General features: G+C 71.1%; 208 protein-coding genes, 2 tRNA genes, 4 pseudogenes and 1 riboswitch (1 of these 215 running past the window's edge). Of the genes and pseudogenes, 86 read left to right on the top strand and 128 right to left on the bottom strand.

Annotated elements, in window-relative coordinates; all coding sequences use genetic code 11:
• Positions 1-541: 541 nt before the first annotated feature.
• Positions 542-615 (bottom strand) — tRNA-Thr (locus IW249_RS11480).
• Positions 616-759: 144 nt separating this feature from the next.
• Here IW249_RS11480 and IW249_RS11475 point away from each other — a divergent pair.
• A complete protein-coding gene (locus IW249_RS11475; protein WP_196920707.1) occupies positions 760-2,514 on the top strand; it encodes a metallophosphoesterase family protein in 1,755 nt (584 codons plus the stop codon).
• A gap of 136 nt (positions 2,515-2,650) precedes the next feature.
• Here the strand turns inward: IW249_RS11475 and IW249_RS11470 are convergent, their stop codons facing one another.
• From IW249_RS11470 to tmk, 6 genes are all read right to left on the bottom strand, one after another.
• The gene (locus tag IW249_RS11470) at positions 2,651-3,490 is read right to left on the bottom strand and encodes a PSP1 domain-containing protein (RefSeq protein ID WP_196920706.1); all 840 of its coding nucleotides are present in this window, start codon (positions 3,488-3,490) and stop codon (positions 2,651-2,653) included.
• A 345-nt stretch (positions 3,491-3,835) separates the two neighbouring features.
• Complete coding sequence (locus IW249_RS11465) at positions 3,836-4,516, bottom strand: hypothetical protein (RefSeq protein ID WP_196920705.1); 681 nt, start codon at positions 4,514-4,516, stop codon at positions 3,836-3,838.
• Positions 4,516-4,821, bottom strand: coding sequence for a hypothetical protein (locus tag IW249_RS11460; protein WP_196920704.1), 306 nt, complete (start codon positions 4,819-4,821; stop codon positions 4,516-4,518). Before IW249_RS11460 ends, IW249_RS11465 begins: the two co-directional genes overlap by 1 nt.
• 1 nt (position 4,822) lies before the next feature.
• Positions 4,823-5,152 (bottom strand): YbaB/EbfC family nucleoid-associated protein, encoded by a 330-nt coding sequence (locus tag IW249_RS11455; RefSeq protein ID WP_007454690.1) that lies wholly within the window; start codon positions 5,150-5,152, stop codon positions 4,823-4,825.
• 122 nt (positions 5,153-5,274) lie between these two features.
• Positions 5,275-6,537: a DNA polymerase III subunit delta' gene (locus tag IW249_RS11450; RefSeq protein ID WP_196920703.1), complete on the bottom strand. Its 1,263-nt coding sequence runs from the start codon at positions 6,535-6,537 to the stop codon at positions 5,275-5,277.
• Positions 6,537-8,636 carry a dTMP kinase gene (tmk, locus tag IW249_RS11445; RefSeq protein WP_196924744.1) on the bottom strand — a complete coding sequence of 700 codons (2,100 nt, stop codon included), beginning with the start codon at positions 8,634-8,636 and terminating at the stop codon, positions 6,537-6,539. The genes IW249_RS11450 and tmk overlap by 1 nt, the downstream gene beginning before the upstream one ends.
• 308 nt (positions 8,637-8,944) lie before the next feature.
• On the opposite strand from tmk, the gene IW249_RS11440 reads away from it, so the two are divergent.
• A complete protein-coding gene (locus IW249_RS11440) occupies positions 8,945-10,153 on the top strand; it encodes an amino acid deaminase/aldolase (RefSeq protein ID WP_196920702.1) in 1,209 nt (402 codons plus the stop codon).
• Positions 10,154-10,203: 50 nt separating this feature from the next.
• Here the strand turns inward: IW249_RS11440 and IW249_RS11435 are convergent, their stop codons facing one another.
• The gene (locus IW249_RS11435) at positions 10,204-10,809 is read right to left on the bottom strand and encodes a TetR/AcrR family transcriptional regulator (RefSeq protein ID WP_196920701.1); all 606 of its coding nucleotides are present in this window, start codon (positions 10,807-10,809) and stop codon (positions 10,204-10,206) included.
• Positions 10,810-11,035: 226 nt separating this feature from the next.
• Between IW249_RS11435 and IW249_RS11430 the strand changes: the two genes are divergently transcribed.
• Positions 11,036-12,352 carry a D-arabinono-1,4-lactone oxidase gene (locus tag IW249_RS11430; protein WP_196920700.1) on the top strand — a complete coding sequence of 439 codons (1,317 nt, stop codon included), beginning with the start codon at positions 11,036-11,038 and terminating at the stop codon, positions 12,350-12,352.
• 64 nt (positions 12,353-12,416) lie between these two features.
• Here the strand turns inward: IW249_RS11430 and IW249_RS11425 are convergent, their stop codons facing one another.
• The 7 genes from IW249_RS11425 to IW249_RS11395 all read right to left on the bottom strand — a co-directional run bounded on the left by IW249_RS11425 (position 12,417) and on the right by IW249_RS11395 (position 21,129).
• Positions 12,417-12,914: an endonuclease domain-containing protein gene (locus tag IW249_RS11425; RefSeq protein WP_307788570.1), complete on the bottom strand. Its 498-nt coding sequence runs from the start codon at positions 12,912-12,914 to the stop codon at positions 12,417-12,419.
• 188 nt (positions 12,915-13,102) lie between these two features.
• A complete protein-coding gene (gene topA / locus IW249_RS11420) occupies positions 13,103-15,937 on the bottom strand; it encodes a type I DNA topoisomerase (RefSeq protein WP_196920698.1) in 2,835 nt (944 codons plus the stop codon).
• A 349-nt stretch (positions 15,938-16,286) separates the two neighbouring features.
• Positions 16,287-17,027 (bottom strand): hypothetical protein, encoded by a 741-nt coding sequence (locus IW249_RS11415; RefSeq protein WP_196920697.1) that lies wholly within the window; start codon positions 17,025-17,027, stop codon positions 16,287-16,289.
• Positions 17,018-17,557 carry a hypothetical protein gene (locus IW249_RS11410; protein WP_196920696.1) on the bottom strand — a complete coding sequence of 180 codons (540 nt, stop codon included), beginning with the start codon at positions 17,555-17,557 and terminating at the stop codon, positions 17,018-17,020. The genes IW249_RS11415 and IW249_RS11410 overlap by 10 nt, the downstream gene beginning before the upstream one ends.
• A 103-nt stretch (positions 17,558-17,660) precedes the next feature.
• A complete protein-coding gene (locus IW249_RS11405; RefSeq protein WP_196920695.1) occupies positions 17,661-20,021 on the bottom strand; it encodes a sodium-translocating pyrophosphatase in 2,361 nt (786 codons plus the stop codon).
• Between the two features lie 317 nt (positions 20,022-20,338).
• Entirely contained in the window at positions 20,339-20,776 is a 438-nt protein-coding gene (locus IW249_RS11400) for an ATP-binding protein (RefSeq protein WP_030334228.1), read from the bottom strand.
• Positions 20,773-21,129, bottom strand: a complete 357-nt coding sequence (locus tag IW249_RS11395; protein ID WP_179781807.1) for an STAS domain-containing protein — start codon at positions 21,127-21,129, stop codon at positions 20,773-20,775. The genes IW249_RS11400 and IW249_RS11395 overlap by 4 nt, the downstream gene beginning before the upstream one ends.
• Before the next feature lie 188 nt (positions 21,130-21,317).
• Between IW249_RS11395 and sftH the strand changes: the two genes are divergently transcribed.
• From sftH to IW249_RS11380, 3 genes are all read left to right on the top strand, one after another.
• Complete coding sequence (gene sftH, locus IW249_RS11390) at positions 21,318-23,690, top strand: DEAD/DEAH box helicase (RefSeq protein ID WP_231393354.1); 2,373 nt, start codon at positions 21,318-21,320, stop codon at positions 23,688-23,690.
• 99 nt (positions 23,691-23,789) lie between these two features.
• The gene (locus IW249_RS11385; protein ID WP_030334221.1) at positions 23,790-23,999 is read left to right on the top strand and encodes a hypothetical protein; all 210 of its coding nucleotides are present in this window, start codon (positions 23,790-23,792) and stop codon (positions 23,997-23,999) included.
• 165 nt (positions 24,000-24,164) lie between these two features.
• The gene (locus IW249_RS11380) at positions 24,165-24,743 is read left to right on the top strand and encodes an LURP-one-related family protein (protein WP_196920693.1); all 579 of its coding nucleotides are present in this window, start codon (positions 24,165-24,167) and stop codon (positions 24,741-24,743) included.
• 144 nt (positions 24,744-24,887) lie between these two features.
• Here IW249_RS11380 and IW249_RS11375 read toward each other — a convergent pair whose 3' ends face one another.
• The 10 genes and pseudogenes from IW249_RS11375 to IW249_RS11330 form a co-directional block, all read right to left on the bottom strand.
• Entirely contained in the window at positions 24,888-25,307 is a 420-nt protein-coding gene (locus IW249_RS11375; protein ID WP_307788568.1) for an Rv3654c family TadE-like protein, read from the bottom strand.
• The gene (locus IW249_RS11370; RefSeq protein ID WP_196924743.1) at positions 25,307-25,720 is read right to left on the bottom strand and encodes a TadE family type IV pilus minor pilin; all 414 of its coding nucleotides are present in this window, start codon (positions 25,718-25,720) and stop codon (positions 25,307-25,309) included. The genes IW249_RS11375 and IW249_RS11370 overlap by 1 nt, the downstream gene beginning before the upstream one ends.
• A gap of 29 nt (positions 25,721-25,749) precedes the next feature.
• The gene (locus IW249_RS11365) at positions 25,750-25,917 is read right to left on the bottom strand and encodes a DUF4244 domain-containing protein (RefSeq protein WP_151492073.1); all 168 of its coding nucleotides are present in this window, start codon (positions 25,915-25,917) and stop codon (positions 25,750-25,752) included.
• Between the two features lie 23 nt (positions 25,918-25,940).
• Positions 25,941-26,714, bottom strand: coding sequence for a type II secretion system F family protein (locus IW249_RS11360; protein WP_196920691.1), 774 nt, complete (start codon positions 26,712-26,714; stop codon positions 25,941-25,943).
• Positions 26,711-27,340: pseudogene (locus IW249_RS35335) on the bottom strand (hypothetical protein); the annotation flags it as partial. The pseudogene IW249_RS35335 and the gene IW249_RS11360, both read right to left, overlap by 4 nt.
• Before the next feature lie 656 nt (positions 27,341-27,996).
• Complete coding sequence (locus tag IW249_RS11350) at positions 27,997-29,208, bottom strand: TadA family conjugal transfer-associated ATPase (RefSeq protein WP_196920690.1); 1,212 nt, start codon at positions 29,206-29,208, stop codon at positions 27,997-27,999.
• Positions 29,205-30,308 carry a septum site-determining protein Ssd gene (gene ssd, locus IW249_RS11345; RefSeq protein WP_196920689.1) on the bottom strand — a complete coding sequence of 368 codons (1,104 nt, stop codon included), beginning with the start codon at positions 30,306-30,308 and terminating at the stop codon, positions 29,205-29,207. Before ssd ends, IW249_RS11350 begins: the two co-directional genes overlap by 4 nt.
• Before the next feature lie 219 nt (positions 30,309-30,527).
• The gene (locus IW249_RS11340; protein WP_196920688.1) at positions 30,528-31,538 is read right to left on the bottom strand and encodes a CU044_5270 family protein; all 1,011 of its coding nucleotides are present in this window, start codon (positions 31,536-31,538) and stop codon (positions 30,528-30,530) included.
• Complete coding sequence (locus IW249_RS11335) at positions 31,538-32,092, bottom strand: RNA polymerase sigma factor (RefSeq protein ID WP_307788567.1); 555 nt, start codon at positions 32,090-32,092, stop codon at positions 31,538-31,540. The genes IW249_RS11340 and IW249_RS11335 overlap by 1 nt, the downstream gene beginning before the upstream one ends.
• 110 nt (positions 32,093-32,202) lie before the next feature.
• Positions 32,203-33,393, bottom strand: a complete 1,191-nt coding sequence (locus tag IW249_RS11330) for a serine hydrolase domain-containing protein (protein ID WP_196920687.1) — start codon at positions 33,391-33,393, stop codon at positions 32,203-32,205.
• A 145-nt stretch (positions 33,394-33,538) separates the two neighbouring features.
• Between IW249_RS11330 and IW249_RS11325 the strand changes: the two genes are divergently transcribed.
• The 3 genes from IW249_RS11325 to IW249_RS11315 all read left to right on the top strand — a co-directional run bounded on the left by IW249_RS11325 (position 33,539) and on the right by IW249_RS11315 (position 35,393).
• The gene (locus IW249_RS11325; RefSeq protein ID WP_196920686.1) at positions 33,539-34,228 is read left to right on the top strand and encodes a hypothetical protein; all 690 of its coding nucleotides are present in this window, start codon (positions 33,539-33,541) and stop codon (positions 34,226-34,228) included.
• 6 nt (positions 34,229-34,234) lie between these two features.
• Positions 34,235-34,579: a hypothetical protein gene (locus IW249_RS11320; protein ID WP_196920685.1), complete on the top strand. Its 345-nt coding sequence runs from the start codon at positions 34,235-34,237 to the stop codon at positions 34,577-34,579.
• Positions 34,580-34,859: 280 nt separating this feature from the next.
• Positions 34,860-35,393, top strand: coding sequence for an AAA family ATPase (locus IW249_RS11315; protein WP_196920684.1), 534 nt, complete (start codon positions 34,860-34,862; stop codon positions 35,391-35,393).
• Positions 35,394-35,479: 86 nt separating this feature from the next.
• Here IW249_RS11315 and IW249_RS11310 read toward each other — a convergent pair whose 3' ends face one another.
• Together IW249_RS11310 and IW249_RS11305 are read right to left on the bottom strand one after the other, a co-directional pair.
• Positions 35,480-35,977, bottom strand: coding sequence for a hypothetical protein (locus tag IW249_RS11310; protein ID WP_196920683.1), 498 nt, complete (start codon positions 35,975-35,977; stop codon positions 35,480-35,482).
• A 481-nt stretch (positions 35,978-36,458) separates the two neighbouring features.
• Positions 36,459-37,757, bottom strand: a complete 1,299-nt coding sequence (locus IW249_RS11305) for an MFS transporter (protein WP_307788566.1) — start codon at positions 37,755-37,757, stop codon at positions 36,459-36,461.
• On the opposite strand from IW249_RS11305, the gene IW249_RS11300 reads away from it, so the two are divergent.
• Together IW249_RS11300 and IW249_RS11295 are read left to right on the top strand one after the other, a co-directional pair.
• Positions 37,701-38,753 carry an ArsR/SmtB family transcription factor gene (locus IW249_RS11300; RefSeq protein WP_307788565.1) on the top strand — a complete coding sequence of 351 codons (1,053 nt, stop codon included), beginning with the start codon at positions 37,701-37,703 and terminating at the stop codon, positions 38,751-38,753. The two genes, IW249_RS11305 and IW249_RS11300, sit on opposite strands and share 57 nt — an antisense overlap.
• 541 nt (positions 38,754-39,294) lie before the next feature.
• On the top strand, positions 39,295-40,098 hold the full coding sequence (locus IW249_RS11295; protein WP_196920682.1) for an HAD family hydrolase: 804 nt from the start codon (positions 39,295-39,297) through the stop codon (positions 40,096-40,098).
• A 14-nt stretch (positions 40,099-40,112) separates the two neighbouring features.
• Here IW249_RS11295 and IW249_RS11290 read toward each other — a convergent pair whose 3' ends face one another.
• Positions 40,113-40,859 (bottom strand): Fic family protein, encoded by a 747-nt coding sequence (locus tag IW249_RS11290; protein ID WP_196920681.1) that lies wholly within the window; start codon positions 40,857-40,859, stop codon positions 40,113-40,115.
• Between the two features lie 219 nt (positions 40,860-41,078).
• On the opposite strand from IW249_RS11290, the gene acs reads away from it, so the two are divergent.
• The 4 genes from acs (at position 41,079) to IW249_RS11270 (ending at position 49,985) form a co-directional block, all read left to right on the top strand.
• Entirely contained in the window at positions 41,079-43,043 is a 1,965-nt protein-coding gene (acs, locus tag IW249_RS11285) for an acetate--CoA ligase (protein ID WP_196920680.1), read from the top strand.
• A gap of 267 nt (positions 43,044-43,310) precedes the next feature.
• A complete protein-coding gene (locus tag IW249_RS11280) occupies positions 43,311-46,106 on the top strand; it encodes an immune inhibitor A domain-containing protein (protein ID WP_231392485.1) in 2,796 nt (931 codons plus the stop codon).
• 333 nt (positions 46,107-46,439) lie between these two features.
• The gene (locus IW249_RS11275; protein ID WP_196924738.1) at positions 46,440-48,884 is read left to right on the top strand and encodes an immune inhibitor A domain-containing protein; all 2,445 of its coding nucleotides are present in this window, start codon (positions 46,440-46,442) and stop codon (positions 48,882-48,884) included.
• Between the two features lie 168 nt (positions 48,885-49,052).
• Positions 49,053-49,985 (top strand): alpha/beta fold hydrolase, encoded by a 933-nt coding sequence (locus tag IW249_RS11270; RefSeq protein WP_196920678.1) that lies wholly within the window; start codon positions 49,053-49,055, stop codon positions 49,983-49,985.
• Between the two features lie 4 nt (positions 49,986-49,989).
• On the opposite strand, the gene IW249_RS11265 is transcribed toward IW249_RS11270, so the two are convergent.
• Complete coding sequence (locus IW249_RS11265) at positions 49,990-50,355, bottom strand: UCP033725 family protein (protein ID WP_196920677.1); 366 nt, start codon at positions 50,353-50,355, stop codon at positions 49,990-49,992.
• Entirely contained in the window at positions 50,352-53,144 is a 2,793-nt protein-coding gene (locus IW249_RS11260; protein ID WP_196920676.1) for an SseB family protein, read from the bottom strand. Before IW249_RS11260 ends, IW249_RS11265 begins: the two co-directional genes overlap by 4 nt.
• A 152-nt stretch (positions 53,145-53,296) precedes the next feature.
• Between IW249_RS11260 and mycP the strand changes: the two genes are divergently transcribed.
• Positions 53,297-54,520 carry a type VII secretion-associated serine protease mycosin gene (gene mycP, locus IW249_RS11255; RefSeq protein WP_196920675.1) on the top strand — a complete coding sequence of 408 codons (1,224 nt, stop codon included), beginning with the start codon at positions 53,297-53,299 and terminating at the stop codon, positions 54,518-54,520.
• A 106-nt stretch (positions 54,521-54,626) separates the two neighbouring features.
• Here mycP and IW249_RS11250 read toward each other — a convergent pair whose 3' ends face one another.
• Together IW249_RS11250 and IW249_RS11245 are read right to left on the bottom strand one after the other, a co-directional pair.
• The gene (locus IW249_RS11250) at positions 54,627-54,920 is read right to left on the bottom strand and encodes a WXG100 family type VII secretion target (RefSeq protein WP_091395513.1); all 294 of its coding nucleotides are present in this window, start codon (positions 54,918-54,920) and stop codon (positions 54,627-54,629) included.
• Positions 54,921-54,941: 21 nt separating this feature from the next.
• Complete coding sequence (locus tag IW249_RS11245; RefSeq protein ID WP_030486283.1) at positions 54,942-55,262, bottom strand: WXG100 family type VII secretion target; 321 nt, start codon at positions 55,260-55,262, stop codon at positions 54,942-54,944.
• Between the two features lie 288 nt (positions 55,263-55,550).
• On the opposite strand from IW249_RS11245, the gene eccE reads away from it, so the two are divergent.
• From eccE to rarD, 4 genes are all read left to right on the top strand, one after another.
• Entirely contained in the window at positions 55,551-57,512 is a 1,962-nt protein-coding gene (gene eccE, locus IW249_RS11240) for a type VII secretion protein EccE (RefSeq protein ID WP_372432954.1), read from the top strand.
• A 61-nt stretch (positions 57,513-57,573) separates the two neighbouring features.
• Positions 57,574-57,960: a phage holin family protein gene (locus IW249_RS11235; RefSeq protein WP_091395522.1), complete on the top strand. Its 387-nt coding sequence runs from the start codon at positions 57,574-57,576 to the stop codon at positions 57,958-57,960.
• A gap of 128 nt (positions 57,961-58,088) precedes the next feature.
• Positions 58,089-58,586: a GNAT family N-acetyltransferase gene (locus IW249_RS11230; RefSeq protein WP_196920674.1), complete on the top strand. Its 498-nt coding sequence runs from the start codon at positions 58,089-58,091 to the stop codon at positions 58,584-58,586.
• The gene (rarD, locus tag IW249_RS11225) at positions 58,583-59,509 is read left to right on the top strand and encodes an EamA family transporter RarD (protein WP_196920673.1); all 927 of its coding nucleotides are present in this window, start codon (positions 58,583-58,585) and stop codon (positions 59,507-59,509) included. The genes IW249_RS11230 and rarD overlap by 4 nt, the downstream gene beginning before the upstream one ends.
• Positions 59,510-59,626: 117 nt before the next feature.
• Here the strand turns inward: rarD and IW249_RS11220 are convergent, their stop codons facing one another.
• Together IW249_RS11220 and IW249_RS11215 are read right to left on the bottom strand one after the other, a co-directional pair.
• Positions 59,627-60,343: an anti-sigma factor family protein gene (locus tag IW249_RS11220; RefSeq protein WP_196920672.1), complete on the bottom strand. Its 717-nt coding sequence runs from the start codon at positions 60,341-60,343 to the stop codon at positions 59,627-59,629.
• Positions 60,340-60,855 (bottom strand): sigma-70 family RNA polymerase sigma factor, encoded by a 516-nt coding sequence (locus tag IW249_RS11215; protein WP_091395533.1) that lies wholly within the window; start codon positions 60,853-60,855, stop codon positions 60,340-60,342. The genes IW249_RS11220 and IW249_RS11215 overlap by 4 nt, the downstream gene beginning before the upstream one ends.
• A gap of 227 nt (positions 60,856-61,082) precedes the next feature.
• Here IW249_RS11215 and IW249_RS11210 point away from each other — a divergent pair, with 227 nt between their 5' ends.
• Positions 61,083-63,209 carry a PhoX family protein gene (locus IW249_RS11210; RefSeq protein ID WP_196920671.1) on the top strand — a complete coding sequence of 709 codons (2,127 nt, stop codon included), beginning with the start codon at positions 61,083-61,085 and terminating at the stop codon, positions 63,207-63,209.
• A 102-nt stretch (positions 63,210-63,311) separates the two neighbouring features.
• Here the strand turns inward: IW249_RS11210 and IW249_RS11205 are convergent, their stop codons facing one another.
• Positions 63,312-64,094 carry an IclR family transcriptional regulator gene (locus IW249_RS11205; RefSeq protein ID WP_124821331.1) on the bottom strand — a complete coding sequence of 261 codons (783 nt, stop codon included), beginning with the start codon at positions 64,092-64,094 and terminating at the stop codon, positions 63,312-63,314.
• Between the two features lie 154 nt (positions 64,095-64,248).
• Here IW249_RS11205 and IW249_RS11200 point away from each other — a divergent pair, with 154 nt between their 5' ends.
• Entirely contained in the window at positions 64,249-65,478 is a 1,230-nt protein-coding gene (locus IW249_RS11200) for an MFS transporter (protein ID WP_196920670.1), read from the top strand.
• Here IW249_RS11200 and IW249_RS11195 read toward each other — a convergent pair.
• From IW249_RS11195 to paaA, 26 genes and pseudogenes are all read right to left on the bottom strand, one after another.
• Entirely contained in the window at positions 65,454-66,539 is a 1,086-nt protein-coding gene (locus IW249_RS11195) for a polyprenyl synthetase family protein (protein WP_196920669.1), read from the bottom strand. The genes IW249_RS11200 and IW249_RS11195 overlap by 25 nt on opposite strands.
• A gap of 90 nt (positions 66,540-66,629) precedes the next feature.
• Positions 66,630-68,183: an NADH-quinone oxidoreductase subunit NuoN gene (gene nuoN, locus IW249_RS11190; protein WP_196920668.1), complete on the bottom strand. Its 1,554-nt coding sequence runs from the start codon at positions 68,181-68,183 to the stop codon at positions 66,630-66,632.
• A 52-nt stretch (positions 68,184-68,235) separates the two neighbouring features.
• Positions 68,236-69,768 (bottom strand): NADH-quinone oxidoreductase subunit M, encoded by a 1,533-nt coding sequence (locus tag IW249_RS11185; RefSeq protein WP_124821335.1) that lies wholly within the window; start codon positions 69,766-69,768, stop codon positions 68,236-68,238.
• A gap of 64 nt (positions 69,769-69,832) precedes the next feature.
• Entirely contained in the window at positions 69,833-71,758 is a 1,926-nt protein-coding gene (gene nuoL / locus IW249_RS11180) for an NADH-quinone oxidoreductase subunit L (protein ID WP_196920667.1), read from the bottom strand.
• Between the two features lie 12 nt (positions 71,759-71,770).
• A complete protein-coding gene (nuoK, locus tag IW249_RS11175) occupies positions 71,771-72,070 on the bottom strand; it encodes an NADH-quinone oxidoreductase subunit NuoK (protein WP_030486270.1) in 300 nt (99 codons plus the stop codon).
• A gap of 57 nt (positions 72,071-72,127) precedes the next feature.
• Positions 72,128-72,898 (bottom strand): NADH-quinone oxidoreductase subunit J, encoded by a 771-nt coding sequence (locus tag IW249_RS11170; RefSeq protein WP_196920666.1) that lies wholly within the window; start codon positions 72,896-72,898, stop codon positions 72,128-72,130.
• A complete protein-coding gene (gene nuoI, locus IW249_RS11165; protein WP_196920665.1) occupies positions 72,895-73,536 on the bottom strand; it encodes an NADH-quinone oxidoreductase subunit NuoI in 642 nt (213 codons plus the stop codon). Before nuoI ends, IW249_RS11170 begins: the two co-directional genes overlap by 4 nt.
• A gap of 1 nt (position 73,537) precedes the next feature.
• Positions 73,538-74,890 (bottom strand): NADH-quinone oxidoreductase subunit NuoH, encoded by a 1,353-nt coding sequence (gene nuoH / locus IW249_RS11160; RefSeq protein WP_196920664.1) that lies wholly within the window; start codon positions 74,888-74,890, stop codon positions 73,538-73,540.
• Between the two features lie 61 nt (positions 74,891-74,951).
• Positions 74,952-77,459 carry an NADH-quinone oxidoreductase subunit G gene (locus IW249_RS11155; protein WP_196920663.1) on the bottom strand — a complete coding sequence of 836 codons (2,508 nt, stop codon included), beginning with the start codon at positions 77,457-77,459 and terminating at the stop codon, positions 74,952-74,954.
• 55 nt (positions 77,460-77,514) lie between these two features.
• Positions 77,515-78,831 carry an NADH-quinone oxidoreductase subunit NuoF gene (nuoF, locus tag IW249_RS11150; protein WP_196920662.1) on the bottom strand — a complete coding sequence of 439 codons (1,317 nt, stop codon included), beginning with the start codon at positions 78,829-78,831 and terminating at the stop codon, positions 77,515-77,517.
• Positions 78,828-80,027, bottom strand: coding sequence for an NADH-quinone oxidoreductase subunit NuoE (gene nuoE, locus IW249_RS35205; protein ID WP_196920661.1), 1,200 nt, complete (start codon positions 80,025-80,027; stop codon positions 78,828-78,830). Before nuoE ends, nuoF begins: the two co-directional genes overlap by 4 nt.
• Before the next feature lie 52 nt (positions 80,028-80,079).
• Positions 80,080-81,405: an NADH-quinone oxidoreductase subunit D gene (locus tag IW249_RS11140; protein ID WP_196920660.1), complete on the bottom strand. Its 1,326-nt coding sequence runs from the start codon at positions 81,403-81,405 to the stop codon at positions 80,080-80,082.
• Entirely contained in the window at positions 81,402-82,139 is a 738-nt protein-coding gene (locus IW249_RS11135; protein WP_196920659.1) for an NADH-quinone oxidoreductase subunit C, read from the bottom strand. Before IW249_RS11135 ends, IW249_RS11140 begins: the two co-directional genes overlap by 4 nt.
• Positions 82,136-82,813, bottom strand: a complete 678-nt coding sequence (locus IW249_RS11130) for a NuoB/complex I 20 kDa subunit family protein (protein ID WP_088986765.1) — start codon at positions 82,811-82,813, stop codon at positions 82,136-82,138. The genes IW249_RS11135 and IW249_RS11130 overlap by 4 nt, the downstream gene beginning before the upstream one ends.
• A 14-nt stretch (positions 82,814-82,827) precedes the next feature.
• Positions 82,828-83,193, bottom strand: a complete 366-nt coding sequence (locus tag IW249_RS11125) for an NADH-quinone oxidoreductase subunit A (RefSeq protein WP_007454588.1) — start codon at positions 83,191-83,193, stop codon at positions 82,828-82,830.
• A 135-nt stretch (positions 83,194-83,328) separates the two neighbouring features.
• A complete protein-coding gene (locus IW249_RS11120) occupies positions 83,329-84,606 on the bottom strand; it encodes a geranylgeranyl reductase family protein (RefSeq protein WP_196920658.1) in 1,278 nt (425 codons plus the stop codon).
• Between the two features lie 139 nt (positions 84,607-84,745).
• Positions 84,746-84,970: a hypothetical protein gene (locus tag IW249_RS11115; protein ID WP_196920657.1), complete on the bottom strand. Its 225-nt coding sequence runs from the start codon at positions 84,968-84,970 to the stop codon at positions 84,746-84,748.
• Between the two features lie 87 nt (positions 84,971-85,057).
• Complete coding sequence (locus IW249_RS11110; protein WP_196920656.1) at positions 85,058-85,768, bottom strand: demethylmenaquinone methyltransferase; 711 nt, start codon at positions 85,766-85,768, stop codon at positions 85,058-85,060.
• Positions 85,769-86,599: 831 nt separating this feature from the next.
• Positions 86,600-87,664, bottom strand: a pseudogene (locus tag IW249_RS34735) (cell wall anchor protein); the annotation flags it as partial.
• A gap of 374 nt (positions 87,665-88,038) precedes the next feature.
• Positions 88,039-89,229, bottom strand: coding sequence for a cyclic dehypoxanthinyl futalosine synthase (mqnC, locus tag IW249_RS11100; RefSeq protein WP_196920655.1), 1,191 nt, complete (start codon positions 89,227-89,229; stop codon positions 88,039-88,041).
• A 74-nt stretch (positions 89,230-89,303) separates the two neighbouring features.
• Positions 89,304-89,705, bottom strand: a complete 402-nt coding sequence (locus tag IW249_RS11095) for a hypothetical protein (RefSeq protein WP_196920654.1) — start codon at positions 89,703-89,705, stop codon at positions 89,304-89,306.
• The gene (gene paaE, locus IW249_RS11090; RefSeq protein WP_196920653.1) at positions 89,702-90,811 is read right to left on the bottom strand and encodes a 1,2-phenylacetyl-CoA epoxidase subunit PaaE; all 1,110 of its coding nucleotides are present in this window, start codon (positions 90,809-90,811) and stop codon (positions 89,702-89,704) included. Before paaE ends, IW249_RS11095 begins: the two co-directional genes overlap by 4 nt.
• A complete protein-coding gene (gene paaD / locus IW249_RS11085; RefSeq protein WP_196920652.1) occupies positions 90,808-91,284 on the bottom strand; it encodes a 1,2-phenylacetyl-CoA epoxidase subunit PaaD in 477 nt (158 codons plus the stop codon). Before paaD ends, paaE begins: the two co-directional genes overlap by 4 nt.
• Positions 91,281-92,006, bottom strand: coding sequence for a 1,2-phenylacetyl-CoA epoxidase subunit PaaC (paaC, locus tag IW249_RS11080; protein WP_196920651.1), 726 nt, complete (start codon positions 92,004-92,006; stop codon positions 91,281-91,283). The genes paaD and paaC overlap by 4 nt, the downstream gene beginning before the upstream one ends.
• 34 nt (positions 92,007-92,040) lie before the next feature.
• Positions 92,041-92,361, bottom strand: coding sequence for a 1,2-phenylacetyl-CoA epoxidase subunit PaaB (gene paaB, locus IW249_RS11075; RefSeq protein ID WP_372432952.1), 321 nt, complete (start codon positions 92,359-92,361; stop codon positions 92,041-92,043).
• Positions 92,358-93,434 carry a 1,2-phenylacetyl-CoA epoxidase subunit PaaA gene (gene paaA, locus IW249_RS11070; RefSeq protein ID WP_196920649.1) on the bottom strand — a complete coding sequence of 359 codons (1,077 nt, stop codon included), beginning with the start codon at positions 93,432-93,434 and terminating at the stop codon, positions 92,358-92,360. Before paaA ends, paaB begins: the two co-directional genes overlap by 4 nt.
• A 371-nt stretch (positions 93,435-93,805) precedes the next feature.
• Between paaA and IW249_RS11065 the strand changes: the two genes are divergently transcribed.
• Both IW249_RS11065 and IW249_RS11060 read left to right on the top strand, forming a co-directional pair.
• On the top strand, positions 93,806-94,795 hold the full coding sequence (locus IW249_RS11065) for a hypothetical protein (protein WP_196920648.1): 990 nt from the start codon (positions 93,806-93,808) through the stop codon (positions 94,793-94,795).
• Positions 94,795-95,757, top strand: a complete 963-nt coding sequence (locus tag IW249_RS11060; RefSeq protein ID WP_196920647.1) for a serine hydrolase — start codon at positions 94,795-94,797, stop codon at positions 95,755-95,757. The genes IW249_RS11065 and IW249_RS11060 overlap by 1 nt, the downstream gene beginning before the upstream one ends.
• A 55-nt stretch (positions 95,758-95,812) precedes the next feature.
• Here the strand turns inward: IW249_RS11060 and IW249_RS11055 are convergent, their stop codons facing one another.
• From IW249_RS11055 to IW249_RS11045, 3 genes are read right to left on the bottom strand one after another with little or no spacing between them, the layout of a single operon-like run.
• Positions 95,813-96,664, bottom strand: a complete 852-nt coding sequence (locus IW249_RS11055) for a menaquinone biosynthetic enzyme MqnA/MqnD family protein (protein WP_196920646.1) — start codon at positions 96,662-96,664, stop codon at positions 95,813-95,815.
• Positions 96,616-97,986: an MFS transporter gene (locus IW249_RS11050; RefSeq protein ID WP_196920645.1), complete on the bottom strand. Its 1,371-nt coding sequence runs from the start codon at positions 97,984-97,986 to the stop codon at positions 96,616-96,618. The genes IW249_RS11055 and IW249_RS11050 overlap by 49 nt, the downstream gene beginning before the upstream one ends.
• Before the next feature lie 42 nt (positions 97,987-98,028).
• A complete protein-coding gene (locus IW249_RS11045) occupies positions 98,029-98,610 on the bottom strand; it encodes an ArsR/SmtB family transcription factor (protein ID WP_196920644.1) in 582 nt (193 codons plus the stop codon).
• A gap of 161 nt (positions 98,611-98,771) precedes the next feature.
• Between IW249_RS11045 and IW249_RS11040 the strand changes: the two genes are divergently transcribed.
• Together IW249_RS11040 and IW249_RS11030 are read left to right on the top strand one after the other, a co-directional pair.
• Positions 98,772-100,022, top strand: a complete 1,251-nt coding sequence (locus tag IW249_RS11040; protein WP_196920643.1) for an HNH endonuclease signature motif containing protein — start codon at positions 98,772-98,774, stop codon at positions 100,020-100,022.
• A 591-nt stretch (positions 100,023-100,613) separates the two neighbouring features.
• Complete coding sequence (locus IW249_RS11030) at positions 100,614-102,866, top strand: HelD family protein (RefSeq protein ID WP_231392482.1); 2,253 nt, start codon at positions 100,614-100,616, stop codon at positions 102,864-102,866.
• On the opposite strand, the gene IW249_RS11025 is transcribed toward IW249_RS11030, so the two are convergent.
• The 4 genes from IW249_RS11025 to IW249_RS11010 are packed head-to-tail and all read right to left on the bottom strand — an operon-like array spanning position 102,855 to position 105,138.
• Positions 102,855-103,466 carry a hypothetical protein gene (locus IW249_RS11025; RefSeq protein WP_196920642.1) on the bottom strand — a complete coding sequence of 204 codons (612 nt, stop codon included), beginning with the start codon at positions 103,464-103,466 and terminating at the stop codon, positions 102,855-102,857. The two genes, IW249_RS11030 and IW249_RS11025, sit on opposite strands and share 12 nt — an antisense overlap.
• A complete protein-coding gene (locus IW249_RS11020; RefSeq protein ID WP_196920641.1) occupies positions 103,466-103,810 on the bottom strand; it encodes a YbaB/EbfC family nucleoid-associated protein in 345 nt (114 codons plus the stop codon). The genes IW249_RS11025 and IW249_RS11020 overlap by 1 nt, the downstream gene beginning before the upstream one ends.
• Before the next feature lie 9 nt (positions 103,811-103,819).
• A complete protein-coding gene (locus IW249_RS11015) occupies positions 103,820-104,746 on the bottom strand; it encodes a WXG100 family type VII secretion target (protein WP_196920640.1) in 927 nt (308 codons plus the stop codon).
• A complete protein-coding gene (locus tag IW249_RS11010) occupies positions 104,743-105,138 on the bottom strand; it encodes a type VII secretion target (protein ID WP_196920639.1) in 396 nt (131 codons plus the stop codon). The genes IW249_RS11015 and IW249_RS11010 overlap by 4 nt, the downstream gene beginning before the upstream one ends.
• A gap of 135 nt (positions 105,139-105,273) precedes the next feature.
• On the opposite strand from IW249_RS11010, the gene IW249_RS11005 reads away from it, so the two are divergent.
• From IW249_RS11005 to IW249_RS10985, 5 genes are all read left to right on the top strand, one after another.
• Entirely contained in the window at positions 105,274-105,918 is a 645-nt protein-coding gene (locus tag IW249_RS11005) for a transporter (RefSeq protein WP_196920638.1), read from the top strand.
• Complete coding sequence (locus tag IW249_RS11000; protein WP_196920637.1) at positions 105,915-106,226, top strand: transcriptional regulator; 312 nt, start codon at positions 105,915-105,917, stop codon at positions 106,224-106,226. Before IW249_RS11005 ends, IW249_RS11000 begins: the two co-directional genes overlap by 4 nt.
• Positions 106,223-107,179, top strand: a complete 957-nt coding sequence (locus tag IW249_RS10995) for an ABC transporter ATP-binding protein (RefSeq protein WP_231392481.1) — start codon at positions 106,223-106,225, stop codon at positions 107,177-107,179. Before IW249_RS11000 ends, IW249_RS10995 begins: the two co-directional genes overlap by 4 nt.
• A gap of 10 nt (positions 107,180-107,189) precedes the next feature.
• Positions 107,190-107,927 carry an ABC transporter permease gene (locus IW249_RS10990; protein WP_196920636.1) on the top strand — a complete coding sequence of 246 codons (738 nt, stop codon included), beginning with the start codon at positions 107,190-107,192 and terminating at the stop codon, positions 107,925-107,927.
• A 94-nt stretch (positions 107,928-108,021) separates the two neighbouring features.
• Positions 108,022-108,786 (top strand): VOC family protein, encoded by a 765-nt coding sequence (locus tag IW249_RS10985; protein WP_196920635.1) that lies wholly within the window; start codon positions 108,022-108,024, stop codon positions 108,784-108,786.
• A gap of 16 nt (positions 108,787-108,802) precedes the next feature.
• Here IW249_RS10985 and IW249_RS10980 read toward each other — a convergent pair whose 3' ends face one another.
• The 4 genes from IW249_RS10980 to IW249_RS10965 all read right to left on the bottom strand — a co-directional run bounded on the left by IW249_RS10980 (position 108,803) and on the right by IW249_RS10965 (position 113,867).
• On the bottom strand, positions 108,803-109,621 hold the full coding sequence (locus IW249_RS10980; protein ID WP_196920634.1) for an ABC transporter ATP-binding protein: 819 nt from the start codon (positions 109,619-109,621) through the stop codon (positions 108,803-108,805).
• Positions 109,618-110,688, bottom strand: coding sequence for a FecCD family ABC transporter permease (locus IW249_RS10975; RefSeq protein ID WP_196920633.1), 1,071 nt, complete (start codon positions 110,686-110,688; stop codon positions 109,618-109,620). The genes IW249_RS10980 and IW249_RS10975 overlap by 4 nt, the downstream gene beginning before the upstream one ends.
• A gap of 13 nt (positions 110,689-110,701) precedes the next feature.
• Complete coding sequence (locus IW249_RS10970; protein WP_196920632.1) at positions 110,702-111,631, bottom strand: ABC transporter substrate-binding protein; 930 nt, start codon at positions 111,629-111,631, stop codon at positions 110,702-110,704.
• Positions 111,632-111,743: 112 nt separating this feature from the next.
• Positions 111,744-111,809: riboswitch (cobalamin riboswitch) on the bottom strand.
• A 177-nt stretch (positions 111,810-111,986) separates the two neighbouring features.
• A complete protein-coding gene (locus IW249_RS10965) occupies positions 111,987-113,867 on the bottom strand; it encodes a M14 family metallopeptidase (protein WP_196920631.1) in 1,881 nt (626 codons plus the stop codon).
• A gap of 210 nt (positions 113,868-114,077) precedes the next feature.
• On the opposite strand from IW249_RS10965, the gene IW249_RS10960 reads away from it, so the two are divergent.
• The gene (locus tag IW249_RS10960; protein ID WP_196920630.1) at positions 114,078-115,415 is read left to right on the top strand and encodes a C39 family peptidase; all 1,338 of its coding nucleotides are present in this window, start codon (positions 114,078-114,080) and stop codon (positions 115,413-115,415) included.
• Between the two features lie 78 nt (positions 115,416-115,493).
• Here IW249_RS10960 and IW249_RS10955 read toward each other — a convergent pair whose 3' ends face one another.
• From IW249_RS10955 to mqnE, 3 genes are all read right to left on the bottom strand, one after another.
• A complete protein-coding gene (locus IW249_RS10955) occupies positions 115,494-115,784 on the bottom strand; it encodes a DUF4229 domain-containing protein (RefSeq protein ID WP_196920629.1) in 291 nt (96 codons plus the stop codon).
• Positions 115,785-115,857: 73 nt separating this feature from the next.
• Complete coding sequence (locus IW249_RS10950; RefSeq protein ID WP_091395682.1) at positions 115,858-116,295, bottom strand: hypothetical protein; 438 nt, start codon at positions 116,293-116,295, stop codon at positions 115,858-115,860.
• 23 nt (positions 116,296-116,318) lie between these two features.
• Positions 116,319-117,488, bottom strand: coding sequence for an aminofutalosine synthase MqnE (gene mqnE / locus IW249_RS10945; protein ID WP_091395685.1), 1,170 nt, complete (start codon positions 117,486-117,488; stop codon positions 116,319-116,321).
• 239 nt (positions 117,489-117,727) lie between these two features.
• Between mqnE and IW249_RS10940 the strand changes: the two genes are divergently transcribed.
• The 4 genes from IW249_RS10940 to IW249_RS10925 all read left to right on the top strand — a co-directional run bounded on the left by IW249_RS10940 (position 117,728) and on the right by IW249_RS10925 (position 124,026).
• Positions 117,728-119,317 (top strand): C40 family peptidase, encoded by a 1,590-nt coding sequence (locus IW249_RS10940; protein WP_196920628.1) that lies wholly within the window; start codon positions 117,728-117,730, stop codon positions 119,315-119,317.
• Between the two features lie 114 nt (positions 119,318-119,431).
• Complete coding sequence (locus IW249_RS34730) at positions 119,432-121,144, top strand: hypothetical protein (protein WP_269215247.1); 1,713 nt, start codon at positions 119,432-119,434, stop codon at positions 121,142-121,144.
• A 197-nt stretch (positions 121,145-121,341) separates the two neighbouring features.
• Complete coding sequence (locus IW249_RS10930; protein WP_196920627.1) at positions 121,342-123,303, top strand: DEAD/DEAH box helicase; 1,962 nt, start codon at positions 121,342-121,344, stop codon at positions 123,301-123,303.
• A gap of 102 nt (positions 123,304-123,405) precedes the next feature.
• Entirely contained in the window at positions 123,406-124,026 is a 621-nt protein-coding gene (locus IW249_RS10925) for a putative glycolipid-binding domain-containing protein (protein WP_196924734.1), read from the top strand.
• A gap of 25 nt (positions 124,027-124,051) precedes the next feature.
• On the opposite strand, the gene cds1 is transcribed toward IW249_RS10925, so the two are convergent.
• Genes cds1 through IW249_RS10910 form a run of 3 tightly spaced genes read right to left on the bottom strand, consistent with a single transcriptional unit; the run spans position 124,052 to position 126,515 of the window.
• Positions 124,052-125,143 carry an L-cysteine desulfhydrase Cds1 gene (cds1, locus tag IW249_RS10920; protein WP_196920626.1) on the bottom strand — a complete coding sequence of 364 codons (1,092 nt, stop codon included), beginning with the start codon at positions 125,141-125,143 and terminating at the stop codon, positions 124,052-124,054.
• A 32-nt stretch (positions 125,144-125,175) separates the two neighbouring features.
• The gene (locus tag IW249_RS10915) at positions 125,176-126,006 is read right to left on the bottom strand and encodes an SDR family NAD(P)-dependent oxidoreductase (protein WP_196920625.1); all 831 of its coding nucleotides are present in this window, start codon (positions 126,004-126,006) and stop codon (positions 125,176-125,178) included.
• Positions 126,007-126,056: 50 nt separating this feature from the next.
• Entirely contained in the window at positions 126,057-126,515 is a 459-nt protein-coding gene (locus IW249_RS10910) for an Lrp/AsnC family transcriptional regulator (RefSeq protein WP_196920624.1), read from the bottom strand.
• A gap of 270 nt (positions 126,516-126,785) precedes the next feature.
• Between IW249_RS10910 and IW249_RS10905 the strand changes: the two genes are divergently transcribed.
• Positions 126,786-127,052, top strand: a complete 267-nt coding sequence (locus IW249_RS10905; protein ID WP_007454516.1) for a BldC family transcriptional regulator — start codon at positions 126,786-126,788, stop codon at positions 127,050-127,052.
• A gap of 124 nt (positions 127,053-127,176) precedes the next feature.
• On the opposite strand, the gene IW249_RS10900 is transcribed toward IW249_RS10905, so the two are convergent.
• Entirely contained in the window at positions 127,177-127,806 is a 630-nt protein-coding gene (locus tag IW249_RS10900; RefSeq protein WP_196920623.1) for a UbiX family flavin prenyltransferase, read from the bottom strand.
• A 152-nt stretch (positions 127,807-127,958) separates the two neighbouring features.
• Here IW249_RS10900 and IW249_RS10895 point away from each other — a divergent pair, with 152 nt between their 5' ends.
• Positions 127,959-128,942 carry a terpene synthase family protein gene (locus tag IW249_RS10895; RefSeq protein ID WP_307788564.1) on the top strand — a complete coding sequence of 328 codons (984 nt, stop codon included), beginning with the start codon at positions 127,959-127,961 and terminating at the stop codon, positions 128,940-128,942.
• 22 nt (positions 128,943-128,964) lie between these two features.
• Here the strand turns inward: IW249_RS10895 and mqnP are convergent, their stop codons facing one another.
• Entirely contained in the window at positions 128,965-129,876 is a 912-nt protein-coding gene (mqnP, locus tag IW249_RS10890; protein ID WP_196920622.1) for a menaquinone biosynthesis prenyltransferase MqnP, read from the bottom strand.
• Positions 129,876-131,336: a menaquinone biosynthesis decarboxylase gene (locus IW249_RS10885; protein WP_196920621.1), complete on the bottom strand. Its 1,461-nt coding sequence runs from the start codon at positions 131,334-131,336 to the stop codon at positions 129,876-129,878. Before IW249_RS10885 ends, mqnP begins: the two co-directional genes overlap by 1 nt.
• 306 nt (positions 131,337-131,642) lie before the next feature.
• On the opposite strand from IW249_RS10885, the gene IW249_RS10880 reads away from it, so the two are divergent.
• Complete coding sequence (locus IW249_RS10880; protein WP_196920620.1) at positions 131,643-132,518, top strand: alpha/beta fold hydrolase; 876 nt, start codon at positions 131,643-131,645, stop codon at positions 132,516-132,518.
• Positions 132,519-132,542: 24 nt separating this feature from the next.
• On the opposite strand, the gene IW249_RS10875 is transcribed toward IW249_RS10880, so the two are convergent.
• Positions 132,543-133,097 carry a carboxymuconolactone decarboxylase family protein gene (locus IW249_RS10875; RefSeq protein WP_196920619.1) on the bottom strand — a complete coding sequence of 185 codons (555 nt, stop codon included), beginning with the start codon at positions 133,095-133,097 and terminating at the stop codon, positions 132,543-132,545.
• Between the two features lie 82 nt (positions 133,098-133,179).
• Between IW249_RS10875 and IW249_RS10870 the strand changes: the two genes are divergently transcribed.
• Positions 133,180-133,656 carry a MarR family winged helix-turn-helix transcriptional regulator gene (locus IW249_RS10870; protein WP_112586377.1) on the top strand — a complete coding sequence of 159 codons (477 nt, stop codon included), beginning with the start codon at positions 133,180-133,182 and terminating at the stop codon, positions 133,654-133,656.
• Between the two features lie 132 nt (positions 133,657-133,788).
• Here IW249_RS10870 and IW249_RS10865 read toward each other — a convergent pair whose 3' ends face one another.
• From IW249_RS10865 to hemL, 8 genes are all read right to left on the bottom strand, one after another.
• Positions 133,789-133,977: a DUF397 domain-containing protein gene (locus IW249_RS10865; protein WP_196920618.1), complete on the bottom strand. Its 189-nt coding sequence runs from the start codon at positions 133,975-133,977 to the stop codon at positions 133,789-133,791.
• The gene (locus IW249_RS10860; protein ID WP_196920617.1) at positions 133,968-134,669 is read right to left on the bottom strand and encodes a DUF5753 domain-containing protein; all 702 of its coding nucleotides are present in this window, start codon (positions 134,667-134,669) and stop codon (positions 133,968-133,970) included. Before IW249_RS10860 ends, IW249_RS10865 begins: the two co-directional genes overlap by 10 nt.
• 91 nt (positions 134,670-134,760) lie before the next feature.
• Positions 134,761-135,738 carry a c-type cytochrome biogenesis protein CcsB gene (gene ccsB, locus IW249_RS10855; protein WP_196920616.1) on the bottom strand — a complete coding sequence of 326 codons (978 nt, stop codon included), beginning with the start codon at positions 135,736-135,738 and terminating at the stop codon, positions 134,761-134,763.
• Positions 135,738-137,375 carry a cytochrome c biogenesis protein ResB gene (gene resB, locus IW249_RS10850; RefSeq protein ID WP_196920615.1) on the bottom strand — a complete coding sequence of 546 codons (1,638 nt, stop codon included), beginning with the start codon at positions 137,373-137,375 and terminating at the stop codon, positions 135,738-135,740. The genes ccsB and resB overlap by 1 nt, the downstream gene beginning before the upstream one ends.
• The gene (locus tag IW249_RS10845) at positions 137,375-138,193 is read right to left on the bottom strand and encodes a cytochrome c biogenesis CcdA family protein (protein ID WP_196920614.1); all 819 of its coding nucleotides are present in this window, start codon (positions 138,191-138,193) and stop codon (positions 137,375-137,377) included. Before IW249_RS10845 ends, resB begins: the two co-directional genes overlap by 1 nt.
• On the bottom strand, positions 138,193-138,759 hold the full coding sequence (locus IW249_RS10840; RefSeq protein WP_196920613.1) for a TlpA family protein disulfide reductase: 567 nt from the start codon (positions 138,757-138,759) through the stop codon (positions 138,193-138,195). Before IW249_RS10840 ends, IW249_RS10845 begins: the two co-directional genes overlap by 1 nt.
• Positions 138,759-139,406 carry a histidine phosphatase family protein gene (locus IW249_RS10835; protein WP_091395739.1) on the bottom strand — a complete coding sequence of 216 codons (648 nt, stop codon included), beginning with the start codon at positions 139,404-139,406 and terminating at the stop codon, positions 138,759-138,761. The genes IW249_RS10840 and IW249_RS10835 overlap by 1 nt, the downstream gene beginning before the upstream one ends.
• Before the next feature lie 63 nt (positions 139,407-139,469).
• A complete protein-coding gene (gene hemL, locus IW249_RS10830) occupies positions 139,470-140,807 on the bottom strand; it encodes a glutamate-1-semialdehyde 2,1-aminomutase (protein ID WP_196920612.1) in 1,338 nt (445 codons plus the stop codon).
• A 178-nt stretch (positions 140,808-140,985) separates the two neighbouring features.
• Between hemL and IW249_RS10825 the strand changes: the two genes are divergently transcribed.
• Positions 140,986-141,321 carry an STAS domain-containing protein gene (locus IW249_RS10825; protein ID WP_007454492.1) on the top strand — a complete coding sequence of 112 codons (336 nt, stop codon included), beginning with the start codon at positions 140,986-140,988 and terminating at the stop codon, positions 141,319-141,321.
• Between the two features lie 14 nt (positions 141,322-141,335).
• Here the strand turns inward: IW249_RS10825 and IW249_RS10820 are convergent, their stop codons facing one another.
• Positions 141,336-141,890 carry a response regulator gene (locus IW249_RS10820; protein ID WP_196920611.1) on the bottom strand — a complete coding sequence of 185 codons (555 nt, stop codon included), beginning with the start codon at positions 141,888-141,890 and terminating at the stop codon, positions 141,336-141,338.
• A complete protein-coding gene (locus IW249_RS10815; RefSeq protein WP_196920610.1) occupies positions 141,887-146,254 on the bottom strand; it encodes a HAMP domain-containing protein in 4,368 nt (1,455 codons plus the stop codon). Before IW249_RS10815 ends, IW249_RS10820 begins: the two co-directional genes overlap by 4 nt.
• A 282-nt stretch (positions 146,255-146,536) precedes the next feature.
• Here IW249_RS10815 and IW249_RS10810 point away from each other — a divergent pair, with 282 nt between their 5' ends.
• Together IW249_RS10810 and IW249_RS10805 are read left to right on the top strand one after the other, a co-directional pair.
• Positions 146,537-148,609 (top strand): SpoIIE family protein phosphatase, encoded by a 2,073-nt coding sequence (locus IW249_RS10810; protein WP_196920609.1) that lies wholly within the window; start codon positions 146,537-146,539, stop codon positions 148,607-148,609.
• Positions 148,610-148,658: 49 nt separating this feature from the next.
• Positions 148,659-149,066, top strand: coding sequence for a hypothetical protein (locus IW249_RS10805; protein WP_196920608.1), 408 nt, complete (start codon positions 148,659-148,661; stop codon positions 149,064-149,066).
• Positions 149,067-149,087: 21 nt separating this feature from the next.
• Here IW249_RS10805 and IW249_RS10800 read toward each other — a convergent pair whose 3' ends face one another.
• On the bottom strand, positions 149,088-150,446 hold the full coding sequence (locus IW249_RS10800) for an FAD-binding oxidoreductase (RefSeq protein WP_196920607.1): 1,359 nt from the start codon (positions 150,444-150,446) through the stop codon (positions 149,088-149,090).
• A gap of 96 nt (positions 150,447-150,542) precedes the next feature.
• Between IW249_RS10800 and IW249_RS10795 the strand changes: the two genes are divergently transcribed.
• A complete protein-coding gene (locus IW249_RS10795) occupies positions 150,543-152,639 on the top strand; it encodes a S9 family peptidase (RefSeq protein ID WP_196920606.1) in 2,097 nt (698 codons plus the stop codon).
• Between the two features lie 16 nt (positions 152,640-152,655).
• A complete protein-coding gene (locus tag IW249_RS10790; protein ID WP_196920605.1) occupies positions 152,656-152,811 on the top strand; it encodes a hypothetical protein in 156 nt (51 codons plus the stop codon).
• Positions 152,812-152,844: 33 nt separating this feature from the next.
• Here the strand turns inward: IW249_RS10790 and IW249_RS10785 are convergent, their stop codons facing one another.
• From IW249_RS10785 to IW249_RS10760, 6 genes are all read right to left on the bottom strand, one after another.
• The gene (locus IW249_RS10785; protein WP_231392477.1) at positions 152,845-154,965 is read right to left on the bottom strand and encodes a bifunctional polysaccharide deacetylase/glycosyltransferase family 2 protein; all 2,121 of its coding nucleotides are present in this window, start codon (positions 154,963-154,965) and stop codon (positions 152,845-152,847) included.
• Entirely contained in the window at positions 154,965-155,396 is a 432-nt protein-coding gene (locus IW249_RS10780; protein ID WP_196920604.1) for a superantigen-like protein SSL4, read from the bottom strand. Before IW249_RS10780 ends, IW249_RS10785 begins: the two co-directional genes overlap by 1 nt.
• Before the next feature lie 105 nt (positions 155,397-155,501).
• Complete coding sequence (locus tag IW249_RS10775) at positions 155,502-157,025, bottom strand: ABC transporter permease (RefSeq protein WP_196920603.1); 1,524 nt, start codon at positions 157,023-157,025, stop codon at positions 155,502-155,504.
• Positions 157,022-157,723, bottom strand: a complete 702-nt coding sequence (locus tag IW249_RS10770; protein WP_196920602.1) for an ABC transporter ATP-binding protein — start codon at positions 157,721-157,723, stop codon at positions 157,022-157,024. The genes IW249_RS10775 and IW249_RS10770 overlap by 4 nt, the downstream gene beginning before the upstream one ends.
• Complete coding sequence (locus IW249_RS10765; RefSeq protein ID WP_196920601.1) at positions 157,720-158,256, bottom strand: PadR family transcriptional regulator; 537 nt, start codon at positions 158,254-158,256, stop codon at positions 157,720-157,722. Before IW249_RS10765 ends, IW249_RS10770 begins: the two co-directional genes overlap by 4 nt.
• A 188-nt stretch (positions 158,257-158,444) precedes the next feature.
• Positions 158,445-159,029 carry a TIGR03086 family metal-binding protein gene (locus IW249_RS10760; RefSeq protein ID WP_196920600.1) on the bottom strand — a complete coding sequence of 195 codons (585 nt, stop codon included), beginning with the start codon at positions 159,027-159,029 and terminating at the stop codon, positions 158,445-158,447.
• A gap of 31 nt (positions 159,030-159,060) precedes the next feature.
• Here IW249_RS10760 and IW249_RS10755 point away from each other — a divergent pair, with 31 nt between their 5' ends.
• Entirely contained in the window at positions 159,061-159,888 is an 828-nt protein-coding gene (locus IW249_RS10755; protein WP_196920599.1) for a helix-turn-helix domain-containing protein, read from the top strand.
• Positions 159,889-159,909: 21 nt separating this feature from the next.
• On the opposite strand, the gene IW249_RS10750 is transcribed toward IW249_RS10755, so the two are convergent.
• Genes IW249_RS10750 through IW249_RS10725 form a run of 6 tightly spaced genes read right to left on the bottom strand, consistent with a single transcriptional unit; the run spans position 159,910 to position 165,507 of the window.
• Positions 159,910-161,439, bottom strand: a complete 1,530-nt coding sequence (locus IW249_RS10750) for a SpoIIE family protein phosphatase (protein WP_196920598.1) — start codon at positions 161,437-161,439, stop codon at positions 159,910-159,912.
• A gap of 13 nt (positions 161,440-161,452) precedes the next feature.
• Positions 161,453-162,814, bottom strand: coding sequence for a sensor histidine kinase (locus IW249_RS10745; RefSeq protein WP_196920597.1), 1,362 nt, complete (start codon positions 162,812-162,814; stop codon positions 161,453-161,455).
• Complete coding sequence (locus tag IW249_RS10740) at positions 162,811-163,824, bottom strand: SpoIIE family protein phosphatase (protein WP_196924731.1); 1,014 nt, start codon at positions 163,822-163,824, stop codon at positions 162,811-162,813. Before IW249_RS10740 ends, IW249_RS10745 begins: the two co-directional genes overlap by 4 nt.
• Complete coding sequence (locus tag IW249_RS10735) at positions 163,821-164,240, bottom strand: anti-sigma regulatory factor (RefSeq protein ID WP_196920596.1); 420 nt, start codon at positions 164,238-164,240, stop codon at positions 163,821-163,823. The genes IW249_RS10740 and IW249_RS10735 overlap by 4 nt, the downstream gene beginning before the upstream one ends.
• On the bottom strand, positions 164,237-164,647 hold the full coding sequence (locus tag IW249_RS10730; RefSeq protein ID WP_196920595.1) for an STAS domain-containing protein: 411 nt from the start codon (positions 164,645-164,647) through the stop codon (positions 164,237-164,239). The genes IW249_RS10735 and IW249_RS10730 overlap by 4 nt, the downstream gene beginning before the upstream one ends.
• The gene (locus IW249_RS10725) at positions 164,647-165,507 is read right to left on the bottom strand and encodes an STAS domain-containing protein (RefSeq protein ID WP_196920594.1); all 861 of its coding nucleotides are present in this window, start codon (positions 165,505-165,507) and stop codon (positions 164,647-164,649) included. Before IW249_RS10725 ends, IW249_RS10730 begins: the two co-directional genes overlap by 1 nt.
• Positions 165,508-165,670: 163 nt before the next feature.
• On the opposite strand from IW249_RS10725, the gene IW249_RS10720 reads away from it, so the two are divergent.
• Complete coding sequence (locus tag IW249_RS10720) at positions 165,671-166,027, top strand: STAS domain-containing protein (protein ID WP_196920593.1); 357 nt, start codon at positions 165,671-165,673, stop codon at positions 166,025-166,027.
• 13 nt (positions 166,028-166,040) lie between these two features.
• Here IW249_RS10720 and IW249_RS10715 read toward each other — a convergent pair whose 3' ends face one another.
• Positions 166,041-167,321: an MFS transporter gene (locus IW249_RS10715; RefSeq protein WP_372432951.1), complete on the bottom strand. Its 1,281-nt coding sequence runs from the start codon at positions 167,319-167,321 to the stop codon at positions 166,041-166,043.
• Positions 167,322-167,371: 50 nt separating this feature from the next.
• Between IW249_RS10715 and IW249_RS10710 the strand changes: the two genes are divergently transcribed.
• The 4 genes from IW249_RS10710 (at position 167,372) to IW249_RS10695 (ending at position 169,564) form a co-directional block, all read left to right on the top strand.
• Positions 167,372-168,088: a FadR/GntR family transcriptional regulator gene (locus tag IW249_RS10710; protein ID WP_196920592.1), complete on the top strand. Its 717-nt coding sequence runs from the start codon at positions 167,372-167,374 to the stop codon at positions 168,086-168,088.
• 39 nt (positions 168,089-168,127) lie between these two features.
• A complete protein-coding gene (gene mscL / locus IW249_RS10705; protein ID WP_196920591.1) occupies positions 168,128-168,601 on the top strand; it encodes a large conductance mechanosensitive channel protein MscL in 474 nt (157 codons plus the stop codon).
• A gap of 81 nt (positions 168,602-168,682) precedes the next feature.
• Positions 168,683-168,934 (top strand): hypothetical protein, encoded by a 252-nt coding sequence (locus IW249_RS10700; protein ID WP_030486188.1) that lies wholly within the window; start codon positions 168,683-168,685, stop codon positions 168,932-168,934.
• Between the two features lie 258 nt (positions 168,935-169,192).
• A complete protein-coding gene (locus IW249_RS10695; RefSeq protein ID WP_184180542.1) occupies positions 169,193-169,564 on the top strand; it encodes a hypothetical protein in 372 nt (123 codons plus the stop codon).
• Between the two features lie 67 nt (positions 169,565-169,631).
• Here IW249_RS10695 and IW249_RS10690 read toward each other — a convergent pair whose 3' ends face one another.
• Positions 169,632-170,894 (bottom strand): benzoate/H(+) symporter BenE family transporter, encoded by a 1,263-nt coding sequence (locus IW249_RS10690; RefSeq protein WP_196920590.1) that lies wholly within the window; start codon positions 170,892-170,894, stop codon positions 169,632-169,634.
• Between the two features lie 55 nt (positions 170,895-170,949).
• On the opposite strand from IW249_RS10690, the gene IW249_RS10685 reads away from it, so the two are divergent.
• The 4 genes from IW249_RS10685 (at position 170,950) to IW249_RS10670 (ending at position 175,040) form a co-directional block, all read left to right on the top strand.
• Positions 170,950-171,510 carry a helix-turn-helix domain-containing protein gene (locus IW249_RS10685; RefSeq protein ID WP_307788562.1) on the top strand — a complete coding sequence of 187 codons (561 nt, stop codon included), beginning with the start codon at positions 170,950-170,952 and terminating at the stop codon, positions 171,508-171,510.
• Between the two features lie 115 nt (positions 171,511-171,625).
• The gene (locus IW249_RS10680) at positions 171,626-172,345 is read left to right on the top strand and encodes a PP2C family protein-serine/threonine phosphatase (protein WP_124770664.1); all 720 of its coding nucleotides are present in this window, start codon (positions 171,626-171,628) and stop codon (positions 172,343-172,345) included.
• A 120-nt stretch (positions 172,346-172,465) separates the two neighbouring features.
• On the top strand, positions 172,466-173,656 hold the full coding sequence (locus IW249_RS10675) for a GNAT family N-acetyltransferase (RefSeq protein ID WP_196920589.1): 1,191 nt from the start codon (positions 172,466-172,468) through the stop codon (positions 173,654-173,656).
• Positions 173,657-173,855: 199 nt separating this feature from the next.
• The gene (locus tag IW249_RS10670; RefSeq protein WP_196924728.1) at positions 173,856-175,040 is read left to right on the top strand and encodes a hypothetical protein; all 1,185 of its coding nucleotides are present in this window, start codon (positions 173,856-173,858) and stop codon (positions 175,038-175,040) included.
• Positions 175,041-175,051: 11 nt separating this feature from the next.
• Here the strand turns inward: IW249_RS10670 and IW249_RS10665 are convergent, their stop codons facing one another.
• A complete protein-coding gene (locus IW249_RS10665) occupies positions 175,052-176,134 on the bottom strand; it encodes an NAD-dependent epimerase/dehydratase family protein (protein ID WP_196920588.1) in 1,083 nt (360 codons plus the stop codon).
• 146 nt (positions 176,135-176,280) lie between these two features.
• Positions 176,281-176,583, bottom strand: coding sequence for a hypothetical protein (locus IW249_RS10660; protein WP_196920587.1), 303 nt, complete (start codon positions 176,581-176,583; stop codon positions 176,281-176,283).
• 197 nt (positions 176,584-176,780) lie between these two features.
• Between IW249_RS10660 and IW249_RS10655 the strand changes: the two genes are divergently transcribed.
• The 3 genes from IW249_RS10655 to IW249_RS10645 all read left to right on the top strand — a co-directional run bounded on the left by IW249_RS10655 (position 176,781) and on the right by IW249_RS10645 (position 179,330).
• Positions 176,781-176,852: transfer RNA gene (locus tag IW249_RS10655), tRNA-Lys, on the top strand.
• Between the two features lie 487 nt (positions 176,853-177,339).
• Complete coding sequence (locus IW249_RS10650) at positions 177,340-178,224, top strand: DUF1963 domain-containing protein (protein WP_196920586.1); 885 nt, start codon at positions 177,340-177,342, stop codon at positions 178,222-178,224.
• Between the two features lie 557 nt (positions 178,225-178,781).
• Positions 178,782-179,330 carry a hypothetical protein gene (locus IW249_RS10645; protein ID WP_196920585.1) on the top strand — a complete coding sequence of 183 codons (549 nt, stop codon included), beginning with the start codon at positions 178,782-178,784 and terminating at the stop codon, positions 179,328-179,330.
• Between the two features lie 130 nt (positions 179,331-179,460).
• Here IW249_RS10645 and IW249_RS10640 read toward each other — a convergent pair whose 3' ends face one another.
• Positions 179,461-179,922, bottom strand: coding sequence for a hypothetical protein (locus IW249_RS10640; RefSeq protein ID WP_196920584.1), 462 nt, complete (start codon positions 179,920-179,922; stop codon positions 179,461-179,463).
• Between the two features lie 92 nt (positions 179,923-180,014).
• Between IW249_RS10640 and IW249_RS10635 the strand changes: the two genes are divergently transcribed.
• The 4 genes from IW249_RS10635 (at position 180,015) to IW249_RS10620 (ending at position 185,179) form a co-directional block, all read left to right on the top strand.
• Positions 180,015-180,380, top strand: a complete 366-nt coding sequence (locus IW249_RS10635; protein ID WP_196920583.1) for a hypothetical protein — start codon at positions 180,015-180,017, stop codon at positions 180,378-180,380.
• Positions 180,381-180,506: 126 nt separating this feature from the next.
• On the top strand, positions 180,507-181,277 hold the full coding sequence (locus IW249_RS10630) for an IclR family transcriptional regulator (RefSeq protein ID WP_196920582.1): 771 nt from the start codon (positions 180,507-180,509) through the stop codon (positions 181,275-181,277).
• Between the two features lie 438 nt (positions 181,278-181,715).
• A complete protein-coding gene (locus IW249_RS10625; RefSeq protein WP_196924727.1) occupies positions 181,716-183,146 on the top strand; it encodes an extracellular solute-binding protein in 1,431 nt (476 codons plus the stop codon).
• 125 nt (positions 183,147-183,271) lie between these two features.
• Positions 183,272-185,179 carry an ABC transporter permease gene (locus tag IW249_RS10620; RefSeq protein ID WP_231392476.1) on the top strand — a complete coding sequence of 636 codons (1,908 nt, stop codon included), beginning with the start codon at positions 183,272-183,274 and terminating at the stop codon, positions 185,177-185,179.
• Positions 185,180-185,246: 67 nt separating this feature from the next.
• Here IW249_RS10620 and IW249_RS10615 read toward each other — a convergent pair whose 3' ends face one another.
• Both IW249_RS10615 and IW249_RS10610 read right to left on the bottom strand, forming a co-directional pair.
• On the bottom strand, positions 185,247-185,858 hold the full coding sequence (locus IW249_RS10615) for a dihydrofolate reductase family protein (RefSeq protein ID WP_196920580.1): 612 nt from the start codon (positions 185,856-185,858) through the stop codon (positions 185,247-185,249).
• Between the two features lie 109 nt (positions 185,859-185,967).
• Positions 185,968-186,612, bottom strand: a complete 645-nt coding sequence (locus tag IW249_RS10610; protein WP_307788561.1) for a TetR/AcrR family transcriptional regulator — start codon at positions 186,610-186,612, stop codon at positions 185,968-185,970.
• A gap of 56 nt (positions 186,613-186,668) precedes the next feature.
• Between IW249_RS10610 and IW249_RS10605 the strand changes: the two genes are divergently transcribed.
• From IW249_RS10605 to IW249_RS10595, 3 genes are read left to right on the top strand one after another with little or no spacing between them, the layout of a single operon-like run.
• Positions 186,669-186,962: a hypothetical protein gene (locus IW249_RS10605; RefSeq protein ID WP_196920579.1), complete on the top strand. Its 294-nt coding sequence runs from the start codon at positions 186,669-186,671 to the stop codon at positions 186,960-186,962.
• Positions 186,962-187,849 (top strand): class I SAM-dependent methyltransferase, encoded by an 888-nt coding sequence (locus IW249_RS10600; RefSeq protein WP_196920578.1) that lies wholly within the window; start codon positions 186,962-186,964, stop codon positions 187,847-187,849. The genes IW249_RS10605 and IW249_RS10600 overlap by 1 nt, the downstream gene beginning before the upstream one ends.
• Complete coding sequence (locus IW249_RS10595; RefSeq protein ID WP_196920577.1) at positions 187,846-188,229, top strand: hypothetical protein; 384 nt, start codon at positions 187,846-187,848, stop codon at positions 188,227-188,229. Before IW249_RS10600 ends, IW249_RS10595 begins: the two co-directional genes overlap by 4 nt.
• Positions 188,230-188,270: 41 nt before the next feature.
• On the opposite strand, the gene IW249_RS10590 is transcribed toward IW249_RS10595, so the two are convergent.
• The 3 genes from IW249_RS10590 to IW249_RS10580 form a co-directional block, all read right to left on the bottom strand.
• On the bottom strand, positions 188,271-189,167 hold the full coding sequence (locus tag IW249_RS10590) for a helix-turn-helix domain-containing GNAT family N-acetyltransferase (RefSeq protein ID WP_196920576.1): 897 nt from the start codon (positions 189,165-189,167) through the stop codon (positions 188,271-188,273).
• Between the two features lie 10 nt (positions 189,168-189,177).
• On the bottom strand, positions 189,178-190,341 hold the full coding sequence (locus IW249_RS10585) for a low temperature requirement protein A (RefSeq protein ID WP_196920575.1): 1,164 nt from the start codon (positions 190,339-190,341) through the stop codon (positions 189,178-189,180).
• Positions 190,342-190,417: 76 nt separating this feature from the next.
• Entirely contained in the window at positions 190,418-191,212 is a 795-nt protein-coding gene (locus IW249_RS10580) for an SAM-dependent methyltransferase (RefSeq protein ID WP_372433036.1), read from the bottom strand.
• A gap of 136 nt (positions 191,213-191,348) precedes the next feature.
• Here IW249_RS10580 and IW249_RS10575 point away from each other — a divergent pair, with 136 nt between their 5' ends.
• Complete coding sequence (locus tag IW249_RS10575; protein ID WP_196920573.1) at positions 191,349-191,813, top strand: DUF8243 domain-containing protein; 465 nt, start codon at positions 191,349-191,351, stop codon at positions 191,811-191,813.
• 45 nt (positions 191,814-191,858) lie between these two features.
• On the opposite strand, the gene IW249_RS10570 is transcribed toward IW249_RS10575, so the two are convergent.
• Positions 191,859-194,255, bottom strand: coding sequence for a glycoside hydrolase family 65 protein (locus IW249_RS10570; protein WP_196920572.1), 2,397 nt, complete (start codon positions 194,253-194,255; stop codon positions 191,859-191,861).
• 171 nt (positions 194,256-194,426) lie between these two features.
• Here IW249_RS10570 and IW249_RS10565 point away from each other — a divergent pair, with 171 nt between their 5' ends.
• Positions 194,427-195,056: a phosphatase PAP2 family protein gene (locus IW249_RS10565; RefSeq protein WP_196920571.1), complete on the top strand. Its 630-nt coding sequence runs from the start codon at positions 194,427-194,429 to the stop codon at positions 195,054-195,056.
• Positions 195,057-195,086: 30 nt separating this feature from the next.
• Here IW249_RS10565 and IW249_RS10560 read toward each other — a convergent pair whose 3' ends face one another.
• Complete coding sequence (locus IW249_RS10560; protein WP_231393303.1) at positions 195,087-195,764, bottom strand: prepilin peptidase; 678 nt, start codon at positions 195,762-195,764, stop codon at positions 195,087-195,089.
• A gap of 741 nt (positions 195,765-196,505) precedes the next feature.
• Between IW249_RS10560 and IW249_RS10555 the strand changes: the two genes are divergently transcribed.
• The 12 genes and pseudogenes from IW249_RS10555 to IW249_RS10500 all read left to right on the top strand — a co-directional run.
• A complete protein-coding gene (locus IW249_RS10555) occupies positions 196,506-197,072 on the top strand; it encodes a hypothetical protein (RefSeq protein WP_196920569.1) in 567 nt (188 codons plus the stop codon).
• Positions 197,066-197,995, top strand: a complete 930-nt coding sequence (locus IW249_RS10550; protein ID WP_196920568.1) for a hypothetical protein — start codon at positions 197,066-197,068, stop codon at positions 197,993-197,995. Before IW249_RS10555 ends, IW249_RS10550 begins: the two co-directional genes overlap by 7 nt.
• Positions 197,992-198,651 carry an SAF domain-containing protein gene (locus tag IW249_RS10545; protein WP_196920567.1) on the top strand — a complete coding sequence of 220 codons (660 nt, stop codon included), beginning with the start codon at positions 197,992-197,994 and terminating at the stop codon, positions 198,649-198,651. Before IW249_RS10550 ends, IW249_RS10545 begins: the two co-directional genes overlap by 4 nt.
• A 2-nt stretch (positions 198,652-198,653) precedes the next feature.
• Positions 198,654-199,454 (top strand): CpaE/TadZ family protein, encoded by an 801-nt coding sequence (locus IW249_RS10540; RefSeq protein ID WP_196920566.1) that lies wholly within the window; start codon positions 198,654-198,656, stop codon positions 199,452-199,454.
• Positions 199,444-200,985: a TadA family conjugal transfer-associated ATPase gene (locus IW249_RS10535; RefSeq protein ID WP_196920565.1), complete on the top strand. Its 1,542-nt coding sequence runs from the start codon at positions 199,444-199,446 to the stop codon at positions 200,983-200,985. The genes IW249_RS10540 and IW249_RS10535 overlap by 11 nt, the downstream gene beginning before the upstream one ends.
• Positions 200,946-201,892 (top strand): annotated as a pseudogene (locus IW249_RS10530) (type II secretion system F family protein). Before IW249_RS10535 ends, IW249_RS10530 begins: the two are co-directional and overlap by 40 nt.
• Positions 201,893-202,009: 117 nt before the next feature.
• On the top strand, positions 202,010-202,879 hold the full coding sequence (locus tag IW249_RS10525) for a type II secretion system F family protein (protein ID WP_196924725.1): 870 nt from the start codon (positions 202,010-202,012) through the stop codon (positions 202,877-202,879).
• 23 nt (positions 202,880-202,902) lie between these two features.
• The gene (locus IW249_RS10520) at positions 202,903-203,109 is read left to right on the top strand and encodes a hypothetical protein (RefSeq protein ID WP_196920563.1); all 207 of its coding nucleotides are present in this window, start codon (positions 202,903-202,905) and stop codon (positions 203,107-203,109) included.
• A 5-nt stretch (positions 203,110-203,114) separates the two neighbouring features.
• The gene (locus tag IW249_RS10515; RefSeq protein ID WP_196920562.1) at positions 203,115-203,558 is read left to right on the top strand and encodes a TadE/TadG family type IV pilus assembly protein; all 444 of its coding nucleotides are present in this window, start codon (positions 203,115-203,117) and stop codon (positions 203,556-203,558) included.
• A complete protein-coding gene (locus IW249_RS10510) occupies positions 203,555-204,022 on the top strand; it encodes a TadE/TadG family type IV pilus assembly protein (protein WP_196920561.1) in 468 nt (155 codons plus the stop codon). Before IW249_RS10515 ends, IW249_RS10510 begins: the two co-directional genes overlap by 4 nt.
• Positions 204,019-204,468 (top strand): pilus assembly protein TadG-related protein, encoded by a 450-nt coding sequence (locus IW249_RS10505; RefSeq protein ID WP_196920560.1) that lies wholly within the window; start codon positions 204,019-204,021, stop codon positions 204,466-204,468. The genes IW249_RS10510 and IW249_RS10505 overlap by 4 nt, the downstream gene beginning before the upstream one ends.
• A gap of 14 nt (positions 204,469-204,482) precedes the next feature.
• Positions 204,483-205,517: pseudogene (locus IW249_RS10500) on the top strand (LysM peptidoglycan-binding domain-containing protein); the annotation flags it as partial.
• Positions 205,518-206,116: 599 nt separating this feature from the next.
• On the opposite strand, the gene IW249_RS10495 reads toward IW249_RS10500, so the two are convergent.
• Entirely contained in the window at positions 206,117-206,971 is an 855-nt protein-coding gene (locus IW249_RS10495; protein WP_196920558.1) for a Rieske (2Fe-2S) protein, read from the bottom strand.
• 196 nt (positions 206,972-207,167) lie between these two features.
• Between IW249_RS10495 and IW249_RS10490 the strand changes: the two genes are divergently transcribed.
• A complete protein-coding gene (locus tag IW249_RS10490) occupies positions 207,168-207,968 on the top strand; it encodes a crotonase/enoyl-CoA hydratase family protein (RefSeq protein ID WP_196920557.1) in 801 nt (266 codons plus the stop codon).
• A gap of 1 nt (position 207,969) precedes the next feature.
• Here the strand turns inward: IW249_RS10490 and IW249_RS10485 are convergent, their stop codons facing one another.
• From IW249_RS10485 to IW249_RS10450, 8 genes are all read right to left on the bottom strand, one after another.
• On the bottom strand, positions 207,970-211,665 hold the full coding sequence (locus IW249_RS10485) for a galactose-binding domain-containing protein (protein ID WP_196920556.1): 3,696 nt from the start codon (positions 211,663-211,665) through the stop codon (positions 207,970-207,972).
• A 91-nt stretch (positions 211,666-211,756) separates the two neighbouring features.
• Positions 211,757-214,639, bottom strand: coding sequence for a galactose-binding domain-containing protein (locus IW249_RS10480; protein ID WP_196920555.1), 2,883 nt, complete (start codon positions 214,637-214,639; stop codon positions 211,757-211,759).
• A gap of 141 nt (positions 214,640-214,780) precedes the next feature.
• The gene (locus IW249_RS10475) at positions 214,781-216,400 is read right to left on the bottom strand and encodes a glycoside hydrolase family 13 protein (protein ID WP_307788560.1); all 1,620 of its coding nucleotides are present in this window, start codon (positions 216,398-216,400) and stop codon (positions 214,781-214,783) included.
• Between the two features lie 140 nt (positions 216,401-216,540).
• A complete protein-coding gene (locus IW249_RS10470) occupies positions 216,541-217,428 on the bottom strand; it encodes a carbohydrate ABC transporter permease (RefSeq protein WP_196920553.1) in 888 nt (295 codons plus the stop codon).
• An 11-nt stretch (positions 217,429-217,439) separates the two neighbouring features.
• Complete coding sequence (locus IW249_RS10465; RefSeq protein ID WP_112586243.1) at positions 217,440-218,396, bottom strand: carbohydrate ABC transporter permease; 957 nt, start codon at positions 218,394-218,396, stop codon at positions 217,440-217,442.
• An 86-nt stretch (positions 218,397-218,482) separates the two neighbouring features.
• Positions 218,483-219,862 carry an ABC transporter substrate-binding protein gene (locus tag IW249_RS10460; RefSeq protein WP_196920552.1) on the bottom strand — a complete coding sequence of 460 codons (1,380 nt, stop codon included), beginning with the start codon at positions 219,860-219,862 and terminating at the stop codon, positions 218,483-218,485.
• Positions 219,863-220,193: 331 nt separating this feature from the next.
• A complete protein-coding gene (locus IW249_RS10455) occupies positions 220,194-221,198 on the bottom strand; it encodes a LacI family DNA-binding transcriptional regulator (RefSeq protein WP_196920551.1) in 1,005 nt (334 codons plus the stop codon).
• Positions 221,199-221,290: 92 nt separating this feature from the next.
• Positions 221,291-222,778, bottom strand: coding sequence for a dihydrolipoyl dehydrogenase family protein (locus tag IW249_RS10450; RefSeq protein ID WP_196920550.1), 1,488 nt, complete (start codon positions 222,776-222,778; stop codon positions 221,291-221,293).
• Between the two features lie 80 nt (positions 222,779-222,858).
• Between IW249_RS10450 and IW249_RS10445 the strand changes: the two genes are divergently transcribed.
• Positions 222,859-223,935, top strand: a complete 1,077-nt coding sequence (locus IW249_RS10445; RefSeq protein WP_196920549.1) for a serine hydrolase domain-containing protein — start codon at positions 222,859-222,861, stop codon at positions 223,933-223,935.
• On the opposite strand, the gene IW249_RS10440 is transcribed toward IW249_RS10445, so the two are convergent.
• Together IW249_RS10440 and IW249_RS10435 are read right to left on the bottom strand one after the other, a co-directional pair.
• Positions 223,936-225,249: a cryptochrome/photolyase family protein gene (locus IW249_RS10440; RefSeq protein WP_196920548.1), complete on the bottom strand. Its 1,314-nt coding sequence runs from the start codon at positions 225,247-225,249 to the stop codon at positions 223,936-223,938.
• Positions 225,246-226,169: a phytoene/squalene synthase family protein gene (locus tag IW249_RS10435; protein WP_196920547.1), complete on the bottom strand. Its 924-nt coding sequence runs from the start codon at positions 226,167-226,169 to the stop codon at positions 225,246-225,248. Before IW249_RS10435 ends, IW249_RS10440 begins: the two co-directional genes overlap by 4 nt.
• A gap of 65 nt (positions 226,170-226,234) precedes the next feature.
• On the opposite strand from IW249_RS10435, the gene IW249_RS10430 reads away from it, so the two are divergent.
• From IW249_RS10430 to IW249_RS10410, 5 genes are all read left to right on the top strand, one after another.
• Positions 226,235-227,377, top strand: a complete 1,143-nt coding sequence (locus IW249_RS10430) for a polyprenyl synthetase family protein (RefSeq protein ID WP_196920546.1) — start codon at positions 226,235-226,237, stop codon at positions 227,375-227,377.
• A gap of 28 nt (positions 227,378-227,405) precedes the next feature.
• Positions 227,406-228,887: a phytoene desaturase family protein gene (gene crtI / locus IW249_RS10425; RefSeq protein WP_196920545.1), complete on the top strand. Its 1,482-nt coding sequence runs from the start codon at positions 227,406-227,408 to the stop codon at positions 228,885-228,887.
• A complete protein-coding gene (gene idi, locus IW249_RS10420; RefSeq protein WP_196920544.1) occupies positions 228,884-229,504 on the top strand; it encodes an isopentenyl-diphosphate Delta-isomerase in 621 nt (206 codons plus the stop codon). The genes crtI and idi overlap by 4 nt, the downstream gene beginning before the upstream one ends.
• Positions 229,494-230,444 carry a MerR family transcriptional regulator gene (locus IW249_RS10415; RefSeq protein ID WP_196924724.1) on the top strand — a complete coding sequence of 317 codons (951 nt, stop codon included), beginning with the start codon at positions 229,494-229,496 and terminating at the stop codon, positions 230,442-230,444. Before idi ends, IW249_RS10415 begins: the two co-directional genes overlap by 11 nt.
• A gap of 75 nt (positions 230,445-230,519) precedes the next feature.
• Positions 230,520-230,686, top strand: the beginning of a protein-coding gene (locus tag IW249_RS10410) for a polysaccharide deacetylase family protein (protein WP_196920543.1). It continues 610 nt past the right edge of the window; only the first 167 of its 777 coding nucleotides appear in the window; its start codon is at positions 230,520-230,522; the stop codon falls past the right edge of the window.

Here is a 230,686-nt window from a genome sequence, read left to right as displayed (position 1 = left end):
TCACGTCGTCTACCAGTCGAGGAGCCTGGGCATCCGCTCATCTGCGCGACAGGGCGTGGATCGCCGGCCAGCTGGTACCTAGACGGCTCGGCTTGTCGCACATCACCTGGCGGAGCTACGTCGCACATCAGCTGTCGGATCACAGCGAGCTCTGTCAGAGCTTGGGTTCGACCGGTGACGGCAGCATGTCGGCCCACTTGCGTAGTACGTCGACGAGCTGGCCGTGCACGTCGCCGGAAAACGTCGGGACGCACTGGTGTTCACCGCTCCGAACGGCGGGCCACTGCGCAACACCAACTTCCGGACCGGGTCTTCGCGCCGACTGCGTCGTCGGTCGGGCTGGCCGGTGTGACTCCCCACGACCTGCGGCACACAGCAGCGAGTCTGGCCGTGGCGGCTGGTGCCAATGTGAAGGCGGTGCAACGGACGAAGCGTTCGCGGCGCGGGGTGCGGACTATCTGCGGACCGGCACCACCGATGGCGGTGTGATCGACCTCGGGAAACGGCGAAGCCCAGGCCGATGACCTGGGCTTCCATACCGAGCCGCCTGACGGAATCGAACCGTCGACCTACGCATTACGAGTGCGTCGCTCTAGCCGACTGAGCTAAGGCGGCAACGATCAGCAAGTGTACGGCACCCCGGCGGCACCGCCCGAACGGGATACCCCCGCCGCCCCGGCCAGCACCAACCGGACATCGTCCACTATCTGGACGCTTACCGGACAGCGGATGATCGGGGCCGGGACTACGCTGCGCCGGGTGAGCGACGAACGCGACCACCCCGAACGTCAGGACGAGACGACTGAACGCCCTGACCGTGCGCCGGCCGGTGAACGCGCCGCCCACCGGCCGCGCAGCACCGACCCGCTGGAGTTGGGCTTCACGCCGCGCAAGCCGGTGCCGTGGCTGGCGCCGTTCCTGCTGATCAGCACCGGCATCCGGACGCTGCTGGCGGTGCTCTTCGGGGCGTACCTCGACAAGCGCGAGTTGCAGAACGCGTTCGGCGACGGCGTCTTCCGCCAGGTCGGGCCGGACGGCGGGCTGTGGCTCGACTACGTGGCCGACCTGGGCGACGGCTTCAACGCCACCTACTCCGTGGCGTACCTGCTGGCGCAGCCCGAGCTGACCGTCGACGGACACCGCCTGCCCCGGGCGCAGACCCTGGTGATGGGTGGGGACCAGGTGTACCCGTCGGCGGCCTACGCCGCGTACGAGGACCGGTGCAAGGGCCCCTACCAGGCCGCCCTGCCGGTGCCGCCGCCCGAGAAGCCGACGCTGTTCGCGGTGCCGGGCAACCACGACTGGTACGACGGTCTCACCGCGTTCCTACGGTTGTTCGTCCGCTCCCGGGACCGCAACTTCGCGGGCTGGGGCACCGGGCAGTCCCGGTCGTACTTCGCTGTGGAGTTGCCGGCCGGCTGGTGGTTGCTGGGGGTGGACGACCAGTCCGGCTCGTACCTGGACGACCCGCAGCTGGCCTACTTCGACGAGGTGGCCCGGCGGCTCGGTCCGGAGTCCAAGGTGATCATCGCGGCGCCGGCGCCGACCTGGGTCAAGGCCGCCGACAACCCCACCGCGTACGACTCGATCGACTACTTCATCCGTACGATCATCGACCCGACCGGGGCGCGGGTGCGGCTGCTGCTCTCCGGCGACCTGCACCACTACGCCCGCTACTCCGGGCCGGACCGGCAGCTGATCACGTGTGGTGGCGGCGGCGCGTACCTCTACCCCACGCACAAGCTGCCGGAGCGCATCGAGGTGCCACCGCGGGACACGCTGGCCCGCAAGGCCAGCTCCGCCCAGCCGTACGACCTGGTTGCCCGTTACCCGGACGCAGCGCGGTCCCGGCGCTACGGCTGGGGCATCTTCCCGCGGTTGCCGTTGCGCAATCCCGGCTTCACCACGTTGCTCGGCACCCTGCACACCCTGCTGATGCTGGCCATGGCGGGTGCGACGGCGAACTGGTCCGACAGCACCGACCAGCGGCTGTTCAGCGTTCCGCTGGTGGTGATGGTGCTGGTGACCGTGGTGGCGGCGGCCCTGTTCGCCAAGCCGCCGAGTGCGAGCGGCAAGCGCCACGCACGGCACTGGATCCTCGGCGTCGGCCACGGCGTGGCGCAGGTGGCCCTCGCTGCGGCCGGCACCTGGGTCTGGTTGGCGCTGCCGTTCTACGACTGGCCGTGGCCGCTGCCGGCGGTCGCCGCAGCGGTGCTCTACGGGCCGGTGATCGGTCTGGTCGCCAGCCAACTGGTGGCGGCGTACCTGCTGGTGGCGGGCTCGTTCGGGGTGAACGTCAACGAACTCTTCGCCGGCCAGGGGATCGAGGACTCCAAGTCGTTCCTGCGGTTGCGCATCGACCCGGACGGCACGCTGACCATCTACCCGCTGGGGGTGGACCGGGTCTCCCGCGACTGGCAGGTGAACCCCGACCAGTCCCCCACCGAGAGCTGGCTGATCCCGAAATCCCCGCTAACCGCCCACCTGACCGAACCCCCCACAGTCCTCCACTAACCCACCCACCCCCACCCCACCAACCCTCCGTTGATCATGAAGTTATTGCCCCGACGCGCCGCTCGGGATGGCAATAACTTCATGATCAACGCGGGGACGGGCGCCCGGGAGCCGGGAGGGAGGGGCTGGGGCGGGGTTAGGGGGTGTAGTGCTGGTCGTGGGCTTGGCGGGGGGCGCAGACCGAGGCTCGGGAGCAGGAGCAGCGGGAGCCGTCCGCGTCCAGACGAACCGTCACCGCGTCGCGGGGGACGCTGTGGCCGACGACCCGGCCGTCGCCCTCCGGGGTGGAGACCCGACTGCCGACCGCCGGGGCCGTCTCCTGAAAGCGCTGGTACAGCGGGTGCTCGTACTTGAGGCAGCACATCAGCCGGCCGCACGCGCCGGAGATGCGCAGCGGGTTGAGCGGCAGATCCTGGTCCTTCGCCATCCGGATGGTCACCGGCTCGAAGTCGGTGAGGAACGTGGCGCAGCACAGGTCCCGACCGCAGGAGCCGATGCCGCCCTGCACCCGCGCCGAGTCGCGGGCGGAGAGCTGGCGCAGCTCCACCCGACAGTGCAGGGTCGCGCCCAGGTCGCGGACCAGGGACCGGAAGTCCACCCGGTGCGGGGCGGTGAAGTACACGGTGCTGCGCTCGCCGCCGCTCTCGGCGGAGCCGAGCACATGGTCGACCGCCACCACCTTCATCGGCAGGCCGTGCGAGCGGATCAGCCGTTTCGCGGCCACCTTCGCCTCGGCCTTACGCCGACGCAACGCCTCATCCCGGCGGAGGTCGTCGTCGCCGGCCAGGCCGACCAGGCGGGGGAAGCCGTCGGTGTCCTCGGTCACCCACTGCGCGGCCCACACGCACTCCGCCACCTCGGGCCCGTCGTCGGTGGGCACCAGCACCCGGTCGCCCACCTGCGGACGAAACTCACCGGGGTCGAGGTAGTAGAGGCGCCCGTACCGGTTGAAGCTGACCGCGCAGAGCATGCCCATCCCCCCACCCTACGACGGCTCACGGCGTGAAGCGCAGCGACCGGCTGCGCCCCGCTGCCATTCATGACCGTCGACTCGACCTATTGCCGGGCGTCCCGTCGTGCCGTTGCTGCTCGCCCGGACGGTTGAATCCGGGGCCGGGCAGGAGACAAGACGGGCCTCGGCGGCGTTGAGTGGAGGCAGACCTGCGGGGGGTGCAGGGGGAAGACCACGGCGTCGCCGTGGGTGCCGGCTCCGGTCAGGCGCCCGCGAGCGACGCCGTGGCCTGTCCGGGGCAACACCCGCCACAGCCGGAGGGCCGAGGTCCAAGGCAATGCGAGCCCGGCCGGCAGGACGGTGATTCGGTTACCAGCCGACCCGGGTGGGCTGGTCGTAGCGGGGTCGCCCATCCGTTGGCGGACGCCACGCGGCCTCGGCCAGGCTCGGCGCCCACTGCCGCAGCAGTGTCTCCGCGCCGTCGTACGCGACGCAGAGCACCGCGAGCACCCGTGCGCCGATCTCGGCGGCGCCGGCCACACCGGGCCCGACCGGCCCGGGGCGCGTCGACGCACCGGTGGCGGTGGCGGCGACCACGGCGACCGCTTCGGCCGAGCGGAGCACGTCGGCCAACGTGCGGGCCAGCGCGAGGCGGCTGCCCTCCACCCAGTCGGCGAGGGCGTCGGCGTAACCGGCGGTGGATTCGAGTCGCCCGACCAGGCTGTCCGGCCCCTCGTCGAGGTGGCGCAGCAGCGCCGCCCGCTGTTGCCCGTACGCCGTGGCGGCCGGGCCGGACCAGAGCACCGAGTCGGTGAGCACGGCGGAGACGTCGTCGTACCCCCGGACCAGCCGGCGCACGGCGTGGCCGGCGCTGGCGAGCGGCACCGGGTGCAGGTCGAGGAAGCTGCGGACCGCGTCACCGGGCAGCACCTGCATGCGGCGCAGCAGCGGCCACACCCGGTGCCCCTCGGGGACGCCGGCCGCGATCAGCGTGTCCACCCGGCGGAGCAGGTCGACGCCGGGCTCGGCGAGCCGGTCGAGTGCGTCCATCAGGGTTCTCCGGCGAGCCGGCGGCGGGCCGCCCGGTCGACCTCGGCGTAGCGGTCGGCGGCCTCCCGCACCGCAGCCGCGGCGGCGGCGAGTCGACCGGCGGCGGCGCGGGCCTCCCGGGCCCGGTCGTCGGTGGCGGTGGCCCACTGCCTGTGCAGGGCCCGACCGATCTCGCCGGGGCGACCCGGTGCGTCGGCGCCGAAGGCGGCCTGGGCCGGGTCGCTGGCGGTGACTGTGTGCGAGACGAGGGTGAGCGTGGCGCTCGCCTCGTCCAGTCGGGCGGAGAGCGCGCGCAGTGTGTCCATCTCAGGCCCCCGCGAGCGGTCGGTAGGCGGCGAACGTCTCGTTGTGCAGCTTCTCCCGGGCCCACTCGGCGGCGTCGGCTGCCGCGGTGACCGCGGCCTGCACAGAACCGGCCACGTCGCGCGGGCTGCGGGTGTGCAGCGGCCCGAGGAACCGGACGTCGGTGATCCGTCCACCGGCGGTGACCACCACCTCGACAAGGCCGTCCGGCGAGCGGACGGTCACCTCGACGGTCGACACCGCCTGGTCGAACTCGGCCTGGAGGGACTCGATCCGGCGGTAGCGTCGCACCGCCTCCTCGATCCAGGCTTCGTCGATCTCCCCCCGCGGCATCGGCCGACTCCTCCCGGGTGATCCATCACTCAGTGTGCTGCCACCGTCACCACGGCACAGGGACCGTACCGCACCGCAATCGGGCCTGTCGATGCCTGTGGACAACGGCCGGGAGGCGCGGGTCAGCCCTTCCAGAGGGCGAGCATCATCGCCTCGACAGCGATCCGCGGCTTGACGTTCGCCTCGATCGCCGCACGGCAGGCGAGCACAGCCTCCAGCCGGCGCAGCGACCCCTCGGCGTCCCACTTCTGCGCGCCGGCACCGGCCAGCGCGGCCGTGTCGGTGTGCACCGGGGCGACGGGTGCGCGCAGGGCCATGGTGAGCGCGTCCCGGTAGAAGCCGGCCAGGTCGACGAGCGCCCGGTCCAGTGCGTCCCGTTGGGCCCGGGTGGCCCGGGACTTCTGCCGCTTCTCCAGCTCCTTGAGCTGGCCGGCGGCTCCTCGCATGGCACCGGCCGCGCCCCGGCCGGTGCCGCCCGCGCCGAGCGCGGTCTCCAGCGCCGCCCGCTCGGTCGTGTCGGCCTCGGTGACCGACGCCTCGGCCTCCGCCTCGGCCGCCTCGATCAGCGCGGATGCCGCGTCGAACGCCGCACCGACACCGGTCAACCGACGGGGCACCGCGAGCACCGCCTCACGCCGTTTGCGGGCCTCCGGGTCGCGGGCCAACCGGCGGGCCCGACCCACGTGACCCTGCGCGGCCGCCGCCGCCCACTGCGCCACGTCGGGCGCGATGCCGTCCCGCCGAACCAGCACCTCGGCCACCGCGGTGGCCGGCGGCTGCCGCAGGGGTACGACCCGACAGCGCGACCGGATGGTCACCGAGATGTCGTCCGGGTGGGTGGACGGGGCGCAGAGCAGAAAGACCGTCCGCGGCGGGGGTTCCTCGATCGCCTTGAGCAGCGCGTTGCCGGCGGCCTCGGTGAGCCGGTCGGCGTCCTCGATGACCACCACCTGCCAGCGCCCGCCAGACGGGGTGCTGGCCGCGCGGAGCACCAGCGCGCGCATCTCGTTGACGCCGATGGAGAGCCCTTCGGGCACCACCATCCGCACGTCGGCGTGGGTGCCGCCCATCGTGGTGTGGCAGCCGGGGCACTCGCCGCAGCCGGTGCCGTGCACGCACTGGAGTGCGGCGGCGAACGCCCGTGCGGCGACGGAGCGGCCGGAGCCGGGTGGCCCGGTGAAGATCCACGCGTGCGTCATCCCGGTGGACGGGTCCATCCCGCCGGTCGCGGCGTCGTCGGCTGTGAACGCGTCGCCGCTGGCCGGGCCGGCGGCGACCAGCGCGGGTGCGCCAGCACGCAGCACGGCGGCTGCCGCGGCGGCCGCGCGCCGCAGCTCGATCACCGCCTCGTCCTGACCGACCAGGTCGGCGAAGACGTCCGGCATCAGGTCTTGTGCTCCATCGTCACCAGCTCCGCGTCGGATAACTCAGGCTGCACCGAGGTGTCCGGGCCCTGCGCCGGCCGCGGGTGCACGATGCCGCCCGGCTTGCCGAGCATCTCCTCGACCCGCCGGACCACCAGCGCGGAGATCTCGTCGGCCGGCCGGGACGCGTCGAGCACCAGGTAGCGCTTCGGGTCGGCGGCGGCGAGATCGAGGAACGCGTACCGGACGCGCTCGTGGAAGGCGATCGACTCGGCCTCCAGCCGGTCGGTGCCGGTGTTGCGCGAGGCCACCCGGGACAGGCCGGTGCGCGGCTCGACGTCCAGCAGCACCACCAGGTCGGGCTTGAGGCCCCCGGTGGCCCAGGAGGACAGCCAGGAGACCTCGTCGACAGGCAGGGTCCGGCCGGCGCCCTGGTACGCCAGGGACGAGTCGACGTACCGGTCACTGATCACCACGCCGCCGCGGACCAGCGCGGGGCGGACGACGGTGGCCACGTGGTGCGCCCGGTCGGCGGCGTAGAGCAGCGCCTCGGCGCGCGGTGACGGGGCGTCGTCGCCGGAGGTGTCCAGCACCAGCGACCGGATCCGCCGACCGACGCCGGTGGCCCCCGGCTCGCGGGTGACCACGACGTCGCGACCGTGGCCGCGCAGCCGCTCGGAGAGCGCGGTGAGCTGGGTGGACTTGCCGGCGCCCTCGCCGCCCTCGAAGACCACGAAGAGCCCGGCGGAGACGAAAGGCTCGGCGGGCATCAGCGGACGACCCCGGATGGAGCCCCAGAGGTCGGCGAGGACCGGTACGCCCTTCTTGTCGTCCATCTGGCCGAACGCGCTGATCCCGGCGAAGATGCCGGCCGCACCGGCGGCGAGCAGCAGCAGTCGGGTGGAGGAGACGGAGATGCCGAGGTCGGCGATCTCCAGCTTGCGAGAGCCGCCGACACCGACCAGCACGCTACTCAGGCCGATGGCCAGGATCAGCACCAGCCGGGTGCCGATCTGCACCACAGCGAAGACCCGCCCGCGCACCTCGTCGGCCACCTCGCCGCCGAGCAGCGTGGTGCCGGCCAGGAAGGCCATCCCGGCACCGGCGCCGACCAGCACCGCGCCGACGATCGCCATGGACAGGTGGATGGCGAAGGCGAGGGTCATCACGGCGGCGCTGGCCAGCACGATGCTCATGCCGAACCAGCGACGTCGGGACATCTCCTTGACGACCATCGGGCCGAGCCCGATGCCGAGCGCCAGGCCGACGAAGATGGCACCGAAGAGCAGGGAGAACGCCGCGTCGCCAGCACCCAGGGAGTTGGCGAAGAACTTGGCAGTGCCGACCACGATGCCGCCGCCGGCGAACGCGCCGAAGATGCCCAGCACCAGGCCACGGACGAGCGGGGTCTGGCCGATGTACTTCCAGCCCTCGGAGAACTGCCGGAACATGCTCTGCTCGGCACGCTCGGCCTCACCGCGTTGCGCCTCGCTGATCTCCTTGATCCCGAATGCCACCACCAGTGCGGTGGCGAGCCGGGAGAAGGAGTTGAACCAGAGCGCGAGCTGGGCCGGCTCGGCCCAGGAGGGCAGGTCGCCGCCGACGGCACCGCGGACGCCACGGTCGAGCACGGCGAGGCCGATGGCGGCGGCGACGGGGGTGAGGCCGTACGTGGTGATCAGAGTGAGCTGGTTGGCCGCTTCCAGCCGTGCCCGCGGGATCAGGTTCGGGACCGCGGCCTCCTTGGCCGGGATCCAGAGCAGGGTGAGCGACTCGATCAGGAAAGTGGCGATCAGCGCCCAACCGACCACCAGGCCGCCCGCGGCGCCGCTGAGGGCGTAGAGCGGAATGGAGGCGAAGAGCACGAAGCGCAGCAGGTCGCAGATGACCATCGTCCAGCGCCGGTCGAACCGGTCGGCGAAGACGCCGGCCACCGGGCCGAGCACCAGCGCGGGCAGCAGCCGGATCGCGGTGACACCGCCGAACGCGGCGCCCTGGGCGGTGCTGCCCTGCACCTGCGAGGCGGCGAAGAGGGCGGTGGCCAGCAGGCCGAGCCAGTCACCGAAGGAGGCCGCGCCGAGCACGATCCAGAGCCGGCGGAACGGCCGGATGCGCAGCACGGAGCGGATCGCGGCATAGCCGGACGGATCAACCTGACCGCCGTTGGGCTGCGTGGCGGCGTTGCCCGACTGGTCACCTGAGCGCGACACGCCGGGCGACTCGCCGCTGTTCTGGCTTTCGATGGCCGTACCTCCACGTGCCGGCCCATCGCTGGGCACCTCCGGTGCAACACTCTAGACCCGGTGGGGGGCCACCCCCCGGGCGACATTCTCCTGCTCGCTGAGCCTAGGCCGCCGAAGGTACCGACCGCAGCCCGGACGTACGCGAGGGTATTTCGCATTTTCCGTCGGACAGTTAGCGTGCACACGTGGCCATCGAAAGCGACAAACTTCGCGAGCGCCTGGATCGGGCGACTGCCCACCTCGACCCCCCGTACGCGGTGGTCGACCTCACGGCCTTCGACGCCAATTCGGTCGCCCTGGCCGATCGCGCCACCGGAAAGCCGGTCCGCCTCGCCAGCAAGTCGGTCCGCAGCCGGGAGTTGATCAGTCGAGCCCTCGCCCGGCCCGGCTGGCAGGGCGTGATGGCCTTCACAGTGCCCGAGGCGATCTGGCTGGTCCGGGCCGGCGTCAGCGACGACGTGCTGGTCGCGTACCCGAGCGCGGACCGGGCCGCCCTCGCCGAGCTGGGCGCCGATCCGGCCCTCGCCGGCGCGATCACCCTGATGATCGACAGCACCGGCCAACTCGACCTCATCGACACCGTCGGGGCTCCGGGGCAGCGTGCCGAGCTGCGGCTCTGCCTGGATCTGGACGCCTCCTGGCGACCGCTGCGCGGGCGGGTGCACGTCGGCGTCCGCCGCTCACCGGTGCACAGCGCGCGGGCCGCCGGGGCGCTCGCCGCCGCCGTCGCGGGGCGGCCCGGCTTCCGGCTGGTCGGGCTGATGTCGTACGAGGCGCAGATCGCCGGCCTGGGCGACGCGCCGCCGGGCAAGACGCTGCTGGCCGGCGCGATCAGGCTGGCCCAGCGCAGCTCGTACCGCGAGTTGCTGGCCCGCCGTGGCGCGGCGGTCGCTGCGGTACGCGAGCACGCCGACCTGGAATTCGTCAACGGCGGCGGCACCGGCAGTGTGGCCGCGACCAGCGCCGATCCCGCGGTCACCGAGGTCACCGCGGGATCAGGCCTGTACGGGCCGACGCTGTTCGACGCCTACCGCGCCTGGCGGCCCACTCCGGCGGCGTTCTTCGCCTGCGCTGTGGTCCGCCGACCGACGCCGGAGCTGGCGACGGTGCTCGGCGGTGGCTGGATCGCCTCCGGCCCGGCCGCCGACAGTCGACTGCCCCGGCCGTGGCTACCGGCGGGGCTGAAGCTGGTCGGCACCGAGGGCGCCGGCGAGGTGCAGACTCCGTTGTCCGGAGCGGCGGCGGCCGGGCTGCGCGTCGGCGACCGGGTGTGGTTCCGGCACGCCAAGGCGGGCGAGCTGTGTGAACGGGTCAACGAGTTGCACCTGCTCGAGGGGGACGCGGTCGTGGCGACCGTCCCCACCTACCGGGGTGAGGGGCAGGCCTTCCTCTGAGACCGGACAGCCGGCCCCACCGCCGGCCGAGACCGGCGCCCGGCGCCGACTCAGGCCGGCTGGGCCGCCTCGGTCTGCTTCCCGGCGGTGGACCGGCCGTTGTCCGGGCCGTCGACCTGGCGGTGCAGGTACTCCCGGATCAACGCCTTCGCCTCCAGCAGCACCCGCTCGTCGCCGTCGGACTTCCGGCGGAACGCGAGCTTGATCAGCGCGTCCGCCGCCTCGACGGCGATCTCCAGCACGAAGCGCAGCTTGGGCACGTCGGTGAGCCCGAAACGCTCGGTGAGCACCCGGGCCAACTGGTCGGCGATCACGCCGTTGTTGTCCCGCTGCTCGTCGAGCAGGTGCAGGTCGACCACGTCGCCGAAGTGCAGGGTCCGGAACCCGGGGACGGTGCGGTGCATCGTGATGTACTCGTCGATGCCCGCGTCGACGCCGTCCCACCAGTGGGTCATCTCGTCGGACGCGAACCGCTCGTCGAGGCGCTGGAGGTAGGACTCCATGGTTCGCAGGGTCAGCGCCTGCACGATCGCCCGCTTGTCCGGAAAGAACTGGTAGACCGACCCGATCGCCACCTCGGCCCGCTCGGCGAGCAGGGTGGTGGTCAGCCCCTCGTACCCCACCTCGTCGACGAGTTCGGCGCAGGCATCCAACATGCGCTGTACCCGCGCGACACTTCGACCTTGCACCGGTACGCGGCGCAGCGGCCCGGTCGTGGCGGCTGGTGTGGACACTCTGCGCCACCCCCCTTCGACGGATGAACATATCTCCACGTCACGAGTCCGTGACTACCGGTACAACGAGCGGATCGCAATTGCGGTATTTACCAGCTAGAACGTTCCTGATATGAAGTCAGTTCATATTCATGAATGAGGAGCGCGCATGGTCCGCACCGCACCGCTCGGGGCTGGATGGTCCAACTGGGCCGGGAACCAGCGTGGCAGCGCCAGCACGATCCTGCGCCCCGGCTCGCCGACCGACGTCGCAGAAGCCGTCCGATCTGCCGCCGCCGACGGTGGTCGGATCCGGGTGACGGGCAGCGGCCACTCGTTCACCGCCGTCGCGCTCGCCGACGACCGTCGGATGGACCTGTCCGACCTGGACACCATGGTCAGCGTCGACGTCGCCCATCGACTGGTCACCGTACCGGCGGGAATGACCCTGCACGCACTCAACGGTCTGCTCGCCCGGCACGGCCTCGCGCTGCCCAACCTCGGCGACATCGACGCGCAGACAGTCGCCGGGGCGATCTCCACCGGCACCCACGGCACCGGAGCAGGCTACGGGTGCCTCTCCACCTTCGTCGAGGCGATCACACTGGTCACCGGCACCGGCGAGGTGCTGCGTTGCTCCGCCGACGAGCATCCCGACGTCCTCGCCGCCGCCCGGGTGTCGCTCGGCGCGCTCGGCGTCCTGGTCGAGGTGACACTGCGCTGCGTGGACGCCTTCGTCCTGCGCGCCCACGAACGCCCGGCCGAGCTGACCACCGTGCTCGCCGAACTACCCGAGCTGATCGGCCGGCACGACCACGTCGAGTTCTACTGGTTCCCGTACACGTCCCGGGTCCAGGTCAAGGCCAACGACCGGGTACCCGCCAACGACCGGCCGCTGTCCCGTTGGCGCGGCTGGGTGGACGACGACTTCCTGTCCAACCGGGTCTTCGCCGGGGCCTGCCGACTCGGCCGGGCCGTGCCCGCGCTGGCACCGGGCATCAGCGCGGTCTCCGCCCGCGCCCTCACCGAACGCCAGTACACCGGCCGCTCCGACCGGGTCTTCTGCACCCCGCGCCGGGTCCGCTTCGTGGAGATGGAGTACGGCCTGCCCCGCGAGGCGTTGCCGGAGGCGCTGGCCGCGCTCCAGCGGATCGTGGACGGCCTGCCGTTCAAGGTGCTCTTCCCGGTGGAGGTGCGATTCACCGCCGCCGACGACATCTGGCTGTCGCACGGCTACGGCCGGGACAACGCCTACATCGCCGTGCACCAGTACGTCGGCATGCCGTACGAGCCGTACTTCCGGGCCTTCGAGGAGGTGGCCGCCGGGCTGGGCGGTCGCCCACACTGGGGCAAGCTGCACTACCGCGACGCCGCCTCGCTGGCCACGGCGTACCCCCGCTTCGCCGACTTCCAGGCCGTCCGCGACCGCCTAGACCCCCACCGAGTCTTCACCAACCCCCACCTGAACCACGTTCTCGGGGTCTGACCGCCCTGGCCTAGGGATCTTGGAGGGAAACTGCCCTTCCAGGGGCACATTTCCTCCAAGATCTTCATCCTTTCCATCCAGCCGCCCGCAGCGCCTCCAGGATTTGACGGAGAACCTCGTCCGGGTGAGTACGGATCGCCCAGGCGGGAAACCGGAGCACGCGGTCGCCTTCGCTCCACAGATCGTTCTGGCGTCGCATGTCGGCCCACCAGGCCCGGGGATCAATGTGTTGGCCGCCGTCGATCTCGACATGCACCCTCCACTCCTCGAAGTAGGCGTCCAGGTAGCGACGTCGCCCGGTCGAGTCGTAGCGGATCTTCTGCCGCGCTGGCTCGGGTAGACCCGCGCGACGGATCAGCCCTAGGAAGTCCAGCTCCGCCAGGGAATGGGCACCGCCTGCGGCGTCCGCCGCCGTGGCCAACATCAGCTGGCGACGGCGGACCCGGGGCAGCCGTTCGACGATCCGGCTCAGGTCGTCGCCGGCCACGATCCGTTGTTGAAATGCGGCGGCGATGATCGTCCGCGCCTGCTGGTCGTCGCCTGCCCACTGCGCGGCGTCCACGATTGAACGAGCCGGCATGGTCCGCTTGGGTTGCCCGACCGCCAGCACGTCCTGCCCTCCGGAGACTCATGACCGTCAAGTCTCGCCATCACCAACCCCGCCGGCAGCCCCTGTGGATAAACGACGAGATCTTGGAAGGCGAACGCCCTTGGAGGGGCTGGTTGCTTCCAAGATCTCGTCGTTCCGGGCTACTCCGTGCTGGTGGCGGCCTTGCGCGGGGCGGCCTTCTTCGCCGGAGCCTTCTTCGCCGCCGTCGCCTTGGCGGTGGTGGTCTTCTTCGCGGCAGTGGACTTGCTGGCGGCGGCCGTCTTCTTGGTGGCCGTGGCCTTCTTCGCGGGCGCCTTCTTCGCCGCCGCCTTCTTCCGCGGCGCCGGACCCTTCGCCCGCTTCTCGGCCAGCATCTCGGACGCCTCCGCGAGGCTCAACTCCTCCGGCGTCTGCCCGCGCCGCAGCGACGCGTTGAACTCGCCATCGGTCACGTACGGGCCGAACCGGCCGTCCTTGATCACCAACGGCTTCTCGGTCGCCGGGTCCACGCCCATCTCGCGCAGCGGCGGTGCCGCGGCACGCCGTCCACGGGCCTTCGGGGCGGCCAGCAGAGCCAGCGCCTCGTCCAGGCCGACAGTGAACATCTGGTCCTCGGACTCCAGCGAACGGAACTCCTCGCCCCGCTTGACGTACGGGCCGTAGCGACCGTTGTTCGCGAAGACCTCGACGCCGTCCGGCGCGACACCGACCAGCCGGGGAAGGCTGAGCAGCTTCAGTGCCTCCTCCAGGGTCAGCGAGTCCGGGGTCTGCGTACGCAGCAGCGACGACTTCCGCTCGCCGCTGGAGACGTACGGGCCGAACCGGCCGGACTTGAGCACGATCGGCTCGCCGGTGGCGGGGTCGTCGCCGAGCTTGCGCTCGCCGCTGCCGCCGAGGAACAGCTCGTGCACCTTCTCCGGGGTCAGCTCGTCCGGGGCCAGGCCCTCGGGGATCGGTGCCCGGTCACCCTGGGTGCCGCCCTCCTCGCCCTCACCTGAGGCCGGTGCCGGCTGCTCGCCGCCGGGCAGCTCCCGTTGCAGGTACGGCCCGTACCGGCCGACCCGCACCACGACCTCGCGGCCGTCGTCGTCGGTGAAGAGCGGGATGGAGTTGACGCTGCGGGCGTCGATGTCGCTGAGGTTCTCGGTGACCAGCTTCTTGAGCCCGCCGGAACGGGCGATGTCCTGGTCACCGGCACCGTTGGAGCTGCCGAAGTAGAACGCGGTGAGGAAGTCGACAGCGGCGTGGTCGCCGCCGGCGATCTCGTCCAGCTCGTTCTCCATGGTGGCGGTGAAGTCGTAGTCGATCAGGCGCGGGTAGTGCCGCTCCATCAGCCCGATCACCGCGAAGGCCAGGAAGGTCGGGATCATCGCCTGGCCGCGCTTGGTGACGTACCCCCGGTCCTGGATCGTCTGCATGATCGACGCGTAGGTGGACGGGCGGCCGATGCCCAGCTCTTCCAGGGCCTTGACCAGCGACGCCTCGGTGTAGCGCGACGGCGGCTGGGTGTGGTGGCCCTGCGCGGCCAACTCGTCGGCGGTCAGCGGCTGGTCCTTGACCAGGGTGGGCAGCCGGCGCTCGGCGTCCTCGGCCTCGGCGTTCTCGTCGTCGCTGGACTCGACGTACGCGCGCAGGAAGCCCGGGTCGGTGATGGTCTTGCCGGTCGCGCCGAAGTCGGCCTCCTCCTGCGAGGTGGAGACCGCCCGGATGCGCACCGACACGCTGGAGCCGACCGCGTCGGTCATCTGCGAGGCGATGGTGCGCCGCCAGATCAACTCGTAGAGCTTGAACTCCTCGGCGGACAGCTCCTTGGCCACCTCGCCCGGGGTACGGAAGTTGTCCCCCGCCGGGCGGATCGCCTCGTGCGCCTCCTGCGCGTTCTTCACCTTGCCCGTGTAGCGACGCGGCTCCGGCGGAACGCTGCGCTCGCCGTACAGCTCGACGATCTGCCGGCGGGCCGCCGAGATGGCGGTCTCCGACAGGTTGACCGAGTCGGTACGCATATAGGTGATGTAGCCGTTCTCGTACAGGCGCTGCGCGGTGCGCATCGTCTGCTGCGAGGAGAGGCGCAGCTTGCGGGCCGCCTCCTGCTGGAGGGTCGAGGTGATGAACGGCGCGTACGGGCGACGGCGGTAGGGCTTTTCCTCGACCCGGGTGACGGTGAACGGCCGCCCCTCCAGTCGGGCCGCGAGACCCCGGGCGCCACTCTCGTCGAGGTGCACGACGCCAGCGCCGGCCCGGACGCGACCGGTGGTCGGCTCGAAGTCCTTACCGGTGGCGATCCGGTCGCCGTTCAGGGCGATCAGGGTGGCGTTGAACGCGCGCGGGCCCTCGCCGGCGTTGGCCACCGCGAGGGTGGCCAGGATGTCCCAGTACTCGGCGGTGCGGAAGGCCATCCGCTGCCGTTCCCGCTCGACCACGATGCGGGTCGCCACGGACTGCACCCGGCCGGCCGAGAGCCGCGGCATGACCTTCTTCCACAGCACCGGGGAGACCTCGTAGCCGTACAGGCGGTCGAGGATCCGGCGGGCCTCCTGGGCGTCGACCAGGTCGCGGTCGATCTCCCGGGGGTTGGCCACCGCCGCCTGGATCGCCGGCTTGGTGATCTCGTGGAAGACCATCCGCTTGACGGGCACCTTGGGCTTCAGCGTCTCGACCAGGTGCCAGGCGATCGCCTCACCCTCGCGGTCCTCATCCGTCGCCAGGAAGATCTCGTCGACCTCCTTGGCCAGCTTGACCAGCTTGCTGATCTGCTGCTTCCGATCGGCGGAGACGACGTAGAGCGCGTGGAAGCCGTTGTCGACGTCCACCCCGAGCCGGGCCCAGGGCTCCTTCTTGTATTTGGCCGGAACGTCGGCGGCGTTGCGCGGCAGGTCGCGGACGTGACCGAAGCTGGCCTCCACGACGTACCCCGGGCCAAGGTAGCCCGAGATCGTCTTGGCCTTCGCCGGTGACTCGACGATGACCAGACGGGTGGTTCCAGCTTCGTTTGGCACGTCTCTCCCCGACCTCACTCCTGCTCGTGGCCTGCCGGCGCCCGGACAGCCACCGCTTTCGACCCCGCCGTCGTACCGGCGGTCCGGATGTCCAACGTAACGCGCCGCCCGCGTTTCGGGTTTCGCGGGCCGCAAACCGCTTCGACGTGGCGGTCGACACCGCCGCGCCGCGCTCGGCACTGCCGGACGGCGCCACCGTACACCGTGGGTAGGGCTCGAAGCGGGTCACTGTGACGATGGCGGACCCATGACCGAGGTCCGACCCGCCCGTTTTCCGCCTGGATCGACCCGCAGGCTGTCCGGCACCGGACACCCGGCCGCCGCCGCCCACCTGGGCGGAATGACCGATTCAGGGCCGAGATGGCCAGGCGCCGGCCGGCGCAGCGCGCGGCGGCCCGCCGACCAGCTCGGTGAGTCGGGCCAGCCGGCGGCGGCCGCTGATCCGGTACGCCGGACCGCCCTCACCCGGGCCGAGCAGCGTCCCCGCCAGCCCGGCCGCGCCGAGCGCCACCCCGATCGACTCCCAACACTCCTGGTCGTCGGCGCCCAGCCGCAACAGGAAGCAGTCCGGAGGTTCCGGCGTCCCGGCCGCGGCGAGCCACAACCGCAGCCGCCGGCCGGTCAGGTGGAAGACGGCCGGCGGGCGTTTCGTCGTGCCCTGCAGCCAGGCGGCCGCGAGCGGCTTCAAGACCCGGGTGTACGACGTACGGACGCCGTGTCGCTCGCCCTCGGTCGGCTCCCAGTTCGCCGCGAGCCCACGCGACGCCAGTTCGGCGACGAGCACGTGCACCCGCCAGGCGGCGTCCACCTGCACGGAGAGACGGGCCGTGCCGCCCATCCGGACCACCTCACCCGGCCCGGCGAGCAGCCCGGCCAGGTCGGCGACTGTCGGTTCGGCCGCGTCCGCGCCGAAGAAGACGAGTTGTCGGCCAGCGTCGTCATCCTGCTGGGAAGAGGTGTGCTGCGCCGGGCCGTTCTGCGGCGCGCCGCCGCGGCGCCGCCCAGGAGTGGGCGTGTCGGACTCGGGCGCGGGAAACAGCGCCGGGGGTGGCTGTGCCTCCCCGGTGTCACCGAGCCCGCTCAGCGACACTCCGGCACCTCGTCGAATGCCTGTTTCAACTCCTCGGAGTTGAGTTTGCTGGTGTCCAGCGCGCTGGCGTCGTACTCCTTGTTGAGGGTGTCCACGGCGGCCCGTACGCCGTCGTAGAAGGCGGTCGGCTCGCCGGTGCCCAGGCCGTCGATGGTGTCCCGGGCCCGGCCGTACGCGTCCCGCATCTTCCCCAGTGAGCTGCGGAAACCCGCCGAGATGGCCTCGCCGTTCTCGGCCTCCGGGACGCCCGCCTTCTCCACCTTGCGGCGGGCGGCCTCGCTGGCCTGCTCCGCCCCGTCGAAGAGCCGCACCAGGTTCTCCTTGGCCTGCGCCGGCGTGGTCTGCGCGGTCATCTGCTCGTCGGTACTACTGGTCAGCTTGCTGATCTCGGAGCGCCACGGGGTGAGGGCACCGCAGACCGAGGCCGCCCAGGCTCGTGGACTGGGGCCCCCGCCGCAGCCGGCCAGGACGACGATCGTGGCCAGGACCACCGTGAACTTTCCGGCGGCAGACGCCCGGCACGTACGCATGCGTTGCAGCGTACGGCCTTTGGCCAGGTGTGGCATCGGGCCGGACGGCCGGGGTCCCCGGTCGACGGGCTACGTCGACCGGGGACCCCGGACCGGTACTGGATCAGGCGTTTACCGTCTCCGGCCGGTGATCGGTGCTGCCCGCGCCGGTGTTGCCATCGGCGTCCGAATCGGACATCGCGATGCCCTTGCGCTTGCTGAACACCACCGACGCCACGATGATCAGCGTCGCGACCAGCGCGATACCGACCCGCAGACCCACGTTGCGGTCGTCGCCGACACTCCAGGCCACCACGGCGGGTGCGATCAGCAGCGAGACCAGGTTCATCACCTTGATCAGCGGGTTGATCGCCGGGCCGGCGGTGTCCTTGAACGGGTCACCGACGGTGTCGCCGATGACAGTGGCGGCGTGCGCCTCGGAGCCCTTGCCGCCGTACGCGCCGTCCTCGACCAGCTTCTTGGCGTTGTCCCAGGCCCCACCGGAGTTGGACAGGAACACCGCCATCAGGGTGCCGGCACCGATAGCACCGGCCAGGTACGCCGCGAGCGCACCGGGCCCGAGGCCGAAGCCGACAGCGATCGGCGCCAGGATGGCGAGCAGGCCGGGGGTCATCAGCTCGCGCTGCGCGTCCCGGGTGCAGATGTCGACGACCTTGCCGTACTCCGGGCGCTGGGTGCCGTCCATGATGCCGGGCAGCTCACGGAACTGCCGGCGGACCTCCATCACCACGGCACCGGCCGAGCGGGACACCGCGTTGATGGCCAGCCCGGAGAAGAGGAAGACCACCGCAGCACCGATGATCAGGCCGACCAGGTTGCGCGGGTTCGCCACGTTCAGCGCGTTGAGGATCTCGTTGCCGACGTCGCCCACGCCAGCAGTCGCGTACGCGCTGCTGAGGGTGTCGGTGTACGAGCCGAACAGCGCGGTCGCGGCGAGCACCGCCGTGGCGATCGCGATGCCCTTGGTGATCGCCTTGGTGGTGTTGCCGACCGCGTCCAGCTCGGTCAGCGTGCGCGCGCCGTGCTCGTCGATGTCGCCGGACATCTCGGCGATGCCCTGGGCGTTGTCGGAGATCGGCCCGAAGGTGTCCATCGCGACAATCACGCCGACAGTGGTGAGCAGGCCGGTGCCGGCGAGAGCCACGGCGAACAGCGACAGCGTGATGGAGCTGCCGCCGAGGAGGAATGCGCCGAAGACGCCGGCGCCGATCAGCAGCGCCGAGTAGACGGCCGACTCCAGACCGATGCTGATGCCGGCCAGGATCACCGTCGCCGCACCGGTCTGCGAGCTCTTGCCGATGTCCTGCACCGGCCGCCGGTTGGTCTCGGTGAAGTAGCCGGTCAGCGCCTGGATCGCGGCGGCCAGCACGATGCCGATCACGACCGCGCCGATGGCCACCAGTCGCGGGTTGCCGGTGGCGTCGGTGAGGCCACTGTCGAACTCGCCGAACGTCGCCGGCAGGTAGGCGTAGGCGGCGATCGCCACCAGCACCGCGGAGAGCACCGCCGACAGGTAGAAGGCCCGGTTGATCGCGGTCAGGCCGTTACGGTCGGACGCGCGCAGTCGGGTGATGAAGACGCCGACGATCGCGATCAGCACGCCGATGGTGGAGATGATCAGCGGGAAGACCAGGCCCTGCTCGCCGAAGGCGGCGCGGCCGAGGATCAGCGCGGCGACGAGCGTCACCGCGTACGACTCGAACAGGTCGGCGGCCATGCCGGCGCAGTCACCGACGTTGTCGCCCACGTTGTCGGCGATGGTGGCGGCGTTGCGCGGGTCGTCCTCGGGGATGCCCTGCTCGACCTTGCCGACCAGGTCGGCGCCGACGTCGGCGGCCTTGGTGAAGATGCCGCCGCCGACCCGCATGAACATCGCGAGCAGCGCGGCGCCGAAGCCGAAGCCCTCCAGCACCGTGGGCGCGTCACCCCGGTAGACGAGGACGACAAGCGCGGCACCGAAGAGGCCGAGGCCGACGGTGAGGAAGCCGACGACGCCACCGGTCCGGAAAGCGATCTTCATGGCCGCTTCGCGGCCACCTACTCGCTCTCTCGCGGCGGCGGCCACGCGCAGGTTGGCGCGGGTGGCCAACCACATGCCGGCGCCGCCGATGAACGCGCTGAACAGGGCGCCCACCACGAAGAAGAGCGAACGGCCGATCTTCACAGCGAGCTCATTGCCATCGGTGTCGTGCACCGGAAGCAGGAAGAGCAGCACGACGGCGACGACGACGAAGATCGCCAGGGTGCGGAATTGACGGAGCAGGTAGGCCGAGGCGCCCTCCTGGACCGCCCCCGAGATCTCCTGCATTTTCTCGGTGCCCTTACCAGCGGCCAGCACCGTTTTCGTCAGGGCGGCAGCGAAACCGAGCGCCACCAACGCGACGACCGCGGCGATGACGACGTAGGTGACATTGCTTCCGGTAAGGGAAAGCCCGCCGCCGTCGGCGGCCAAGGTCTCGGACATCTGTGTCCTCCTGTTACCGAACAATCGCGCCGGTGAGTGGAGACGCACTGACCGACGCCTGGATGCGGACTCGCAAGCGCGCGCCAACCCACCAGCGGACCAGCGATGAACACCCATACCCGCTGGCTGCGGGATGGGTCACTTGCTGACAACCCGGGTACTGTAGCCCTCCGCAGTGTTGGAGGTCACACCCAGGTGGCACCGTGTCGCGATGATCTTCGTCGCTGTGTTATGAAACGAAATCTGATATAGGGCCCGATCCATGCGAAGAAGGCCGCATCCCCAGCAGGGGACACGGCCTACGCAGCGGAAGTGGGTCAGCGGCCGACCGGCCACACCATCCGGACCTCGGTGCCGATGCCCTCGTCGACCGGGCGCACCTGCAGGTCCTCGACGAAGCCGGCGAGGAGCGCGAAGCCGACGCCGGTGGTCAGCGCCTCATCGGTGAGCGACTCGTTGGCAAGCTCGTCCGGCGGCAGCGCGGTCAGACCGATGCCCGCCTCGATCGGCGCCCGATCCACCACCCGCACGGCGTACGAGCCACCGTCGGACATCTCCACCAGCACCGGGTCGGCCAGGCCGTACTGCCGGTGCAGGGCCACCGCGCGCGTGCACGCCTCACCGATGGCCAGACGCACCTCGTCCAGCAGGTCCTCCCGGACCCCGGCCCGCCGGGCGACGGCGACGCCGACCAGGCGGGCGGTGCGCACGTGCACCGGGGCGGGCGAGAAGGAGAGCTTGACTGTCGCCATCACGCGCCGGCGCCCGCCGAGTCGGCGCTGATCGCCGCGTCGACCGTCGGGTGCAGCGGAAACACCTGGTCCAGTGCGGTGATCCGGAAGATCTTGAGCAGCGGCTCCTTGTCGCAGACCAGGGCGAACGAACCGCCGGCCGAACGGAGCCGCTTGAGCGCGCCGACCAGCACGCCCAGCCCGGTGGAGTCGAGGAAGTCCACCCGACCGAGGTCGACAACCACGTGACGTGCGCCACCGTCGATCAGTTCGAGGAGTCGTTCACGGAGCCGGGGCGCGGTGTAGACGTCCACCTCACCACCGACCTCGAGCACCGTGTGCTCGCCCACGGTGCGGGTCGCCAGTGACAGCTCCATCGGTCCTCCTCGCCAGAGCCGTAAACTCTCGTGGGCATCTAACCACTACCGCCGGGACGGCCTGCGGACACCAGCGGAGGCTTCCCCTTACCCCGGTGTCCGACTTTTCATCTCCGAACACCAGTGCGAGAGTGCAGGGCGTGACCTCCAACGACTTCAGCTCCGCGCGCGGCACACCGCGCCACGACCTGGAGTCGTCGTCCGCCGCCACCGTATCCGCTGGTCCCGGCCCCGGGCCAGCGCCGGCCGACCTGCTGCGCCGGCTGCGCGCCCGGGGCGCCGCCGACCCGGTCACCCACGTCGAGCGGGTGCCGGCCCGCGCCGGGGTGCCCGCGCCGTGGCCGTCGTGGGCACCGGCGGAGTTGCGCGCGGCGTTCACGCGGCGCGGCGTGGTCGCGCCGTGGCAGCACCAGGCCGAGGCGGCCAACCTGGCGTACGAGGGCCAGCACGTGGTCGTCGCCACCGGCACCGCGTCCGGCAAGTCACTGGCGTACCAGCTGCCGGCCCTGGCCACAGTGCTCGCCGACCCCCGGGCCACAGTGCTCTACCTGGCGCCGACCAAGGCGCTCGCAGCGGACCAGTTGCGCGCCGTCGCCGCGCTGGAGCTGGAGGGGGTACGCCCCGCGTGCTACGACGGGGACACTCCGCGCACCGAACGGGAGTGGATCCGGCGGCACTCCCGGTTCGTGCTGACCAACCCGGACATGCTGCACCACGGCATCCTGCCCGGGCACGCCCAGTGGTCCGGCTTCCTGCGCCGACTCGCGTACGTGGTGATCGACGAGTGCCACACCTACCGGGGCGTGTTCGGCTCGCACGTCGCGCACGTGCTGCGTCGGCTGCGCCGGCAGTGCGCCCGGTTCGGGGCCACCCCGGTGTTCGTGCTCGCCTCTGCCACCTCCGGCGACCCGGCCACCGCGGCCGGGCGGCTGACCGGCCTGCCGGTGACGGCGGTCACCGAGGACGCCTCCCCCCGCGGCGGGGTGACCTTCGCGCTCTGGGAGCCGCCCCTGCTGCCACCCGGCTCGTCGGCCTCCTCCCCGGTGCCCCCGCAGGCGACGGGCGAGCACGACGAGCTTCACCAGGTCCGCCGGTCGGCGCTGCGCGAGACCGCGGACCTGCTCGCCGACACTGTCGCCGAGGGGGTACGCACCCTCGCGTTCGTCCGCTCCCGCAAGGGCGCCGAGGTGGTGGCCGCCAACGCGCGTCGAGCGCTGGACGACGCGGTACCGGGGCTCGGCGACCGGGTGGCCGCCTACCGGGGCGGCTACCTGCGGGAGGAGCGGCGCGAGCTGGAACGGGCCTTGCTGCACGGCGACCTGCTCGGCCTGGCCTCGACCAACGCGCTCGAGCTGGGCGTGGACCTGGTCGGGCTCGACGCGGTGCTGATCTGCGGATACCCGGGCACCCGGGCGTCGCTGTGGCAGCAGGCGGGCCGCGCCGGGCGTTCCGGGCAGGAGGCCCTCGCGGTGCTGGTGGCCCGGGACGACCCGCTGGACACCTACCTGGTGCACCACCCGGAGGCGATCTTCGGTGCGCCGGTGGAGGCGACTGTCCTCGACCCGGCCAACCCGTACGTGCTGGCACCGCAGCTCGCCTGCGCCGCGGTGGAGGCACCGCTCACCCCGGCCGACCTGGTGCTCTTCGGCGAGGGGGCGAAGGAGGCGGTCGACGAGCTGGTCGCGGCGGGGGCGCTGCGGCAGCGGCCCACCGGTTGGTACTGGCGGCACCGGGAGCGACCCGAGGTGGACCTGCGTGGCGAGGGCGGCGCACCGGTCGCCGTGGTGGAGTCGTCGACCGGCCGACTGCTCGGCACTGTCGACGGCGGCTCGTCGCACTTCCTGCTGCACTCCGGCGCGGTCTACCTGCACCAGGGTGTCTCGTACGTGGTCGACCAGCTCGACCTGGCCGACGGGTGCGCGCTGGTACGCGCCGAGGAACCGGACTGGTCCACCCACGCCCGTGACGTCACCGACCTGTCAGTGGTGTCGGTCCGCTCCTACGTGGACGCCGGGCCGGTCGGCATGTTCCTCGGTGAGGTGGATGTGACCAGCCAGGTGGTGTCGTACCAGCGGCGGCGGATCGCCACCGGCGAGGTGATCGACACCCGACCGCTCGACCTGCCCAGCCGGGAGCTTCGCACTGTGGCGGTCTGGTTCACCCTGTCACCGCAGTCGTTGGCCCTCGCCGGGGTCCAGCCAGCCGACGTGCCGGGTGCGCTGCACGCCGCCGAACACGCCGCGATCGGCCTGCTGCCGTTGATGGCGACCTGCGACCGGTGGGACATCGGCGGGCTCTCCACCGCTCTGCACCCGGACACCGAGGCGCCGACCGTCTTCGTCTACGACGGGCACCCGGGTGGCGCCGGGTTCGCCGAGCGGGCGTACGGGACGGCGGCGTCGTGGCTGCGGGCCACCCGGGACGCGATCGCGGAGTGCGGCTGCGAGACCGGCTGCCCGTCCTGCGTGCAGTCACCGAAATGCGGCAACGGCAACAACCCGCTCTCCAAGCCGGACGCGATCCGGGTGCTCGACGTGGTGCTGGCGAACCTGCCGGACTGAGCAGCTTGCATGAATCGGCATGGCACGGGGCACAATGGTGTGGGAGCGCTTCCATCGATGCCTATGTTGCTGATCGCCCCCCGTGCCCGAGGAGAAGCTGTGGCCGACACCATCGCCGAGACCGTCGACCTGCTCTACACCATCGACCAGGACAATCTCACCCTCGACCAGCAGATCGCGCTGGGGTCGGCACTGGCCGCCCTGGCCCAGGCGGAACGGCTGGAACAGATCAACGAGCGGCTGCGCGGCATCCACCAGGTGCTCAACACCTGGGCGCTGCGGGCCGCGACCTCCGTCGACAGCCGCTGAGGTCGCCCGGAGTGATCCTGCAAGGGCACCAGTGATCACTCCGTGCTGGGTAGTCGTCCGACGGCCTCGACGGCTACCCAGCAGCAACTGATCATGGGCGGCAGGGAGGGCGGTGCTTGTCGGGCTGTGCGAGACTCCGGCGCACCAACCCCCGGAGGAGTTCACATGCAGCTCGACAACTTGCAGGGTCAGCACCAGTTCCACATCCGCCAGCGACTGCGCATGATGGTCAACCAGTACGAGGTCCGGGCGGTCTCCCCGGACGGCACCGAGGGTGAGCTGCTGGCGTTCGCGCAGCAGAAGCGGCTCGCCTTCAAGGAGCAGGTGACCATCTACACGGATGACTCCAAGCAGCAGCCGCTGCTCGGCTTCAAGGCCCGCCAGCGCATCGACCTCGGTGCCACGTACGACGTCACCGACGCGGCCGGCAACCCGATCGGCCTGTTCCGCAAGGACTTCGCCCAGTCGCTGCTGCGCTCCACCTGGCACGTCGAGCAGGCCGGCCTGCCGCAGGTGACGGGCCAGGAGCGGAGCATGCCGGTGGCACTGCTGCGTCGGTTCGTCGACTCGCTGTCCTGGCTGCCGTACCACTTCGACTTCACCGCGGGCGGCCAGCCGGTCTTCACCGTGGTCAAGAAGTGGGGTCTGCGCGACAAGTACATCGTCGAGGTGCAGAACCCGCAGATCGACCGCCGCCTGGTCATCGCGATGGCCGTCGCCCTCGACGCGCTCCAGGCCCGCTGACACACCCGGCCCGGACCAGGGCGCTGCGGTGACCCTCGGCGGTCGCCGTCGCGGCCACCCACTCCTCGGCTGCCGGCCGGGACCTGGACCTTGACCGGTCCCGGCCGGCAAGCCGTAGGCATCCCTCCAGCACGCCGCGAGGGGTCAGCCCCGCACCGGGCCGGCACGGGCGCTCGCCGCGGCCACCCGGGTCAGGCCGGGTAGTGGCGTGAACGCCACCTCGACTGTCACCAGCACGTCCAACCCGTCGAGGTGACAGCCGACCAGCCGGCCATCGTTACGACCGGCGAGGTCGGACGCGGACGCGCAGGCCACAGCGTCGCCGTCGAGCGCCCGGGCGGCCCCGGCCAACGCGCCGAGGTCGGCTGCTACGGCCGCCCGCTGGCGCGCCATGCCGGCGGCGACGATGGCGGCGCCGAAAGTTCCGAACACCACGAAGACGAGCCCCATCGCCAGCAGCAGAACCGTCGCGCCGCCTCGCTGCCGGTCCGGCCGGCCATCAACGAGCCCTCCGGCAGCCGGTGGGTGACCGGCGCGGTGTGACGGATCGTCAGTTTCTGGCACTACCAACTCCCCTCGTGAGCGCCCGGTTCGACGGCGGCGACGGCGGTGGCGACCACTGTGATCCGGGGTAGCCGGCCGCCCAACGTCCGCACGGGTGCCCGTACCGTCGCCTGCGCCCGGTCGCCGTCGACGGACACCGACACCGCCGCACCCGGCGGCGCCACCCGGCCACCCTCCGCGCTGCCGTCCGCGCCCCGGGCGGCGGCGAGCGCCGCCTCCCGGGCCGCGTGCAGGCAGCCCGCCTGTGCGCTGACGGCGTTGACAGCGGTCAGGCCGGCCAGCAGGAGCAGGAGCAGCGCCGGCAGGCCGGCCGCCAGTTCGGCGGTAAAGGAGCCCCGGTCCCCGCCCGCAGCCCGTACGAGGACGCGAAGTCTCCGCCCACCGCGTGCCGCCGGCCCGGGAACGCTCGACAGTGACTCGCGGCCGACCCGCCGGCGCTCGATCACTTCAGCGCCCGGTCGATGACGGCGGTCAGCGCCGACTGGACGTTGCCGGAGGTCAGCACCTTCAACAGGATCCCGGCGAAGGCGACCGCGGCGAGAGTGCCCACGGCGTACTCGGCCGTGTTCATCCCGGCATCGCCGCGCAGGCGACCGATGAGTTTGCGCATGACTTGTTTCCCTTCTCGATGGGTCAGAGCACGTCGCCGAGAACGGCGACGATCACCGGCACGAGTCCGGCGAGAATGAACGCCGGCAGGAAGCAGAGCCCCAGCGGCAGGACGATGAGCACACCCGCCCGGCGGGCCGATGCCTCCGCAGCGGTGGCCCGGTCGGCGCGCAGGTCGTCGGCGAGCCGGGTCAGTGCGCCGGCCAGGGCGGCGCCACTGTTGGCCGAACGCAACGCCGCCGCTGTCAGCCGCTCCGCGCCGGGCACCCCGTCCAGCGCGGACCATGCCTCCGCTGGGCCACCACCGAGCAGCAACGTGCGGCCAACCCGGGCCAACCGGCCGGCGAGCGGCCCGTCCAGCGCCTCGGCGACAGCCAGCACCGAGCGATCCACCGGCGCGCCCGCCCGCATCGCCGCGGCCAGGAGGTCGGCGGCGAGGGGCAGGTCGGCGGCCTCCTGCTGCCGCCGCTTGCGAACCGCGGGCGGTTCGATCCGCCGCAGCAGGACGTCGAGCAGGATCGCGGCCGGGAGAGCACCGAGCAGCCCGAGCCAGCCCTCGACGACGATGGCCACGGCAAGCCCACCCAGCACCGCCACGAGCCGGATCACGTCCGGTCGCCGCCGCCACCGGCTGGCTGAGCCGCGCTGGTTCGCCGGGCCGGGCTGGCTGGCTGAGCTACGTCGGCTCCCCGAGCTGGGCTGGCTCGCCGAGCTGGTCCGGGCGGCGTAGTTGGGCTGGCCGGCGGAGTTGGGCTGGCCGGCGGAGTTGGGCTGGCCGGTTCGGTTCCGGGGCGTCATCCGGCCCGTCCCGGTGTCGCGCCCAGCCGTTCCGCCCAGAGGAGGCCCACGACCTGCAGGGCGACCGCGACGACAGCGCAAGCCCCGCCGACCGTGCTGTGCAGGAGCACCGCCAAGGGGTCGACGCCGATGCCGTACCCGAGCCCGATCCCGCCGATCGGCAGCGCCGCCAGTAGCCAGGCGGTGGCCCGGGCACCGGCCGCCTGGGCCGCCGCTGCGGCCAGGCCCCGGTCGGTCGCCCGGGCGTCCGCCTCGATCCGCTCGACGAGCTCGGCCAGCGGCGCGCCGGTCCGGTCGGCCAACCGCACCGCCGCCGAGGTCAGCTGATGTAGGCGGCTCGCCCCGTCCCGCTCGACGGCCGCGACCTCGAACGCGCGTGGGACGGGCAGGCCGGCCCGTAGATCCGCCGCGAGGCCGCAGAGCTGGTCCAGCCCACGTCGCCGGTCCCGCTCGGCGCTCCGGTTCACTCGCCAGCGCAGCGCGGCGCGCACGGCCAGCGTGCCGTATCCGGCCATCGCGACCGCGGCCACCGGACCGCCGACCACGGCACCCACACCACCGCCGAGCAGGCCGACCACCGGCAGCACCCGGATCGTCGATCGCGAGGTGCGCACCGACGGCGTACCCGGCGTTCTGCCGGTCGGGTCGACGCGCCCGTGGTCGGGGCAGTCGGCGATCACGCACCCGTCGACCACCGTCACACCGGTCGTGTCGCTCCGACAGCCGAGGTCCAGGTCGCCGTGCCCAGCGGCGGTTGCCGGGCCGGAGAGGTCCCGCTGACCGTCCACACCGCTGACGCCCATCGTGCTCGTGGCCGCCGACGCGGCGGGCCGTTGTTCCGGACCGAGCACGGCGGTGGCCATCTCGGGCCCGCCGGCGCCGGTCGGGCGTCGGGGATCTCGACGGGTTGGCGGGCGCGTCGGGCCCTGCGGACGCGTGAACCCGCCTGCCGTTCCCGGCCACCTCGGGCTGCGGACGACATCCTGGTCGGGCCAGCCGAGTGCCGTCCGCCTTCCGCCGGAGCCCGCGGTGCTACCTGGCTGGCCAGCGACACCGGCCGATTGACCCGAGGTCGGGGCAGCGCCGGTGCCGCCAATCGGCCCGTCCGCCGGGCGACCGAGTTCCCTGATCCACTGCACCAGGGCCTCATCGGGATCGACACCGCCGGCACTCCGTCCGGGCGTCAGCACACGACGTCGACGGGCCCGAACGCTCCGCACGGGCCAGGCCACCAGGGCGGCGGCGACCAGGAGCAGCGCCGCCACCAGCATCGTCTCGCCGGTCATGCCGGACCCGCCGATCCGGGCCAGGGCTCGCTGAGGATGGGTGGCACCGCCACCCCACGCTCCCGCAGCAGCGCCCCGAGGGCGCGAGCGGCGAGCCCGAGCCCACTGCCGCGCACCCAGGCGGGCACCACGGTCACCATCCGCTCGGGCCCCTCGGGCAGCAGCAGGCAGACCGACTCCAGGACACGACCCTGATCGCCACGTCGTACCTGGAACAGCACCTGCAACGCGGCGGCGACCTGGGCGTGCAGCGCGGCGCGAGGCAGCCCTCCCAACATGCCGAGGGCCTCCAGCCGGGCCGGCACGTCCGACGGTGTGTTGGCGTGCAGCGTGCCGGCGCCCCCGTCGTGGCCGGTGTTGAGCGCGGCCAGCAGATCGACCACCTCACCGCCCCGGCACTCCCCGACCACCAGCCGGTCCGGGCGCATTCGCAACGCCTGTCGGACCAGGTCTGCCAGGCTGACCACGCCCGTTCCCTCCACATTGGCGGTCCGCGCCTGGAGCCCCACCACGTGCGGATGCCCCGGGCGCAGCTCGGCGGCGTCCTCCACCAGCACGATCCGTTCGGTGGCCGGCACCATCCCCAGCAGGGTGTTGAGCAGGGTCGTCTTGCCCGACCCGGTGCCCCCGGTCACCAGGTATGCCAGGCGGGCCGCGACGACGGCGGCGAGCAGTGGTGCCAGCGGTCGCGGCACTGTCCCCTGGCGTACCAGCTCGTCGAGGGTGAACGGTCGATGTCGGAAGGTCCGCAGCGACAGATAGGGGCCTTCGGTCGCCACCGGCGGCAGCACGGCGTGCAGCCTGGTGCCGTCGGGAAGCCGGGCGTCCGCGTACGGGGAGCCGTCGTCGAGCCGCCGCCCGGCACTGGCGATCAGTCGCTGCGCCAACCGGCGGACGTCCTCCACCGAGCCCACCGGCACGGCTACCTGGTGCAGCCCCGACCCGCGGTCGACCCAGACCCGGGCGCCGTTGACGAGGACGTCGGTGACCTCCGGGTCGGCGAGCAGCGGCGCCAGCGGCCCGGCGCCGACGAGGTCGTCGCGCACCCGGTCGGCGATCCGCAGCATTGCCGTGTCACCGAGCACCGCGGCGGTGGGCTCGGCCCGTACCGCGGAGACGATCGCCGCCGCGGTGACCGGGGTGGTGGCCGCCGCGATCCGCTGCCGTACCCGGGCGGCGAGCGTGCCGTCCTCTGGCCCGGCGCTCATGCCGCACCGCTAGCCGGCGCGCCGGTGAGGTCGGCGACGATGCGTTGGCAGAGTGCGGCCAGTGGGCCCTTGCCCCCGGCGGCCGGCGCCTCGCCCCGCTCCAGCCCACGGCAGAGCCCCGGCTCTGGGCGCAACGTGCCGGCCAGGGGAAGGCCCAGCGCACGTGCCACCTCGGTGGCCCGCAGCCGCCCCGGGGCGGGCCCGCGCACCACCACCGAGAGCGCGGCGCAGTGCGGGGCGGCCGCGGCCACCACCCGAGTGGCCGCCGCGGTGGCCCGCAACTCGGCCGGCACGACGACGAACGTCTGGTCGGCGGCCTGCAACGCCACCACTGCCGCGTCATCCAACTGTCGGGGCAGGTCGATCACCACAAAGTCCCGCCCACGCCGCGCCGCGTCGACGGTCGCCGCCATCGCCGTCGCCGGCAACGCCAGCATCTCGCCGCGGTCCCAGGAGAGCACCACGAGGTCACCCCGGCTGGGCAGGGCCTGCACCAGCGCCGGGGCGTCCACCCGCCCGTCGGCGCTGGTGAGCGACGGCCAGCGCAGGCCTTCCAACTGCTCCCAGCCCAGCACGAGGTCGAGGCCACCACCGAGCGGGTCGGCGTCGACCAGGAGAGTGCGCAGCCGGGCCCGGGCGGCGGTCACCGCAAGACCACCGGCGAGCACACTCGCGCCCGCACCGCCCCGACCGCCGAGGACCGCGACCACCCGGGCGCCGACGCCGGTCGGACGGCCCGGGTCATGCTCGGCGAACCGATCCACCAACCACGGCTCCGCGGCCGGCAGCATGGCGACGTGCTCGGCCCCGATCAGCTCGGCGATCTGCCAGCCCGGGTCGAGCTGCCCGGCCCGGCCGACCAGCACCAGCCGGGGCCGCTGCGGCAACCGGGCGCGCAGACACGCCTGCGCCTGATCGGCGCCGAGCAGCACCAGGGGTGCGGGAAGCCAACGGGTACGGGCAGCCGCCGGGTCGCGGGCGAGCTCCACCTCGGTGCCACCGACGGCGGCGAGCCGGAGCACATCGTCGAGCAGATCGTCGTCGCCGGTGACGACCAGCGGAAGCCGGCGGATCGGCGGAACCGTGGTACGGGGTGGCATCGCGGCCTCCAGCGGTCGGGCTCTGGTATGCCGCCGACCCTGCTCGGAATCCGCCCCACGAGCCGACCCGATGTCGTCGCCTGTGGACAACCTGGTGGCCTGTGGAAAACCCCCGCCGAAACAGTTGATCTGTTAGGAGCGCGGGCATCGCCGCAGCTACTGCCACTGCGGGAAAACAGCGGGGCCGCTCCCGGACGGAGCGGCCTCGCAAGTCGGCGGTCAGCCGGGCTGATTTGCCCAGGCGGTATCGAGGATCACCTTGTACGAGCTGATCCGCACGGGCGACAGCGTCAACAGCTCATCGGCGAGCAATTCGCCCGTCCTCGGATCGAAGATCAGAAGAGATTGCTGGTCGTGTTCGCGGTCGTCGAAGGTGACGGCGACTCCATCGCGGCCGGCACGGTCCGTGACCTGCCCCCGCCAGCGGAAGCCGGGCACGTCAGCGAGGACCCGCAGGACCGCCGCTCGGGTCGCACGCGGCACGACGTACTGCCCGTAGAGCGTGCCGACCCACTTGCTCGCCGCCCCCGCGCCGTACTCGACCTTCAGCCGCTCCCGGAGCTCCGACGGGTCGGCCGACAGCGGCCTGAGATCCTCGGGCGACAGCGGCCTGACGCTCGGTGCGGGGGTGCCGGTGGCTGCTGGCCGCGCAGCGCTCTCGCGCTGCCAGTAGTCCCGGGACTCCTGGTCCGGGTACTGCGGCTCCAGTTGGGTCCTGATCTGGTTACCGGTCCCGTCGGCGGCCTGCCAGACCTTCGTCTCGCTGGCGAAGGCCACGTGGTGGCGGCCGTCGGCGGACGTCATCACCGGATCGCCCCACACCTTCGTGTGGTGATACATGTAGCGCCCGCTCTGGTGGTCGTACGCCGTGTCTTTGATCTTGTCGGCCAGCATGCGCAGCTGCGGGCCGGCGGCCGGCGGATCCGCGTCGAACTGGTACGCGACCGGCATGAGCACCAATCCCGCTGCCGCAGGCGGCTCGCCCGGAGTGTCCGGTGCACCCTGGCCGAACGGCTGGAGCACCGCCACGGCACCGACCGCGACCGCCAGCGTCCCGGCCGCCAGGACCAGCCGGCGGGTCGGGTGTACGCGACGACGCCCGGCCACCGTCTCGATAGCGCTGGCGCGGTCGATCAGCTCGCGCGCCGAGACCAGCGGTGGCCCGACGGCGGCGTTCCGGGCCGGGTCGGCCGGGCCGAGAAGAGTACGGGTTCGCTCTGCTCCGAACATCACAGATCCTCTCGAATGGTCACCAGCACCGGTCGACGCCGGGTCTGCGCGGGCCGGCCCGACATCGCTTCGGCGAGACGACGGCGGGCGCGATGCAGGCGCACTGCGGCGGTCGCCCCGGTGCAGCCGAGAACCTTGGCCGCCTCGGACACCGTCAGCTCCTCCCAGCCGACCAGCCGGAGGATTTCCTGGTCGAGGTCGTTGAGGTTGGCCAGAGCGGCCCAGATGTCGGCGACCCCGACGCTCGTGTCGGCACCCGACGATCCGGCCAGTCGCTCAAGGTCGACGTCGGTGATCGGGAGGAGGTCCGGTGCGCTGCGTCGAGACCGCCACTGGTTTGCCAGTAGGCGCCGGGCCACCCCGTACAGCCAGGGCAGGCTGCGCTCCGGCACCTCGGCTCGGCGACGCCAGGCGACGACGAAGACCTCCTGGGCAAGCTCCGCCGAGGCATCCCGGTCAGCGAGCCGGCGCAGGCCGTACCGGAATATGTGCTCGTAGTCGGCGGCGTAGAGACTGGTGAACCAGCCCTCGTCCCGCTTCTTCGGTGGACCCACCCGAACCCCCATTGCCTCGGCGACTCTCACAGTGGCTTGTGTCGCTGAGAGGGCTGGCATTACCGCGCGGCCGAGGGTGGGTGCCGCCCACCGGGAAACGAACGCTGCGGTCAGTCGTCGATCGCCTGGTAGACAGTGGTCCAGAAGTCGTGCCACATCGGCAACCGCTGGTCACCCGCGTGCGCCCGCTGCATGAAGACAATCGTCGTCAGGTCCTCGGCGGGGTCGTTGTACCAGGCGGTGCCGTAGAAGCCGGGCCAGCCGTAGCTGCCGACCGAGGGCCCGAGGTGCGTACGGCGGGTCCGGACCGACATTCCGAAACCCCAGCCGATGGCGTCGAAGTAACCGGGCCAGAACCCGGAGATGGCCTTCTGCGTAGAGGTCAGGTGGTCGCTCGTCATCAGCGTCACCGCCGGCCGCGACAGCACCCGCTCGCCGCCGTGGGCACCGCCGGCAAGCAGCGCCGAGGCGAAGGCCAGGTAGTCCTGGGCGGTCGACACGAGACCGCCGCCGCCGGACTCGAACATCCGCTGTCGACTGAACCGCCCGTCGGGAGCGTCCTCGACAACCGCTTCGCCGGTGGCGGCGTTGTCCTGCTCGTACGCCGTCGCGAACCGGCCGATGCTCTCGCTACCCACGCTGAAGCCAGTGTCGGCCATCCCCAGTGGCTTGCAGACCCGCTCACGCACGGCATCCCCGAAGGACATACCGGTGGCCCGGGCGATGAGCACACCGGTCACGTTGGCGGCGGTGTCGTACATCCAGCGCTCACCCGGCTGGTGGACGAGCGGAAGGTCACCGAGCTGGCGGATCCACTCGTCCGGCGACTGATATTCGAGTGCGTCCAGCGCGTCGGCGATCGGCACCGTTCCCGGCTCGGCGGGGACCATGCCGGTGCCAAGGGTGCCGTCCAGGACGTCCCGCACCGTTATCGGGCGTTCCGCCGGGACGGTGTCGTCCAGTGGACCGTGGGGATCAGCGAGCACTGTCATGCCGGCCAACTCCGGGAGGAGATCGTCGACCGGGTCGTCGAGGCGGAGAGTGCAGTCCTCGACGAGGGTCATCGCACACGCGGCGACGATCGGCTTCGACATCGAGCCCAGGCGACAGATCGTGTCGACCGCCATCGGCGTCTGCGACCCGGGACCCTCGAACGCGAGATGACCCGTTGCCTCGATGTGCACCTCGCCGTGCCGGGCGAGGACGACCACCATGCCCGGGACGAAGCCGGACTCGACGCGGTGCTCGATCAGCCCCTGCAGCCGAGCCAGCCGTTTCGACGAGAAGCCGCCAGCTGCCACCTGTTACCTCCTCAGCTCATCCCGTTTGGCAAATTACACGGCAGGCGGCGGTCGCATGGTCCGCGACGAGGTTGGGTGGCAGCGGTCCCACTCCTGCAAGCTACGGTCGGCGGCGCAGCGTTGCCTGATGCCGGGGAGGCGAGGGGTGACAGAGTTTGAGGACACCTACCGCGGACTTCTCCTTGTTGATCCGCCGCTACGCCGGCAATGGCTACTCGACCGCAAGCCTGCCTCGGTCAGTCACGCGCATTGGTGGATCGCACTCATCGACGCGGCGACCTCGGACGTGCACCGCCAGCACCGCGGATGGCCCAGCCATCGACCCTGCGCCGACATGCCACTGGCGGTCTTCCTGATCGACCTCGCATCAGAACACGGTTTCCCAACGGAGGTGGCGGTCGCGCAACTCGCCTCGCTCATCACGATCGCCCTTGATGCAGGTCAGCGAGTCCAGGACCTACCTGCCAGCGCTCGTCCGGACGCTGTCGCCCGGCGGGCTGTAGACAGCTTCGGCATGACTCGGGAACAAGCCGCTGCCCGGGCAGCGAGCCTTCGCGCAACTCCGCTCACCGAGGAGGATTTCGTCCAGCCAGGTGAAGACTGGCAGGCGAGTTGGGAAGCACTCGCAGTGACCGACGACTACCAGGACTACCACCGGCTTCTCAACATCAACCGAGTCTTGACCGACCTCGTGCCCCTCGTCGACCAGATGACCGACGCCCACCTCGTCACTGACGTCCAGGCATGGCTTCAGGTGCTGACCGAACTAGACCCCGTCCCGGAGGTGATCACACCATCCGACCGAACGCCGGAGGAACCGCTCGACCGAGGATGAGCTGCCATGAACGATGACGAAGGGCTGGACCTCGCCGAAGAACTGGTCCTCTGCTCTCTGGAAGATTCACCGCTACCCCTGTGGGAACTCGGCTGGGCTGAGGCGCCGTCACGGCAGCGGGTGACTGCGGTCCTCGGGCCGGGCCTGATCTCGTTGGTAGCCCGCGGCCTCATCAAGGTGCGCCGCTTCGACTGCTGGCCAGCGCAGTGGGATCGGGGCGTCCCGCTGGCAGGCGACGATCTTCTGCGTGAGAGCGGTACACCCACAGCCGAGCGACTACGCCGTCGCCCCGGAGGTAGTCGGCCGCTCTGCTGCCTCTGGCTGCGGAAAAGCCTTCCCTGGACGGTCTGAACAGCCAGGAGACACACCTTCACCTGGCCGGAAGTGCTCCCGGGGAAAGGGACGACCCTCGTCGGGGGGATGCGGTCCCGCGCTGTCGACCGCTGCCAACTGGTGGTGGCACGCGTCAACGAGCAGGTGCTGGCCCTCGTCGCTTGCCATTCAAGGCCGACCAGCACCGGCGCTCGCGCTGCCTCTTTGCTGCCTCGCTGCCTGAGCTGCCTCGCTGCCTGACGCTCGCTTACAGGTCCTGTGCAAATCGTCCGGTTGCCCACGCGCGTTAATGTGCCCCGTGATCGTATGGCTCAACGGCACCCACGGCGCGGGCAAGACGACGACCAGCGCACTCGTGCAACAACTGATCCCGGATTCACGGGTGTTCGACGCCGAGAAGGTCGGCGAGACACTCATGGACATCACGCCGGGGCTGCCCGAGACGGACAACTTCCAGCACTGGCCGCCGTGGCGACAGCTCGTCGTCGAGACCGCCCGCCGCGTGCTCGACTACACCGGCGGCACTCTGGTGATGCCTATGACCGTCCTGGTGGAGCAGTACTGGCGCGAAATCAGCGGGGGCCTCGCCCAGCACGCCATACCGGTAAGGCACTTCGTCCTCCACGCAGACCAAGACACCCTCCGCAGGCGTATCGAGGGAGAACACCCCGTTCCGTCGCCGTTCCGCCTCAAATACCTTGAGCCCTACGCCGAGGCGGCCCGCACGTGGCTGCATGCCGAGGCCGAAGTCGTTGACACCACGCACCTCACGCCCGCCCAAGCAGCCCAGCAGATCGTCCTCCGAGCTACCGGGGGAAGCCCAGGGGCCTAACCTCAACTGACGCGGCCGGCGTGAGTGAGTGGCACTTTCGTACTGACGGGCGCCGCAGATCTGGGCGATACTTCTTCACTGGCTGATCAGGCGGGGATAGGAGCAGCGGCTTGGAACCGCAGTCCGGAGACGGCGTTGATGCGGTCGAACGTGCGCGCGAACTGGTTCGGGCCGAGCAGTTCGGGCCCGCCATCGAACTGCTGCGCGAGCACCTGAACGCGCACCCGGATGACGGCATCGCCTGGCACCGACTCGCCGGCGCCTTGATTGGTCTCGACGACCATGCCGCTGCGGTCGATGCGGCTGGTCGAGCAATCGAAATCGACCCCGAGGACGTGGCTGCCTACCGCTACCGGGCGCTCGCTTTTCTCATGCTCAACCGGGACGGGGATTCGTATGCCGACGCGAAGCGCGCGGTGGAGCTTGCGCCCGATGACCACGAGGCGCTGAGCCTGCTCGCCCGGAACGTCGTCGAGGTCGATCGCGACGTAGCGCGGTTCAAGGAGCTCATCCAGCGGGCGCTCACCGTGAATCCGGACAGTGCCCCTGCACGGCACCTGGCCAGGCAGTATCGGAGGCGCCATCGCCGGACCCTAACCGTCGCGATACACCTTGTGACACTCCCGGCCGCGATCGTGTTGCTGCTTGGTTGGTTCGCGGTAGACACCGGCAGGTCGATGGACGCTCGTTGGATGGTGTGGCCCTGCCTTGTCGCGCTGGCCGTCATCCTTGTCAGAGGCATGTTCACTTGGTCGGCACGCGGCGTGCTCCCGATGCTCACACTGCCCCAGGTGTCGGCAGCGGCGGGCGCCGCCGGAGTTGTCGTGGCAGGCGCGGGTTACGGCGCTACACGAGAAATCCCAGCCGCAGCCCTCCTTGGCCTGACCGCCCTCGCGATATCGAGCGTCTTCGGGCTTCTTCTCCTGCTCCGTCACGACGCACGGCACAACCGCCGATCAGAAGAATCTACGACTGGCCGTAGATCGTCTAGCCGGACAAGTCACGCAGGTCCTGAGACCGGTCTGTCACGCAGGTCCTGAGACCCGACTTCGCCGGCACGCTCTTTCAGGCAGACAATAGCGACCCGTCCACCTGTCGTCGGACCAGCGCCATCGTCAATGATCCCGCGAGGAGGAACAGCACGCCGAGAAGAATCCAACCGGGCCAACCGTGCTCAAGCGCGGTCGCCGTCACGACCAGCGGCGCGAGCATCGAGCCCAGTGCCGCTCCGGTCTGGCTGACACCCTGGTACGCGCCGACGTTGGCAGGGTCGGCAAGCTCGAAGGCGAGCGTCCAACTGCCTGCCTCGGACAGGATCTCGGCGAGGCTGTGTGCCACGGTCGCGAGCGTCAGCATCACCACGACGACAGTGATCGCGCCGTGGGCGGACAGGGCGTACAGGCCACAGGCCAGCGCGAGCAATGTACCGGCCCCGGCGACCGCGCGGCCGGCCGAGCGGATGGTTTTCGCTCCGCGTGCCGCCCAGATCTGAAGCAGGGACACGATGACGGTGTTCAATGCCAGCAGCGCCGCGATGGTCGCCGGGGGTGCCTTCGTCGAGCCGGCGACCCAGAGTGGTACCCCCACCGTGAGCATGCCAACTTGCATGCTCATGACGGCGTAGAGGCCGGTGATGGCCAGATAGGTCCGGTCGCGCAGTGGTGATTGGCGTACGCCGGCCGTCCGAGACCCGTCGGTCGCGGTGAGCTCGGCGCCGCGGTCCATCCGGCGCAGCAAGAATGCGGAGACGAACAGCAGTGCTCCGGTGGTGAGCATCGCCAGCAGATATGCCAGTTTCGTGTCGAGCACGAGGGCGACGGCTGCCAGCGCGGTTCCCACGCCGATGAAGGCGTTGGTGACCACCCGCAGGCGGGCGCGCATCTCCACGCGGTCCGGACCGGTGAACGACTCGGCGATCATCGTCGTCAGGGCGGTGCGCTGCATGGCCTGTTGTCCGACGGCGGCACAGGCGACGACAACGAACGCGGCCGGGGTGTGGACCAGGAGGTAGGCCACCAGCGCCAGGCCCTGGCCGGCGGTTGTGGCGATCAGCACCCGGCGCGCGCCGACGACACGGGCCAGGTAGCCCGCAGCCAACGAAGCGGCGACGGCGACCGCCCCGGCGATCGTCAACCCGAGCCCGACCGTGGTCGCGGCGAAGCCGGCGACGTGTGTGAAGAACAGCACGCTGACGCTGAAAAAGACTCCCTTGGAAAGCGAGCTGGTCATGGTGGCCCAGGTCAGCGCGCGGGCGACGGGATCGTCCGGACGCAGGTACCGCCGAACCCAGCCGGCCGCCGCTGACCGGTGGCGGTCTGTCACAAGATGCATGCCGTCAGTTGTCGCAGCGTACCGGCCGACCACGCCAACGATGTAGCCTTTTGCTTCATGGTCCGGTACGAGCTGCTCGGCATGGATGTGGCCGATCTCCGGTTCGCGGTGTCCCCGCTCAACGAGGCGGTGCTGTCCCTGCGGGCTTGGCGCGATCCAGGACGATTTCCGCTTCAGTTGCGCTGGCTACACGCGCTCGAAGCCGTGCGCGGCAGCCTTGACGAGGCCATGCTGCTCGCATTGACGGACGTCCGGCTGTGGACACCTGATTTTCTCAACCCGCGTCCGCACTCACCGCTGACCCGCTTCGACGACGAACTCGCGAAACTGGCCAGTACCGACCCGACGGTCATCGAACGAGACCTGCGAGCGGTGCACGGCGCGACGCCACTTCCCGAACCACTACAGGGTTCCGCCGCAGAGGTGCTCAATCGGATCATCGATGCGCTCGCCACGTACTGGCGGTTCTGCTTCGAGCCGCACTGGCCACGGATGCGGGCGATCCTCGAAGGCGACGTCACCTTCCGAGGACGACAAATCGCCCAGCGGGGTCTCGCCACGATGCTCAGCGGATTGTCGGACACGGTGCGGCTCGTCGGAAACGTGGTCGAGGTACGGCTGCGCTCGAAGCTCGACTACGCGCGACCGGCCAATGGCGGGCTGACCCTGGTGCCGAGCCTGTGGACCACCAACGCCTCGACACCCATCTCGGCCGACGAGCCACCGATGATCCTCTATTCCGCGCGTGGCGCGGCGACCCTGTGGGAGCCGCAGGTCCTGCCCGCACCAGACGGTCTCGCGGGACTTTTGGGCACCACTCGGGCCGGTCTGCTCAGCCATCTCGACACGCCCGCCTCCTCCACCGAGTTGGCCGCCCGCCTCGGCGTCACCCCGACAGCGGTCAATCAGCACCTTCGAGCATTGCGCGCGGGCGGACTGCTGGTCGGCACCCGACACGGCCGATCGGTGCTCTACCGCCGCTCCGACCTCGGCGACATGTTGGTTACCTCGGCCGCTCCGCATTCGTGAGGCCCGCAGGCCGAATGGCCGACATCGGCGGACCGTCAGACACCGCCCCGGTGCGCCACCTCCGGCACCGCTCACACCAGCAGTGCCCAACCTGGCCGCTCGCCTCCTGGAGGCGTTCGACGGCTCTGCCGCCTCTCTGCTGCCTCCGGCCCTAGAAACGCCGTCCCTGGACGGTCTGGACGGGTCGGAGGACGACTTGTGAGCTGTGGTGGAGCGCTTCCAGCAGAAAGGGACGACCCCCGTCGGGGGGAGACGGGGGTCGTCGGAGGTTCGGCTCCGGGGGGGTCGAGCCGAACCACTCAGCGGTCACGGGGGGTGCAACCGCTGAGGGTCTGCCTGTTTCGAGGATGTGAAAGCTCGTCGTACGGACAAGTCTGCCTGAGCGGGCCCGTCACGTCGAGTGGTGCTGCCTCCACTCACTGCGAAAATCTCCTCGCAGAGTGTGAGCGTGATCACGTAGAGCGGAGAGCCCGCAGGTCTGAGGGGTGGCATGACCCCGGGCACCCGCCGACGATAGACCATCCGGCTAGACTTTCGCGCCGTGGGCCGAAGTGCCGCTTTCTTCGATCTGGACAAGACCGTCATCGCCAAGTCGAGCGCCCTGGCGTTCGGTCGGCCGTTCTACCGGGATGGGCTGATCACCCGGCGTGACGTGGTCAAGTCGGCGTACGCGCAGCTGATGTTCCGGCTGGGCGGCACCGACGAGCAGACCATGGCCCGAACACGGGACTACCTGGCTGCGCTCTGCAAGGGCTGGCAGGTGGAGCAGGTCCGCCAGATCGTCGCGGAGACACTGCACGAGCTGATCAACCCCTACGTGTACGCCGAAGCCGCCGCCCTGATCGAGGAGCACCAGGCGGCCGGGCGGGACGTGGTGCTGGTGTCGGCGTCCGGTGAGGAGATGGTCCGGCCGATCGGCGAGCTGCTCGGGGTGACCGACGTGATCGCCACTCGGATGACGGTGGCGGACGGCCGGTACAGCGGCGAGGTCGAGTTCTACGCGGCCGGCCCGAGCAAGGTGGAGGCGGTCAGCGAGTTGGCCGCCGCCCGGGACTACGACCTGGCTGATTCGTACGCCTACTCCGACTCGTACAGCGATCGCCCGTTGCTGGAGTGCGTCGGCCACCCGAGCGTGGTCAACCCGGACCGGCAGCTGCGCAAGCTGGCCTCGGAGAACGCGTGGCCGGTGCTGGAGTTCCGGCACCCGATCCCGCTGGGCCGGCGGCTGCGGGAACGGCCCGCAGTCCCGGTGGCCGCGGCGGCCCTGGGGGTCGGGGTGGGTGTGGCCATCGGCATCGCCTGGTACGGCCGGCACCGCCGCACCCGAGCCGCCACCACCGCCTGACCCCACCCAACCGCTCAGGCGGCGGCGAGGATCTCGTCGCCGATGGTGGTGAGTTGATCGGCGCCGACCTCGACGGCGGCCATGTAGTGGCGTAGCCAGGAGCGCAGCCCGTCGGGGGTGCCGGTGGCGAAGGCACCGGCCGCGCCAACGTACTCGGGCTCCCGCTCGCGGTGCCCGACGTCGACGGCGAGCAGGCCGCGCGGGTCGAGGCCGCTGGCGAGCAGCACCAGCCGGGCGGCCCCGCGGGCCACCACGCCGGACGGCCCGGCGAACGGGCGCAGGTTCAGCAACTCCCCGTGTACGACCGCGGCGAGCACCAGCGGGGAGACCTTCGTGCCGCCGGCGACGAGGCCGGCCAGCCCGTCCAGTCGGGTGGCGACCACCGGGTCGGCGACCGGGCGGCCCAGTTCGGCTTCCGACACCAGGTCCCGGGCGGCGAGCACGTGCAGCTTCGCGAGCGCCTGGCGGGGCGCCTTCGGCCACAGCTCACTCAGGCCCGGCAGCGCTCCGGCGACCCGCAGCGCACCCTGGAGCACCGGGTCGGTGACGGTGCCCGCCCGGACCGCCTCACGCTCGTGCCCGGCCCCCTCAAGGGCTGCGCTGGCCACCGCGGAGCGCAGGCTGACCTCGGCGGCCACCTGGCCACCGTGTCGGCGCAGCGCCCGGTGCCCGAGCGCCTGGTCGAACCGCGCGCGGGCCTGCTCGACGGCGGCGGTGATGTCGGCGAGCGCGAGCAGGGGCGCGAGCGGGTCGGTGGTCACCCCGCCACGCTAACGACCCGTCCCGGCGCGGCGGGCCGCACCCGCCCGCAACGCGACCCGGACCACCCGACCCGGGGGCGAACCGGCGGGGACGGGCCGCCGGGCGCGCGGCGGGGGCCACTCGGCGCGACGCAGTGGGCAGCCGTGGCCGGTCGCGGGCCCCGCGACTACCCTCGTGCCATCGAGACCCAGGTCACCCCGAGGATGAGGAGCCACGGCATGAGCGAGGCATTGGCCAATCTGCTGAACGAGACGCGCCAGTTCCCCCCGCCGGCCGAACTCGCCGCGCACGCCAACGTCACCGTCGACGCGTACGCCGAGGCGGAGGCCGACCGGCTCGCCTTCTGGGCGAAGCAGGCCGATCGGCTGGCCTGGTCGAAGAAGTGGGATGAGGTGCTCGACTGGTCGAACCCGCCGTTCGCGAAGTGGTTCGTGGGCGGGCAGCTCAACGTCGCGTACAACTGCCTGGACCGGCACGTCGAGGCGGGCCGGGGCGACAAGGTGGCGATCCACTGGGAGGGCGAGCCGGGCGACACCCGCACCATCACGTACGCGGACCTGCACGAGCTGACCTGCCGGGCGGCGAACGCGCTCACCGACCTGGGGGTGACCGCCGGCGACCGGGTGGCGATCTACCTGCCGATGATCCCGGAGGCGGCGGTGGCGATGTTGGCCTGCGCCCGGATCGGCGCCGCGCACAGTGTGGTCTTCGGTGGCTTCTCCGCGGACTCGTTGAGCAACCGGATCCAGGACGCCAGCGCCAAGGTGGTGATCACCGCGGATGGTGGTTACCGGCGGGGCAAGCCGTCGGCGTTGAAGCCCACTGTGGACGAGGCGGTGGCGAACTCCCCGTCGGTGGAGCACGTGCTCGTGGTCCGCCGTACCGGTGAGGACGTGGCGTGGTCGGAGAAGGACCACTGGTGGCACGAGACGGTGGAGACCGCGTCGGCCGAGCACACCGCGCAGCCGTTCGACGCCGAGCACCCGCTGTTCATCCTCTACACCAGCGGCACCACGGCCCGCCCGAAGGGCATCCTGCACACCACCGGCGGCTACCTCACCCAGGCGTCGTACACGACGCACGCGGTGTTCGACCTGAAGCCGGAGACGGACGTCTACTGGTGCACTGCCGACATCGGCTGGGTCACCGGCCACTCCTACATCGTGTACGGGCCGCTCTCCAACGGCGCCACGCAGGTGATGTACGAGGGCACCCCGGACACGCCGCACAAGGGCCGGTTCTGGGAGATCATCGACAAGTACGGGGTGAGCATCCTGTACACCGCTCCCACCCTGATCCGGACGATGATGAAGTGGGGCGACGACATCCCGGCCGGCTTCGACCTGTCCTCGCTGCGCCTGCTGGGCAGCGTCGGCGAGCCGATCAACCCGGAGGCCTGGATGTGGTACCGGGAGCACATCGGCCGGGGCGAGCTGCCGGTTGTGGACACCTGGTGGCAGACCGAGACGGGCGCCATCATGATCTCGCCGCTGCCCGGGGTGACAGCGGCCAAGCCGGGTTCGGCGATGACGCCGCTGCCGGGCATCGTGGCCGACGTGGTGGACGACCAGGGCCAGTCGGTGCCGAACGGTGGGGGCGGCTACCTGGTGCTGCGCGAGCCGTGGCCGTCGATGCTGCGCACCATCTGGGGTGACGACGACCGGTTCATCGACACGTACTGGTCGCGTTTCCAGGGCATGTACTTCGCGGGCGACGGTGCGAAGAAGGACGACGACGGGCACATCTGGCTGCTCGGCCGGGTGGACGACGTGATGTTGGTGTCCGGGCACAACATCTCGACGACCGAGGTGGAGTCGGCGTTGGTGTCGCACCCGTCGGTGGCCGAGGCGGCGGTCGTCGGTGCGACCGACCCGACCACCGGTCAGGCGATCGTCGCGTTCGCCATTCCGCGGGGCAGCACGGACATCGCCGGTGACGCGGGTGAGCAGCTCATCGCCGACCTGCGCAACCACGTGTCGAAGACGCTCGGCCCGATCGCCAAGCCGCGACAGATCATGCTGGTGCCGGAGCTGCCGAAGACCCGCTCCGGCAAGATCATGCGCCGGCTGCTGCGGGACGTGGCGGAGAACCGGTCGCTGGGCGACGTGACCACGTTGCAGGACTCCTCGGTGATGGACCTGATCTCCTCGGGCATGAGCGGAACGAAGTCCGACGAGGACTGACGGTAGGCGTACTCATTGGAGGGTGGCGGTCCGTGCGGACCGCCACCCTCCGTCATGTCTTACGGGTACGGTCCGCGCCGCCTCACCACTGTCACATCGGTCGGTCGGGGGAGTCGGGAGAAGCTGAACGGGCACAGGCGTAGATCACCTCTGTCCTTTCAGCCGGTTGTGCTTTAGGTTCACGCAGGTTGGAAGAGTTCGACACACATCGCTTCGATGGTCGGCCAGGCCAACGTCCTCCTCCCCATGCCCGAGAAACGGAGCGGCATGAACCACAAACCGCAGTCCAGGGCGCGGCGACGACTACTCGTCGCCCTGCCCGTCATCGCCCTCGCGGCCACCTCACTGACCGTGAGTGGCAGTGCGGCAGCCCAGCCGGCGTCCGGCACCCCCCTGGCGGTGATCGGCGCCGACGAGCACTACATCAACTACGCCGAGCCCGAGGTGCAGCCGGACACCACCGGCCGTGAGGTGAAGGGCAAGGGTGGCATCTACACCCCTGCCGCAGAGTCCGCGCGTGCGTTCGACCAGAAGCACGCCCGGGGCAACCCGGTGACCGCGCGCCAGCTGGCCAAGGACGAGGCCAAGTCGCTGCGGACGGGCCAGAACCCCCGCAAGTTCAAGAAGGCGCCGACCACCCAGACCGCGAAGCTGCTGACGCTGCTTGTCGAGTTCAACGACAAGGCCAACGACGACTTCACCGGCGTGATGGTCCCCAAGACGGTGTTCGAGGACCGCACCTGCGTCCCCGGCACGGTCCAGAACGGCCCGAAGCACAACAAGATCCCGGACCCGGCGCGCCTGCCCCACGAGGACAACAACTCGATGTGGGTGCCGGACTTCTCGCCGCAGCACTACAACAAGATGCTCTACAGCAAGAAGGGCATCACCGAGCGGGTCCGCACGGACCTGAAGGGCCCGGACGGCAAGAAGGGCGTCGACCTGTCCGGTCGCACCATGCACAACATGTACCTGGAGATGTCCAAGAACGCGTACACGGTGGACGGGCAGGCCAGCCCGTGGATCACCGTGCCGCACTCGGAGGGCTGGTACGCGGCCAACCGCTGCTTCCAGGACGAGACCGGCGCGTGGGTTCCCGGCCGTGAGCAGTCGATGAACGGCCACCCGGACAACCCAGCCGGCGCGGGCCGCCTGGCGACCGACGCGATCGACGCGCTCGTCGCGAAGGACCCGAACTTCCCGTGGGCCGACTACGACATCGAGGACCAGGCCGACCGCGACGGTGACGGCAACGTCTTCGAGCCGGACGGCGTGATCGACCACCTCGTGCTGGTGCACGCCGGCCAGGGCAAGTCCCGTGGTGGCGGCGCCGAGGGTGTGTACGCCGTGTGGGCGCACTCCTCCACGGTCGCCGGTGGTTACACCATCCCGGGCACCAACCTGAAGGCGTCGAACTACATCGTGCAGCCGGAGGACGCCGGCGTCGGTGTCTTCGCCCACGAGTTCGGCCACGACCTGGGCCTGCCGGACCTGTACGACACGTCCGGCAACGCCGACTCCGACGTGGACTTCTGGGACCTGATGGCCTCGGGTTCACACTCGGGTGAGATCTTCCAGGCGCTGCCGACGCACATGGGCATCTGGGACAAGTGGGTGCTCGGTTGGGCCGACCCGCTGACCATCCGCCCCGGGTCGAACCCGCGCGAGGTGAAGCTCGGCCAGACGTCGCGCACCCCGATCGACTCCGAGGACGGCATCAAGGTCGACCTGCCGGACAAGGTGACCACGCTGGCGACCCCGCACAGCGGCACCAAGATGTGGCACAGCAACAACGACCAGGAGTGGGCCGACGTCAAGTTGAGCCGCTCGGTCGACGTGCCGGCCGCCGCCGACTCGAAGTTCTGGATGTGGAACAACTACATCATCGAGGAGGACTGGGACTACGGCTTCGTCGAGCTCTCCACCGACGGCGGTACGACCTGGACCGAGCAGAAGGTGTACGACGAGGGTGGCACTGTCGTCACCACGCCGGACGGTTACCCGGACCCGAACGGCCGGATGAACGACTTCGGCGGCAAGAAGTACGGCCTGACCGGCAGCACCGACGGCTGGCGGCACGACTACGTCGACCTGTCGGCGTACGCCGGCACGACGGTCCAGGTGCGGCTGCGCCTGGCCACCGACGAGGCGTTCGAGGAGCGCAACTGGTTCGTCGACGACTTCTCGGTCACCGGCGGCGGCGCCACCACCTGGAGTGACGACGTCGAGGGTGGCGCCAACGGCTGGACGGCCACCGGCGGCACCTTCGTCGACACCACCGGCGGCGGCTGGAAGGTCTCCAGCGGCACCGAGGTGCACGCCCAGTACTACCTGGCGGAGTGGCGCAACTTCGACGGCTTCGACAAGGGCCTGAAGTACGCCTACGACACCATCTACTCGCACGAGGCGTGGAAGGTCGACCGGATCTCCTACAACGCTCCGGGCATGCTGGTCTGGTACCGGGACACCGCGCTCGGCGACGTCAACCACGTCACCGGGCAGATGACCGCGCTGCCCAGCTACGGCGCCAAGGGCGGCCTGCTCATCGTCGACTCGCACTTCGACCCGTTGCGGCGCACCGGTGAGGCGGCCGTGAAGGACCCGTCGGTGACGGACAACCTTCCGAGCCGCCCGCAGTCGTCGAACGCGGCCTTCACGCTTCAGCGGACGTACCCGTTCACCGAGTGCCTGGAGGCGGCGGACGAGCCGTACAGCGCGTACTGCACGAAGTTCAAGGGGCTGGCGCCGGTGAAGGCGTTCACCGACGCCAAGGGCTGGTACCCGGGCATCGAGATGCGCGATGGTGCTGCCTACGCCCGGGACAACGACGCGTCGGTGGTCCTGCCGTCGCGTGACAACGCGCCGTACACCACCCGGGTCACCAACCCGGACGGCAGCCCCGCGCCGGAGTTCTACGGCGTGACCCTGGGCGGCGGCGCGATCGTGCTGGGCACCGGTAACCCCGGCGACCAGGGCGTGAACTACGGCGTCTCGCTGACGATCAAGAAGGCTGCCGGGGACAACTCGTCGGCCATGATCTACGTGACTCCGGCAAAGAAGTAACGGTTTCACAGATCGACAACTGACGGTGGGGCCGGTGGCGGAGACGCTGCCGGCCCCACTGTCGTATGTGCAATCAGCTTGATCGAAAAGTGTCGTTGTATACGTTCGTGTCCCGGGACGCGCTGGTCAGCGCGGCTGATGAACCCGCGGGGTGTGACGGTGAAAAGCATTCCCAACAAAATCTTGCAACAAATCGACGCGGGGTTCTTCCCACCCGTCCCGCCAGTAACTATGTTCACCAATGGTCCCACTAGTGGGATCGATCTCCCACCGGCCCGTACCCCCGTTGGGCCGGTTCCCTCACACCGGAGGTACCACGTGCGCAAAGTCGCAGTGGGTCTGCTCGGGCTCTCACTGACGGCGACAGGCCTGGCTTTCGGCCCGTCCGCCTCGGCGGCGCCTCAGCCCAAACTGCCGGCCGCAGCACCGGCCGCTGCCGAACCACAGGCGCTGAAGGACGAACTCCCCGACAAGCTCGAGGAGAAGCGCCGCGCACTGCGTGAGCAGGGGCTCAGCGACGTGCTGAGCGGTCGCAGCAAGCCGATCGAGCGCAACGGAAGCACTGTTGTCAAGGTCGGCGAGACGAGCGGGTCGGGCTTCAGCACCCGCAGCACCGCTGGCGCCAAGAAGACCAAGGACCAGTACGTCGAGCTCAAGCGTGAGCGGACCGACAAGATCTTCGTGATCCTGGCCGAGTTCGGGGACGAGCGGCACCCGTCCTACCCGGACAAGGACATGAACCCGGACATCGCCGGACCGTCGACGTTCGAGGGGCCGCTGCACAACAAGATCCCCGAGCCCAACCGGGCCGTGGACAACTCCACCATCTGGCAGCCGGACTTCAGCCCGGAGCACTTCCGCCAGATCTACTTCGGCACCAACCCGGGCGACGAGTCGCTCAAGCAGTACTACGAGGCACAGTCCTCGGGTCGCTACACCGTCGACGGTGAGGTGACCGACTGGGTCAAGGTCCGGTACAACGAGGCCCGCTACGGTCGCTCCGACGACCCGATCCCGGACCCGGAGCCCGGCGAGGAGCCGAACCCGCTGGACGACCCGGCCGTCTGCGCCGACAACGTCTGCTCGAACACCTGGGCGTTGATCCGCGACGCCGCCAACCAGTGGGTCGCCGACCAGAAGGCCAAGGGCCGGACGGACGCGCAGATCGCCGCTGAGATGAAGACCTTCGACCAGTGGGACCGGTTCGACTTCGACCAGGACGGCGACTTCAACGAGTCGGACGGCTACATCGACCACTTCCAGATCGTCCACTCCGGCGGCGACCAGGCCGACGGTGACCCGCAGCAGGGTGAGGACGCGATCTGGAGCCACCGCTGGTCGGCGTTCAACAGCTCGCCCGTCGGCCCGCCGAACTTCCCGATCGGCGGCACCCAGATCGGCAACACCGGCGTCTGGATCCGCGACTACACGATCCAGCCGGAAAACGGTGGCCGCAGCGTCTTCTACCACGAGTACGGCCACGACCTGGGCCTGCCGGACGACTACGGCCCGGCGGACAACAACAACGAGCACTGGACCCTGATGGCCCAGAGCCGGCTCGGCGCCAAGAACGACGCCGGCATCGGCGACCGGGGCGGCGACCTCGGCGCGTGGAACAAGCTCCAGCTCGGTTGGCTCGACTACGAGGTGATCGTGGCGGGGCAGAAGCGCTCGCTGGAGCTCGGCCCGCAGGAGTACAACTCCGACAAGGCGCAGGCCGCCGTGGTGGTGCTGCCGCAGCGGGAGTACACCTTCAACTACGGCGCGCCGTTCGAGGGCGCCAAGCAGTACTTCTCCGGTAACGAGGACGACCTCGACAGCAAGATGACGAGGACGTTCGACCTCACCGGCAAGTCCGCGGCGGCGATGTCGCTCAAGGGCAAGTACAGCATCGAGGCCGGTTACGACTACCTCTACTTCGAGGCGTCGACGGACGGCGGCAAGACCTGGACCGACCTGGACGGCACCGTCAACGGCACGCCGATCGGCGTCGACGGCGCGGGTCGTCCGGCCCTCGCGGGCACCAGCAATGGCACCTGGACGGACATCAACATCCCGCTGACCTCGGTCGCCGGGAAGGTGGCGCAGGTTCGCCTGCACTACGTCACCGACGGTGGCGTCTCCGAGGGCGGCTTCTTCGGTGACGCGATCACCGTGACCGCTGACGGCCAGACGGTGTTCAGCGACGGCGCCGAGACCGACGCCGGCTGGACGCTGGAGAAGTTCCAGGTGGTCGGGGCGACCTACACCCGGCTGTTCGACAACTTCTACATCGCCGGCAACCGCTCGTACGTCTCGTACGACAAGTACCTGAAGACCGGCCCGTACTTCTTCGGCTACGCGAACACCCGCCCGGACTGGGTGGACCACTACGCGTACCAGGAGGGCCTGCTCATCTCGTACTGGAACACCCGCTTCTCCGACAACAACACCGCCCCGGCGTCCGAGTCCAACCCGGGCGGTCACCCGGGTGAGGGTCGCAACCTGTACATCGACGCGCACCCGCGCCCGATCTACAACCTGACCGGTGCTCCGTGGCGGGCCCGCGTCCAGGTGTACGACGCACCGTTCAGCCTGAACAAGGCGGACTCGTTCACCCTGCACCTCAACAGCGAGCCGCAGTACATCCGTGGCCAGGCCGCTGAGCCGCTGTTCGACGACACCAAGAAGTACTTCTACGAGGAGCTGCCGAACCACGGCGTCAAGCTCCCCGCAGCCGGTGTCAAGATCAAGGTTGTGGAGCAGGACGGCACCTCGATGAAGATCCGGGTCAGCTGACCACTTGATCCCGCACCAACGAGCGACGCCCGGGCAGGTCACCTGCCCGGGCGTCGCCCTTTGTCGCACCCGGTGCCCCTGGTCGCGGTCCGGGGCAACCCGGGGCTTTCCCCTGTTCAACACGACCACCAGGGTCGCCTGCGGCAACCGGGTCCTAGGCTGTCTGCCATGACCGACCAGCGCGGCGGGGCCGTCGACGAGTCCTGTGTCCTCACCGAGGGGCCGTGGACGCACCGTTTCGTCGGCGCCAACGGCAGCCGGTTCCACGTGGTCGAGGCCGGCACCGGGCCGATGGTGCTCTTCCTGCACGGCTTCCCGGAGCACTGGTGGGCCTGGCACCAGATGCTGCCGGCAGTCGCCGACGCCGGCTTCCGGGCGGTCGCCGTCGACCTGCGCGGCTACGGCGCCAGCGACAAACCACCCCGGGGGTACGACGGCTACACCCTCGCCGCCGACGTCGCCGGGCTGATCCGCGCGCTCGGTGAACGATCCGCGACGATCGTCGGCAGCGGCCTCGGCGGCATGGTGGCCTGGACGGTGGCCTCGTTCCACCCGTCCCTGGTCCGCCGGCTCGTGGTGCTGGGGGCACCGCACCCGCTGCGACTGCGCGCCGCCATCTTCGCCGACCCGCGCGGGCAGTTCACCGCCTCCACCCCGGCGTTGAAGTTCCAGCTCCCCCGCTACGAGCACGTGCTGACCCGCGACGGCGCGGCGGCCGTCGGCGAGATCATGCGCCGCTGGAGCGGCCCACGGTGGGTGGCCGGGCCGGACTTCGAGGCGTACGCCGAGCGGTGCCGGGAGGCGATGCGCATCCCGCAGGCCGCGTTCTGCGCGCTGGAGGGTTACCGCTGGGCGTTCCGCTCACTGCTGCGGTTGCACGGCTACCGGTTCGTCCGCCTGATGCAGAAGCCACTGTCCACCCCGACCCTGCAACTGCACGGCGCGCTGGACACCGCCTCCCTGCCGCGTACCGCGCTGGGCTCCGGCCGGTACGTCGTCGCCCCGTACGAGTGGCGGCTGCTCGACGGGGTGGGGCACTTCCCGCACCTGGAGGCACCGGAACTGGTGCTCGGCGAGATCCTGCGGTGGGCGAAGACCTGACCGGTCAGACCCGCTGCTCCCGCAGGTCGGTGACCTCGGCAGCGGGCGCCCAGCCCTGGTAGACACCGAAGTCGAAGACCTCCAGCCGCATCGCCTCGGCCACCGGCCAGCGACCGCCCGTGTATTCCACCCGCAGCCAGGCGTCGTGCTCGCCGAGCACGATGAACGGCTGCCCCTTCCAGGTGCAGGTGGTCCGCACGTACGCCAGGTCCTCGATCTCGCTCGCCGGGAGCACCCGGACGTAGCGGCCCGCCCGGATCTCCTCGAAGCCCTCGCCCGGCTCGGGCTGGTAGAGGCGGATGTCGTCGCCGTCCGGGCTGGCCTGGTATTCCCGACCCCGCCACCGGGCCACGTAACCGTCGCGCATCACGCCTCCCCGACCCGTCGCCAGGTGACAGTGTCGGTGTCCAGTTCCGCGACCACCCGCTCGGTGCCGTCCGCGCCGATGCGCCAGAGTTGGGCGCCGTGCGGCAGCCGGGCGCTGTCCACCTTGAACTCCGCGACCACGTCGCTGCTCTCGCCCGGGGCGAAGCCGTTGCCCCGGAACGGCGGGCGTTCGATGACCCAGCCCTCCATGGCCCGCATCGCCGGCTCGTTCTGACCGCCGTACGGGATGCGGTAGAGGCTCGGCCGGTGCGCCGGCCACCGCAGCACGTAGATCTCCTCGGCGCCCGGGGCGAACGGTGAGCCCGGGTAGCTGAGGCCCAGCGCTTCGTGCAGCTGGGCCGGTGTGGTCAGGTGGGACAGCTCACCGGCCCGGTGCACGAACCCGGACACCCGGTCGTAGCCACGATCCAGGTAGTACGCGAGCTGGCTCGGCGCGACCGCCTTCTGCATGACGGTCGGCCGGGTCGGGTCGACCGCCGCGGGGGCGTACCGGGGACGGGCGGCGGGTTCGGCCACGGCTGGCGCTTCCACCTGGTCCACTTCCAGGTCGTCGCCGAGCCCCACCTCCGCGGCCCAGTTGGCCAACGCGACGATCTGCTCGCCGGGCAACTTGGCACCGACCGGGGTGCCCGGGTTGACGGCGAACGACCAGTCCTCGTCGGGCCAGCGCCGGATCAGTTGGGCGAACTTCACCCGGACCGTGTCGACGTCGCCCTCGACGTGGTCGGCGAGGCGCTCCGCCGAGGTGTAGACCACCACGTACGTCTCGCCGTCGAGCTGCCCGGTCCGCCAGACGAAGCCGGGGTCTCCCGGGCGGCTTCCCGGCACCGACTCCGGTGCCGCCGGCAGCAGCACCCGGGCCAGCAACAGGGTGGACAGGAAGGTGTCGGTGCTGCCGGAGCCGGCGGCGTTGAGCAGGTCCTCCTCGACCGTGTTGGCCGGGTCGAACCCGACAGTCGTCGGCTCGTCAGCCGGCGGCTGTGGACCGTCACCCGCGATCACGCTCTCGCCGCTGCCGTCACTGCCGGCCCGGTCCGTACCGGTCGACGAACCACTGTCGGCGAGCGGGGCGTCGACCGGATCGTCGGCCCGCATTCCGCTCACACCGGCATGGCCGGCCTCGGTCGGACCGGAGGGGTGCGGAGTGTACGGGCTCGGGGCAGGCGGACCGGGGCTGAACGACACCGGCCCGGACGGCCTGGGTCCGGGAGACGACGGGCTGAACAGGCCCGGACCGGAGGGTGCCGAGCCGAACGGCGGCGGGGCGGCCTCGGCGGGGCTGGGCCGGCGGGGCGCCTCGACCGGCGCGCTGCTCTCGACCGGGTCGGTGAGGTCGCGGGACTCGATGATCGTGCCCTCGATGACGATGGGCGTGAAGCCGCGGCGCGGCGCGGGTGGCCCGGAGACCGGTTCCGCGACGGATACCGGCAGATCCTCCGCCGGCACGAACCGGCCCGGACGGTCCCGGGGGATCGCCTGCGTCTCCTCCGCCGACGGACCGGGCCGCCCAGGCGCACCGGCCAGTGGCGGCTCACCGGTCATCCGGAACGCGCGGGTGGGCTCCTCGGCCAGCGGGTTGTGTCGGCGCGGAGGCAGCGGCTGGGTGACCTCCTCGCCGGATGGTGGTGCGCCCACCCCACGGGACGCGCCGAGGTCGCCCTCCGGCCGTCGTATCGCCTGGGTGGCTGCCGGGTCCGTCGCCATCGGAAAGGCCCGCGTCGCCGTCTCGTCGCCCGGCGCATCGGCTGGGCGGCGGCGAGGGAAGGGCTGGCTGCCTCGCCCGAACCGGGTCGGCGGGGCCGCCCGGTCACCGGGACGACCCCCGTTCGGGGCCGGGTCGCGGGCCGGGCTGGGGTCGAAGAAGGAGCGCCGAGGTGCGGCCTGGGGGCCACCGTTGCCGTTACCCGGGGCGGAGCCGTCGGTGTCGCCCGGCCGGGTCGCCGCCGGCCACCCCAGGCTGGGCCCGGGCTGGTCGGTGGTGGGGCCGGCGGTCGCCAACGGGGTGAACCGGGACGGCCGGCCGGTGCGGGGCAGGGCTTCGGTGCGGGGCAGGGCTTCGGTGCCCGGCGTGGGCCGGGGTGCCTCGGTCGGGTGCCGCTGACCGGCGGCTGGCAGGCCCTCGTCGCCGGACCGGCGCGGCGGTTCAGCGGGGACGGGCGGCCGGGGCGCCGGGCCCGGCGCCGGCGGGGCACCCACCCGGGGGGCACCGCTCCGGCTGGGCCTGCGGGGTGCGAGCGGAGCAGTCTCGGGCGCGGACGGGGCCGCCCCCGTCGCCGGGGGCGGTCCAGCGGCTGGCGCGGAGTCCCGGGCTGGCATGCCGGGCCGGGTCCGGGCCAACGTCTCGGCCCGCTCCAGGCGAGCGCGGGCACCCATGGCACGGCCGGGCAGTCGCACGTCGCCCCGCGACAGCTGCGACACGAACCAGGCCGGTAGGTAACCCTCGACCGGCAGGCCCGGATTGACGGCGAGCCACCACTCGTGGTTGGGCCAACTGGCCGCGAGATCGGCGAAGGGGATGCGTCGGTTGCTGCCGGCGTGATCGCCGAGGCAGGCGCGCAGGGCGGCGGCGGAGGTGAAGGCCAGGACGTGGGTCCGACCGCCGGTGGTCCAGGTGCCCCATCCGGCGGGTGGCTGGCCCGGCTGTGTCGGCGCGGAGACCGGCAGCAGCACATCGGTGCGGGACAGGAGCCGGAAGTAGAGCTCCTGGTCGTTGGCGCGCAGCGCGTCGCGCAGCGCCACCTCGGCCTCCGTGGCCGGCTCCCATTCGGTCACGGCCACCTCCCCTTCCGAGAACAGGCCACAGGTATCGCGTACAACCTACAAGGTGGTACCAAGATCACAATGGTTGGCCGGGGGCGGCCTGCCAGGGCGCGGATGAGGGGATAACATCCCGTTCCGGAGCCGACACGATACGGAGGGTGTCGATGTCCCGATCGATCACGCGCCCGGTCCTGGCAGGTCTGGCCGCCAGTCTGTTGACCGTACCGGCCCTCCCGAACGTCACCGCCACCGCCGGGCTCCGGGCGGCACCGGCCTGCGCGACTCCGCTCGCCCCGGTGCGGCCGGTCGCGGCCACACCCTGGCCACAGCAACGGTACGACCCGGCGCGGCTCGCGCCGCTGGCCACCGGCGTCGGGGTGACCGTCGCGGTGGTCGACTCCGGGGTGGACCGGGTGCACCCGCAGTTGGCTGGCCGGGTGCTGCCCGGCGCCGACCTGCTCGACCCCGGCGGGGACGGTGGTCGGGACTGCGCCGGGCATGGCACCGGTGTGGCGAGCATCATCGCGGCGGCACCCCGCCCCGACGTCGCCTTCCGCGGCCTGGCGCCAGGTGTCCGAATTTTGCCGGTGCGGGTGAGTGAGCAGCAGGTGGTGCAGGGGCGGGAGTCGGGGCGTACGGTCAGCGCCGACGAGTTCGCCCAGGCCATCCGATGGGCCGTCGACCATGACGCCGACGTGGTGAACCTGTCCGTGGTGCTGTACGCGGACGACCCGGAGGTCCGTTCGGCAGTGCGGTACGCGGTCGAGCGGGACGTGGTGCTGGTGGCCGCCGCCGGCAACCTGCACGACAGCGGAGACCCCAGGCCGTTCCCCGCTGGCTACGACGGGGTGCTCGGCGTGGGCGCGATCGGGGCGGACGGCGGGCGGGCGACGTTCTCGCAGACCGGCCCGTACGTCGACCTGGTCGCGCCGGGCAGTGCGGTGCTGACCGCCGCACCCGGTGCCGGCCACCATCGGGTCGAAGGCACCAGTTACGCGGCACCCTTCGTGGCCGCCACCGCCGCGTTGCTGCGCGAGTACCGGCCGGAGCTGACCGCCGCCCAGGTGGCGGAGCGCATCATCGCCACCGCCGATCCAGCGCCGGGCGCGGGCCACGGCGGCGGGTACGGCGCCGGGGTGTTGAACCCCTACCGGGCGGTCACCGAGACCAGCGGCGGCCGTACGGCCGCTGCCCGGCCGGTCGCCGCGCTCGCCGACGATCGGGCCGACCCGGCGCAGCTCGCCCGCCAGGCCCGTCGGGCCGCCGCGCGGGACCGAGCCCTGCTGGTCGGCGCGGTGGCCGGCCTGACGGCGGTCACCGTGGTGCTGCTCGCCCTGGTGCTGCCCCGGGGCGCGCGTCGGCGTTGGCGCCCGGCCGGCCCGGCCTGAACACGCCCGCGCACCACCTGAGCCCGCCCGCGCGCGGCCCTGACCTCCGGCTGGCTGCGGGCGGGGCGCTGACCCGGACACGGTCAGCGCTCCCGGCCCACATCGCTCACTGGAACAGCCCGGTGTTCTTCTTCTCGGTGTCCAGGTAGTCGGTGGCGGAGTCGTTCACCGCCAACCTGATGTCACGCAGCATGCCCTGTAGGTCCTGCGAGGCCGAGCGCCACTTCGCCTGCCGCTGCTCGTAGGCCTGCCGCGCCTCGCCCGTCCAGCTCGCCACCAGGGGGGCGGCGTCGCGTTCGAGTTGGCCGAGTTGCGCGTCGAGGGTGTTCAACGCCTTCTGAATGTCAGCGCCGGCCTGTTGCAGCGCGGCGAAGTTGACGACCAGCACACCATGGTCCATCGGATTCCCTCCCCAGCGGGATCAGAGCGGCAGCTGAATGCCGCCGCGGTTCGTGCCGGCCACCCGGCTGGACACCTCGTCGTCGGACACGTCGTACTGCCGACCGGCGGTGCGGATCGCACCGGCGGTCTCCCGCAGCGCGCGGTGCAACGCCGCCTGGTCCTGTGACCACTGCTGCTTGACCTGCTCGAACGAGCGGCCACCAGCGCCACGCCAGGCCTGCTGCAACACCTCCAGCTCGGCCAACAGGCCGGTCAGCATGGACTGCAACGACTGGTCCACCTGCTCGAACTTCGCGGCGGTCTGCTGCATCACCGCTGCTTCTGCCTTGGTTTGGGACATCCGGACGTCACCTCGTCTCTCGGATCGCACCTGGCCGTCGACGCGCCCACAGTGGGCGACGCGTCGTCGCTTGGCCCGGTCGTCGAGCACTGAGACACGGGTCAGCGAAGGACTTCGTGGCTGACGGTAGCGACCTCGTAGCCGTTCTGCTACCCCGCTGGCTTCCCCTGTGGACAACCGGGGCGGCCATCGGTCGCTTACGATGTGCCGCAGCCACGTCGCGGCGCGTGACGGGCCGCCGGAGGGCGGCCGGCCGCCCGACCCGGTCCCACTGGTCGAGGAGGCACGGTGCCGGCGATCACCACCGGAGGGCCGCACCCACCGGCCCCGGTCGGGTCCGGGGCAGACGCCTTTCCACTGGCGATCGGGGCGGGCCGACCCACCGACAGCGGTCCGGGGTCGGCCGACCAGCGCACCCCCCGTCGCCGGTCGCCGGTGGACCGCTGGGTCGCGCTCGGCCGTCGCCTGGGCGCCGGTGCGCGAGCCGGTCAACTGGTCACCGCGCAGGTCGCGGCGGCGCTCGTCCTCGTCGCCCTGGGCCGACCCGCACCGGTCGTCGCGGTGGCCGTGCTGGTGGCAGTGCTGCTGCTGGCGGCCGCCTGGGTGCCGGTTCGGGGGCGGTGGCTCTTCGAGTGGTTGGGCACCGCCACCGCCCATCTGACCCGCCGGCGGGTGCTGACGGGGCCGGCCGGAGCGGCCGAGCTGCTCGACCTTGTCGCTCCGGGCACTGTAGTCCGCTCGACGGAGCTGACCAGCGGGCCGGCGGCCGTCCTGGAGGACACCACCGGCATGGTCGCGCTCCTGGAGCTCGGCGACCCCGGTGACCTGCTGGGCGACGCGTCCCAGGCGATCCCCGCCCCGGCCGCGTTGCTCTCCCCGGCCGGGCCGGACCAGCCCCCGCTGCTGATCCAACTGCTGCTCGCCGGTGCGCCGGCACCGGTACCGAGCGCCGGAGGCACTGTCGGCACGTCGTACCGGCAGCTCACCGACGGGCGGCTCGCCGGGCGAGAACGGGCCGTAGTGGCGGTCCGGGTACTGCGGGTGAACGGCTGGTCCGAGGAGGACCTGCGCCGGGTGCTCGCCGGCACGGTCCGTCGGATCGTCCGCCGGCTCGGCCCGTTGGCCGCGCGGCCACTCGGGGTGCCCGCGGCGCTGCGCGTCCTGGGCGAGCTGGCCCACCACGACGGAGAACCGGTCCGGGAGTCCTGGCCGGCGATCCGGTCCGGCAACCTGGTCCAGGCCACCTTCCGACTGATCCGCTGGCCCGACGCGGGCGCTGCGGCCGGACGCCGGCTGGTGCCCCGCCTGCTCGCGCTGCCGGCGACGGCCACGACGGTGTCGATCTGCTCAGGTCCGTCACCGACGATGTCCACGTCGTCGGGTCCGCTGGCGACGAGCGGAGCGCCGACCGAGCTGACCGTACGCCTGGCCGCCGCGACGGCAACCGAGTTGGCGGCGGCCACCGAGGCGCTGACCCGCCTGGTGACCGACCTGGGTGGAAAGCTACGCCGACTGGACGGCGCCCACCTGAGCGGGCTGGCCGCTACGCTGCCGTTGGCGCTGACGGCACCCGGGGCCCAGGCCCGTCCACCGGCGCCGGGGGCGCAGCCCGGCCCGGCGGTGACCGACTGGGAGCTGTCGCTGGGTGACGCGGGCATGATGGTCGGCACCAACCGGCACGGCCGAGCCGTCACCGTGCGACTGTTCCGGCCGGAGAGCACCCGTGTGCTGCTGGTCGGCGGGGTGCGCGCAGTCCAACTGGTGGCCCTGCGCGCGCTGGCGCTCGGTGCCCTGGTGGTGGTGCAGACCGCCCGGCCGCGCGCCTGGGAGCCGTTCATCCGGGGGGTTGGCGCGCCGGGTGGCACGATCCCGCTGCTTCCGCCGGGTCGGGCGGTCGCCGACGGGGTGGGCACCGCGCTGCGTCCGTTGCTGCTGATCGTCGACGCCGGGCCGGTGGCGGCCGAGGCCGCGCCGGGCCCGCCGTGGCGGGCCACACTGGTGGTACGCGACGAGCTGACCCCGGCCGATGTGGACGCGTTGAGCCGCGCCGACCTGGCGTTGCTCCAACCGCTGACCTCCGCCGAGGCAACCCTGGCCGGAGCCGCGCTGGGGCTGGGCGGCTCGGCCGAGTGGCTGACCCGGATCCGGGAGGACATGGTGGCCGTGGTCAACCGGCGGGCGCTGCGCTGGGCACTGCTCTCCCCCACACCGATCGAGGCGCAACTGATCGGGCCGCCGACGCGCGGCTGATCCACCGGGATGGTCAGCTGGTGGGTTACGTCGGTGCGGTGTCCGTGGCACGATCCCCGCCATGGGTTTTCTGAAAGGTCTGCTGATTCGGCTGGCCAGCACAGCTCTGGCTTTCTGGCTGGCCACGCTCCTCATCCCGGGCATCTCCCTGGATTCGAACTCCGCCACCGAGACGGTGACCACGCTGCTCCTGGTGGCGGTGATCTTCGGCGTGGTCAACGCGGTTCTCCAGCCGATCATCAAGACCGTCGGTTGTGGCTTCTACCTGCTGACCCTGGGTCTCATCGCCCTGGTGGTGAACGGGCTGCTGTTCCTGCTCACCAGCTGGATCGCCGACCAGGCCGGGCTGCCGTTCTCGGTGGACGGTTTCTGGCCGGCAGCCGTGCTCGGTGCCCTCTTCGTGAGCATCGTGACCTGGATCCTCGGCGCCGTCCTCGACCGGGACTGACCGCCGACCAGCAAGCACCGACCCGGTCCGTCCGGGGCTCCGACCTCGGCCGGGGCCCCGGCGGGCCGATGACCAGACTTCGGGAATGTGGCAGCCTGACCGCCCATCTCGGCGGTTAGCGTCGCGTCATGTTCACGCTGACCTATTCCGATGGCCACCTGCTCAGCACCGATCCGGCGCGGATCGACCTGGACCTGGTGCACCACTGGTTGTCCACCGACGCGTACTGGGCGCTCGGACGAGACCGGGAGACCACCGAGCGGGCGTTCGACGGCTCACTGCCCTTCGGCGTCTACCGGCCGGAGGACGGCCGCCAGGTCGCGGTGGCCCGGGTCGTCACTGACGGTGCCACCTTCGCCTGGCTCTGCGACGTGTACGTCGACCGCGCCGCCCGGGGGCGCGGTCTGGGCGGGTGGCTGGCCGGCGCGGTCCGCGACCACCTGGACGAGCTGGGCGTACGCCGGATCCTGCTCTGCACCAACGACGCCCACCAGGTGTACGCGGGGGTGGGCTTCACCCCGCTGGACGCGCCGCAACGCTGGATGCAGCTGGACCGGCGGCCCCCGGTGACCCCCATCACCGGAAAGGAACAAAGCAGCACTACGCCCCTTACGGTGGAAGCGTGACGCCACTCCGTCTGGGATACCTCTACGGCCTCGGCGCGTACCTGCTCTGGGGTTTCTTTCCGCTCTACCTGAAGCTGCTGCGACCCGCCGGCCCGCTGGAGATCCTGGCCCACCGGATCGTCTGGTCGGTGGTCTTCGTGGCCCTGCTGCTGGCGGCGCTGCGCAACGTCGGCTTCCTGCGGGCGCTGCTGCGCCGCCCCTGGGCGGTGGCGGGGATCGTCGCCGCCGCCGCGCTGATCGCTGTCAACTGGGGCACCTACATCTACGGGGTCAACTCCGACCGGGTGGTGGAGACCGCGCTCGGCTACTTCATCAACCCGCTGGTAGTGGTGCTGCTCGGGGTGACGGTGCTGCGGGAGCGGCTGCGCCCGGCGCAGTGGGTGGCGCTGGGGATCGGCGCGTCGGCTGTCGCGGTGCTCACCGTGGACTACGGCAGGCTGCCGTGGCTGGCGTTGACGCTGGCGTTCAGTTTCGCCGGCTACGGCCTGGTCAAGAAGCGGCTCGGGTTGCCGGCGGCGGAGGGGCTCTTCGTCGAGTCGGCGGTGCTGGCGTTGCCGGCTCTGGGTTACCTGGCCTGGCTGATGGCGAAGGCCGACCTGACCTTCGGGCACGTCTCGGCCGGGCACACCGCGCTACTGGTGCTGGCCGGCGCGGCCACGGCGATTCCGCTGCTGATGTTCGCCGGGGCGGCCAACCGACTGCCGCTGAGCAGCCTCGGCATGATCCAGTACCTGGCGCCGATCCTCCAGCTCGGCTGCGGGGTGCTGATCTTCCACGAGCCGATGCCGCCGGCCCGGCTGGCCGGTTTCGCGCTGGTCTGGCTGGCCCTGATCGTCTTCACCGCCGACGCCGTCCGCACCTCCCGCCGCACCCGCCAGTCCCGCCAACCCACAGCGGTCCCCACCCCTCTCCCCACCCCCTGACCCCAACCCCAACCCGCACCCTGATGTCGCGATCTTGCAGTTTCGGTAGCCGATATGCCCGCGATGCCCCGTTATGGGAGGGCAGGAAGTGCAAGATCGCGGAGGACCAGGGGTGGGTTAGGGGACGGCGTAGGTCAGGAGGGGGGTGCCGTCGGCTTTCTGCAGCTCCACGCTGACCAGCTCGGCGTCGGTGAACCTCGTGGCGCCGGTGAAGCTGAGGTCGTCGCCGGGGGCGGCCAGCCATGAGCCGATCTGCTCGGTGGCGCCGTTCGGGCCGCGCGCCACCAACCGGAACGGGTACGCCTTGCCGTAGCTCGTCCGCGCGTCGTACCCGCAGCGCATGGTCACCTGGGTGCCCCACTTGGTGCCGGTGAGCCCGAGGTCGGCGTGCACCGGCCCGGCGGCGGCCACCGGCCGCATGGCGACCATCGACACCTGCTGGGTCGGTGTGCCCTGGGCGCCGGGCGGCCCGGAAGGGTCGACAGGTCGGGGCAACGCCACGGCGGTGCCCACGCCGACCAGCAGCGCCAGCCCGGCGGCGGCCAGTGTGGTCAGTGCGTACCGTCGCCGGTCCGCGGCGCGTTCCCGGCGCCGGCGCTGGCGGGCCTCGTCGAGCAGCGCGGGCACCCGGGGCGGGGCCGGCGGCGGCAGGATCTGCTCCAACCCCGCCGGGTCGAGGCGCCCGAGCAACCCGGGCAGGACGGCGATCTCGGCGACCGCCTCGCGACACGAGGCGCAGCCGCCGAGGTGCCGCTCGTAGGCCGCCCGCTCGGCCGGGGCCAGGGCACCCAGCACGTACGCGCCGTCGTCGTACGCGAACTCGCACCGGGTCATCCCGTCACCCCCATTTCGGCCAGGACCAACCGTAGAGACCGCAGCGCGTAGTGGGTGCGGGATTTCACGGTCCCTGGCGGTACGCCCAGGCGGGACGCCGCCTCGGCCACCGACCGCCCCTGGTAGAAGCACTCGACGAGCACTTCCCGGTGGGTCGGGCTGAGCCGGTTCAGGGCCTCGGCGACGGTCCACGCCTCCACCGCCCGTTCGGCCTCGTCGATCGCCTCGGGCGGTTCGGGCAGATCGTCGGTGAACACCTCGCCGACCCGGGTGGATCGCCGCCGCCAGGCGTCGATGGCCAGGTTGCGGGCGGTGGTGAACAGCCAGGACCGCACCGATCCGCGCGTCGGGTCGAGTGACTCCGGATGTCGCCAGGCCCGCAGCAGCGTCTCCTGCACCAGGTCCTCGGCCCGCTGCCGGTCCCCGTTGACCAGCCGCAGGGCATGGGCGTACAGCGCCTCCGCGTGCTCGTCGTGCAGCGCGCGCAGCAGTTGGGCGTCGTGGTCGCTGATGGCGGTCTCCTCGCTTCCGGCGCGCGTCCGGCGGTGCGTCCGCTCGGGAATACGTGCGGTCACGCCGATCGGTTCAGACCGAGGTCAGACCGGTTGCCCGGTGGTTGCCACCCACGAAGGTGTTCATGCCCGGTTCACATCGTGGCCGACGAGCGCTCACCACGTCCTCCTAGCGTCCGGCTGGTACGCCGCCTGTCGTGTCACCGACTTCTCTGGAGGCCTCTCCCATGAGCGACCGTCCCCGGCTGCTCCCCCTGTTGAACGGCACCCGCCATGGCACCCGCGACGCCATGACCTGCCTGTACCGGTGCGGAAACGCGTGTGACCACCCGGTGCCGAACACCTCCGACAACGCGTACTTCGGTGACGTGGTGAACGCCGAGGTGTCGCGGCGTGGCGTGGTCCGGGCCGGCGCGGTCGGCGCGCTGGTGCTCGGCTTCGGCGGCGCGGCAGCCGGTGCGCTCGCCGGTGCGGCCCCGGCCATGGCGGCCCCGACCACCCCGGACGTTCCGGAGGCCTTCGGTTTCGGCCGTCCCAGCACCGGGGTGGGCAGCGGCGCGCTGACCTTCAAGCCGATCCCGCCGAACAAGCTGGACACCCTTGTCGTGCCGAACGGCTACGACCACGCCGTGGTGATCAAGTGGGGTGACCCGGTGCTGCCGGGCGCGCCGGAGTTCAACCTGCACCACCAGACCGCCGCCGCGCAGTCCAAGCAGTTCGGCTACAACAACGACTTCGTGGGCGTGCTGCCGCTGGACAAGCAGGGCAGGCGGGCGCTGCTCGTGGTGAACCACGAGTACACGAACGAGGACCTGATGTTCCCGGGCTTCCCCGGCCTGGACGGGCTCTCCGTGGAGCAGCTGCGCACCGCCATGGCCGCGCACGGCATGTCGGTCGTCGAGTTGGAGCGGGTCGCCGGCACCGGGCAGTGGAAGCCGGTCGACAAGGGTCCGCGGCCGTACAACCGGCGGGTCACCGCGCTGAGCACCAAGTTCGACCTGACCGGCCCGGCCGCCGGCTCGGCCTGGCTGAAGACCGCCGCCGACCCCAAGGGCCGCACTGTCGTCGGCACGCTGAACAACTGTGCCGGTGGCGTGACCCCGTGGGGCACTGTGCTCTCCGGTGAGGAGAACTTCAACCAGTACTTCGTCGGCGCCGACGCCGCCCCGGCCGAACTGAAGCCGAAGCTGGACCGTTACGGCATCAGCACCGCCAGCCGCTACCCCAGCGGCAGCCGCAAGTGGGAGCGCGCCGACGAGCGCTTCGACCTGACGAAGCACCCCAACGAGGCACACCGGTTCGGCTGGGTCGTCGAGATCGACCCGTTCGACCCGGAGAGCCGCCCGCGCAAGCACACCGCGATGGGCCGGTTCAAGCACGAGGGCGCCAACGTGATCGTCGCCAAGGACGGCCACGTGGTCGCGTACATGGGCGACGACGAGCGGTTCGACTACCTCTACAAGTTCGTCTCGGACAAGAAGTTCATGAAGGGCAACTCCTGGGCTGCCCGCAAGCACAACCTGACCCTGCTGGAGTCCGGCACGCTCTACGTGGCGAAGCTCGACCAGACCAGCGCCGCCGAGATCGACGGCTCGGGCAAGCTCCCCACCGACGGCGCGTTCAACGGCCGTGGTCGCTGGATCAAGCTGGTCAGCGGCAACCGGTCGTTCGTCGACGGGATGACCGCCGCGGACGTGCTCACCTTCACCCGGCTCGCCGGTGACAAGGTCGGCGCGACCAAGATGGACCGCCCCGAGGACGTCGAGCCGAGCCTGCTCACCGGCAAGGTGTACGTGGCGCTGACCAACAACACCAACCGCGGCGTGGGCAGCAACCCGAAGGCGGACGAGGCCAACCCGCGCACCGCCAACAAGCACGGGCAGATCCTGGAGCTGGTCGAGGACCGCAACGACAACGCCTCGGAGACCTTCGCCTGGTCGCTGCCGATCGTCTGCGGCGACCCGACCGACCCGTCGACCTTCTTCGCCGGGTACGACAAGTCCAAGGTCTCCCCGATCTCCTGCCCGGACAACGTCGCCTTCGACGCCACCGGCAACCTCTGGATCTCCACCGACGGCAACGCGCTGGGCAGCAACGACGGCCTGTTCGCCACCGCCGTGGAGGGTCCGGAGCGGGGTCACCTCAAGCAGTTCCTGACCGTGCCGCTCGGCGCGGAGACCTGCGGCCCGTTCATCACCGGCGACAACCGCTCGGTCTTCGTCGCGGTGCAGCACCCGGGCGAGATCACCGGGGCCTCGGTGGAGAACCCGGCCTCGAACTGGCCGGACGGTGACTACGCCAAGCCGGGCGTGGTGGTCACCTGGCGCCTCGACGGCGGCCCGGTGGGCAGCTGACGTCGTACCCGCTGCCGAGAGGCCGCTGACGTTGCTCTGGCGGTCCGGCGCTGGACCGCCCCGAGAGGCCCTCTCCCAGCCTGGGAGAGGGCCTCTCGGCGGTCAGTTGTCGGAGGCGATGCCGTCGGCCACGCTGCGGGCTACTGTGAGCAGCTTGGCGCGTACCACCCGGGCGGAGGTCATCATCTCGCTGGCCGGCAACGCGCAGGCCAGCACGACGCGGCGTTCCATGTCCTTGTCCGGTGCGACGAGCACCGCGGCGCAGGCCACCCCCTGCCGGAACTGCCCCATCTCCAACTGCATGCCGCGCCGGTCACCGGCGGCCAGGTCGGCCTCGAAACTCTCGGTGGTGGTCAGCGTGGCGGTGGTGAACGGGCGCATGCCGTACTCGCGCAGATAGCGGTAGCGCTGGTCGGTAGTGAGGGTGGCGAGCAGCGACTTGCCGAGCGCTGTCGCGTGCGCCCCTTCGTCGAAGCCGGGGACCAGGTCCTCCAGGTAGGGAGAGCGGTGCCCCTCGGCGACCGCGGTGAGCGCCACCTGACCGCCGACGAACCGACCGAGGTAGTGGCTGTAGCCGGTGTCCAGTGCGGCCCGCCGCAGGGTCTCACCGACCGCTGGCGGGCCCCGGAACGCCGTCACCAGTTCCCGGTACCGGTCGGCCACCTCCAACCCCACGATGTACGTGCCGTCCTCGCGACGGATCACGTAGCCCTCGTAGGCGAGGGTGCGGACCAGGTGGTAGGTGGTGGCCACGGTCAGCTCGCAGCGCCGGGCGATCTGCTTGACGGTCAGGCCCTTCGGGGCGCGACCGACCGACTCCAGCACCCGTAGCGCTCGGGACACGCTGCGAATCAGGTCCGAAGGTTCTGCCAAGGGGTCGCGCACAACCACCTCCGCCGCCGGGGACTTACACCATATGAAAAACAGGCCCGGTGCGAAATGCCTGTTCGGGTCGAGGATGCCAGATCACCATCCACAGCTAGTGCCCCGCCGGTCACCAGGAGTGCTCTGAGCGGGCCTCACGTAGGTTTGCCCAACGATGACCGACACCTCCAACACCCCTGATCCGGCGAACGCCCGACCCCACCCGGTCCGGGCCAGCGCCGGCGCAGTCGTCACCACAGTGGCCTGCGTACTCCCCGTCTTCCTGCTCGGCGGTCTCGCCGTGCAGATGGGCACCGACCTCGGCTTCTCGCCGGCCGGTCTGGGCCTGGCCGTCTCCGTCTACTTCGGGGTCAGCGCGCTGGCCTCGGTGCCCTCCGGCCGCCTGGTCGAGCGGTACGGACCGGCGGTGGTCGCCCGCTGCGGCATCCTGCTGGCCGCCGGGTCGATGCTGGCCGTGGCCGCCTTCGCCCGGTCGTACCCGGTGCTGGTCGGCCTGCTGGCGCTCAGCGCCGCCGCGAACGCGCTCGGCCAGTTGGCCAGCAACGCCGCGCTGGCCCAGCACGTGCCGGCCCGGCGGCAGGGGCTGTCGTTCGGTGTCAAGCAGGCCGCCATCCCGGTCTCCACACTGCTGGCCGGGGCGGCCGTGCCCACCATCGCGCTCACCGCCGGCTGGCGCTGGGCGTTCGTGGCCGCCGCCGTGGCCGCGCTGACGACACTGGCCGCCGTACCCCGGCAGTTGCCCGGCCTGGCCCGACGGGCCGGTGCCGCCCGCGCCGGGCGGGCGACGGCGGCGCTGGTGGTGATCGGCGCGGCGGCGACGTTGGCGTCCGGCGCGGCAAACGCGCTGGGCACCTTCCTGGTGGACTCCGCCGCGGATCGAGGGCTGTCGCCGGGCCTGGCCGGCCTCACCCTGACCCTGGGCAGCGCGGTCTGTGTGGCCGCTCGGGTGGGCGCCGGCTGGTTGGCCGATCGCCGCGAGACCGGCCATGTCGCCCTCATCGCCGCGATGCTGCTCGTCGGCGCGGTCGGATTGGGCCTGCTCGCGTTGACTGGTTCGGTGCCGTTGGTGGTCGGTGTGGTGCTCGGCTTCGGCCTGGGCTGGGCCTGGCCCGGCCTGATGAACTTCGCTGTGGTCCGGCTGCACCCACAGTCACCGGCCACCGCCACCTCGATCACCCAGACCGGGGTGTACGCGGGTGGCTGTCTCGGCCCGCTGAGCCTGGGCCCGCTCGCCGCCCACCTCGGTTACCCGGCGATGTGGACCATCGCGGCGGTGGCGATGCTGCTCGCCGCCGCCCTCATGCTCGTCGGCAGCCGACTGCTGACCCGCGCGGCCGCCGCAACGGGCCGGGGCGTGGATCAGCTGGTGCGGTCGGCGATGTAGTCGCAGAGCGACTCGAGCGCGCTGCGGGACGGGCCGTGCGGCAGCGGGGCGAGCTGCGCGCGGGCCTCCTCGGCGTAGCTGCGCACTGTCTCCCGGGCACGCTTGAGCGCCGGGCTCTCCCGGAGCAGCCCCAACGCCTCGGCGTGCAGTGCGTCGTCGGTCAACGGGCCGGTCGCCAGGATCTCCCGCAGCCGCACCGACGAGGCGTCGGAGTCGTCCGCCTCGCGGGCGTAGAGCACCGGGAGCGTCGGGACGCCCTCGCGCAGGTCGGTGCCGGGGGTCTTGCCCGACTGCACCGACTCGGAGGCGATGTCCAACAGGTCGTCGGAGAGTTGGAAGGCGACGCCGATCGTCTCGCCGTACCCGGCGAGGGCCTCCACGTGCTCCGGGGCGGCACCACCGAACATGCCGCCGAAGCGGGCCGACGTGGCGATCAGTGAGCCGGTCTTCTCGGCGATCACGTGCAGGTAGTGGGCCACCGGGTCGTCGTCGGCGCGCGGCCCCACGGTCTCCGCGATCTGGCCGTGCACCAGCCGGGCGAAGGTGCGCGCCTGCAACCGGACCGCCTCGGGGCCCAGGTCGGCGGCGATGTCCGCCGCGCGGGCGAAGAGGTAGTCACCGACCAGGATGGCGACCGAGTTGGTCCACCGGGAGTTGGCGCTCGGCGCGCCCCGACGGACGGCGGCCTCATCCATCACGTCGTCGTGGTAGAGGGTGGCGAGGTGAGTGAGCTCCATCACCACGGCGGCCGGGACCACCTGCGCGCCGGTCGGGTCACCGAACTGGGCGCCCAGCGCCACCAGCAACGGCCGGAAACGCTTCCCGCCGGCCTCGACGAGGTGCCGGGCAGCCTCGGTGACGAACGGGTCGGCGCTGGCCACGCTGGCCCGCAACTCGACCTCGACCGTGTCCAGAAGACCCAGCACGGACGCCTCGACACGGGGATCGGCGAGGTTGAGGCCAAGCGCGCCGAACTGACTCGTGCTCGCCCGACCCCGTCGACCGCCGGAGCCGGAGGCACCTGAACGCTCGCCCGCCGGATTCACCACGCTATCAACCATGCCACACCCGTTCGACCTGCTCCGGCCCGGGGATACGCACCGGGGGCCGGCACGTGAACACGTGCCGACCCCCGGTCATCGAACCTTCGTTTATCGAACGAATTCGGCGGCTCCAGCAGCCAGATCGAGCAGCGGCGCCGGCGCGACGCCCAACACCAGGGTCGCCAGCACACCGATCGTCAGCGCGGCGGAGGTGAGCCCACCGGGCACGGTGACGGTCGGGGTGGACTCGCCCGGCTCGGAGAGCCACATCATCACCACGACCCGCAGGTACGGGAACGCGAGCACCATGCTGGTCAGCACACCGGCGATCACCAGCCAGGCCTGGCCACCGTCCAACGCCGGCCCGAAGATGGCGAACTTGCTGGTGAATCCGCTGGTCAGCGGGATACCGGCGAAGGCGAGCAGGATGAACGTGAACAGCGCGGCGAAGAACGGCGACCGCCGGCCCAGCCCGGCCCAGCGGGACAGGTGGGTGGCCTCGCCGTCGTCGTCCCGCACCAGCGTCACCACGGCGAACGCGGCCAGCACCGAGAAGCCGTACGCGACCAGGTAGAACATCGTGCCGGCGAGCCCGTCGCGGCTCGGCGCCAACACACCGACCAGCAGGTAGCCGGCGTTGGCGATCGAGGAGTACGCGAGGAGCCGCTTGATGTCGGTCTGGGTGACCGCGAGCACCGCGCCGATCAGCATGGTCAGCACCGCCACCGCGCCGAGGACCGGGGTGAAGTCCCAGTTGGCGTTCGCGAACGCGACCTGGAAGACGCGCAGCAGGGCACCGAACGCGGCGACCTTGGTGCAGGCCGCCATGAACCCGGTGACCGGGGTCGGCGCGCCCTGGTAGACGTCCGGGGTCCAGACGTGGAACGGGGCCGCCGCGGCCTTGAAGAGCAGACCGATGGCGAGCAGCGCCATGCCGGCGAAGAGCAGCACCGGGCTGGCCGGCGACTCGCTCACCGCCGCGTGGATGGTGGCGAAGTCGACGCCGGCCGGGCGGCCCGGGATACCGGCGGTGAAGCCGTAGATCAGGGCCACACCGAACAGGAAGAACGCGGAGGCGTACGCGCCGAGCAGGAAGTACTTCATCGCCGCCTCCTGGCTCAGCAGACGCCGGCGACGGGCCAGCGCGCAGAGCAGGTAGAGCGGCAGGGAGAAGACCTCCAGCGCGATGAACATGGTCAGCAGGTCGTTCGCCGCCACGAAGATCAGCATGCCGCCGATCGCGAACGTGGTCAGCGGGTAGACCTCGGTGAGACCGTTGCGCCCCTCGGCCTGCCGCCGGTCGTCGGCCGACTCGGCGGTCACCGCGGCCTGGGCGACGAACGCCCCGCCCCGCTCGACCGAGCGGTCACCGATCAGCAGCAGCGCCATCGCGGCCAGCACCAGGATCGCGCCCTGGAGGAAGAGCGTCGGCCCGTCGATCGCGAGGGCCTGGCCGGCGGTGATGATCCGCTCGTCGGCGTTGAGGACCACCATGGTCAGTGCCGCGAGCACCGCGAGCAGCGCCAACGTCAACTGCACCACGTGCCGCCAGCGCCGGGGCACCAGGGCCTCGACCAACACACCGAGCAGCGCGGTGCCCAGCATGATCAGGATCGGAGAGATCGCCGAATAGTTGATCGACGGCAGGTTCAGCTCGGTCACGGTGCCGGCCTTTCGTTCGCGACTGCGGGGCTCGCAAGCTCACTCCTCGCGCTCACCGGCCTGCCTCCTGGACGGTGCCCACCGACGGGGCCGGGTCGGTTCTACCGATGTCGTCCATGGTCGCCTGGACGGCGGGGTTGATCACGTCAGTGACCGGCTTCGGGAAGAAGCCGAGCAGCACGATCAGCGCGATCAGGGGGGCGACCACCACCTTCTCGCGCAGGTTGAGGTCCCGGCGCATGCCGTCGACCTCGGTCAGCGCCGGGTTGAGGGTGCCCTGGGTGGTGCGCTGCACCATCCACAGCACGTACGCGGCCGCCAGGATGATGCCGAGCGTGGCGATGACAGCGACCGGCTTGTTCACGGTGAAGGTGCCGATCAGCACCAGGAACTCGGAGATGAACGGCGCCGTACCGGGCAGCGCGAGCGAGGCGAGACCGGCGAAGAAGAGCACCCCGGCGAGCACCGGGACCAGCTTGCCGGCGCCACCGAAGTCGCTGATCAACGACGAGCCGCGCCGGGAGATCAGCATGCCCACCACCAGGAAGAGCAGGCCGGTGGCCAACCCGTGGTTGAGCATGTAGAGCACCGCGCCGGTGCCGGCCTGGGTGGTGAAGGCGAAGATGCCCACCCCGATGAAGCCGAAGTGCGCGATCGAGGTGTACGACACGAGCCGCTTCAGGTCGTTCTGACCGACCGCCAGCAGCGCGGCGTACACGATGCCGATCACGCCCAGGGCCAGCGCCCACGGTGCGAACCACTTCGACGCCTCGGGGAACAGCGGCAGGCAGTAGCGCAGGATGCCGAAGGTGCCGACCTTGTCCAGCACGCCGACGAGCAGCGCCGCCGCGCCCGCCGGAGCGGCGCCACCGGCATCGGGCAGCCAGGTGTGGAACGGGAAGAACGGCGCCTTGATGGCGAACGCGAGGAAGAAGCCGAGGAACAGCCACCGCTCGGTGCCGGTGCTGATGTCGACCTGCGAGAGCGCCTGCCAGTCGAAGGTCTTCCCGCCGACCACCCAGAGGCCGATCACCGCGGCCAGCATGAACAGACCGCCGACGAGCGAGTAGAGGAAGAACTTCACCGCCGCGTACTGCCGCTGGTGGCCGCCGTAGCTGCCGATGAGGAAGTACATCGGCACCAGCATGACCTCGAAGAACACGTAGAACAGGAAGACGTCGGCCGCCGCGAAGACGCCGATCATCGTGCACTCGAGGACCAGCAGCAGCGCGAAGTAGACGGGCACCGACCGCTTCGACGACTCGGCGTCGTGCCAGGACGCCAGGATCACCAGCGGCACCAGCACCGCGATCAGCATCAGCATCACCAGCGCGATGCCGTCGGCGGCGAAGGTGAAGCTGACACCCCAGTTCGGGATCCACGAGTACGACTCGCGGAACTGGAACCGGTCACCGCCGGCGTTGAAGCTGACCCACATCACCACCGAGAGCACCAGCACGAGCAGCGACCAGGCGAACGCCACCTGCTTGGCCAGCTCCGGGCGGTGGCGCGGCAGGAAGGCCACCACCAGGGCGCCCACCAGCGGCGCCACGGTGAGCACCGAGAGGAACGGGAAGTTGGACATTATGCGGCCTTACCTCCGTCGTCACTGCGTGGTCCGCCGGCGGGGGCGGCCGGAAAGAGGTCGATCACGCCAACCACCCCGCCTGCACCGCCAGGAACGCCGCCATCACCAGCAGCGCACCGGCCAGGATCGAGGTGGCGTACGAGCGGACAAAGCCGGTCTGCATCCGGCGGAGGCGACCCGAGCCCCCGCCGACCGCTGCGGCGAGCCCGTTGACGAGCCCGTCGATGCCCCGGTTGTCGAGGTACACCAGCGCCCGGGTGAGGAAGATGCCCGGCTTCTCGAAGACCGCCTCGTTGACCGTGTCGGTGTAGAGGTTGCGGCGGGCGGCGGTGACCAGCACCCCGGCCGGCTGCGGCGCGGTGGCCGTACCGGCCCGGAACAGGAACCAGGCGAGCCCGGCGCCGAGCACGGTGACCAGCAGCGACAGCGTGGTGATCACGGCGTGCGAGAGGACCGCCTCGTGCTCGGCGTGCTCGCCGCCCAGCCCGGCAGTCTCCGTCAGCCAGTCCGGAACGGACGTGGCGAGCAGGAAGCCGGCACCGACCGACCCGACCGCCAGGAGGATCAGCGGAATGGTCATCAGCTTCGGCGACTCGTGCGGGTGCTCGATGTCCTCGGTCCACCGCTGCGGGCCGTGGAAGGTGAGCACGAACAGCCGCGTCATGTAGAACGCGGTCAGCCCGGCGCCGAGCAGCGCCGCCCCGCCGAAGAGCCAGGCGGTCCAGTCGTCCCGCTCGAAGGCGGCCACGATGATCGGCTCCTTGGAGAAGAAGCCGGAGAACGGGAACATGCCGATGATGGCCAGCCAGCCCATCATGAAGGTCAACCAGGTGATCTTCATGTACTTGGAAAGCCCACCGAAGCGGCGGATGTCGACCTGGTCCTTCATCCCGTGCATGACCGAACCGGCGCCCAGGAACATGTTGGCCTTGAAGAAGCCGTGCGCCAGCAGGTGCACGATGGCCAGCGCGTACGCCGCGCCGCCGAGGCCCACACCGAGGAACATGTAGCCGATCTGGCTCACCGTCGACCAGGCGAGCACCCGCTTGATGTCGTCCTTGGCCGCACCGATGATGCAGCCGATCAGCAGGGTGAGCGCGCCGACGCTGACCACAACGAGTTGCAGCGTCGAGTTGGCCGAGAAGATCGGGTTGGACCGGGCGATCAGGTAGACGCCCGCGGTGACCATCGTGGCGGCGTGGATGAGCGCCGACACCGGGGTCGGGCCCTCCATCGCGTCCGGCAACCACGCCTGGAGCGGGAACTGACCGGACTTGCCGGCCGCGCCGAGCAGCAGCAACAGGCCGAGGACCAGCACCGTGGTGCCGGTCAGCGCGCCGACACCGTTGAACACCTCGTCGTACTGGGTGGTGCCCAGGGTGGCGAACATGATGAAGATGCCGATGGCCAGGCCGGCGTCGCCGACCCGGTTCATCAGGAACGCCTTCTTGCCGGCGGTGGCCGCGCTCGGCCGCTCGGTCCAGAAGGAGATCAGCAGGTACGACGCCAGACCGACGCCCTCCCAGCCGAAGTACAGCATCACGTAGTTGTTGCCGAGCACCAGCAGCAGCATCGCCGCGACGAACAGGTTGAAGTACGCGAAGAACCGACGACGGCCGGCGTCGTGCGACATGTACTCCACCGCGTACAGGTGGATCAGGAAACCCACCCCGGTGATCAGCAGTACGAAGACCGCGGCCAGCGGGTCGAAGAGCAGGCCGAAGCCGACGCGCAGATCACCGACCGCGATGAAGTCCCAGAGGCTCAGCTCGACCGACTTGTTCTCCAGGCCACGCAGCTGGAAGAAGAAGCTCAGGCCGAGTACGAACGCGGCGCCGATGGCGGCGACGCCCAACCAGTGCCCCCAGCGGTCGGCCCGGCGGCCGAGCAGCAGCAGGATGGCCGCGCTGACCAGCGGGATCGCCACCAGCAGCCAGACGCCCCCAAGCAGCCCCGTGGCCTGGGCGTATTCCACAGTCTCTTCCACCGGTGGACCCCTCTAGTACTTGAGCAGGTTGGCGTCGTCGACACTCGCCGAGCGTCGCGTCCGGAAGATGGACATGATGATCGCGAGCCCGACCACGACCTCGGCCGCCGCCACCACCATCACGAAGAACGCCATGATCTGGCCGTTGAGGTCACCGTTGATCCGGCTGAAGGTGACCAGCGTCAGGTTGGCCGCGTTGAGCATCAGCTCCACGCACATGAACAGCACGATCGCGTTGCGCCGGACGAGCACCCCGGCGGCGCCGATGGTGAACAGCACCGCCGCGAGCACCAGGTAGTAGTCAGGCGTCATGGCTGAACTCGCTTTCGTTCGCGACTGCGGGGCTCCGCTTCGCTGCACTCCTCGCGCTCACCGGTCCGTACCTTTCAGCGTGGTCTCCTGCGCGGTCAACTCCCGCACCGGCAGGATGTCCGGCGTGCTCCGCTCGGAGAGCCGGCCGTCCGGCAGTCGGGCCGGGGTGGCCACCGAGGACGAGGTCGCGAAGACGCCGGGGCCCGGCTTGGGGCCGGGGTAGTTACCCGGCGCGAAACGGGCCTTCATCGTCGACACCTGGTCGACCTTGTCCTCCTTGCGGCGCTCGATGTGCGCGAGCACCATGGCACCGACCGCCGCGGTGATCAGCAGCGCCGAGGTCAGCTCGAACGCGAAGACGTACTTGGTGAAGAGCAGTCGGGCGATGCCCTGCACGTTGCCCTCCGCGTTGGCCTGCTCCAGGCCGACAGCGGTCGTCCCCTGCAGCGCCCGGTAGAGCGCGCCGCCGACCAGGCCGGCGAAGCCCAGCCCCAGCACGATCGCGGCGACCCGCTGGCCACGCAACGTCTCGATCAGCGAGTCGGTGGAGTCCCGGCCGACAAGCATCAGCACGAAGAGGAAGAGCATCATGATCGCGCCGGTGTAGACGATGATCTGCACCATGCCGATGAACGGCCCGGCCTGGAGCACGTAGAACACGCCCAGGCAGAGCATGGTGAGCACCAGCCAGAGCGCGGAGTGCACAGCGTTGCGCGCGGCCACCATCCCGATCGCGCCGACGAGCGCGAGCGGCCCGAGGATCCAGAAGGTGACCTCCTCGCCGCCGGACACCCCACCCGCCGCGGCCAGCACCGTAGACGTGGTCATGCTTTCTCTCCCTTGCCGGCCGCGACGCGCTGGGCGGCCTGCTCGGCGCCCGGGAACGTCACGCCGGGGTGCTCCTCGACCTGGTAGCGGCCGGGGCCCATCGGGGACGTCTCCGCACCGGCGGAGGTGCCCGGGTTGTCCAGCGCGCCGACGTAGTAGTCCTTCTCGCTGTCGCCCAGCCGCATCGGGTGCGGCGGCTGCTCCATGCCCTCGAGCAACGGCGCGAGCAGCTGCTCCTTGGTGAAGATCAGGTCCTGCCGGTTGTCCCGGGCCAGCTCGTACTCGTTGCTCATGGTGAGCGACCGGGTCGGGCAGGCCTCGATGCACAGCCCGCAGAAGATGCACCGGGCGTAGTTGATCTGGTAGATGCTGGCGTACCGCTCACCCGGCGAGAAGCGCTGCTCGTCGGTGTTGTCGCCACCCTCGACGTAGATCGCGTCCGCCGGGCAGGCCCAGGCGCACAGCTCGCAGCCGATGCACTTCTCCAGGCCGTCCGGGTGCCGGTTGAGGATGTGCCGCCCGTGGTAGCGCGGCGCCGACACCGGCGGCTTGAACGGATAGTCGGTGGTGACGACCTTCCTGAACATGTGCGAGAAGGTGACACCGAATCCCTTGAACGTTCCGGTGATCGCGCCCACGTCACACCTCCCTGGAGTCCGAGCCGGCAACGATGTTGGCCGGCTCCCGCTCGGCGACCACGCGCGTGATACGCGGGCTCGGTGGTACCTGAAGATCCATCGGCGGCAGCGGGAAGCTCCCGTGCGGCCGGTTGTCGACCTGTTCCTGCGTCGTCGGCTTCGGCTTCGGCTTCCGGCTGGGCCAGAAGATCGTGGCGATCAGCAGGATGCCGGCCGGAATCCCGACGGCGATCACCTTGCCGCGGGTGTCCCAGTCCTCGATGGAGCGCAGGCCCGACAGGACCAGGATCCAGACCAGGTTGATCGGCAGCAGCACCTTCCAGCCGAGCCGCATGAACTGGTCGTACCGCAGCCGGGGCAGCGTGCCGCGCAGCCACACGAAGACGAAGACCAGCGCGATCACCTTGCCGAAGAACCAGAGCATCGGCCACCAACCGGAGTTGGCGCCCTCCCAGATGGTGATCGGCCAGGGCGCCCGCCAACCGCCCAGGAACAGCGTGGTGGTGACAGCGGACATGGTCACCATCGCGACGTACTCGCTGAGCATGAAGAGCGCGAACTTCAGCGAGCTGTACTCGGTCATGAAGCCGGCGACCAGCTCGGACTCGGCCTCGGGGAGGTCGAACGGCGCCCGGTTGGTCTCACCCACGGTGGCGATGAAGAAGATGATGAAGCTCGGCAGCAGCAGGATCGCGTACCAGCCCGGGGCCGGGATGGTCTGGCCGAAGACGGTCAGCTGGGTGCCGTCGCCCTGAGCGGCGACGATCCCGCTGGTGCTCATCGTGCCGGCGGTCATGAAGACCGCCACGATGCTGAGCCCCATGGCGACCTCGTAGGAGATCATCTGGGCGCTCGACCGTAGACCACCCAGCAGCGGGTACGTCGAGCCGGAGGCCCAGCCACCCAGCACGATGCCGTAGACGCCCATCGAGGAGCAGGCGAGCAGCAGCAGCACCGCCACCGGCACATCGGTGACCTGCAACGGCGTGTGGTGACCGAAGATGCTCACCATCGGGCCGAACGGCACCACCGACAGGGCGGTGACCGCGCAGATCACCGAGATGGTCGGGGCGAAGAAGTAGACGACCTTGTCGGCCGCCTTCGGCAGGATGTCCTCCTTGAAGGCCATCTTCAGGCCGTCGGCGAGGGTCTGCAGCAGGCCGAACGGGCCGACCTGGTTGGGGCCTGGCCGCACCTGCATGTAGCCGACCACGCGCCGTTCGAACCAGACGCCGAGCAGGGTGGCCAGCAGGCCGAAGGCGAACGCGAAGACAATCTTGCCGAGGACCAGCCACCACGGATCCCGACCGAAGTCGGCAAGCGTCGGATCCTGGGCGAGGTAGGAGGGACTCACTGTGCCCACCTTTCGTTCGCGACTGCGGGGCTCACTCGCTGCGCTCGTTCACTCCTCGCACTCACTGGTTACCCCCGGAGTTGAGGAGCGGACCCGGGAGACCGGTCTCGTCGGCCGCCACACGTCCGGCCGGGATGGCCGTACCCGTTGCGGGGACGGAGATCCGGACGACCGCGCCGGACGTCGCCCCGAGGCTGCGCCGCACTGTCGAGCCGGGTGAGTTGGTCGGCAGCCAGACCACGCCGTCCGGCATCTCGGTGAGTTCCGCCGGCAGGGTCAGCGCCCCCCGGTCGGTGCCGACAGTGACCGCGTCACCGTCGACCACACCGAGCGCCTCGGCGGTGCCCTTACCCAGCCGGACCACCGGCGGACGGGCGGTTCCGGCGAGGTTCTCGTCGCCCTCGGTCAGGGTGCCGAGGTCCACCAGCTGGTGCCAGGTAGCCAGCACGGCCTCCCCGGCCTTCGGCTCCGGCACCCGGCCCGGCGCTACCGACGGCGCGGTCGGTCGGGACATCCGCGTCGCCGGCAGCGTGGCCAGCTCGCGACGCACGCTCAGCACGTCGGCAGTGCCGAGGCGCACGTCGAGCAGCGCTGCCAGTGCGTCGAGCACCCGGCCGTCGGTCATCGCGGCGGTGTTCAGCACCGCCTCGAACGGGCGCAGCCGACCCTCCCAGTCCAGGAAGCTGCCGGCCTTCTCGGCCACCGGGGCGACAGGCAGCACCACGTTCGCGCGCCGGGTCACCGCGCTGGCGCGCAGTTCGAGGCTGACCAGGAACGGCACCGCGTCCAGGGCGGCCTCCGCCAGTCGCGGGTCGGCCAGGTCGGCCGGGTCGACACCGCCGACGACAAGCGCGCCGAGCTGCCCGTTGGCGGCCGCGCTCAGGATGCCGTCGGTGTCCCGGCCGGCCTGGCTCGGAATCACCCCGGCCGGGATGTCCCACGCCTCACCCAGCTCGGCCCGGGCGGCCGGCTCGGTGACCAGCCGTCCACCGGGGAGCAGGTTGGGCAGGCAACCCGCGTCGACAGCGCCGCGGTCACCCGCGCGCCGCGGCACCCAGGCCAACTTCGCGCCGGTACGCCGGGCCACGTCGGCCGCGGCGGAGAGCCCACCCGGCACGGAGGCCAACCGCTCACCGACGATCAGGATCGCGCCCGGTGCGCTCAGCGCCTCGCTGACAGTGGCGTGCTCGGCGAGCACGCTGGCCTCCTCGCCCGGAACCACCCGGGCCAGCTTGGCACCGAGCTTCTCCAGGCCGCGGGTGGCGAAGGGCGCCAGCGCGTACACCGTCAGGGTCTTCTTCAGGTACGCCTTGCGCAGGCGCAGGAAGAGGATCGGGCACTCCTCCTCGGGCTCCAGGCCGACCAGCACCACCGCCGGCGCGTTCTCCACGTCGGTGTAGGTGACGTCGGTGACCCCGGCGACCGAGCTGGCCAGGAAGTCGGCCTCCTCGCGGGAGACCGGCCGGGCCCGGAAGTCGATGTCGTTGGTGTTCAACGCGACCCGGGCGAACTTGGCGTACGCGTACGCGTCCTCGACGGTCAGCCGACCGCCGGTGAGCACCGCCGTGCCCTGCCCGCTCTCCCGCGCGATGTGCAGCCCTTCGGCGGCGACGGTGAGCGCCTCGCTCCAGGACGCCTCGCGCAGCTCACCGGTGTGCTCGTCGCGGACCAGCGGAGTGGTCAGCCGGTCGGCGGCGCGGGTGTACTGGAAGCCCCAGCGGCCCTTGTCGCAGTTCCACTCCTCGTTCACCGCGGGCTCGTCGCCGGCCAGCCGGCGCAGCACCTTGCCACGCCGCCAGTCGGTGCGCTGCCCGCAGCCCGCCGAGCAGTGCTCGCAGACGCTCGGGCTGGAGACCAGGTCGAACGGGCGGGCGCGGAAGCGGTACTGGGCACCGGTCAGCGCGCCCACCGGGCAGATCTGGACGGTGTTGCCGGAGAAGTAGGAGTTGAACGGAACGTCGCCGGCGTCGCCCTCCTCGCCGTACGCGTCGTCCCGGTAGATGTTGATTTCCTCGGCGGACGACCGGCCCATCAGGTCGATGAACTTGTCGCCGGCGATCTCCTCGGAGAACCGGGTGCACCGCTGGCAGAGGACACAACGCTCGCGGTCCAGCAGCACCTGGCTGCTGATCGCCATCGGCTTCTCGTACTCCCGCTTGTGCTCGTGGAAGCGCGAGTCGGTGCGGCCGGTGGACATTGCCTGGTTCTGGAGCGGGCACTCGCCGCCCTTGTCACACATCGGGCAGTCCAGCGGGTGGTTGAGCAGCAGCAGCTCCATCACCCCCTCCTGCGCCTTCTTGGCCACCGGGGAGGTGATCTGGGTCCGCACGACCATGCCGTCGGCGACGGTCTGGGTGCAGGAGGCCACCGGCTTGCGCTGCCCCTCCACCTCGACCAGGCACTGCCGGCAGGCGCCGGCCGGGGCCAGCAGCGGGTGGTCGCAGAACCGGGGGATCTCGGTGCCCATCTGCTCGGCGACCCGGATCAGCAGCGTCCCCTTGGGGGCGGTGACCTCGACGCCGTCGATGGTGAGGGTGACGGTCTCGGGGGCCTTTACGACGTCAGTCATCAGAGCCGCCCTCCATTCGCGACTGCGGGACTCGCAAGCTCGTTCCTCGCGCTCATCAGTGCGCTCCCACCAACTGCTTGTCCGACAGCTTCGGCGCGGTACGTCCCTCGATGTAGTCGAGGTAGTCCTGCTTGAAGTACTGCAGCGAGGAGGTCACCGAGCTGGTCGCGCCGTCACCCAGGCCGCAGAACGAGCGGCCGAGGATGTTGTCGCAGGTGTCCAGCAGGGTGTCCAGGTCTTCGTGGGTGCCCTGACCGGCGAGGATCCGCCGGTAGACCCGGACCATCCAGTAGTTGCCCTCACGGCACGGGGTGCACTTGCCGCACGACTCGTGGTGGTAGAACTCCAGCCACCGGTACGTCGCGTAGACCGGGCAGTCCTGGTCGGAGAAGATCTGGGTGGCAGTGGTGCCGAGGATCGAGCCGGCCGCCGCCACCCCCTCGAAGTCCAGTGGCACGTCCAGGTGCTCGGCGGCGAGCAGCGGGGTGGACGAGCCGCCCGGGGTCCAGAACCGCAGGTTGTGGCCGGGCTGCATGCCACCGGCCAGCTCCAACAGCTCGCGCAGCGTGACACCCATCGAGCACTCGTACTGGCCCGGGTTGGCGACCCGGCCGGAGAGCGAGTAGATCATCGGCCCGGAGGACTTCTCGGTGCCCATGCTCTTCCACCAGTCGGCCCCACCGAGCACGATCGGCGGCACGCTGGCGATGGTGCCGACGTTGTTCACCACAGTCGGGCTCGCGTACAGGCCGTGGGTGGCCGGGAACGGCGGGCGCAGCCGGGGCTGACCCCGGAACCCCTCCAGCGAGTCCAGCAGCGCCGTCTCCTCGCCGCAGATGTACGCCCCGGCGCCGGAGTGCACCACCAGCTCCAGGTCGTAGCCGCTGCGCAGGATGTTCCGGCCCAGGTAACCCTTGTCGTACGCCTCCTGGACCGCGTTGCGCAGCCTGCGCGCGGCGTGCACCGCCTCGCCCCGGATGTAGATGTAGGCGCGGGCGGCCCGGATCGCGTACGACGCGATGATCACGCCCTCGACCAGCGCGTGCGGGTCGTGGGTCATCAGCGGCAGGTCCTTGCAGGTGCCCGGCTCGCCCTCGTCGGCGTTGACCACCAGGTAGTGCGGCTTACCGTCGCCCTGCGGGATGAAGCCCCACTTGAGGCCGGTGGGGAAGCCTGCGCCACCTCGGCCCCGCAGCCCGGAGTCCTTGATGAGCTGGATCAGGTCGTCCGGGTGGGCCTTGAGCGCCTTGCGCAGCGCGGCGTAGCCGTCCAGCTGCTCGTACGTGCCGATCTGCCAGGCGTCCGGCGACAGCCAGCGCTTGGTCAGCACCGGCGTCAGCTTGGCCAGCGTCTCCGGGCGGGGAGTGGTCACTTCTGGGCCCCCGTTTCGTTCGCGTCCGCCGGTCCGGCGCCGTCGGCGTCCGTCCCAGCCTTCGCTTCGGTGAGGTTGCGCTCCTGCGCCCCGGCCTCGTCGCCGGCGGGCTTGCCGTCGCCGGCCGGCGCGTTGGCCGCCACGCCGGCGGCCTCGGCCGCCCGCGCGTCGCCAGCCTCGGGCGCGGTGCCGGTGCCGTCCGTCGGGACCTTGGTGCCGGGGGCGTCCGGCACTGCGGTGCCCGCGTCCGGCTGCCGGGTCTCGGCGGTACGCACCTGCGGCGACTTGTCGTCCGGTGCCTTGACGTCCCGCGTGGTGCTGCCGGTGGCGTCTGCCGGCTTCGCCGGCCCGGTGGCGTCTGCCGGCTTCGCCGGCTCGGCGACCCCGGCCGCCCCCGTCGGGGCGGACGCCCCGTCGCCACCCTTGACCGGCGCCGCACTGGCCTCGACGGGTGCCGGCTTGGCGGCCTCCGCCTTCGCCTTCGCCTCGGCGGCGGCCTTGTCGGCCTCGGCCTTGCTGCGGATCGGGGTGTTCGGGTCGAAGCCCGGCACGGAGACGCCGTGCTGCTGGGCCAGTCGCAGCCCGCGCAGGGTGGGCTCGCCCGGCCCGCCGTCGGCGACCGCGCCGTCACGCTCGTCGGCGAAACCGGCGAGCTGCACCGCCATCTCCTTGAGGGTGCAGAGCCGGGCGCCGCGGGTCGGCATCGGCCGGCCACCGGCCCGCAGCTCGTCGACCACACCGACAGCGGTGGAGGCGTCCACGCCGTCGAAGAAGTCGTAGTTGACGGTCATCACCGGGCCGTAGTCGCACGCCGCCAGGCACTCGGCGTGCTCCAGCGTGATCGTGCCGTCCGCTGTGGTCTCGTCGTGCCCGACGCCCAGGTGCTCGGCGAGGGTGTCGTAGACCTCCTGGCCACCGAGCACGTTGCACATCGTGTTGGTGCAGACGCTGACCAGGAAGTCACCGGTCGGCTTGCGCTTGTACATCGTGTAGAAGGTGGCCACCGCGCCGACCTGGGCCTTGTTCAGCCCCAGCACCTCCGCGCAGAAGGCCACCCCGGCCGGGGAGACGTACCCCTCTTCGGCCTGCACCAGGTGCAGCAGCGGCAGCAACGCCGAGCGGGACCGGTCCGCCGGGTAACGGGCGATGATCTCGCGCGCCCGCTCCCGGGTCTCGTCAGTGAAAGTCGTCGTCATCAGAGCCGCCTTCCGTTCGCGACTGCGGGGCTCGCAAGCTCACTCCTCGCACTCACCTGTCACACCCGCCCATCACCGGGTCCAACGAGGCGCCGCCGGCGATCACGTCGGCGATCAGGCCGCCCTCGGCCATCGCCGGGAGGGCCTGCAGGTTGACGAAGCTCGGCTCCCGGTAGTGCACCCGGTAGGGCCGGGTGCCGCCGTCGGAGACCGCGTGGACGCCCAACTCGCCGCGGGGCGCCTCGATGGCGACGTACACCTGGCCGGGCGGGACCCGGAAGCCCTCGGTCACCAGCTTGAAGTGGTGGATCAGCGACTCCATCGACTGACCCATGATCTTCGCGACGTGCTCCAGCGAGTTGCCCATGCCGTCCACGCCGATGGCCAGCTGCGCCGGCCAGGCGATCTTGCGGTCGGCGACCATCACCGGGCCCGGCCGGAGCCGGTCCAGTGCCTGCTCGACAAGCTTCATCGACTCCCGGATCTCGGCGAGCCGGACCTGGTAGCGGCCCCACACGTCACCGTCGGGGTGGGTCGGCACGTCGAACTCGTACGTCTCGTAGCCGCAGTACGGCATGGTCTTGCGCAGGTCCCAGGCGAGGCCGGCGGAGCGCAGCACCGGGCCGGTGATGCCGAGGGCCACGCAGCCGGTGACGTCCAGCACCGCGACGTTCTTCGTCCGCTCGGTCCAGATCGGCTGGCCGGAGAGAAGGTCCTCGTACTCCTTGAGCTTCTTCGGCATCATCTTGAGGAACTCGCGGATCTTGACGATCGCGTCGTCCGGCACGTCCTGCGCCACACCGCCCGGCCGGACGTACGCGTGGTTCATCCGCAGACCGGTGATGGTCTCGAAGATGTCGAGGATGTACTCCCGCTCGCGGAAGCCGTACAGCATGATCGAGATCGCGCCCAGCTCCATGCCGGTGGTGGCCAGCCAGACCAGGTGCGACGAGATCCGGTTGAGCTCCATCATCAGCACGCGGATCGTGGTGGCCCGCTCGGTGATGTCGTCGGTGATGCCGAGCAGCTTCTCGACCGCGAGCGCGTACGCCGTCTCGTTGAAGATCGGGGCGAGGTAGTCCATCCGGGTCACGAACGTCGAACCCTGGACCCAGTTGCGGTATTCGAGGTTCTTCTCGATGCCGGTGTGCAGGTAGCCGACGACCGAGCGGGCCTCACGGACCGTCTCGCCCTCCAGCTCCAGGATCAGCCGCAGCACCCCGTGCGTGGACGGGTGCTGCGGACCCATGTTGACCACGATCCGCTCGTCGTTGATCGGGTCGGTGCCCGCGACGATCGTGTCCCAGTCCCCACCGGTGACGGTGAAGACCCGGCCCTCGTCGGTCTCGCGCTCGCTGGCGTAGTTCGACGTCGTCACTGGTACGACCTCCGCTCGTTCGGCGGTTGGATCTCCGCGCCCTTGTACTCGACGGGGACGCCGCCGAGCGGGTAGTCCTTGCGCTGCGGGTGGCCCTCCCAGTCGTCCGGCATCAGGATCCGGGTCAGGCTGGGGTGGCCGTCGAAGACGATGCCGAACATGTCGTACGCCTCGCGCTCCTGCCAGTCCGCAGTCGGGTAGACGGCGGTCACGCTGGGCAGGTGCGGGGCCTCGACGGAGACCGCGGCCTCCAGCCGGACCCGCCGCCGGTACGTCATCGAGGTGAGCAGGTAGACCACGTGCAGCCGGCGTTCGTCGGCGCCCAGGTAGTCCACGCCGGACACCGAGGAGCACAGCTCGAACCGCAGCGCCAGGTCGTCCCGCATCACCTGGCAGACCTCGGCGATCCGCTCCGGGCGTACGTGCAGGGTCAGCTCACCCCGGTCGACCACTACCTTCTCGATCGCGTCACCGAAGGCCGGGTACGCCTCCTCCAGCGCGTCGCGGACCTCGTCGAAGTAGCCCCCGTACGGGCGGGAAGCCTCCTCGATGGGCTGGCGCTGGCGGACCAGGCCGCCGTAACCGGACACGTCGCCGGTGCCCTGGTTGCCGAACATCCCGCGACCGGCCGGGCTGGCCGGCGGAAGCTCGGCGGGGGCACCACTGGTGGCGCCGGCCGGCACCACCGGCACCGGCACCCCGCCGTCGTTTGGCTTGTCCGTGGGTGACGTCATTTCGGGCCTACCTGCGGGTGGAGGTGGTTCTGAGCGTTCATCCAGTTCTCGATGCGCAGCTGCTCCTCGCGGCCCTCGCGGACCGCCCGGGTCCACTCGGCGCGCCGCGCCTTGTCGCTGCGGTACGAGGAGGGCATCGAGCCGTAGGGCACTACCGGAACGTCACCGCGCTCCTGGCGGGCAGCGAGCATCTTGCGACCGTTCGGGCCCAGCGGCTCGTACATGATCTTCTCGCGGAGCTTGAGGATCGCGTCGATGAGCATCTCCGGCCGGGGCGGGCAGCCGGGGAGGTACATGTCGACCGGCACGACGTGGTCGACGCCCTGCACGATCGCGTAGTTGTTGAACATGCCGCCGCTGCTGGCGCAGACGCCCATCGAGAGCACCCAGCGCGGCTCGGCCATCTGGTCGTAGATCTGGCGCAGCACCGGGGCCATCTTCTGACTCACCCGGCCGGCCACGATCATCAGGTCGGCCTGCCGGGGCGACGCCCGGAAGACCTCCATGCCCCAGCGGCCCATGTCGTAGTGCGGACCACCGGCGGCCATCATCTCGATGGCGCAGCAGGCCAGGCCGAAGGTGGCGCCCCAAACGGACGACTTCCGAGACCAGTTGACCAGCTTCTCCACCGAGGTGAGCAGGACGCCGGCGGGAAGCTTCTCCTCGATGCCCATCTGACGTTCCTTCCTCAGTCCCAGTCCAGGCCGCCGCGCCGCCACACGTAGGCGTACGCAACGAAGACCGCGACGATGAACAGGACCATCTCCACGAAGCCGAAGATCGGCAGAGCGTCGAACGAGACCGCCCAGGGGTAGAGGAAGATGATCTCGATGTCGAAGACGATGAAGAGCATCGCCGTCAGGTAGAACTTGATCGGGAACCGCCCGCCGCCGACCGGCTGCGGGCTGGGCTCGATGCCGCACTCGTAAGCCTCGAGTTTGGCCTTGTTGTAGCGACGGGGACCGGCGAAGCGGGCGGCGCCAACGGAAAACAGCGAGAACGCCGCGGCGAGGGCGAACAGCCCGATGATCGGTGCGTAAGGCGAGAGCGACATCGTTTTCTCCTGCTCGTCCTTCCCTGCCCTCGGTGCTTGACGAAAATCACACTATTCACGTCCCTCGCAGTGGCAGTCGGCGGGGGTCGATCTTTGTCGGCATCGGGGCTGTGACCAGCACCGATGCCGTCCTACTTATACGGCTGGAGCTGCCTTCGTCATCGCGTTGATGACCCGGTCCATCGCATCCCCGCCACGCGGGTCGGTCAGGTTGGCCAACAGCTTGAGGACGAAACGCATCAGCGTCGGGTGCGGCATGCCGTGTTTGGTGGCGATCCGCATGATCTCCGGGCGGCCGATCAGTTTCACGAAGATGCCGCCCAACCGGTAGTAACCGCCGAGTCGGGCCTTCAGCTCGTTCGGGTACGCCATCAGCGCCCGCTCCCGCTCCGGGCCGGCCGGCCGGGCGAGGGCCTGGACGATGGCCTCCGCGGCCAGTTCGCCGGACTCCATCGCGTACGCGATGCCTTCGCCGTTGAACGGGTTGACCATGCCGCCCGAGTCACCGACCAGCAGCACGCCACGGGTGTAGTGCGGCACCCGGTTGAAGCCCATCGGCAGCGCGGCGCCGAGGATCGGGCCGTCGGCGTTGGTCTCGTCGGTCATCCCCCAGTCTTCCGGGGTGTTGGCGAGCCAGTCGGTGAGCAGCCGGCGGTAGTTGGTCTTGCCGAACGCCGAGGACGAGTTGAGCACGCCGAGGCCGACGTTGACCCGCCCGTCACCGAGGCCGAAGATCCAGCCGTACCCGGGCAGCAGGTTGTCACCGCTGTCCTTGCTGCGCAGCTCCAGCCAGGACTCCAGGTAGTTGTCCTCGTGCTTGGCCGGCGAGCGGTAGTAGCGGCGGACGGCCACGCCGATCGGCCGGTCCTCCCGCTTGGCCAGCCCGAGCGCGAGCGGGAAGCGGCCGGAGACGCCGTCCGCCGCGACGACCAGCGGAGCGCGGAAGGTGGTGGGCTCCTTGCCCGGACCGACCTCCGCCTCGACACCGGTGACGCGGCCATCATCGTCGAGCACCGGGCCCAGGACGTTGACGCTGGTCCGCAGCTTCGCGCCGGCGGCCACCGCCCGCTGGGCGAGCAGATCGTCGAAGTCCAGTCGGGTGCGCACCAGACCGTAGTTGGGGAAGCTGGCCAGCTCCGGCCAGTCCAGTTCGAGGCGCACCCCACCACCGATGACCCGCAGGCCGCGGTTGTGCAGCCAGCCGGCCTCGGGCGAGGTGTCCACACCCATCCGGATGAGCTGGCGCACCGCGCGCGGGGTCAGCCCGTCGCCGCAGACCTTCTCCCGGGGGAACTCGGTCTTCTCCAACAACAGCACCCGTACGCCGTGCCGGGCCAGGTGGTACGCAGTCGCTGATCCACCGGGACCGGCGCCCACGACAATGACGTCGGCGTCGTGTTCCACCGCGGTCATTCGCGCCTCCTCCCGCACGCTCGTGAAATGCTTCACAAGCCAGACGGGACGAGTGTATGACCGGCGTCATACCAGCGCAGGATCAGGGGTACCTAACTCGCCGATGTGACAGCCCACCACCGTCCACAGCAGTCAGGTGTCAGGTCGAGCTGGCGGCGTCCAGGCCTGCGTCGACCCGGATCGTCTCCGGCAGATGCTCCCGGAGCGCCCCGCCCGCCGCGCGGTCCAGCGCCGCCAACACCTCGGCGACCACCTGCCGGACCTCCACCGGGTCGGCCCCGGCCAACTCGCGCAACTGGGCGATGAGTTCGGCCGCGTCGTCGTCGGTGGCGGCCACCGGGTCCGCCGGGTCTGCTCCGGTCATGCGATCGAGCGTACGGGGCAAAGTGGACTAAAAGCTGATATTAGCGAAACCTGACTAATGTCCGTGCCCGGTGGTGCGGTCCGTCCGCTACTCGCGGATCCCCCGGTGCAGGGCCACCACACCACCGGTCAGGTTGCGCCACGCCACGCGCCCCCACCCGGCCGCGGCCACCCGGCCGGCCAGCGCGGACTGCGCCGGCCAGGCCCGAACCGACTCGGCGAGATACACGTACGCCTCGGGGTTGCTCGACACCGTGCGGGCCACCGCCGGCAACGACCGCATCAGGTACGACAGGTAGACCGTCCGGAAGACCGGGTTGACCGGGGTGCTGAACTCGCAGACCACCAGCCGGCCGCCCGGCCGGGTCACCCGGGCCAGCTCACGTAGCGCCGCGTCGGTGTCGTTGACGTTGCGCAACGCGAAGGAGATGGTCACCGCGTCGAAACTGGCGTCGGCGAACGGCAGCCGCAGCGCGTCTCCGGCCAGCAGCGGCACCTCGGGCCGGGCCCGCTTACCGGTGTGCAGCATGCCCAGTGACAGGTCGACCCCGACCGCGTACGCCCCGGACTGGGCCAGCTCGCGCGTCGAGACGCCGGTGCCCGCGCCCACGTCCAGCACCCGCTCGCCCGGCCGCAGCCCGAGCGCCGCCCGGGTGGCCCGGCGCCAGGAGCGGTCCTGGCCCAGCGAGATCACCGTGTTGGTCAGGTCGTAACGCTCTGCCACGCCGTCGAACATCGCGGCGACCTCGTGCGGCTGCTTGTCCAGACTGGCGCGCTGGCCCTGCGGGGTACGGCTCACCCCTTCACTCTGCCAGCCGCCCGCCAACCGACGCTCGCTGGGTGGCACGGCACGCACCCGTACGCGAAAGGGCGGGGTGGTCGCCCACCCCGCCCTCACGTCGTGCCTGCGTTCGTGACACCTCGGTCAGAACGCCTGTTGCCATCGCGACCCGTCGCGGTCGCGCCTCTTCCGCGCGCCCCGGTCAGGGCGTCGGTGTCAGTCGGTCGACTTCTCGTCGGCCGGCGAGACCAGGACCACCTTGCGGCGACGGGTGAGCACCAGCAGCACCCCGCCCACGAGCAGGATGACGATGCCGATCCCACCGATCAGGCCGACCTGCACACCGGTCACCGGCAGGCCGCCACCGCCCGTGCCGCCACCGCCGGAGCCGCCACCGGCACCCGGCGAAACGGTGGTGCCCGGCGTCGGCGTACCGCTCGGGTTCGGCGTCGGGCTGGCCGTCGCGGTCTGGGTGGCCGTCGCGGTCGGGGTTGGCGTGACCGTCGGCGTCGGCGTCGGGGTCGGCGTCTCCGTCGGGGTGACCGTCGGCGTCGGCGTCAGGGTGACCGTCGGCCTCGGCGTCGGCGTCTCCGTCGGGGTCGGGGTCTCCGTCGGGGTCGGCGTCATCGTCGGCCTCGGCGTCTCCGTCGGGGTCGGCGTCTCCGTCGGGGTCGGCGTCTCCGTCGGAGTGACTGTCGGCGTCGGCGTCGGGGTGACCGTCGGCGTCGGCGTCGGGGTGACCGTCGGCGTCGGCGTCGGGGTCGGCGTGACCGTCGGCGTCGGAGTCGGCGTTGGCGTCTCCGTCGGGGTCGGCGTCTCCGTCGGCGTGACCGTCGGGGTCGGGGTCGGCGACCCGGTCGGCGTGACCGTCGGCGTCGGAGTCGGCGAATCCGTCGGCGTGACCGTCGGCGTCGGAGTCGGCGTCGGGTCGACGGCCAGGTCGACGAAGACGTCGAAGATCGCCTGGTTGTCGACCTCGTCGACCTCGGTGAAGGCCTTCCGCTGAGCGGTACTGGCCCGTCGCGGCTGCTCCTCGGGCTTGCCGGCTGCCGCGTCCAGACCGTGCGCCACCAGCTCGCCGACCCGCAGCACCGGCTCGGTGACGTCAGCGCCGACTGTCACCTTGATGTCCGCCGTGTAGTAGTCACCGGGACGGATCACCGCGCCGTCGTCCTGGCAGAGCGCCTGAGCGACGCCGAAGGTCTGCGTGATGCAGGTGTCCGGCAGGGTGTCGAAGGTGACTCCCGCCGGCAGGGTCAGCACGTAGGCGAGACCGGTGGCCTTACGGCTGCCGTCGTTGTAGACCGCCCAGTCGACAGGCACCGTCTCGCCCGGCCGCACCGGCCGCAGGTCGGGGTCGTCGCCGTTGACGCCGTTCAGCACGACGTTCGCGTTGACGTCCTGCACCCAACTGGTCAGGTCGTACCCCGGCTCGGTGACGGTGATGTCGTGCTCGACCCTGTTGTCTTCCTCGTTGGGGTCCTCGGTGGCCGAGCGGATGGTGACCACCAGGGTGCCGGCGGCGCCCTTGCCACCGGTGGAGAAGATCGGAATACCGAAGTCCTCGCTGGTGCCGGCGGCCAGGTCGCCGAGGCGGCAGGTGAACTTCTTGCCGTTCACCCGGCAGCCGTCGGGCACCACGACCCGGACCTTGTTCGTCTTCAGCTTGCTGGTGTCCACCGTGTAACTGACACCCTTGGCGTCTTCCTCGCTCCGGGTGTTGTCGACAGTGAACTTGAACGGCTTGCTCCTGGCCTCCGTGACACCCTTGGCCAGGTTGTAGCTGAGCGGCACCAGAGCCAGATCGGCCTCCTCGGCCGCCAGCACTGGGGCGGCCACGGCGGCGATGCCGCCGGCCGCCAGCAGCGCCACGACACCGGCGCGAACCAGCGTCGAGCGGTGGAACGCTGTCATCAGTCCCCCGGGGGTAGGGAAGAAAGAATGGTTGCGGAACGAGCGGACGCTATCGGAGGCCGATCTTCCACGCCAGCAGGCGGACCCGTTTTCAGCCGTCCGGTTTGAGCTGGGCAGACAGTACGGGCGGGATGGTCACCCATCCCGCCCGTACTGCCGTGCGTTATATGAACGACCCGCAGCGGGCCGATGGAGGACAGCCCCATCCGTCGACGGTGGTGACGGATATGAGCCGGGACGCTAGCCGCCGACGATCATCTCCACCAGCCCCGCACCGGACAGCCTGACGCTGCGGCGGCCGGGACCACCCGTACCGCCGGGGTGATCCGGCGGGAGCATGAGCGTCGATCAGCCGAACGGTCGGGTGTCGACAGTCAGCTGACGTCGACCAGGGGGAGGGACTTCCCCGCGCCGCCGCCGGGCAGCGCGATCGAGGAGAAGTGCGAGACCACCCGCTCGTCGGTCGGGTCGTCGGCTGGCGTGTGGTGCACGGCGAGCCGGTTGTAGAGGGTGTCGCGCTGGGCGGGGATCCGGTCCGCGGAGCGGATCATGCCGATCAGCTCGTGCAGGTTGGAGCGGTGCCGGGCACCGGCGGAGGAGATGACGTTCTCCTCCAACATGATCGAGCCGAGGTCGTCCACGCCCATGTGCAACGCGAGCTGCCCGACGTCCTTGCCGGTGGTCAGCCAGGACGCCTGCAGGTGCGGCACGGTCTCGAAGAAGAGCCGGGCCACCGCGACCAGGCGCAGGTATTCCAGCGTGGTCGCCTGGGTGCGGCCCTTCAGGTGGTTGTTCTCCGGCTGGTACGTCCACGGGATGAAGGACCGGAACCCGCGGGTACGGTCCTGCACGTCCCGGATCATGCGCAGGTGCTCGATCCGCTCGGCGTGCGTCTCGCCGGTGCCCATCATCATGGTGGCTGTCGACTCGATCCCCTGCCGGTGGGCCAGCTCCATGACCTCCAGCCAGCGCTCGCCCGACTCCTTGAGGGGCGCGATGGCCTTGCGGGGGCGCTCGGGCAGCATCTCCGCGCCGGCGCCGGCGATCGAGTCCAGGCCGGCGGTCTTGATCCGGGCGATGGCCTCGTCCAGGCTCACCCCGGAGACCTTGGCCATGTGCAGGATCTCGCTGGGGCCGATCGAGTGGATGACCAACTGCGGGTACGCCTGCTTGACCGAGGAGAACAGCTCCTCGTAGTACTCCACGCCGTAGTCCGGGTGGTGCCCGCCCTGGAGCATCACCTGGGTGGCGCCCAGCTCGACCGCCTCGCCGCACCGGCGCAGGATCTCCTCGGTCGGGTGGGTCCACCCTTCCTTGTGCTTCGGCGCGCGGTAGAAGGCGCAGAACTTGCACGCCGTCACGCAGACGTTCGTGTAGTTGATGTTGCGGTCGATCAGGTACGTGACGACGTTGTCCGGGTAGCGTCGCCGACGCACCGCGTCCGCCGCCTCGCCCAACGCGTGGAAGGGCGCCTCGGTGTAGAGCAGCAGCGCCTCCTCGGGCGTGATCCGCCCGCCGTCCGCGCCGCGCTGCAGGATGTCGTCGATCTCCCGGCTCACCGTCACACCCCGAGCCTACGTCGGCCCACCCGACTCGACCGCCGGACCCCGGTGGGGTGCGGCACGTCCCACAGCCGCCGTCAGCTCTCGCGTACCTCGACGTGTATGCCGTAGCTGTCCCGTAGCTCCGCCGCAAGCTCCGGCCCCACCCAGGCCGGCACGTACGCCTCCCACCACTGACGCTCGGAGCCCCCCGGCATCGGCTGCTCGGAGAGCAGCGCTCGAAACCGCTCGTCCGCCGCCCCGATCCGCTCCCGAACCCACCCCATCTGCGGAAAGCCGAACAACCGTTCGTCGGTCAGTACCCTCTCGATGGCGTCCCGGATGCTGAGGTCGGACCAGTACTCGTCGAGGATGTCGTCGTAGCCCTCCTCGCAGAACTCGACGAACTGCTCCCACCCCTCCACGTAGCCGGTCGGACGCCGTCCCCCGGTGACCTCGGCAAACCGCTCGACGAACTCCCTGTCGTTCGGCGCCGTCATGCGTCGTAGTCGACAGTGAGCTTGTCGGTGGTCGGGCTGGACTGGCAGGTCAGCACGTAGCCGGCGGCCAGCTCGTCGGGCTCCAGCGCGTAGTTGCGGGCCATCGTGACCGCCCCGTCGACGACCTTCGCCTTGCAGGTCGAGCAGACGCCACCCTTGCAGGCGTACGGCAGCTCGCCACGCACCTTCAGCGCGGCGTCCAGCACCCGTTCCTCGCGGCCCATGGTGAAGCTCGACGACCTTCCGTCCAGCACGATGGTCACCTCGGCTCCGGCGCCCGCCTGCTCGACGGGTCGGCGCACCGGCTCCGGCGGCGTGTCGACGTGGAACAGCTCGGTGTGCACCGCCGACTCGGGCAGCCCGCGTGCGGTCAGCACGTCCCGGACGTCGACCACCATGCCGTACGGGCCGCAGAGGAACCACTCCTCGATCAGGTCGCCCGGCACGATGGTGCCCAGCAACCGGCTCAGCCGCTCGGCGTCGATCCGACCGGAGAGCAGCGGCGACTCGCCCTGTTCCCGGGAGAGGACGTGCACCAGGTGCAGCCGGGTGGGGTAACGGTCCTTCAGGTCGGCCAACTCCTCGGCGAACATCACCGTGTTCGCCGTGCGGTTGCCGTACACCAGGGTGAAGGTGCTGGCCGGCTCGACGGCCAGGGCGGTCGAGACCAGCCCGAGCACCGGCGTGATGCCGGAGCCGGCGACGACCGCGCCGTAGTGCCGCACCCGGTCCGGCGCGAACGCCGTGGTGAAGGTGCCCAGCGGCGGCAGCACCTCGACGGTGTCGCCCCCGCGCAGGGCCCCGCAGGCGAACGCCGAGAAGGCGCCGCCGGGGATCTCCCGCACCCCGATCCGCAACCGGCCGTGCCGGGCCAGGTCGTCGGGGGTGGAGCAGATCGAGTACGACCGGCGCACGTCCGCGCCGTCCTCAGCGACTCGCCGCACGGTGAGGTGTTGGCCGGCGCGGAACGCGAAGGTCTCCCGCAGTTCCTCGGGTACGGCGAAGGTCACCGCCACGGAGTCGTCGGTGAGCCTGTCGACGGCGGCGACGGACAACGGGTGGAAGACCGGCCGGCGGCGAACCGGGCGGGTGATGGTGACAGTCACAGCGCCTTCAGGTGGTCGAAGGGTTCGGAGCAGGAGCGGCACCGCCACAACGCCTTGCACGCTGTGGAACCGAACCGGCTGATCTGCTCGGTCTCCGGTGAACCGCACTGCGGGCAGCGGACCGCGAGCGTCACTGACACGACGCCGGCGGTGCGCACCGGGGCCGGCGGGGCGATCCCGGCGGCGGCGAGCTTGGCCCGCCCACCCTCGGAGATCCAGTCGGTGCTCCACGGTGGGCTGTAGACGGTCCGGACCTCAGCGTCCGGGTGGCCGGCGGCGGCGAGCGCGCCGCGGATGTCGGCCCGGATCACGTCCATCGCCGGGCAACCGGTGTAGGTCGGGGTGATGGTGACCGTGACCCGGCCAGTGGCCGGATCCTCCTCGACCGCGCGCAGGATGCCCAGCTCGTCGATGGTGATGACCCGGATCTCCGGGTCCACGACGCTGGCGGCGGCCGTCCTCGCGTCACTCACCACCTAGCTCCGGGGTGGGCGCGGTGCAGCACCTGCATCTCGGCGAGCAGGTAGGCCAGGTGCTCGGTGTGCACACCGGTCCGCCCGCCGGCCGGGGCCCAGGCACCATCCGGCTGGGTGAGCGTCGCCTCGGCCAGCACCGGGCCGACGACCTCGTCGAACGCCGGCCGCAGGGTCGCCGGGTCGACCGGCGCCGCCGGGTCCGCGGCGAACAGCTCGTGGGTGTACGGCCACACCTGGTCGACGGCCGCCTGCATCCGACGGTGCGACTCCTCGGTGCCGTCACCGAGCCGCTTCACCCACAGCGCGCCGTGGTCCAGGTGGTACGCCGACTCCTTGCGCGCCTTCGCGCCGATCGCGGCCAACCGCTCGTCCGCGCAGCCGGCCAGCGCGGTGTACAGCGGCAGTTGGTACGCCGCCAGGAAGAACAGCTTCGCCATCGTCACCGCGAAGTCGCCGTTGGGCAGCTCGACCAGTAGCGCGTTGCGGAACTCGCGGTCGTCGCGCAGGTACGCCAGCGCGTCCTCGTCGCGCCCGGCGCCCTCCAGCTCGCCCGCGTACGACAACAGCAGACGCGCCGCGCCGAGCTGGTCGAGGGCGATGTTGGCCAGCGCGATGTCCTCTTCCATCTCCGGGGCACGAGTGGTCCACTCGGCCAACCGCTGGGCCGCGACCAACGCGTCGTCGGCGAGAGCGAGGGTGAAGTCGAAGGGCCCGTTCACGCCGTCACCTCGCCGTTCTCGCTGGTTCGCTCGCTCACAGGTGGGCCACCCCGTCCGGCACCTCGTAGAAGGTGGGGTGGCGGTAGACCTTGTCGGCGGCCGGGTCGAAGAAGGCATCCTTCTCGTCCGGGCTGGACGCGGTGATCGCGCTGGCCGGCACCACCCAGATCGACACGCCCTCCTGGCGACGGGTGTAAAGGTCACGGGCGTTGCGCAGAGCAAGCTCGGCGTCGGGGGCGTGCAGGCTGCCGACGTGGGTGTGCGACAGCCCGCGCCGTGCCCGCACGAAGACCTCCCACAAAGGCGAATGACTCGTCATGCCGGCTTGCTCGGCTTGCTCGCTACGCTCGCTCACGCGGCCACCGTCTCCTTCTGTCCCGCCCGCTTCGCGGCGTACGCCGCGGCGGCCTCGCGTACCCAGCTGCCGTCGGCGTGCGCGGCCCGGCGGTGCGCAATCCGTTCGCGGTTGCACGGCCCGTCGCCGGAGATCACCCGCATCAGCTCGTCGTAGTCCGGCTGGGTGTAGTCGTACGCCTGCCGCTCGTCGTTCCAGCGCAGGTCGGCGTCGGGGATGCGCAGCCCGAGGATCTCGGCCTGCTGGACGCACATGTCGACGAAGCGTTGCCGCAGGTCGTCGTTCGAGAAGCGCTTGATCTTCCAGGCCATCGACTGGGCGGAGTGCGTGGAGTCGCCGTCCGGCGGGCCGAACATGGCCAGCGACGGGTACCACCAGCGGTCCACCGCCTCCTGGGCCATCGCCTGCTGCTCGGGGGTGCCGTGTGCCAGGGTGTGCAGGATCTCGTAGCCCTGCCGCTGGTGGAACGACTCCTCCTTGCAGACCCGGATCATCGCTCGGGCGTACGGGCCGTAGGAGCAGCGGCAGAGCGGCACCTGGTTGACGATCGCCGCGCCGTCCACCAGCCACCCGATGGCGCCCACGTCGGCCCAGCTGAGGGTGGGGTAGTTGAAGATCGAGCTGTACTTCTGGCGGCCGTCGAGCAGCAGTTGGACCAGCTCGTCGCGGCTGATGCCGAGGGTCTCGGCGGCGGCGTAGAGGTAGAGGCCGTGACCCGCCTCGTCCTGCACCTTGGCCAGCAGGATCGCCTTGCGCTTGAGCGACGGCGCCCGGCTGATCCAGTTGCCCTCCGGCTGCATGCCGATGATCTCGGAGTGGGCGTGCTGGGCGATCTGCCGGATCAGCGTGCGCCGGTACGCGTCGGGCATCCAGTCGCGGGGCTCGATCTTCTGCTCGGCGTCGACCACCTCGGCGAAGTACGCCGCCAGGTCCTCGTCCGGCGCGGGCCCGCCGCGCCGCCCGCGCGCCGCCGCTGCCCGCAGCTCGGCCTCGGCGGCCTCGACCTCGCCCAGCAGGCCGCCGGGTGAGTCGTCCGGGGCGCCGTTCGGGGCGGAGAAGTCGTTGCCATACATGAGGCTAAGTGTTACAGCTTGCGCCGCGTTGCACCAGGGGGTGTAACAGGAATCCGCCTATCCCATCTGTAAGCGGATGAGTGCTTTGTGCTACCTGAGGGCCGACAGTTCGCCGTGACGTAGGCCACGAAACAAAGGTGAATCACTGCAAAAACCTCATACCGGCCCCATATCCCGCCTTTATCCCAGGTTGCCTAGTGTCGAACCCTGGCGGTCCGCCGGTCCGGACGTAGACTTCTGCCGGACAACCGATCAGGTGCCAGCATCGACATCTCCACAGAGGCCACCTCCCCCGGCCTCGGCGATCGCACCCGATTCGTCCCGACGACAAGCCGGTCCCCCCGGCCCTGACACCTGGAGTTCACCCACTCATGCGATCTCGCGTGACCCTGGTGCTCGCCATCACGGCGGTCGTGCTCGGCGGCGTCCTACTGGTCCCCACCGCGTACGCCCGACTCGCCAGTGACGACGGCAGCGGAGGCGGCGGAGGCGGCACGTCGAGCGTCGCCGCGCCCGCGCCCGCCCCACCACCACCGCCCACCCTGGCGGCCGGCCCGGTGTCGGTGAGCTTCAAGGGTGAATTCTTCTCGTGGGCCCTGCTGGATCGGAAGACCGGCAAGATCTCCGGGTCGCCGAACATGACCGCGACCAGCTCCACCGAATCGATGATCAAGGCGTGGATCGTCTCCGACTACCTGCGACAGCTCGGCGACAAGGAGCCGTCCGCAGCGATGAAGGAAGCGGCTCGAGTCGCCATCGTCGACAGCAACGACGGAGCGGCCAACAAGGTCTACGCCGCTGCGGGCGGCTCCTACAAGGTGCCGCCGAACGGGCTGCCGGGACCGGTCATCCAGCGGGCGATCAAGATCTGCGGGCTGACCGACACCAAGCGCGGCAACGTGCCGAAGTACGAGGGCTGGTGGAGCTTCACCCGGATGTCCCCCCGCGACGCGGTCCGGGTCGGCGACTGCATCGCCGACGGTAAGGCCGCCGGTCCGAAGTGGACCAAGTGGGTGTTGGACCAGATGAGCAAGGTCCGGGGCACCACCGCAGCCAAGGACCAGAAAGCCTCGTCCGGCGGTGGCCGCTGGGGGATCATCGACGGCCTACCGAAGTCGATCACCGCTCAGGGCCCGGTCAGCATCAAGAACGGCTGGACCCCCATCTACGGCGATGGCACCTGGCACGTCAACTGCCTCGCCGTCACCAGCAAGTGGAGCCTCGCGGTGATGCTGCGCTACCCGATCAGGACCGGTCTGGACTACGGCGCGAAGGTCTGCGCCAGTGTGACCACCCAACTGGTCACCCCGCAGCCGGGCGCCGCGCTCAAGGTGCCGCAGCAGCCGGTCGGGAAGCTCTGATGGCCGGTAACCGTCGGGTAGACCGGCGCAACGGCGGCGAGGCCTCCCCGATTCGGCTGATCGCCATCGCGGTCATCCTGATCGGGCTGGTGCTGGTGTCGCTGCGGCTGCTGCCCGGGTCGCCGTTCGAGTCGTCCGCCGCGGCCAAGTGGGGCGACGCCGGCTCCGGCACGAGCGACCGCCCCACCGGCGCCGGCACCGACCGCAGCGCCCGCCAGCCGTCCTCGCCGTCACCGAGCCCCAGCCCGTCGCTGGAGCCGCTGCCCTTCGTGGCCAAGGACCTCAAGCTGAACATCGAGGGCTGGTATTCCTGGAGCGTCCTCGACCGCCGCACCGGAAAGATCATCGGTTCGAAGAACATGGGCGAGACCAGCACGACCGCCTCGCTGATCAAAGCCTGGATCGTCGCAGACTACCTGCGTCGCGCGGCCGACGACGGCCAGACCCCGAGCGACGCGAAGCTCGCCGACGCGACGCGGATCATCCGGGACAGCGACAACACCCGTGCCGAACAGTTCTACAACCAGGTCGACCGGGACGCCTCGATCAAGCGGCTCATCTCCATGTGCAAGCTGACCGACAGCAGCGTCGCCCCCGACGGCGGCTGGAGTCGGACGGCACTCTCCCCCCGGGACACCGCCCGGATGGGCAACTGCATCGCCACCGGCACCGCCGCCGGGCCGAAGTGGACCAAGTGGCTGCTCAACGAGATGAAGCAGGTTCGCGGTGCCGGCGACTTCGGCATCCGCAAGGCGTTCCCGGCAGCCGAGCAGAAGAAGATCGCCATCAAGAACGGGTGGATCGACCGGACCAGGGAGCAGGAGATGCACATCAACTGCCTGGCCATCGGTGACACCTGGACGATGGGCGTGATGGTCAAGTACCCGATCAACATGGGCTACGACTACGGCATGAAGAACTGCGAGAAGATCACCGAGGCCCTGCTCCGCCCCGGCACCTGAGCCGCTCAGGCTGACGTTGCCGGCCCGGGCCACTGACGGGCCGGCGGGCGACGGGTCAGCCGGCGAAGAACTCCGGGCCGCCGTCCGGCAGTGCCGGGGCCTCGCCGATGGCGGCGGCCCGTCGGGCCCACTCGCGCAGCCCGGCGACCTGCCGGTCGCCGAGGGAGAAATCGAGGGTCCGGAAGTACGTGGCCAGCGTCTCCGCGTCGAAGGTCTCCCAGCGGGCCGCCGCTTCGGCGACCTGGTCCAGCTCCGCCAGGCAGAGGTCCCGCGAACGCAGGAAGGCCTCGTGCACCTCCTTGACGAGGCCCGGGTGGGCGGCGGCGAAGTCGCGGCGGACCGCCCAGACGGCGAAGACCATCGGCAGGCCGGTCCACTCCCGCCACGCCTGCCCGAGGTCGGTGACAGTGAGGCCCTTCTGCGGTGCCTCGTAGTACGCCCGCAGCGCCACGTCCCCGATCAGCACTGCGGCGTCGGCCTCCAGCAGCATCTGGGTCAGATCCGGCGGGCAGCGGAAGTATTCGGGCCGCACGTCGTACTGCTCGGCGAGCAGCAGCTGAGCCAGCATGACCCCGGTCCGCGAGGTCGAACCGAGCGCCACCCGGGCGCCGTCCAGCTCGCCGAGGGGCCGGGTGGAGACCATGTTGACCGAGAGCACCGGGCCGTCGCTGCCCACCGCCAGGTCCGGCAGGAGCAGCAACTCGTCGGCGTGCTTGAGGTACTCCAACAGCGTGATCGGGCCGATGTCGAGGTCACCGGCGACCAACGCCGCGCTCAACCGGTCCGGTGAGTCCTTGTGCAGGTCCACGTCGAGCAGGGCACCGGAGCGCATCAGACCCCAGTAGATCGGCAGGCAGTTCAGGAACTGGATGTGCCCGACCCGCGGGCGTGCGATGCGCTCAGCCATGGCCCGACCGTATCCCCGGCCGCTGGCTCCGGCTCGGCGGGCCGGCCCGGAGTGGCCAACCCCGCACTTGACGACCGTCGTACCGCCCGGGCCACGACCGGCACGAAGGCCAGCACCACCAGCAGCCCGACCACACCGGCGCCGGCGATCAGCGGCCGAGGCGGAACGGCCGCGAGCAACGCCCCGCCGACCAGGAAGCCCGCCATCGAGCCGCCCTGCACCGCCGCGCCGTAGGTGGCGTACGCCCGCGCACGCATCGCCTCCGGCACCCGCCGAGCGGTGAGCAGGTTGGCGAAGACGTTGTCGCCGCCATTGGCCGCGCCCCCCACCAGCCAGAGCGGCACCAACACGCCCGCCGCCGGCACCGTCGCCGCGAGCAACACCATCAGGCTGCACACAGCCAGGGTGGCCAGCACCCCCCGTACCAACGCGCCGTCGTCGTCGAGCCGCCTGGCGAGTCGTACGGCAAGCCAGCTCCCCGGCAGCATGCCAGCCATCCATGCGGCACTGACCAGGCCGTACGTGGTTGCCGAATCCCCCAGCGTCTCCCGGATGAAGAAGACCTCGATCACGTTGATACCGCCGATCGCCGCGATCACCACGGCGGTGCTCACCACCATGACGAGCATCAGCGGGTCGCGGCGCAGCCGCCAGCCCATCTCCGTACCCCCGGCGGTTGCCACGCCGGCCTCGCTGCTGGCAGCGGCCGGGCTGGCATTGGCGGCGGTCTGGCTGGCGGTGGGTCGGCGGCCGCCGCGTCGGGTCCGCAGCAGCAGGCCGGCGACCACGAGCGCCAGGTAGGTCGCGGCATCGAGAAGCAGCGGTACGCGGGTGCCGAACTGCCCCACCAACAGGCCGGCCAGCACCGGGCCGCCGAGCGCACCGAGCGAGACGGCGGTCTGACTGATCGCGCTGGCTCGTGGCAGGTCGGCTGGGCGGACCATCGCCGGCAGCAGCGCCGCCAGGCAGGGTTGAGTCACCGCGAGCCCGCAGGCCAGCACTGCGACGAGCCCGACCACCAGGACCGGCTGTTCGACGACGGCGAGGAGCGCACAGATCGCGGCCTGCCCGAACCCGACGGTCACCAGCAGGGTACGGCTGTCCGTCCGGTCGGCGAGTCGGCCCGCGAGCGGGGCGAGCACCACCAGCGGCAGCGTGGCGGCCAGCAGCAGCCCCGACACGGCCAGCCCGCCGGCACCGGCACCCTGTAGGGCCAGCGCGAGCGCGGTAGCGGCGAGGAAGTCACCGCAGATGGTGGTGCCCCGAGCGGCAGCGGCGAGCCAGACGTCCGCCCAGCGCGACTCGTCAGTTGTGAAGGACATACTTCGAAAATAATCCTTCACAACTGATTCATGCAACCCTGCCTATGCCAAGGGCACCGTCCGGTAGTGCACGGCGACGGTTCGCGCCCCCGGCGGTGGGTCACCTTGCCGCCGTCGCGGGTGGTACGGCCGGAGCAGCGCCAGGACCGCCTCGTTCAGCTCGGCCAGCTCCTCCGCGGTGAGCAGCAGCAGCGAGTCGTTGAACAGCGCCTTGTCGTACCACTCGGCGGGCTCGTCCCCGGCGCGCCGCGACCAATCCCGAATCCGCTCCATCCCCCGGAGCGCATGTGCCTCCACCACCGCCTGCTCGGCCGCACGTGCTGCGGGCCCGGCCTCGCGGCCTGCGTCGACCATCCAACCCGCAGTCAACAAACGCCACACCCGCTCGCGGGCGTCCCCCCTGCTCGGCGCCGCTTCGACGAGGCCGAACTTCGCCAGCGCCCGGAGGTGGTAACTGGTCGCGCTCGGCGACAGCCCGACAATCTCCGCGAGCTCGGTCGCGGTTCCGCCGCTCTCGCGGCTGCTCAGGTATTCCATGATCGCGATCCGGGCCGGGTGGGCCAGGGCCCGCATCACCTGCGGGTCACTGATCATCCGGCGCGCATCGGGACGGGCCTCGGTCATAGGCCCATGATCCCGGCAGGCCCCCCAACCTGCCACCACCCCCACGTCCCGCTCGGACCACCAGCAGGGCGTGGGCAGCTCGCCATGGTCGACGAACTCGGTGTCCATCCATTGATCGACACTGACCTGGAAGTGTCGTACACCAGTTCTATTGTGGGTTCATGCTGGAGGCGTTGGAGCAGGTGGGCGGTGCTGTTGACGACTGCGCCGAGACCACGCTCTGGGGGCTCTCCGATGACGAGTTGCTTGCTTCTCTCGACGCGACTCAGGTGTTGTCGCAGCGGCTGGCAACCGTTCAGCTCGGCCTGGTCCGCGAGTTGGACGGTCGCGGGCTGGCGGTCGCCCAGGGCGCCTCGTCCACGGCAGTCTGGCTGCGGGATCGGCTCCGGCTCTCCGGTCGCGGCGCGCGCCAGCTGGTCCAACTCGCCGCCACCATCGACGCCGCCCCGCCGGCGGTGCGCGACGCCCTGCTCAGCGGCGCCATCACCGTCGAGCAGGGGCGAGTGGTTGCCGAGACGATCGCCGCCCTCCCGGTCGAGGCCGGTCCCGAAGTCGCCGACAAGGCCACTCAACTGCTTGTCACCTGGGCCGACCGTTTCGATCCGACAATCCTCAGTCGGCTCGGCGAACGCGTCCTCACGCATGTCGCCCCGGAGCTGGCAGACCAGGCTGAGCTGAAGGCTCTGGAGCGGGCCACCGAGCGGGCCGAGGCCCGCCGGCACGTCACGCTCTCCGAGCAACAGAACGGGCAGGTACGCCTCAGCGGCAACCTCGACACCGAAACCGCGAGCCTGCTCCGCGAGGCGATCGATCCGCTCTGTGCCCCAGCCGGTGAGCACGACGACCGCAGTCCCGGTCAGCGCCGCGCCGACGCCTTGGGCGAGATCTGCCGACTGGCGCTCCGCACGGGCCAACTGCCTGACAACGGTGGCGACCGTCCTCAGCTGGTGGTGACCGTGTCGCTGGACGAGCTGCTCAACGGCGTACGCGCCGGGACACTCGAGACCGGCACGCGCCTTACGCCCGGTGCGGTCCGCCGCCTTGCCTGCGACGCTGGCGTGCTGCCGGCTGTGCTCGGCGGCAACAGTCAGGTCCTGGACGTCGGTCGCCAGCGCCGGCTCTTCACCGGCCCGCTGCGGCGCGCGCTGGTCCTACGGGACGGCGGTTGCGCCTTTCCTGGTTGTGATCGGCCGCCGAGGTGGTGCGACGGCCACCACATCCGACACTGGGCCGACGGTGGGGCGACGGCCCTGGTCAATGCGGTGCTGCTCTGCGGCTACCACCACCGGCTCATCCACCGCGGCGACTGGGAGGTCCGTGTCGCGGCGGACGGTCGACCTGACTTCCTCCCGCCCAGCTGGCTCGACCCGCTGCGCATCCCACGTCGCAACCTCTACCACCTGCGCTGCTGACGCCGCCGACCACGCCCACGCCACCCAAGACCGCGACCGGCGACCGCGACCCGCGCCGACCGCGACCCACGCCCCGCGACCGCGACACGCACCCCGCGACCGCGACACGCGCCGACCGCGACCGCGACCCACGCCCCGCGACCGCGACACGCGCCGACCGCGACCCACGGCCACGCCCTTGACCTTGACCCGCGCCAGACATACGACAACCCCGCTGGCCTGCCGCCCCAAGTCGCGTCTCCCGTTGATCGACTCGATTTCCTGGAAACCGGGCCGTCCCAACGGCCCAGACACCGCGACTTCTTGAAAGCCGAGTCGATCACCGGCTCTCTCGGCGGTCGCGGCGTGAGAAGCCACGGCGCTGGGGTGGAGCGTGATCGCCCGGGGACACACCCGACCGGGTAACACGCCGTCTCGGAAGGGTGGTCGCGTCGGTAATTCGCTGGATGCGGCGGGTCGGGGAGCGTATGGTTGCAGGCCGCTTGACGGCCGAGGTGAGCTGCACCGGAACGGACGTCTTCGCGCCGGGTGGCCGGCCATCCGCCCCCGGACACGCGAGCGCGCAGCAGATGTGAACGATGGGACGTCAGCATGCCCGCACTTGACCTCGACCCCCAGCTCGAACCCCGACTCGACACCGACCTCGACGCGGACCTGGCCGCCGAACGTGCACACCTCACGACCTCGCGGGCGGCGCTGGCTCGGATGCGGGAGCGGGCCGAGTCTCTGTTCGCCACCGGTGACCAGGTGGCCGGCGACGCGTACGCGGCCGAGACGCTCGGCCGCACCCTGGCCCGTCGGGTGGCCGAGCTGGCCGACGACCCGACCACTCCGCTCTTCTTCGGCCGCCTCGACTTCGCCGACGCCCCGAACAACGGCACCACCGACAGCGCAACCACGAACAGCAGGACCACCGACAGCGAGACCACGAACAACGGCACCACGAGCAGCAGCACCACGAACAACGGGACCACGGACAACGGCACCACGAGCGCCAGGCCCACAGCCAGCAGGCCGGCGAGCGACCCGACCGCGCCCGACCACAGCGGTGATCATCACGGGCGGCGGTATCACGTGGGGCGGCGGCATGTCACCGACGATCGTGGCGAGCCGTTGGTGCTGGACTGGCGGGCGCCGGTCTCCCGTTCGTTCTACCGGGCGAGTGTGCGGGATCCCCAGGGGGTGGCGGTTCGGCGGCGGTTCGGGTTCAGCAATGGTGTGTTGACCAGCTTCGAGGATGAGCGGCTGGATCGGGGCGAGGAGCTCGGTACGACCAGTCGGATCCTCACCGCCGAGATCGAGCGTCCGCGCGTCGGGCCGATGCGGGACATCGTCGCCACGATCCAGCCGGAGCAGGACGAGCTGGTCCGGGCTGATCTCGCCGACTCGATCTGCGTGCAGGGCGCGCCGGGTACGGGGAAGACGGCTGTGGGTCTGCACCGGGCCGCGTACCTGCTCTACCTGCACCGGGAGCGGTTGCGGCGGGCGGGTGTGCTGATCGTCGGGCCGAACCGGGCGTTCCTGTCGTACATCGCGGCGGTGCTGCCGGCGCTCGGTGAGGTGGAGGTCGAGCAGGCCACGGTGGAGGAGTTGATCTCCCGGGTGCCGGTGCGGGCGGTCGAGGCGCCGGCAGTGGCCGCGCTCAAACACGACGTACGGATGGCGAGCGTGCTGCGGCGCGCGGTGCAGGCGCAGATCAGCACCCCTACCGAGTCGATCACCGTGTCGGACGGGTCGTTCCGCTGGCGGATCGGGATCGAGCCGTTGCACCGGATCGTCGAGGAGACCCGCCGGGAGGGGCTGCCGTACGGCACGGGTCGGGAACGCGTTCAGGCGCGGGTGGTGAGCCTGCTGCAACGGCAGGCCGAGGCGCGGCGTGCGGAGTCGCCCAGCGATGCCTGGCTTCGTCGGATGAGCCGCTGCCGGCCGGTGCTCGACTTCCTGGACGCGGTCTGGCCGGCGCTCACCCCGGAAGGGCTGGTGCACGGTCTGTTCTCCGATCCGGCCCGGCTCGCCGCCGCGGCGGACGGCCTGCTCAGCGACTCCGAGCAGGCGCAGCTGACCTGGGCGAAGCCGGCCCGCACGCCGAAGGCGACCCGCTGGACCGCTGCCGACGCGGTGCTGATCGACGAGGCGACCGGGCTGCTGGAACGGCTCTCCGGGTTCGGGCACGTGGTGGTGGACGAGGCGCAGGACCTCTCCCCGATGCAGTGCCGGGCCATCGCCCGGCGCAGCGAGCACGGTTCGGTCACGCTCCTGGGTGACCTCGCCCAGGGCACCGCGCCGTGGGCGGCGACGGACTGGAGGGAGTCGCTTGCCCACCTGGGTAAGCCGGACGCGGTGGTGGTGCCGTTGACAATCGGTTTCCGGGTGCCCGCCGCGGTCGTCGCCTTCGCGAACCTGCTGCTCCCGGCGCTCGCTGTGGACGTACCGCCGGCCGAGTCGCTGCGCCACGACGGCGGCCTGGACGTGCGTACGGTGACCGACCTGACCTCGGCGACGGTGGCCGAGGTGCGCGCGGCGCTCGCCCACGACGGCTCGGTCGGTGTGATCGCCGCGGACGACGCGGTCGACGGCCTCCGCGCGGCCCTGGCCGAGGCCGGTGTCGAGACCGCGACCGCCGACGACGTGGCGGCCGCGGAGCGGGTCACCGTGGTGCCGGCGACGCTGGTCAAGGGCCTTGAGTACGACCACGTGGTGGTGGTCGAGCCGGCCGCGATCGTCGCGGCCGAGCCGCGCGGGCTGCACCGGCTGTACGTGGTGCTCACCCGGGCGGTGTCCCGGCTGGCGGTGCTGCACGTTGCGCCGCTGCCCGCACCGCTCGTCGACGGGTCAGCCGGCTGACAGGGCGGCCGCGATCTCCCGCAGCGGGCGGCCGGACTCGGCCAGCGGCACGTGGAACGACAGCCACGAGCCGTCGGCGAAATCGAGCCGCAGCCGCTTCCAGTTCAACCGGTACCTGCCGAACCGGGCGGTGACGGTGGTGCGTGGGACGGACCCGAGCAGTTCGATGTCGGCCTGCGCCCGTTCGTCCGCCGCCGAACTGGAGAGCAGCCCGACGGGTGCTGTCGCGCCGAGCAGCAGCCGCTGGTCGGTGACCGCCAGCACGAGGGTTCGGAGGCCCGTGCCCTTCGTCGCCACGGTAGCCGCGTGGTGCAGCACTGACGCTTGGGAGCCTGGCTCGCCTCGACCTCCGACGCCGAAGAAGAGCCAGTCGACGGCGTTGTCCGCCCTACCGAAGGTGATGTTCGGTGAGAGCACGTTGAGCAGGACGCCCAGGAAGCCGGGCCCACCGGTGGCGGGTGGCGTCGACGGCTGCGGGGGTGGCGCCGGGGTCAGCCCGCCGCCCGCTCGAACCTGGGCCACCGCGCGAACCTGCTCCCCGGCCGGCAACAGTCGGGTGATCCCGTCGACGTACCGTGCCTGGCTCTCGTCGACAGTCATCAGCGCCCCTCGTGGTCGTCGGGCTGGCGCGGCCCGGCGCCCGGAGCGCCGATGACCTCACCGACCAACTCCCGGACCTGGGCCGCGGCGGCCTCCTGCGCCCGGTTGGCGGCGGCGGTGAACTCCTCGGCCAGGCTGTAGGAATCCAGTCGCATCGCCCGCGCGTTCAGCTCCGTGGAGACGATCTTGCCGTCGGCGGCGGCGGTGACCCGCACCAGGCCGGAGTCGCTGACGCCCTCGGCGCTGGTCTGCTCCAACTCCGCCATCCGGTCGGCGAGTTGCCGCTGCCATCCGTCCAGGTTGCGAGCCAGCGCCTCGATTCGGTCCAGGGCGGGGAAGGTCATGGCTGCCTCTCAGTTCACGATGGAGTCGAAGACATTCTGCACACCCACTGTGTACGGGCCCAGGTCTTCGCTGTACGTGCCGTCCACCAGGTAGTTGCGGTCCTTGTGCCCGTCGGAGATGTCGTGCAGACCCACGCCGGTGTCCAGCAGGGCGCCGCCGAAGCCGGGGATGTTGACCGGCGAGACCTGGTTGATGACGAACTTGCCGGGAAAGAGGGTCTTGAACTTCTCGACCTGGAAGGCACGCCCCTCGGGCGTCCAGCCACCCTTGCTGAGCAGCTTGTACTGCTTCTTCCGCCGCTTGATCTCCATGACGGTGTCCGCGTACTTGCGGAGCTGCCCGGCGACCTTGCCCAGCCGGGCGGCGAGGCGGGTGAGCACCTCGGCGAACCGAGCGACGATCTTGACCATCCGACCCACTGTGGTGGCCAGCCGGGCCAGCACCCGGACCACGGTGGCGGCCAGCGAGACGCCGGCGCTCAGCGCTGCGGCCACCGCCGCGATGATCACCTCGGTGAGGAACCAGAGCAGGAACTCGAGGATCAGCTCGACCAGCAGGTTGAACGCGTCCACCGCCGCGTTCGCCGCCTCGACCAGCACGTCCTTGGTGCCGTCGAGCCCCTGGGCCAACTCCTCGATCGCCGCCTCCACCGACTCCATCGAGGCATGGAAGCTCTCGGCGGCGTCGCCCGTCCAGGCGCCGCGCAACCGGGCCCGGTCGGCGATCTGGTCACCGGCGATGTCCCGGACCGCCGCGCCGGTGTCCAGGCAGAGCTGCGCGGCCCGCATCAGGTCGTCCGGTTCGCCGGCGACCAGCTCCAGCAACTGCTCGAACGGCCAGAGCACCGCGTTGGAGAGCGGCTTGAAGGGGTCGGGGGTGCCCGACACGATCTGCTCGAAGTAGGTCCTGTTGCGCTGCAACGCCTCGGTGCTCATGCGGGCACCGGCCCGCTCGGAGCGCCGGTGCCACCCGACCAGGGGCCCGGCGCTATGACGTCGGGGGCGGGCGGGCGGCCGGGCACGAACAGGTCGGTGGTGGCCGCGTCGGTGCCGGTGTAGGCGGCGGCGGTGTCACTGACCCCCTCCGCGATGTCCGCCATCATCTCGGCGCCGTCGGCGAGCCCCTGCAGGCACGCCTCGAACTGCTCGGCGTACGTCGCCGCGAGGTTGAAGGACGCCGGCATCACCCCGAAGGCGTGCCGGGGCACGTGCCCGTCGCCGAAGGCGCGGTGCAGCTCGCGGAAACGGGCCGCCCGATCCTTGGACCCCGCGGCGAACGCCGTCAGGGCCTCCGGCTGGACCTCCAGCTCATTGCTCGGGCTTGACACGGACCCTCCCCTGTGGCCTGTGCGACGGGTCAGTCGCCACGACTCCCCACCATAGGCACTGCCCGCCGCGAGCGGGGGTCCCGACCGGTGATGACGGGGTCACTCAGCTCGACTTTGTGCCGTAAAGTAGTTTGCGTGGACCTCGACGATGATTCACCGCCCACCGACGCCGCGGCGGCACTCCGGCTGATCCAGGACCAACGGTCGGCGACGGCACGCCGGCTCGATCCCGATGCCCGCCTGCTCTACTGGCCGTGGGGTGTCGCCTGGCTGGTCGGTTTCGGGCTGTTCTTCCTCCGGTTCTCCCCCGGTGACCGAGCGCTGGTCCACCTGCCGAGCTGGCTGCCACTGACCGTCCTGTTCGTACTGCTCGCGGCCGCCGGAGCGATCCAGGCAGTGGTCAGCGTGCGGGCCTACGGCCAGGTGACCGGCGACTCCGCCCGGCGAGGGCAGTGGTACGGCTACGCCTGGGCCCTCGGTTCGGTGAGCGTCTACGCGGGGCTGGGCCGGATCTCCGAGCACCTGCCGCACGACCTGGCGGCGCTGCTCTGGTCGGCGACCGCCGTCGGGCTGACCGGCGCGCTGCACATGGCCGGCGGGGCGGTCTGGCTGGACCAGGACCTGTTCCGCCTCGGCGTCTGGATCAGCGTGATCAACCTGATCGGGGCGATCGCCGGGCCGGGCTGGCACCCGCTCGTCGTGGCGGTGGCCGGCGGCGGCGGAATCCTGGTGGCCGGCGCGCTCGCCAGGCGGCGACAGCGACAGCGACAGCAGCCGTGACCGAGCTGGATCCGGTCATCCACGCGCAGGCCCGGCTACGGGTGGTGGCCACCCTCTCCGCTCTCAACGTCGGCGACAAGATCGCGTTCCCCCGCCTCCAGGAGCTGCTCGCGATGACCGCCGGCAACCTCTCGGTTCACCTGCGCAAACTCGAGGACGCCGGCTACGTGGAGATCAGCAAGACCCATCGTGGACGCACGCCGGCGACCCTGGTCGGGCTCAGCCGGCGAGGCCGGCTGGCGTTCGAGGAGTACACCGAAGCTATCCGCGCCCTGCTCGACCCCACCCCGTCGAAGGAGCAGCCATGACCCTCGCCCGCGCCGACCAGGCCAGCCGCCGGTACGGCGACGTCCTCGCCCTCGACCGTGTCGACCTGGAAGTCCGGGCCGGTGAGCTGGTCGGCCTGCTCGGGCCGAACGGCGCCGGCAAGAGCACCCTGATGAACCTGCTGGTGGGCCTGCGCCGCCCCAGCTCCGGGCGGGTGGAGCTGTTCGGTGGCGACCCCCGCGACCCGGCGAGCCGGCGGCAGATCGGGGTCACCCCACAGGAGACCGGTCTGCCCGGCACGCTGCGCGTCGGCGAGGTCGTCGACTTCGTCTCCGCGCACTATCCCGACCCGGTGCCCCGGGCGGAGCTGCTCGACCGCTTCGGCCTCGCCGACCTGGCCCGACGGCAGACCGGAGGGCTCTCCGGCGGGCAGCGCCGCCGGTTGGCGGTGGCGTTGGCGTTCGTCGGCCGGCCCCGGCTGGTGCTGCTCGACGAACCCACCACGGGCCTGGACGTGGCCGCCCGGCACACACTGTGGGACGCGATCCGGGCATTCCACGACGACGGCGGCACCGTCCTGTTGAGCAGCCACTACCTGGAGGAGGTGGAGGCGCTCGCCCACCGGGTGGTGGTCATCGGGCAGGGCCGGGTGCTGGCCGACGACACGGTGGACGCGGTGCGCGGCATCGTGGGCGTACGCCGGGTCAGCCTGATCGCCGACGACCTGCCCGACCTGCCCGGGGTGGTCCGCAGCGAACGGATCGACGGTCGGCTGCACCTGCTCACCACCGACGCCGACGAGCTGGTCCGAGCGCTGGTCACGGCCCGGACCCCGTTCACCGACCTGGAGGTACGGCCGACCTCGCTGGAGGAGGCGTTCCTCGCCATCACCAGCGGCGACGTCACCAGCGGAAACGTCACCAGCGGCGACGAGCCCGCCGGCACCGGCCAACCCACCACTGCCGCTGCCGGCGGCCGACCCACCACCGTCTGAGGAGGCGACAGTGCAGCTCGCCCTGGTCCACGCCCGCTACCAACTCCTGGAGATCATCCGGATTCCGGTGGCCGTCTTCGGCAGCGCCTTCTTCCCAGCCGCCGCCATGATCTTCTTCGTGGTGCCGTTCGCCGGTGACGACGCGGTCGGTGCCACCTACGCCACCGCGTCGATGGTCACCTTCTCGGTGATGAGCGCCAACATCTTCCAGTACGGCGTCGGTGTCGCCGAGGACCGCGACCAGCCCTGGAACCCGTACACCCGGACCCTGCCGGCCGGACCCGCGCCGCGGTTCGCCGGCCGGGTGCTGGCCGGCCTGGCGCTGACCTACCTCTCGCTGATCCCCGTCGCGGTGATCGGAGCGACGCTGACCGCGGCCCAGCTCACCCCGGCGGCGTTCCTGCTGGCTCTCGGCACGGTGGCCGTCATCTCGGTGCCGTTCACGCTGATGGGCCTCGCCATCGGCTACTCGCTGCCGAGCAAGGCGGCGATCGTGGTGGCGCAGGTGCTCTTCCTGCCGCTCGCGTTCGGCGGCGGCCTGCTCTCCGCGCCGGGCGACGCGCCCGGGTTCATCGAGACGATCGCGCCGTACCTGCCCACCAGGGGCGCGGCCGAACTGATGTGGGCGGCGGTGGGCGACTACGACGTGGAGCCGCTGGCACTGATCATGCTCGGTGTCTGGGTGGTGCTGCTCGCCGCGCTCGCCGGCTGGGCGTACCGGCGGGACGAGGGTCGCCGGTTCAGCTGACGATTCGTCCGTTTCCGCCCCGGACCGCGGCGGGACGGTGCCAGGATTCCGGCAGGGGGCCGTCGTGGCCGCCCGGGCCGAGAGGGGTCTTGACGTGAGCACCGTCCCGCCGGGTACGCCCTGCTGGGCCGACCTGGCCACCCCGGACCTGACCGACGCGCGGCGTTTCTACCCGGAGCTGTTCGGGTGGACCGGCCAGGTCACCCCGGAGCCCGAGGCGGGCGGCTACACGGTCTTCCTGCTCGACGGCAAGCCGGTGGCCGGCGCCGGCCCGCCCGCGATCCCCGACCAGGTCCCGATCTGGTCGACGTACCTCGCCACCGACGACGCCGAACTGGTCGCCGGCCGGGTCGAACGGGCCGGCGGGCAGGTCGTCGTACCCCCGTTCGAGGTCTTCGACAAGGGCTGGATGGCGGTCTTCGCCGACCCGGCCGGCGCCACGTTCAGCGTCTGGCAGCCGCTGGCCATGGCCGGTGCCGAGGTGTTCAACGTGCCGGGCGCGATGAGCTGGAACGAGCTGGTCACCCCCGACCCCGAGGGCGCGAAGGTCTTCTACGAGCTGGTGTTCGGCTGGCAGCCCGACGACCAGGCGGTGGGTGCCATGACGTACACCGGGTGGCGGCTCGGGACGCAGATCGTCGCCGGGATGATGCCGCCGCTGGCCGACGACTTCCCGGGCGACCTGCCCGCGTACTGGACGGTGTACTTCGCGGTGGCCGACGCGGACGCCGCCGCGGCCCGCGCCGCCGAGCTGGGTGGAACGATCCTGGTCCCGCCCCGTGACATCCCGGCGGGCCGCTTCGCCGCCCTCCGCGACCCCCAGGGCGCCCTCTTCTCCGTCATCGACCTGGGCCCTTGACCCTGGGAGAGCGTGCTCACTGGCGGGTGGGGCGGACGGGGACCACCAGCGGGCCGTGGGCGCCGGGGACCACCCGGACGCTGGCCCGGTAGTGGGTGGCGAGCAGCTCCTCGGTCAGCACCTCGGGCGGAGTTCCGGCGGCCACCACCTGACCGGCGGCGAGCATCACCATCCGGTCGGCGTACTCGCCGGCCAGGGAGAGGTCGTGCATCGTGGCCAGGACGGTCAGGCCGTGCTCGCGGCGCAGCTGGTCGACGACTTCGAGCACGTCCTGCTGGTGGCCGATGTCGAGCGCGCTGGTCGGCTCGTCGAGTAGCAGCAGCGTCGCGCCCTGGGCGAGCGCGCGGGCGAGGAACACCCGCTGCCGTTCACCGCCGGAGAGGGTGGCCAGTTCGCGACGGTGGAAGCCGGCGAGGTCCAACTGCCCCAGCACCTCGTGCACGGCGTCGACGTCGGCGGTCGACTCCCGGCCCAGGGTCGGGATGTACGGGGTGCGGCCGAGCAGCACGTAGTCCAGCACCGACATGCCGGGGGGCACCACCGGGGACTGTGCCACCGTGGCCACTATCCGGGCGCGGTCCCGACGGCGCAGCGCAGCACTCGGCGTACCGAAGAGGGTGATCGCCTTCGGCGCGGGCAGCAGGCCGCCGACGGCGCGCAACAGGGTGGATTTGCCGGCGCCGTTCGGGCCGATCACGGTGACCCACTCGCCGACGGCGACGGTGAGGTCGACGCCGGTCAGGGTCGGCGTGCCACCGAGGGCGACATGCAGCCCGCGCACCTCGACGGCCGGCGCACCGGCAGCGGGTTCGCGGCTGGCGGATTCGTGGCTCACGTGAGCACTCGCCGTGCGGTCCGCAGCACGAGGACGAAGAACGGGCCACCGAGCAGGGCGGTCACCACTCCGATCGGCAGCTCGGACGGAGCGGCGACGGTGCGGGCCACCACGTCGGTCAGCGCCAGGAACGCGCCGCCGAAGAGCAGTGACATCGGCAGGATCACCCGGTAGCTGGACCCGGCGAGCAGTCGGACGGTGTGCGGCACGATGATGCCGACGAAGCCGATCAGGCCGGTCGCGGAGACCGCCGCCGCGGTGCCCAGGGAGGCGGCGGCGATCAGCAGGTAGCGGGTGCGCTGCGGGTGCAGGCCGAGGCTTCTCGCCTCGTCGTCGCCGACCGCGAGGACGTCCAGCTCGCGGCGGTGCAGCAGCACCACCACTGTGGTCAGCGCGGCGTACGGCAGCACCAGCAGCACGTCGTGCCAACCGGCGGTGGCCAGCCGGCCGAGCAGCCAGGAGTAGACCGGCTGGATGCTGTCGGCGTGTCGTTGCAGGAGGTACGTCTGCCCGGCGGAGAGGAACGCGGAGACCGCCACCCCGGCCAGGATCAGCATCGCCGGCGACCCGCGTCGTCCACCGGCCGCGCCCAGCACGTAGGTCATCGTGACGGCGAGGAGGGAACCGGCGAACGCGGCCAGGGGAATGGTCATCGGCAGCCCGGAGAGCGTGCCCTGCTGGCCGGCGCCGCCGAGGGCGATCGCCGCGGTGACAGCGAGGCCGGCGCCGGCGGCCACCCCGAGCAGGTACGGGTCGGCCAGCGGATTGCGGAACACACCCTGGTAGCAACCACCGGCGAGAGCGAGCAGACCGCCGACGAGCAGGCCCAGCACCACCCGGGGCAGGCGCAGCTCGGTGACGATCGCGATCTCGCGCTCGGTCAGCCCGCTGTCGAGGTGCACCCCGGGAAAGAGGTTGAGCAGTTCGGCCGCGACGCTGCCCGGGGGCAGGCTCACCGGGCCGAGCGACACCCCGACGACGAGCGCGACGAGTACCGCGAACACTCCCGCGAGCAGCCACCGCTTGCGCAACCCGGCAGGCCGGGCCGCAGACAGCAACCCGGTCACCGACGGACGACTGTCACGCGGGCACCTTGGCGACCGCGTCGATGATGACCCGGAGCAGGTCCACGACCCGCGGGCCCCAGCGGGAGGCGACGTCGTCGTCCAGGGCGACGACCTGGTTGTTCTTCACTGCGGTGAGGCCGGCCCAGCCACTGCGCGCCTTGACCGTGTCGGCGCTCTGCTGGCAGCACTTGGCGTCGGCCAGGAAGACGAAGTCCGGGTCGGCCTTGACGATGAACTCCTGGGACAGCTGCGGGTAGCCGAAGTTCTTGCCGTCCGCGTCGGCGGGGTCGGCGATGTTGGTCAGGCCGGCCTGGCTGTAGAGCGAGCCGATGAAGGTCTTGCTGGTGGCGCTGTACAGCTCCGGGCCCAGCTCGTGGAAGTAGGTGAGCTTCTCGGTGCGCTGCGGCAGGTCCTTGACCAGCTTGGCGATGTCGTCCTTCATCCGGGTGGTGACGTCGGTGGCCTGGTCGGCGTGCCCGGTCAGCGTGCCCAGCTCGGTGATCTGCCGGTACGAGTCGTCGAGCGTGGTCGCCGCCGGGGTCTGGTACACCGGAATCTTCAGCTTGCCGAGCTGCTCGACGATCTTGTTGCGGTCGTCGGAGAGCACCACGAGGTCAGGGTTCTTACCGGCGATCGCCTCGGCGTTGGGCTGGAAGGCGGAGAGGTCGGTCTTGGGCACGTCGGCCGGGTAGTTCGACTGGTCGTCGACGGCGGTGACCTGCGGGCCGGCGCCGATCGCGAAGAGCATCTCGGTGGCGGTGGGCGACAACACGACGATCTTCTCGGGGCGCTTGTCGAGGGTGAGCGCGCCGACCGTGACCGGGTAGGCCGCGGCTGCGGTGCCGGCGCTCGGCTGGTCGTCGGCCTTCTCGGCGCAGGCGCCGAGGGCGAGCGCGGTGACCGCGAGGGTCGCCGCGAAGAGCCGAGGGGTACGTCTGAACATGGGGGCCTCCTGTCGGTCGAGGAGTGTGGTGCTTCGCCGACAGGGACTTTCGTACGCCCGCCCACGAGGCGCCCTTCCTCGAGAGCGCGTATCGCGACCGATCCGTAGGCGACCTGGCTCGTCCCCACCGACCGGTGGGGCATCACAGTTGCGGGACAGCGCCGGGTTTCGCACCGGCTTCGCTGCGGACTGGTCGCTAAGACGGTAGCGCACCGCCAGGACGTGCCGGATCGATCAAGGGTCGATCGGCGCTGGACGATCGAGCGGACCGCCGCACAGTCAGGATATGTCCCGTATCTGGAGGCTCGGGAACGGGTGGTGGGGCCCCGCCGGGGCGGGACGGGGCCCCACCCGATCAGGAGGACGTGATGGTGACGTTGTCCACAGCCGCCTCGACCAGGCTGGCTCCGGACGCGTCCGCCGCCTCGACGAGCACGCGGACCGACTGGCCGGCGTACGGGGTCAGGTTGAGGTTGGCGAGCGCCCAGCTCCCGTTACGGTTGCTGGCCGCGCCGGACTGGGTGAGCAGCGCTGTGGTGCCACCGTTGTGCACCACGCTCACCCGCAGGTAGTCCGCCGACGAGGCGTTCGAGCCGTGTGCCAGGTACCAGGCGAGCGAGAGGGTCAGCGTGCCGGACGACGGCAGGGTCACCGCCGGGGACCGGGCGCTGGTCACGCCGCCGTCGACGTCGTAGTCACCGGCCGCCGAGCCGGCCAGCCGACCGGTGACCAGGTCGTTGGACCCGGCGTACGGGGTGAGCTGCTTGGCTCCGGAGGACGTGGTCGCCTGGGCGGCGCCCCGCTCGAACGCGCCGACCGTGGCGGTGTCGGTGCCGCCCGGGTTGATGGTCCAGCCGGTGGCGGTCTCGAAGGTGTCCGACCAGACAGTGGTGCCACCACCGCCGCCGCAGTACTGCGCCTGCTTGCCGATGGCCCGGTACGGGCAGTCGGCGTACTCGCTGAGCAGCAGCACCGCCTCCCGGTTGCGGGAGGTCTGCGCCGGGATGACCTCGTCGGGCGGGTAGAAGCCGCCGCCGCCGGACGAGCCCGGGTACATCTCGAAGGTGTACGCCCAGATGTTGTGGGTGGCCCACATCCAGTCGATGCTGTCCCCGTCGGTGATGTAGAGGTCGCTTGACTGTTGCGGGGTGTAGTTGTTGGTGGCCGCCATCTGCTGTCCGATGGTGGCGAAGGTGTTGTACTGGTCCGCGTTCATCCCGGTCGCGGTGTTCGCCGTGGTGTAGCCGTACGGCCAGAGCACCAACTGCGAGTACGTGTGGAAGTCGATGTTGGCCTTGATCTGCTGCACACCGCCGACCACCCGGCCGTTGACGAAGTTGCGCAGCGCCTGCGTCTCGGGCGCGGAGAACGCCGACGGCCCCCGGTAGGTCTCCGATGAGGTGGTGCCGGACGAGCCGCCGCAGCATCCCCAGTTGTAGGACCAGTTGCGGTTCAGGTCGGTGCCGACGTTGGACGAGCCGCTGTTGGGCTGCCGGTTCTTGCGCCAGGACCGGTACGAGCCGGTGGCGATGTCGTACTCGCTGCCGTCGGGGTTGACCGTCGGCACGATCCAGATCTCCCGGCCGTTGACGATGTTGGCGATCCGGGAGTCGCTGCCGTAGCTGTCGGTGAAGAGGTTGAGCAGGTAGATCGCCATCTCGACGGTCAGGTGCTCACGGGCGTGCTGCTGGGAGTTGAACAGGATCTCCGGCTCGTTCTCGTCGGTGCCGACGTTGTCGGAGATCTTCACCGCCATCAGGTCGCGGCCCTCGTACGACGAACCGATGCTGATCTTGCGGGCGATCGCCGGATGGTCGGCGACGACCTGGTTCACGACGGCTGCCAGTTCCGCGTAGTCGTGGTAGTTGGAGTCGGCCGGCGGGAAGGCCAGTGCGCCGAAGTCGCCGGCGCCGCGCTCGGCGTTGGGCGGCGGGGCGAGCGGTTCCAGCCGGAAGCCGAGCTTGCCGATCGCGGCGGCCTCGTCCGCGGTGGCCGAGATGTGCAGCACGCCGTGTTCGGAGTAGTCGATGGCGGCTCCGGTGCGGGCCACCGCGTTGCGGTCGGCGAGGGTCCGGGGCCCGAGCACCCGGTAGCCGGCGGCGGCGGCCGGCTCGGCGGTGCGGTCCGGTGCCGGTCGGGCGGCGACCGGACCGGCGGCGACTGTGACGATGCCCAGCCCGGTGACGACAGCGAGCACCAGGACACGGCGGAGGGGGATGGGCGTGCGGAGGGCCATTGACTACCTCCTCGATGGGCGGGAGATCCCGCTCGGTGAAGGACACTTCACCACCTGTCACATGGTCATATCAATATTGATCGCTGCGTTGTCCATCCCAAGCGGACCATCACGGCGGCAATGATTTTCCACCTATCAACATCTGGCGAAACTTCCCTCCAAGCGGAAAACTGACCAGCGACGATGCCCCCTCGACACCGCGGAGCACCCATGGCCAGATCCCGCCTGCGCGCGGCCGCCCTCGCCGGCGTCACCACGCTCACCCTGCTCACCAGCGCCGCGCCCGCGCTGGCGGCCCACCCGCCCGCACCCGCCCACGACGAGCAGATCACCTACCAGGACTGGTCCGGGCCCGCCGACTGGCACCGGGGCAGCCGGGCCGGCACCCGCGTCGTGCCCGGCGCCCGAGCGGGCGTCACCCTGGCCCGCCCGGCCGGCACCACCGAGTACGCGGACCCGCACACCGGCGTCACCCGCACCTGGGAGTACGGCACCTGGACCTCGCCGGTGACCCGGATCGGGTTCGACGCCACCGAACTGATCGCCTCCTGGAACGCGGAGACCCCCGCCGGCACCTGGATCCAGGTGGAGATGCTGGGCAACTACACCAGCGGCGACCAGACCCCGTGGTACGTCCTGGGTCGCTGGGCGTCCGGCGACACCGACATCAAGCGGACCAGCGTCAACCGGCAGGGCGACCCCTTCTCGACGATCTGGACCGACACCTTCAGCATCGACGACGCCACCGCCGGGGTGCTGCTCCGGTCGTACCAGCTCAAGCTGACCCTCTACCGGGCACCCGGGCAGACCGCCGCCCCGGTGGTCCGGATGCTGGGCGCGATGAGCTCCACGGTGCCGGACCGGTTCACTGTGCCGCCGAGCGCCGGGCACATCGCCTGGGGTGTCGAGCTGCCGGTACCGCGCTACTCGCAGAACGTGCACTCCGGGCACTACCCCGAGTACGACGGCGGCGGAGAGGCCTGGTGCTCACCCACCTCGACGGAGATGGTGGTCGAGTACTGGGGTCGCAAGCCGTCGGCCGCCGACACCTCCTGGGTGGACCCGACCTACCCCGACCCGACCGTCAACCACGCGGCGCGGATGACCTACGACTACGCGTACGACGGCGCGGGCAACTGGCCGTTCAACACCGCGTACGCGGCCAGCTTCCCCGGGCTGGAGGGCCGGGTGACCCGACTGCACTCGCTGGACGAGCTGGAGCGTTTCATCGCCGCAGGCATCCCCGTGGTGACCAGTCAGTCCTTCCTCGCCAGTGAGCTGGACGGGGCGAACTACGGCACCTCCGGGCACCTCTTCGTGGTGGTCGGCTTCACCGCCGACGGCGACGTGATCGTCAACGACCCCGCGTCGTCCAGCAACGACGTGGTGCGCAACGTCTACAAGCGGGCGCAGTTCGAGCAGATCTGGCTGCGGACCAAGCGCACCAACGCCAGCGGCGGCGTCTCCGGCGGCTCCGGCGGCATCGCGTACCTGATCAAGCCCACCACAAAGCCCTGGCCCAAGGTCCCCGGCTCCACCAACTGGTAGCCCCGGTGCCCGCCTGAGCACATGTTGATCAAAAGGTTTGCGTCACCGGATGCCGTCCTGGTGACGCAAACCTCTTGATCAACGCGGGGAGTCTGGGGTTTGGGGGTCGGGGGTTTGGGTGGGGTGGTCTTCGCCGGCCAGGGCGGAGCGGAGGCGTTCCTTTTCCGTGCGGCGGCGCTCGGCTGCTTCGGCGATCTCGCCGGCCATCTCGTCCCGCCACCCGCGCAGCAGAAAGAAGGAGAGCGCGGCGGAGAACACCAACGCCAGCATCAGCTTCAGGAACACGTTCATGTCGATCAGCCAGAGGCCGGCCAGCACGGCGATGAACAGCCCGATCCGGCCCAGCGTGTACTTGAGCGCGGCGCTCACCCGCACCACTCCGTTCTCTCCGTCGCCCGCCACTGCCGGCGGAAGGGTCGAGCCGCCCGGCGGGCGGTCGTGGTCAGCCGGTCCGGCGGGCCAGCCAGCGGACGCCCGGGAACCAGAGGGCCGCGTACGCCACTGTGAACGCCCCCGCCGCCAACGCGCCGGAGAGCAGCGGCGGCAACCCCGCGCCCAGACCGGCGATCAGCAGCCCCGCGAACACCCCGACGGCAGCGGCGACCACCGCCGCCACCACCCGGGCGGCGCCGAACTCCCAGGCGCGGAAGTCGTCCCAGAACAGCCAGGCCGGCAGGATCACCGCCAGCCAACCGTTCGTGTGCCCGAAGTCGCCGGCGCCGATCGACGCGAACGCCCAGTCGAACAGCACCAGCGCGAGCACGCCGATGACCAGGCCGGCCAGGCACACCCCGAGCAGATCGCCCAGGGTACGGATGCGCCCTTCGGCGTCCCGGCGGGGAAACCCGCTCTGCTGCTCAGGTCCTCGTTGCTCGGTCATCGACTGCGAGGGTACGTGGCGGCTCAGGCCCAGACCTGCTGCGGCTCGGCGCGCCGCTCGGCCAGCGACGGTGCCTTGTCGTACTCCCGGACCACGTTGTAGCGGGTGTCCCGCTCGACCGGCTGGAAGCCGGCGTCCCAGATCAGGTGCAGCAGGTCGTCGCGGTGCATGGTGTTCGGGGTGCCGTACGAGTCGGCGTCGTGGGTGATCTTGTATTCGACGACGGAGCCGTCCAGGTCGTCCACGCCGAAGTTCAGCGAGAGCTGGGCCACCGACAGCCCGTGCATCACCCAGAAGTTCTTCAGGTGCGGCACGTTGTCGAAGAGCAGCCGGGAGACCGCGAACGTCTTCAGCGACTCGGCCGGGGAGGCCATCGTGGTGCGCGCCTGGATCCGGTTACGGATCTTGCCGTCCGCCGAGTCGACGAAGTCGTGCTGGTAGCGCAGCGGGATGAAGACCGCGAAGCCGCCGGTCTCGTCCTGCAACTCACGCAGGCGCAGCACGTGGTCGACGCGGTGCCGGGGCTCCTCGATGTGGCCGTACAGCATCGTCGCCGGGGTCTTCATGCCCTTGCTGTGCGCCAGGGCGTGGATGCGCGACCAGTCTTCCCAGTGGCAGGCGTGGTCGACGATGTGCTGCCGGACCTCCCAGTCGAAGATCTCCGCGCCGCCACCGGTCAGCGACTCCAGGCCGGCGTCCATCAGCTCGTCGAGGATCTCGTCGGCGCTCAGGCCGCTGATCTTCTCGAACCACTGCACCTCGGTCGCCGTGAAGCACTTGAGCTTGACGTTCGGCAGCGCCGCCTTCAGCTCACGCAGCACCTTCGGGTAGTAACGCCAGGGCAGCGTGGGGTGCAGGCCGTTGACGATGTGCAACTCGGTGAGCTGCTCGTCCTCCATCTCCTTGGCCTTGCGGACCGCCTCGTCGATGCGCATCGTGTACGCGTCCTTCTCGCCCGGCTTGCGCTGGAACGAGCAGTACGCACAGGACGCCGAGCAGACGTTTGTCAGGTTGAGGTGCCGGTTGACGTTGAACATCACCCGCTCGCCGTTCAACTCGGTGCGCTTGTGGTGCGCCAGCCGCCCCAGCCAGGTCAGGTCGTCGCTCTCGTAGAGGGCGACCCCGTCCTCGCGGGTCAGCCGCTCACCGGCGTACACCTTCGCTTCGAGCTCACGCTTGAGTCCGGCGTCCATGGCACGTCCCTTCCACCTGCGGTCCGGATCGAGCGTACGTCGCGGTGCCGACCGGTCCGGCGGCACGGTCGCCGGCAGCGACCCACTTCACCAGACTCTCAGCCTCCCGTAACCCGGCAACGCATCGACAAGGGTGGCGAGGTGCGGTAGTAACAAGGTGGGGCGGAACACACACACTGGTACCGTCCCGACGGTCGCGCCCACCGAGCGCGACGAGAGGCAGTCGGACGGGGAGCGGCATGGTCTACAGCGGGCGCGGGCGACGGCAGCGACGACGGAGCCCGGTGATCTCGCCGGTCCTGCGTCCGAAGCTCTGGGCCGCCCTGCTCGGCGCGATCGCCGCGGCCGTACTGGCCACCCCCGCGTACGCGGAGCCCGGCGTGCCGACCACAGTGCCGGACACCGGCTCACGCCCGGCGGTCACCGGCTCACTCCAACTGCCCGGCGGCGCACCGGTCGCCGGTGTGCCCGCCCCGCCGGTGGTCAACATCGGCAACGGCCCACTGGCCACCGCGATCTCCGCCGGCGAGGCCCAGGTCGGCGCACTCGGCGAGGCGTTGCTGCTGACCCGGCAGAAACGCGTCGACGCGCAGGCGCAGCTCGACGCGGCCGGCAAGGCGCTGGCAACCGCACAGGACGCCCTGCTCCGGGCCCAGCAGACCGCCGACACCGCCGCCGCCGAGGCCGTCAAGGAAGCCGCCGCGCTGCCGCCGGGCGACCTCGCCCAGGACATCCGCGGGCTGAGCCGCCTCCAGGCGATCACCCGTGGCGAGAAGGTCGACGGCGGCACCACCGGAGTGGCCGGGGAGCTGTCCCGGGCGCGCGCCGGTGAGCAGGCCGCGTACCAGAAGCACAGCGAGGCCAAGGCCCTGCTCGCCACCGCCGAGGTGGAGTTCACCACCGGTGAGACGGCGCTGCGCACCGCCGAGGCGAGCCTGCTCAAGCTGCGCCGGGACAACGCCGCCGCGCTGATCGAGATCGAACGCCAGCAGGAAGCCGCCGAGCAGCAGATCGGCGCCGGCTACGTCTCCAACCAGAACATCAGCGGCATGGCCGCGCACCCCCGGGCACTGGCCGCGGTCCGCTACGCGCTCGCCCAGCTCGGCGACCCGTACAAGTGGTCCGAGGAGGGGCCGGACCAGTTCGACTGCTCCGGCCTGATGTGGGCGGCGTACCGGTCCCCCGGCGCCGACTACTTCGACCTGCCCCGGGTCTCCCGTGACCAGTACCGCGCCACCCGTGGCCGCACCGTTCCGCAGAGCGCACTGCTCCCCGGCGACCTTCTCTTCTTCGCCTCGGGCAGCAGCTGGACGACGATCCACCACGTCGGCATGTACATCGGCAACGGCAAGATGGTGCAGGCGCCCACGACGGGCGACGTCGTCAAGATCTCGGTCGTCCGCTGGACCCGGCTGTACGCCGCGACCCGGGTGATCGGCGCGGTGCCGGCACCGGTCGTGACCAATCCGACCCCGCCCGTCTCGACCCCGAAGCCGCCTCCCACACCGTCGCCGTCACCGACGAAGACCACCAAGCCGACGCCCACCCCGTCGCCCACGAAGCCCACGCCGACGCCCACCAAGCCCACGCCGACGCCCACGAAGCCCACCACACCGACGCCCACGCCGACGCTGACGACCAGCCCGACGCCCACGCCGACCGCCAGCAGCACGCCGAAGCCGGCGAACACCCCGAGCAACACTCCGACGACCCTGCCCCCGGCTCCGACCACGGCCCCGACCAGCGCGTCTCCGACGACCACGCCGAAGGTCAGCACGAGCGCGACGGGCACTAGCAGCGCGACGGGCAGCCCCAGCACCGCGGGCTGATCCGCCACGACCGCCTCCGGCTGTCCGCTCGGGAAGATCTGTGGCACCGTGACAACCAGGCACATCCGACTCGACGTCACGGGTCCGGGTGCGAGCATGGCGCGGAGGGCGGAAATGGCCGAGCAGAGAGATCCGGCGGAGACTGTCGACCCCGTGGTCGACCAGGCCGGCCCACCAGGGCCGGAGACCGTCGACCCGGTGGCCGCCAACGCCACCAGCCCGGCAGGCAGTGACGCCAGCTCGACTGACAGCAGCCCTGCCGCCAGCGACGCCAGTCCGGCCGACAGCAGCCCCGCCGCCAGCGACGCCAGCCTGGCCGACGCCAGCCCGGCCGCCAGCGACGCCAGCCTGGCCGACGCCAGCCTGGCCGACGCCAGCCCGGCCGCCAGCAGCCCGGTCGACAGCAGGCCGGCACCGGTCCTCGCGGACGCCTCGACCGACGCCGCTGACGACGAATCGACCGGCGACGACGTACCCGCCGGTGTCGACGGCGCTTCCGGCGGCGCGGACGCTGCCGGGGCCGACGCTTCCGGTGGCGCGGATGCCGCCGCGGACGTTTCCGGTGGCGCGGACGTTTCCGGGACCGACGCCGGGGAGTCGGCAGCGGTCGACGCGCGCCCGGATCAGGACGCCGCACCGGTACGCGCACGCGCCAGCGTGGTGACCGCCGGGGCCCTCCGCAGTGACCTGCCGGCCAACGCTCCGGTCACCGCGACCACCTACCGTGCGACCGGCTCGGCCAGCCCCGCCGAGGTGTCGTTGCCGGGGCAGCGGAACGCCTCCCCCGCGCCGGCCCGGGCCAGCGCCACGGTTCCGAGCAGCAGCCGGGGCACGGCCGGCGCCCTGGGCACCCCGGACCGTCGCGAGAGCGCGCCCGCCGTCTACCGAGCCGCGCCGGTGGGTGCCGAGCCGGCCCAGCCTCCGACGCCGTCGACTCCGGAGCCGGAGCCCTCGCCACCGGGTCCCGGGCCGACCCAGCCGCCGCCCCCGGAACCGGAGCCCGCGCCGGCCCCGGGGCCGTACCCGCCCGCGCCGACGCCGACGCCGAGCCCCCGGCCCACGCCGCCGCCCGGTCCGGTTCCGCCAGTTCCGGGCCCGCCCACCCCGCCGCCCTCGCCGGTGCCGCCCATCCCCGGCCCGCCGTCGCCGCCCGTCCCCAGCCCGCCGCTGCCGCCACCCGGTCCGCCGGTGCCGGCACCACCGGCCCCGCCCGGCCCGATGCCGGCACCGCCGTTTCCGCCGCCGCCGGCCATGAACGACACGCCCGGCGTACGGGCCAGCGCGCCGGTTTCCGCGCCGCCGGCCGGGTGGCCGTCCATCCCCGCGGCGACCCGCCCGACGTCCGGTGGGGGATGGACCGGCACGGCTCCCTCCGCGCCGCCGGTGGTGCCCGCGCCCGCGCTGCCGAACTGGCCACCGTCCACCGCCGGGGCGCCTTCGTCGACCCGGAACAGCACCGGAAACTCCCGGATGACGGCGCCGCCGAGCAGCCCGTCGGCGGGTTCCCCCGGCCGCGACGCGGCCGGGGCCCGTGGTGGGCGGCACGACGGCGGCACCGATCTGGCCGGCACCGTCTACGGCAACGGCGAGGGGGCTGGCTTCACCACGATCGCGATACCCGCCAACGCGGTGGAGACTTCCGGCTCGTTGACCGGGCACATCCTGGCCCAGGGCTGGTCGGACACGCCGGCCGAGCGGTCCAGCAACGCCCGGGTGATGATCGTCCTGGCTGCCGCTCTGGGGCTGCTGGTGGCGATCAGTGTGGTGGTCGTTCTGCTGGCCGGCGACGCCCTGGACGGTCTGGTGGGCAGCGTGCTCAACGGGTGAGCCAGCGAGTGGCAACGATGGTGAGTCCGCCCACTACCGTCGGTCAACCGGCTGGCGGGTTCGTCAGACCGCCGTACACTGGCTGAGATCACTGACCCGGCGCGCGTGGTGTGCGCCCCTGGGCGATCTTGCGGGCGATCCGGCGGTACAGCCGCGGCAGGCCATCGCGAAGATGCGCCCCGCTCGAAAGGTTTTTGTTGACCACCTCTGCTGACCCCAGCACCGTTACGTCCGTTTTCAACTCAGTCCCGGCGGCCGACACCGCCCGGGAGCAGCTCGACGTCGCCGCGAGCGAGGCCGGCACCGCGCCGGTAGCGACCGCGCAGGCCGAGCCGACCGAGACCGCCGAGCCGATGAGCTTCGCCGCTCTCGGCCTGCCCGAGCCGCTGGTCCGCGCACTGGCGCAGCAGGGCATCACCAGCCCGTTCGAGATCCAGCGGGCCACCGTTCCGGACGCGCTCGCCGGCCGCGACGTGCTGGGCCGTGGGCAGACCGGTTCGGGTAAGACGCTCGCCTTCGGTCTGCCGATGATCGCCCGGCTGGCCAACCGCAACCGGGCTCGGCCGATGCGTCCGCGCGCCCTGGTCCTGGTGCCCACCCGCGAGCTGGCCATGCAGGTCAACGACGCTCTGGTGCCGCTGGGCAAGTCCGTCGGCATCTTCCTCAAGACCGCCGTCGGTGGCGTTCCCTACGACCGTCAGATCGACGCGCTGCGCCGCGGCGTGGAGATCATCGTGGCCACTCCGGGCCGGCTCGGCGACCTCATCGAGCGGGGCATCTGCCAGCTCGACGACGTCGAGGTCACGGTGCTCGACGAGGCCGACCAGATGGCCGACATGGGCTTCCTGCCCGAGGTGACCGAGTTGCTGGCGAAGACGCCCGCGAACGGTCAGCGGCTGCTCTTCTCGGCCACTCTGGACGGTGACGTCGACGCGTTGGTCAAGCGGTTCATGACCGACCCGGTCACCCACTCCACCGCGCCGTCCACCGCCTCGGTGTCCACCATGGACCACCACATGCTGTTGATCCCGCCGCACGAGAAGTTCCCGGTGGCGGCCTCGATCGCCGCTCGGGATGGCCGGACCATGGTCTTCGCCCGTACCCAGCTCGGGGTAGACCGGCTGGTCGAGCAGCTCGCGGCCGTCGGCGTACGCGCCGGTGGGCTGCACGGCGGCAAGACCCAGCGGATGCGCACCAAGACGCTCGCCGAGTTCCGTGAGGGCCGGATGAACGTGCTGGTCGCCACGGACGTGGCGGCCCGGGGCATCCACGTCGACGGGGTCACCCTGGTGCTGCACGTCGACCCGCCGAAGGACCCCAAGGACTACCTGCACCGCGCGGGGCGTACCGCCCGGGCCGGCGAGTCGGGCGCGGTTGCCACGTTGGTGCTGCCCAAGCAGCGCCGCACCACCCTGGCGATGATGGAGAAGGCCGGCGTCGCGCCGGCCGAGACCCGGGTCCGGGTCGGAGACGCGGCGTTGGCCGAGCTGGTCGGCGCCCGCGAGCCCAGTGGCGTCCCGGTCCGCGTCGAGGCGGAGCCCCGGGGCTACGGCGACCGCTCCGGCGGCCCGCGCCGGTACGACGACCGCTCCGGCGGCCCGCGTCGGTTCGGCGACCGCTCCGGCGGCGAGCGTCGCTACGGCGACCGCCCACAGGGCGACCGGCGCTTCGGCGACCGCCCGCAGGGTGAGCGCGGCGGCTACGGCGACCGGCCGCAGGGCGACCGGGGCTACGGCGACCGCCCGCAAGGTGGACGCGGCGGCTACGGCGACCGGCCGCAGGGCGACCGGGGCTACGGCGACCGCCCGCAAGGTGGACGCGGCGGCTACGGCGACCGGCCGCAGGGCGAGCGCCGCTACGGCGACCGCCCGCAAGGCGAGCGCGGCGGCTACGGCGACCGCCCACAGGGCGAGCGTCGGTTCGGTGACCGGCCGCAGTTCGGTGACCGGGACGGTCGGGGCGACCGGCCGACCGGCGAGCGGCGCTTCGGTGACCGGCCGCAGGGCGAGCGGCGCTTCGGCGACCGGGACGCTCGGGGTGGGTTCCGCCCGGAGAGCCGGGTCCGGGACGACCGGCCCCGCGACGACCGGCCGCGTGACGACCGCCCGCGTGACGATCGACGCGGTTTCGGCGGGCGACCGGCGGCACGTACCCACTGATTGATCCACCGAACGCCGTCGTGAAGCCCAGGCTTCGCGGCGGCGTTCGCGCATGCCCTGCCGATGCCGAGCAGGTCGCGTAACGTCCGGCCCATGCCGACCATGCCGAAGTCAATCTTCTGGTCCCGGACGGACACCGCCGGCAGCGAGCAGGTTCTGCTCGACGACGGCCACGGGTTGGCGGCCCGTGGCACTCTGCTCGCCGTGGACCCGATCCCGTGGACCGCCCGCTACCAGCTGACCACCACGCCGGACTGGGCCACCACCCGGGTCGAGGTCGAGGCCGAAGGGCCCGGCTGGCTGCGCCGGGTGACGCTGGAGCGGGCCGCGGGGCGCTGGCGGGTGACCACCGCCGAGCAGGGCGACCTGGACAAGGCTCTGGTCGCGGCCGGTCATCCCCGGGCCGGCCTGCCCGGCACCGACGACCCGGACCGGCTGGCCGACGCGCTCGACGTCGACCTGAGCGGCTCACCGCTGTTCAACACCCTGCCGGTCCACCGGCTCCGGATGGCGGCCGAGCCGGCCGATGTGGCACACCGGATCACCGTCGCCTGGGTGCTGCTGCCCGGCCTGGAGGTGGTGCCGGCCGAGCAGATCTACACCGGGCTCGGGCCGGGTCGGGTGCGCTTCGCCAGCGGCACCTTCACTGCTGACATCGACCTGGACGACAGCGGCTACGTGGTGCGCTACCCGGGGCTGGCCGAACGGATCGACCCGCGCTGAGCGATGCCCGGCCCCACTGGGCGGTTCAGGCGGGCCAGGCTCCGCTGGCCAGGAAGCGGTCGATGGTGGCCAGGTGCGGGGTCAGGTCGAGGCCCTGGGCGGCCACCCAGTCGTCGGCGTAGTAGGTGTCGGCGTACCGGTCGCCCGGGTCGCAGATCAGGGTGACCACCGAGCCGGTCCGACGCTCGGCGAGCATCGCAGCGATCAGGCCGAAGGCGCCCCACAGGTTGGTGCCGGTGGACCCGCCCACCCGGCGGCCGAGCAGCGCCGACCCGGCGCGCATGGCGGCCAGTGACGCCGCGTCCGGCACCTGCACCATCCGGTCCACCACCGAGGGTAGGAACGACGCCTCCACGGTGGGCCGGCCGATTCCCTCGATGCGGGAGCCCTTCCCGGTCCGTACCGACCAGTCGGCGGCCAGCCAGGCCGGGTAGAACGCCGAGTTCTCCGGGTCGACGACGCAGAGCTTGGTGGCGAGCCGGCGGTACCTGGCGTACCGACCGATGGTGGCGCTGGTTCCTCCGGTGCCGGCGCCCACCACTACCCAGGCGGGGATGGGGTGCCGCTCCAGCTCAAGCTGCGCGTAGATCGACTCGGCGATGTTGTTGTTGCCCCGCCAGTCGGTCGCCCGCTCGGCGTAGGTGAACTGGTCCATGAAGTGCCCGCCGGAGTCCTCGGCGAGCCACCGGGCCTCGACCACCACGCCTGCCGGGTCGTCCACCAGGTGGCACCGGCCGCCCTGGAACTCGATCTGCGCGATCTTCTCGGGCGAGGTGGAGGCGGGCATCACCGCGATGAACGGCAGGCCCAGCATCCGGGCGAAGTACGCCTCGGACACGGCCGTGGAACCCGACGACGCCTCGACGATCGTGGTGCGCGGCCCGATCCAGCCGTTGCAGAGCCCGTAGAGGAACAGCGAGCGGGCCAGCCGGTGCTTCAGCGACCCGGTGGGGTGTGACGACTCGTCCTTGAGGTACAGGTCGATCCCCCATTCCCGGGGCAGCGGGAACGGCAGCAGGTGGGTGTCGGCGGATCGGTTCGCGTCCGCCTCGACGGCGGCGATCGCCTCGGTCACCCAGGTCCGGCTGGCTTCGTCGCACCGGTCGAGATGAGTCACGCTCGGAAACCTAGCAAGCGGGCCATTGGTGGTCAGCGCCGGTCCGGCAGCGTTGACCTGCGGCGTTGGCGGCGCTGACCGGCGCGGCCGGCGGCCCGGACCAGCGGGGTCAGTGCGACGGCCAACCTGGGCAGCGCGTCCAACAGGCGCACCTGCGCTCCCCGCCAGCGGGGCAGGCTGACCACCGGACGTGGCCGGCGGGCCAGCCGGACCGCCCGGGCCGCCACCCGCTGCGCGGTCAGCATCGAGCCGGTGAACGAGGCCACCGCCCCCGGGTCGTCCAGCCGGTCGTGCAGCATCGGGGTCCAGATGCCGTCCGGGCAGAGACAGGAGACGTGCACCCGCCGGTAGCCGGCCATCCGCAGGTCGGACAGGGTGCCGAGGCTGAACGCCAGCAGGGCGTGCTTGCTGGCCGCGTACACCGTCTCACCGGGCGCGGCGACCAGCCCGGCCAGCGAGACGACGTTGAGCACGTGGCCGTGGCCCTGCCCGCGCATCACGGTCAGCGCGGCGAGGGTGCCGTTCATGGCACCGAGGGCGTTCACGTCGAGCACCCGACGGCGGGTCGGGGCGTCGTGCTCCCAGGACGCCCCGGTGACCAGGATGCCGGCGTTGTTGACCCAGAGGGCGAGGTCGCCCCGGCTCGCGGCGGTCGCGGCGATGGCGGCGCAGGCGTCCTCGTCCCGGACGTCCAGGGCGGCCGACCAGCCGCCGAGCGGCGCCGCGGCGGTCCGCGCCGCCGCCGGGTCGAGGTCGGTGAGCAGCACCGACCAGCCGTCGGCGTGCAACGCGGTGGCGATGGCGTGACCCAGGCCGCCGGCAGCGCCGGTCACCACGGCCACGGGACGCGCCGGCGGGGTCATCGGCGCACGCTACCGCCGGCCGCCCGGGTGACACCAGGGGTACGCGGCGGTCAGGCGGCGGGCGGGCCGACCGGCTGGGGGCGGTTCTCCCACTTGGTGGAGAGCGCGATGGCGGTACGGGTGGAGGCGACCCCGGGCGTCCGGTTCAACCGCACGATCAACTGCTCCAGCTCGGCGATCGTGCCGACCCGCGCCTTGAGCAGGAACGACTCCACGCCGGCCATGAAGTAGCAGGACTCGATCTCGGGGAGCACCCGCAGCGATTCGAGCATGTCGTCGGTGTCGGCGCCGGAGTCCTCGACGATGCCGATCAGCGCTGTGACTCCCAGCCCGATCGACTCCGGGGCCACGTCCGCGCGGTAGCCCCGGACCACGCCGCTGCTCTCCAGCTTGCCGACCCGCTCGTGCACGGCCGGGGCCGAGAGGCCCACCTGTCGGGCCAGCTCGGCGTACGAGAGTCGGGCGTTGCCGCGCAGCAGGTCGACGAGGTTCAGGTCGATGGCATCCACAGAGAGTGACCCTAACCGCTGACGCGTAACGTGCGGCCTTCGGCACCCGTTGGACTGAGCGGTGAGTCACTGTTCATAAACCGCCGGTCAGGGCCGAGGTAGCACCAGTAACATTACTAACTCCCCACTCAGTGCATTTTTCGCGTTTGGGCGGACAGGCCATGTCCCTGGTGCTGTAATTGCCATACGTCCCTCATGACGGCTCTGGGCTACGCACCAGCCGGGGGCAGTGTGTTCAGCCGGGGGCTTCGTCGACGCGAGGAGGGGGCTGTGGACACTGGAGATCGCCTGCTGACACCGGGTGAGGTCGCCGCGCTGTTTCGGGTAGACCCGAAAACTGTGACGAGATGGGCGGCGGCCGGCCGGATAGGAAGCATCCGGACTCCAGGCGGGCATCGCCGGTTTCGGGAATCCGAGGTGCGAGCCCTGCTTGAGGGGGAGGGCATGCTGGACGAGGTGGATGAGGTCGGAAAGCCACGCAATGTGGGGCCGGCCGCATCCACGGGGCCGGGTCCGGCCAACGCCGGCATGTACTGAACTGGTGCGGACAACGCCACGCGGACCGGACAGCAGTCCGGTCCGCGTCCCGCCTCGGCCAACCGCCGGGCGGCTACACCGCTCGTGCTGAGCGGCACGACGGTGCCCAGCATGAGCGGACGACTCAGCCTCGGGCTGCGCCGAGCTGGCCGGACCACCGCCGGAACAGGGTGTGCGGGACGCCGAGCGCGTCCAACACCTTGCCGGCCACGAAGTCGACCAGTTGCTGTGCGCTGGCCGCCGCGCCGGCGCCGTAGAAGCCGGGGCTGGCCGGCAGCACCACCGCGCCGGCGTCGTGCAGCGCGATGAGGTGCTCCAGGTGGCTGCGGGTCACCGGGGTCTCCCGGGGGACCAGCACCACGGGACGGCGTTCCTTGAGGTTGACCTCGGCGGCGCGCTGCAACAGGTCCTTGGAGAGCCCGATCGCGATGCCCGCGCAGGCTGCCGTGCTGGCCGGGACCACTGCCATCCCGCGTACCCGGTAGGAGCCGCTGCTCGGCCCGGCGGCCAGGTCACCGGCCGGCCAGTGCCGCACATCGGCGGTGGTCAGGTCCCGGTCGAGCCAGGCGGCGAGGTCCTCGGCCCAGTGCCCGTCACGGAAGGGTCGGCCGGTCTCGTCGAGCACGGTGAGCCGTGCCGCCCGGGACACGATCAGGTCCACCGGCTCGCCCGCGTCGAGCAGTCCGCCGATGACGGCCGCCGCGTACGGCGTACCGGAGGCACCGGAGACCCCGACCACCCATGGTTCCCGCATGCCCCCAGCCTGCCTGGTCCGGCTGGTCCGCTGGTGGGCACCCCCGGGGTTGGTCCGGTCCGACATGTCGGGCGGGGCACCTGCACATCCCAACGACCTGAGATGCTGCGCTGGGCGATTCGCACCGGAACCATCTCGCGGAGGAGGCATCGGTGACGACCGGCGAAATGCTCCGGGCGCTGCGCGCCGAATGTCCGATCCCGTCCCGGCTCCCACCCCACGCCGATCGTGTGCAGGCCTGGCTGCTCGGTGTGCTGCCCGAGCTTGGCCTTCCGCTGGACGACGCCGCGCTGCACCGCCTGTCCCGGGGAGCCTTCGCCCGGTACGCCGGGCGGCTCTACCCGGCGGCGACCGAAGCCGACCTGCGGGTGCTGACCGCGCTGTTCACCTGGTTCTTCCTTGTCGACGACGCCTGCGACGGGCCGAACCGGTTGACCCCGGAGCAGATCCGGGCGCTGCGCAACGGCACGCTGGCGCTGCTGCACGACGGCACCCGGGTGCGGCAGACCGGGCTGGCCGGCCCGCTGCGGCGACTGCTGGTGCTGGCCTGGCGGGAGCCGCGCCGCCGGATGCCGGCCCGGTGGCGGCAGCGCTTCGCCGACGCGGTGGCCCGGCACCTCGACGGCACCTGGCAGGAGGCGGTCAACAAGGAGACCGGCCGCCGTCCCAGCGTCGACGAGTACGTCGAGCTGCGTCGGTCGACCTCGGCGGCGGAGGTGTCGTACCCGCTGGTGGAGTTCGTCAGCGGTCGGCCGTTGCCGGACCCGGTCTACCACCACCCGCTGCTGCGTCAGATCGCCCGCACCGGCAACGACCTGCTCTCCTGGTACAACGACCTGGCCTCGCTGGAACGGGACCGGACGACCGCCGGCGGGCACAACCTGGTCCTCGCCGTCCAGGCCGAACTGGCAGTACCGGAGGCGGAGGCGGTCGAGCGGGCGGCCGAGCGCTGGCGGGAGGCGATGCGACGCTTCGTCGCGCTGCGAGCTGCGGTGCCGTCGTTCGGCCCGGCGTTGGACGAGGCGGTCGCCGACCATCTCGACGGGATCGCGTACGCCGTGCGCGGGACCATCGACTGGACCTTCGAGAGCGCCCGCTACCCCGTCAGCACCACCCCGCCGGCCTCAGGGCCGTAGGCCCAGCCTGACCGGCCCGGCCTCAGGGCCGTAGGCCGAGCCGGATCACCAGGTCGAGCAGGGCGAAGAGGAACAGCGCGATGCCGACGAACCCGTTGGCGGTGAAGAACGCCCGGTTGACCTTGCTGAGGTCGGTCGGGGTGACCACCACGTGCTGGTAGGCGAACGCCACAGCGGTCAGCGCCAGCCCGATCCACCAGAGCCAACCGAGACCGATCAGCGCACCGAACCAGATGAACAGGGCGAAGGTCACCACGTGCGCGACGGTGGAGGCGTGCAGCGCGAAGCGCCGACCGTACCGGGCGGGCACGCTGTGCACGCCGATCTCCCTGTCGATCTCGGAGTCCTGGCAGGCGTAGATCAGGTCGAAGCCGCCGATCCACAGCCCCACGGCCGCGCCGAGCAGCCAGGCCGGCCCGGAGCCGTCCAGGGTGCCGGTGACCGCCAGCCAGGCCCCGACCGGGCCGACCGCCTGGGCGATCCCGAGGATGGCGTGCGGCCAGTTGGTGAACCGCTTGGCGTAGGGGTAGACGACCAACGGCACCACGGCGAGCGGCGCGAGCACCAGGCAGAGCGGGTTGAGCAGGGCGGCAGCGACCAGGAAGACCACCAGCGCGACGGCCGCGCCGGTCCAGGCCGTCCGCACGCTCACCGCTCCGGTGACCAGTTCCCGGCCGGCGGTACGCGGGTTACGTGCGTCGATCTGGCGGTCGAGGATCCGGTTGGCGGCCATCGCGAACGTCCGCGCCCCGACCATCGCCACGGTGATCAGCAGCAGGTCGAGCCACCGCACCCGCCCGCCGTTGACCTGCATCGCGGCCAGCGCCGAGAGGAACGCGAACGGCAGCGCGAACACGGAGTGCTCGACGGCGACGAGCTTCAGGAAGGACTTGGTCCGGCCCGGCTTCGCCGTCGGTGCGTCGAGGACGGCCATCAGATTCCGTACTCCTTCCAGCGCTTGTCGACCAGGGCCGCGACCTCGGGGGCCATGGTCATTTCCTCCGGCCAACCGCGGGTGTAACCCTCGGTGGGCAGCTTGCGGGTCGCGTCGACGCCCGCCTTGCCGCCCCAGAACTGCTGGTACGACGAGTGGTCGAGGTGGTCCACCGGACCCTCGGTGAGCAGCAGGTCGCGGGCGTAGTCGACGTTGCCGAAGGCCCGGAAGGCGACCTCGTTGTAGTCGTGCACGTCGCAGTCCTCGTCGACGATCACGATCAGCTTGGTCAGCGACATGAGGTGCGCGCCCCAGATCGCGTTCATCACCTTCTGGGCGTGCTTCGGGTAGCGCTTGCGGATGGAGACGATCGCGCAGTTGTGGAAGACCCCGGCGGCCGGCAGGTCGTAGTCGACGATGTCCGGGATCATCAGCTTGAGCAGCGGCTGGAAGATCCGCTCGGTGGCCTTGCCGAGGCCGTGGTCCTCCTGCGGCGGCTTCGAGGTGACGATCGAGTGGTAGACGGGCTTGCGCTGCATTGTCATCGCCTCGATGTGCAGCACGGGGAACGGCTCGACCGGCGTGTAGAAGCCGGTGTGGTCGCCGAACGGCCCCTCGGGCAGCCGCTCACCCGGCTCCAGGTAGCCCTCCAGCACGATCTGCGCGTGCGCCGGCACCTGCAACGGCACGGTGAGGCAGTCGACCATCTCCACCCGCTCGCCGCGCAGGAACCCGGCGAACAGGTACTCGTCGATGTCACTGGGCAGGGGCGCGCTGGCCGCGTACGAGACGACCGGGTCGCAGCCGATCGCGACCGCGACCGGCAGGCGCTGCCCGAGCCGCTCGGCGACCGCGTGGTGGGCCGTCGAGTCCTTGTGGATCTGCCAGTGCATGCCCAGGGTGTTGCGGCCATGCTGCTGGAGTCGGTACAGGCCGAGGTTGCGCTTGCCGGTCTCCGGGTGCTTGGTGTGGGTCAGCCCGTAGTTGTGGAAGATCCCGCCGTCGTCGGGCCAGACCTGCAACCCCGGCAGCCGGTTGAGGTCGACGTCCTCACCGCGGTAGACGACCTCCTGGCAGGGGGCGGTCTTCACCTTGCGCGGCGGCACCGACTTGAGCTGCATGACCTTGCCGAGACCCTCCCGGATGCCCGACCAGCCGACCGGCAGCTCCGGCTTGATCATCGCGCCGATCCGGGCACCGACCTCATCCAGCGAGTCGACGCCGAGGGCCATCGCCATCCGCTTCTCGGTGCCGAACAGGTTGATCGCCACCGGCATCTCGCCCCGGGTCGGACGCTCGAAGAGCAGCGCCGGGCCGCCGGCCCGCACCGTGCGGGTGACCACCTCGCTGATCTCCAGGGTCGGATCGACCGGGACGGTGACCCGGCGCAACTCCCCCGCGCGCTCCAGCGCCGCGATGAAGTCCTTGAGATCGGTGTACGGGAAGCCACGAGCCGCCATGTCGCCCAGTCTCCCGCACCGGCTCCCGCACGGCCCAGGCCGGGTGCTGTGACGCCCGCCGCCCGCCGCCGCCCGCTGTCAGTGGCGGGCGCGGGCGCCGGGCCGAGATCCACTCGGCTTTCAGGAAACCGCGGTGTCCCAGGCCGCCGGACACCGCGACTTCAAGGAAGGCGAGTGGATCAACGGGCACCGCGGGGGCATGGCGGCCGGTTGAGCGGGTAGCCGGGCAGGCGGCGGGCGGACGACAGGCCGAGGCGCGTGGGGCGGACGGCAGCCCGAGGCGCGCACGGGCGGACGGAGGCGGCGATGGGCGGGGAGCGGGTTCCGGCGGGGTTCAGTGAGCAACGGGCGCGGGTCGGCCAGATCAGCATGAACTACGTCCGTGGCGGCACCGGCCCGCCACTGGTGCTGCTGCACGGGTACCCGCAGTGCTGGTACATGTGGCGGCACCTGCTGCCCCAGTTGGGGCGGTCCTTCGACGTGGTCGCGCCGGACCTGCGCGGCTTCGGGGGCAGCGACGCCCCGGACGGCGGGTACGACAAGAAGACGGTCGCCGCCGACCTGCACGGACTACTCGACCAACTCGGTCTGGTCAGTGATCTTCGGCTGGTCGGGCACGACCTGGGGACCATGGTGGCGTACGCGTACGCCGCCGCCCATCCGCAGCGGGTGAGTCGGCTGGTGCTCAGCGAAGCGCCGATCCCTGACGAGAGCATCTACACGTTCCCCGCGCTCACCTCGGCCGGGCCCGGGGTGTGGAACTTCGGCTACTTCTCCATCGGCAACGGTCTTCCGGAAGCGCTTGTCAACGGGCGGGAGTCGCTCTGGGTGGACCGCTTCACCGACGCCCTGATGGTGCGCAAGGGCAGCATCGCCGCGCCCGACATCGAGGAGTTCGCCAGCCATCTGCGCGACCCGGCGCACCTGCGGGCCAGCTTCGCCTACTTCCGGGCGTTCGAGCAGGACATCGCCGACAACGCGGCGTACCGGGACACGAAGCTGACGATGCCGGTACTGGCCGTCGGCGCGGCGGCCAGCCTCGGCGGGCAGGTCGCCGAGCAGGTTCGCCGCTACGCCGACACGGTCCGCGGCGAGGTGATCGAGGACTGCGGGCACTGGCTGTACGAGGAGCGCCCGGACGAGATGCTCGCCCTGCTGCGGGACTTCCTCGGGACGGCCTGAGCAGCGGCTGGCAGGCGCTCTCGGTCAGGCGGCGGGCGTCCAGGCGTGGGCGGCCAGCGGTGGGTCGAGCGGCGCCTGGGTGAGCCGGTTGGCGAAGGTGGACATTGTGTACGCGCCGACGCCGAGCACCACGTCCAGCGCGTGCCGGGGCTGGTAGCCAGCGGTCAGGAAGCCGTCCAACTCGTCGTCGGGCACGGCGCCTCGGTGGTCGAGCACGGCCAGCGTGAACCGGCGCAGCGCCTCCAGTCGCGGCTCGGGCAGCGCCGAGCCGGCACGCAGTGCGGTGATCAGCTCGGTGGTCGCTCCGAGTTGGGTGAGCTTGCCGGTGTGCAGGGCGACGCAGAAGTGGCACTCGTTGGTGGTGGAGACCGTCAGGATGACCACCTCCCGCTCGAGCGGGGCGAGGTCGGTCTGCTCGAAGCCCGCGCTGGCGGCGAGGAAGCCGGTGAGCAACTGTGGCGAGTCGGCCATCAGCGCCACCGGGGTGGGCAGCCAGCCGAACCGGCCGCGTACGCCCTCGATGGCTCGTCGGGCGGTGGCGGGCGCGGTCTCGGTGGTGTGCGCGGTGAAGACGGGCATGGCTGCCTACTTTCCAGAGCTTGGATCGGGGAACGTAAGATGGTCAACGTGGTTGACGAAATAGTAAACGTGGTTGTCGAACATGGCAACCGCTGATCCCGCGCGGCCCGGCTTCGCGCTACCGCTGCTGCTGTTGGCCGGCTTCCGGACGCTGATCGACGACCTGCACGCCGAGCTGGCCCGGGAGGGGCATCCGGAGCTGCGACCGCTGCACGGGTTCGTGCTCCAGGCCGTCGGCGCGGACGGCACCACCGCCACCGAGCTGGGACAGCGGCTGGGCATCTCCAAACAGGCCGCCGGCAAGACCGTCGACCGGTTGGTGGCCGTCGGCTACCTGGAGCGGGTCGACGACCCCTCCGACGCCCGACGGCGGCTGGTCCGGGTGACCCCGCGCGGCGCCGACGGGCTACGCCGCTCGGCCGAGATCTTCGACCGGCTGCGTGCACAGTGGGCGGACACGCTCGGCCCGGAACGGGTCACCGCGATGGAAGACGACCTCGGCACGATGGCCTCGGCCAACTGGTTCCGGCTCGACGTGCCAGGCTGGTTCGGAGGCTGACTGCAGTTGCTGCACAGGCATCTGCCGGCGGCGAATCGTGGACCTGATCGACGCCATTTCGCCGAGGTGACGGTTGCCGGGCGACCCAGGCGAGGTGCGGTGCCGCCTGCGGTTGCCCGGTTCAGCGCACGGTCAGCGGGTGCGGGCCAGCTCGACGAAGGCCCGCCACGCGGCCGGGGTGAAGGTCAGCAGGTCGCCGTCGCGGTCCTTGGAATCGCGGACGTGCACCCGGCCCGGCAGGTTGTCGGCGACCTCGACGCACGCGCCACTGTTGTTGCCACTCCGGGTGGACTTGCGCCAGCGGGCTCCGGTCAGATCCATGGCTTCACGATCTCCTCGAGCAGGTCGATCGACTGCTGCCGGGGCAGCGCGTCACTGCGCAGACTCTCCCACCTTCCGAGCAGGGTCGCCACCTCGAAGATGTCGTCCACTGCGGTGCCGCCGGTCTGGTTGTCGAGGAAGCCGAGCCAACTGCCGTCGGCGGTGCGGCCGAGGATGAACGGCCCGAAGAGACCGGCGTGCAGGCCCACGCCCTGCGGCAGCACGTGCACCCTGATGTGCGGGCGGCGGGCGCACGCCACCAGGTGTCGGAGCTGCCCGGCCAGCACCCCGGCGCAACCCTCCGCGAAGCGCTGCAACGCGGCCTCGTCGATCACGGCGGTGAGCTGCGGCGGGTGCTCTCGGTCGAGGATCGTCTGCCGCTCCAGCCGGGCCGCCACCAACTGCTCCACCCGGTCGGCGGTCAGCCCCAGGTCGAGCCGGAACACCGCCCGCGCGTAGTCGGCGGTCTGCAACAGCCCGGGGATCATCGTCGCCTCAAAGCAACGGAGCTGGGTGGCCACCCGTTCGACCTCCAGCCAGGGGCGGAACCAGACCGGCTCGCCGTCGCGCCGACCCAGCTCGCGCAGCGAGGTCAGCAGGCCGCCGGTGTCGAGCACCTCGTCGGCCCGGATCAGGTACGCCTCGTTGGGCGCCGTGTGCCCCAACTCGACGGCCGACACCGCAAGATCCACTCGGGTTCCAGGAAGTCGGGCCGTCCCAGGGCGCAGGACACCCCCACGTCCTGGAAGTCGAGTGGATCAACGGCCCGACCGGGCGCCAGGATCAGTTCAGCCCGCCGTACGAGTGCAGTCCGGTGAAGAAGATGTTCACGCCGAACAGGTTCATCAGCATGGTGAGGAAGCCGAGCACCGCGATCCAGGTGGCCACGTTGCGCTTCACGCTGGGCGTCGCGCGGGCGTGCAGGTAGCCGGCGTACACCACCCAGGAGATGAACGCCCAGGTCTCCTTCGGGTCCCAGCCCCACGGCCGACCCCAGGCCGCCTCGGCCCAGATGGCACCGGCGATCACCGCGAAGGTGAAGATCGGGAACGCGAAGGCGTGCAGCGTGAAGGTCAGCCGCTCCAGGCCCACCGCGCCGGGCAGCCGCTTCGCCAGGGTGTACGGGAAACTGCGCTTGCCCTGCTCGTACCCGTTGCGCATCAGAAAGCCGACCGCCGGCACCACGCCGAGCAGGAAGATGCCGGACGCGAAGACGATCGTCGAGACGTGGATGACGAACCAGTACGAGTTCAGCGCCGGCACCAGCGGCACGATCGGCACGTACAGCACCAGCTCGGCGGTGGCGACCAGCAGCACCATCACCAGGGTGAGGAACAGCCCGAGCTTGCGCAGCGACTGTCGCTTCCAGAGCACCACCAGCCAGGCGGCGACCCCGATGAACGTCACAGTGAGCACGAACTCGTACATGTTGCCCCAGGGCATCCGGTCGGCGGCGAGCCCCCGGGTGACCAGCGCCGCCAGGTGCAGCGCGGCGGCGACCGCTGTGGCGCCCACCCCGATCAGGCCCGCCAGCCGGGCCCGCCCGGCGGAGCGGTCGACAGCGGGCGACGTCGGGACCGGCGCAGCCGGCGACTTGACGACACCGCCGCCGGCACCGACGCCGACCAGCTCGCGCGCCGGAGCAGCCGCGGCGACCCGGGTACGCGCGTTGCCCAGCGCGTACTCGACGGCGTGGCCGATCATCGCGACCAGGTAGGCCAGGATCGCGAAGGTCACCAGATTGTCGGAGAGTGCGGACATCACTCGGCTCCTTCTCGCACGCCGGCCCGCTCAGTGGAGTCAGCTTCAGGCTGTTCGGCACCGTTGATCGCGGCGACGAGCTGGGTGAACTCGTCGGCGAACCCTGGGTAGTCGGTACGCGGCAACCCACCGACCTCCATCAAGCTACTACCGCTCGTCGGAGATCCTTCCCCGGGGTCGGCCGGCACCACCCGGAAGAACACCCGACGACGCTTCCCGAACAACGAACCCATCAGCCCGACCAGCAGGACACCGCAGCTGACCAGCAACATCGTCGAGCCCGGATCGTGCCGGATGGAGAGGGTGACGTACCGCTCGGTGCCCAGGAACTCGACTGTCGTGCCGTCGTCCAACGTCCAGGTCTCGCCCTTGCGGAGCAGTTTGGTGCCGACCTCCTTGACCTTGCCGGTCCGCACCTGCCGCTGGTCGAGCTGGTAGACCGAGCCGGGGATGCCGGCGTCCAGGCCGAGGTTGCCCCGGTAGGCGACCAGGTTCAGCGCCGGGTTGCGCTCGGTCGGGTACTGCGACCTGACGAACGGCGCCTGCTCGGGCGCCGTGGGCAGGTAGATGCCGGTGAACGCCATCTGCAGATCCGCTGCGCGCTGGCCGGTCGCCGGGTCGACGTTCGCGTCCGGGAAGGCCGCCAGCCCTTCGCTGGTCAGGCCCATGTCGCCGGTGGTCAGGAACGGTTCGTCACTGATCTGGCTGTTGCCGAACCGGTCGGTGTAGCGGATCACCGGGGCGTACCCGTGGCCGAGCAGGTAGACGCTCGCGTCGTTCAGCCGCAGCGGCGAGTTCACCGAGAAGTCGGCGCTGCGGGTCGGCTCGTCCGGGCCGTCGACGGTGACAGTGGCGTTGAAGAACTCCGGCTGGCCGGACGGCAGGAACCGGGCCTGGAAGTCGTCCAGCCGCAGGCAGAAGCGGGGCAGGTCGGCGCTGTCCACCTGCGGGCCGAGCTTCGCCTCGGCGTACTGCTGACGGGTGTTGCAGAACGCGTTGTCGGCGCCGGCCACCAGCAGGCGGTTGCCGCTCCAGCCGTACCACGAGCCGAGCGCCACCCCGATCAGCACCGCGATCAACGAGGTGTGGAACAGCAGGTTGCCGGTCTCCTTGAGGTAGCCCTTCTCGGCGGAGACCTCGTCGCCGCGCACCTCGACCCGCCAGCGGCGCTTGCGCAGCATCTCGGCGATCGCCGCCGCCCCACCGGGCGGGGCGGGCAGCACCGTGTGCTGCGGCAGCCGGGCCATCCGCTTCGGCGCGGCCGGCGGCCGGGACCGCAGCGCGCGGACGTGGTCGCGCAGCCGGGGTGTGATGCAGCCGATCAGGGAGATGAACAGCAGCAGGTAGATCGCGGAGAACCAGACCGACCCGAAGACCTCGAACGCGCCGATCCGGTCCAGTCGGGGGGCCCAGTCCGGGTGGTCGACGAAGTACTCGTTGACCTTCTCGGGGCTGATCCCGCGCTGCGGCAGCACCGAGCCGGGGATGGCGGCGATCGCGAGCAGGAAGAGCAGGATCAGCGCCGTACGCATGCTGGTGAGCTGCCGCCACGAGTTGCGCAGCAGGGCCAGCAGCCGGTTGGGCCGGCGGCGTGGCGCGGGCGCCACGGTCTCCGGTCGGTCGTCGACGACCGTCATCAGATGCTCACCTCGCCCACCCCGACGGTGGTCTGCAGCCAGATCACGAAGCTCTGCCATCCGCCGGTGACCAGGGCCAGGCCGATCAGGATGAGCAGGGCGCCGCCGACCCGGGTGACCCAGCGGCTGTTGCGCCGGACGGCGCGGAAGACCCCGAGCAGGCGTTCGAAGCCCAGCCCGAAGACGATGAACGGTATCCCCAACCCGAGGCAGTACGCCACGGCGAGCACCACAGCGCGGTCGCTCTGGCCGCTGGCGGTGGCCATGCCCATCACCGCGCCGAGAGTGGGGCCGGTGCAGGGCACCCAACTGAGGGCGAAGACCGCCCCGAAGACCGGTGCGCCGAGCAGCCCGGCCGACGGCAACCGGGAGATCCGGAACTCCCGTTGCAGGGCGGGGATCATCCCGAGATAGCTCAACCCCGCCACGATGATCAGCACGCCCACGCCGATCTGCAGCTCGCGCTTGTAGTCGAAGAACACCCGGCCGATGCTGGCGAAGAGGATCGCGGTGGCCACGAAGACGACTGTGAAACCGCCGATGAAGAGCAGCGTCCCGGCGAGCACCCGACCCTTTACCGCGCCGACCCGCGCGACCCGTTCCTTGACCGCGACACCCCCGGTGACCGGTAGGGGATCGGCCGCCGGACGGCGACCCTCCAGGTCGGCGCCGGCCAGGCCGGTCACGTACGACAGGTAACCCGGGACGAGCGGGAGCACGCACGGGGAGAGGAAGCTGACCAGGCCGGCGAGCGCCGCCGCGCCGATGGCGAGCAGCAGCGGCCCGCTGAGGGCCAGTTGCTCGAAGGTCTCACCCATCAGTTCGGGGCCGGCTTCTCGGCGACGATCCGTTCGACGATCGGTTGCAGTTCGTCCCTGGTCACGGCGCGACGGATCACCACGGCGACCCGGCCGTCGCGGTCGAGGACCACTGTCGCCGGTGTCGTGTTGGGCGGGATGTCGAAGTTCAGCGCCTGGCGGCTGGACGGGTCGAAGATGCTCGGATAGGTGGCCCGCCCCCGCTCGAAGGCGATCGCCTTGTCCTTGCTGTCCTGCACGTTGACACCCAGGAAGGTGACTCCGGACGCCTTGGTGGCCTGGTAGGTGCCCTCCAGGTCGTCGGCCTCCGCACGGCAGGGCGCACACCAGGAACCCCAGAAGTTGACGACAACGACCTGGCCGCGTGCCTGGGAGATGTCGTACTGGCCGCCGGTGAGCAGTTCGCCGACGACCTTCGGGGTCTTCGACCGCTCGTCCTGCGCACAGGTGATCGTGAGGCCGTCGCTGGTGCAGCGCTTCTCCCCGCCGCCCCCGGAGGAGCAGCCGGCCAGCGCCACAGCGGCGACGGCGGCGAGCAGACCTGCGGTCCACCTCCGGGCGTTCATCAGGCCCCCTTGGCCGTCCGGGCGGTCGCGGAGAGAGCGATCAGGTGCGCTGCCGGCTCGCTGTAGCCGATGCCCGCCACCTTCGCGCCGTCGAAGTGGAACGAGGTGAGGCTGGCCAGCCCGCACTGCCGCTTGCGCGGGTCGTGCCAGAGCCGCTTGCGCTCGACGTAGCGGCGCAACGTCCAGATCGGGAGCTGGTGCGACACCAGCACCGCCTCGCGGCCCTCGGCGGCGACCCTGGCGGCGTGCACGGCGGCGAACATCCGCTCGGCGATCACCCGGTACGCCTCACCCCAGGACGGGGTCACCGGGTCGCGCAGCACCCACCAGTTGCGCGGGTCGCGGAACGACCCGTCACCCGGGGAGACCTTCTTGCCCTCGAACCAGTTGGCGCTCTCGATCAGCCGCTCGTCCACCCCGACCGGCAGCCCGAACTGGGCGGCGATCGGCTCGGCGGTCTGCTGGGCGCGCTCCAGGGGGCTGGCCACCACGTGCACGATCTCCCGCTCGGCCAGGCCCTGCGCAGCGGCCTTGGCCATCTGCACACCCAGCTCGGAGAGGCGGAAACCGGGCAGCCGGCCGTAGAGGATCTGGTCGGGGTTGTACACCTCGCCGTGCCGGAGCACGTGGACCACCGTCTTGCTCAAGGCTGCGCTCCCTTTGTTCCCGACTGCGGGGCTCGCAAGAGCGGCTCACTCCTCGCGCTCACGCTAACCCCCGTGACCGGCCGCTGCCGCCGCGTTCGCCGCCGTCGGCAGCGCGTCGGCGATGTGTTCCAGAGCGGCGTCGTCGAGCGCCGCCGACACGAACCACGACTCGAACGCGCTCGGCGGCAGGTAGACGCCGGCGGCGAGCATCGCGTGGAAGAATGCCTTGAACGCCGGCACCTGCTGGGTGCGCGCGCTGTCGTAGTCGACCACGTCGGCGTCGGTGAAGAAGACCGAGAACATGCTGCCCGCGTACGACAGTCGGTGCGGGACCCCGGCGGAGGACAACGCGTCGGACGCCAGCTTGCCCACGACGGCGGCCGTCTCGTCGAGGCGCTGGTACAGCGCATCGTCGGCGAGCCGAAGGGTCGCCAGACCGGCGGCGCAGGCCAGCGGATTACCCGAAAGGGTGCCGGCCTGGTAGACCGGGCCGGCCGGCGCGAGCCGCGCCATGATGTCCGCGCGCCCGCCGAACGCCGCGGCGGGCAGGCCACCACCCATGACCTTGCCGTACGTCCACAGGTCCGCGTCGGAGGCGTCGAGGCCGTGCCACCCGGCGCGGGAGACCCGGAACCCGGTCATCACCTCGTCCACCACCAGCAGGGCGCCGTGTGCGTGGGCGATCCGGGCGAGCTGCTGGTTGAAGCCGTCACGGGGGGCCACCACGCCCATGTTGCCGGCGGCAGCCTCGGTGATCACCGCAGCGATGTGCGGGCCCTCGGCGGCGAAGGCCTCCTCGACGGCCCGGATGTCGTTGTACGGAAGAACGATCGTCTCGCTGGCCGCCGCGCCTGTCACACCGGGCGAGTCGGGCAGGCCCAGGGTGGCCACGCCGGAGCCGGCGGCGGCGAGCAGCGCGTCGACGTGGCCGTGGTAGCAGCCGGCGAACTTGACGATCTTCGAGCGGCCGGTGAAGCCGCGGGCCAGCCGGATCGCCGACATGGTCGCCTCGGTGCCGGAGTTGACCAGACGGACCTGCTCGACCGGGGTCCGGGCGACGATCTCGGCGGCCAGCTCCACCTCACCCGGCGTGGGCGTGCCGAAGCTGGTGCCCCGGGCGGCGGCGGCCTGGACGGCCTCCACCACCTCCGGGTGGGCGTGCCCGAGGATCAGCGGACCCCAGGAGCAGACCAGGTCGACGTAGCGGCGACCGTCGGCGTCGTACAGCCACGGGCCCTCGCCACGGACCATGAAACGCGGGGTGCCGCCGACCGCCTGGAAGGCGCGCACAGGGGAGTTCACCCCGCCCGGCACGATGGCGCGGGCGCGGTCGAACAGGGCCTCGGAGGCCGGCGCGTCGGCTGGGTAGCGGCCGGACCCGGCGGGAAAGATGTCGGTCACGATGCCGCCATTGTGACAGCGCCGGACGGTCAACGAGCAGCCACCCCGTGCTGGGGTTACCCGGCTCACCCATGGCCGACGGCGGTCGGCAGCGGCGACACCGAGGGCTCTCGAGCACGACGGCGATGGCTCGCGGCCTCGACAGGCCAGGTCGGTCGGATCGCGCTAGGCTGACCGGGTGGATCGTGCCGAACTGTCCATCACGCTGCACCGGACGGGCGACGAAGCAGTCTTGCGCCTGGCCGGTGAGATCGACATGCTCACGGCGGCTCAACTCTCCACCGTCGTCAACGAGGTGCTGGCCGACCCGCCCCCGCGGATCGTGCTCGACCTCGGCGGCGTCACCTTCTGCGACTCGCAGGGCCTGGGCACCCTTGTCGTGCTCAGCCGCAAGGCCAGCCACGCGCAGAGCCTGCTGATGCTGACGCACGTGGGTGACTTCCTGATCCGCGTACTGGACATCACCGGCCTGCGCAGCGCCCTGATGATCCGCAACGACCAACCCACCGGCTGAGCCGACCCGCCGCGTCAGGCGGTGTTGCCCCAGCGGGCCTGTTCGAGCATCCGTACCGCCCGGTCGCGGACCTCCGGGTCGTCCGAGCGGAGCAGCGTTGTCGCCTCGTCCACCGCGTCGGTGAGCCGCCGCCACTGCGTGTCACGCTCCCGGACCAGGTCCGACTGGGTGGCCAACTGCCGGGTCTTCACCCACAGCTCGACGAAGACCGACACCTTGGCCCGGAGCACCCACGGGTCGAACGGCTTGGTGAGGTAGTCCACGGCACCCACCTGGTAACCCCGGAGGGCGAGCTGGGCGTCCCGGTCGGCGGCGGTGAGGAAGATGATCGGCACGTGCCGGGTCCGTTCGCGGCGCTTGATGTGGCTCGCCGTCTCGAAGCCGTCCATGTCCGGCATCTGGGCGTCCAACAGGATCACCGCGAAGTCGTCCACCAGCAGCTGCTTGAGCGCCGCCTCGCCGCTCTCCACCGCCACCGACTGGACCGGCAGGCCCTGGAGGATCGCCTCCAGGGCCGTCAGATTCTGCCGCCGGTCGTCCACGAGCAGCGCCTTGGCCATCTGGGTCACGAAGTCTCCTCGGTCCGGCTGCCGTTGATCCAGGACGACATCAGTTCGATCAGGTCGTCCAGGTCGACCGGCTTGGTGATGTAGTCGCTGCCCCCGGCAGCGAGCGCCGACTCACGGTCACCCGGCATCGCCTTCGCGGTCAGGAAGACCACCGGCAGGTCGGCGAACCGGTGATTGCGGCGAATCTGACGGGTCGTCTCGTAACCGTCCTGGTCGGGCATCATGGCGTCCATCAGCACGATGTCCACCTCCGGGTGCTCGGCCAGCAGGCGGACACCGTCCGCCCCGTTGTCCGAGTACAGCACGGTCATCCCGTGCAGCTCCAACGCGCTGGTCAAGGCGAAGACGTTACGGACGTCGTCGTCCACGATCAGCACTGTGGCGCCGTCCAGTTGACGGGTGGCCGGTGCCTCCGGCCGGTCCGGCAGCAGTTCCAGCGGCGGCATCAGCAGCGACGACGGCAGGCCGGCGCGCTGCGGAGACGGAGCCTGGGGCGCGACAACGGCGTCCGGGGCCAGCACGTGCGGCACGAACAGGGTGAAGGTCGAACCCTGACCGGGCGCGGACGAGACGGTGATGGTGCCGCCGATCAGTCGGGCCAGATCGCGGCTGATCGACAGGCCCAGGCCGGTGCCGCCGTACCGGCGACTGGTAGTGCCGTCGGCCTGCTGGAACGCCTCGAAGATGATCGACAGCTTGTCGTCAGAGATGCCGATCCCGGTGTCGATCACGGTGAACGCGATCACCTGCTGGGCGTTCGTCAGCGCCGGCACGTCGAAGACCGCGTTCTCCGCGGCCGGGGCGATCCGCAGCGTCACGGCGCCGTTGTCGGTGAACTTCACCGCGTTGGAGAGCAGGTTGCGCAGGATCTGCTGCAACCGCTGCGCGTCGGTCACCAACGCCGGCGGCAGATCCTTGCTCACCCGTACCTGGAAGTCCAGGTTCTTCTCCTCGGCCTGCGGCGCGAACGCCTGCTCGACGTAGCCGCGCAGCTCGGTGAAGCGGATCTCGGTCGGCTCGACGTCCATCCGACCCGCCTCGATCTTGGAAAGGTCGAGGATGTCGTCGATCAGACGCAGCAGGTCGGAGCCGGACCCGTGGATGGTCCGGGCGAACTCGATCTGCTTCGGGCTGAGGTTCTGCTCCGAGTTCTCCGCCAGCAGACGGGCCAGCAGCAGCAACGAGTTCAGCGGGGTCCGCAGCTCGTGGCTCATGTTGGCCAGGAACTCCGACTTGTAGGCCGACGCCCGGGTCAACTGCTGCGCCTTCTCCTCCAGGCCCAGCCGCGCCAGCTCGATCTCCCGGTTCTTCGTCTCGATGTTGCCCTTCTGCTCGGACAGCAGAGTGGCCTTCTCCTCCAGCTCGGCGTTGGTGCGCTGCAACTCCGCCGACTGCTCCTGCATCTCGTGCGCCAGCCGCTGCGACTGGGCCAGCAGCTCCTCCGTACGCCGGTTGGCCTGGATGGTGTTGACAGCGATGCCGATGGTGAGCACCAGCCGCTCCAGGAACGACAGGTGCAGCTCGGAGAAGGCCGACACGCTGGCGAACTCGATCACCCCGAGCAGCTCACCCTCGAACAGGACGGGGAGCACCACCAGGTCGGACGGGGGTGTCTCGGCCAGACCGGAGCGCAGGGTGAGCCGGCTGTTCGGGGAGGCGCTGACCCGGATCGTGCGCCGGGAGAGCGCGGTCTGCCCGACCAGCCCCTCGCCCGGCCCGAAGGTGACGTCGTGCCCCCGGGCCACGTACCCGTAGGAGGAGGTCAGCCGCAGCCGCATGCTGCCGTCGGCGTCGTCGGCCAGGAAGAAGGCGCCGAGCTGGGCGTCGACCAGCGGGGTCACCTCCGTCATGATCATGCGGCAGACCTCGCCGAGGTCGCGTTGGCCCTGCAACAGGCCGCCGATCCGGGCGAGGTTGGAGTCCAGCCAGCCCTGCTCGGCGTTCTTCTTTGTCGTCTCCCGGAGGGTGACGATCATCTGGTTGATGTTGTCCTTCAGCTCGGCGACCTCGCCCTGCGCCTTGACCGCGATCCGCTGGGTCAGGTCGCCGCGGGTCACCGAGGTGGACACCTGCGCGATGGCCCGCAACTGCGTGGTCAGGGTCGAGGCGAGCTGGTTGACGTTCTCGGTGAGGTCACGCCAGGTGCCGGAAACACCCTTCACCTGCGCCTGACCGCCGAGCTTGCCCTCGATACCGACCTCGCGGGCCACCCGGGTCACCTCGTCGGCGAACGACGACAACTGGTCGACCATCGTGTTGACAGTCGACTTCAGCTCCAGGATCTCGCCCTGGGCGTCCACCGTGATCTTCTGCGACAGGTCGCCCTTCGCCACCGCGGTGGTCACCGAGGCGATGTTGCGGACCTGGCTGGTCAGGTTCGACGCCATCGAGTTCACGTTGTCGGTCAGGTCCCGCCAGGTGCCGGAAACCCCCTTCACCTGCGCCTGACCGCCGAGCTTGCCCTCGGTGCCCACCTCACGCGCGACCCGGGTCACCTCGTCGGCGAACGACGACAACTGGTCCACCATCGTGTTGACAGTCGACTTCAGCTCCAGGATCTCGCCCCGCGCATCCACTGTGATCTTCTGCGACAGGTCACCCTTCGCCACCGCTGTGGAGACCTGGGCGATGTTGCGGACCTGGGCGGTCAGGTTGGAGGCCATCGAGTTCACGTTGTCGGTCAGGTCCCGCCAGGTGCCGGCAACCCCACGCACCTGCGCCTGACCGCCGAGCTTGCCCTCGGTGCCCACCTCACGCGCGACCCGGGTCACCTCGTCGGCGAACGACGACAACTGGTCCACCATCGTGTTGACAGTCGACTTCAGCTCCAGGATCTCGCCCCGCGCATCCACTGTGATCTTCTGCGACAGGTCACCCTTCGCCACAGCGGTGGTCACCGAGGCGATGTTGCGGACCTGGCTGGTCAGGTTCGACGCCATCGAGTTCACGTTGTCGGTGAGGTCCCGCCAGGTGCCGGAGACGCCCTTCACCTGCGCCTGACCGCCCAGGTTGCCCTCGGTGCCCACCTCACGGGCCACCCGGGTCACCTCGTCGGCGAACGACGACAACTGGTCCACCATCGTGTTGACGGTGTTCTTCAGCTCCAGGATCTCGCCCTGGGCGTCCACTGTGATCTTCTGCGACAGGTCACCCTTCGCCACCGCTGTGGAGACCTGGGAGATGTTGCGGACCTGGCTGGTGAGGTTGCCGGCCAACTGGTTCACGTTCTCGGTGAGGTCCCGCCAGGTGCCGGAGACGCCACGCACCTGCGCCTGACCACCCAACTTGCCCTCGATGCCCACCTCACGGGCCACCCGGGTCACCTCGTCGGCGAACGACGACAACTGGTCCACCATCGTGTTGACGGTGTCCTTCAGCTCCAGGATCTCGCCCTGCGCCGCCACCGTGATCTTCTGCGACAGGTCACCGCGCGCCACCGCAGTGGAGACCTGCGCGATGTTACGGACCTGAGCGGTCAGGTTCGACGCCATCGAGTTGACGCTGTCGGTCAGGTCCTTCCAGGTGCCCGCCACGTTGGGCACCTCGGCCTGGCCGCCCAACTTGCCCTCGGTGCCCACCTCACGGGCCACCCGCGTCACCTGCTCGGCGAAGAGCCGCAGCGTGTCGGTGAGGTAGTTCATCGTGGCGGCCAGCTCGGCGACCTCACCACGCGCGCTGACCGTGATCTTCTGCGACAGGTCGCCCTTGGCCACAGCCGTCGCCACCTGCGAGATCGACCGCACCTGCCCGGTCAGGTTCGACGCCATGGTGTTCACCGAGTCGGTGAGGTCCTTCCAGGTGCCAGCGACGCCCCGCACATCGGCCTGGCCGCCCAACTTGCCCTCGGTGCCCACCTCACGGGCCACCCGGGTCACCTCGTTCGAGAACGACGACAGCTGGTCCACCATCGTGTTCACTGTGCGCCCGATGCGCAGGTACTCACCACGCAGCGGCCGACCGTCGATCTCCAACGCCATGTGCTGGGACAGGTCACCGTCGGCGACCGCCACGATCACCCGGGCGATCTCGGTGGTCGGCCGACCCAGGTCGTCGATCAACGAGTTGATCGCCCGCTGCCCCTCCGCCCAGGAGCCGTCCAACCCCTCGTCGTCGAGCCGCTCGGTGAGCCGGCCGTCGCGGCCGACGATCCGGCTGATCCGCCGCAGGTCCAGGTACTGCCGCTCCTGCAGCGAGACCACCTCGTTGAAGGCGTCCGCCACCTCACCGGCAGCGCCGGCGCGGCGGGGAAGCCGGACCTTCAGGTCGCCGCGACCGATCCGTCGCAGTGCCTCGGCCAACTCACCGAGGAGCGCCTCGTGGTCGGCTGCGGACGGATCCGCCACCGACTGCTTCGCCGTGGTCATCATTCCTCGCTCAACTCGGGGGCGCCGGTCCGTGCGGACACACCGACACCCCATATTGTGCCCGCGCGCGCCGCAGTGCCAGGGTGCGCGACCCGCCAGGTGGCATCGATCGTCTGCCGGACCCGCCCGATCCGCGTCGGGCCGGCACGGCACGCCGCAAACCTCGCCCGACTCCCGGACCTGTCGATTCGACGCGTCCACACGTGCGCCGTTGACCGACGCGACAGCTTGCGATCCGTGATCGGCTTGGCACCCGGTAGGGGGACGGTGGAGGATACGGGGGTGTCAGCCGAGGCGGGGGCCGCGACGGCCGGGGCCCGGGACGGGGCCGTCCGGCGTGTCCGGCTGCCCGCCGACCGCCGCACGCCGGCCGCCGCCCGCGCCGTGGTCCGATCGGTGTTGACCGAGTCACACCTGGACGAACTGGCCAACGAGGCGCTGCTGCTGACCACCGAGCTGACCACGAACGCCGTCGAACACGCCCGTACCGAACTGGACATCGAGGTCGTCGCGGACGAGATCGGGCTGACCGTCACCGTCTCCGACTTCGCCCCCGGCTCCGGCGACGAGCTGACCGTCGGCGACCGCAACGACTCCACCGAGATCAACGAGGTCTCCGTGCGGGGCCGGGGCCTGCTGCTGGTCGACCACTTCGCCAGCCGCTGGGGCACCACGTACCTGCCCACCGGCAAGGGCGTCTGGTTCCGGCTGGACCGCCCCGGCGCCGACCCGCCCACCGGGGGCACCGTCGGCGAGTCGACACCGGCCAACGCCGGCCCGCGGACCAGCACCGACGGCTCCGCGCCGAGCGCCAGCGCGATGAGCGAACTCATGCAGACCGCCCCCGACCTGTACGGGGACGACCCGCTGCCCGACTTCGCCACCAGCCTGCTCAGCCGGGTTGCCGAGATGGTGGGCGCAGCCGGCGGCACCATCCGGCTGGACCGCGGCGACGGGCAGGGCAGCCAGGTGCTGGCCCGCTTCGGTCGACCGGCCCGCCCCGGCAGCGATCTGCTCCGGGTGCCACTGACGGTGCACCGCCCGTACGCCGGGGAGCTGGAGTTGGACGCCGCGCCGTCGGCGTACGCCCAACCGTTGGCGGTGCTCACCGCCGAGCGGCTGTCGCTGCACCTGGAAAACGACAGGCTGCGCCGGGCCGACGTCCGCCGGCAGGTGTGGCTGACGTTCCTGGCCGAGGCGAGCGAACTGCTGGCCCAGTCGTTGGACGTCGACCTGACCATGGCGCTGGTGCCCCAGTTGGTGGTGCCGCGACTCGGTCAGTGGTGCGCGGTGCACACCACCGACGAGTGGGGCCGGCTCCGGTTGGCGGCGGCCAGCCACGCCGACGAGTCGATGCTTCCGCAGCTGCACAAGGTGCTGGCGGAGACCGGGCCGGATTCGATCTCGGCCCGCCTCCGCGAGGCGTCCCGCAGCGCGGCGCAGATCCCCCTGGGCGGGCCGATGGAGGGTTTCGCGGTCCCGCTGATCGCCCGTGGGCAGCGGCTCGGCACCCTGGCGGTGGGGCGGCACCAGCGCCACCGGCACGACCCGGACGAGGTGGCCGTCCTGGAGGACGTGGCCCGGCGGGCCGCGCTGGCCATCGAGAATGCCCGCATCCACGCCGAACGCCGCCGGGTGGCGCAGACGCTCCAGCAGTCTCTGCTGCCGCCGGTGCTACCGCTGGTGGACGGAATCGGCTTCGCCGCCGAGTACGTCCCGACCGGCGACGACGCCGAGGTGGGGGGCGACTTCTACGACGTGGTGCCGCTGCCCGACGGGCGCTGGCTGGTGGTGATCGGTGACGTCTCGGGCAAGGGTGTCCAGGCCGCCGCGGTGACCGGGCTGGTCCGGGACGTGATCCGGGTGCTGGTCGGCGACGGCAAGCCGTTGCCGGAGGCGCTGGCGCGGCTCAACGAGACTCTCGTCGAGCGCGGTGGCGGCCGTTACTGCACGCTGGCGCTGGCAGCGGTCGGGCCGGGCGAGGGCGACCAGTTGGACGTGTCGCTGCACCTCGCCGGGCACGACCGGCCGGTGCTGCTGGCCGCGGCGGGCGGCGCCGGGTTCGTCGGCACCGGCGGCACCGCGCTCGGCCTGCTCGACACGATCACCTCGCCGACGGCGGAGATCACGCTCGGGCCGGGCGACTCGCTGATCTTCTACACCGATGGCGTCACCGAGCGGCGGCGTGGCCGCGAGTTGTTCGGCACCGACCGGCTGCGCGACGCCGCCGCGCCCCTGGCCGGATACTCGGCCGACGTGGTGGCCGCCCGGCTGCGCGCCGCGGCGATCAACTTCTCGGTCGAGCCACCCCGGGACGACATCGCCGTCCTGGTGCTGCGCAACGACGCGACCTGACCGCCGCACAGGCCCCCTGGTCTCGGGTCCGCTCGGTAGATTGACGGCCATGACGAGCGCCGCGCAGGTCACCCCGTACTCCCGGCCGGCGGTCCGGGCCCTGATCGTCGCGCAGTTCGCGACCATCGGCGCGTTCGTCGCCGTGCTGCTGCTCTACATCGGTCGGATGACGACAGCCGGCGTCGGCCCCGCCGAGATGCTGACCGGCGCGTACGACCCGAAGGACGTGGCCTTCTTCGGGATGCTCCACCCCCTGGTGGCGGTGCTCTACCTGACGGGTGCGGTGCTCGGGCTGCCGTTGGCGATCGTCGCGGTGGCGCTGGTCGCCCGGGAGCGCGAGGCCCTGCCCCGGGCGACCCGGTCACTGCTGCTGGCCGGCGCGGTCGGCAGTCTGCTGGTGCTGGTGGCCCGCTTCACCCCGCCGCTGCTGGACATGCACCGGTGGTGGATGGACTGACCTCGGCCGGGCCGTCGGATTTCACAGGCCGCCGGGGAGCCGTCCGGGTGCGAGCCGGTGCTCCGGATCCAGGTGCCGCTTCGCGGCCCGCAACTGGGCCAGGCCGGCCAGCTCACCCCAGAGGTCGACCGCCTGGCGGACCGCCGCCGGAGCGGAGACCACCACGCAGCGGCCCTGCCGGGCCAGCAGCACCCCTCGGACGGCGGCCAGGATGGACGCCACCCGGTCGGCTGGCAGCGCCCCGGGCAACGCCGCGTGCACCACGCCCAGCCCGGCGGACCCGCGCACCGGCACCGGCGCGCCGGCCGCGTCGCGGAGCGCGTAGACGGCCGCGTGCAGGTCGCCGATCGGCACTTCCAGGCGCAGCGCCGTGTCACCGGGCGCGAACGGGTAGCGGCGCCACCACGTCGGCGCGGAGTGGGCGATCGTCGCCTCACCGTGCAGCAGGCCGACCAGCCGCTCGGCACGCTCGGTGACGTCGGCCGGGCCGCCTTCCAGCAGCACCACCAGGCTGCCGGCCCGGGACGGGGCACCGGCCCGGCCGGACATCGACGGATGGCGCTCCCGAGCGGTGGCCGACGGGTGGCCGGGCGGGTACGGCGTACGGGGGCGGGGGGTGCCTCCGGGCAGGTCCAGCTCGATGGCCGACGGCTCCAGCCGGGCGGCGAGGATCGTCCGGATCAGGTCGTGCACCTCCAGCGGCGTCCACACCGGGCGGGACACCCAGAGCCTGCTGGCCGGCACCGGCTGCACCCGCAGGCTCGCCGAGACCAGCACACCGAGCGCGCCCTGTGAGCCGCAGAGCAGGCGGGCCAGGTCGAGCCCGGGGGCGCCACCGCCGACGCTGATCAGCTCGCCGTCGGCGGCCAGGTAACGCACACCGAGCAACTGGTCGCAGGGGCTGCCGTGGCGGTGACGCAGCGGGCCGGCCTCGCCGGCGGCGAGAACACCGCCAAGGGTCGCGCCGGGTGACGGGGCGTCCATGGCGAGCCGCTGCCCGGTGCGCTCCAGGGTGGCCTGCACCGCCCGCAGCGGAGTGCCGGCCCCCACGTCGGTCACCAGCGAGTCGACCGGATCGTGACCGATGCCGGCCAGCCGGCCGGTGTCGAGCAGGATGTCGACCTGGACCGGCGTGGCACCCCAGTCGATCTTCGTGCCCGCGCCTCGGGGCACCACCGTCAGGTCGTGCTTGGCGGCCAACCGCAGCACCTCGGCGGCGGCGTGCGGGCCGCCCGGAACGGCCACCCAGCGGGCCGGCCGGCCCGCCACCTCGTCGGCGGGCCCGGCCAGCCGGGAGAAGGGTGGACCGCAGATCGCCGCCAACCGCCGGGTGATCTCGAGGGCTCCGGACCGGCCGAGGGAACTCGCTGCTGCCGCCATGCCGGCCATCGTACATGTGTTCGAAAGACGTGGTGGCGAGTATCGGGATGCCGCTGGTCCGGCGCGCTGCGCCTGCCGGCCGGTAACGTGGCCGCCGTGACCACCGAGACTGCCCCGCCCGCGGCGAAGCGGGTGCCCAGCGAGCGCACCCACCACGGCGACACCGTCGTCGACGAGTACGCCTGGCTCGCCGCCAAGGACGACCCGGAGACGATCGCCTACCTGACCGCCGAGAACGAGTACACCGACGCGCGCACCGCCCACCTGGCCGACCTGCGCGCCGACCTGTTCGAGGAGACTCGCCGACGCACCCAGGAGACCGACCTGTCCGTGCCGACCCGCAAGGGCGGGCACTGGTACTACACCCGGACGGTCGAGGGGCAACAGTACGGAGTGCAGTGCCGCCGGGCGGTCCGCGACGGTGAGACCGACCCGCCGGTCAGTGCAGACGGCGCCCCGCTCGACGGCGAGGAGGTGCTGCTCGACGGCAACCTGCTGGCCGAGGGGCACGACTTCTTCTCGCTCGGCGCGTTCGACGTCAGCCCGGACGGTCGCTGGCTGGCCTACTCCACCGACTTCTCCGGCGACGAGCGGTTCACCCTGCGGGTGAAGGACCTGACCACCGGCGAGTTGCTGCCCGACGAGGTGCCGGACACGTTCTACGGCACCGCCTGGTCGGCCGACGCGTCGGTGCTGTTCTACGTGACGGTGGACGACGCCTGGCGGCCGAACCGGGTCTGGCGGCACACCGTCGGCTCCGCCGCCGCCGACGACGTGGTGGTCCACCAGGAGGACGACGAGCGGTTCTGGGTGGGGGTGGAGCTCACCCGGTCGGAGAAGTTCATCCTCATCGACGTGCACAGCAAGGTGACGAGCGAGGTGCTGGTGATCCCCGCCGGCAACCCGACCGGCGCGCCGGCCGTGATCGCACCCCGCCGGCAGGGCGTGGAATACACGGTCGAGCACCACGGCCACCGCTTCCTGATCCTGCACAACGACGGCGCGGAGGACTTCGCGCTGGCGTTCACCTCGGCGGACGTACCGGGCGACTGGGTGCCGCTGATCGAGCACACCCCCGGCACCCGGCTGGAGGCGGTCGATGCCTTCGCCAACCACCTGGTGGTGTCGCTGCGCACCGACGGGCTCACCGGGCTGCGGGTGCTGCCGGTGGGCAGTGACGACGGGTACGACATCGACTTCCCCGAGCCGCTGTACAGCGTCGGGTTGGACGCCAACCCGGAGTACCGCACCGGTCAGGTCCGGCTGCGCTACTCCTCGCTGATCACCCCCGACTCGGTGTACGACTACGACCTGGTCACCCGGCAGATGGTGCTGCTCAAGCAGAAGCCGGTGCTGCCCGGGCCGGACGGGCGACCGTACGACCCGGCCGAGTACGAGCAGTTCCGCGACTGGGCGCTCGCCGACGACGGCACCCGGGTGCCGATCTCGCTGGTCTGCCGTGTCGGCACCCCCCGGGACGGGTCGGCGCCCTGCGAGCTGTACGGCTACGGCTCGTACGAGGCCAGCATGGACCCGTGGTTCTCGGTGGCCCGACTGTCCCTGCTGGACCGGGGCGTGGTCTTCGCCGTGGCGCACATCCGGGGCGGCGGTGAGCTGGGCCGACGGTGGTACGACCAGGGCAAGCTGCTGGCCAAGAAGAACACCTTCACCGACTTCGTGGCGTGCGCCAGGCACCTCGTCAAGGCGGGCTGGACGGCCAGCGACCGGCTGGTCGCCCGGGGCGCCTCGGCCGGTGGCCTGCTGATGGGCGCGGTGGCCAACCTCGCGCCGGACGCGTTCACCGGGATCGTGGCGCAGGTGCCGTTCGTGGACGCGCTCACGTCGATCCTCGACCCGTCGCTGCCGCTGACGGTCACCGAATGGGAGGAGTGGGGCAACCCCCTCGACGACCCCGAGGTGTACGCGTACATGAAGTCCTACACGCCGTACGAGAACGTGGCTGCCGTGGACTACCCCGCGATCCTCGCGGTGACCAGCCTCAACGACACCCGGGTGCTCTACTCGGAGCCGGCGAAGTGGATCGCCCGGCTGCGGGCTGTCGCCCCGGCCGGCGACTACCTGCTGAAGACCGAGATGGGCGCCGGGCACGGCGGCCCGAGCGGTCGCTACGACTCGTGGCGCGAGGAGGCGTTCATCAACGCCTGGATCCTGGACCGCATCGGCCGGGCCTGACGGCGGGGCGGCGGCGATGACGAACGGGGACGAGCCGGGGCCGACGCCCCGGCGGGCGTCCGCCTGGGTGATTCTCGCAGTGGTCGCCGCCGCTCTGCTCGTCTGCTGCTGCTCCGCCGCCGTCGGCCTGCTGATCGCCTGGTCGGCCGGCCTCTTCCACGCCCCGACCTGACCGGTCGAGGGCTGACGCCGCGTCGCGGTGGCGTCAGCCCCGGCCGGCCCCCACCAACGCCGCCGCCTCACCGGTCCGCACCATCCGCTGCCAGCGCAGCCGGTTACCGACCAACGCGGTGACCACCGACTGCACCACCACCAGGTACATGAGCTGCCGGTAGACCAGCTGCTGGAACGGCAGCGCCCACAGCGGGCCGTACCGTTCCCGGTCCAGTCGCAGCGCGTACGCGGCGGTGGCCGCTTGGAGCAGCAGCAGTCCCGCCCAGGCCAGGGCGAGGGTCGACCAGGGCAGGAAGAGCAGGCCGTACACGGCGAACACGTCGACCGCCGGCGCGGTGAGCGGCAACACGATCTGGAACACCGTGAGGTACGGCAGGCCACGCCGGCCCAGTTTGCCTCCGGCACCCGACTCGCGCAGCGCGTGCCGATGTTTCCACATCGCCTGCATGGTGCCGTAGCACCAGCGGTAGCGCTGCCGCCAGAGTTGGCGCAACGACGACGGGGCTTCGGTCCAGGCGATGGCCGACTCCTCGTAGACGACCCGCCAGCCGGCCCGGAGCACCTTCATGGTGAGGTCCGTGTCCTCGGCCAGCGTGTCCGACGGCACCCCTCCCACCCGCAGCAGCACCTCGCGGCGGAACGCGCCGATCGCGCCGGGGATGGTCGGCATGCACTCCAGCACGTCGTACATCCGTCGGTCGAGGTTGAAGCCGATCACGTACTCCAGGTGCTGCCAGCGACCGAGCAGCCGACGCCGGTTGGCGACCTTGGTGTTGCCGCTGATCGCGCCCACCGACGGGTCGGCGAAGCCCTGCACCAGGCGGTGCACCGTGTCCGGCTGGAAGACGGTGTCGCCGTCGACCAGCACCAACAGGTTCGCCCGGGCCGCCCTGATGCCGGTGTTCAGCGCCGCCGGCTTGCCGGCGTTGGCCTGCCGGATCACGCGCACCCCGCGCAGTCGCATCCGCTCCACGATGTCGGCGGTGCCGTCGTCCGACCCGTCGTCCACCACGATCACCTCCAACGCCGGGTACGCGCTGGCCATTAGGGAACGAACAGTGGCGGCGATGTTCGCGGCCTCGTTGTAGGCGGGCACGATCACCGACACCGGTACCCGCACCTCAGGACGGTCCCGGCGGGGTCGGCGGACCCGGCGCACGTGCCGCTGGGCGCAGAGCACCTGCACGGCCAGACGCGCCACCCCGAGCACGAGTGCGGTGGCGAGCAGGAAGTTCATCACCTCGGCGGACCAGCGGGCACCGGTCTGGGTCCAGCGCAGTGCGGTTCCGCTCAGCCGGGCACCGGTGCCCGCCTCAACCATCGACGGCGAGGCGTCGATGCCGGCGGAGACGGTGGTGAACCGGTAGCCCTGATCGCCGAGCGCCGGCAGCAGGCGGTCCAGGGCGGCGAGCGTCTGTGCCCGGTCACCGCCGCCGTCGTGCATCAGCACCACAGCCCCCTGGCCCCGCTTCGGGGTGGCGGCCCGCACGATCTGGTCGGTGCCGGGGCGTTGCCAGTCCTTGGTGTCCAGGTCGGTGAGCACCGCGACGTGCCCGGCACTGGCGGCGGCGCGCAACGCGGCGTACTCGGACCCGGTCAGCGCCGTCGGCACCGAGGAGAACGGCGGCCGGAGCAGTGTCACTTCCCGGCCGGTGGCCGACGCGACCGCCTTGCGGGTCAGCGACAGTTCGAGGTCACGCCGCCACGGCGACACCTCGGCGAGGTCGGCGTGGGTGAACGTGTGCGACCCGATCTCGTGCCCCTCGGCGAGGATCCGCCGGAGCAGTTCGGGGTGTTCGTTGACCCGGGCTCCCACCACGAAGAAGGTGGCGTGCGCGCCGTGCCGTCGCAACACGTCGAGGACCTGTGGCGTCCAGCGCGGGTCCGGCCCGTCGTCGAAGGTCAGTGCGATGGTGCGGTCCGGCAGCGCCCGGCTGACCGGTTCCGCACGATCCAGCCGGAGCACCGGGCCACCCGAGCCGACGGCGGCCGGCACGTCCGACGCGGGCCGTGCGGTGGCGTTTCCCGAGCCGCCCGCGAGACCACTCAGCAGGCCGTTGACGGTGAGCGCCGCGAGCAGCAGGAGCAGCCCGAGCAGGAGCAGCAGCCAGTGCGCACGGGGGTCTCGCCGGGCGACGTGTCTCGCCATCATCACTGCGGCTTACCGGGCGACCTGCTCGGCTTGGCGGTCCTGCGGCGCTCGTCGCCACGGCCCGGTTGGTCGGTGGCGGATGGCGTCGGAGTGGCCGTGGCGGTCGTACCGGCCGTCGGGGATCGGTCGCTGGTCGGGGTGGTGCGCGGCAGCGGCGCCGACGTACGGGCCGCCGACGACGGCGACGGCGACTCGGCCACCCGGGGTGGGTTGACGCCGTCCACGCCGGCCTCCACCGGGCGCGTCCCCCGGGAGTCGTCCGACCAGCCGGGCAGCGGCACCGACGTGTCCAGGAAGAGCCCCGCGGCGATCAGGACGAGGCTGGTGAGCAGGCCAAGGCCCATGGCGGTGCCCGCGATGACGGTCAGCCGGCGGCGACGCCCGGTGCCGTCGACGAACACCGGCGGGACAGGGCCCGGTTGACTGTGCATCTGGCAAACTCCCACCGTCACCACGCCGGCAACCGACGTCGGAGACCCGATGGGCCGGGTCTCCGTTGCACACAGCGGCCCCGCCACCAGCGGTGTTACATCGACTCAGGTCGTCCGCAGCTCGTCCAGGGCGGTGCTGACACGCAGGAAGAGCAGGCCGACACCGACAGTCACCAGCACCGCCGCCAGGGCGCCGGCGCCGAGCCACGCCAGGTGCTCCAGGGGTACGGGAACGGCACGCTGCACCTCGGGGAAGTACACGATTCGGGAGTACTGCTCCCGGGTGGCAGGGTCGTCACAGAGCGCCGCCGTGGCGTCGCAGACCAACGTCGACCCGCCACCCGCTGACACTTCCCCCACGAGCCCCCGGCCGAGCAGCGTGCCCACGGTGAGCGCAAGCAGGATCGCGGGCACGGCCGGGGCCAGCGCCTGCCAGGCCACCGAACGGCTCAGCGTGGCCCGGGGCACCCCGGTGGCGACCAACGCGGCGTAGGCGCGTCGGCGGGCAACGATCCCCTCGACCAGCGCGACGATCAGCCCGCCCGTCGCGATCAGGATGGCCACGGCGATCGCGCCGTCGACAAGATCCATCGTCGACAGATAGAAGGGGTTGGCGCCACCGTCGCCCGCCCCGGCGAGTCGGCTCTGCTCCCGGTCGAGCTGATCCTTCGTGGCGAAGTAGGCGCGCTGAGCGGCCGCACCCCCGCCGAAGATCAGGGCGGCGAGCAGCGCGGCGAACGTGCGGCTGCCCGCCCACGGGTCGGCCATCAGCCGGCCCGCCGCGAGCAGCGCCGGGGCACGGCGGGCGTGCCGGCGCAACAACCGCCCGCAGTGGTACGAGATCCAGCCGGTGCCGATCACCACCCCGATCATCGCCGCCAACGCACCCCCCGCGAACAACAGCGGCACCAGCCAGGTCAGCTCTCCGCTGTCGTCGAACTGATTGGCCGCCGGGCGGATCAGCGCGAACGAGGCCACGCCGAACCCGATCAGGAGCCCGGCCCACGGGCCTGGACCGCGCTCGCGGGCGGCCTTCCGGCTCACCCCGAGTGGGCTGGTGGTGACCGTACGCAGCATCAGGGCGGTGGCCAGCGCCGCCACGACCGGCAGACCGAGCACCACGCCGGCCAGCGCGCCGGGCGACGGCAGCACGTCGGTGGGCACTGCCAGTTGACCCCGCGCGTCCGGTCGGTGCAGCAGGTAGCGGCCAACCAGGTAGACACCCAGCCCGACGAACGTGCCGAGCAGAGCGGCCACACCGGTCTCCAGCACCACCAGCCGGGTGACCTGCCCGGGAGTGGCGCCGGCCAACCGGATCGCGGCCAATCGGCGGTCCCGGGCCGGCGCGCCGAGCCGGGCGCACTGACCGGCCAGCGCCAGCACCGGGACCATCAGCATCAGCAGCGCGAACGCCGTACCGCCGCGCAACCCGGGCTCCCGCAGCAACGCGTTGCGGTACTGCTCGGACTGCGCCCAGGCGTCACCGGCCGGTTTCTCGATGGCCAACACGGTGAGCGCCGCGAGCCCGGCCAGGGTCGCCAGCAGGGCGCTGAGCGCGGTGAGCACCACCCGGGCGGTGTCGGTGCGGGTGCCGGCGAGCGCGAGGCGGACCAGCGTCGTCGGCCTCACCGGGCACCGCCGGCCAGCGGGACGTCGAGCCCCAGGCCGGTGTGGTCCACCAGGCCGTCCCGCAGCACGACCTCCCGATCGGCGTACGCGGCGATCCGCGGCTCGTGGGTGACCAGCACGACGGCGGTGCGCTGTTCACGGGCGAGCCGGACCAGTTGCGTGAGGACCTGCTCGCCGGTGAGCGTGTCCAGTGCGCCGGTCGGTTCGTCGGCGAAGAGCACCCGAGGCTCCGTCACCAGCGCCCGCGCCGTGGCGCAGCGTTGCTGCTGACCCCCGGACATCTCCCCCGGCCGGATGTCGGCCACCTCGGCCACCCCGAACCGTTCCAGCCAGGTGAACGCCGCCGTCCGTGCCTCTCGCCGCCCCGTGCCGGCGAGGAGCAGGGGCAGAGCGACGTTCTCGGCGGCGGTCAACTCGGCCACCAGTTGACCGAACTGGAACAGCACCCCGAACTCGGTGCGCCGCAGCCGGGATCGTGCCGCCTCCGACAAGGTGTCGATGCGGTGCCCGCGCCAGGCGACCTCGCCGGCGTCCGGCCGGAGGATCCCGGCCAGGCAGTGCAGCAGTGTCGACTTGCCGCAGCCGCTCGGCCCGGTGACGGCGACGATCTCGCCCTCGGCCACGTCGAGCGTCACGCCGCGCAGTGCGGGCGTCGGGCCGTACGCCCGAACCACGCCGCGAGCCTGAAGTTGCGTCACGGATGCACCTCCCGGTGCCAGTCGGCGACCCGGCCCAGGGTGGCGTGCAGCCACCGCAGATCCGCGTCGAGGTGGGCGATCGCGAAATCGGCCGCGACCACGTCGCTGAGGGTGGCGGCCGGGTCGGCCTTGACCACTGTCAGCTCGCGCAGCCGTGCGGTGTGCGCGGCCCGCTGGGCGATCAGATAGGACTGGGCCCGTTCGACGTCGGCGACCAGCAGCGCCACCACGACCTTGGCGAAGAGCGTGCTGACCACGTACGGCATGGGCGGCTCCACAGTGGACAGCCACTGGTCCAGCGCGTCCCGCCCCTGGTCGGTCAGCGCGTACGCCGTGCGATCCGGCCCGGCCACCCGGTCCTGCCCGGCGGCGGCCACCAGCCCGTCGCGTTCGAGGCGGCCGAGAGTGGCGTAGACCTGCCCGAACGCCAGCGGCCGAGCCCGTGGCAGCCGCTCGTCGTGCGCACGCTTCAGCTCGTAACCGTGCCGGCTGCCCCCAGCGAGCAACCCGAGCAGAACATGCGGCGTGGACACCCCGCCCACTATTCACCCAGCGAATACCCCAGTCAACAACCACCCGCCGAACCCCACCCCACCCCACCCTCCCCGCCCTGCCCCGCCCCGCCCCGCCCGTCGATCATGGAGTTGTGGTGGGTGACAAAGGGCCTGTGTCACGCCAAACCAGGCACCACAACTCCATGATCGACGAGGGCGGGGCGGGGTTAGGGGGTTTGGGGCCAGGTGGGGGTGCGGCCGGTCTGGGTCAGCAGGTGGGCGAGGTTGGGGGTCAGGTCGGGGGTTGGGGTGGGGGTGGGTAGTGGGTCGGCGAAGACGCCCATCTTCCGGGCCGTCGGGCCCAACTGCTCCACCAGTGTGTGCAGCTCGGCCACCGCCTCCGGGGCCGGGTGGTACGGCTGGCCGGTGGCGACGGCGAGGTCCCAGCCGTGCACTGTCAGGTCCAGCAGGGCCATACCGCCGATGGCGGACTGCGGCATGGGCATACGCGGTGACATGCCCTCCACGCTGGACGGGTCCGACCAGGCGACGATCAACCGGCCGGTCTCCACCTCGAAGCGGTCCCGCCAGCCGTCGCCCAGGTGGTCGGGCTTCTCGGCCCACTCCACCTGTCGCTTCTGGGCCAGGTCCTGAAAGTTGACCACCACCTGGAAGAGATGGTTGAGCAGATCACGGACCAGGTAGTCGCTGCACGGTGTGGGCAGGTCCAGTTGGTCGTCGGAGATACCCCGTACGACATCGACGGTTCGCGGCGCGGCGGCCGCCAGCAGCTCGCTAGTCTGAGTGGACATAGGGCCAGCGTATGAGGGTGGTCTTGAACAAATGCGACAGCGACCGCGTGGCGACAGCCGGGGCATTCTCGACCCCGGGCGTCTGCTGCGCGAGGTGCGCTTCCGCCGACACCTGCCGGCGGAGTCGCTGCGCCAGTGGGTCGAGCACTACTGGTTGATCGACTGGAGGTTGAGCGCGCCGTTCGAGCAGCGGATCGTGCCGCACCCGGCGGTGAACGTGGTGTTCCAACGGGACGACGACGGGCCCGAATCCGGCGAGGTGGCCGGGGTGGGCCGCGACCTGTTCCGGATCACGCTCAGCGGCACCGGTCGGGTGTGCGGGGTGCAGTTCCGCCCCGGCGGCTTCCACCCGTTCTGGCGCCGGCCGGTCAGTGAGCTGACCGGCCATAGGGTGCCGCTGCCCGCCGGCCGGCTGACCCGCCCGGACGTTCCGGTGTGCCCGAACAGGTCAGCGGGGCCACCCGCCTCGGCGGCCAGCGACGACGAGCGCTGCCGGGCACTGGACGCCCTCCTCACCGCCTGGCAGCCGGAGCCGGACCCGATGGCCGAGGAGGCCGTACGGCTGGCCGAGGCGATCCGTACCGACCGGACGGTGCTGCGCGTCGACGACTTCGCCGCGCGACACGGCGTTCCGGTCCGCCGGTTGCAGCGACTCTTCCTTGAGTACGTGGGGGTCGCGCCGAAGTGGGTGATCCGCCGCTACCGGCTCCAGGAAGCTGTCGAACAGGCCGCCGGTGGGCCGCTGAGGTGGGCCGACCTCGCCGCCGACCTCGGTTACAGCGACCAGGCCCACCTGGTCCGCGACTTCACCGCCGTGGCCGGGGTGTCCCCCGCCGCGTACGCCCGCTCGGTGCGCTGAGGAAGCCCGAAAGGTGACGGATCAGCGGCGGCGCAGGACGACAACTGCGACGTCGTCCTGGATCTCCGGTGGGGCCAGCTCCACCAGCAGTCGGGCGCAGAACTGGTCCAGGTCACCGTCGACCGTCGCGGCGCTCGCGGCCAGCGCGGCCAGCCCCTCGTCGATGGTGGCGTCCCGCCGCTCGATCAGCCCGTCGGTGTAGAAGACCAGCGTGGCTCCGGCCGGCACCACGAATTCCAGGTCGGCCGGGCGCGGCGCGCGGACGCCGAGCAGCGGCGCGGAGTGCTGCACGAACTCGACCTTGCCATCCATGATCATCAGCGGCGGAAGGTGCCCGGCACTGGCCAACCGGACCCGTCCGGTCGGCGGGTGCAGCAGCAGTACGCAGAGCGTCGCCAACTCGTTCGGCAGCAGGGTCCGCATCAGCTCGTTGACCCGGTGCAGGATCTCGCCGGGCTGGTGGCCCTCGACCGCGTACGCCCGCACCGCGTGCCGCAGCTCGGCCATCACGGTCGCCGCGTGCAGCGAGTGGCCGGCGACGTCCCCGATCGCCAGCAGCAGGTGCCCGTCGAGCATCACCAGCTCGTAGAAGTCGCCGCCCACCTCGGTCTGCGCGCTGGCCGGCTCGTAGCGCACCGCGAGGTCCAGGCCGGCAACGGTCGGCAGCCCGCGCGGGAGCAGGCTGCGTTGGAGGGTGACAGCGATCCGGTGCTCCTCGTCGAACGAGCGCTGCCCCTCGACGGCCGCCGCCACCGCCTGAGCCAGCTGCTTGAGCACCGGGGTCCGCGCGGTCTGGGTGGCGGTCGGGACCACCACGTACAGCGGGGCCCGGTCCTCGCGCAGTCGGGCGGCGGCGACGGTCACCGTGTCGTCGGTCGGCCAGTCGACGAGCGCCCAGTTCGCCGGGGCCTCCACCCGGACCGTGGCGCCGGTGGGCACCCCGGTGTCGTCCACCACCCACGGCACCACGGCGGCCACCGCGCCGGGGCCGGCGCAGACGCCCGCGAGGCAGTCACCGTCGAAGGTTTCCGCGATCACCGCCGCCGGGCTCTTGAAGATCTGGGCGGCGCCCTCGGCAGCGGCCTCCAGCAGGCGCGCGAAGGTCGGCGCGGCGTGCACCGCGACGGTCGTGTCGGCCAACCCGAGCAGCCGCTCGGCGAGCAGTTCGGCACGCTGCCGCGCCTGGTAGTAGCGCAGCACCGCCCGGGTGGTGGCGATCAGCTCCTCGGGCTCGATCGGCTCGGTCAGGTACGCGTCCGCGCCCCGGGTCAGCCCCTGGGCGCGGTCGGCCACGTCCACGGCGTGCGCCGACACGTGGATGACCGGCATCGCCGGATGCCGCGCCTTGATCTGCTCGCAGACCTCGTAACCGCTCAGATCGGGCAGCCGGACGTCGAGGACCACCAGGTCGATCCGGTCCACCTCGACCCGAGCCAACGCCTCGGCGCCGTTCTCGGCCTCCAGCACTGTGAACCCGGCCCGGGTCAGCCAGCTGACCAGCAGGTAACGCTTGGTACGACTGTCGTCGACCACCAGGATGGTTGTCGGCATGCCGTCCACGCGGTCACGCCCCACCGGTGGGCAGGGAGACGGTGAATGTGCTGCCCTCGCCGGGCGCGCTGGTCAGCTCCAGTGAACCGCCGAGCAGCGTCACCAACCGCCGGGCGTACGGCAGGCCGAGGCCGGTGCCGCCGACCCGGGTGGCTCCGGGGACCTGGTAGAACTCCTCGAAGATCCGGTCGTGCAGCTCAGGAGGGATGCCCGGCCCGGTGTCGCTGACCTGGAACTGCCAACGGTCGCCGTGTTGACTGGCCCGCAGTCGCACCTCGCCGCGCTCGGTGAACTTCAACCCGTTGTGCAGCAGGTTGCGCAGCACCTGGCCGAGCAGCACCTCGTCGGTGCGCAGCAGGGCCGGCCCGGTGGGCTCCTCCACGACCAGCTCCACCCCCGGGCGGGTGGCCAGGGCGCGCAGGGTGCCGCGCAGTTGACCGAAGACCGGCCGCAGGTCGACCTCGGCCAGGTCCGGCTCGATCCGGCCGGACTCCGCCTTGGCCAGGTCGAGGAGTTCGTTGACCAGGCCGAGCAGGTCCGCCGCCGAGGAACGGATCAGGTCGATCTGGCGGCCCTGCTCGTCGGTGAGCGGGTCGGAGGCGGAGTCGGTGAGCAGCCGCCCCAGGCCGATGATCGCGGTGACCGGGGCGCGCAGCTCGTGACTCACGTTGGCCAGGAACCGGCTCTTCGACTCACTCGCCGCCCGGAGTTGGGCCGACTTCTCGTCCAGCTCGGCGTAGAGGGCGACGACACCCCGGTTGGTCTCCTCCAACTCCTCGGTGAGCTGGTTGTAGAGCGCCAGCACGCCGCGGTTGGTCTCGGCCAGCTCCTCGTTCAGCACGGCCAGCTCGTCGCGCTGACTGCGCACCTCGTCCAGTGCGGCGATGAGCTGCCCGTTCTGCACTGTCAACTCGTCCAGCGCGCTGCCCGGCGCGGTGCGGCCGAGTTCGGTACGGAACTCGGCGAGCCGCTCCGGGGTCGGCGTCGGCGCGTTGGCCGGGACTCGTCGGGACATCCGTACGACCGTAACCCCCTCGACGGTCAACACGCTCAGTGTGTCGACCAGTCGGGACACCGCGCCGGACTGCGGTTCGTAGCGATCGTCGGGCAGCGGGGACACCGGGGCCAGGTCGGCGCGCAGGCGGAACCGGCCGTCGGCACCCGCGTCGACGTGGAAGGAGACGTCCGCTCCCCCGGTCGTCCGCAGCAGGTCCCGGGCGACCTCGCTGAGCGCGGTGGCGATCCGCACCTGGTCCTGGTGTTCCAGGCCGACCACGGCGGCCACCTCGCGCCCCCGCTGACGGATAACGAAGATGTCCTGCTCGACCCGCAGTGCCATCTGGAGCAGCGGCAGCGCGGCCGGCTCCCCGATCATGCCCACGACCTCGCGACCAGTACGCAGGCGTCGTCACGTCGCACACCCGCGTCACGGAGCAGGGTCGCCGCCATGACCAGCGGAGATCGCTCTGCCAGGCCCGGGTAGTCGGTCATCCGCCACCGGTCGACCACCCCGTCGCTGTGCATGACCAGCCGGGCGCCGGGACCGAACGGGTAGTCGTACTCCCGGATCGTGGGCCGTTGGTGGCCGGCGATGCCGGGCAGCGACACCAGCCCTCGGCGGCGGCCGTCACCCTCGACGACCACGCCGGCGATGTTGCCCAGGCCGGCATAGTGCAGCACCCCGGCCTCCGGCAGCAGCTCGCCGACGGCGAGCGCGGCGCCCCGGGTGTGCGACATGCTCCGGTGCAGGTGACCGACCACCATCGCCGGTGGGCCGGCCGGGGCGTCGCGGAACGCGGCGAGCGCCGCCTCGGTGGCGGCCCCGGCCAGCGGGCCGTGCCCCAACCCGTCACTCACCAGCACCTGGTGCCGCCCGTCGACGACCCGCACGGCGTAGCCGTCGCCGCTGATCGTCTCACCGGTCAGCGGACGCGTGAGGGCGCCGGCCCAGGACGGCCGTGCGGCCTCGGCCGGCCACACCTGCACGGCGAGGACGGTGCCCCGGCCGGGCAGCGAGTATCCGTCGAACCAGCTGGCCTGCCGGACGATGGCCCCCAGACCGATGCCGAGTGTGCCGGTGGTGGAGTGCCCGTCCTGGGACGAGACGGTCAGGTCGGCCATGCCGGGCCCGGAGTCGATGGCCAACAACTCCACCCCGGCCTGCCCGGCGCGGCGTACCGGCCGGAGCAGCAGGACGCCCTCGTCGGCGTGCTTGACCAGGTTGCTGGTCAGCTCGGCCGCGACGATGGCCAGGTCGGCGATGCGTGCCTCGCCCATTTCCACCTGTGCGCCGAGGCGTTCGGCGGCCCGCCGGACGGCGCTCGCCGCGCTGCTGGCCTCCACCCGGAACCAGATGCCACTGTCGGTGACAGCGTCGCCGTTCACCTGGACCACTTGGTGACCGTGATCCGCGTACCGGCCTCCGCTGACGTCTCGATCTGGAACTCGTCGACCAGGCGTCGCGACCCGCTGAGCCCGAGGCCGAGGCCGCCGCCGCTGGTGTAGCCGTCGGTCATGGCCAGGTCGAGGTCGGCGATGCCCGGCCCGGAGTCGGCGAACACGATCTGCACGCCCTTGCGTCGGCCGTTGTCCACGACAGTCACCTCGACCGAACCGCCACCGCCGTACACCAGGGTGTTGCGGGCCAACTCGCTCGCCGCGGTGACCACCTTGGTCTGGTCGACGAGGGACAGCTTGACGGTCACCGCCACGGCCCGGACCAACTGCCGGACGCGCACCACGTCCTCATCGCTGCGGACCGACTGCGCCTGTGGCTGGCCCAGGTCGATGCCCGCGGTCACGGCGTGGCCGTCTCGGCGTCCGGATCGTCGTCGAGCTGGTAGTCGAGCTCGTCGGCGTGGGCCGCCGCGATCAGCTCCATGCCGCGCTCGACGTTCAGCGCGGTACGGATGCCGTTCAGTGACAGCCCGAGTTCGACAAGGGTGATGGCGACGGCCGGACGCATCCCGACCACCACCGTCTCCGCGTCCAGCACCTTGGAGATCGAGGCGATGGTGGAGAGCATCCGCCCGACGAAGGAGTCGACGATGTCCAGTGCCGTGATGTCGATGATGACGCCGTGGCAGCCGGTGGCGACGATCCGCTCGGCCAGGTCTTCCTGGAGCGCGACCGCCGTCTGGTCGGACATGTCGAGCTGGATGGAGACGAGCAGGATGTCACCGATCTTGAGGATCGGCACCCTCTCCATCAGGCGTCCCGACGCGGCTGGCGGCGAGCGGTCTCCACCCCGTTGAGCCGCAGCACGTGGCGCAACGCGTCGGCGAGGCTCGCCTTGGTGGCGATGTCGCCGAACTCGATGCCGAGCGCCACGATGGTCTGCGCGATCTGCGGGCGGATGCCGGAGATGATGCAGTCGGCGCCCATCAGTCGGGCGGCCACCACGGTCTTCAGGATGTGCTGGGCGACCTGGGTGTCCACCGCCGGTACGCCGGTGATGTCGATGATCGCGTACGGCGAGCTGGTGTCGACCAGGGTCTGGAGCAGCCGCTCCATGACGACCTGGGCCCGGGCCGAGTCCAGGGTGCCGACCAGCGGCACGGCGACGACGCCCTCCCAGAGCTTGACCACCGGCGTGGACAGCTCGAGCAGCTGCTCGGCCTGGTCGGCGATCAGGCTCTCCCGGGTGCGGACGAAGCTCTCGAACGTGAACAGCCCCATCTCGTCGACCAGCTTCGAGAAGGCGACGTAGTCCGGGAGCGCGTTCGGGCCACCGGTCTCCTGCACCAGCTCGGCCAGCACGTCCTTCAGCGCGAAGATGCTGACAGTGGTCTCGGTGGCGGAGAAGCCCTGCCGGGCCCGGCCACGAGACAGCTCGGAGAGCGCGGCGCGCAGTTCGGCGGCGTTCTCGGCGGACAGGTCGATGATGCCCTGCTCGCCGGTGGAGACGATGGCGCGGTGCAGGTCCTGGACCTGTCGGCGCAGCTCCGCCTGGCTCAGCCGGCCACGCAACGAACTGGTGACGATCTCGGTCCATCGAGTCGTGACCCGTTCGTCCTGCCTGCTGAGCAGCGCGGCGAGCCGACCACTTTCTTCGGCGCTCAACGCCATTTCGAACCCCCTTGACCTGGACCGGGCGGACTCTATCACCGGGGTCTGATCAACTACTTGCCCCGTAGCAACAGAATGACGATGGCCACCGGATGACGGCTCCCGTGCTACCTCCGACCATGGTCGTGGGATACCGTTCCCCCGATAACAGGAGGTCTGGCGAATGTCGTTGACGGTGCACACGGAACAACGCGGCGACGTGGTCGTCGTGTCGGTCGCGGGCGAGCTGGACATGGCCACTGCACCGCAGTTGCAGGACCAGATCACCGACCTGCTCGACAAGGGCCGCAACCGGCTGGTGTTCGACCTGGCGGACGTCTCGTTCTGCGACTCGACCGGTCTGTCGGTCTTCGTCCGCGCCAAGAACAGCTGCGACGAGGCTGGCGGCGTGGTCCGGCTGGCCGCCCCGCAGCGCGGTGTACTGCGCATCCTCGAGGTGAGCGGGCTGGTCGAGGTGCTGCACACCTACCCGACGGTGGATGAGGCAGTCGCCGGCGAATCGACGCCGGCTTCCTCCTGACCCTCCGCGTGCGTCACTCGTCCTCGACGTAACGGGGACGAGCGATCGCCATGCCCGCCGTCGTCTGCACTGCGAGGGCGCCCAGCAGGAACCCGATCGGCGCGGTCCAGCCGCCGGTGGCCTCGTAGAGGATGCCGACCATCAGCGGGCCGAGGGCAGCGATCACGTAACCGGTGCTCTGCGCGAACGCGGAGAGCGCGACAGTCCCCTCGGCTGTGCGGGCGCGCAGGCCGATGGCGGTCAGGATCATCGGGAACGCGCCCTGCCCGATCGCCAGGAGGGCGACCCAGAGCAGCGCGGCACCGTGCGGTGCGAACGCCAACCCCAGGTAGGCCAGCGCCGACGCCGTGGTCAGCCCGAGCACCAGCGGTCGCAGGGTGCCAAGCCGGCCGGCCAGGGTGGGCATCAGCAGCGCGATCGGCACGCCGAGAGCGGTCACCCCGGCGAGCAGCAGCCCGGCCGACTCCGGCTGGTAACCGGCGTCGCGGAACAGTTGGGCCAGCCAGCCCATGATCGCGTACCCGCTGAGCGACTGGGCCCCGAAGTAGACGGCCATCGCCCAGCCGAGCCGGGTCCGTGCCGGCCGGACCCGCGTCGGCGTGGCGACGACCGTCGTCGGGGTCGCCCGCCGCGCCGCGGCGCGGGCCCGCAGCGCCAGCGGCACCCACGGGAGTACGGCCACCGCGGCCATCGCGGCCCAGACGCCGAGCCCGGCCCGCCATGACCCGAAGGCGTGCGCGATCGGCACCGCGGAGGCGGCGGCCACCGTCGTACCCACTGTCAACGCCATCGTGTACGCCCCGGTGACCAGGCCGGTGCGGTGCGGGAAGTGCTGCTTGACCAGCATCGGAAGCAGAATGTTGGCGACCGCGATGCCGGACAGCGCCAGTGCGCTGGTGAGCACGAAGATCAAGGCCGAGTCGGTGGCGACCCGGAGCACCTGGCCGACGGCGAGGGCGAGCATGGCGACCACCAGCACCCGGGCCGGTGCGACCCGGCGGACCAGCCACGGGGTGAGCGCGCCGAGGCCGGCGAACGCGATGGTCGGCAGGGTGGTGACCAGACCGGCGGTGACGCCGGAGAGGCCCAGCCCGTCGCGGACCTCGTCGAGCAGCGCGCCGAGGCTCGTCACCACGGCCCGCAGGTTGAGCGCGACCAGCAGCATCCCGACCAGCACCAACGCGCCACCGGTCGCCGGGTGCGTCCGCCGGCCGGCGCCGGGGTCCCGCGTCGGGCGAGGGTGGACGGCGACGGGGGCGGGCAGCGCCGGAGCGGCGGTTGGTGGCGGGGTCATGACCCTTAACCTACAATCATGGGATGAATTTGGGACCGGTGATGTAACCAGTGCCACCGTCGGTTGAATTCCCCTCCGCGCCGCCGGCGCCGCCCCCCGGCCAGCCCGCCGTGCCACCCCGCGGCCACCGGGTCCGGCAGACCACAGAGCAACTCCGCGCCCGGATCCTCGGCGGCGAATGGCCCGTCGGCGGGCGCATCCCCACCGAGCCACAACTGGTCGCCGCACTGGGCGTCGGGCGCAACACGGTCCGCGAGGCCGTCCGCGCCCTGGTGCACGCCGGAGTGCTGGAGTGCCGGCAGGGCTCCGGCACCTACGTGGTGTCCACCGACGAACTGGCACCCGTGGTCGCCCGCCGACTCGGCGACGACCGGATGACCGAGGTCATCGAGGTACGCCGCGCCTTCGAGGTGGAGGCCGCCCGGCTCGCCGCGCTGAGGCGTACCCCGGAGGACCTGGCGGCGCTCGACGGCGCGCTCGCCCAGCGCGAGGCCGCCTGGCACGGCGGCCGGGTCGACGCGTTCGTCGAGGCCGACGCGGCACTGCACACGGCAGTGGTCGCCGCCGCGCACAACGCCATGCTCGCCGAGCTGTACGCCTCGGTCGGCACCGCCCTGCGCAGCACCGTCGCCCAGGCCATGGGTGGAGCGCTCACCCCGGAGCGCTACGTCGACCACAGTCGGCTGGTCGAGGCGATCCGGGCCGGCGATCCCGGCCGGGCGGCGCTGGAAGCCGGCGCTTTTCTGGAACCCGCCGAACGGGCATAGGTTGTGCCCGACAGAAAAGCGGACACCTCGGGAGTACGAATGCTCAAGGGCTTCAAAGACTTCATCATGCGCGGCAACGTCGTCGACCTGGCGGTCGGTGTCGTCATCGGCGCCGCGTTCACGGGCGTGGTCACCCAGCTCACCAAGTCGTTCCTCGAACCGCTGGTCCGGGTAATCATCGTGTTGATCACCGGGAACAAGAACGGCCTCACCGGCTCGGTCCCCACGTTCCGGGAGATCCCGTTCGACTGGGTGGCCTTCGTCAACGCGGTGATCACCTTCCTGTTGACCGCGCTGGCGCTCTACTTCCTGGTCGTCTACCCGATGAACCGGCTGGCCGAGCGGCGCAAGCGGGGCGAGGAGCCGCCGCCGGCGGCGCCGAGCGAGGAGGTCAAGCTGCTCACCGAGATCCGGGACGCCCTGGTCTCCGCCGGCCACACCACCCCCGGCCAGCAGCGCGGGGCGCTGGACGACGTGCTGGGCCGCCGCCCGGAGCCGCCGGCGCAGCGCTGACCCGAACGGATGCACATCGGCCCCTGTGGGATTCCCGCAGGGGCCGCACCTTCTCGTACGTGTGTTCGATAGAGTCCCGCCATGGAGCAGCGAAAGCACTGGTGGAACGGGAAGTGGGGGCGGCTCGCCCGACGGGACGTCTTCCTACGGGTGGACGCCGACCGGTGGCACGTCGAGCAGCGGGCCGGCGGAGCCGAGGGCATCTCCCGTTTCTACGAGTACGGCAGTGCGGACGAAGCCGAGGACACCGTCCGCGCGCTGCTCGACGGCCCGGACACCTGGCGGGAGTTGTCCCCCCGCCCGCCCGGCGGCTGGACCCTCCCGAACAGCTGAGTGGACGGGTGCAGCAGACAGTACGGGGGCCCTTCGTCCGCCACCGTGGCTCCGCCTCCCGGTGGCGGTACTGCTCTTTATGGTGGTGATGACTCTGAGGCATATTGATGCCACACAGTCATCACGCTCTCCGGCCCATCGCCTCGAGCCACTGCCGCTACCCCATCGGCGAGCGGGCCAAGCGGCGCGCGCCAGCGAAGCGGCGGTGCCTGCGGGCGGCGGCGTTTAGCGGCGCGCCGACCTGGGAACCGCAGCGGGATGGACCAGCAGGACGAGCAGCAGGCGACCATCTCGCGGATCACCACCGGGATGCCGGTGATCGATTCCGCCGGCACCGAGGTCGGGACCGTGGACCTCGTCCAACGGGCTGACCCGAACGCGGTGACCGTCCAGACGCCGACCGCCGACCCGGGCAGCAGCCTGGACGAACTGATCGAGGCGACCGCCGTCGAGGAGCCGGACGTTCCGGCCGATCTGGCGGCGCGGCTGCTGCACAGCGGCTACCTGAAGGTTTCGACCGACCTGACCCGCACCGGGGCTGTCTACGTACCGGCGGACCGGATCGGGTCGGTGGCCGACGGCCGGGTCCTCCTGGCCGTCGGTGTGGCCGACCTGCCGCCCGAGGAGTGACCCCACCACCCTGATCGACTCGGGCTCAAGGAAGTCGGGGCATCCGGAGCCTTGGGACAGCCCGACTTCATGAAACCCGAGTGGATCTTTCCGCCGCCGCGGGGGCGGCGGGCTGCTCCGGCGCCGCGGGGGCGGGCTGCTCCGGCGCGGCGGGGGCGGGCTGCTCCGGCGCGGCGGGTTGGCGGCGGTGGAAGAGCAGCAGCATCAGGCAGCCCGCGACCAGGCCCCAGAACGCGCCGCCCACGCCGACCAGCGTCACCCCGGACGCGGTCACCACGAAGGTGACCACTGCGGCCTCGCGGGTCGCCGGGTCGGTCACCGCCGAGGCGAGGGCGGTGGCGAGTGCGCCCAGGAGCGCCAGCCCGGCGACCGCCTCGATGAGGATCGGTGGGGCGACAGCGACCAGGGTGGTGGCCACACCGGCGCCCAGGCCGAGCACGGCCAGCCCAGCCCCGGCGGTGACCGAGGCGATCCACCGGCGCTCCGGGTCCGGGTGGGCGTCGGGGCCGGCGGCGAGCGCTGCGGTGATCGCCGCGAGGTTCACCGCGTGCCCGCCGGCCGGCGCGGCGAGCAGACTGGCCAGGCCGGTGGTCCGCAGCGCGGCGCCGAACGGCGGCCGGTAGCCGTAGCCGACCAGTACCGCCATGCCGGGCACGTTCTGCGCGGCCATGGTGACCAGGAACAGCGGCAGGGCCAACCCGATCAGTGCGGACGCGTTCCAGGCCGGCGCGGTCAGCGTGACCGACGGGATCAGCGCGGCGCCGGTCAGGCCGGCTGGCGGTGTGGTCAGTGCGATCGCCGCCACCGCCACCACAAGCGCGCCGGGCACCGCCCAGCGGCGGGCGAACCGGTGCAGCAGCAGCCAGCCGACCACCACCGGCCCGGCCACCATCGGCAGCTCGACAAGCGCGCGGACCGGGGCCGTACACAGGGGTAGCAGCACCCCGGCGAGCATCGCGCCGGCCACCGGCTTGGGGATGGCGGCCACCGCCCGGCCGAGTGGTGGGAACAGCCCGGCCGCGACGATCAGCGCACCGGAGACGAGGAAGGCGCCCACCGCCACCGGCCATCCGCCCGGTGGCGTCCCGGTCGCCACCAGCAGCGCCGCGCCCGGGGTGGACCAGGCCGCGCTCATCGGGATCCGGTACCGCCAGCCCAGCCAGGCGGCGACGAGCCCGCTCGCCACGCAGAGCGCCAGCAGGCCGGAGGCGGCCTGGGCGTCCGACGCGCCCGCCGCTCGGAGCCCGGCCAGCACGACTGTGAACGAGCTGGCGAAGCCCACCAGCGCGGTCACCACCCCCGCCAGCACCGGTTGCACGCGTCCGGCCATGCCACCCTCCCGACTGTTCCGTTTACGGAACGGAAGCGTGTAGCACGATAGCCGGGTGCCGCACCCACCACCAGAGCCACGTCCGGGCCTCGACGTGGATCCCGCAGTCGTCGGCCGTCGGGTCCGCGCCCTGCGCGAGGAACGAGGGCTCTCGCTGTCCACACTCGCCCGGCTCGCCGGCGTCGGGAAGGCCACCCTCTCCGGCCTGGAGCACGGCACCCGCAACCCGACCCTGGAGACGCTCTGGGCGGTCACCGCGCAGCTCGGCGTACCGTTCACCGCCCTGCTGGCCGAACCAACGGCCGAGCCCACCGTGCACGGCACCGCTGTCACCGCCACCCTGCTGGAGGTGTTCACCGACACCGACGCGACCTACGAGCTGTACCGGATGCGGGTCGCACCCGGCGTCACGCAACTCTCCCCCGCCCACGCGCCGGGAGTCACCGAGCACGTCACCGTCTTCGCCGGGGTGCTGCGCGCCGGGCCGGCCGACGCACCGCTGACCGCCCCGGCCGGCGGTCATCTCCGCTGGGTGTCGGACGTGCCACACAGCTACGCGGCCGTGGGTGACGAGGAGGTCGCCGCCAGCCTGCTACTGCGCTATCCGCGCCGCTGAGGCCCCGCCGATCGGTCACGCACCGTCGGACCCGGCGACGAAAATCGCAATCATTTCTCGACCTAGGTAGGAGGCGTAGAGACGAATGCGGGTTGTTCTTGGCAAGCTTGACCCCATGACGCTGATCCTCCGCTCGGTCATCCTCAACGACATCGGCTTGGTGCGCACCAACAACGAGGACTCCGCCCTCGCCGGTGACCGCCTGATCGCCGTCGCCGACGGCATGGGTGGGCTGCCTGCGGGCGAGGTGGCGAGCGAGATCGTGATCCGGATCCTGGACGAGCTGGCTCCGCCCACCGACCCCGACGGCGCCGCCGACGCGCTGCGTGCCGTGGTCAGCACCGCCAACCAGCGCATCCACGCCGCGATCACCGTCGACCCGAGCCGGGACGGCATGGGGACGACGCTCACCGCGGCGCTGCTGGCCGGCGAGACGCTGGTGCTGGCCCAGGTGGGCGACTCCCGCTGCTACCTGCTGCGCGACGGGGAGCTGACCCAGCTCACCCGGGACGACACGTTCGTGCAGGCGCTTGTCGACCAGGGCACCCTCTCTCCCGAGCAGGCCCGCCACCACCCGCAGCGGTCCCTGGTGACCCGGGCCGTGCAGGGCGCCGACACCCCACCCGCTGTCGGTGTGCTCACAGTGGTCCCCGGCGACCGGCTGCTGCTGTGCAGCGACGGGCTCTCCGACTACGTCGAGGACGAGGCCATCGCGGCAGCCCTGGGCATGTACGCCGACCGTCAGCAGTGCGGTGAGCAGTTGGTGAAGCTGGCCCACCACGCCGGCGCACCGGACAACGTCACAGTCGTGGTCTCCGACGTCGTCGCCCGCTGACCGGTACGGCTCACTCGGCGGCTCACCCGAGCCGACCGGTTCGGGTTCCGCCGGCCGCCGTGGGCCGCGGATCGGGCTATTCCGGTTGCTGCCACCCGCGCGGCGGGTTGAGATGAGCGAATGACCATTCGCCGGGTGACCGACGACGACCGTCTCACCACCAGCTTTCCGCTGGCCGCCTACGCCTTCGAGTCCTCGCCGCTCAGTGCCGCCCGGACCGCTGAGTTCCGCGACTACCTGCCCTACAACCAGGGCAACCGGACGCTGATCGCCGAGGAGGACGGCACCACGTTGGCCGCCGTCTCGGCCATCCCGATGCGACAGAACCTGCGCGGGGTGGTGCTGCCGATGGCCGGTGTCGCCGGGGTGGCGACCCATCCGCTGGCCCGCCGGCAGGGGCACGTGCGGACGTTGCTGCACCAACTCCTCGACGAGATGCGCGACGAGGGGCACCCGGTCAGCGCGCTCTATCCGTTCCGGCCCAGCTTCTACGCCCGGTTCGGCTACGTCGGGCTGCCCAAGCCGCGCCGGGTCACCTTCACTCCGGCAAACCTGGGTTCGCTGCTCCGGGTGGACCTGCCCGGCGAGGTCGGCTGGGAACGCATCGCCGCCGGCTATCCGGCGTGGAGGGCGTTCACCGAGCGCAACCTCCAGGAACGACACGGCTTCGCGATCTTCCCGGACCACCGGGCGGTCGGAATGCGTGACCGTGACGAGTACTGGCTGCTCACCGCCCGGGTCGGCGGGGAGGTCACCGGCGCTGTGACGTACCGGATCGACGAACACGGCGGCACGTTGCACGGCAACGAGCTGCTGGTCACCGATCCGCTCGCGCGGACACTGCTGTTGCAGTTCTTCGCCCGGCACGTCGACCAGATCGAGCGGGTCACCGTCCAGGTTCCGCCCGACGAGTTGCCCGAGCTGTGGCTGACCGACCTGGACGTGCACGTCGAGGCCCGCACGGCCGTGCCGGGTTCGTCCGCGCCGATGGCCCGGCTGCTCTCCCTGGACGCGCTGAGCGGCCTGCCCGCCGGCCCGGGGCGGGTGCGGATCGAGCTGACCGGGGACCGCTGGCTGGCCGGCACCCACCTTCTCGACGGCACGACCGGCGCGCTGGAACTGGTCGACGACACCACCGGCCGGGCGCCGACCGCCACGCTCACCGCCGCCGGGCTCTCCGCCCTCGCGTACGGGGTGCTGGACCCGGCCGAGCTACCGCTGCGCGGTCTGGGTGAGGTGCCGGTGGACGCGGCCACGGAGCTGCGCGGCCTCTTTCCCCGCCGGGTGCCGTACCTCTTCGCCGACTTCTGAGCCCTCCTCGTTCGAGTTGATCGCTGGGGCACACGCGCAGGGCGGGCTGCTGCCCACCGCTCTCGGCGCTGCCGGCGGTGCGGTGGTCTACACAGTGGCCAACCGCGCCACAACCGGCGGGCGTGGCTTAGCTGCGCATTAAACCGGCTCGGCGGATTCGTCGCGATGCCGTCGCGGCTCCTAGCATCACGGGGTGCGCATGACGTCGCTTGCAGCTCTCCTCGTCCTCGGTGTCGCCACCGCGACCCTGCCCGCCTGCGCGCCCAACGACCCGGCCCCCGCCTTCGAGGCCGGCTCGTCCGCCTCACCGACGGCGGCGCCCACAGGCGGTCAGAGCGAGACGCCGGGTGCGCGGGACGGCCTCGGCGGCCCGGGGGCCAGCGCCAGCCCGAAGCCCGCCAACAAGGTGCTCGCCGCCGGCAACCCGAACGGCAAGGCCACGGTGCCGGCCGAGGCGCGGGCGGTGGACACCTCGAAGTCGACCCGGACCATCGGCACCGGCACCCCGGCGAGCTGCACCTCCGCAGCGGTCGTGAAGGCCGTGGCGGCTGGCGGCGTCATCACGTTCAACTGTGGACCAGCCCCGGTGACCATCAAGATGGCCGCCACCGCGAAGGTCCGCAACGCCAACGGTCCGAAGATCGTGCTGGACGGTGGCGGCACTGTCACGCTGAGCGGCCAGGGGCGGCGCCGCATCCTCTACATGAACACCTGCGACGAGGCCCAGGGCTTCACCACCTCGCACTGCCAGAACCAGGACCACCCGCAGCTCACCGTGCAGAACCTCACCTTCGCCGACGGCAACTCCACCGGCGAGAAGGCCGAGGGCGGCGGCGGTGGGGCGATCTTCGTCCGCGGTGGACGGCTGAAGGTGGTCAACTCGCGCTTCGTCCGCAACCGCTGCGACCGCACCGGTCCCGACCTGGGTGGCGCGGCCGTACGGGTGCTGAGCCAGTACGAGAACAAGCCGGTGTACGTGGTGAGCAGCACCTTCGACGGCGGTTCCTGCTCCAACGGAGGGGCGCTGAGCAGCATCGGCGTGTCGTGGGTGGTGCTGAACAGCCTGCTCAGGAACAACGAGGCGATCGGCAGCGGCGCCAACCCGGCCAAGTCCGGTACGCCCGGCGGCGGCAGCGGCGGCGCGATCTACTGCGACGGCAACGAGTTCACCGTACGGATCGCCGGCACGATCATCGAGAACAACAAGGCCAACGAGGGTGGCGGCGCTGTCTTCTTCGTGAGCAACAACCGCACCGGCACGATGAGGATCGAAAACTCGACGCTGCGCCGCAATCCCAGCGCCAAGTTCGAGACCCGCGGCTTCCCCGGCATCTTCTTCCTCGGCGCCCGCAATCCCACTGTCACCAACTCCAAGCTGAGCTGACGCCGCGTACCTCAGTAGGGGTTTCCCTGGCCGGGTGGGCGGGCGTGGAGGAGAGCGGCAGGGCGGCCGGGTAGGTCCCGTGCGCCGGACATCGGTGGGCTAGCCGTGTGGTCGCCGTCGGCCATTCCGGCGAAGAGTTCCTTGAGCGCCGTCAACGCACTGATCTTGGGGTGCCAACCCAGCTCGGTCTCCGCGCGCTCGCTGGACATCAGCGGGGCGTTCAGACCCAGCTCCACCCAGCCCGCGTCGACCGGTTGCAGCCGCGCCCGCCAGGTCAGCGCCGCCGCCGCCCGCAGCACCGGCGCGGCGACCGGCACCGTCCAACCATGGAAGTGCCGGGCCACCAGCTCCGGAGTGAGTACCGGGTCCGCGGCGACATTGAAGGCACCGCGCGCATCACCCAACACCGCCCTGGCGTACGCGTCGGCCACGTCATCGGCGTGCACCGCCTGCATCCGCAACCGGCGGTTCGTCGGCACCAGCGGGATCCGCCCGTAGCGCAGCAGCCGCACCGGCGCCAGCGGGCCGAGGAAGTACCGCGTGATCTCCGCACCGGCGGCCCGCTGGAAGATCAACCCGGGTCGCATCCGCACCACCCGCAGCGCCGGTTGATCGCGTTCGACCTCGTTAAGCAGCGCCTCCACCTCCGCCTTGTGCTCGCTGTACGACGACCCGAGCACACCGGTGGCCGGCCACCGCTCGCTGATCGGGTGGTCCTTCGGGCCGGGCGCGTAGGTGCCGACCGACGAGGCGTACACCAGGGCTGGCACCCCGGCCTGGACCACCGCGTTGATCACCGCCCGACTGCCCTCGACGTTGGTCCGGCGCAGCACCCGTTGGTCGTGGCTGGGCTGGATCTGCCAGGCCAGGTGCACCACCGCGTCCGCACCCGCGAACACCTCGGCAAGCTGCCCGGCCGCGCCCGGCGCGCCGATGTCGCAGGAGTGCCACTCCACCTGGTCGTACGGCTCGCCCGCATCCGGGCCGGGCAACCGTCGAACGACCCCGGCCAGCTCCACGCCCCGCTCCCGGCGCAGCCGCCGCAGCAGCGCCGTACCGACGTTGCCGCTGGCCCCCACCACCACGATCCGCATGCCCGACCCCGTACCCGCCCAGCAGCAGCTCAACCACCCATCAGCGCGGCGCGGGCCAGCGGCCTGCCACTTGATCCACTCGGCTTCCTGAAAGTCGGGGTAACCGAGCGCTCAGGACCAGCCCGACTTCCGGGATCCCGAGTCGATCAAGGGCGAGGGGACTCCCGTACCCAGCCGTGTTTCTCTTTCCCTCGCCTACCGGCGGCGGCGGCCAGGCAGCGTGGGCAGATCCAGCCGACCGCGTCCGCCTCGGTGAGCACATCGGTACCGGAGTAGTCGAAGGGCACATGCGGGAAGCGCCGCAATCGGGTCCGGCTCAGTGCCAGGCCACAGACCGTCTGGTTCTGACCGGGCAGCCAGGCGTGCACCTCCCCGCCCGGCTGGCGTACGCCGTCGCGCCCGACCTCCTCCCCGGAGGCCGCCACGGCCGGCAAGCGGCTTGCTCCCATGCCGGTCCTGGTTCCCCACCGGCCCACACCCATGCGCCGCCGCGGGAGATCGCCCGGCGCAACCCAGCGCCTCGGACCCCCGCCGCGCCACCGACAGGCGATGATCGAGTGCGGCGGACACCGGCCAGCCGCAGCCATCGACGGTCGGCCGGAAGCCGAGAGTCGTCGACGCTCACCGTCGGGTAACCTGAGCGCGCGGGCCGCTAGCTCAATGGCAGAGCTGTGGACTTTTAATCCATAGGTTCAGGGTTCGAGTCCCTGGCGGCCCACTTCCAAGCAGGTCAGCGACCCTTTGCGGGGCCGCTGTTGGCGTCAATCGGGCCGGTACAGCAGCGAAGTACAGCAGTCGACCCTCGCCGGTCCGACTCTTGCCGAGCCGCTGCGCATCTCGCACGTCAACTACCGGCAGAGTGAGCCGATCAGCTCTTCGAAGCCGGGGAACTCTTCCCGCGCTGCGGCGATGACCTCATCCGCCGACCTGCGATGCGATGGTGCCCAGCGTTGGGCGATCTCCGCGAGGCACTCATCCGTGCGCGGCTCATGGTCATGATCGGGATAGGCCGTTGCTTCCCATGGACCGAAGCCGTCGGCGAGAAGCCACAGGGAAGTCGGAGCCGTCAAGCTGCGCATTTCCCGTCCACGCCCTCCACCACTCGGCAATCTCACCCGAGTCGAGGAAGTGGGAGTACGGCTCGAAGTCAACGCCGGCCGCCGGGCTCGCCCCCTGGTGTTGTCTTCGTGGCACCATGTTTCGCTGTGGATCATCAGGGGCAGTTTCATCGTGCAGCGCTCGCGTTGGGCATCCCGGACGACGAGGTCAGCCGGTTCATCCAGCACCTCCGTTTGTCGATCCGGTTGAGCGGAGGATCCAGCGGTGTTCCGGTGGGGCAGTTCGGTGGGTTGCCCCGGCTGCCGGTGGGCGTGGACTGGCCGTCCGACGGGGTCAGTCCGTTGCCGTTCATCTTCTCGGTCGACTGTGCGGTGCTGCCAAGAGTCGACGGCTTCGGTCTGCCGGCAGACGGCTCGCTGCTGTTCTTCCTGAATCACGAGCAGGCCGCTGCCACCGGGGAGCGAAGGTATGGGCGAGTCGTGTATGTGCCGGCCGGTACCGATACCGAGGTGGCGGCAGGATCCACCGACGACGCGTTCGTCGGCGAGCAGTACGACGTCGGTGCCACGCTGCGCGCGGAGTTCCCCGATTGGTTCGGGGCGGACGACGAGGACGAGGAGGACGACGACGACCTGTCGCCCTTCCAGCAACAGTTGGCCCGTGACCTCGAGCGTGACCTGCCGCACCTTGACGAATTCTGCGCTCTGGCCAACGATCTCTGGCCGCCTGACAACGGGTACGCCAGCGCCTATATCGGCGGGTATGCCGACGAGGAGGTAATCAAGAGTTTTGCGGAGCAGACCCTCGCGTGGCGCGAGAAGACCGGCGAGATCGTCATCCCGGTCGCGAAATGGTATTCCCATGTGGAGAAGGAAACGCACCGGCTGACGAGTGAGTGGGTGTCGCTCGCCCGCTTTCCCGTAGACAACGAGCTCTATTACCGGAGTGATGGGAGTTTCGTGATCCGTCACGACGACCTGGCTGCTAGTCGGCTGGACGAGGCACTTTCCGTGGCTGAGTCGATCCCATAGAACACCGGCGGCGGCTGTCACCCGTCAAGTGAAGCCGATGGGCGGTGGCGGACTGGCGCTCATGGTGGCCTACCTGCGCCGGGCCGGGCCGATCACCCGGGCCCGATTCATGGAGGCGTGGACCCGGGGCTACATCGGGCGGGGAGCCTAGCGGCTGCGTGAGCAGCCAAAAGAGCAGCCAAGCCAGCGATGACGGGCGGATCGGCGCAGGGTCGGCCCGACTGGTGATGATTATTGGTGGCGGGCTGCGAGCCAGACGCGCTTTAGGGTGCGCGACGGCTGACGTCACGCGCGTTGGTAGCCTGACGCGTTCTCGCGCGAGAGGTGGAGTCTGCCCGGTGCTCAGGATGGTGCTGCGTAGGTCAGTCGCGGTGGTGGCCGTCTGCATGGTGACCGCGTGCGATTCTTCAACTGCTCACCCAACAGATCGATCAGCGGGCGAAACCACCCCCTCCACGGCGCAGGCGACCGGCTCGGCCACAGCAATGAAGCCAGCTTCCCCAGCAGTTCCGGCGACCGGCGGATCCGGCTACTCCCCTACGCTGTCCACACGCCTGGTGACCACGGACTCACTGCCGGCCGGATTCACTGTGCAGATCGCGACAACCATGGCGCGAGATGCTGGAGACCAGCGCCCGGCCGCCAACGTGTCCTGTTCGGACATGATCCCGCTGCTGTCGGGCAGGCGGCTAACCGGGAACCCGTCAGCGATGGCCGCAGCCACCCTCAGTTATGACGCGGACCCCGATTGGTCCTGGGTGGCAAACGAAGTCCTCAGGACCTACGCCGATGACGGCGCACGACGAGCAATGACCGACCTGCGGACCTTCATCGGCCGTTGCCCCACCGTCGTGGTGTCGTCCGGCCTTGGCATCGGCGACAGGTACCGCTACGCAGTGGCGCCAGGGCCGCGGCTGGGCGATGACAGTATTCACCTTAGCTGCCGCACGTCTGGTTCCGAGACGCTGGAATGGGACAGCATACTCATCCGGATCGGAACCGCTCTGGTGGTCGTCCAAGAGGAGGGAAACAAACCCGGCGGCGACACATACCTCACCCAGCTCGCCGAGGCTGCGCTCCGCAGATTCCAGACGACCGGATCCTGAAGGGCCTTACGCGCCTTGGAGAGCGCCATTTGCGCCACGGTGACGTCCGCACCAGCAGTTGCCGGTCAAGGACTCGTCGTACCCTGCGCGGTCCTCGCGGTTCCGGTCATCGACCTGGATCCCGAGCGGGTCAGAACGAGAAGTGTTTGACCACTGCCCAACCCCGCTCGGCGGAGCTGGCATACAAGGCTCGTAGGTCCTCGTGGTGCTGAGCCAGGCGCTCCCGCAGCTCGTCGTCGGACTCGGACGAGGGCAGTTGGCCCCATTCCTCCCACAGGTCCGGAAACGAAACTCTTCCCAGGTACGCCGCGGTCCGCACCACTTCCGGCGGATCGAGCGTCACGTGGCCCGGCCCGCCGCCGGGGTCGGGTATGTGCCGGCCTCCGAAGACGGGAAGTTCCCGGTCGGCACCCAGCTGCGATTGGAGCAGGTAAAGCTCGTTCAGCTGGAAGAAGCCGCGCTCCAGCCATGCTGCGGTACCTGCCCGGACCCGCCGGCGCAGCTCGTCGAACTCGACATCGAACAGGGCGTCAAAACCTGCTGGGCCTACGGGCAGGTCGGAGGATTCGAGCCCTTGCAGGTAGATCCACATACTCACTTTCGGCAAACTACCGCCTGCCGATGGTGTGCCACGATCTGCCCGTGTGCGCCTGGGACGGACTGAGCCATGAGGAGCAGTGCCTCATGGTCAACGCTCAGGAGCATGACCTTCTGCCGAGCGTGCTCTGGGACTGGCGGACCGATCTCGACCAGGAAGACAAGCTGGCCCTGCTGCCGGTGCTTGCCGCTGCCCTGGTCGCTCTGGTCGATGAGGGGCTCATCGAGGTACGCCGGCTGCTCGTCGACGGCAGCGGCAGCTACGAGGTGGTTCCCCGCGGACAGCTTCCTGACCTGCTCGCCGACCAGGCTGCGTGGGAGTACACGGATCACAGTTGGATCCATCGCGACGAGGGCCTGATGATCGTCGAGACCCAGGCGGGGCGAGAGTTGTCGCGCACCGCTCGCTGGGGCGTGCCGGATCCCCAGAGCTCGAACCCCTACCTGAAGTAGCCGGGTGTCGGAGGGGTGCGGGGCTCGAGTTCCTGGCGCCGGGCGCTGACGTAGATATCCTCTTCAGGTGCTGGCCCGCGTGAAGATCGTTGACACGGGTCCGGCACTGCGAAGGGACTATCGAACATGCCCCGTGTGGTACCGGCGGTCATCCGCGCACTCGACGTCCTCGAACTGTTCCTGGACTGCCCCCAACTGTCGGCCCGCCAGGTGATGGAGCGACTCGACCTGCCCCGCACGACTGTCCACGAGTTGCTCGTGACGCTTGAGGCTCGCGCGTACCTGATCTCCGTACCGGGTCAGCCTGTGCAGTATCGGCTCGGCATGCCGCTGTTCCAGCTGGGCGCGGCGTTCGCGGGCCGGCTTGATCTGGTACGCGAGGCGCAGGGCGTGGCGCGGGACGTGGCCGCCGCGTGCGACGAGGCGGTTCATGTGGCGGTGCTCGACGGCGCCGATGTCATCTATCTCGTCAAGTTCGACAGCACTCACCCCGTTCGGATGGTTTCCGGGGTCGGGCTGCGGCTGCCCGCGCACTGCACGGCCGTCGGCAAGGTACTGCTGTCGGCCCTCGATCAGGCGGACCTGGACGCCGTCCTGCTGAAGGACCCCCTGCCGGGCATGACGCCGGACAGCATCACCGACCCGGATCTTCTTCGTGAGCATCTGAACCGTGTCCGGGCGGAGGGTGTCGCGGTCGACATCGGCGAGTCGGACACCGCGATGCGCTGTGTCGCTGCGGGGATCCGGGACCATACTGGCGCCATCATCGCTGGGATGAGTCTGTCCGCGCCGATCATTCGTTGGACGCCTCAGGTGCAGGTGGAGTGGACCGGGCTGGTTCGCGACGGCGCGGCCGTGTTGTCGGCTCGCATGGGCTACCGGGCGCAACCTCGGTAGGCAACCTCCCGCTTTCGGTTCGAAACAACATCGAAACATTGACATTGCTCATCAGGCTGCCCTAGCGTCGCGACCACTCGATACGGTATATCGAACCTAGTTCGAAATCTCGAACGGCGGTGGTCCTGTGACCCGACCGAACTGGAACGTCAGCGCTACTGCCTCGGCCCGGTCGCCGATCGCCTCAGCCTCGTCGCGCCACCCGGAGAGCGCCACCCGACATGTCTCGGGTGGCTCCGACGAAGCGCGCGTGAGCGGACGTCCCACGGTGACGGGCGGGCCCGCTCACCACCGCAGGAACCCACGAACGAACTGATCTCGACGGGCGCCCCTCGGTGGTCGCCGGCAGAAACCAACTGCAACACAACCATCGCGGTGTTCGCCAGCTAGACCTTCGGCGTGCAGCCGTGCGCGGGAAAGAGAAGGAGGCGGGTGTCCATGGAGGACAAGTCGGCGTGGTCACGGCGCGGCTTTCTGGGGATGGGGGTGGGGGTGCTCGGCGCGGCCGGTCTGGCCGCGTGTGGGGGCAGCTCCGAGTCACCCAGCAAGGTGCAGCCAGAGGTTCCGCAGGAGCTGATCGACGCCGCGGCGGCGATGAAGGGCTCCTCGATGGGCATGCTGTCGCAGAAGCTGTACTCGACGGCGGCGAACGAAGCCCTTGACAGCTCGATCAAGAAGTTCGCAGACACCACCGGAACGAAGATCGAGAACAGTCTGGTCCAGGCCGACGCCGGCGACGTGGTGGCCAAGATCGACGCCGAGGTCAAGGGTGGGGTGGCCCGTGACCTGGCGTTCATGACCGACTCGCGGTTCGTCGCGCAGTTCCAGTCGCTGGGCGACCTGGAGGACGTGACGGACGTCGTTCAGGCGCTCACCGCCAAGTACGGCGAACCCTGCGCCGAGGCCAAGAACTTCTGCGTCTTCGACGGCAAGTGGTTCGCGATCCCGTACCACTTCATCGGGATCGGGTCGTTCCTGCGCAAGGACTGGATGCAGGACAAGGGCATCTCCCCCAAGGACATCTACAGCTGGGAGGAGCTGCGGGACCTGTGCCTGGAGATCTCCGATCCGACCAAGCGCCGGTTCGGCTGGGGCATGACGGTGAACCGGTCCGGTGACGGCAACGGCATGATCGAGGCGCTGATCAACGCCTACGGCGGGTCGATCGCCTCCAACGACGGCCGGAAGGTCACCTTCAACTCCCCGGAGACGGTGCAGGCGGTGACCTTCCTCGGCGACATCTACACCAACTCCAAGTACAAGCCGATGTTGCCGCCGGGGATCGCGAGCTGGACCGACACCAGCAACAACGAGAACTGGCTCGCCGGGATCCTCGGCTACACCCGCAACCAGTTCAGCGTCTACGCGGACTCCCGGACCAAGAAGAACCCGGTGCACGCGAACACCCACGTGTTCTCCGACTGCATCGGGCCGGCGACCGACAATCCGCTGCTGCTCGGCCAGTCGCAGGGCTTCGTCGTCTTCAAGGGCGCCAAGAACCCGGCGCTCGCCAAGCTCCTGGCGCAGTACCTGGTCAGCGCGCCCGCGCTGCTCGGGGTGGCGAAGGAGGCACCCGGCCTGGTGATGCCCGCCTGGGAGAAGGTCTGGGACGCCGACCCGTTCTTCACCAGCGGCGACGCCGCGTTCCCCATGCTGCGCAGGATCACTGAACTGAAGCTGCCGCTGAACACGAAGAACGGGCTGGCCTTCCCGCAGAAGGCCAGCGCGGGCCAGCAGGCCGTGGGTTCGGCCTACGTCCTCACCGACATGATGCAGCAGGTAGTGCAGGGCACGGCGCCGGCGCAGGCCGTGACGGCCGCCCACGCGAAGATGGTGCAGATCTTCAACCAGCAGGGGCTGCGGCAGTGAGGTCGGTCCGCCCTGCGCGGGTCCCGGCGGCGAGGAAATCCCCGCCGCCGGGACCCGGCTCCCTCACGGCGGTCCAGCGGCGGCTGGGTCGTGACTGGCGACTGGCGGCACTGTTCCTGGCGCCGATGGCCGTGCTGGTCGGCGGGCTCGTCCTCGTGCCGATCGCCCGGTCGATCATCACGAGCACCACGGAACGGCACGGGCAGGACACCGTCTTCGTCGGCCTGGACAACTACCTGGCGCTCGTCGGCGACGACCAGTTCCACACCGGCGTGGTGAATTCGTTCGTCTTCACCGCGTACGCCGAGGTTTTCAAGGTCGTGCTGGGGTTGGCGGCGGCCCTGCTGCTGCACCATCGCCGCCGCGGGCGGGCCGTGCTGGCGGGGTTGCTCCTGGTGCCGTGGGTGGTGCCGACGGTGGTGACGGCGTTCAGCTGGCGTGCGCTGCTCGACCCGATCTTCGGCAGCGTCAACACGCTCCTCACCGCCACCGGGATCGGGCCACTGCTGGCCAGCGCGCACCTGGTCGACAGCTGGCCCGCGGGCTGGCTCTCCGACCCGGAGCTGGCCATGCCGTCGGTGATCCTCGTGAACGTCTGGAAGGGAGTGCCGTTCTTCACCGTGTGTTTCCTGGCGGGGTTGAAGGCCATCCCGGCGGACCTCTACGAGGCGGCGACCATCGACGGCGCCACGTCGTGGCAGCGGTTCAAAAACGTGACGCTGCCCGGACTGCGCCACGTGATCACCGTGACGGTGACCCTGTCGTCGATCTGGACGTTCAACAACTTCGACCTCGTGTGGTTGCTGACGCAGGGCGGCCCGGGTGACGTGACAGCGCCGTACGTGCTCATCGCCTACTCGAAGGCGATCCTGCAACTCCAGTACGGCGCGGGCGCGGCGGTCACTCTCGTCATGCTGCCGATCATCGGCGGGCTGGTGTTCGTCCTGGTCCGGTTGCTGCGCCAGGACACCACCATCAAACTGCCCCGGCGACGTCGGACAGCCCGGTGGATCGGCACGCGGCGGTGGGCCGGGACGGCGCGGAAGGCGCTGCCGTGGGTCGTCACCGCGCTGGTCACCGGTCTGCTGGCCTGGGCATCACCGCAGATCTTCTGGAAGGCGGCGGTGGTCCTCGGGGTGATCCTGCTGATCGCGGCGGCGGTCGGCCGGGTCGTCTCGACCCTCCAGTCCCGGGGTGGTCGCCGGTCGTCCTCAGCGGTGTCGGGCCTGGGGTCCTGGGCCGCGCTGGCCGGGTTGCTCTTCTTCGTGCTGGGCCCGCTGTACTGGATCGCCGTCACGGCCTTCAAGTCCGAGGGCCAGGTCGTCATGCGTACCGACGACCTGTGGCCGACGCCGTGGACCTTCGAGCAGTTCGGCGCCCTGTTCGACAACCAACCGTTCGGCCGCTGGTACCTCAACACACTGCTGGTGTCGGCGGCATCCACGGCGGTGGCACTGGTCTGCGCCGCCCTGGCGGGGTACGCGCTGGCCCGGCTGCGGTTCCGGGGTGCGCAGGGCTTCACCGTCACGGTGCTGCTCACCTACGTGATGCCGGGCGCGCTGCTGTTCATCCCGCTGTACCAGATGCTCATCGGCGCCCGGCTCACCGACTCGTTGTGGTCCCTGGTGGTGACGTACCCGACCTTCACGCTGCCGTTCGCCACCTGGCTGTTGGTGGGGTACTTCTCGTCGATCCCCATCGAGTTGGAGGAGGCCGCACTGGTCGACGGTTGCAGCCGCATCCAGGCGTTCGGCCGGGTGGTGCTGCCGCTGGCCAAGCCAGGTCTGCTGGCGGTCGCGCTCTTCACCCTGACCAACGCCTGGAACGAGTTCCTCTTCGCCTTCGTGTTCATCACCAAGGACGAGTACAAGACGCTCCCGGTGGGGATGCAGTCGATGATCGCCGGGGACGTCGTACCGCAGGGACAACTCGCCGCCGCGTCACTGCTCGTCAGCATCCCCGTGGTGATCATGTACGCCCTCGGGCAGCGCTTCCTGACCGAAGGGCTCACCGCGGGCGCTGTGAAGGGCTGAGTTCGCGATGTGAACCGGACGGGCCGCTGGTGTCAGGACCTGCCTCGCACGGTGTCAGGGGACGTGCTCATGCGGACTCGTTTCCGGTCTGTGTGCGCGTGTAGGTGAGGAAGAGAGCGCCACTGTCCAGAACGGTGTGGTCGGTCAGGCGCCAGGTGCGTGGTGCGAAGACGGCGTCGCGGCCGAAGAGCGGGATGCCGGCGCCAATGGTCAACGGGGCAAGCTTGATGATCAGCTGGTCGATCTCGGAGTAGAGGGCACCGGCCAGCGCACCGCCGCCGATCACCCAGACGTCCTTGCCGTCGTGCCGCTTCAGCTCTCGTACCGTGGCAATTGGGTCTTGGCCGATGACCTCGACGGCCGGGTCCGGGCTGCTGCCCAGCGTGCGGGAAAAGACCAGGTGGCGCAGGTGCGGGTACGCGTCGGTCACGCCGGCCTTCAGGCCCACCTCGTACGAGTGGCGCCCTTCCAGCACGGTGTCGAACCGGCTGCCCTGGCCGGTGATGCCGAACGCCTGCCGGGCCGGACCGGGGAGCGTCTCCGGATATTCGCTGACGAGGTGGCGCAGATAGTCATCCGGGACGGGCCAGAACCCGCCGGGGCCGGTGGGGTCGGCGCCGTCGGGGCCGGCGATGAAGCCGTCCAGGGTGGCGGCGATGTAATACACGAGCTTGCGCACGACGATCTCCTCGTTCAGGCTGCCGGATGCTTCGGCGGCAACGTCCATCAGCCTGCCCGGCGAGGCACCCGGTGACAAGATCACAGCACGCCATGACCGGCGCTCTCCGCTATTCGGCGCCGGCGATGATCGCGCCGCTGACCGTGTCCACATACCACCGCTGGTACTGCTCGATCGCCCATCCGCGTTGCCGGACGAGCCAGTCGAAGTTGCGGATGTCCTGGGCCAACCAGAGGATGTCGGCCACCTGGTCGACGTTCAGGTCGGGGCGGAGGCCTCCGGTGCCGACGAGTTCGGCGGCGAACATGCCCATGCCCCGGCGGCGGTCGTCGACGTTCTTGCGCCAGATCTCGGCGGCGTCCGGATCGGCCGTGGCCGCGCCGGCCAGCGCGAGCATCACCTGGGCCTGCCGGGCGTTGACCTCGGCCAGATGGCGGGCGTAGCGGACGAGCTTGGCGCGAGGGTCGGCGAGCGCGCGGATCTCGGCGACGAAGGGCCGGTCCGGCAGGGCCACCGGTTCATCGTCACCGGCCAGGGTGACGTCGACCAACTGGGAGAGCAGTTGCCGCTTGTTGCCGAAGACCGCGTACAGGGTCTGGACCGCGACGCCGGCTTCCGCGGCGACGGCGGTCAGCGGTGTGGCGGCGTAACCGGGGTCGACGAACAGCCGGCCAGCCGCTTCGAGGATCGCTCGCCGGGTCTGTCGGGCCTGCTCCTGCCGCCGGGAAGAGTCATAACGCCGCTTGACAACCACGGCCTGAGTGTAGTGCTCTATTGGATAGAGGTTCACTCTATCGAGAGGTGACGGTCATGCCGTTCGGTGTGTTGCAGGAGATGCCCGGCGTCAGCGAGGCGGAATACCGGCAGGTGGAGCGACACCTCGGGCCGGACCGGCCACCGGGTCTCCTCGCCCATGTCGCCGGGCCGACCGAGGACGGCTGGCGGATCATCAACGTCTGGCAGGACGAAGCGGCATTCCGTCGGTTCCAGTCCGAGCGGCTGGTCCGGGCCGCTGGCCTGGCGGCGCAGGAGGACGGCTTCGACCCGACGAAGGCGGCTCACTTCCGGTCGGTGAGCGTCGACGGCGCCGAGATGCCGTTCTGATGGCCGACACCGCCGCCCTGCGGGCCCGCAATGCCGCCTTCTGGGCGGGAGCGGCGGCGGGCTGGATCCGTCACGCCGATCGGCAGGACGAGGTCGGCCGACCCCTGGGCGCGGCAGCCATGGACCGCCTGACCGCACGGCCTGCCGAACGCATCCTCGACGTGGGCTGCGGATGCGGCGGCACCACGGCGGAGATCGCCGCCGCAGTCGGCGAGACCGGCGCGGCGATCGGTGTCGACATCGCCGAGGCGATGGTGAACGCTGCCCGGCAGCGGTACCCGGGCATTCGGTTCCACAGTGCCGACATCGAGACTCTCGATGCCGTGCCGGGTGCTCCGTTCGACGCGGTGTTCTCGCGAATGACGCTGATGCTGTTGGCGGACCCGGTTGCCGGCTGCACCACGATCCGGCGATCACTGCGGCCGGGAGGGCGCCTCGCCGCGACCGTCTTCCGCGACAGCGGCGTCAACCCGTGGCTGTCCGCGGCGATGCTCGGTGCCGCACCGCACCTCGGACCGTTACCACCGCTCCCGGTCGGTGACGAGCCCGGTCCGTTTTCCTTCACCGACCCCGCACGCATCACCCGGATCCTCACCGCCGCCGGCTTCACCGCCATCACGATCACACCGTGCGACGTCGCCCTGGAGACCACGGACGACGCCGATGCGGTGGCCGAATGGCTCATCGAGGTCGGCCCGGCCGGTGCCGCGTACCGGACGGCTCTGCCGACTGCGCAAGCCTCGGCCCGGGCGGGGGCGGTCCGGCTGCTCGACCGGTTCCGTGAGCCTGGCGCCGGCTACCGACTGCCCGCCGGTCTCTGGCTCGTCACCGCGAACGCCGCCGGAACCCCCACCCACCACGAACCCCGTGAGGACAAAAGCCAATGAGTACGTTCCGACCGCTCGCACCAGCCCTCTGCCTCGTGCTCGCCCTGACGGCGTGCACCGAGGCCGACGCGCCCAAGCCCGCTGCGGCGCCAGACACGACAGAATCGACCAGCGCGGCCGGACCCGCTCCGGCCGACGGCTCCCCGGTGTCGGCAAAGGACGTGTGCGCCTACCTGGACGGCCAGGTGCCGACGCTGAAGGGGATCGGGTCCGAGACGGGCGCGATGGCCAACCTCACCGTGAACCTCTATTCCTGGTACGAGAAGCAGGGCCCCGTACCGAACGGCCGTGACATCGACGACCAGACCCGCAAGGAATGCCCGGCGACCCGGACCGAGGTGCTGAAACTCGCCGGCATGGAAAGCTTCGAGCGGCTGTAGCCGCGAGAGCGCGACGCCCGATCGCCGGACGGTTGCGGCCGTCAGTGCCCCAACTGCTTCTCGAACCAGTGGTGGGCGTAGCGCTCGGTGTTGTACGCCTCGATCTCCCGGTAACCGGTCGCCCGGTACAGGGCGATCGCCTCGGTGAGGTTGCGGTTGGTGTCCAGCCGGACCGCTGTCGCGCCGTGCTCGGCGGCGTACCGTTCCAACTCGCCCAGCAGCCGCCGCCCGACGCCGAGCCCGCGTACGGTGTCGGACACCCACACCCGTTTGACCTCCGCGGACGCGTCGGGGTGGAGTTTGACAGCGCCGCAGCCGATCGGTTCGCTGTTGAGGGTGGCGAGCAGGAGCACCCCGTTGGGCGGGACGAGCGCTTCGTCGGGGAGCGGTTTGCTCAGTGCGGGGTCGAATCCACCGTCGAATCGTCGTGCGATGTCGCGGACGTAGGCCCGCAGGCACGCGCGGGCTCGCGGGTCGCTCGGTGGGCACGGCTCGATGACGACCATCGAGCCCATGAGCAGCCGTTCGACCTCGGCCATGGCGGTGACGAGTCGTTCGCGGCGGTGTTCGCTGAGCGGTTCGAGGATCGAGGCGGCGAGATCGTCCGACCGCTTGTCGAGGTCGGCCCACTGGGTTCGGCCGGCCTCAGTGAGGGTGGCGACGCGTACCCGCCCGTCGCCGCCGGTCTGGTCGACCGGTCCGACGGTGACGAGGCCGTCGTTCTCGAGGGTGCGCAGGAGTCGACTGAGGTATCCGGAGTCCAGGCCGAGCCGGGCCCGTAAGGCGGCGACCTCGGCGCCGGCGGGGCCAATCTCCCAGAGCAGCCGAGCCTGCCCCAGGGGGCGCCCCTGGGCCATGTACTCGTCGTCGAGCGCACCCACCCGCTGGGTGACCGTCCGGTTGAACCGCCGCACGGCGGCGACGAGAGCCGAGTCCATACACCTGACTTTAGTCAGCAGATCTGGGTCGGCGGTAGGACATGATGCCGGCGTTGTCCAGGACCGCCACCGCGAGCACCACACCCGTGGCGACCGCGCTGACCGCCAGCAGCGGCATCCGTACGGCGGCCGCCGCGCCGCCCAGTAGGAGCAGGGCGCCCAGCCGGGGCCAGGACAGCCGCCGGTGGATCGCCAGCGAGAAGAGGATCCGCCCGACGAGGAACAGCGCCGGCCCGCCCAGGATGACCATGACAGCCTTCGTGTCGCCGACCTCGGTGGGGTGGGCGATGCTCAGTTCGGCCCCGACAGCCGTGAGCACGATGCCAGCGATCATCACCAGGTGCAGGTATCCGGCGATGACGCCGAGCCGCGACGTGTCGGCGTGCTCGATGGCCGAGCCGAGGTGCTGACCGGCGGGTGTCACGTAGAGCAGACCGATCAGCACGGCGGTGGCGAAGACCAGCAGGAAGGCGGCGGTCTCGGCCGGGTCGAGGCGGGTGCCGGAGTACGACAGGCCGGCGACCAGGACGAGTTCACCGAGCGTGATGATCATGATCTGCTGGTAGCGCTCGGCGAAGTGCTCGCCGGCGAGGCGCAGCTCCTGCTGCCGGGCGCGACCCAGCATGGGCGTGGGCCAGCCGAGCCGTGGCCCGCTCAGGTCGATCGCGAGCGCGGACGCCCAGAGCACCACCCGCCACTCCGGCAGGAACACGCCGGCCAGCCACGGTATGGCGGTGACGCTGTACCAGCAGAGAATCCGCAGCGCCCGGCGCTGGCGCGGATGCCCGCGCAGCGTCGAGACGGTGATCACGCCCCGGACCAGGTGGACCGCGACGTACGCGCCGGCGAACAGCCCGGCCCGTCCGTGCAGCGCCTGTGGGATCGCGACCCCGGTCAGCAGACTGCCCAGCGTGGCGGCGACCAGCACCGCTCGGATGATCGGCGTGTCCGGGTCGTACCAGTCGGCGGTCCAGGTGGTGGTCACCCAGATCCACCAGACACCGACCAGCAGCAGGGCGGTACGCAGCGTCCCGGCCAGGGTGAGGTCGTGGAGCAGATGCTCGGCCAACTGGCTGAGGGCGAGGACGAACGCCAGGTCGAAGAACAGCTCCAGGAAGGAGGCGCTGAGCGGCGCGTCCCTTCCCCGTAGCAACCGCTCCGGCCTGCTCGCCATCGGCGCTTCCTCCTCCGGTGGCACGCGCTGCGTCCGTCGTACCACCCGACGCTGGCCACCGGAGGCGAAAGCGCTGTCAGCGGCGGACGCCGACCCCCGCGTACCCGTGGGCGTCCACGGTCTCCGGCTCACCGTCCGGTCGCCACCGGGTGGTGGTGACCAGGCCGGGTTCCACCAGGTCGTACCCGGCGAAGAAGCGTGCCGTCTCGGCGCGCGTGCGGGGCACCAGCGGTGCGCTGCTGTTGCGGTAGACGGCCTGGCCGCGCTCGGCCAGCTCGGGCGAGATGCCGTCCAACGTCAAGTGGGACAGCACCAGATGACTGCCCGGCGCGGTGGCGTCGCGCAGCCGGGCGACCGCCGCCCACGGGTCGTCCTGGTCCGGCACGAAGTGCAGCACCGCGAGGAGCAGCACCGCCACCGGCTGGTCCAGGTCGAGGGTGGCCCGCACGTCCGGGTGGGCCAGCAGTTCGTCCGGCCGCCGCAGGTCGCCCTGAACGACAGCGGTGGCGGGTACGCCCGTCAGCAACTGCCGGGCGTACCCGACGGCCACCTCGTCGTAGTCGACGTAGACCACCCGCGCGTCGGGTGCCACGGCCCGCACCACCTCGTGCACGGCGTCCTGGGTGGGCAGCCCGGCGCCGATGTCCAGGAACTGGCGGACGCCCTGCTCGGCGGCGTACCGGACGGCTCGGCGCAAAAAGTGCCGGTTGGTCTGGGCGGCGACCCCGGTCTCCGGGAAGATCTCCAGCACCCGGTCGGCGGCAGCCCTGTCGGCGGCGAAGTTGTGGCTGCCCCCGAGGAAGTAGTCGTACATTCGGGCGACGTTGGGTCTGATGGTGACGTCAGGTGCCGGCTGGTCGGTCATGCGGATCCCTTCGGCGGCGGCGCGGAACCGATGTCTAGCACCCGCGGCGACGACCCGCTGACCCCTCGTGTCGTTGATCCGGCTGCGCCCATGGTCACCGCTGACCACGGTGGGGGCACCGACTCAACGAGGAGGGACGCCGATGACCGCTCAGCGCGAGACCGTGCAGGTCGACCACGACCTGTTCCGCGCCGTGTACGACTCGCCCGCATCACTGCCCGGCCGACACCGCTGGACCACCCCCGAGTCGGACGTCCGGCGGCTGGAGAAGCTGCTCGGCATGCCGGCGCGCAGCATCGGGGCACCCCTCTGGGTCAGCGGCGACGAACCCGACTGCCCGAAGTGCCGCCGGCGGGTCACCTGGTACGACATCGTCTCGTCGGCGCTCTCCGGCCTGCACGACAAGGCCATGATCGCCACGGTCATCCTGGGCGAGCGCAAGTACGTCAACACCGAGATCCCGGATGCCATCGCCGGGGTGCGCTGCTCCGACTGTCACACAGCGATCGACGGTCTGCGCAGCTTCAAGTGCCACAACTGGGCGTACGCCTTCGAGGCGCTGGAGGCCGTCCGCGAGCGGATGGCCGGCGGTCCGGTGCCGACCTGAGCCGACGCGGCGCCGGCCTGGGTAGATCCGCGGCGGCACGGCGGCTCAGTCGGCCGAGCGGCGGGTGGGGCGGCGGCCGGGCGGGGAGGGCGGCTCCGGGCCGGGGTCGGGCACCGGTGGCATCGGCCGGGTGACCGGCTCGGTGCCGGTGACCCGCAGCGACTCGCCGTGGTGCCACAGCTCGACCTCGGCATCTCCGGCGGCGTCGGGCAGCTCGTAGCGGGCCTCGGCCGGAGTCAACGTGACCCGCAGCCGGTGGCCGCGCCAGCGCAGGCTGAACGCCAGCCGGTCGATCCGTCGCGGCAGGCGGGGGTCGAAGGAGAGCACAGTGCGGTCGTCGCGCAGCCCGCCGAAGCCCTGCACCAGCGCCAACCACGCGCCGGCCAGTGAGGCCAGGTGCAGCCCGTCGGCGGTCTTGTCACCCAGGTCGGCCAGGTCCTGCAGGACCGACTCGGCGAACAGGTCGTACGCCAGATCCAGGTGCCCGACCTCGGCGGCCAGCACGGCCTGCGGGGCCGCCGACAGCGACGAGTCGCGGACCGTGCGGGCCTGGTAGTAGGCCAGGTTGCGGGCCTTCTCGTCGGCGGTGAACTCACCAGGGCAGAGCTGCATGGCCAGCACCAGGTCGGCCTGCTTCACCACCTGCTTGCGGTACAACTCCAGGTACGGGAAGTGCAGCAGCAGCGGGTAGTCGTCGTCGCCCGTGTTCGCGAAGTCCCACTCGGGTTGTTCGGTGAAACCGGCGGCCTGCTGGTGCACCCCACGCTCGCTGTCGTACGGGATGGCCATCGCGTCGGCGGCGGCCCGCCAGCCGGCCACCTCGTCGCGGTCCACGCCCAGCCGGTCGGCCAGCTCGGGATGCGCCTCGGCGGCGTCCGCCGCGCCGCGCAGATTGCGCTTCGCCATCAGGTTGGTGAAGACGTTGTCGTCGACAAGCGCCGCGTACTCGTCCGGGCCGGTCACCCCGTGCAGGTGGAAGTCGCCCTCGCCCGCCCAGTGGCCGAAGCCGTGCCAGAGCCGGGCGGTCTCCACCAGAAGCTCCAACCCCGCCTCGGCCAGGAACCGCTGGTCGTCGGTGGCCGCCAGGTAACGCAGCACCGCGTCGGCGATGTCGGCGTTGACGTGCAGCGCGGCAGTGCCCGCCGGCCAGTAGCCGGAGCTTTCCCGGCCACCGATGGTGCGCCACGGGAAGGTGGCGCCGGTCAACCGCAGCTCGGCGGCCCGTTCCCGCGCCTCGGGAAGGTGGGCGTGCCGCCAGCGCAACGCCGATCGGGCCACCGCCGGGGCCAGGTACGTGAGCACCGGCAGGACGTAACTCTCGGTGTCCCAGAGGACGTGCCCGTCGTAGCCGTTGCCGGTCAACCCCTTGGCCGAGATGGTCCGGTCGGAGTCCGGGCGACCGGCTTGGATCAGATGGAACATCGCGAACCGAACGGCCTGCTGAAGCTCCGGATCACCGTCGAGCTGCACGTCGGCGACCTGCCAGGCCGCGTCCAGGGCGGCGCGCTGGTCGGTGAGCAGGGCGTCGAAGCCGTCCGCGCGGGCCGCGTCCGCCTCGGCGGCGACCAGGGCGGCCAACTCGTCGGCGGACGTCGCGTCGACAGCCGCCCACTCGTAGGCGGCGAACTTCGTCAGCCGCAACCGCTCCCCCGGGCGCAGGCGACCCGTCACGGTCAGCCGTACCCGGTCCGCCGTGCAGTCACCTGTGGTGCTCACAGTGCCCGGCCCCTCCAGCAGGTGACTGACCGCCACCGCGACGCGCTGGCCGCTGCGCTCGGTGCGGTGCACCAGCACGCCGTCGAGGCCGCTCGCACGGTACGTCTCGGCGGTCAGCGGGTCGGTGGGCACCGAGGCGGCCCGAGGGTCGTCCGAACGCTCCGGCACCTTCTCGTTGGCCAGTAGATCCGAGCAGACCCGCAGCTCGACGGCGGTGTCCAACGGCTCGACCTCGTACCGGACGGCGGCCACCGGGCGACGCGGCAGCGACACCAACCGGGTGCTGCGGATGCGGACGCCCCGCCCGGCCGGTGAGATCCACTCGGTCTCCCGGCGCAGCACACCGGTACGCAGGTCGAGCACCCGTTCGTGGCTGCGCAGCGTCCCGGTCCGGAGATCCAACGGCTCGTCGTCGACCCAGAGCCGGATCAGTGCGGCGTTCGGTGCGCTGATGACGGTGTCGCTGGCCGACGGGAACGCGTACCCCTCCTCGGGATAGCTCAGCTCGCGCCGCTCGTGGAAGCCGCTGACGTAGCTGCCCGGCATCCCGCACGGGGCACCTTCGTCGAGCACCCCGCGCCAGCCGATCCACCCGTTGCCCAACGCGAAGATCGACTCGGTTTCGCCGAGCCGGTCCAGGTCGGCCTCCGTACGCCGGATCCGCCAGGTCTCGTCGTCCGCCGCGGCGGTGGACTGCGGTTGATCGGTGGCCGAACCGGTCTGCACGAAGCCTCCTGTCGATGTTGGTCTTCTCCCCGCAGCCAACCAGAACTGGCTGTGCGAATCCTGGACGAAGGTCGTGCGGACCGCCCGACCTTCGACAGGAGCGGTGCCCTCTGGCGCGTTCCTAGGGTGTCCCCAAGGTGAACAGGGTATGAACGTGAAGTGAGGTGATGCATGCTCAACAACGGCAGCATGGACGTTCCGGAGATCAGCGCCGAGTGGTACAGCGACGTCGTCGACGCCGCCGCCGGCAGCCCCGAGCCGGTGCAGTGGTTCGTCGGACACGCCACCGAGGGGGTGATCCTGCTGCTCGGCGCGCTGCTGCTGATGGCCGCGCTGAGCCGCTGGTCCGGCGGCCCGCACGGCCGGGCACTCGCCCTGATCGCGCCGGTGCCGGCCCTCCTGGCGTACGTGGGCAGCGAGTTCCTCAAGACCGTGGTGGACGAGGACCGCCCCTGCCGGACCATCGCCCGGGAGATCATCGCGGGCGCCTGTCCACCCCCGGGCGACTGGTCGTTCCCCAGCAACCACGCCACCATCGCCGGCGCGTTGGCGGTCACCACGTTGCTGCTCTCCCGCCGACTCGGCATGGTCGCGCTGCCCCTGGCCGCGCTCGGCGCCTTCTCCCGGGTCTTCGTGGGTGTGCACTACCCGCACGACGTGATCGCGGGCGTGCTGTTCGGTGCCCTGGTCGCCGTGGTGCTCACTCCGTTGCTGGCCCGCCCGACCAGCGAGGTGCTCCGCCGCCGGGCCGACCGCCCCGACAGCCCGGCCCCCAAACTGGCCAGCCGCTCGCGCCCCTGACCACCGACGTCCCCGCCGCCCGCCGACGGGTCAGGCCGCCAGTAGGAGGGCAGCCGTCGTGCCGAACAGCAGGAACGGGCCGAACGGCAGGTGGGTGCTCCAGTTGGCGCGGCGGGTGACCAGCAGGCCCAGACTCACCAGCGCGGAGAGCCCGAAGGTGAGCACCAGCCCGAACACCAGCACCGGCCACCCGTACCAGCCGAGCAGCGCGCCGACGCTCAGTGCCAGCTTGGCGTCGCCCAGCCCGAAGCCGCGCCGGCCGAGCAGCACCGCGGTGCTGGCGAAGAAGAGCGCCAGCCCCGCGCCGCCGATGACGGCCCGCAGCCAGTGCCCCGGGTCGGCGTCGAGCGCGGCCACTCCGAGCAGCAGCCACGTCCCGGCCGCCGCGGGCACCGTGAGCCGGTCCGGCAACCGGTGCACGGCCAGGTCGACGAGGATCGCCGGAATAGTCCAGCCGAGCCACCAGATCAGCGCCGGCAGCGCCCCGCCCGACGGGCCGGCGACCGCCAGCAGCACCGCCGCCGCGAGCACTACCAGCTCGACAGTGCCCGGCGGCGGGCCGACCCGGGCGCCGCAGCGACCGCACCGGGCTGCCGGGCCCAGCGCCGGCCAGGGGCGGGTCAGGCCGACCGGCGCGCCGCAGCCGTCGCAGCCGCTCCGGCTGGGCAGACCCGGGGGTACGGCGTAGCGCAGCGCGGCCAACCGCATCAGCGGGCTGATCGCGAGGACCGCTGACACTGTCGAGACCCGGGTGCGTGCGCGCGGCGGAGGGGCGGGTTCCTGCGTACCGCCGGACGGTGGGGGTGCCGGGCTCCGATCGGGCGGGTCTTCCCGTCCGGGAACGGCCGCCGGGGGGCCGGTCAGCGCCATGTCGCCTCCATTGCGGCCACACGCTGCCCCGCGATGCTGAACACGGATCGTGATCGAGCACTCGCACTGGTGTAGCGGATGGCGCAGAAAGCGACCTGCCCGCCCGGTCCCGTGGAGGTGCCTTCGCCCGCTGCCGGGCCCGACGAGGCGGCCCACTGCTCGGCCGGCAACGCCGTTCGAATGCCGGGATGTGGCCACGATGTCCTACTCCCGCGACCGCTGGCGAGACCCCGGCGAGCCCATCCGACCCGGTGCCACCCCATCAATAACGACAGTTTGCTCGACCATTGCCCGGGGCACAGTGTGGACACCCGCCACCACCACCTGTCATCACGCACCGTGTTCGCTTGAATTGCCTCTGTTGCATCGGCGAGCGTCAGCCTATGCTCGCCCCTTGGGTGTGACGCAAGCCTCACCTTCACCATCGGACGACACAGGACCCCGAATTTGTAAAAGATCCGTAACGGTGAATGCAGAAGCGCAATGAACGGCTCCGGATGTGCTGATCCGGGCGCGCTTCCGCATGCCCGACGGCGGTGAACCCGTCACCGCCCCGGGCGACCACGAGGAGGCTCGACGGTGCGCGGACGGCAGCTCAGACGAGCGGCAATCTGCCTGCTGGCGGCCGTGGCGGCGATGCCGGTCACCGCCTGCGCCAGCGGACGGGAAACGGTCGAACGACCGACGGCAGCCCGCGACAACGAACAACGGACCGATCCCGACGTCGAACGGCGCGCCGCCGAAAAGGCGGCACTCGACGCGTACTCCGGGTATCTCGCGGCCTCCCGTACGGCGGGCGTGCGCAGTGATCCCCGCGCGCCGGAACTGACCCGGTTTCTCGCTGATCCGCTTCTCACCCGGGTCCAATTGTCCATTCGCGACGCGAAGGAGCACGGCGCCATGCGCACCGGGACGTTGAAGTCCGACCCGACCGTGACCGCCGTCAGTCTGGACGCGAAGCCGGCCACAGTGGATATCCAGGACTGCCTGGACACCACCGGCTACCGGCTGGTCTACGCCAAGAACAAGCGCCCGGTCCCGGGCAGCGGCGGTGGCAGACACCTCTCCACCGCCACCGCCACTCGCTATCCCGACGGCCGCTGGCTGATCAACTCCGGTACGACGCACCGGGACCAGCCGTGCTGACCCACAGCGGAAAGGGTGCCCGACGAGCGCTCGCCGGGATCGGCCTCGCGCTGCTGCTGGTCGTCGGCGCGACGGTGCCGGCTGCCGCCGCCCGACGTGCCGACCCGGGGGCGGGCTGCCCGCCCGCCCAACCCGACTGCAGCGTCTGGGACGACGAACCCGGCAACCCGGGTGATCCCGGCGGCGGCGGGGACGACGGTGGAGACGACGGCGGCGACGGTGGTGGCAGCGGCACCTGCCAGTGGGACGGGCGGATCATCCCGTGCTACGACGAGTTCCTCGGCTGGTTCAACAGCGGTGACGGCTGCTACTACAAGCTGGAACAGCCGCAGCCCGAGGCCCCCGAGGGCCAGCAGTGGTACGTGAGGACGTGCAACGGCGGCGACCTGGGCGCCCAGACCGAGGTGCTGCTGGACGATCCGCCGGCCGGCTTCGGCGCACCACCCAACCCTGAGGAGCTGGCCCGTCGCGCCCTCGCCTCGATCACGCTGCTGCCAGCCCCGCTGGGCGTCGCGCCCCGCAAGCGCGTCGGCCCCGGCCTGGTCGGCCTGCCGGTGTGGATGTGGTCCGAGAAGAACCCGAACTACTTCGGCCCGATCGACGCCCACGAAACCGATCGGGGCCTGCGAGTCGACATCACGGCGGCGGTCACCGAGATCGTCTGGGACATGGGCAACGGGGACAAGGTCCCCTGCCCAGACGAAGGCACCAGGTACGAGCCGACGGGCGACCGGGCGGGCAAGACCTCCCCGGACTGCGGCTACCACAAGGGCTACCAGAAGGCCGGCACGTACAACGTCACCGCGACCACGTACTGGACGGTGACCTGGCGCGGCGGTGGCGAGAGCGGCGAAATCCTGGTGACCCGAAACAGCGGCATCGTTCCGATCCAGATCAACGAACTCCAGGTGGTCACCAGATGAGCCTCGCGACGCGCAACGGGACCCCGTCGGTGGACGCGCCCGTCAACCCGCCCACCGTGGTCCGACAGCGCCGGGTCCGTCCCGGGCTGCTCGGTCTCGCCGTCCTCCTCATCGCCCTGGGCGGGCTGGGCGCGGCGTTCGCTGTCACCTCCGTACGGGCCACCGGCAGCTACCTGGCGGTGGCCCGACCGGTGGAGGTGGGCCGCGAGATCAGCGCCGCCGACCTGGTCACCGTGCAGGTCGCCGGCGGCCAAGGGCTGCGCCCGGTGCCCGCCGCCCGGCTCGACGAGGTGGTCGGCAAACGGGCCGCTGTCGCGCTGCTTCCGGGCACGCTGCTCACCCTGGGACAGGTCACCGACGACCCGCTGCTCGGCCCCGGCCAGCAGCAGATCGCACTCGGCCTGAAGACCGCCCAGGTGCCGGCCCGCGAACTGCACCCCGGGGACAAGGTCCTGCTGGTCAGCACTCCGGACGACAATGCCGCCGGAGACGCTGCCGCCGCCAGCACCCGGTTCGCGGCCACCGTCATCGACATGGTCAGCCCGGCCAACGACGACAAGGTCCTCTACCTGGCGCTGCTCACCCGTGACGTGCCCGCGGTGGTGGCGCTCTCCGCAGAGGAACGCCTCGCCGTCGTGCTGACCGAGGCGGCCTGAGCATGGCCATCATCGCGCTGGTGTCCGCGAAGGGTTCGCCCGGCGTCACCACCTCGGCGCTGGCCTGCGCGCTGGCCTGGCACCGGCGGCTGGTGGTCGCCGAATGCGACCCGGCCGGCGGCTCGATCCTCGCCGGATACCTCGGCGGCCAACTGGACGGCCCTCGCGGCATCGGAGAGCTGGCCGTCGGCGAGTTGCGCGACGGCAACCTGGAAAGCGCGTTCTGGTCTCAGCTGGTCGACCTGGACGCACCCCGCCGGGAACGGCTGCTGCTGCCCGGCCTCGTCGACCCGGCCCAGAGCGGCAGCGTCACCCCGCTCTGGCAACGCTTCGCCGACTACTTCGACGCCCTCGACCGCGGCACCCCCGGCTACGACGTCCTTGTCGACTGTGGCCGGCTGCACGTGACCGGGCCACCGTGGCCGATACTGCGGGCCGCCTCGGTGGTGCTGTTGGTGACCCGGGCGCACCTGCCGGACCTCTCCGGCACCCGCGCGGTGGTCACCGCCATCGAACGGGACTTCGCCGAGCACCGGGTGCCCCCGGGCACCCTGCGGCTGCTGCTGGTCGGCGACGGGCACGGGCGGGCCGAGATCAGCCGCGCCCTGAAACTGCCGATCATCGCGCGGCTGCCGCACGATCCGCGTACCGCCGGGGTGCTCGCCCTGGGCGGGACCGTGCGGGCCGGACGGCCGCTGATGCGCGCGGCGTCCGCGCTGGAGGTCCCCATCGGGGCGCTCCTGGAACGGCGGCGGGCCCGGTTGGCGTGGCCCGTGCAGCAGGGGGTGCCGGATGCGGTTTGAGCCGGTCTCCACCGACCCACGCCAACAGCCACCAGGCGTGACCTCCACCGCGCCACCCCTGGCCGAACCGAACGGCCGGCACCACCAGTCCGGAACGCAGCCGCAGCCGATGACAGCGGCCACCCCGCCGCCGCAGTCGCCGCCCCGACCCCGGATGGATTTCCAGGTGGTCCGGGAGCTGCGCCGGGAACTCACCGAACGGCTCACCCTCTGGCAGCGCGGCCGGGAGTTCACAGTCGACGAGGAGGACACCGAGCGGGCCCGACTCGCCGTCACAGTGGTCGCCGCGTACGCGGACTCCGTGCGCCGGGCCGGCACGCCCATGGCCGCCGGTGATGAACGCCTGCTGCTCGACCAGGTGACCGCCGAGCTGGTCGGGCTCGGCCGGCTACAGACCCTGCTGGTCGACGACACCATCGAGGAGGTGCACATCCTTGGCTGCGACCAGGTACGCATCACCAGGCGCGGCGGTGGGGTGGACTGGGCCGAGCCGATCGCCGACAGCGACGCCGAACTGGTGGAGATCCTCCAGGCGGCGGCCCGCCGGGCGGGCGCGACCGAGCGGTCCCTCTCCACGGTGAAGCCCACCCTCGACCTGCAACTGCCCGACGGCAGCCGGCTGGCCGCGGTGTTCCTGGTCAGCCACCGCCCGTACGCGGTGATCCGCAAGCACAACACGCTGGAAGTGAGCCTCGACGACCTCGCGGGCGCCCGAGGTGACCTGGACGAGATGATCGACCCGCTGCTGCGCGACTTCCTCCGCGCGGCGATGCGCGCCGGTCTGAACATCATGGTCGCCGGATTGGCCGGCGCCGGAAAGACCACCGTCATCCGGGCGCTGATGAACGAGATCCCGCAGGATGAGCCGTACGTGCTGTTGGAGGAGAGTCGGGAGCTGCTCCCGGCCCGCCGCCGGGAGCGGCACCGGGCGGTGATGAGCTTCGAGGCCCGCGAGGGCCACGGCGAGCGCGGCTTCGACGGCCGCCCGGCCGGCGAGGTGACCATCGCCGACCTGATCCCACTGTCGCTGCGGATGGGCGTCCTGCGGATCATCGTGGGCGAGGTGCGGTCCCGGGAGATCGTGCCGATGCTCCAGGCGATGACCACCAGCCGGGGGTCGATGTGCACCATCCACGCCCGTACCGCCGCCGGGGTGAGTGAACGGATCGTCGAGCTGGCCCTGGCGCACGGCCGCGAGATGACCGTCGACCAGGCCCGCCGGATGGCCGGCAACGCGCTCGACCTGATCGTCTACGTCACCATCGAGGACGAGACCGCGATCGGCGGGCGGAAACACCGGTTCGTCTCCCACGTGGAGGAGGTGATCGGGGCCGGCGAAGCCGGTCGGATCACCACCACCACCGTCTTCGGGCCCGGCCCGGACGGTCGCGCGGTCCCCCGGCACCTGCCGGAGCGGGTCCGCGACCAGTTGCTGCGGGTGGGTTACGACGCGCGGCTGCTGACCCGGTGGGTCGAGGCCGGCGCCGGTGCCTGGCGGCGGCCACGGCAGACCCGACTGGCCCGGCGGTGACCTGATGCTCGGCAGCCTGGAGTTGATCGCGGTGGTCTCCGGGGCCGCCTGTGTGGCCGGGTTGGTGCTGGCCGTTGTCGCGCTGGTCGGCACCCGCCGGCCCCCCGGGCCGCGCCCGGGCAGCGGGCCGGGGCTGAGCCGACTGTGGCGCGGGCCGGGCAGCACCCCGGCCGAGCAGCGCGGCTACCAGGCGCTGCTGGTCGCCGCGCTGGTCGCAGGCGCGTTGGCGTTCCTGCTGACCGGGCTACCGGTGGTCGGCCTGCTGGTCGCGGTGGCGGTGCCCGGCACCCCGTGGCTGTTCGGGGTGGGCAAGGCCGAACAGCGGGCCATCGCCCGGATCGAGGCGGTCGGCGAGTGGACCCGCCGACTCAAGGACGTCTCCGGCACCGGGCAGGGCCTCCAGCAGTCGATCATCGGCACGATCGGCAGCGTGCCACCCGGCATCGAGGACGAGGTACGGCTGCTCGCTGCCCGTCTCCAGGCCGGCTGGATGGCCCGCTCCGCGCTGCTGGCGTTCGCCGACGAGATCGCCGATCCGGTCTGCGACCAGGTGGTCGCGGCGCTGATCCTGCACCTGTCGGACCGGGGTGAGCGGCTGGGTGACGTGCTCGGTTCGATCGCCGGCGCGGCGTCCGCGGAGGTGGCCACCCGGCGGGAGATCGAGGCCAAGCGCACCCAGCCCCGGTTCGCGGTTCGCTTCCTCACCGGGATGACGCTGGCGACCCTGGCGTACGGGCTGATCAACGCCGAGTACGTCAGGCCGTACGGCACACCCGTGGGTCAACTGGTGATGGCCGCCCTCGGCGCCGCCTTCATCGGCCTGCTGGCCTGGGTGCGGTCGATGAGCCAGCCGCAACGGCCGGCCCGGTTCCTGCCGGCGCCCGACCCCAGCGAGGTGATCGCGTGAGCGCGAGGAGTGCAGCGCAGCGGAGCCCCGCAGTCGCGAACGAAAGGCGGCTCCAGTGAGCGCGAGGAGTGCAGCGCAGCGGAGCCCCGCAGTCGCGAACGAAAGGCGGCTCCAGTGATCCTGAACTGGCAGTTGGCCATCGCGGTGTGCGGTGGTGCCGGGATCGGCCTGGGCGTCTTCCTGGTGGTCCGGGAGTTGGTGCCGGCGACACCGGCGCTCGGGCCGGCGCTGCGCCGACTGCACCAGCCGCCGGGCACCGGCCGGGTGTCCACGCCCGCGTCCCGCCGACTCGACTGGTTGACCGGCATGTCGCGCTGGTTGCGGCCGCCGCAGATGCAACTCGCCCTGATCGGTCAGACCCCCGAGCAGTACGCGCTGTCGGTGCTGCTCTCCGCCCTGATCGGGTTGGCCACGCCGACTCTGCTCGGGGCGGCGCTGTGGGTGCTCGGCGTTCCATTCCCGCTGGTAGTGCCGGTGCTGGGCAGCCTCGGCCTGGCGCTGCTGGGCGGCCTGCTGGCGCACCGCGCCGTGTTGACCAAGGCGAACGCCGCCCGCGACGAGTTCCGCCAGGCGGTCTGCACCTACCTCGACCTGGTGGCGTTGCAACTCTCGGCGGCGCACGGGCCGGTGCAGTCGCTGGAGCGGGCGGCGGCGGTCTGCGACGGTTGGGTGTTCGACCGGCTCCAGGAGTCGCTGCGGATCGCCCAGATGCAGATGCACGCGCCCTGGGACGAACTGCGCGACCTCGCCGACAAGATCGGGATCCCCGAGCTGGGCGACGTCGGCGCCATCATGCGCTCCTCCGGCAGCGAGGGCGCGCAGGTGCACGAGACGCTGCGCAGCCGGGCCGACTCGCTGCGCGACCAGATCCGCACCGACAACCTCGCCCGCGCCGAGGGGGTGACCAGCAAGCTCGACATCCCGGGCGCGCTGCTCGTCTTCGTGCTGCTCGGGTTCGTCCTCTATCCGTTCATCGCCCGTGTCTGACCCCCTCCCTGAAGGAGTACGCCATGTCCATCCTCAGCTACCTGCACGTCGTGCTGACGACGCGCCTGGCCGAGCTGCGCCGGGAGGGTGAGCGCGGCGACAGCCCGGTGCCCACCGCGGTGATCATCGCCGGCCTGGTCGTCGTCGCTATGGCCGTCACCGCTCTCGCCCTGACCAAGGCCGACAGCTGGATGACCGGCATCCCGGACTACACGAAGCCCGCCAAGTAGCCGGGATGCGTCGAGCCGCGCTGTCGAGGTGGCACCGGGTGGTCATCGCCGCCCGGCGCCGCCTCGCGGCCAGCGACCGGGAGCGGGGGGCCAACCCGGTGGAACTCGCCGTGATGATGCCGCTGATCCTGGTGCTGCTCTTCGCCTCGATCCAGATCGCGGCCGTCTTCCTCGCCCGCTCCACCGCGTTGCACGCCGCGCAGAGTGGCGTCAACGCCCAGCGGACGTACCAGGCCAGGGACGGTGTCGGAGTGGACGGCGCCACCCAGTTCCTCAAGGCCGCCGGCGGTTGGCTGGTGGGCTGGGACAAGGCCGGCCCGACCTGCGTGACCACCACTACCGACGTGACCTGCACGGTGAGCGGCCGGTCCCTGTCGGTGGTGCCGGGAGTGGACTTCGCGATACAGCAGACCGCCCACGGGACGGTGGAGAGGGTGACCCCGCCATGACCCGTACCGCCGAGCGGGGCTCGGTCTCCATCGAGGTGGCGGTGCTCGCACCCGCGTTCATCGCACTGATGGTGCTGGCCGGTGTGGTCGGGCGCAGCGCGGTTGCCGCGGAGGCGCTCGACGCGGCCGCGCACGACGCGGCGCGGGCCGCCTCGATCTCCCGGGATTCCGACACCGCCCGGCAGAAGGCGCTGGAGGCCGCCCAGAAGCAGTTGGACTGGCACGGCCTGGTCTGCGCCAACGACCTGGACCCGGCGTTCACCGGCTCGTCGCCGGGCAACGAGTCCAGCTTCGACGACGCCTTCAGCAGCTCGGTCGGTACGGACGCCACGGTGACGGTGACGATCAGCTGCCTGGTGTCGTTCAAGGACGTGACGCTCGACATCCTGCCCGGGATGGAGAGTGAACGATTGATCACCGCGCAGTTCACCTCCCCACTCGACCGTTACCGGGGTCGGCAATGACGGCCACCACGTCGGCTGTCAGGTCCTCGCGGGCAGGTGAGCACGGCCGGGTGAGCATCTTCCTCGCGGTGACGATGGTCGGCGTACTGGCCATCATCGGCCTCTCCTTCGACGGCGCCGGGCAACTCCGCACCCTGCAACGTGCCCAGAACCTGGCTGCCGAAGCGGCCCGGGCCGGCGGTCAGGCCATCGACCGGGCCACCGCCATCGAGGGCGGGCCGAAGCGGATCAATCAGCCGGAGGCGCGCAAGGCGGTCGCCAACTACCTGGATGAGGTGGACACCGCCAGCCACACAGTGAGCTTCCCCGAGGTCGACGGGGAAATCCTGATCCGGGTGACCGTCTCCATCACCTACCAGCGCTCGATGATCGGACCGTTCGTCCAGGACAAGGCGGTCACCGTCACCGGCGAGGCGACAGCGCGTGCCATCACCGCAACACCGTAGGAAGGTAGGCAGCCATGCCCGTATCGGGTGGGTCCGTCGTACGGCGGACCGGACGGATCCTCACCGGCATCGGCGCGCTGGCCGTGCTCCTGGTGCTGTTGGTCGGCGCGCCGATCGCGCTGCTCGCCTTCGCCGGTAACCCACTGCCCGATCACCTTCCCACGATCAGCGAGGTGGGCACGGCGCTGACCAGCCGGGATGACGGTCAGCTCTTCCTGCGGGCGTTGGCGGTGGCCGGTTGGTTCGGCTGGGCCACGTTCGCCTTCTCCGTCCTCGTCGAGTTGGGGGCGCAGACCCTGCGCCGGCCGGCGCCGAAGCTGCCCGGGATGGGCCGTCAGCAGAAGGCCGCCGCCGCGCTGGTCGGCTCCGTCGCGCTGATCCTGGTCGCCAGCCCAGCCGCCGCCAGCGCCGCGGCGATCTACGGAACTCCGGTGTACGCGAGCCCGAGCGCGCCGGCCGTGACCACCCTGGCCGCGCCGACCCACGCGACCACAACCCCGGACATGGCCGCGCCGGTGTACCGGGTGGCGCGGGGCGACTACCTCGGGGAGGTGGCCGAGCGGTACCTGGACGAGTTCGGCGACTACCGACAGCTCGCCAAGCTGAACAAGCTCGACGACCCGGACCGGATCCGCCCCGGCCAACTACTTCGACTGCCCACGGAGGCCGCCGACCAGGGGTCCCGGCAGCACGCCACCGGCCGGCTCGTCGACCGGCCCGTGGCGCGGAAGGCGCCCGCGCCCCGGCCGGCGCCCGAGCGGGCCGCACCGCCGCAGGTGGCCCCGGCACCACCCAGCGGTACGGAGTCAGCGGGCCAACCACCAGCGATGACTGTCGGTGCGGCCCGAGCCGGTGCCGCCGATCGGGTGAACCGCCCGCTGGCGGTCTCCGCAGTACTGGCGGTGGCGAGCATCGTCGGCGCCCAGATCGGCGCGGTCCTGGGGCTGCGTCGCCGCCCAGCCACCGCCGGGGCGGCTCCCCGACTGGCCGCCTCCTCCCGCACATCCCGGGGCGGCGCGGGCCGGAGCAGCAGTGGCGCGGGCCAGCGGGCCAGTGGTGGGGTGGCCGGGAGCGGTGCCGCGTGGGCTGCCAGCCGGGCGGCAGCGGCCATCGAAGCTCCCGCGACACCGAGCAGCGGGGCGGCAAGTAGCGGCAGCGGGTTCGCACCTTCGGGAAGCGGAGCGGCACCTGCCGGCAGCGGAATGGCTTCCCCCGGTAGTACGGCGTTCCCGGGTAGCGGGATGGCTCTCTCCGGCGGCACGGCACCCCCCGGCGGCGGGATGGCGAGCGCCGACGCAGGGGGCTGGAGTGGTGACGGTGGCTGGGCCGGTGCTGGTGGCGAGGGCGGGCTGTTCGACGGCGGGCACGGCCTGGACTCCGTACCGGACGGTCCGCCGGTCGGCCGACACCGACGCACCTGAGCGGGCCGCACGACCTGGTGTCTCCGCCCGGTGTCTACGCCGCCTTGGCGGGAGCGGCCGGGGCAATGTCTCGGAGAGCGATATGACTGTGAGTCATCACGATGACTCACAGGCATCAGCATCGAAGGCGTTACTGTCTTGGGCGCGGAGCGTCGGCGTGAGGTGAGACATCCCGACGCCGGAGGCGCCCGGACCAGGTCACGGCGCGGGCGGGCCAGCGCGAACGGTCAGGGCAGGCGGGTCTGGAGCACGCCGTTCTGGATCCGGGTGGGCAGGATCTGCTGGTCGTTGCCGGACGGCCCCTGCACGACCTCACCGCCGTTGAGCCGGAACGCGCTGCCGTGCCACGGGCAGACCACGCAGGCGTGGCCGTCGATCTCCTGCACTTCGCCCTCGCCGAGCGGCCCGCTCTGGTGCGGGCAACGCTCCAACATCACGGTGACCTCGTCACCGTGCCGGTAGAGGATCACCGAGATGTCGTCGTCCACCTCCCTGGTGATCAGGGTGCGTTGCGGCAGCGTCGCCATGTCGGCCAGCGAGTGCCAGCCGTCGGTCATCCGGTGCAGCTCGGAGACGCTCTGGTTGACCTGCGCGCCCTGCTTGTACGCGAGGTGACCCCCGATGTACGCGCCGAGGCTCACTGTGGAGAGCCCGAGGAAGCCGAGGGCGCGGCCCATTCCGTGCCGGCCGGACAGCCGAGCGGCCAACGAGCCGGCGTAGAGCGTCAGGCCGACGGTGTTGGCGGCGGCGTGCACCAGGCCGACCCGGCGCTGGTCCCGGGCGAGTGCCGCCCAGTCGTTCAGACCGGCGACCGCCGCCGGCACGGCGCTGACGGTGCCGAGACCGACGAGTACGGTGGCGGGCCGGCGCTGCCCGGGCATGAGGTCCAGCACCGCGGCGCTGATCCACGCTCCGACCGGCACCTGCACCATCGCCGGGTGCAGCGGATGCCCGAGGGGCACCCCGTGCAGCAGGTCGCGCAACCGACGCGGACGCAGCGTCCCCAGGACGACCTTCTGCAACCGGTCACCCACGCGGTCCAGCCGGGAGTCCTGCTCAACTTTCGTCAAAAGTGCTCGCACGAGTACCGACTTCCCGGCGATCGCCGTCGCAAACCGGTCGGCGGCGACAAACCTGCCGCACCGCCTCCGCACCGCCCAGGCCGCCGATCTTGCGGTTCCTGCTCCGACAATTCGGGGCACAAGCCGCTAACCGACAACCGGGAGTGCAAGATCGACGGGGATTGTGGGGGTTGGGTGGGGCGGGCATGCTGGCGGGATGGGTGTGCGGGTGGAGCGGGTCGGGGCGGTCACCACTGTGGTGTTGGACCGGGCGGACGTTCGGAACGCCGTGGACGGTCCTACGGCTCGGGCGCTGGCTGACGCATTTCGGGCCTTCGACGCCGACCAGGACTCATCGGTGGCCGTGCTCTGGGGCGCCGGTGGCACGTTCTGCGCCGGCGCCGACCTCAAGGCGATCGGCACGCCGAGCGGCAACCGGGTGGAGCCGGAGGGGGACGGCCCGATGGGTCCGACCCGGATGACGCTCAGCAAACCGGTGATCGCGGCGATCTCCGGGTACGCGGTGGCGGGCGGGCTCGAACTGGCGCTCTGGTGTGACCTGCGGGTCGCCGAGTCCGACGCGACGCTCGGAGTGTTCTGCCGCCGCTGGGGAGTGCCACTGATCGACGGCGGCACCGTCCGGCTGCCCCGGTTGATCGGCGAGAGTCGGGCCATGGACCTGATCCTCACCGGCCGCCCGGTGGCGGCCGACGAGGCGTACACGATGGGGTTGGTCAATCGGTTGGTGCCACCCGGCCAGGCGCGGGCCGCGGCCGAGGAGTTGGCGGCGGCGATCGCCCGGCATCCGCAGACCTGCCTGCGCAACGACCGGGCGGCTCTGCTGGCCGGCGCGGGGCGAGGAGAGCCGGAGGCGCTGGCGACCGAGTTGGCGTACGGGATGAACTCGCTGGCCACTGACGCGGCGGCCGGCGCGGCCCGGTTCGCGGCGGGTGAGGGCCGACACGGCGCGACGCCGCCGGGAGGGGTGCACCCCCCGGCGGCGTCGGCTACCGGCTAGCTCAGTTGCGGTTGATGGTGAAGGTTGTGGTGGGGTTCTGGATGTCCACCGCGTTGTTGCTCAACCGGAGGTTGTTGAAGGTGACCGACCCGACGGCCGGCCCCTGCCCGGCCTCCGGCATCGGGTTCGCCCAGATGGCGAAGCCGGACTTCGCGTCGTAGGCGTCCCCGCTCTTCCGGGCACCGCTGATGGAGATGTTCGTGAAGACCGTGTCGGTGATCGGGTTCTGCGGCTGCCCGCCGACGTAGTTGGTCTGGAACATGATGCCGCTGTAGGTCGGATCGATGATGTCGACATCGCTGACCCGGATGCCCTGGAACACCTTCGAGGCGGAGAAGACCCAGATCGCCGGGAAGGTTTGTGAGCCCCAGAAATGCCCACCGGCCCGCACGATCGAGATGTTCTCGAACCGGGTGGGCGGGCTGGCACCGAAGCCGTTCATCGGATAGCCGAAGTCGAGCGAGCTGATGGTGATGCCGGAGTACACGAGCGTGTCCGCGATGTAGATGTTGCGGAACGTGTTGCCGTAGCCGCCGTACACGGCGACACCGGCGGCCCGCCAGGTCAGCGTCGAGGTCAGGTTCTCGTAGACGTTGTCCCTCATGTCGGCGCCGCCCGCGTCGATGGCTGAGAACAGCGCGAAGCTGTCGTCGCCGGTGGCCCGGGCGTCGTTGTTGCTGACCAGGTTGTTGGTGCTCCCGTTGGTCATGTTGATGCCGTCGGCGAACATGTTCCGGATCCGGGAGTTCTTGATCGTCATGTAGTCGGTGTTCGCGCCCCAGTAGAGGCACACCATGTGCTCGTTCCAGATGTTGTCGATCACGATGTTCGACACGTTGGAGAAGTCGAACACCTTGCCCGGACCGTCGATCCGCGAGGTGTAGTTGCCGAAGTACGCGAAGTTCTTGAACGACGAGTTGGCCGCCGAGTTCTCGGCCCGGAAGCCGATGTCGGTGTTGTCCTGGCCCGACGGCGCGTTGAACCGGGTGTACCAGGGGCCGGCGCCGGTCACCTGGACCGCCTTGCCGTACACCTGGAACTTCGACGAGGTGGAGTAGTTACCGGCCGGCAGGTACACCCCGATCAGGTTGCCGGTGGTGTCCATCCGCACCCGGTCCAGGGCGTTCTGCACGTCCTGGTGGGTGAAGCCGGTCGGCGTGGTGTAGCGCGCCGGGTCCGGGTTGGCGATCGGCGCCACCTGCTCCGTGTTGATGAAGTCGATGGCGTACGTGGTGGTATTGGCCGGGTCCTTCTGAAGGCGGATCTTGCTACCGGCCGGAACTGTGGAGTTGAGCATGACGTTGGCTTCGTCGTAGATGTGCCTCGGACCGCCGGCGCTCGGCGAGTTGCCCGGGCTGGTCTCGTTGCCGTACAGCCAGGCGTACCGGGACGTCAGGTCGATGGCCTTGTGGAACGTGCCATTGACGTAGACGTTCAGCGTCGAGTTGATCCCGCCACCGCCGGCGGCGTCCGGGATGGAGAAGCGGGTGACCAGCGTGTTGGTGCTGGCCCGGGTGGTGAACTCGACGTAGCTGCCGGTCGAGTTGAGGGTCACCGCCCGCCGACCGGACGCCTCACCGGCCAGGTCCCCGACCTCCCGGTTGGGTCCGACGACGGTGGCGCCGCCGCCGATCACGCCGTCCTCGGCCTCGTACATGTCGTACGGCATGTTGGCGCCGCGACCGACGAAGAGCGGCCGGTCACTCGTGTTGTTCGCCTGCTTCACCGGCAGTTCGTTGCCGTCCACGGCGAGCACCACCCGGACGGTGTACTTGCCGTTCGCGGCGGTCCAGGTGCCCAGGCTGATCGGGCCGACCGTCGCCCCGGCGTTGATCACGCCGGAGTACGAGCCGGTCAGGGTACGGACCACGGTGCCGGACTCGTTGAGCACGGTCAGTGTGATGCCGTGCGCCCCGGATGCGGATGCCTGGTTGCCGGCGTTGCGGATGGACACGGAGAAGGTCACCGTGTTGCCCGCCGACGGGTTGCCCGGCGACCAGGCGACCGCCGAGGCGACCAGGTCGGAGCTGGCGACCGCGGCGACGACCAGCGGGCTGGGGTTCGTGTAGCTGTTGTTGGTGTCGTCCTGCTCGACGACGGTGTTCGACTCGTCGACCTTGGCGCTGAGCGGGTAGCTGCCCGAGTCCCGGGTGCCGATGCTGGCGCTGACAGTTGTCGAGGCGCCCGCCGCGAGACCGCCGACCGAAGCCGTGCCGACCCGGGTGGAGCCCAGGTAGAAGTTGACGTTCGTCGCGCCGGAGGCCGCCGAGCCCGCGTTACGCACCGTCGCGGAGAGCGTGATGGTGCTGGTCTCCACGGGTGCGGACGGGCTGAACGACATGCCGGTCACTGTCAGGTCCGGGTTCGGCGCCGGGGTGCCGAAGACCTGGAACTCGGCCACCTGACCGGCGGGAGCGCCGGTGTTCGAGGCGATCGAGAGCCGTACGTCGGCCGCCGCGCCGGAGACCGGGATGGTCACCGTGTTGCCGCTGCCCGGGTTGAAGGTGTAGTTCGCCGCGCCGACCAGTGTGGTGAAGCTCGACGAGCCCTGGTCCCGGCCGAGCACCGTGATGTTCTGGGTACGGGTGCCCCACGCCGAGTCCGGGTTGAGCTTCAGGACGACCTGGCTGAGGCTGGCGTTCGCGCCGAGCTGCACTGTCAGCGTGCTGGGGTTGCCGTTGCCCTCCCAGTAGGTGGCCACGTTGTTGTCGTTGGCGTTGGTGGCCACGAACGTGTGCACGAACCCGGAGGCGGTGATCGGCTTGCCGATCGCCAGGTTGGAACCGGTGGGCGGGTTGCCGGTGCCGGTGCGGGTCACTGTGTTGCTGTTCGCCGACTGGTTGCCGGCCGCGTCCTTGGCCCGCACCTGGTACGACACCGTGGCGCTGTCCGCCTGGCTGTCGGTGTAGGTGAGCGTCGAGCCGTTGACGCTGCCGCGCAGCGCGCCGTTGGCGTAGACGTCGTAGCCGGTCACCCCGACGTTGTCGGTGGACGCCGACCAGGCGAGCCGGATCTGCCCGCTGGCCGGCTGGGTGTAGGCCAGGTTGCCCGGGACGCTGGGTGCCTGGGTGTCGGTGCTGCCGGTGGCGCCGTACACCTCGACCTCGGAGAGCTGGGCGGCCGGCCAGCCGGTGTTGCCGGTGACCTGTACGCGTACGTAGCGGGTGCTGGCGGCGGTGAAGCTGACGGTCGCGGTGTTGCCGCTGCTCGGGTTGAAGGTGTAGCCGGCGGACGCCTTCAGTGTGGTGAAGGACGAGCCGTTGGTCGAACCCAGAATCGACAGCGTCTGGGTACGGGTCTGCCAGTCCGCCGCGGGCGGCAGCTTGAGCACCACCCGGTCCACGCTGACAGTGGCGCCCAGGTCCGCCTGGATCCATTGCGGGAACGCGTTGTTGGCGCTCTCCCAGTAGGTCGACGCGTTGCCGTCGTTGGCGTTGCCCGCCACGTAGTTCTGGTTGTAGCTGCTGGCGGTCATGGTGGCGGAGAGCCCGGCGAGCATGGCCACCCGGGCGGCGGCCGCGGACCTGTCGGCCGCCGGTGCCGCGCTCGCCATGGGGGTGACGACCGGGGCGGTGGCGAGGAGCATCCCGGCGAGCGCGCCGGCGAGGAGTCGTCGGTGGCCGCTTCGGGCGGTACGGGGGACGGTGGTGGGCGCGCCGGTTGGCGGCGTGCCTCGTCTGGTGCCGGTCCTGGACATGGGGTCGCTACACCTCTTTCGGGGGTGGGTGTGGGTGCGTTGCCCGGCGACGGGTGCAGGGGTACGCCCGTCGATCCGCGACAGGTGGGGGCTAGCTGGAGTAGACCTCGAACTCGCTGAGCTGGCCGGCTGGCCAGCCGCTGTTGCCGGTGACGGTCAGCCGCAGGTACCGCTGGGTGGTCGCCGTGAAGGTCACGGTGACCGTGTTGCCGCTGGCCGGGTTGAAGCTGTAGCCGGCGGACCCCTTCAGCGTGGTGAACGTCGAGCCGTTCGTGGAGCCGAGCACCGCCAGCGTCTGGGTACGCGTCTGCCAGGCCGATGACGGTGGGAGCTTCAGCACGACGCGGGACACCGATCGGTCGGCCCCCAGGTCCACTGTCAACGACTGCGGGAACGCGTTGTTGGCGCTCTCCCAGTAGGTGTTCGCGTTGCCGTCCACCGCGTTGGGGGCGGCGTACACGTCGGAGTGGCTGGTCTCGGTGATCGACCGCCCGGCCGCCAGGTTGCCGCTGGGCGGCGGCGTGGTCGGGGGCGGCGTGGTCGGGGGCGGCGTGGTCGGCGGTGGGGTGGTCGGCGGCGGGGTGGTCTGGGTGCCGCCGTACACCTCGACCTCGGAGAGTTGCGCGGCCGGCCAGCCGGTGTTGCCGGTGACGGTGACCCGGACGTAGCGGCGGTCACCGGAGGGCAGCCCGATCGACACGGCGTTGCCAGTGCCGGGGGCGAAGACCCGACCGGCGGACGACGCCAGTGTGGTGTACGCCGAGCCGTCGGTGGAGCCGAGCACCGACAGCGTCTGGGTGCGTTGCTCCCAACCGCTGGGCAGCTTGAGCACCACCCGGTCGACAGACCGGGACGCGCCCAGGTCGATGGTGACCGACTGGGGGAAGGCGTTGTTGGCGCTCTCCCAGTAGCTGGCCGCGTTGCCGTCCACCACGTTGGCGCCCGTGTAGTTCTGGTTGGTGCTGGTAGCTGTCGTCGGCCGGCCCAGCGCCAGGTTCCCGCTGGTCGGGGGCGGGGTGGTCGGAGGCGGGGTGGTGGGCGGTGGGGTGGTCGGCGGCGGCGAGGTGGGTCCGCCGCCCCACTGGGGGTTCGGCCACGGGCCGCAGTACGGGGTCGGCGTGTACCAGCCGGAGTTGCCGGAGCCCTGGGTGATCTGGAAGCCGGCGCCGACGCAGTTGTGCATCGGGTTGCTCTGCGCGATGTTGGTGGCCCGCACGTTGGTGAACGACACCTGGCTGTTCGCCTGCACCTGGAGCGCGTACGTGCCGGCGCCGTCGATCCGTACGTTGTTGAGGTTGATCCCGTTGGTCTGGCCCTCGATCCAGTGCAGCGCCGCGTACGAGCTGTCCAGGATGTCGGTGTCGGTGATGTTGATGGTGGGGTTCTGGAACGCCTCGTTGAGCGCGGAGAACCAGATCGCGCCGACCCCGAAGTTCCAGTTGTAGTCCGAGTTGCCGTTGCGGATCAACGTGTTCCGGGCGATCGTCCAGGTGCCCTGGACTCCGGTGGCGCCCTGCACGCCGGGGTAGCGGTTCGCGACGTGGATGCCACCGCCGTTGGTCAGCGAGTCGGCCGTCACGTTGTCGGTGATCTTGATGTCCCGACCGCCGTAGCTGACCAGGTGGTTGGCCAGCAGGGTCACCCCGATGGTGTTGTGGGTGAAGGAGTTGTTGACGTTCGGCACGCTCTGCGCCCACATCGCCAACGCGTCGTCGCCGGTGTTGCGGACGAACGTGTTGGTCACCGTCGAGTTGGTCACCCCGGTGTGGAAGTTCACCCCGTCCGCGGTCTGGTCCAGGATCCGGCTGTTGCGGATGGTGAAGTTGTCCATCGGGCCGTCCATCCACGCCCCGACCTTGGTGTTCTCCAGCCAGAGGTTGTCGACCACCGAGTTGGTCATCGCCCCGCCCAGGGCGTTGACCTGGTCGTCGTCGACCCGCTCGCGGATGTCGCCGATGATGGCGAAGTCCCGCAGCGTGACGTTGCGGCTGGGCCCGTTCGCCTCGTGTGCGCGGACCGGGCCGGTGTAGCCGCCACCGGGGACGTACTTGCCGTAGATGCCGACGGACCTGTTCCGCTCGGTGGGGTGCCGGCCGCCGAGCACCGAATACCACGGGCCCGCACCGCGCAGTGTCACCCCGTCGACCACCACGTGGTCCCAGAGGGTGAAGGTGCCGGTCGGGATCCACACCGCCCGGCCCTGGGCCTTACCGGCGTCGACCGCCGCCTGGAACTTCGCCGTCGAGTCGGTCGCGCCGCTCGGGTCGGCACCGAAGTCGGTGACCACGTCGAGCACACCGGAGGGCTTCGTGATCGCCGGGGCGACCAGCTCGAAGTCGGCCAGGTCAATGGTGAACGTGGGCGACTGGGCTGTCGAGGCGACCTGGAGCCGGATCTTCGTGCCGGCCGGCTGGGTGCTGCCGAACAGCGCCCGGGTCTCGTCGTAGAAGTGGTGCGGGTTGGTGTCGCCCGGGTTGTTGTTGAACGGGTATCCGCCGTAGTACCAGCCGTACCTCGACGTCACCGGCACCGACTTCAGCAGCGCCCCGTTGGCCCGCAGGTCGATGGCGGCGTCACGGCCGGTGCCGGCCGGGCTGTCCGGCAGGCTGTAGCGGAAGGTGACAGCGTTGGCCGGAGCGGTGAGGGTGAACTCGACGTACTCGCCGACGGCGTCGAGGGTGACCGCCTCCCGGCCGGACGCCTCCGACGGCAGCGTGCCGTAGCGCCGGTCCGGGCCGATCTTCGTGCCGTTGTGGGCGGTCTCCTCCGCCTCCTGCTCGACGAACGGAACTGTGGCGCCTCGATTGGGGATGTCGAAGGGGGACAGTCCGGCTGCCGAGGCCGGCGTTGCGGTGCCGGTGACCGCGAGGGCGGTCACCGAGGTGGCGGCGAGCAGGGCGGCGGCGATGGCGGCCAATCCTGCCCGGGTCGGGTGTCGATGGTGGTGCGGGGTGCCGGTGGTGTGGTTGGCCATGAGCTGCGCTCTCCCTTTCGTCAGGCAGGCCAGATCCCCCCGTGTCGGTGCGTCGTGCGAGTCCCCCTCGTACTCCTCTCTTCGGGTGTGTGGTGCCGGCGGCCGGGACGGGCCGCCGGCACCACGGCGAGCAGAGTCAGGTCAGGCCGGGCCGTCCGCCCCACGCGGCCCGTCGGTGGATTCGGCGGTACGCAGCCAGACCGCCGTGTCGGACGGCAGCATCCCGTCGTCGAGCGGCCCGCTGGCCAGCACCAGCTCCCCCTGAGCTGGCATCGGCACCGGCGCTGCGGAGAGGTTGACCAGGCAGCTGAAGCCACCGCCGCGGCTGAACGCGAGCACCCCGTCCGGGGCGGGCAGCCAGGTCAGCTCACCGTCACCGAGCGCCGGGTCGGCCTTCCGGGCCTGGATCGCCGCCCGGTACAGCTCCAGCATCGAGGCCGAGTCGCCGGTCTGCGCGCTGGCCGTCCGGTCCTTCCAGTCGGCTGGCTGCGGCAGCCACGGCGTCGCGGCACCCTCGGGGCTGAACTCGAAGGGCGGCTCGTCCCCGCCCCACGGCAGCGGTACGCGGCAGCCGTCGCGACCGGGGTCGATCCGACCGGACCGCTCCCACATCGGGTCCTGCCGCAGCGCGTACGGGATGTCCTCGACCTCGTAGAGGCCCAGCTCCTCGCCCTGGTAGACGTAGGCGGCGCCGGGCAGCGACAGTGACAAAAGCGCGGCGGCGCGGGCCCGACGGGTGCCCAACTCCAGGTCGGTGGGGGTGCCCTCGCGCTTGGCGGCGAAGCTGAACCGGGTGTCAGCGCGACCGTAGCGGGTGACGTGTCGGGTGACGTCGTGGTTGGAGAGCACCCAGGTGGCCGGCGCGTTGACCGGCGCGTGCGCGCTCAGCGTCCCGTCGATGCTCTCCCGCAGCGCCGCGGCGTCCCAGGCGCAGCCGAGGAAGTCGAAGTTGAACGCGGCGTGCAGCTCGTCCGGGCGCAGGTAGTTGGCGAACCGCTGCCGGTCCGGCAGCCACACCTCACCGATCAGCGCCCGGTCGGCGTACTCGTCGGCGACCCGACGCCAGCCCCGGTAGATGTCGTGCACCCCGTCGAGGTCGTGGAACGGGTGCGGCTCGTCGTCTCGGACCTCGGGCAGCGTCCCGTCCTTGACCAGGAGCCCCGCCGAGTCGATCCGGATACCGTCCACGCCCCGGTCGAACCAGAACCGCAGGATGTCCTCGAACTCCTCCCGTACCCGGGGGTGGTCCCAGTTGAAGTCCGGCTGCTGCGGGGCGAAGAGGTGCAGGTACCAGTCGCCGGGGGTGCCGTCCGGGTTGGTGGTGCGCGTCCAGGTCTCGCCGCCGAACTCGCCGATCCAGTCGGTGGGTCGCTCGTCGCCGTTCGGCCCCCGGCCGGGCCGGAACCAGAACAGGTCCCGTTCGGGCGCGCCGGGTCCGCCGGCGAGCGCGGCCTGGAACCAGGGGTGCGCGTCGGAGCAGTGGTTGGGCACCACGTCGACGATGGTCCGGATGCCCAGCGCGTGCGCCTCAGCGATCAACGCCTCCACCTCGGCGAGGGTGCCGAAGACCGGGTCGATGTCGCGGTAGTCGGAGACGTCGTAGCCGGCGTCCGCCATCGGGGACGGGTACCAGGGGCTGAACCAGATCGCGTCGACGCCGAGCGCGGACAGGTGGTTCAGCCGGGACCGGATGCCGGCGATGTCGCCGATGCCGTCGCCGTTGCCGTCGGCGAAGCTCCGGGGATACACCTGGTAGATCACGGCTCCCCGCCACCACGGACTTCTGTCAGCTGTGGACACGAGCACCTGCTTTCTGCGTCAGTACGTCGGCGGGTTCGCCGGACCTGGATATGTGTCGGGCGAACGGTCGTTGTTCGCCGCGCGGAAGAACGCGGTGGGGGCTATCCCTTGATGCTGCCCGTGGTCAGACCGGACATGATGTTCCGCTGGAAGATCAGGAAGATGATGACAGTCGGGATCGCGGCGATGACCGAGGCGGCGATCACCACGTTCATCGGCGTGCCGCCCGCGAAGGCGTAGATGCCGACGCTGACCGTCCGGGTCTCGGGCGACGGCATGACCAGCTTCGGCCAGAGGAAGTCCTTCCAGACCGCCGTCACGGCGAAGATCGAGACGACGCCGAGGATGGGACGCGACAGCGGCAGGATGATCGACCAGAGCGTGCGCAGTGACGTCGCCCCGTCCATCAGGGCCGCCGCCATCAGCTCCTCGGGGATCGAGTCGAAGAACCGCTTCAGCAGGAAGATGTTGAACGCGTTCGCGACCAGGGGCAACCAGATGGCGAACGGTGAGTCGAGCAGGTTGATGTGCAGGATCGGCAGGTCGATCACCGTCACGTACTGCGGAACGATGAGGACCATGGCCGGGATCATCAGCGTCCCCAACATCAGGGCGAGGATCACGTTGCCGAAGATCGGCCGAAGCTTGGACAACGAGTACGCCGCGGCGGTGTCGAAGACCAGTTGGAACAGCACCGCACCGATCGCGTAGTAGAAGGTGTTGAAGAGCAGCTTGGCGAGGGCGAGGTTGTTCCACGCGTCGATGTAGTTCTGCGGCTGCGGGTCCTTCGGGAACAGCGACGGTGGGGTCTGCGCGATCTCCTGGCCGGACTTGAGCGCTCCGGTGACCATCCAGTAGAGCGGTCCGAGGAAGACGAGCGTGAACCCCGCCACCACGACGACCAGCAGCGTCCAGTAGATGACCCGGCCGCGCCCGCGGCTGAGCTGGGATTGGGAGATGAGGGTCCGGGTTCCGGAATCCTGTGCCATTCCTCGCCGTCCTAGTCCTGTTTCGCAGTCAGTCGCACGTACACGGCGGAGAAGCCGGCCAGCACCACGAGCATGATCACGCCCAGCGCGGCGGCGCCGTTGAGGTCGTTCTGGAAGAACCCGTGCTGATAGATGAGGTACGCCACGGAGGTCGCGGAGTCCTCCGCGCCCGCACCGTTGGCGAGGATCAGGGGCTCGATGAAGAGCTGCATCGTGGCGACGATCTGCAACATCGCCAGGAGCGCGAGGATCAACCGGGTCTGCGGGATCGTCACGTGGACGATCCGTCGCCAGATGCCGGCGCCGTCGAGCTCCGCTGCCTCGTACAGCTCGCCGGGAATGTTCTGCAACGACGCCAGGTAGATCAGCACCGCGCCGCCCATGTTCATCCAGGTCGAGGCCAGCACCATCGCCGGCATCGTCATCTCCGGCGACTGCATCCACTGCGAGGTGGGCAGGTGCAGTGCCTTGAGGATCGCGTTGAAGAGCCCCGCCTCGCTGGGGTCGTACGCGTAGAACTTGAAGAGGAACAGCGCCGAGGCCGGCGGCAGCATCACCGGCAGGTAGACAAGGATCCGCAGGTACCCCTTGGCGTGCCGGAACTCGTTGAGCAGGATCGCCACGAAGAACGGCACCACGTAGCCGAGGGCCAGCGCGAGCACCGTGAAGTAGAAGGTGTTCTGCCAGGCCGTCCAGAAGCTGGGGTCGGCGATGATGCGGGAGTAGTTGTCCCAACCCACCCAGGTGGTCTCGCCGCGCCGGGTCCGCTGGAAGCTCATGATGATGCCGCGGACCATCGGGTACCAGGAGAAGACGACGAAGCAGAGCACCGCCCCGATCAGGAACGCGTGACCGGTGAGGTTGTCCCGTACCTTGCGGCCGAGGCTGGTGCGCTGTGGCCTCGCCGAGTACGGCGACGGCGGGCGGCCCGGTTTCCTGGGGGTCTCCGGGACGGTGGTGATCGCCAAGGCAACTCCTGGGTGAGTCGGTGACGTCGAGATGTGGTGCGGGTGGCGTGGGGGTCGGGTCGGCGTCCCGACCCCCACACGATCGGTCAGCTCTCGGCGGCGAGGAGCTGGTTGACCTTCTCCTCGGCGGTCTTGAGCAGTGCGTCGATGTTCGAGTTCGGGTTGGTCAGCACACCCGACATCGCGGCGTCGAGCACCGCGTAGACGGCCTGGGCGTTGCGCGGCTCACCCTTGATCGGAACCGGGGTCGCCTCGAAGAGCGCGAAGTTCGCCGTGTCGACGTTCGCGTTCGCCTTCCGCAGCTCCAGCTCCTGCTTCTGCGCGTCACTGCCGTTGGCGAAGAGCAGCGGCTGGGGCAGACCCACCGGGTAGTTCTGCGGCTTGGCCCGGACGTAGTCGAACTGGCCCTTGCCCGGGGTGAGCTTCTGGTACGCGATCCACTTCAGACCGGCCTTGACCTGCTCGGGCGTGAGGTCCTTCTTGAAGAAGTAGCCCTCGCCGCCACCGAGCGTCCCCTTCGCCGCGCCGTCCTGGCCGGGCAGCGGAGCCATCGCCCAGTCCTGGAACTTGCCCTGGAACTGGCTGACGATCGCCTGGGTGGCGTCCGGCGCGCCGATGAACATGCCGACCTTGCCCGCGCCGGCGTTCGTCAGCAGGTCGCCCCACTGCAGCAGCTGGCGGGCGCCCATGCTGTTGTCGCCGTACCGCATGTCCTTGAGGTTCTGCAGGACCTGCTTGCCCATGGCGTTGTTGAAGTCGGCCTTCTTGCCGTCCTCGGTCAGCACACGGCCGCCCTGCGAGTAGAGCAGGGAGGTGAAGTGCCAGCCGCCGGTGTTGCCGGCGCTGTACTCCGAGTAGCCGGCGATGCCGTTGCCGAGCGCGGAGATCTTCTTGGCGGCGGCCCGGACCTCGGCCCAGGTCTTGGGCGGGTTGTTCACGTCGAGCCCGGCCTGCTGGAACAGGGCCTTGTTGTAGACCAGACCCATCGAGTAGTTCTTCACCGGAACGGCGTAGAGCTTGCCGCCGTCGGTGAAGACCTCCTTGAGCGCCGGGTCGACGCTGTCCCAGGTGGGGATCGCGTCCTTGTTGACGTGCGGGGAGATGTCCATCGCCTGACCGGAGTCGAGCACCTGCTGGAGATCGGTCATGTACCCGTAGAACACGTCGGTCACGGTGCCGCCGGCGAGGCGGGCGGTGAAGTCCGGCGGGTTGTTGCACTGCTCGCCGACGCTGACGCTCTTGATGGTGATGTCCGGGTTCTGCTTCTGGAACTCGGCGACGTCGTCGTTCCAGTTCTTCAACAGCTCTTTCTGGGCGCCGACCGGCTGGCAGTCGACGGTGATGGTGACCTTGCCACCGGCGGTCGAGCCCTTGTCGTCACTCTTCGTGGAGCATGCCGTGAGGCTGAGCCCCAGGCCGGCCACGAGCGCAACCGCCGCAGCCTTTCGGTATTGCGGTACGGACATCTGTCCATCCCTTCGGGAACGGGTGTCTCCAATGACCTTCGCTGATCTGCGGTGATACGACCTGACGCCCAGTAGCTGCGTCGGAGCCAGGTGTGAGTGGAGTCACTGTAGCGAGGCCGACTCATTTCGGCAAGGTATCGACCCTGTTCCGAAAGGACACGACGTGATGACGACAGATGTTGGCAAGGATCTGAAAGCAGGCCCTTTTGCCAAGTTTTGCACCGTTATGGCGGGTCATTCGACCCGGTCGATGCCGACGGTGCGAGCAACGACGAAAACGGCCGCCGACCGCGAGAGCGGTCGACGGCCGAAGCGTCGTTCGGGATGGTGCCTAACGGCCGGGGGCGGGCGCTGTGGAACCCCGCACCACCAACTCCGGCTCGAACAGCAGCTCGTCCTGCAGCACACCGGCACCCTCGATCTGGGTGACCAGCAGATCCACTGCGGCCTGCCCCATCGTCTCGATCGGCTGCCGCACAGTGGTCAACGGCGGATCGGTGCACGTCATGAACGCGGAATCGTCGTAACCCACCACCGACACGTCGGCTGGCACCGAACGCCCCAACCGCCGGGCCGCGCGGATCGTGCCCAGCGCGAGTACGTCGCTGGCGCAGATGATGCCGGTCACGCCCCGCTCGACCAACTTCGTGGCGGCGACCCGCGCCCCCTCCATCGAGAAGCTGGAGCGCTCGACGCACTCGACGTCGCCCTCGTCCCAGCCGGCGACCTTCATCATCGCGTCGAGCTTGCGCCGGGACGGCACATGCCCCTCCGGGCCGAGCACCATCCCGATCCGTTCGTGCCCGAGCGAGCGCAGATGCCCGTACGCCTGCTCCACCGCCACCGCGTCGTCAGTGGAGACCCGGGGGAAAACCAGCTCGTCCACACCAGCGTTGACCAGCACGACCGGAAGCCCCCGGTCGGTCAGCCGACGGTAGTGGTCGTGTTTGGCGTCGGCGAGCGCGTACGAGCCACCAGCGAAGATCACCCCGGAGACCTGGTGGTCGAGGAGCATCTCCACGTAGTCCATTTCGGAGACGCCGCCGATGGTCCGGGCACAGAGCGCCGGGGTGTAGCCGCGCTGAGCCAGCGTGCCGGTGACCACCTCGGCCAGCGCCGGGAAGATCGGGTTCTGCAGCTCCGGCAGCACCAGCCCGACCAGCCGGGCTCGTTCGCCGCGCAGTTTGGTCGGCCGCTCGTAACCGAGCACGTCCAGCGCCGTCAGCACGGCCGTCCGGGTCGCCTCGGAGACCCCGTCGCGGCCGTTGAGCACCCGGCTGACGGTGGCCTCGCTGACGCCCGCCTTCTTGGCAACTTCCGTCAACCGCTTGGTCACGGTCGCAATCGTACGTCACCTGCATGAAAGAAATGAACAGCAAATTGTCCAGCGTTTGCTGGCCGGTTGCTCGATCGCCGCGTAGGGCTGGGTCAGGACAGGTCGCGTAGGGCGGTTTCGATGGCCCTGTGGAAGGTCGGGTACGCGTAGATCATGTGCCGGAGCTGACTCAGCGGCACCGCCGCGTGCACCGCCACCACCAGCGCGGACAGCACCTCACCACCGGCCGGGCCGACCGAGGTCGCGCCGATCAGTACGCCCTGGTCGGCGTCCGCGACGAGCTTGATGAAACCGTCGTCGCCGACCCGGTGAATCCAGCCTCGGGTCGAGCTGCCGAGCTTGGTGAAACCCACCTGCACGTTGATGCCGCGGTCGCGGGCCTGCTGCTCGGTGAGCCCGACCGCGCCGATCTCGGGATCGGTGAAGGTCACCCGGGGAAGCGCCCGGTAGTCGGCGCGCGGGACCGTGCCGGCAGATCCGCTGGACCCGCTGGCGGCCAGCGAGCTGGACGCGCCCATCGCTCCGCCGACCACGCTGGAGGTGCCGCTGGCGTCCGCTCCCGCCTTCGCCTTCCGGGCGCGGGCCAGGATGTCGGCGATCACGATCCCCGCCTGGTACATGGCGATGTGGGTGAAGGCGCCCTCGCCGGTCAGGTCGCCGACCGCCCAGACGTGGTCGGTGACGTGCAGACGGTCGTCGACCGGGAGGTAGCGCTGGCCGGCGTCCAGGCCGATGGTGTCCAGGCCCAGCTCGGCCAGGTGGGCCTTGCGCCCGGTCACCACCAGCAACCGTTCGGCGGTGAACTCCGTGCCACCGCCACCGCGCACTGTGAACCTGGTGCCGTCGTGCTCGACCCGTTCGGCGCGTACCCCAGTGTGGATCTCCACGCCGTCGGCGCGCAGCGCCGCGGCGGCGACCTCGGACGCCTCGGGTTCCTCGATGGCCAGCACCCGGTCGAGTGCCTCGACCACGGTTACCCGGGATCCGAAGCGGGCGAAGACCTGCGCCAATTCCAGGCCGATCGCGCCACCGCCGAGGATGAGCAGCGACTCCGGCAGCTCCTCGGCCTCGATCGCCTGGTGGTTGGTCCAGTACGGCGTGTCGGCCAGGCCGTCGATCGGCGGCACCGACGGACGGGTGCCGGTGCCCAGCACCACCCCGTGTCGGGCCTCGAAGACCTGGTCCCCGACGCGGACCCGGCGTGGACCGTCGAGCCGGCCGCTGCCCCGCACTAGCCGGCCGCCCTTGCCGATGAACCGTTCCGCGGCGACCGTGTCGTCCCAGGTGTCGGTGGCTTCCTCGCGGATCCGCTTGGCCACCGGCGCCCAGTCCGGCTGGACCTGGGCGGTGCCGGCGAGCCCGTCGACCCGGCGGGCCTCGGCGAGCGCGTTGGCGGCTCTGATCATCATCTTGCTCGGGATGCAGCCCCAGTACGGGCACTCCCCGCCGACGAGATCCCGTTCGACGCCGACGACGCTCAGGCCGGCCTCGGCAAGTCGCTCGGCCACCTCCTCGCCGCCGACTCCGAGCCCGACCACGACCACATCCACCAGCTCCGGCTCCGCCACACCGAACAGCATCCCCCAGCGAGACCACCCCGACCACCGGGGTCGGCGGAAAAGTCGGCACGCGCAGCGGCCCGGACGCCTACCGTGGCCGGATGCACGCACGCTTCGCTCCGGTCCGGGACTGCTTCCACGACCTGCTCGCCTCCGGCCGGGAGACCGGCGCCGCCCTGACCATCTGGTATGACGGGCAGCCGGTAGTGGACCTGGTCGGCGGCTCGCGCCGCGGCCACGGGCCGGGCGGCGAGCCGTGGCTGCCGGACACGCTGGTGAACGTCTACTCGGTCGGCAAGCCGGTGGCCGCGCTCTGCCTGTTGCTGCTCGTCGATCGGGGAAGCGTCGATCTCGACGCGGCAGTGGACCGGTACTGGCCGGAGTTCCGCACTCCCGCCACAATCCGTCAGGTGTTGTCGCACACCGCCGGGCTGCCGGCCTTCCCGGTGCCGCGACCGGCCGCCGCGATCACCGACTGGGCGCTGCTCACCGGCGACCTGGCCGCCGCCGACCCCGAGTGGTCGCCGGGCACTGTCGCCGGGGAACACGCCTGGACGTACGGGCACCTGGTGGGCGAGGTGGTCCGCCGCGTCGACGGACGGTCGGTGGGCCGTTTCCTGGCCGAGGAGATCGCCGACCGGTGGCAACTCGACCTCGGCTTCGGGCTGACCGAGGCGGACCAGTTGCGCTGCGCGGACCTGCGGTACGGCGACCCGGGATGGCCGACCCGGGCGCTCGGTGAGCCCGGCTCGATGCGGGCGCGGGCGATGGGCAACCCGGCCGGCGGGCTGGACTTGGCCGTGCTGAACAGCCCGCTGTGGCGGGGCGGGGAGGTGCCCGCGGTCAACCTGCACGCCACAGCGCCCAGCCTGGCCCGGCTCTACACCGGTCTGCTGGCCGGCGGTGTCCTGGACGGGGTTCGGCTGTTCAGCGCGGATCTGGTCGCGGAGGCGACAGGGGTCCAGTACGACGGGCCGGACCTGGTGCTGGACCGCCCGGCCCACTGGACGCTGGGTATGCAGTGGGAGCCGGACGGCAGTTGGGGCATGGGCGGCATCGGCGGCAGCAGCGCGTGGGCCGACCCGGAGCGGGGCTACACCTTCGCGTACGCCACGGCGCACCTCGCCGAGCACGACCGGGTGGACGAGCTGGTCGAGGCGCTGCACTCGGTGCTCTGATCAGCGCAGCCAGACGGGGTCGGTGCCCGGTACCGAGAGGGGCGGTGGGTAGTCGAGCGCCTCGGGCAGTTTCCACGGTTGGTGGATGGCCTTGCCCTGCACCCCCGCCAGCTCCGGCACCCACCGGCGCACGTAGTCGCCGTCCGGGTCGTACCGTTCGGCCTGCCGGACCGGGTTGAACCCCCGGTAGGGCTTCGTGTCGTTGCCGGTGCCGGCGACCCACTGCCAGTTGCCGGAGTTGTTCGCCACGTCGCCGTCGAGCAGCCAGCGGAAGAACACCGCCACCCCGGACCGCCAGTCCTGCCCGAGGTGCTTCGTCAGGTAGCTGGCGGTGATCAGCCGCGCCCGGTTGTGCATCCAGCCCTGCGTCCGCAGCTGCCGCATCCCGGCGTCGACTATCGGCATCCCGGTGCGTCCCTCGGTCCAGGCCGCCAACGCGTCGTCGTCGTAGCGCCACTGCTCGGTGGCACCCCGTCGGTACGCCGTTGTCGAGATCTCCGGGAAGGCGGCGGTGACCTGGTAGTAGAAGTCCCGCCAGCAGAGCTGCCTGACGAACGGGCCGGACCGGTCCCCGGCGCGGTTCGCCACCGCCAGCGGTGACACGCAGCCGAAGCGCAGGTACGGGCTGAGTCGGGAGGTGTCGTCGCCGGCCATGTCGTCGTGCTGATCGCCGTACCGGGGCAGGTCGGGCAGCCAGTCGGTGAGCCGCGCCTGGGCGATCCTTTCGCCGCCGGTGGCCGCGTCCGGCGAGTCGCCGGCCGGCAGCGCCGGCAGCCGGCCCACGCTCACCCGGTCGGGCAGCGCGATCCGGTGCGGCGCGGCCAACTCCTCACGCCACCGGTTCGCGGCCCAGGCCCTGTGGTACGGGCTGAACACCCGGTAGTGGTCACCGCCGCCACCGGGACGCAACGCGCCCGGCTCGACCACTGTCAACCCGGGGAACAGTCGCAGGTGCAGCCGGTGCCGCTCGCACTCGGCGCGTAGTCGCCGCTCCCGGCGGACCGCGTAGTGGCTGACGTCGGCCGAGAGGGCGACGGCTGTGGCACCGACCTCGTCGGCCAGCCGGATCGTCTCGGCCACCGGGTCGCCGTGCCGGACCACCAGGTCGCCACCACGGTCACGGAGCTGGGCGCGCAGGTCGGCGAGGGCCTGGTGCAGGAAGCGGGTGCGGTTGGCGGAGCGGTCGGCCAGCGCCGGGTCGAGCACGTACAGCGGCACCACCCGGTCGAAGGCCGCACAGGTGGTGGCCAGCGCCGGGTGGTCGTGCACCCGCAGGTCGCGGGTGAGGAGCACGATCGCCGTGCTCGCGGTCACCGGCTCTCCGGCTGGATCGTCGGCCCGGGGATGACGACCGGCGTACCGGTCGAGCTGAGCAGGGCCCGCGCGGCCACCGCCATCCGTCGACGCTGCGGCACCAGGGCCCGCCGGACGAAGACGTCGTAGTCCTGCGCGGCCACCTCGTCGAGGATGCCGCCGTAGAGCGCGTACGCGGTGCGCATGCAGGCCTGCGAGGCGGGCGCCAGCATGGTGATGCCCGGTGCGGCGGCGGCGTAGTGCGCCTGGGCGCGGGTCACCTCGTACTCGATCAGCTCGCGGATCCGGGGCGTACCGCGACCCCGGGCGCGGGCCTCGGCCAGCTCCTCGCGGCTGACCCCGAACTTCGCCAGGTCCTCGTCCGGCAGGTAGGTGCGGCCCCGGTCGAGGTCCTCGGCGACGTCCCGGATGAAGTTGGTGAGCTGGAACGCGAAGCCGAGCTGCCGGGCCGGCTCCCGGGCCGCCGCCGGGTCGGAGCTGCCCAGGATCGGCAGCATCATGGTGCCGATGACCGCCGCCGAGCCCTCCATGTAGTCGAGCAGGTGGTCGTAGGTCGGGTAGGCGGTGACGGTGAGGTCCATTGCCATGCTCTTCAGAAACGACGCAAAGTCGTCCCGGTCGAGATCGAAGACGGCGATGGTGTGCAGCACGGCCGGCAACAGTGGGTCGTCGACCGGCGCACCGTGCAGACCGGCCACGAACTGGCTGGCCCAGCGGTCCAGCAGGGCCGCCCGCTCGGCCGGCGGAAGGTCCTCGGTGCGGTCGACGATCTCGTCCGCGTACCGCGTGAACCCGTAGAGGGCGTGCACATGTCGTCGTTTCCAAGCGGGGAGCAGGCGGGTGGCGAGATAGTAGGTGCGGCCGTGGCGTTTGTGCAGCTCACGGCACCGGTCATAGGCAGCGGTGAGATCAGTTTCCACCGGCCCTCCTCCATTTATCGACGCACCAATCGACGCAACTCGTAGCCTAGGGTACGCTCAGCCGCATGGCCAACGACGCAGTTGCGGGCAACGTGACCCGCGTGGCGCCGGCAGGGCCAGGGGACGGGGACGATCCGGTCCGCGCCGTTCTGGCCGCATACACCCACGATCTGGTCACGGCGGTCGACGAGACCCTGGACACCTTCCTCACCGCCGAGGTCGACACCCTCAACGACATCGATACATCGATGGGCAGCTTTGCCGCCACCGCGCGGGAGGCCGTCCTGACCGGCGGCAAGCGGATCCGGTCCACGTTCGCCTACTGGGGTTGGCGCGGGGCGGTCGGCGGCACCGAGGCGCTGCCACCCGTGCTGCCCGCGCTGGCCGCGCTGGAGCTGCTGCACACCTTCGCGCTGGTGCACGACGACGTGATGGACGCGTCCACCACCCGCCGCGGCCGGCCCACCGCACACGTCGCGCTCGCCGAGCAGCACGTCGCCGCCGGCCACCGAGGCGATCCCGGCCGGTTCGGTGAGGCCGTCGCCGTGCTCATCGGCGACCTCTGCATGGTCTGGGCCGACCAGTTGCTGGCCCACGCGTCGGTGCCGTCGGCACGACTCTTCGAGGTGCGCCGCTGCTACGACCAGATGCGGGTGGAGACGGTCGCCGGGCAATATCTCGACGTGCTCGGCGAGAACGACCCGGGCAGCTGGTCCGTCGACCGGGCGCTGCGGGTGGCGCGCTACAAGACCGCCAGCTACACGGTCCAGCGGCCACTGCTCTTCGGGGCCTGCCTGGCCGGGGTGCCCGCCGACGACCAGCTGGTCTCGGCGTACACCCGCTACGGCCTGGCTGTCGGCGAGGCGTTCCAGCTCCGCGACGACCTGCTCGGCGTCTACGGCGACCCGGCTGCCACCGGCAAGCCGGCCGGGGACGACCTCCGCACCGGCAAGCCGACCGCGCTGCTCATGCTGGCCCGGGAGCTGGCCACGCCGGCCCAGCTCACCGCGTTGGAGCGGGCCGCCGACGGGCCTGTCGACACGCTCGCCGGGCTGGTCGCCGAGACCGGCGCGGTGACCCGGGTTGAGCAGATGATCGCCGAGCGGGTCGGCGACGCGCTGGCCGCGCTCGACGCCGCACCCGTGGACCAGACGGCGCGGACCGCGCTGACCGGGCTGGCCACCGCCGCAGCCAACCGGCGGGCCTGATGAGCGACTTGAGCGAGGAGGTGGTCACGTGCGGACGGTGACAGGACGGACGGACCGGGTGGTGGTCGTCGGTGCCGGGCTGGGCGGGCTCGCCTGCGCGCTGCACCTGGCCGGCAGCGGTCGACAGGTGACAGTGCTGGAGCGCGAACCGGTGCCCGGCGGGCGGGCCGGACGCCTCGGCGTGGACGGCTACGAGTTCGACACCGGCCCGACAGTGCTCACCATGCCCGACCTGATCGCCGAGGCGCTCGGCGCGGTCGGCGAGGAGCTGCACGACTGGCTCGACCTGACCCCGCTGGATCCCGCCTACCGGGCCTACTACCCGGACGGCTCCACCCTCGACGTGCTCACCGACACCACCCGGATGGCGGCCGAGATCTCCCGGGTCTGCGGTCCCCGGGAGGCCGACGGCTACCTGCGTTTCGTCGAGTACGCGCGGGAGCTGTGGCGGCTGGAGCGCACCGACTTCATCGAGCGCAACCTGGACGCGCCGACCGACCTGATCACCGGCAACCTGCTCAAGCTGCTCAGCGGCGGGGCCTTCCGGCGCCTCCAGACGAAGATCAACCAGTTCTTCCGGGACCCGCGTACCCAGCGGATCTTCTCCTTCCAGGCGATGTACGCCGGCCTCGCGCCGCACGACGCGCTGGCCATCTACGCGGTCATCGCGTACCTCGACTCGGTGGCCGGCGTCTACTTCCCCCGCGGTGGCATCCACGCGGTCTCCAGGGCGATGGCCGGCGCGGCCGAGAAGCACGGAGTGCAGATCCGGTACGACACCACTGTGACCCGGGTGGAGACCGTGAACGGCCGCGCCACCGGCGTACTCACCGCCGACGGCGACCTGGTGCCGGCGGACGTGGTGGTGCTCAACCCCGACCTGCCGGTCGCCTACCGGGACCTGCTCCCCGCCGCGCCGCAGCGCCGGCTCACCTACTCGCCGTCCTGCGTCGTTCTGCACGTCGGCTCCCGACAGGCCTATGCGAAGATCGCCCATCACAACATCCATTTCGGACGCGCGTGGAAGGGCACCTTCGATGAGGTCATCCGACGGGGTGAGCTGATGACCGATCCGTCGCTCCTGGTGACCAACCCGAGCCGGACCGACCCCGCGGTGGCCCCGCCGGACCGGCACACCTACTACGTGCTCGCCCCGGTGCCCAACCTGCACCGGGCGCCGTTCGAGTGGCGCGGCGACCTGACCCAGCGCTACACCGACCAGCTGATCGGCACCCTTGAGGAGCGCGGCTACGTCGGCTTCGGTGACGGGGTCGAGGTGCTCCGGGCGATCACCCCCGCCGAGTGGGAGGAGCAGGGAATGGCCGCTGGCACCCCGTTCGCCGCCGCGCACACGCTCTTCCAGACCGGCCCGTTCCGCCCGTCCAACCTGCACCGCGACCTGTCGAACGTGGTCTTCGTCGGCTCCGGGACCCAACCCGGCGTCGGCGTGCCGATGGTGCTCATCTCCGGCAAGCTCGCCGCCGGCCGGATCACCGGGGAAGGCCGATGAGCAGCCGTGAGAAGCACCTCGTCGAACTCGTCGACGAGACCGGCAAGGCCCACGGCGAGACGACCGTCGCCGCCGCGCACCAACCCCCGGGGCAGCTGCACCGGGCCTTCTCGGTGTTGCTGGTGGACCCGGACGGCCAGGTGCTGCTCCAGCGCCGAGCCGCCATCAAGACCCGGTTCCCGCTGCGCTGGGCGAACTCCTGCTGCGGTCACCCCCAGCCCGGGGAGTCGCTCGCCGAGGCGGCCAACCGACGGCTGAGCGAGGAGTTGGGCGCGGGCCCGGTCGAGCTGACCGAAGTCGGCATCTACGTCTACTACGCCGAGGACCCGGCGACCGGCCGGGTCGAGTTCGAGTACGACCACGTGCTGCGAGGCGAGTTCCTGCCCAGCGCCCCGCTCCTGCCGGACCCGGAGGAGGTGGCCGAGCTGCGGTGGGCCGACCCCACCGCGCTGGAGGCCGATCTGCAGCGTGACCCCCGGTCGTACGCGCCCTGGCTGGGCGGGGTGGTGAACCGGCTGCTACGCCCCTCGGGGTCCGGGTCGGGCGCAACCGGCCCGGCCATGACCCCGCCCGGATCTTCGGCGGATGACACGGCGGAGCGGTCGGGTGGTCGATGAGGCGCTGAGCGCGGGCGCTGTCGCACGCCGGCTGGGGGTCGCGGTGACGACCCTGCGCACCTGGCACCAGCGCTACGGGCTCGGGCCCAGCGAACACATCCCCGGTCACCACCGCCGGTACACACCCAGCGATCTGGCCCGCCTCGAGATCATGCGACGACTCACCGCCGAGGGGGTGAGCCCCGCCGAGGCGGCCCGCTGGGCCCGCCAGGCACCGGATCCGACGCCCAACGGCACCGGCGTCGTCGCCCCCACCCGGCTCCATCCGACGGGCCGTGACGGCGGCGGCTCCATCCCGGTCGGCCGTGCCGGCCCGGCCGCCCGTGGACTGGCCCGGGCCGCCATGCGACTGGACGCGGCGGCGATCAGCGAAACGATCGCGCACGCGCTGGCCGCCAGCGGGGTCGTCGCCACCTGGGAGGGCCTGCTGCGCCCGGTGCTCGCCGGCATCGGCGAACGGCACGCCGCCACCGCCGGGCTGATCGAGGTGGAACACCTGGTGTCCCGCTGCGTCTCGGAGGCGCTCGCGGCGGCCAGTCGGGCCAAGGTCCCCACCGGGCCGGCCCGGATCCTGCTCTCCTGCGCCGACGAGGAGCAGCACACACTGCCGCTGGAGGCGTTGGCGGCAGCTCTCGCGGAGGCCGGCGTCAGCTACCGGATGCTCGGCGCCCGGGTGCCGGTGGCCGCTCTCGTCGAGGCGGTCAACCGGACCGGACCGGCCGCCGTGGTGCTCTGGTCGCACACCCGGGCCACCGCCGACCCGACCCAACTCAGCGCACTGCTCGCCGCACCCCGACGCCCGTTGCTGGTGCTCGCCGCCGGCCCCGGCTGGCGAGCCGACACGCTGCCCGCCGGGGTGGTACGACCGGTCGACCTGGCCGAGGCGGTCTCGCTCTCCGCCGCCGTCCGCGACTCCCTGGACCAGTCGAGGCGTGATTGATCGCACTGTCGCCAGCAGGCGGCGTGAACTACCGTCGGGCGGGTCCGCCTACCCCGACCCCCCGGGAGCGAGCAGATGCAAGCCCGCGCCGTCCTGGCGTCCGTCCTCGCCGTGGCGCTGGTCCTGTCCGGCTGTGCCCAACCGGACCACACCATCGCCGCCGCGCCACGGCCGGTGGAATCGACCACACCGCCCACCCCGAAGCCGCACCCCAGCGCCACCAGGCCGGCCAAGCCGCCACT

The sequence above is a fragment of the Micromonospora vinacea genome (assembly GCF_015751785.1).
Classification (GTDB): domain Bacteria; phylum Actinomycetota; class Actinomycetes; order Mycobacteriales; family Micromonosporaceae; genus Micromonospora; species Micromonospora vinacea.
This window is presented reverse-complemented; position numbering and strand designations above follow the sequence as displayed.

Coding starts and splice junctions, on each gene's coding strand:
- IW249_RS11470 (WP_196920706.1), bottom strand. CDS start 3,490: ATGGGCATGCTCTGCGCGGTCAGCTTCAACCGGTACGGGCGCCTCTAC.
- IW249_RS11465 (WP_196920705.1), bottom strand. CDS start 4,516: ATGGACGCACTCGACCGGCTCGCCGAGCCCGGCGTCGACCTGCTCCGC.
- IW249_RS11460 (WP_196920704.1), bottom strand. CDS start 4,821: ATGGACACACTGCGCGCGCTCTCCGCCCGACTGGACGAGGCGAGCGCC.
- IW249_RS11455 (WP_007454690.1), bottom strand. CDS start 5,152: ATGCCGCGGGGGGAGATCGACGAAGCCTGGATCGAGGAGGCGGTGCGA.
- IW249_RS11450 (WP_196920703.1), bottom strand. CDS start 6,537: ATGCCGGACGTCTTCGCCGACCTGGTCGGTCAGGACGAGGCGGTGATC.
- IW249_RS11435 (WP_196920701.1), bottom strand. CDS start 10,809: ATGTTGGATGCCTGCGCCGAACTCGTCGACGAGGTGGGGTACGAGGGG.
- IW249_RS11430 (WP_196920700.1), top strand. CDS start 11,036: ATGGTCCGCACCGCACCGCTCGGGGCTGGATGGTCCAACTGGGCCGGG.
- IW249_RS11410 (WP_196920696.1), bottom strand. CDS start 17,557: ATGCGTACGTGCCGGGCGTCTGCCGCCGGAAAGTTCACGGTGGTCCTG.
- IW249_RS11405 (WP_196920695.1), bottom strand. CDS start 20,021: ATGTCCGAGACCTTGGCCGCCGACGGCGGCGGGCTTTCCCTTACCGGA.
- IW249_RS11395 (WP_179781807.1), bottom strand. CDS start 21,129: ATGGAGCTGTCACTGGCGACCCGCACCGTGGGCGAGCACACGGTGCTC.
- IW249_RS11380 (WP_196920693.1), top strand. CDS start 24,165: ATGCAGCTCGACAACTTGCAGGGTCAGCACCAGTTCCACATCCGCCAG.
- IW249_RS11365 (WP_151492073.1), bottom strand. CDS start 25,917: ATGCGCAAACTCATCGGTCGCCTGCGCGGCGATGCCGGGATGAACACG.
- IW249_RS11360 (WP_196920691.1), bottom strand. CDS start 26,714: ATGACGCCCCGGAACCGAACCGGCCAGCCCAACTCCGCCGGCCAGCCC.
- IW249_RS11350 (WP_196920690.1), bottom strand. CDS start 29,208: ATGAGCGCCGGGCCAGAGGACGGCACGCTCGCCGCCCGGGTACGGCAG.
- ssd (WP_196920689.1), bottom strand. CDS start 30,308: ATGCCACCCCGTACCACGGTTCCGCCGATCCGCCGGCTTCCGCTGGTC.
- IW249_RS11340 (WP_196920688.1), bottom strand. CDS start 31,538: ATGTTCGGAGCAGAGCGAACCCGTACTCTTCTCGGCCCGGCCGACCCG.
- IW249_RS11320 (WP_196920685.1), top strand. CDS start 34,235: ATGAACGATGACGAAGGGCTGGACCTCGCCGAAGAACTGGTCCTCTGC.
- IW249_RS11310 (WP_196920683.1), bottom strand. CDS start 35,977: ATGGCGCCTCCGATACTGCCTGGCCAGGTGCCGTGCAGGGGCACTGTC.
- acs (WP_196920680.1), top strand. CDS start 41,079: ATGAGCGAGGCATTGGCCAATCTGCTGAACGAGACGCGCCAGTTCCCC.
- IW249_RS11280 (WP_231392485.1), top strand. CDS start 43,311: ATGAACCACAAACCGCAGTCCAGGGCGCGGCGACGACTACTCGTCGCC.
- IW249_RS11270 (WP_196920678.1), top strand. CDS start 49,053: ATGACCGACCAGCGCGGCGGGGCCGTCGACGAGTCCTGTGTCCTCACC.
- mycP (WP_196920675.1), top strand. CDS start 53,297: ATGTCCCGATCGATCACGCGCCCGGTCCTGGCAGGTCTGGCCGCCAGT.
- IW249_RS11250 (WP_091395513.1), bottom strand. CDS start 54,920: ATGGACCATGGTGTGCTGGTCGTCAACTTCGCCGCGCTGCAACAGGCC.
- IW249_RS11245 (WP_030486283.1), bottom strand. CDS start 55,262: ATGTCCCAAACCAAGGCAGAAGCAGCGGTGATGCAGCAGACCGCCGCG.
- IW249_RS11235 (WP_091395522.1), top strand. CDS start 57,574: ATGGGTTTTCTGAAAGGTCTGCTGATTCGGCTGGCCAGCACAGCTCTG.
- IW249_RS11230 (WP_196920674.1), top strand. CDS start 58,089: ATGTTCACGCTGACCTATTCCGATGGCCACCTGCTCAGCACCGATCCG.
- IW249_RS11220 (WP_196920672.1), bottom strand. CDS start 60,343: ATGACCCGGTGCGAGTTCGCGTACGACGACGGCGCGTACGTGCTGGGT.
- IW249_RS11210 (WP_196920671.1), top strand. CDS start 61,083: ATGAGCGACCGTCCCCGGCTGCTCCCCCTGTTGAACGGCACCCGCCAT.
- IW249_RS11200 (WP_196920670.1), top strand. CDS start 64,249: ATGACCGACACCTCCAACACCCCTGATCCGGCGAACGCCCGACCCCAC.
- IW249_RS11195 (WP_196920669.1), bottom strand. CDS start 66,539: ATGGTTGATAGCGTGGTGAATCCGGCGGGCGAGCGTTCAGGTGCCTCC.
- IW249_RS11185 (WP_124821335.1), bottom strand. CDS start 69,768: ATGTCCAACTTCCCGTTCCTCTCGGTGCTCACCGTGGCGCCGCTGGTG.
- nuoK (WP_030486270.1), bottom strand. CDS start 72,070: ATGACGCCTGACTACTACCTGGTGCTCGCGGCGGTGCTGTTCACCATC.
- IW249_RS11170 (WP_196920666.1), bottom strand. CDS start 72,898: ATGACCACGTCTACGGTGCTGGCCGCGGCGGGTGGGGTGTCCGGCGGC.
- IW249_RS11155 (WP_196920663.1), bottom strand. CDS start 77,459: ATGACTGACGTCGTAAAGGCCCCCGAGACCGTCACCCTCACCATCGAC.
- nuoE (WP_196920661.1), bottom strand. CDS start 80,027: ATGACGACGACTTTCACTGACGAGACCCGGGAGCGGGCGCGCGAGATC.
- IW249_RS11135 (WP_196920659.1), bottom strand. CDS start 82,139: ATGACGTCACCCACGGACAAGCCAAACGACGGCGGGGTGCCGGTGCCG.
- IW249_RS11130 (WP_088986765.1), bottom strand. CDS start 82,813: ATGGGCATCGAGGAGAAGCTTCCCGCCGGCGTCCTGCTCACCTCGGTG.
- IW249_RS11125 (WP_007454588.1), bottom strand. CDS start 83,193: ATGTCGCTCTCGCCTTACGCACCGATCATCGGGCTGTTCGCCCTCGCC.
- IW249_RS11120 (WP_196920658.1), bottom strand. CDS start 84,606: ATGACCGCGGTGGAACACGACGCCGACGTCATTGTCGTGGGCGCCGGT.
- IW249_RS11115 (WP_196920657.1), bottom strand. CDS start 84,970: ATGACCGGAGCAGACCCGGCGGACCCGGTGGCCGCCACCGACGACGAC.
- IW249_RS11095 (WP_196920654.1), bottom strand. CDS start 89,705: ATGACGGCGCCGAACGACAGGGAGTTCGTCGAGCGGTTTGCCGAGGTC.
- paaA (WP_196920649.1), bottom strand. CDS start 93,434: ATGTATGGCAACGACTTCTCCGCCCCGAACGGCGCCCCGGACGACTCA.
- IW249_RS11065 (WP_196920648.1), top strand. CDS start 93,806: ATGCGATCTCGCGTGACCCTGGTGCTCGCCATCACGGCGGTCGTGCTC.
- IW249_RS11060 (WP_196920647.1), top strand. CDS start 94,795: ATGGCCGGTAACCGTCGGGTAGACCGGCGCAACGGCGGCGAGGCCTCC.
- IW249_RS11055 (WP_196920646.1), bottom strand. CDS start 96,664: ATGGCTGAGCGCATCGCACGCCCGCGGGTCGGGCACATCCAGTTCCTG.
- IW249_RS11050 (WP_196920645.1), bottom strand. CDS start 97,986: ATGTCCTTCACAACTGACGAGTCGCGCTGGGCGGACGTCTGGCTCGCC.
- IW249_RS11045 (WP_196920644.1), bottom strand. CDS start 98,610: ATGACCGAGGCCCGTCCCGATGCGCGCCGGATGATCAGTGACCCGCAG.
- IW249_RS11040 (WP_196920643.1), top strand. CDS start 98,772: ATGCTGGAGGCGTTGGAGCAGGTGGGCGGTGCTGTTGACGACTGCGCC.
- IW249_RS11030 (WP_231392482.1), top strand. CDS start 100,614: ATGCCCGCACTTGACCTCGACCCCCAGCTCGAACCCCGACTCGACACC.
- IW249_RS11025 (WP_196920642.1), bottom strand. CDS start 103,466: ATGACTGTCGACGAGAGCCAGGCACGGTACGTCGACGGGATCACCCGA.
- IW249_RS11020 (WP_196920641.1), bottom strand. CDS start 103,810: ATGACCTTCCCCGCCCTGGACCGAATCGAGGCGCTGGCTCGCAACCTG.
- IW249_RS11015 (WP_196920640.1), bottom strand. CDS start 104,746: ATGAGCACCGAGGCGTTGCAGCGCAACAGGACCTACTTCGAGCAGATC.
- IW249_RS10995 (WP_231392481.1), top strand. CDS start 106,223: ATGACCCTCGCCCGCGCCGACCAGGCCAGCCGCCGGTACGGCGACGTC.
- IW249_RS10970 (WP_196920632.1), bottom strand. CDS start 111,631: ATGTTCAGACGTACCCCTCGGCTCTTCGCGGCGACCCTCGCGGTCACC.
- IW249_RS10965 (WP_196920631.1), bottom strand. CDS start 113,867: ATGGCCCTCCGCACGCCCATCCCCCTCCGCCGTGTCCTGGTGCTCGCT.
- IW249_RS10960 (WP_196920630.1), top strand. CDS start 114,078: ATGGCCAGATCCCGCCTGCGCGCGGCCGCCCTCGCCGGCGTCACCACG.
- IW249_RS10950 (WP_091395682.1), bottom strand. CDS start 116,295: ATGACCGAGCAACGAGGACCTGAGCAGCAGAGCGGGTTTCCCCGCCGG.
- mqnE (WP_091395685.1), bottom strand. CDS start 117,488: ATGGACGCCGGACTCAAGCGTGAGCTCGAAGCGAAGGTGTACGCCGGT.
- IW249_RS10940 (WP_196920628.1), top strand. CDS start 117,728: ATGGTCTACAGCGGGCGCGGGCGACGGCAGCGACGACGGAGCCCGGTG.
- IW249_RS34730 (WP_269215247.1), top strand. CDS start 119,432: ATGGCCGAGCAGAGAGATCCGGCGGAGACTGTCGACCCCGTGGTCGAC.
- IW249_RS10925 (WP_196924734.1), top strand. CDS start 123,406: ATGCCGAAGTCAATCTTCTGGTCCCGGACGGACACCGCCGGCAGCGAG.
- IW249_RS10915 (WP_196920625.1), bottom strand. CDS start 126,006: ATGACCCCGCCGGCGCGTCCCGTGGCCGTGGTGACCGGCGCTGCCGGC.
- IW249_RS10900 (WP_196920623.1), bottom strand. CDS start 127,806: ATGCGGGAACCATGGGTGGTCGGGGTCTCCGGTGCCTCCGGTACGCCG.
- mqnP (WP_196920622.1), bottom strand. CDS start 129,876: ATGGCCGTCCTCGACGCACCGACGGCGAAGCCGGGCCGGACCAAGTCC.
- IW249_RS10885 (WP_196920621.1), bottom strand. CDS start 131,336: ATGGCGGCTCGTGGCTTCCCGTACACCGATCTCAAGGACTTCATCGCG.
- IW249_RS10880 (WP_196920620.1), top strand. CDS start 131,643: ATGGGCGGGGAGCGGGTTCCGGCGGGGTTCAGTGAGCAACGGGCGCGG.
- IW249_RS10875 (WP_196920619.1), bottom strand. CDS start 133,097: ATGCCCGTCTTCACCGCGCACACCACCGAGACCGCGCCCGCCACCGCC.
- IW249_RS10870 (WP_112586377.1), top strand. CDS start 133,180: ATGGCAACCGCTGATCCCGCGCGGCCCGGCTTCGCGCTACCGCTGCTG.
- IW249_RS10865 (WP_196920618.1), bottom strand. CDS start 133,977: ATGGATCTGACCGGAGCCCGCTGGCGCAAGTCCACCCGGAGTGGCAAC.
- ccsB (WP_196920616.1), bottom strand. CDS start 135,738: ATGTCCGCACTCTCCGACAATCTGGTGACCTTCGCGATCCTGGCCTAC.
- resB (WP_196920615.1), bottom strand. CDS start 137,375: ATGACGGTCGTCGACGACCGACCGGAGACCGTGGCGCCCGCGCCACGC.
- IW249_RS10845 (WP_196920614.1), bottom strand. CDS start 138,193: ATGGGTGAGACCTTCGAGCAACTGGCCCTCAGCGGGCCGCTGCTGCTC.
- IW249_RS10840 (WP_196920613.1), bottom strand. CDS start 138,759: ATGAACGCCCGGAGGTGGACCGCAGGTCTGCTCGCCGCCGTCGCCGCT.
- IW249_RS10815 (WP_196920610.1), bottom strand. CDS start 146,254: ATGACCACGGCGAAGCAGTCGGTGGCGGATCCGTCCGCAGCCGACCAC.
- IW249_RS10805 (WP_196920608.1), top strand. CDS start 148,659: ATGACGAGCGCCGCGCAGGTCACCCCGTACTCCCGGCCGGCGGTCCGG.
- IW249_RS10800 (WP_196920607.1), bottom strand. CDS start 150,446: ATGGCGGCAGCAGCGAGTTCCCTCGGCCGGTCCGGAGCCCTCGAGATC.
- IW249_RS10790 (WP_196920605.1), top strand. CDS start 152,656: ATGACGAACGGGGACGAGCCGGGGCCGACGCCCCGGCGGGCGTCCGCC.
- IW249_RS10785 (WP_231392477.1), bottom strand. CDS start 154,965: ATGATGGCGAGACACGTCGCCCGGCGAGACCCCCGTGCGCACTGGCTG.
- IW249_RS10780 (WP_196920604.1), bottom strand. CDS start 155,396: ATGCACAGTCAACCGGGCCCTGTCCCGCCGGTGTTCGTCGACGGCACC.
- IW249_RS10760 (WP_196920600.1), bottom strand. CDS start 159,029: ATGTCCACTCAGACTAGCGAGCTGCTGGCGGCCGCCGCGCCGCGAACC.
- IW249_RS10755 (WP_196920599.1), top strand. CDS start 159,061: ATGCGACAGCGACCGCGTGGCGACAGCCGGGGCATTCTCGACCCCGGG.
- IW249_RS10750 (WP_196920598.1), bottom strand. CDS start 161,439: ATGCCGACAACCATCCTGGTGGTCGACGACAGTCGTACCAAGCGTTAC.
- IW249_RS10745 (WP_196920597.1), bottom strand. CDS start 162,814: ATGATCGGGGAGCCGGCCGCGCTGCCGCTGCTCCAGATGGCACTGCGG.
- IW249_RS10730 (WP_196920595.1), bottom strand. CDS start 164,647: ATGGAGAGGGTGCCGATCCTCAAGATCGGTGACATCCTGCTCGTCTCC.
- IW249_RS10725 (WP_196920594.1), bottom strand. CDS start 165,507: ATGGCGTTGAGCGCCGAAGAAAGTGGTCGGCTCGCCGCGCTGCTCAGC.
- IW249_RS10720 (WP_196920593.1), top strand. CDS start 165,671: ATGTCGTTGACGGTGCACACGGAACAACGCGGCGACGTGGTCGTCGTG.
- IW249_RS10715 (WP_372432951.1), bottom strand. CDS start 167,321: ATGACCCCGCCACCAACCGCCGCTCCGGCGCTGCCCGCCCCCGTCGCC.
- mscL (WP_196920591.1), top strand. CDS start 168,128: ATGCTCAAGGGCTTCAAAGACTTCATCATGCGCGGCAACGTCGTCGAC.
- IW249_RS10700 (WP_030486188.1), top strand. CDS start 168,683: ATGGAGCAGCGAAAGCACTGGTGGAACGGGAAGTGGGGGCGGCTCGCC.
- IW249_RS10695 (WP_184180542.1), top strand. CDS start 169,193: ATGGACCAGCAGGACGAGCAGCAGGCGACCATCTCGCGGATCACCACC.
- IW249_RS10690 (WP_196920590.1), bottom strand. CDS start 170,894: ATGGCCGGACGCGTGCAACCGGTGCTGGCGGGGGTGGTGACCGCGCTG.
- IW249_RS10680 (WP_124770664.1), top strand. CDS start 171,626: ATGACGCTGATCCTCCGCTCGGTCATCCTCAACGACATCGGCTTGGTG.
- IW249_RS10675 (WP_196920589.1), top strand. CDS start 172,466: ATGACCATTCGCCGGGTGACCGACGACGACCGTCTCACCACCAGCTTT.
- IW249_RS10670 (WP_196924728.1), top strand. CDS start 173,856: ATGACGTCGCTTGCAGCTCTCCTCGTCCTCGGTGTCGCCACCGCGACC.
- IW249_RS10665 (WP_196920588.1), bottom strand. CDS start 176,134: ATGCGGATCGTGGTGGTGGGGGCCAGCGGCAACGTCGGTACGGCGCTG.
- IW249_RS10660 (WP_196920587.1), bottom strand. CDS start 176,583: ATGGGAGCAAGCCGCTTGCCGGCCGTGGCGGCCTCCGGGGAGGAGGTC.
- IW249_RS10640 (WP_196920584.1), bottom strand. CDS start 179,922: ATGTGGATCTACCTGCAAGGGCTCGAATCCTCCGACCTGCCCGTAGGC.
- IW249_RS10635 (WP_196920583.1), top strand. CDS start 180,015: ATGGTCAACGCTCAGGAGCATGACCTTCTGCCGAGCGTGCTCTGGGAC.
- IW249_RS10630 (WP_196920582.1), top strand. CDS start 180,507: ATGCCCCGTGTGGTACCGGCGGTCATCCGCGCACTCGACGTCCTCGAA.
- IW249_RS10625 (WP_196924727.1), top strand. CDS start 181,716: ATGGAGGACAAGTCGGCGTGGTCACGGCGCGGCTTTCTGGGGATGGGG.
- IW249_RS10620 (WP_231392476.1), top strand. CDS start 183,272: ATGGCCGTGCTGGTCGGCGGGCTCGTCCTCGTGCCGATCGCCCGGTCG.
- IW249_RS10605 (WP_196920579.1), top strand. CDS start 186,669: ATGCCGTTCGGTGTGTTGCAGGAGATGCCCGGCGTCAGCGAGGCGGAA.
- IW249_RS10600 (WP_196920578.1), top strand. CDS start 186,962: ATGGCCGACACCGCCGCCCTGCGGGCCCGCAATGCCGCCTTCTGGGCG.
- IW249_RS10595 (WP_196920577.1), top strand. CDS start 187,846: ATGAGTACGTTCCGACCGCTCGCACCAGCCCTCTGCCTCGTGCTCGCC.
- IW249_RS10590 (WP_196920576.1), bottom strand. CDS start 189,167: ATGGACTCGGCTCTCGTCGCCGCCGTGCGGCGGTTCAACCGGACGGTC.
- IW249_RS10585 (WP_196920575.1), bottom strand. CDS start 190,341: ATGGCGAGCAGGCCGGAGCGGTTGCTACGGGGAAGGGACGCGCCGCTC.
- IW249_RS10575 (WP_196920573.1), top strand. CDS start 191,349: ATGACCGCTCAGCGCGAGACCGTGCAGGTCGACCACGACCTGTTCCGC.
- IW249_RS10565 (WP_196920571.1), top strand. CDS start 194,427: ATGCTCAACAACGGCAGCATGGACGTTCCGGAGATCAGCGCCGAGTGG.
- IW249_RS10560 (WP_231393303.1), bottom strand. CDS start 195,764: ATGCGGTTGGCCGCGCTGCGCTACGCCGTACCCCCGGGTCTGCCCAGC.
- IW249_RS10545 (WP_196920567.1), top strand. CDS start 197,992: ATGAGCCTCGCGACGCGCAACGGGACCCCGTCGGTGGACGCGCCCGTC.
- IW249_RS10540 (WP_196920566.1), top strand. CDS start 198,654: ATGGCCATCATCGCGCTGGTGTCCGCGAAGGGTTCGCCCGGCGTCACC.
- IW249_RS10535 (WP_196920565.1), top strand. CDS start 199,444: ATGCGGTTTGAGCCGGTCTCCACCGACCCACGCCAACAGCCACCAGGC.
- IW249_RS10520 (WP_196920563.1), top strand. CDS start 202,903: ATGTCCATCCTCAGCTACCTGCACGTCGTGCTGACGACGCGCCTGGCC.
- IW249_RS10515 (WP_196920562.1), top strand. CDS start 203,115: ATGCGTCGAGCCGCGCTGTCGAGGTGGCACCGGGTGGTCATCGCCGCC.
- IW249_RS10510 (WP_196920561.1), top strand. CDS start 203,555: ATGACCCGTACCGCCGAGCGGGGCTCGGTCTCCATCGAGGTGGCGGTG.
- IW249_RS10505 (WP_196920560.1), top strand. CDS start 204,019: ATGACGGCCACCACGTCGGCTGTCAGGTCCTCGCGGGCAGGTGAGCAC.
- IW249_RS10490 (WP_196920557.1), top strand. CDS start 207,168: ATGGGTGTGCGGGTGGAGCGGGTCGGGGCGGTCACCACTGTGGTGTTG.
- IW249_RS10485 (WP_196920556.1), bottom strand. CDS start 211,665: ATGTCCAGGACCGGCACCAGACGAGGCACGCCGCCAACCGGCGCGCCC.
- IW249_RS10480 (WP_196920555.1), bottom strand. CDS start 214,639: ATGGCCAACCACACCACCGGCACCCCGCACCACCATCGACACCCGACC.
- IW249_RS10470 (WP_196920553.1), bottom strand. CDS start 217,428: ATGGCACAGGATTCCGGAACCCGGACCCTCATCTCCCAATCCCAGCTC.
- IW249_RS10460 (WP_196920552.1), bottom strand. CDS start 219,862: ATGTCCGTACCGCAATACCGAAAGGCTGCGGCGGTTGCGCTCGTGGCC.
- IW249_RS10450 (WP_196920550.1), bottom strand. CDS start 222,778: ATGCTGTTCGGTGTGGCGGAGCCGGAGCTGGTGGATGTGGTCGTGGTC.
- IW249_RS10445 (WP_196920549.1), top strand. CDS start 222,859: ATGCACGCACGCTTCGCTCCGGTCCGGGACTGCTTCCACGACCTGCTC.
- IW249_RS10430 (WP_196920546.1), top strand. CDS start 226,235: ATGGCCAACGACGCAGTTGCGGGCAACGTGACCCGCGTGGCGCCGGCA.
- idi (WP_196920544.1), top strand. CDS start 228,884: ATGAGCAGCCGTGAGAAGCACCTCGTCGAACTCGTCGACGAGACCGGC.